At 74.6% G+C, this 221,847-nt stretch carries 212 protein-coding genes, 2 tRNA genes, 1 other RNA gene, 1 pseudogene and 1 riboswitch; of the genes and pseudogenes, 126 read left to right on the top strand and 90 right to left on the bottom strand.

Features of this window, described 5'->3' with window-relative positions; genetic code table 11:
* The coding region (locus tag KMZ30_RS13460; RefSeq protein WP_215512587.1) for an integrase core domain-containing protein at window positions 1-143 on the top strand (143 nt) is incomplete at its 5' end.
* Between the two features lie 44 nt (window positions 144-187).
* Here the strand turns inward: KMZ30_RS13460 and KMZ30_RS13465 are convergent.
* Window positions 188-805, bottom strand: coding sequence for a TetR/AcrR family transcriptional regulator (locus KMZ30_RS13465; RefSeq protein WP_215513130.1), 618 nt, complete (start codon window positions 803-805; stop codon window positions 188-190).
* Between the two features lie 71 nt (window positions 806-876).
* Here KMZ30_RS13465 and KMZ30_RS13470 point away from each other — a divergent pair, with 71 nt between their 5' ends.
* Both KMZ30_RS13470 and KMZ30_RS13475 read left to right on the top strand, forming a co-directional pair.
* Window positions 877-1,509 (top strand): P-loop NTPase family protein, encoded by a 633-nt coding sequence (locus KMZ30_RS13470; protein ID WP_215513129.1) that lies wholly within the window; start codon window positions 877-879, stop codon window positions 1,507-1,509.
* Complete coding sequence (locus KMZ30_RS13475; RefSeq protein WP_215513128.1) at window positions 1,506-3,485, top strand: YhgE/Pip domain-containing protein; 1,980 nt, start codon at window positions 1,506-1,508, stop codon at window positions 3,483-3,485. The genes KMZ30_RS13470 and KMZ30_RS13475 overlap by 4 nt, the downstream gene beginning before the upstream one ends.
* Before the next feature lie 32 nt (window positions 3,486-3,517).
* Here the strand turns inward: KMZ30_RS13475 and KMZ30_RS13480 are convergent, their stop codons facing one another.
* Together KMZ30_RS13480 and KMZ30_RS13485 are read right to left on the bottom strand one after the other, a co-directional pair.
* Entirely contained in the window at window positions 3,518-4,024 is a 507-nt protein-coding gene (locus tag KMZ30_RS13480) for a DUF2231 domain-containing protein (protein ID WP_207022208.1), read from the bottom strand.
* Between the two features lie 139 nt (window positions 4,025-4,163).
* Window positions 4,164-5,150: an NADPH:quinone oxidoreductase family protein gene (locus KMZ30_RS13485; protein ID WP_215513127.1), complete on the bottom strand. Its 987-nt coding sequence runs from the start codon at window positions 5,148-5,150 to the stop codon at window positions 4,164-4,166.
* Between the two features lie 117 nt (window positions 5,151-5,267).
* On the opposite strand from KMZ30_RS13485, the gene KMZ30_RS13490 reads away from it, so the two are divergent.
* Complete coding sequence (locus KMZ30_RS13490; protein ID WP_308279762.1) at window positions 5,268-6,488, top strand: MFS transporter; 1,221 nt, start codon at window positions 5,268-5,270, stop codon at window positions 6,486-6,488.
* An 81-nt stretch (window positions 6,489-6,569) separates the two neighbouring features.
* Here KMZ30_RS13490 and KMZ30_RS13495 read toward each other — a convergent pair whose 3' ends face one another.
* Together KMZ30_RS13495 and KMZ30_RS13500 are read right to left on the bottom strand one after the other, a co-directional pair.
* The gene (locus tag KMZ30_RS13495; RefSeq protein ID WP_215513125.1) at window positions 6,570-7,664 is read right to left on the bottom strand and encodes an alkene reductase; all 1,095 of its coding nucleotides are present in this window, start codon (window positions 7,662-7,664) and stop codon (window positions 6,570-6,572) included.
* 148 nt (window positions 7,665-7,812) lie between these two features.
* Entirely contained in the window at window positions 7,813-8,205 is a 393-nt protein-coding gene (locus tag KMZ30_RS13500) for a tautomerase family protein (RefSeq protein ID WP_215513124.1), read from the bottom strand.
* A gap of 109 nt (window positions 8,206-8,314) precedes the next feature.
* Here KMZ30_RS13500 and KMZ30_RS13505 point away from each other — a divergent pair, with 109 nt between their 5' ends.
* Both KMZ30_RS13505 and KMZ30_RS13510 read left to right on the top strand, forming a co-directional pair.
* A complete protein-coding gene (locus KMZ30_RS13505; protein ID WP_215513123.1) occupies window positions 8,315-9,112 on the top strand; it encodes a crotonase/enoyl-CoA hydratase family protein in 798 nt (265 codons plus the stop codon).
* Entirely contained in the window at window positions 9,109-11,262 is a 2,154-nt protein-coding gene (locus KMZ30_RS13510; protein ID WP_215513122.1) for a molybdopterin-dependent oxidoreductase, read from the top strand. The genes KMZ30_RS13505 and KMZ30_RS13510 overlap by 4 nt, the downstream gene beginning before the upstream one ends.
* 45 nt (window positions 11,263-11,307) lie before the next feature.
* Here the strand turns inward: KMZ30_RS13510 and KMZ30_RS13515 are convergent, their stop codons facing one another.
* Window positions 11,308-11,895 carry a TetR/AcrR family transcriptional regulator gene (locus tag KMZ30_RS13515; protein ID WP_215513121.1) on the bottom strand — a complete coding sequence of 196 codons (588 nt, stop codon included), beginning with the start codon at window positions 11,893-11,895 and terminating at the stop codon, window positions 11,308-11,310.
* Between the two features lie 40 nt (window positions 11,896-11,935).
* Here KMZ30_RS13515 and KMZ30_RS13520 point away from each other — a divergent pair, with 40 nt between their 5' ends.
* From KMZ30_RS13520 to KMZ30_RS13540, 5 genes are read left to right on the top strand one after another with little or no spacing between them, the layout of a single operon-like run.
* The gene (locus tag KMZ30_RS13520; protein ID WP_215513119.1) at window positions 11,936-13,210 is read left to right on the top strand and encodes an acyl-CoA dehydrogenase family protein; all 1,275 of its coding nucleotides are present in this window, start codon (window positions 11,936-11,938) and stop codon (window positions 13,208-13,210) included.
* Window positions 13,207-14,016, top strand: coding sequence for an SDR family NAD(P)-dependent oxidoreductase (locus tag KMZ30_RS13525; protein WP_215513118.1), 810 nt, complete (start codon window positions 13,207-13,209; stop codon window positions 14,014-14,016). Before KMZ30_RS13520 ends, KMZ30_RS13525 begins: the two co-directional genes overlap by 4 nt.
* The gene (locus KMZ30_RS13530) at window positions 14,013-15,089 is read left to right on the top strand and encodes a phosphotransferase family protein (RefSeq protein WP_215513117.1); all 1,077 of its coding nucleotides are present in this window, start codon (window positions 14,013-14,015) and stop codon (window positions 15,087-15,089) included. The genes KMZ30_RS13525 and KMZ30_RS13530 overlap by 4 nt, the downstream gene beginning before the upstream one ends.
* A gap of 58 nt (window positions 15,090-15,147) precedes the next feature.
* A complete protein-coding gene (locus KMZ30_RS13535; protein WP_030526314.1) occupies window positions 15,148-15,897 on the top strand; it encodes an SDR family oxidoreductase in 750 nt (249 codons plus the stop codon).
* Window positions 15,894-16,859 carry a 2-hydroxyacid dehydrogenase gene (locus KMZ30_RS13540; protein WP_372447515.1) on the top strand — a complete coding sequence of 322 codons (966 nt, stop codon included), beginning with the start codon at window positions 15,894-15,896 and terminating at the stop codon, window positions 16,857-16,859. The genes KMZ30_RS13535 and KMZ30_RS13540 overlap by 4 nt, the downstream gene beginning before the upstream one ends.
* 277 nt (window positions 16,860-17,136) lie before the next feature.
* Here KMZ30_RS13540 and KMZ30_RS13545 read toward each other — a convergent pair whose 3' ends face one another.
* The 5 genes from KMZ30_RS13545 to KMZ30_RS13565 form a co-directional block, all read right to left on the bottom strand.
* Complete coding sequence (locus tag KMZ30_RS13545) at window positions 17,137-17,301, bottom strand: hypothetical protein (RefSeq protein WP_215513115.1); 165 nt, start codon at window positions 17,299-17,301, stop codon at window positions 17,137-17,139.
* Between the two features lie 115 nt (window positions 17,302-17,416).
* A complete protein-coding gene (locus KMZ30_RS13550; protein ID WP_215513114.1) occupies window positions 17,417-17,881 on the bottom strand; it encodes an HIT family protein in 465 nt (154 codons plus the stop codon).
* Between the two features lie 41 nt (window positions 17,882-17,922).
* Window positions 17,923-18,102: a hypothetical protein gene (locus KMZ30_RS13555; RefSeq protein WP_215513113.1), complete on the bottom strand. Its 180-nt coding sequence runs from the start codon at window positions 18,100-18,102 to the stop codon at window positions 17,923-17,925.
* A 144-nt stretch (window positions 18,103-18,246) separates the two neighbouring features.
* On the bottom strand, window positions 18,247-18,738 hold the full coding sequence (locus KMZ30_RS13560; protein WP_215513112.1) for a GNAT family N-acetyltransferase: 492 nt from the start codon (window positions 18,736-18,738) through the stop codon (window positions 18,247-18,249).
* 16 nt (window positions 18,739-18,754) lie between these two features.
* On the bottom strand, window positions 18,755-19,186 hold the full coding sequence (locus tag KMZ30_RS13565) for a pyridoxamine 5'-phosphate oxidase family protein (RefSeq protein WP_215513111.1): 432 nt from the start codon (window positions 19,184-19,186) through the stop codon (window positions 18,755-18,757).
* Between the two features lie 104 nt (window positions 19,187-19,290).
* On the opposite strand from KMZ30_RS13565, the gene KMZ30_RS13570 reads away from it, so the two are divergent.
* Window positions 19,291-20,457, top strand: coding sequence for a flavin-containing monooxygenase (locus tag KMZ30_RS13570; RefSeq protein ID WP_215513110.1), 1,167 nt, complete (start codon window positions 19,291-19,293; stop codon window positions 20,455-20,457).
* 4 nt (window positions 20,458-20,461) lie between these two features.
* Here the strand turns inward: KMZ30_RS13570 and KMZ30_RS13575 are convergent, their stop codons facing one another.
* Complete coding sequence (locus tag KMZ30_RS13575) at window positions 20,462-21,724, bottom strand: saccharopine dehydrogenase family protein (protein WP_215513109.1); 1,263 nt, start codon at window positions 21,722-21,724, stop codon at window positions 20,462-20,464.
* A 50-nt stretch (window positions 21,725-21,774) separates the two neighbouring features.
* On the opposite strand from KMZ30_RS13575, the gene KMZ30_RS13580 reads away from it, so the two are divergent.
* Window positions 21,775-22,989 carry a glucose-1-phosphate adenylyltransferase family protein gene (locus KMZ30_RS13580; protein WP_215513108.1) on the top strand — a complete coding sequence of 405 codons (1,215 nt, stop codon included), beginning with the start codon at window positions 21,775-21,777 and terminating at the stop codon, window positions 22,987-22,989.
* 193 nt (window positions 22,990-23,182) lie between these two features.
* On the opposite strand, the gene xylB is transcribed toward KMZ30_RS13580, so the two are convergent.
* Window positions 23,183-24,601 carry a xylulokinase gene (gene xylB, locus KMZ30_RS13585; protein ID WP_215513107.1) on the bottom strand — a complete coding sequence of 473 codons (1,419 nt, stop codon included), beginning with the start codon at window positions 24,599-24,601 and terminating at the stop codon, window positions 23,183-23,185.
* A gap of 86 nt (window positions 24,602-24,687) precedes the next feature.
* On the opposite strand from xylB, the gene KMZ30_RS13590 reads away from it, so the two are divergent.
* The gene (locus tag KMZ30_RS13590) at window positions 24,688-25,677 is read left to right on the top strand and encodes a sugar-binding transcriptional regulator (protein WP_215513106.1); all 990 of its coding nucleotides are present in this window, start codon (window positions 24,688-24,690) and stop codon (window positions 25,675-25,677) included.
* 57 nt (window positions 25,678-25,734) lie between these two features.
* Here the strand turns inward: KMZ30_RS13590 and KMZ30_RS13595 are convergent, their stop codons facing one another.
* On the bottom strand, window positions 25,735-26,805 hold the full coding sequence (locus tag KMZ30_RS13595; RefSeq protein ID WP_215513104.1) for an SGNH/GDSL hydrolase family protein: 1,071 nt from the start codon (window positions 26,803-26,805) through the stop codon (window positions 25,735-25,737).
* A 135-nt stretch (window positions 26,806-26,940) separates the two neighbouring features.
* On the opposite strand from KMZ30_RS13595, the gene KMZ30_RS13600 reads away from it, so the two are divergent.
* Window positions 26,941-27,834, top strand: coding sequence for a ferredoxin family protein (locus KMZ30_RS13600; RefSeq protein ID WP_215513103.1), 894 nt, complete (start codon window positions 26,941-26,943; stop codon window positions 27,832-27,834).
* Window positions 27,835-27,896: 62 nt separating this feature from the next.
* Here the strand turns inward: KMZ30_RS13600 and KMZ30_RS13605 are convergent, their stop codons facing one another.
* A complete protein-coding gene (locus KMZ30_RS13605) occupies window positions 27,897-29,051 on the bottom strand; it encodes a S1 family peptidase (protein WP_215513102.1) in 1,155 nt (384 codons plus the stop codon).
* A gap of 254 nt (window positions 29,052-29,305) precedes the next feature.
* Window positions 29,306-31,528, bottom strand: coding sequence for a DUF998 domain-containing protein (locus KMZ30_RS13610; RefSeq protein WP_215513101.1), 2,223 nt, complete (start codon window positions 31,526-31,528; stop codon window positions 29,306-29,308).
* Window positions 31,529-32,133: 605 nt separating this feature from the next.
* Between KMZ30_RS13610 and KMZ30_RS13615 the strand changes: the two genes are divergently transcribed.
* Window positions 32,134-32,859, top strand: coding sequence for an HAD-IA family hydrolase (locus tag KMZ30_RS13615; RefSeq protein ID WP_215513100.1), 726 nt, complete (start codon window positions 32,134-32,136; stop codon window positions 32,857-32,859).
* Window positions 32,860-32,869: 10 nt separating this feature from the next.
* On the top strand, window positions 32,870-34,543 hold the full coding sequence (locus KMZ30_RS13620) for an FAD-binding dehydrogenase (protein WP_215520046.1): 1,674 nt from the start codon (window positions 32,870-32,872) through the stop codon (window positions 34,541-34,543).
* A gap of 36 nt (window positions 34,544-34,579) precedes the next feature.
* On the opposite strand, the gene KMZ30_RS13625 is transcribed toward KMZ30_RS13620, so the two are convergent.
* The 3 genes from KMZ30_RS13625 to KMZ30_RS13635 are packed head-to-tail and all read right to left on the bottom strand — an operon-like array spanning window position 34,580 to window position 37,848.
* Window positions 34,580-35,719: a TDT family transporter gene (locus KMZ30_RS13625; protein WP_215513098.1), complete on the bottom strand. Its 1,140-nt coding sequence runs from the start codon at window positions 35,717-35,719 to the stop codon at window positions 34,580-34,582.
* 50 nt (window positions 35,720-35,769) lie between these two features.
* Window positions 35,770-36,696: a LysR substrate-binding domain-containing protein gene (locus KMZ30_RS13630; RefSeq protein WP_215513097.1), complete on the bottom strand. Its 927-nt coding sequence runs from the start codon at window positions 36,694-36,696 to the stop codon at window positions 35,770-35,772.
* 57 nt (window positions 36,697-36,753) lie between these two features.
* Window positions 36,754-37,848, bottom strand: coding sequence for a zinc-dependent alcohol dehydrogenase family protein (locus KMZ30_RS13635; protein ID WP_215513096.1), 1,095 nt, complete (start codon window positions 37,846-37,848; stop codon window positions 36,754-36,756).
* 116 nt (window positions 37,849-37,964) lie between these two features.
* Between KMZ30_RS13635 and KMZ30_RS13640 the strand changes: the two genes are divergently transcribed.
* From KMZ30_RS13640 to KMZ30_RS13650, 3 genes are read left to right on the top strand one after another with little or no spacing between them, the layout of a single operon-like run.
* Window positions 37,965-38,687, top strand: coding sequence for a DUF6498-containing protein (locus tag KMZ30_RS13640; RefSeq protein WP_215513095.1), 723 nt, complete (start codon window positions 37,965-37,967; stop codon window positions 38,685-38,687).
* Window positions 38,684-39,934 (top strand): MFS transporter, encoded by a 1,251-nt coding sequence (locus KMZ30_RS13645; protein ID WP_215513093.1) that lies wholly within the window; start codon window positions 38,684-38,686, stop codon window positions 39,932-39,934. Before KMZ30_RS13640 ends, KMZ30_RS13645 begins: the two co-directional genes overlap by 4 nt.
* Window positions 39,931-41,118: an MFS transporter gene (locus KMZ30_RS13650; protein ID WP_215513092.1), complete on the top strand. Its 1,188-nt coding sequence runs from the start codon at window positions 39,931-39,933 to the stop codon at window positions 41,116-41,118. Before KMZ30_RS13645 ends, KMZ30_RS13650 begins: the two co-directional genes overlap by 4 nt.
* Window positions 41,119-41,139: 21 nt before the next feature.
* Here KMZ30_RS13650 and KMZ30_RS13655 read toward each other — a convergent pair whose 3' ends face one another.
* Complete coding sequence (locus tag KMZ30_RS13655) at window positions 41,140-41,775, bottom strand: bacterial proteasome activator family protein (protein ID WP_226902540.1); 636 nt, start codon at window positions 41,773-41,775, stop codon at window positions 41,140-41,142.
* A 134-nt stretch (window positions 41,776-41,909) separates the two neighbouring features.
* Here KMZ30_RS13655 and KMZ30_RS13660 point away from each other — a divergent pair, with 134 nt between their 5' ends.
* Together KMZ30_RS13660 and KMZ30_RS13665 are read left to right on the top strand one after the other, a co-directional pair.
* Entirely contained in the window at window positions 41,910-42,524 is a 615-nt protein-coding gene (locus KMZ30_RS13660) for a DUF2975 domain-containing protein (RefSeq protein ID WP_215513091.1), read from the top strand.
* The gene (locus KMZ30_RS13665) at window positions 42,524-42,748 is read left to right on the top strand and encodes a helix-turn-helix domain-containing protein (protein ID WP_030526337.1); all 225 of its coding nucleotides are present in this window, start codon (window positions 42,524-42,526) and stop codon (window positions 42,746-42,748) included. The genes KMZ30_RS13660 and KMZ30_RS13665 overlap by 1 nt, the downstream gene beginning before the upstream one ends.
* Before the next feature lie 126 nt (window positions 42,749-42,874).
* On the opposite strand, the gene KMZ30_RS13670 is transcribed toward KMZ30_RS13665, so the two are convergent.
* From KMZ30_RS13670 to KMZ30_RS13685, 4 genes are all read right to left on the bottom strand, one after another.
* A complete protein-coding gene (locus tag KMZ30_RS13670) occupies window positions 42,875-44,128 on the bottom strand; it encodes an MFS transporter (RefSeq protein ID WP_215513090.1) in 1,254 nt (417 codons plus the stop codon).
* 193 nt (window positions 44,129-44,321) lie between these two features.
* Entirely contained in the window at window positions 44,322-47,198 is a 2,877-nt protein-coding gene (locus KMZ30_RS13675) for an ABC transporter permease (RefSeq protein ID WP_215513088.1), read from the bottom strand.
* Window positions 47,195-47,923 carry an ABC transporter ATP-binding protein gene (locus KMZ30_RS13680; protein ID WP_215513087.1) on the bottom strand — a complete coding sequence of 243 codons (729 nt, stop codon included), beginning with the start codon at window positions 47,921-47,923 and terminating at the stop codon, window positions 47,195-47,197. Before KMZ30_RS13680 ends, KMZ30_RS13675 begins: the two co-directional genes overlap by 4 nt.
* Window positions 47,920-48,570: a PadR family transcriptional regulator gene (locus tag KMZ30_RS13685; protein WP_215513086.1), complete on the bottom strand. Its 651-nt coding sequence runs from the start codon at window positions 48,568-48,570 to the stop codon at window positions 47,920-47,922. The genes KMZ30_RS13680 and KMZ30_RS13685 overlap by 4 nt, the downstream gene beginning before the upstream one ends.
* A gap of 256 nt (window positions 48,571-48,826) precedes the next feature.
* Here KMZ30_RS13685 and KMZ30_RS13690 point away from each other — a divergent pair, with 256 nt between their 5' ends.
* On the top strand, window positions 48,827-50,347 hold the full coding sequence (locus tag KMZ30_RS13690; protein WP_226902538.1) for an AMP-binding protein: 1,521 nt from the start codon (window positions 48,827-48,829) through the stop codon (window positions 50,345-50,347).
* A 94-nt stretch (window positions 50,348-50,441) separates the two neighbouring features.
* Here KMZ30_RS13690 and KMZ30_RS13695 read toward each other — a convergent pair whose 3' ends face one another.
* The 5 genes from KMZ30_RS13695 to KMZ30_RS22380 are packed head-to-tail and all read right to left on the bottom strand — an operon-like array spanning window position 50,442 to window position 55,028.
* Window positions 50,442-50,810, bottom strand: coding sequence for a DUF1304 domain-containing protein (locus tag KMZ30_RS13695; RefSeq protein ID WP_215520047.1), 369 nt, complete (start codon window positions 50,808-50,810; stop codon window positions 50,442-50,444).
* A 52-nt stretch (window positions 50,811-50,862) separates the two neighbouring features.
* Complete coding sequence (locus KMZ30_RS13700) at window positions 50,863-51,843, bottom strand: NAD(P)H-quinone oxidoreductase (protein ID WP_215513084.1); 981 nt, start codon at window positions 51,841-51,843, stop codon at window positions 50,863-50,865.
* Window positions 51,844-51,852: 9 nt separating this feature from the next.
* A complete protein-coding gene (locus KMZ30_RS13705; protein ID WP_215513083.1) occupies window positions 51,853-52,629 on the bottom strand; it encodes an IclR family transcriptional regulator in 777 nt (258 codons plus the stop codon).
* 3 nt (window positions 52,630-52,632) lie between these two features.
* Window positions 52,633-53,301 (bottom strand): response regulator, encoded by a 669-nt coding sequence (locus KMZ30_RS13710; protein WP_030526348.1) that lies wholly within the window; start codon window positions 53,299-53,301, stop codon window positions 52,633-52,635.
* Complete coding sequence (locus KMZ30_RS22380) at window positions 53,298-55,028, bottom strand: sensor histidine kinase (RefSeq protein WP_308279759.1); 1,731 nt, start codon at window positions 55,026-55,028, stop codon at window positions 53,298-53,300. The genes KMZ30_RS13710 and KMZ30_RS22380 overlap by 4 nt, the downstream gene beginning before the upstream one ends.
* Before the next feature lie 100 nt (window positions 55,029-55,128).
* On the opposite strand from KMZ30_RS22380, the gene KMZ30_RS13720 reads away from it, so the two are divergent.
* Genes KMZ30_RS13720 through rraA form a run of 5 tightly spaced genes read left to right on the top strand, consistent with a single transcriptional unit; the run spans window position 55,129 to window position 59,139 of the window.
* Entirely contained in the window at window positions 55,129-56,136 is a 1,008-nt protein-coding gene (locus KMZ30_RS13720) for a Bug family tripartite tricarboxylate transporter substrate binding protein (protein WP_215513081.1), read from the top strand.
* A gap of 1 nt (window position 56,137) precedes the next feature.
* Window positions 56,138-56,686 (top strand): tripartite tricarboxylate transporter TctB family protein, encoded by a 549-nt coding sequence (locus tag KMZ30_RS13725; protein WP_215513080.1) that lies wholly within the window; start codon window positions 56,138-56,140, stop codon window positions 56,684-56,686.
* Window positions 56,686-58,251, top strand: a complete 1,566-nt coding sequence (locus KMZ30_RS13730) for a tripartite tricarboxylate transporter permease (RefSeq protein WP_215513079.1) — start codon at window positions 56,686-56,688, stop codon at window positions 58,249-58,251. Before KMZ30_RS13725 ends, KMZ30_RS13730 begins: the two co-directional genes overlap by 1 nt.
* A 7-nt stretch (window positions 58,252-58,258) precedes the next feature.
* Complete coding sequence (locus tag KMZ30_RS13735) at window positions 58,259-58,654, top strand: universal stress protein (RefSeq protein ID WP_207022254.1); 396 nt, start codon at window positions 58,259-58,261, stop codon at window positions 58,652-58,654.
* A gap of 14 nt (window positions 58,655-58,668) precedes the next feature.
* Window positions 58,669-59,139, top strand: a complete 471-nt coding sequence (rraA, locus tag KMZ30_RS13740) for a ribonuclease E activity regulator RraA (protein WP_215513146.1) — start codon at window positions 58,669-58,671, stop codon at window positions 59,137-59,139.
* 161 nt (window positions 59,140-59,300) lie between these two features.
* Here rraA and KMZ30_RS13745 read toward each other — a convergent pair whose 3' ends face one another.
* On the bottom strand, window positions 59,301-59,750 hold the full coding sequence (locus KMZ30_RS13745) for a MarR family winged helix-turn-helix transcriptional regulator (RefSeq protein ID WP_308279758.1): 450 nt from the start codon (window positions 59,748-59,750) through the stop codon (window positions 59,301-59,303).
* 84 nt (window positions 59,751-59,834) lie between these two features.
* On the opposite strand from KMZ30_RS13745, the gene KMZ30_RS13750 reads away from it, so the two are divergent.
* Together KMZ30_RS13750 and hutH are read left to right on the top strand one after the other, a co-directional pair.
* Complete coding sequence (locus KMZ30_RS13750; RefSeq protein WP_215513078.1) at window positions 59,835-61,709, top strand: ABC transporter ATP-binding protein; 1,875 nt, start codon at window positions 59,835-59,837, stop codon at window positions 61,707-61,709.
* 196 nt (window positions 61,710-61,905) lie between these two features.
* Window positions 61,906-63,489, top strand: a complete 1,584-nt coding sequence (hutH, locus tag KMZ30_RS13755; RefSeq protein WP_215513077.1) for a histidine ammonia-lyase — start codon at window positions 61,906-61,908, stop codon at window positions 63,487-63,489.
* Between the two features lie 85 nt (window positions 63,490-63,574).
* Here the strand turns inward: hutH and KMZ30_RS13760 are convergent, their stop codons facing one another.
* The gene (locus KMZ30_RS13760) at window positions 63,575-64,267 is read right to left on the bottom strand and encodes a class I SAM-dependent methyltransferase (protein ID WP_215513076.1); all 693 of its coding nucleotides are present in this window, start codon (window positions 64,265-64,267) and stop codon (window positions 63,575-63,577) included.
* 254 nt (window positions 64,268-64,521) lie between these two features.
* Between KMZ30_RS13760 and hutU the strand changes: the two genes are divergently transcribed.
* Entirely contained in the window at window positions 64,522-66,177 is a 1,656-nt protein-coding gene (gene hutU, locus KMZ30_RS13765; RefSeq protein WP_215513075.1) for a urocanate hydratase, read from the top strand.
* Window positions 66,178-66,277: 100 nt separating this feature from the next.
* Here hutU and KMZ30_RS13770 read toward each other — a convergent pair whose 3' ends face one another.
* Window positions 66,278-66,757: an aminoacyl-tRNA deacylase gene (locus tag KMZ30_RS13770; protein WP_207022259.1), complete on the bottom strand. Its 480-nt coding sequence runs from the start codon at window positions 66,755-66,757 to the stop codon at window positions 66,278-66,280.
* Between the two features lie 105 nt (window positions 66,758-66,862).
* On the opposite strand from KMZ30_RS13770, the gene KMZ30_RS13775 reads away from it, so the two are divergent.
* From KMZ30_RS13775 to hutI, 3 genes are read left to right on the top strand one after another with little or no spacing between them, the layout of a single operon-like run.
* Window positions 66,863-68,107 carry an allantoate amidohydrolase gene (locus KMZ30_RS13775; protein ID WP_226902533.1) on the top strand — a complete coding sequence of 415 codons (1,245 nt, stop codon included), beginning with the start codon at window positions 66,863-66,865 and terminating at the stop codon, window positions 68,105-68,107.
* Window positions 68,104-69,429 carry a formimidoylglutamate deiminase gene (locus KMZ30_RS13780; RefSeq protein ID WP_215513074.1) on the top strand — a complete coding sequence of 442 codons (1,326 nt, stop codon included), beginning with the start codon at window positions 68,104-68,106 and terminating at the stop codon, window positions 69,427-69,429. Before KMZ30_RS13775 ends, KMZ30_RS13780 begins: the two co-directional genes overlap by 4 nt.
* Window positions 69,426-70,670, top strand: a complete 1,245-nt coding sequence (gene hutI / locus KMZ30_RS13785) for an imidazolonepropionase (protein ID WP_215513073.1) — start codon at window positions 69,426-69,428, stop codon at window positions 70,668-70,670. The genes KMZ30_RS13780 and hutI overlap by 4 nt, the downstream gene beginning before the upstream one ends.
* On the opposite strand, the gene KMZ30_RS13790 is transcribed toward hutI, so the two are convergent.
* On the bottom strand, window positions 70,663-70,941 hold the full coding sequence (locus KMZ30_RS13790; protein WP_215513072.1) for a DUF4235 domain-containing protein: 279 nt from the start codon (window positions 70,939-70,941) through the stop codon (window positions 70,663-70,665). The two genes, hutI and KMZ30_RS13790, sit on opposite strands and share 8 nt — an antisense overlap.
* Before the next feature lie 85 nt (window positions 70,942-71,026).
* A riboswitch (TPP riboswitch) is annotated at window positions 71,027-71,130 on the top strand.
* Window positions 71,131-71,220: 90 nt separating this feature from the next.
* Between KMZ30_RS13790 and KMZ30_RS13795 the strand changes: the two genes are divergently transcribed.
* The 4 genes from KMZ30_RS13795 to KMZ30_RS13810 all read left to right on the top strand — a co-directional run bounded on the left by KMZ30_RS13795 (window position 71,221) and on the right by KMZ30_RS13810 (window position 76,385).
* The gene (locus KMZ30_RS13795; RefSeq protein ID WP_030526365.1) at window positions 71,221-71,916 is read left to right on the top strand and encodes an ECF transporter S component; all 696 of its coding nucleotides are present in this window, start codon (window positions 71,221-71,223) and stop codon (window positions 71,914-71,916) included.
* A 4-nt stretch (window positions 71,917-71,920) separates the two neighbouring features.
* Complete coding sequence (locus KMZ30_RS13800) at window positions 71,921-74,161, top strand: ATP-binding cassette domain-containing protein (protein ID WP_308284328.1); 2,241 nt, start codon at window positions 71,921-71,923, stop codon at window positions 74,159-74,161.
* A 237-nt stretch (window positions 74,162-74,398) separates the two neighbouring features.
* The gene (locus KMZ30_RS13805; RefSeq protein ID WP_308279757.1) at window positions 74,399-75,658 is read left to right on the top strand and encodes an MFS transporter; all 1,260 of its coding nucleotides are present in this window, start codon (window positions 74,399-74,401) and stop codon (window positions 75,656-75,658) included.
* A gap of 127 nt (window positions 75,659-75,785) precedes the next feature.
* Window positions 75,786-76,385, top strand: coding sequence for a DUF5701 family protein (locus tag KMZ30_RS13810; protein WP_226902593.1), 600 nt, complete (start codon window positions 75,786-75,788; stop codon window positions 76,383-76,385).
* A gap of 131 nt (window positions 76,386-76,516) precedes the next feature.
* Here KMZ30_RS13810 and KMZ30_RS13815 read toward each other — a convergent pair whose 3' ends face one another.
* Window positions 76,517-77,980, bottom strand: a complete 1,464-nt coding sequence (locus tag KMZ30_RS13815; protein ID WP_308279756.1) for an MDR family MFS transporter — start codon at window positions 77,978-77,980, stop codon at window positions 76,517-76,519.
* Between the two features lie 92 nt (window positions 77,981-78,072).
* Here KMZ30_RS13815 and KMZ30_RS13820 point away from each other — a divergent pair, with 92 nt between their 5' ends.
* Both KMZ30_RS13820 and KMZ30_RS13825 read left to right on the top strand, forming a co-directional pair.
* Complete coding sequence (locus tag KMZ30_RS13820; RefSeq protein WP_215513070.1) at window positions 78,073-79,338, top strand: ArgE/DapE family deacylase; 1,266 nt, start codon at window positions 78,073-78,075, stop codon at window positions 79,336-79,338.
* Between the two features lie 188 nt (window positions 79,339-79,526).
* The gene (locus tag KMZ30_RS13825) at window positions 79,527-80,606 is read left to right on the top strand and encodes an alpha/beta fold hydrolase (RefSeq protein ID WP_215513069.1); all 1,080 of its coding nucleotides are present in this window, start codon (window positions 79,527-79,529) and stop codon (window positions 80,604-80,606) included.
* Window positions 80,607-80,658: 52 nt separating this feature from the next.
* Here KMZ30_RS13825 and KMZ30_RS13830 read toward each other — a convergent pair whose 3' ends face one another.
* The gene (locus KMZ30_RS13830) at window positions 80,659-81,246 is read right to left on the bottom strand and encodes a DUF6328 family protein (RefSeq protein WP_215513068.1); all 588 of its coding nucleotides are present in this window, start codon (window positions 81,244-81,246) and stop codon (window positions 80,659-80,661) included.
* A gap of 61 nt (window positions 81,247-81,307) precedes the next feature.
* Here KMZ30_RS13830 and KMZ30_RS13835 point away from each other — a divergent pair, with 61 nt between their 5' ends.
* Window positions 81,308-82,330, top strand: coding sequence for a GNAT family N-acetyltransferase (locus KMZ30_RS13835; RefSeq protein WP_215513067.1), 1,023 nt, complete (start codon window positions 81,308-81,310; stop codon window positions 82,328-82,330).
* 31 nt (window positions 82,331-82,361) lie between these two features.
* Here KMZ30_RS13835 and KMZ30_RS13840 read toward each other — a convergent pair whose 3' ends face one another.
* Window positions 82,362-83,039: an AMIN-like domain-containing (lipo)protein gene (locus KMZ30_RS13840; protein ID WP_215513066.1), complete on the bottom strand. Its 678-nt coding sequence runs from the start codon at window positions 83,037-83,039 to the stop codon at window positions 82,362-82,364.
* A gap of 81 nt (window positions 83,040-83,120) precedes the next feature.
* A complete protein-coding gene (locus KMZ30_RS13845; protein ID WP_215513065.1) occupies window positions 83,121-84,443 on the bottom strand; it encodes a cytochrome P450 in 1,323 nt (440 codons plus the stop codon).
* A gap of 74 nt (window positions 84,444-84,517) precedes the next feature.
* On the opposite strand from KMZ30_RS13845, the gene KMZ30_RS13850 reads away from it, so the two are divergent.
* Complete coding sequence (locus KMZ30_RS13850; RefSeq protein ID WP_215513064.1) at window positions 84,518-85,504, top strand: patatin-like phospholipase family protein; 987 nt, start codon at window positions 84,518-84,520, stop codon at window positions 85,502-85,504.
* A 25-nt stretch (window positions 85,505-85,529) separates the two neighbouring features.
* Here the strand turns inward: KMZ30_RS13850 and KMZ30_RS13855 are convergent, their stop codons facing one another.
* The gene (locus KMZ30_RS13855; protein WP_215513063.1) at window positions 85,530-86,765 is read right to left on the bottom strand and encodes an ROK family transcriptional regulator; all 1,236 of its coding nucleotides are present in this window, start codon (window positions 86,763-86,765) and stop codon (window positions 85,530-85,532) included.
* A 186-nt stretch (window positions 86,766-86,951) separates the two neighbouring features.
* On the opposite strand from KMZ30_RS13855, the gene KMZ30_RS13860 reads away from it, so the two are divergent.
* The 5 genes from KMZ30_RS13860 to KMZ30_RS13880 are packed head-to-tail and all read left to right on the top strand — an operon-like array spanning window position 86,952 to window position 91,437.
* On the top strand, window positions 86,952-88,004 hold the full coding sequence (locus tag KMZ30_RS13860) for a substrate-binding domain-containing protein (RefSeq protein ID WP_215513062.1): 1,053 nt from the start codon (window positions 86,952-86,954) through the stop codon (window positions 88,002-88,004).
* An 11-nt stretch (window positions 88,005-88,015) separates the two neighbouring features.
* The gene (locus tag KMZ30_RS13865; RefSeq protein WP_215513061.1) at window positions 88,016-89,017 is read left to right on the top strand and encodes an ABC transporter permease; all 1,002 of its coding nucleotides are present in this window, start codon (window positions 88,016-88,018) and stop codon (window positions 89,015-89,017) included.
* Window positions 89,014-89,859: an ATP-binding cassette domain-containing protein gene (locus KMZ30_RS22385; RefSeq protein ID WP_308279755.1), complete on the top strand. Its 846-nt coding sequence runs from the start codon at window positions 89,014-89,016 to the stop codon at window positions 89,857-89,859. Before KMZ30_RS13865 ends, KMZ30_RS22385 begins: the two co-directional genes overlap by 4 nt.
* Window positions 89,856-90,734 carry a sugar phosphate isomerase/epimerase family protein gene (locus tag KMZ30_RS13875; protein WP_030526381.1) on the top strand — a complete coding sequence of 293 codons (879 nt, stop codon included), beginning with the start codon at window positions 89,856-89,858 and terminating at the stop codon, window positions 90,732-90,734. The genes KMZ30_RS22385 and KMZ30_RS13875 overlap by 4 nt, the downstream gene beginning before the upstream one ends.
* A 7-nt stretch (window positions 90,735-90,741) precedes the next feature.
* Complete coding sequence (locus KMZ30_RS13880; RefSeq protein WP_215513060.1) at window positions 90,742-91,437, top strand: nucleoside/nucleotide kinase family protein; 696 nt, start codon at window positions 90,742-90,744, stop codon at window positions 91,435-91,437.
* Between the two features lie 58 nt (window positions 91,438-91,495).
* Here KMZ30_RS13880 and KMZ30_RS13885 read toward each other — a convergent pair whose 3' ends face one another.
* On the bottom strand, window positions 91,496-92,509 hold the full coding sequence (locus KMZ30_RS13885; protein ID WP_215513059.1) for a hypothetical protein: 1,014 nt from the start codon (window positions 92,507-92,509) through the stop codon (window positions 91,496-91,498).
* 238 nt (window positions 92,510-92,747) lie between these two features.
* On the opposite strand from KMZ30_RS13885, the gene KMZ30_RS13890 reads away from it, so the two are divergent.
* Entirely contained in the window at window positions 92,748-94,358 is a 1,611-nt protein-coding gene (locus KMZ30_RS13890) for an HNH endonuclease signature motif containing protein (protein WP_215513058.1), read from the top strand.
* 39 nt (window positions 94,359-94,397) lie between these two features.
* Window positions 94,398-95,387 carry an LLM class F420-dependent oxidoreductase gene (locus KMZ30_RS13895; protein ID WP_215513057.1) on the top strand — a complete coding sequence of 330 codons (990 nt, stop codon included), beginning with the start codon at window positions 94,398-94,400 and terminating at the stop codon, window positions 95,385-95,387.
* A 24-nt stretch (window positions 95,388-95,411) separates the two neighbouring features.
* Here the strand turns inward: KMZ30_RS13895 and KMZ30_RS13900 are convergent, their stop codons facing one another.
* Entirely contained in the window at window positions 95,412-95,654 is a 243-nt protein-coding gene (locus tag KMZ30_RS13900) for a DUF3072 domain-containing protein (RefSeq protein WP_215513056.1), read from the bottom strand.
* 123 nt (window positions 95,655-95,777) lie between these two features.
* On the opposite strand from KMZ30_RS13900, the gene KMZ30_RS13905 reads away from it, so the two are divergent.
* The 5 genes from KMZ30_RS13905 to KMZ30_RS13925 all read left to right on the top strand — a co-directional run bounded on the left by KMZ30_RS13905 (window position 95,778) and on the right by KMZ30_RS13925 (window position 101,296).
* Window positions 95,778-96,929: a DUF3892 domain-containing protein gene (locus KMZ30_RS13905; RefSeq protein ID WP_215513055.1), complete on the top strand. Its 1,152-nt coding sequence runs from the start codon at window positions 95,778-95,780 to the stop codon at window positions 96,927-96,929.
* A 327-nt stretch (window positions 96,930-97,256) separates the two neighbouring features.
* Window positions 97,257-99,146 (top strand): molecular chaperone DnaK, encoded by a 1,890-nt coding sequence (dnaK, locus tag KMZ30_RS13910; protein WP_215513054.1) that lies wholly within the window; start codon window positions 97,257-97,259, stop codon window positions 99,144-99,146.
* The gene (gene grpE, locus KMZ30_RS13915) at window positions 99,143-99,760 is read left to right on the top strand and encodes a nucleotide exchange factor GrpE (protein WP_308279754.1); all 618 of its coding nucleotides are present in this window, start codon (window positions 99,143-99,145) and stop codon (window positions 99,758-99,760) included. Before dnaK ends, grpE begins: the two co-directional genes overlap by 4 nt.
* A 22-nt stretch (window positions 99,761-99,782) precedes the next feature.
* Window positions 99,783-100,820: a DnaJ C-terminal domain-containing protein gene (locus KMZ30_RS13920; RefSeq protein ID WP_215513053.1), complete on the top strand. Its 1,038-nt coding sequence runs from the start codon at window positions 99,783-99,785 to the stop codon at window positions 100,818-100,820.
* Window positions 100,821-100,834: 14 nt separating this feature from the next.
* Window positions 100,835-101,296: a heat shock protein transcriptional repressor HspR gene (locus KMZ30_RS13925; protein WP_215513052.1), complete on the top strand. Its 462-nt coding sequence runs from the start codon at window positions 100,835-100,837 to the stop codon at window positions 101,294-101,296.
* 95 nt (window positions 101,297-101,391) lie between these two features.
* Here the strand turns inward: KMZ30_RS13925 and KMZ30_RS13930 are convergent, their stop codons facing one another.
* Both KMZ30_RS13930 and KMZ30_RS13935 read right to left on the bottom strand, forming a co-directional pair.
* The gene (locus tag KMZ30_RS13930; RefSeq protein ID WP_226902531.1) at window positions 101,392-102,396 is read right to left on the bottom strand and encodes an SMP-30/gluconolactonase/LRE family protein; all 1,005 of its coding nucleotides are present in this window, start codon (window positions 102,394-102,396) and stop codon (window positions 101,392-101,394) included.
* Between the two features lie 78 nt (window positions 102,397-102,474).
* Complete coding sequence (locus KMZ30_RS13935) at window positions 102,475-103,293, bottom strand: SGNH/GDSL hydrolase family protein (RefSeq protein WP_215513050.1); 819 nt, start codon at window positions 103,291-103,293, stop codon at window positions 102,475-102,477.
* A 135-nt stretch (window positions 103,294-103,428) separates the two neighbouring features.
* On the opposite strand from KMZ30_RS13935, the gene KMZ30_RS13940 reads away from it, so the two are divergent.
* A complete protein-coding gene (locus tag KMZ30_RS13940; protein ID WP_215513049.1) occupies window positions 103,429-104,199 on the top strand; it encodes an SGNH/GDSL hydrolase family protein in 771 nt (256 codons plus the stop codon).
* Here the strand turns inward: KMZ30_RS13940 and KMZ30_RS13945 are convergent.
* Window positions 104,189-104,992 carry a TspO/MBR family protein gene (locus KMZ30_RS13945; protein WP_215513048.1) on the bottom strand — a complete coding sequence of 268 codons (804 nt, stop codon included), beginning with the start codon at window positions 104,990-104,992 and terminating at the stop codon, window positions 104,189-104,191. The genes KMZ30_RS13940 and KMZ30_RS13945 overlap by 11 nt on opposite strands.
* A gap of 78 nt (window positions 104,993-105,070) precedes the next feature.
* Between KMZ30_RS13945 and KMZ30_RS13950 the strand changes: the two genes are divergently transcribed.
* From KMZ30_RS13950 to KMZ30_RS13975, 6 genes are all read left to right on the top strand, one after another.
* Window positions 105,071-105,337 (top strand): ribonuclease E inhibitor RraB, encoded by a 267-nt coding sequence (locus KMZ30_RS13950; protein ID WP_215513047.1) that lies wholly within the window; start codon window positions 105,071-105,073, stop codon window positions 105,335-105,337.
* A 121-nt stretch (window positions 105,338-105,458) separates the two neighbouring features.
* Complete coding sequence (locus tag KMZ30_RS13955) at window positions 105,459-108,029, top strand: ATP-dependent Clp protease ATP-binding subunit (RefSeq protein WP_215513046.1); 2,571 nt, start codon at window positions 105,459-105,461, stop codon at window positions 108,027-108,029.
* Window positions 108,030-108,173: 144 nt separating this feature from the next.
* Window positions 108,174-108,866, top strand: coding sequence for an LppX_LprAFG lipoprotein (locus KMZ30_RS13960; RefSeq protein WP_215513045.1), 693 nt, complete (start codon window positions 108,174-108,176; stop codon window positions 108,864-108,866).
* The gene (locus KMZ30_RS13965; protein ID WP_215513044.1) at window positions 108,847-110,520 is read left to right on the top strand and encodes an MFS transporter; all 1,674 of its coding nucleotides are present in this window, start codon (window positions 108,847-108,849) and stop codon (window positions 110,518-110,520) included. The genes KMZ30_RS13960 and KMZ30_RS13965 overlap by 20 nt, the downstream gene beginning before the upstream one ends.
* Before the next feature lie 10 nt (window positions 110,521-110,530).
* Window positions 110,531-111,040, top strand: a complete 510-nt coding sequence (locus tag KMZ30_RS13970) for a mycothiol transferase (RefSeq protein WP_215513043.1) — start codon at window positions 110,531-110,533, stop codon at window positions 111,038-111,040.
* Between the two features lie 136 nt (window positions 111,041-111,176).
* Complete coding sequence (locus KMZ30_RS13975) at window positions 111,177-111,980, top strand: DNA-formamidopyrimidine glycosylase family protein (RefSeq protein ID WP_215513042.1); 804 nt, start codon at window positions 111,177-111,179, stop codon at window positions 111,978-111,980.
* Window positions 111,981-112,098: 118 nt separating this feature from the next.
* On the opposite strand, the gene KMZ30_RS13980 is transcribed toward KMZ30_RS13975, so the two are convergent.
* Entirely contained in the window at window positions 112,099-112,515 is a 417-nt protein-coding gene (locus KMZ30_RS13980; protein ID WP_215513041.1) for a hypothetical protein, read from the bottom strand.
* A 58-nt stretch (window positions 112,516-112,573) separates the two neighbouring features.
* Window positions 112,574-113,353, bottom strand: a complete 780-nt coding sequence (locus KMZ30_RS13985; protein WP_215513040.1) for an exodeoxyribonuclease III — start codon at window positions 113,351-113,353, stop codon at window positions 112,574-112,576.
* A 65-nt stretch (window positions 113,354-113,418) separates the two neighbouring features.
* Here KMZ30_RS13985 and KMZ30_RS13990 point away from each other — a divergent pair, with 65 nt between their 5' ends.
* The 5 genes from KMZ30_RS13990 to pyrE all read left to right on the top strand — a co-directional run bounded on the left by KMZ30_RS13990 (window position 113,419) and on the right by pyrE (window position 116,769).
* Window positions 113,419-114,297 carry an alpha/beta fold hydrolase gene (locus KMZ30_RS13990; RefSeq protein ID WP_215513039.1) on the top strand — a complete coding sequence of 293 codons (879 nt, stop codon included), beginning with the start codon at window positions 113,419-113,421 and terminating at the stop codon, window positions 114,295-114,297.
* The gene (locus KMZ30_RS13995; RefSeq protein ID WP_215513038.1) at window positions 114,294-115,070 is read left to right on the top strand and encodes an SDR family NAD(P)-dependent oxidoreductase; all 777 of its coding nucleotides are present in this window, start codon (window positions 114,294-114,296) and stop codon (window positions 115,068-115,070) included. The genes KMZ30_RS13990 and KMZ30_RS13995 overlap by 4 nt, the downstream gene beginning before the upstream one ends.
* A gap of 85 nt (window positions 115,071-115,155) precedes the next feature.
* Window positions 115,156-115,593: a hypothetical protein gene (locus tag KMZ30_RS14000; protein ID WP_215513037.1), complete on the top strand. Its 438-nt coding sequence runs from the start codon at window positions 115,156-115,158 to the stop codon at window positions 115,591-115,593.
* Between the two features lie 132 nt (window positions 115,594-115,725).
* Window positions 115,726-116,184 carry a hypothetical protein gene (locus tag KMZ30_RS14005; protein ID WP_215520048.1) on the top strand — a complete coding sequence of 153 codons (459 nt, stop codon included), beginning with the start codon at window positions 115,726-115,728 and terminating at the stop codon, window positions 116,182-116,184.
* A gap of 30 nt (window positions 116,185-116,214) precedes the next feature.
* Window positions 116,215-116,769: an orotate phosphoribosyltransferase gene (pyrE, locus tag KMZ30_RS14010; protein ID WP_215513035.1), complete on the top strand. Its 555-nt coding sequence runs from the start codon at window positions 116,215-116,217 to the stop codon at window positions 116,767-116,769.
* A 63-nt stretch (window positions 116,770-116,832) separates the two neighbouring features.
* Here the strand turns inward: pyrE and KMZ30_RS14015 are convergent, their stop codons facing one another.
* Both KMZ30_RS14015 and KMZ30_RS14020 read right to left on the bottom strand, forming a co-directional pair.
* A complete protein-coding gene (locus KMZ30_RS14015; protein WP_215513034.1) occupies window positions 116,833-118,284 on the bottom strand; it encodes an alanine/glycine:cation symporter family protein in 1,452 nt (483 codons plus the stop codon).
* Window positions 118,284-118,715 (bottom strand): universal stress protein, encoded by a 432-nt coding sequence (locus KMZ30_RS14020; RefSeq protein WP_215513033.1) that lies wholly within the window; start codon window positions 118,713-118,715, stop codon window positions 118,284-118,286. The genes KMZ30_RS14015 and KMZ30_RS14020 overlap by 1 nt, the downstream gene beginning before the upstream one ends.
* 121 nt (window positions 118,716-118,836) lie before the next feature.
* Here KMZ30_RS14020 and KMZ30_RS14025 point away from each other — a divergent pair, with 121 nt between their 5' ends.
* Window positions 118,837-119,445, top strand: a complete 609-nt coding sequence (locus KMZ30_RS14025) for a LemA family protein (protein WP_215513032.1) — start codon at window positions 118,837-118,839, stop codon at window positions 119,443-119,445.
* A gap of 4 nt (window positions 119,446-119,449) precedes the next feature.
* On the opposite strand, the gene KMZ30_RS14030 is transcribed toward KMZ30_RS14025, so the two are convergent.
* The gene (locus KMZ30_RS14030; protein WP_215513031.1) at window positions 119,450-120,022 is read right to left on the bottom strand and encodes an ArsR/SmtB family transcription factor; all 573 of its coding nucleotides are present in this window, start codon (window positions 120,020-120,022) and stop codon (window positions 119,450-119,452) included.
* A 59-nt stretch (window positions 120,023-120,081) separates the two neighbouring features.
* On the opposite strand from KMZ30_RS14030, the gene KMZ30_RS14035 reads away from it, so the two are divergent.
* Genes KMZ30_RS14035 through KMZ30_RS14055 form a run of 5 tightly spaced genes read left to right on the top strand, consistent with a single transcriptional unit; the run spans window position 120,082 to window position 124,879 of the window.
* Window positions 120,082-121,338: an MFS transporter gene (locus KMZ30_RS14035; protein ID WP_215513030.1), complete on the top strand. Its 1,257-nt coding sequence runs from the start codon at window positions 120,082-120,084 to the stop codon at window positions 121,336-121,338.
* Window positions 121,335-122,207, top strand: coding sequence for an ABC transporter ATP-binding protein (locus KMZ30_RS14040; protein WP_215513029.1), 873 nt, complete (start codon window positions 121,335-121,337; stop codon window positions 122,205-122,207). Before KMZ30_RS14035 ends, KMZ30_RS14040 begins: the two co-directional genes overlap by 4 nt.
* Entirely contained in the window at window positions 122,204-123,004 is an 801-nt protein-coding gene (locus tag KMZ30_RS14045) for an ABC transporter permease (protein WP_215513028.1), read from the top strand. The genes KMZ30_RS14040 and KMZ30_RS14045 overlap by 4 nt, the downstream gene beginning before the upstream one ends.
* Window positions 123,005-123,038: 34 nt before the next feature.
* The gene (locus KMZ30_RS14050; RefSeq protein ID WP_215513027.1) at window positions 123,039-124,256 is read left to right on the top strand and encodes a sensor histidine kinase; all 1,218 of its coding nucleotides are present in this window, start codon (window positions 123,039-123,041) and stop codon (window positions 124,254-124,256) included.
* Entirely contained in the window at window positions 124,253-124,879 is a 627-nt protein-coding gene (locus tag KMZ30_RS14055; protein WP_215513026.1) for a response regulator, read from the top strand. Before KMZ30_RS14050 ends, KMZ30_RS14055 begins: the two co-directional genes overlap by 4 nt.
* 371 nt (window positions 124,880-125,250) lie before the next feature.
* Here the strand turns inward: KMZ30_RS14055 and KMZ30_RS14060 are convergent, their stop codons facing one another.
* Window positions 125,251-125,934: a DedA family protein gene (locus tag KMZ30_RS14060; protein ID WP_215513138.1), complete on the bottom strand. Its 684-nt coding sequence runs from the start codon at window positions 125,932-125,934 to the stop codon at window positions 125,251-125,253.
* Between the two features lie 213 nt (window positions 125,935-126,147).
* On the opposite strand from KMZ30_RS14060, the gene KMZ30_RS14065 reads away from it, so the two are divergent.
* The 9 genes from KMZ30_RS14065 to KMZ30_RS22390 all read left to right on the top strand — a co-directional run bounded on the left by KMZ30_RS14065 (window position 126,148) and on the right by KMZ30_RS22390 (window position 132,973).
* Window positions 126,148-127,029 (top strand): ABC transporter substrate-binding protein, encoded by an 882-nt coding sequence (locus KMZ30_RS14065; RefSeq protein WP_215513025.1) that lies wholly within the window; start codon window positions 126,148-126,150, stop codon window positions 127,027-127,029.
* Window positions 127,026-127,901 (top strand): amino acid ABC transporter permease, encoded by an 876-nt coding sequence (locus tag KMZ30_RS14070; RefSeq protein WP_215513024.1) that lies wholly within the window; start codon window positions 127,026-127,028, stop codon window positions 127,899-127,901. Before KMZ30_RS14065 ends, KMZ30_RS14070 begins: the two co-directional genes overlap by 4 nt.
* Window positions 127,898-128,632, top strand: coding sequence for an amino acid ABC transporter ATP-binding protein (locus tag KMZ30_RS14075; protein WP_308279752.1), 735 nt, complete (start codon window positions 127,898-127,900; stop codon window positions 128,630-128,632). The genes KMZ30_RS14070 and KMZ30_RS14075 overlap by 4 nt, the downstream gene beginning before the upstream one ends.
* 10 nt (window positions 128,633-128,642) lie before the next feature.
* On the top strand, window positions 128,643-129,296 hold the full coding sequence (locus KMZ30_RS14080) for a TrmH family RNA methyltransferase (RefSeq protein WP_308279751.1): 654 nt from the start codon (window positions 128,643-128,645) through the stop codon (window positions 129,294-129,296).
* Window positions 129,297-129,451: 155 nt separating this feature from the next.
* Entirely contained in the window at window positions 129,452-130,501 is a 1,050-nt protein-coding gene (locus KMZ30_RS14085) for an LLM class flavin-dependent oxidoreductase (RefSeq protein ID WP_215513023.1), read from the top strand.
* Window positions 130,502-130,627: 126 nt separating this feature from the next.
* Window positions 130,628-130,990, top strand: coding sequence for a YciI family protein (locus KMZ30_RS14090; protein WP_215513022.1), 363 nt, complete (start codon window positions 130,628-130,630; stop codon window positions 130,988-130,990).
* Entirely contained in the window at window positions 130,987-131,373 is a 387-nt protein-coding gene (locus KMZ30_RS14095; protein ID WP_215513021.1) for a YciI family protein, read from the top strand. The genes KMZ30_RS14090 and KMZ30_RS14095 overlap by 4 nt, the downstream gene beginning before the upstream one ends.
* Entirely contained in the window at window positions 131,370-131,735 is a 366-nt protein-coding gene (locus KMZ30_RS14100; protein ID WP_215513020.1) for a YciI family protein, read from the top strand. The genes KMZ30_RS14095 and KMZ30_RS14100 overlap by 4 nt, the downstream gene beginning before the upstream one ends.
* Window positions 131,732-132,973, top strand: a complete 1,242-nt coding sequence (locus KMZ30_RS22390) for an RNA polymerase sigma factor (protein WP_215513019.1) — start codon at window positions 131,732-131,734, stop codon at window positions 132,971-132,973. The genes KMZ30_RS14100 and KMZ30_RS22390 overlap by 4 nt, the downstream gene beginning before the upstream one ends.
* Before the next feature lie 204 nt (window positions 132,974-133,177).
* Here KMZ30_RS22390 and KMZ30_RS14110 read toward each other — a convergent pair.
* From KMZ30_RS14110 to KMZ30_RS14150, 9 genes and pseudogenes are all read right to left on the bottom strand, one after another.
* Window positions 133,178-134,296 (bottom strand): annotated as a pseudogene (locus KMZ30_RS14110) (acyltransferase family protein); the annotation flags it as partial.
* Between the two features lie 60 nt (window positions 134,297-134,356).
* Window positions 134,357-135,274 (bottom strand): response regulator, encoded by a 918-nt coding sequence (locus KMZ30_RS22395; protein WP_215513018.1) that lies wholly within the window; start codon window positions 135,272-135,274, stop codon window positions 134,357-134,359.
* A complete protein-coding gene (locus tag KMZ30_RS14120; RefSeq protein WP_215513017.1) occupies window positions 135,271-135,726 on the bottom strand; it encodes a chemotaxis protein CheX in 456 nt (151 codons plus the stop codon). The genes KMZ30_RS22395 and KMZ30_RS14120 overlap by 4 nt, the downstream gene beginning before the upstream one ends.
* Window positions 135,723-136,556, bottom strand: coding sequence for a CheR family methyltransferase (locus KMZ30_RS14125; RefSeq protein WP_215513016.1), 834 nt, complete (start codon window positions 136,554-136,556; stop codon window positions 135,723-135,725). Before KMZ30_RS14125 ends, KMZ30_RS14120 begins: the two co-directional genes overlap by 4 nt.
* Window positions 136,553-137,647, bottom strand: a complete 1,095-nt coding sequence (locus KMZ30_RS14130) for a protein-glutamate methylesterase/protein-glutamine glutaminase (RefSeq protein WP_308279750.1) — start codon at window positions 137,645-137,647, stop codon at window positions 136,553-136,555. Before KMZ30_RS14130 ends, KMZ30_RS14125 begins: the two co-directional genes overlap by 4 nt.
* A gap of 17 nt (window positions 137,648-137,664) precedes the next feature.
* A complete protein-coding gene (locus KMZ30_RS14135) occupies window positions 137,665-138,051 on the bottom strand; it encodes a response regulator (protein WP_215513014.1) in 387 nt (128 codons plus the stop codon).
* A complete protein-coding gene (locus KMZ30_RS14140; protein ID WP_215513013.1) occupies window positions 138,051-139,673 on the bottom strand; it encodes a methyl-accepting chemotaxis protein in 1,623 nt (540 codons plus the stop codon). Before KMZ30_RS14140 ends, KMZ30_RS14135 begins: the two co-directional genes overlap by 1 nt.
* 77 nt (window positions 139,674-139,750) lie before the next feature.
* Window positions 139,751-140,173, bottom strand: a complete 423-nt coding sequence (locus KMZ30_RS14145) for a chemotaxis protein CheW (RefSeq protein ID WP_207022314.1) — start codon at window positions 140,171-140,173, stop codon at window positions 139,751-139,753.
* Entirely contained in the window at window positions 140,170-142,554 is a 2,385-nt protein-coding gene (locus KMZ30_RS14150) for a chemotaxis protein CheW (protein WP_308279749.1), read from the bottom strand. The genes KMZ30_RS14145 and KMZ30_RS14150 overlap by 4 nt, the downstream gene beginning before the upstream one ends.
* Window positions 142,555-143,056: 502 nt before the next feature.
* Here KMZ30_RS14150 and fbaA point away from each other — a divergent pair.
* From fbaA to KMZ30_RS14170, 4 genes are all read left to right on the top strand, one after another.
* Window positions 143,057-144,088, top strand: coding sequence for a class II fructose-bisphosphate aldolase (fbaA, locus tag KMZ30_RS14155; protein WP_215513012.1), 1,032 nt, complete (start codon window positions 143,057-143,059; stop codon window positions 144,086-144,088).
* Between the two features lie 159 nt (window positions 144,089-144,247).
* A complete protein-coding gene (locus KMZ30_RS14160) occupies window positions 144,248-144,655 on the top strand; it encodes a DUF3151 domain-containing protein (RefSeq protein WP_215513011.1) in 408 nt (135 codons plus the stop codon).
* Window positions 144,656-144,953: 298 nt separating this feature from the next.
* On the top strand, window positions 144,954-145,706 hold the full coding sequence (locus tag KMZ30_RS14165; protein WP_215513010.1) for a helix-turn-helix domain-containing protein: 753 nt from the start codon (window positions 144,954-144,956) through the stop codon (window positions 145,704-145,706).
* 121 nt (window positions 145,707-145,827) lie between these two features.
* Window positions 145,828-147,129, top strand: a complete 1,302-nt coding sequence (locus KMZ30_RS14170; RefSeq protein WP_030526428.1) for an adenylosuccinate synthase — start codon at window positions 145,828-145,830, stop codon at window positions 147,127-147,129.
* A 516-nt stretch (window positions 147,130-147,645) separates the two neighbouring features.
* Here KMZ30_RS14170 and KMZ30_RS14175 read toward each other — a convergent pair.
* Window positions 147,646-149,856 (bottom strand): HelD family protein, encoded by a 2,211-nt coding sequence (locus KMZ30_RS14175; protein WP_215520049.1) that lies wholly within the window; start codon window positions 149,854-149,856, stop codon window positions 147,646-147,648.
* A gap of 138 nt (window positions 149,857-149,994) precedes the next feature.
* Between KMZ30_RS14175 and purD the strand changes: the two genes are divergently transcribed.
* Window positions 149,995-151,281 carry a phosphoribosylamine--glycine ligase gene (gene purD / locus KMZ30_RS14180; RefSeq protein WP_215513008.1) on the top strand — a complete coding sequence of 429 codons (1,287 nt, stop codon included), beginning with the start codon at window positions 149,995-149,997 and terminating at the stop codon, window positions 151,279-151,281.
* A gap of 30 nt (window positions 151,282-151,311) precedes the next feature.
* Here the strand turns inward: purD and KMZ30_RS14185 are convergent, their stop codons facing one another.
* Together KMZ30_RS14185 and KMZ30_RS14190 are read right to left on the bottom strand one after the other, a co-directional pair.
* On the bottom strand, window positions 151,312-152,232 hold the full coding sequence (locus KMZ30_RS14185) for an LLM class F420-dependent oxidoreductase (protein ID WP_215513007.1): 921 nt from the start codon (window positions 152,230-152,232) through the stop codon (window positions 151,312-151,314).
* Between the two features lie 9 nt (window positions 152,233-152,241).
* Window positions 152,242-153,678, bottom strand: coding sequence for an MFS transporter (locus KMZ30_RS14190; RefSeq protein ID WP_215513006.1), 1,437 nt, complete (start codon window positions 153,676-153,678; stop codon window positions 152,242-152,244).
* Window positions 153,679-153,732: 54 nt separating this feature from the next.
* Here KMZ30_RS14190 and soxR point away from each other — a divergent pair, with 54 nt between their 5' ends.
* Window positions 153,733-154,188, top strand: a complete 456-nt coding sequence (gene soxR / locus KMZ30_RS14195) for a redox-sensitive transcriptional activator SoxR (protein ID WP_030526433.1) — start codon at window positions 153,733-153,735, stop codon at window positions 154,186-154,188.
* A gap of 190 nt (window positions 154,189-154,378) precedes the next feature.
* On the opposite strand, the gene KMZ30_RS14200 is transcribed toward soxR, so the two are convergent.
* Together KMZ30_RS14200 and KMZ30_RS14205 are read right to left on the bottom strand one after the other, a co-directional pair.
* On the bottom strand, window positions 154,379-155,590 hold the full coding sequence (locus KMZ30_RS14200; protein ID WP_215513004.1) for an MFS transporter: 1,212 nt from the start codon (window positions 155,588-155,590) through the stop codon (window positions 154,379-154,381).
* 25 nt (window positions 155,591-155,615) lie between these two features.
* Entirely contained in the window at window positions 155,616-156,071 is a 456-nt protein-coding gene (locus KMZ30_RS14205) for a MarR family winged helix-turn-helix transcriptional regulator (RefSeq protein WP_215513003.1), read from the bottom strand.
* Window positions 156,072-156,277: 206 nt separating this feature from the next.
* On the opposite strand from KMZ30_RS14205, the gene KMZ30_RS14210 reads away from it, so the two are divergent.
* Complete coding sequence (locus tag KMZ30_RS14210; RefSeq protein WP_215513002.1) at window positions 156,278-157,189, top strand: phosphoribosylaminoimidazolesuccinocarboxamide synthase; 912 nt, start codon at window positions 156,278-156,280, stop codon at window positions 157,187-157,189.
* On the opposite strand, the gene KMZ30_RS14215 is transcribed toward KMZ30_RS14210, so the two are convergent.
* On the bottom strand, window positions 157,170-157,373 hold the full coding sequence (locus tag KMZ30_RS14215) for a hypothetical protein (RefSeq protein WP_215513001.1): 204 nt from the start codon (window positions 157,371-157,373) through the stop codon (window positions 157,170-157,172). The genes KMZ30_RS14210 and KMZ30_RS14215 overlap by 20 nt on opposite strands.
* A 109-nt stretch (window positions 157,374-157,482) precedes the next feature.
* Between KMZ30_RS14215 and purL the strand changes: the two genes are divergently transcribed.
* The 5 genes from purL (at window position 157,483) to KMZ30_RS14240 (ending at window position 166,276) form a co-directional block, all read left to right on the top strand.
* Window positions 157,483-161,382, top strand: coding sequence for a phosphoribosylformylglycinamidine synthase (gene purL / locus KMZ30_RS14220; protein WP_215513000.1), 3,900 nt, complete (start codon window positions 157,483-157,485; stop codon window positions 161,380-161,382).
* Window positions 161,383-161,386: 4 nt separating this feature from the next.
* Window positions 161,387-162,505, top strand: coding sequence for a winged helix DNA-binding domain-containing protein (locus KMZ30_RS14225; protein ID WP_215512999.1), 1,119 nt, complete (start codon window positions 161,387-161,389; stop codon window positions 162,503-162,505).
* A gap of 149 nt (window positions 162,506-162,654) precedes the next feature.
* Window positions 162,655-163,161: a 2Fe-2S iron-sulfur cluster-binding protein gene (locus KMZ30_RS14230; protein ID WP_030526441.1), complete on the top strand. Its 507-nt coding sequence runs from the start codon at window positions 162,655-162,657 to the stop codon at window positions 163,159-163,161.
* On the top strand, window positions 163,158-164,159 hold the full coding sequence (locus KMZ30_RS14235; RefSeq protein ID WP_215512998.1) for an FAD binding domain-containing protein: 1,002 nt from the start codon (window positions 163,158-163,160) through the stop codon (window positions 164,157-164,159). Before KMZ30_RS14230 ends, KMZ30_RS14235 begins: the two co-directional genes overlap by 4 nt.
* Window positions 164,156-166,276, top strand: coding sequence for a xanthine dehydrogenase family protein molybdopterin-binding subunit (locus tag KMZ30_RS14240; RefSeq protein ID WP_308279747.1), 2,121 nt, complete (start codon window positions 164,156-164,158; stop codon window positions 166,274-166,276). The genes KMZ30_RS14235 and KMZ30_RS14240 overlap by 4 nt, the downstream gene beginning before the upstream one ends.
* 23 nt (window positions 166,277-166,299) lie before the next feature.
* Here KMZ30_RS14240 and KMZ30_RS14245 read toward each other — a convergent pair whose 3' ends face one another.
* On the bottom strand, window positions 166,300-167,106 hold the full coding sequence (locus KMZ30_RS14245) for a spermidine synthase (protein WP_215512997.1): 807 nt from the start codon (window positions 167,104-167,106) through the stop codon (window positions 166,300-166,302).
* A gap of 43 nt (window positions 167,107-167,149) precedes the next feature.
* On the opposite strand from KMZ30_RS14245, the gene KMZ30_RS14250 reads away from it, so the two are divergent.
* Complete coding sequence (locus KMZ30_RS14250) at window positions 167,150-167,527, top strand: sterol carrier family protein (RefSeq protein ID WP_215512996.1); 378 nt, start codon at window positions 167,150-167,152, stop codon at window positions 167,525-167,527.
* Window positions 167,524-168,387, top strand: coding sequence for an LLM class flavin-dependent oxidoreductase (locus KMZ30_RS14255; RefSeq protein ID WP_308279746.1), 864 nt, complete (start codon window positions 167,524-167,526; stop codon window positions 168,385-168,387). The genes KMZ30_RS14250 and KMZ30_RS14255 overlap by 4 nt, the downstream gene beginning before the upstream one ends.
* A 21-nt stretch (window positions 168,388-168,408) precedes the next feature.
* Here KMZ30_RS14255 and KMZ30_RS14260 read toward each other — a convergent pair whose 3' ends face one another.
* The 4 genes from KMZ30_RS14260 to KMZ30_RS14275 all read right to left on the bottom strand — a co-directional run bounded on the left by KMZ30_RS14260 (window position 168,409) and on the right by KMZ30_RS14275 (window position 172,314).
* The gene (locus KMZ30_RS14260; protein WP_215512995.1) at window positions 168,409-169,191 is read right to left on the bottom strand and encodes an anti-sigma factor; all 783 of its coding nucleotides are present in this window, start codon (window positions 169,189-169,191) and stop codon (window positions 168,409-168,411) included.
* Window positions 169,188-169,790 (bottom strand): ECF RNA polymerase sigma factor SigK, encoded by a 603-nt coding sequence (gene sigK, locus KMZ30_RS14265; RefSeq protein ID WP_226902528.1) that lies wholly within the window; start codon window positions 169,788-169,790, stop codon window positions 169,188-169,190. The genes KMZ30_RS14260 and sigK overlap by 4 nt, the downstream gene beginning before the upstream one ends.
* A gap of 22 nt (window positions 169,791-169,812) precedes the next feature.
* Window positions 169,813-170,460 (bottom strand): fasciclin domain-containing protein, encoded by a 648-nt coding sequence (locus KMZ30_RS14270; protein WP_215512993.1) that lies wholly within the window; start codon window positions 170,458-170,460, stop codon window positions 169,813-169,815.
* A gap of 267 nt (window positions 170,461-170,727) precedes the next feature.
* Complete coding sequence (locus KMZ30_RS14275) at window positions 170,728-172,314, bottom strand: molybdopterin-dependent oxidoreductase (RefSeq protein WP_215512992.1); 1,587 nt, start codon at window positions 172,312-172,314, stop codon at window positions 170,728-170,730.
* Window positions 172,315-172,507: 193 nt separating this feature from the next.
* On the opposite strand from KMZ30_RS14275, the gene KMZ30_RS14280 reads away from it, so the two are divergent.
* Complete coding sequence (locus KMZ30_RS14280; RefSeq protein WP_215512991.1) at window positions 172,508-172,750, top strand: hypothetical protein; 243 nt, start codon at window positions 172,508-172,510, stop codon at window positions 172,748-172,750.
* A gap of 69 nt (window positions 172,751-172,819) precedes the next feature.
* Window positions 172,820-174,436, top strand: coding sequence for an amidophosphoribosyltransferase (purF, locus tag KMZ30_RS14285; protein ID WP_215512990.1), 1,617 nt, complete (start codon window positions 172,820-172,822; stop codon window positions 174,434-174,436).
* 140 nt (window positions 174,437-174,576) lie between these two features.
* On the opposite strand, the gene KMZ30_RS14290 is transcribed toward purF, so the two are convergent.
* The 5 genes from KMZ30_RS14290 to upp all read right to left on the bottom strand — a co-directional run bounded on the left by KMZ30_RS14290 (window position 174,577) and on the right by upp (window position 179,172).
* Window positions 174,577-175,512: a putative endonuclease domain-containing protein gene (locus KMZ30_RS14290; RefSeq protein ID WP_215512989.1), complete on the bottom strand. Its 936-nt coding sequence runs from the start codon at window positions 175,510-175,512 to the stop codon at window positions 174,577-174,579.
* A gap of 156 nt (window positions 175,513-175,668) precedes the next feature.
* Window positions 175,669-177,156, bottom strand: coding sequence for an amino acid permease (locus KMZ30_RS14295; RefSeq protein ID WP_215520050.1), 1,488 nt, complete (start codon window positions 177,154-177,156; stop codon window positions 175,669-175,671).
* 73 nt (window positions 177,157-177,229) lie between these two features.
* Window positions 177,230-178,228 (bottom strand): PH domain-containing protein, encoded by a 999-nt coding sequence (locus tag KMZ30_RS14300; protein WP_215512987.1) that lies wholly within the window; start codon window positions 178,226-178,228, stop codon window positions 177,230-177,232.
* A gap of 3 nt (window positions 178,229-178,231) precedes the next feature.
* The gene (locus tag KMZ30_RS14305; protein ID WP_169742028.1) at window positions 178,232-178,399 is read right to left on the bottom strand and encodes a hypothetical protein; all 168 of its coding nucleotides are present in this window, start codon (window positions 178,397-178,399) and stop codon (window positions 178,232-178,234) included.
* A 131-nt stretch (window positions 178,400-178,530) separates the two neighbouring features.
* Window positions 178,531-179,172, bottom strand: a complete 642-nt coding sequence (upp, locus tag KMZ30_RS14310; protein WP_215512986.1) for a uracil phosphoribosyltransferase — start codon at window positions 179,170-179,172, stop codon at window positions 178,531-178,533.
* A 52-nt stretch (window positions 179,173-179,224) separates the two neighbouring features.
* Between upp and KMZ30_RS14315 the strand changes: the two genes are divergently transcribed.
* From KMZ30_RS14315 to KMZ30_RS14330, 4 genes are all read left to right on the top strand, one after another.
* Entirely contained in the window at window positions 179,225-179,674 is a 450-nt protein-coding gene (locus KMZ30_RS14315) for a nucleoside deaminase (RefSeq protein WP_215513132.1), read from the top strand.
* Between the two features lie 102 nt (window positions 179,675-179,776).
* Complete coding sequence (locus KMZ30_RS14320; RefSeq protein WP_215520051.1) at window positions 179,777-179,929, top strand: GlsB/YeaQ/YmgE family stress response membrane protein; 153 nt, start codon at window positions 179,777-179,779, stop codon at window positions 179,927-179,929.
* A 128-nt stretch (window positions 179,930-180,057) separates the two neighbouring features.
* Window positions 180,058-180,147, top strand: a tRNA-Ser gene (locus KMZ30_RS14325).
* 408 nt (window positions 180,148-180,555) lie between these two features.
* Window positions 180,556-181,179, top strand: coding sequence for a DedA family protein (locus tag KMZ30_RS14330; protein ID WP_226902526.1), 624 nt, complete (start codon window positions 180,556-180,558; stop codon window positions 181,177-181,179).
* 1 nt (window position 181,180) lies between these two features.
* On the opposite strand, the gene KMZ30_RS14335 is transcribed toward KMZ30_RS14330, so the two are convergent.
* Genes KMZ30_RS14335 through KMZ30_RS14345 form a run of 3 tightly spaced genes read right to left on the bottom strand, consistent with a single transcriptional unit; the run spans window position 181,181 to window position 182,260 of the window.
* Window positions 181,181-181,366: a hypothetical protein gene (locus KMZ30_RS14335; RefSeq protein ID WP_215512983.1), complete on the bottom strand. Its 186-nt coding sequence runs from the start codon at window positions 181,364-181,366 to the stop codon at window positions 181,181-181,183.
* Window positions 181,367-181,416: 50 nt separating this feature from the next.
* Window positions 181,417-181,962 carry a LytR C-terminal domain-containing protein gene (locus KMZ30_RS14340; protein WP_215512982.1) on the bottom strand — a complete coding sequence of 182 codons (546 nt, stop codon included), beginning with the start codon at window positions 181,960-181,962 and terminating at the stop codon, window positions 181,417-181,419.
* Window positions 181,963-181,969: 7 nt separating this feature from the next.
* Window positions 181,970-182,260, bottom strand: a complete 291-nt coding sequence (locus KMZ30_RS14345) for a type II toxin-antitoxin system VapB family antitoxin (RefSeq protein WP_215512981.1) — start codon at window positions 182,258-182,260, stop codon at window positions 181,970-181,972.
* 70 nt (window positions 182,261-182,330) lie between these two features.
* Here KMZ30_RS14345 and KMZ30_RS14350 point away from each other — a divergent pair, with 70 nt between their 5' ends.
* On the top strand, window positions 182,331-183,980 hold the full coding sequence (locus tag KMZ30_RS14350; RefSeq protein WP_308279745.1) for a helicase HerA-like domain-containing protein: 1,650 nt from the start codon (window positions 182,331-182,333) through the stop codon (window positions 183,978-183,980).
* Between the two features lies 1 nt (window position 183,981).
* Window positions 183,982-185,454 carry a hypothetical protein gene (locus KMZ30_RS14355; RefSeq protein WP_215512979.1) on the top strand — a complete coding sequence of 491 codons (1,473 nt, stop codon included), beginning with the start codon at window positions 183,982-183,984 and terminating at the stop codon, window positions 185,452-185,454.
* Between the two features lie 21 nt (window positions 185,455-185,475).
* On the opposite strand, the gene KMZ30_RS14360 is transcribed toward KMZ30_RS14355, so the two are convergent.
* The 3 genes from KMZ30_RS14360 to KMZ30_RS14370 all read right to left on the bottom strand — a co-directional run bounded on the left by KMZ30_RS14360 (window position 185,476) and on the right by KMZ30_RS14370 (window position 188,449).
* On the bottom strand, window positions 185,476-185,868 hold the full coding sequence (locus KMZ30_RS14360) for a hypothetical protein (protein ID WP_215512978.1): 393 nt from the start codon (window positions 185,866-185,868) through the stop codon (window positions 185,476-185,478).
* A gap of 96 nt (window positions 185,869-185,964) precedes the next feature.
* A complete protein-coding gene (locus KMZ30_RS14365; protein ID WP_215512977.1) occupies window positions 185,965-187,872 on the bottom strand; it encodes a propionyl-CoA synthetase in 1,908 nt (635 codons plus the stop codon).
* A gap of 205 nt (window positions 187,873-188,077) precedes the next feature.
* Entirely contained in the window at window positions 188,078-188,449 is a 372-nt protein-coding gene (locus KMZ30_RS14370) for a VOC family protein (RefSeq protein WP_215512976.1), read from the bottom strand.
* A 54-nt stretch (window positions 188,450-188,503) separates the two neighbouring features.
* On the opposite strand from KMZ30_RS14370, the gene KMZ30_RS22400 reads away from it, so the two are divergent.
* The 11 genes from KMZ30_RS22400 to KMZ30_RS14425 all read left to right on the top strand — a co-directional run bounded on the left by KMZ30_RS22400 (window position 188,504) and on the right by KMZ30_RS14425 (window position 201,592).
* Window positions 188,504-189,346 carry a DUF6597 domain-containing transcriptional factor gene (locus tag KMZ30_RS22400; RefSeq protein WP_215512975.1) on the top strand — a complete coding sequence of 281 codons (843 nt, stop codon included), beginning with the start codon at window positions 188,504-188,506 and terminating at the stop codon, window positions 189,344-189,346.
* A gap of 97 nt (window positions 189,347-189,443) precedes the next feature.
* Entirely contained in the window at window positions 189,444-191,261 is a 1,818-nt protein-coding gene (locus KMZ30_RS14380) for a glycoside hydrolase family 3 protein (protein WP_308279743.1), read from the top strand.
* 32 nt (window positions 191,262-191,293) lie between these two features.
* Window positions 191,294-192,598, top strand: a complete 1,305-nt coding sequence (locus KMZ30_RS14385) for an exo-beta-N-acetylmuramidase NamZ family protein (protein ID WP_215520052.1) — start codon at window positions 191,294-191,296, stop codon at window positions 192,596-192,598.
* Window positions 192,595-194,319 (top strand): serine hydrolase domain-containing protein, encoded by a 1,725-nt coding sequence (locus KMZ30_RS14390; RefSeq protein WP_215512973.1) that lies wholly within the window; start codon window positions 192,595-192,597, stop codon window positions 194,317-194,319. Before KMZ30_RS14385 ends, KMZ30_RS14390 begins: the two co-directional genes overlap by 4 nt.
* A gap of 9 nt (window positions 194,320-194,328) precedes the next feature.
* The gene (locus KMZ30_RS14395) at window positions 194,329-195,204 is read left to right on the top strand and encodes a MurR/RpiR family transcriptional regulator (RefSeq protein ID WP_215512972.1); all 876 of its coding nucleotides are present in this window, start codon (window positions 194,329-194,331) and stop codon (window positions 195,202-195,204) included.
* A 57-nt stretch (window positions 195,205-195,261) separates the two neighbouring features.
* Window positions 195,262-196,260 carry an N-acetylmuramic acid 6-phosphate etherase gene (gene murQ, locus KMZ30_RS14400; protein WP_215512971.1) on the top strand — a complete coding sequence of 333 codons (999 nt, stop codon included), beginning with the start codon at window positions 195,262-195,264 and terminating at the stop codon, window positions 196,258-196,260.
* On the top strand, window positions 196,257-197,549 hold the full coding sequence (locus KMZ30_RS14405) for an ABC transporter substrate-binding protein (RefSeq protein ID WP_215512970.1): 1,293 nt from the start codon (window positions 196,257-196,259) through the stop codon (window positions 197,547-197,549). Before murQ ends, KMZ30_RS14405 begins: the two co-directional genes overlap by 4 nt.
* A 165-nt stretch (window positions 197,550-197,714) precedes the next feature.
* Window positions 197,715-198,614: a carbohydrate ABC transporter permease gene (locus tag KMZ30_RS14410; protein ID WP_036828654.1), complete on the top strand. Its 900-nt coding sequence runs from the start codon at window positions 197,715-197,717 to the stop codon at window positions 198,612-198,614.
* Window positions 198,611-199,546: a carbohydrate ABC transporter permease gene (locus KMZ30_RS14415; RefSeq protein WP_215512961.1), complete on the top strand. Its 936-nt coding sequence runs from the start codon at window positions 198,611-198,613 to the stop codon at window positions 199,544-199,546. The genes KMZ30_RS14410 and KMZ30_RS14415 overlap by 4 nt, the downstream gene beginning before the upstream one ends.
* A gap of 13 nt (window positions 199,547-199,559) precedes the next feature.
* A complete protein-coding gene (locus tag KMZ30_RS14420) occupies window positions 199,560-200,492 on the top strand; it encodes a BadF/BadG/BcrA/BcrD ATPase family protein (RefSeq protein WP_215512960.1) in 933 nt (310 codons plus the stop codon).
* Window positions 200,493-200,506: 14 nt separating this feature from the next.
* Entirely contained in the window at window positions 200,507-201,592 is a 1,086-nt protein-coding gene (locus KMZ30_RS14425) for a hypothetical protein (RefSeq protein ID WP_215512959.1), read from the top strand.
* Window positions 201,593-201,900: 308 nt separating this feature from the next.
* On the opposite strand, the gene KMZ30_RS14430 is transcribed toward KMZ30_RS14425, so the two are convergent.
* Window positions 201,901-201,985, bottom strand: a tRNA-Ser gene (locus KMZ30_RS14430).
* Between the two features lie 101 nt (window positions 201,986-202,086).
* On the opposite strand from KMZ30_RS14430, the gene KMZ30_RS14435 reads away from it, so the two are divergent.
* Together KMZ30_RS14435 and KMZ30_RS14440 are read left to right on the top strand one after the other, a co-directional pair.
* Window positions 202,087-202,899, top strand: a complete 813-nt coding sequence (locus KMZ30_RS14435; protein WP_215512958.1) for a hypothetical protein — start codon at window positions 202,087-202,089, stop codon at window positions 202,897-202,899.
* A 247-nt stretch (window positions 202,900-203,146) separates the two neighbouring features.
* Window positions 203,147-203,473, top strand: a complete 327-nt coding sequence (locus tag KMZ30_RS14440) for a hypothetical protein (RefSeq protein WP_215520053.1) — start codon at window positions 203,147-203,149, stop codon at window positions 203,471-203,473.
* A 3-nt stretch (window positions 203,474-203,476) separates the two neighbouring features.
* On the opposite strand, the gene KMZ30_RS14445 is transcribed toward KMZ30_RS14440, so the two are convergent.
* The 3 genes from KMZ30_RS14445 to KMZ30_RS14455 form a co-directional block, all read right to left on the bottom strand.
* The gene (locus tag KMZ30_RS14445; RefSeq protein WP_215512956.1) at window positions 203,477-203,941 is read right to left on the bottom strand and encodes a DUF3817 domain-containing protein; all 465 of its coding nucleotides are present in this window, start codon (window positions 203,939-203,941) and stop codon (window positions 203,477-203,479) included.
* Window positions 203,942-204,072: 131 nt separating this feature from the next.
* Complete coding sequence (locus tag KMZ30_RS14450) at window positions 204,073-205,197, bottom strand: ScyD/ScyE family protein (RefSeq protein WP_215512955.1); 1,125 nt, start codon at window positions 205,195-205,197, stop codon at window positions 204,073-204,075.
* A gap of 256 nt (window positions 205,198-205,453) precedes the next feature.
* On the bottom strand, window positions 205,454-206,815 hold the full coding sequence (locus KMZ30_RS14455; protein ID WP_215512954.1) for an MFS transporter: 1,362 nt from the start codon (window positions 206,813-206,815) through the stop codon (window positions 205,454-205,456).
* Window positions 206,816-207,028: 213 nt separating this feature from the next.
* Between KMZ30_RS14455 and ffs the strand changes: the two genes are divergently transcribed.
* Window positions 207,029-207,125: signal recognition particle sRNA small type (ffs, locus tag KMZ30_RS14460), an RNA gene on the top strand.
* Between the two features lie 22 nt (window positions 207,126-207,147).
* Here the strand turns inward: ffs and KMZ30_RS14465 are convergent.
* Genes KMZ30_RS14465 through KMZ30_RS14475 form a run of 3 tightly spaced genes read right to left on the bottom strand, consistent with a single transcriptional unit; the run spans window position 207,148 to window position 210,101 of the window.
* The gene (locus tag KMZ30_RS14465) at window positions 207,148-207,978 is read right to left on the bottom strand and encodes a DsbA family oxidoreductase (RefSeq protein ID WP_215512953.1); all 831 of its coding nucleotides are present in this window, start codon (window positions 207,976-207,978) and stop codon (window positions 207,148-207,150) included.
* Window positions 207,979-208,014: 36 nt separating this feature from the next.
* The gene (locus KMZ30_RS14470; RefSeq protein ID WP_215512952.1) at window positions 208,015-209,460 is read right to left on the bottom strand and encodes a hypothetical protein; all 1,446 of its coding nucleotides are present in this window, start codon (window positions 209,458-209,460) and stop codon (window positions 208,015-208,017) included.
* The gene (locus KMZ30_RS14475) at window positions 209,457-210,101 is read right to left on the bottom strand and encodes an ABC transporter ATP-binding protein (RefSeq protein WP_308279742.1); all 645 of its coding nucleotides are present in this window, start codon (window positions 210,099-210,101) and stop codon (window positions 209,457-209,459) included. The genes KMZ30_RS14470 and KMZ30_RS14475 overlap by 4 nt, the downstream gene beginning before the upstream one ends.
* An 85-nt stretch (window positions 210,102-210,186) precedes the next feature.
* On the opposite strand from KMZ30_RS14475, the gene KMZ30_RS14480 reads away from it, so the two are divergent.
* The 5 genes from KMZ30_RS14480 to KMZ30_RS14500 all read left to right on the top strand — a co-directional run bounded on the left by KMZ30_RS14480 (window position 210,187) and on the right by KMZ30_RS14500 (window position 214,638).
* Window positions 210,187-212,406, top strand: a complete 2,220-nt coding sequence (locus KMZ30_RS14480; RefSeq protein ID WP_215512951.1) for a DNA polymerase III subunit gamma and tau — start codon at window positions 210,187-210,189, stop codon at window positions 212,404-212,406.
* Window positions 212,403-213,098, top strand: coding sequence for a lysophospholipid acyltransferase family protein (locus KMZ30_RS14485; RefSeq protein WP_215512950.1), 696 nt, complete (start codon window positions 212,403-212,405; stop codon window positions 213,096-213,098). Before KMZ30_RS14480 ends, KMZ30_RS14485 begins: the two co-directional genes overlap by 4 nt.
* Window positions 213,099-213,171: 73 nt before the next feature.
* Window positions 213,172-213,393: a heavy-metal-associated domain-containing protein gene (locus KMZ30_RS14490; protein ID WP_215512949.1), complete on the top strand. Its 222-nt coding sequence runs from the start codon at window positions 213,172-213,174 to the stop codon at window positions 213,391-213,393.
* 74 nt (window positions 213,394-213,467) lie between these two features.
* A complete protein-coding gene (gene recR, locus KMZ30_RS14495) occupies window positions 213,468-214,070 on the top strand; it encodes a recombination mediator RecR (RefSeq protein ID WP_030526487.1) in 603 nt (200 codons plus the stop codon).
* Window positions 214,063-214,638, top strand: coding sequence for a DUF5063 domain-containing protein (locus tag KMZ30_RS14500; protein ID WP_215512948.1), 576 nt, complete (start codon window positions 214,063-214,065; stop codon window positions 214,636-214,638). The genes recR and KMZ30_RS14500 overlap by 8 nt, the downstream gene beginning before the upstream one ends.
* A gap of 37 nt (window positions 214,639-214,675) precedes the next feature.
* Here the strand turns inward: KMZ30_RS14500 and KMZ30_RS14505 are convergent, their stop codons facing one another.
* On the bottom strand, window positions 214,676-215,308 hold the full coding sequence (locus KMZ30_RS14505) for a DUF5994 family protein (RefSeq protein WP_215512947.1): 633 nt from the start codon (window positions 215,306-215,308) through the stop codon (window positions 214,676-214,678).
* 133 nt (window positions 215,309-215,441) lie between these two features.
* Complete coding sequence (locus KMZ30_RS14510) at window positions 215,442-216,572, bottom strand: NAD(P)/FAD-dependent oxidoreductase (RefSeq protein WP_215512946.1); 1,131 nt, start codon at window positions 216,570-216,572, stop codon at window positions 215,442-215,444.
* 436 nt (window positions 216,573-217,008) lie between these two features.
* Between KMZ30_RS14510 and KMZ30_RS14515 the strand changes: the two genes are divergently transcribed.
* The 4 genes from KMZ30_RS14515 to KMZ30_RS14530 all read left to right on the top strand — a co-directional run bounded on the left by KMZ30_RS14515 (window position 217,009) and on the right by KMZ30_RS14530 (window position 221,765).
* Window positions 217,009-218,283 (top strand): aspartate kinase, encoded by a 1,275-nt coding sequence (locus tag KMZ30_RS14515; RefSeq protein ID WP_215512945.1) that lies wholly within the window; start codon window positions 217,009-217,011, stop codon window positions 218,281-218,283.
* A gap of 1 nt (window position 218,284) precedes the next feature.
* Window positions 218,285-219,370 carry an aspartate-semialdehyde dehydrogenase gene (locus tag KMZ30_RS14520; protein ID WP_215512944.1) on the top strand — a complete coding sequence of 362 codons (1,086 nt, stop codon included), beginning with the start codon at window positions 218,285-218,287 and terminating at the stop codon, window positions 219,368-219,370.
* Window positions 219,371-219,377: 7 nt separating this feature from the next.
* Window positions 219,378-220,064 carry a YoaK family protein gene (locus KMZ30_RS14525; protein WP_215512943.1) on the top strand — a complete coding sequence of 229 codons (687 nt, stop codon included), beginning with the start codon at window positions 219,378-219,380 and terminating at the stop codon, window positions 220,062-220,064.
* A gap of 228 nt (window positions 220,065-220,292) precedes the next feature.
* A complete protein-coding gene (locus KMZ30_RS14530; protein WP_215520054.1) occupies window positions 220,293-221,765 on the top strand; it encodes a hypothetical protein in 1,473 nt (490 codons plus the stop codon).
* Here the strand turns inward: KMZ30_RS14530 and KMZ30_RS14535 are convergent.
* A partial coding sequence (locus tag KMZ30_RS14535; RefSeq protein ID WP_215512587.1) for an integrase core domain-containing protein occupies window positions 221,705-221,847 on the bottom strand: 143 nt, incomplete at its 5' end. The two genes, KMZ30_RS14530 and KMZ30_RS14535, sit on opposite strands and share 61 nt — an antisense overlap.

Raw genomic sequence — 221,847 nt, forward strand, 5'->3', positions numbered from 1 at the left:
CCGAATGGGCCTACCGGCAGGTCTTCACCAGCAACCAAGCCCGCGCCGACGCCCTTGCCCCCTGGCTCGAGCTGTACAACACTCAGCGACGCCACACCGCCCTCGGCGGACTCCCACCGACCAGCCGTCTGTCACCAACCTGATGGCCGGGTACAGCTAGTCGGCGCACGCCGGCGCCGGCCGCGGGTCAGTCGGCGAGGACGACGGCCTGCATGAAGCGCGTGGCGGACTCGACGAGCTCGTCGAGCGCGGTGTCGTCGGGTGCGTCGAGGGCGCGCAGGGCGACCTCGTTGAGCCCGCCGACGACGCAGACCGCCTCGAGGTGGCTCAGCCGGCGGACGGCCGTGCCGGCCTCCCGGGCCTGGTCGAGCATCCGCAGGAGCGTGTCGGCGTGGCGGTCGACGACCTCCTGCCGGGCCGCGACCCCGCGCTCGCCGATGGTCTGGACGTCGACGACGTGCGCGCGGCCGAGCGCGCGGTCCTCGGTGACGTAGGTGAGGAAGGCGCGCGCCGCGTCCTGCAGCTGCACCGTGGCGGGGGTGGCGCCGGGGGAGAGCGCGGCGTCGACGGCGTCCATCAGCTCGCCGCTGCGGGTGCGGTAGAGCGCGAGGAAGCACTCCTCCTTGTCGTCGAAGTGCTCGTAGAAGGTCCGCTTCGAGGTGCCGGCGAGGCGCGCGACGTCGGCGATCGTCGTCGCCGCGAGGCCCTTGTCGGCGACGGCGGCAGCGAGCCCGGCCTCGAGGCGCTCGCGCACCGGTCGGGTGCGGTCGAGGCCCGGGACGGCGGTGGTGGAGGAGCGGCTCATGCTGGTACTGTACCGTACCAACCGATCCGGTACCAGTCAGTACCACCAGCCCCCAGTCCAGGAGCACCCTCGTGCAGCTCACCGCCGACGCCGTCGCGGTCGCCGGGACGCGCAGCCCCCTCGTGCGGCCGACGTCCTTCACCGCACCGCCCTCCCACGTCACCCCGGTGGCCGGCGACCCCGGCTACGGCCAGGTCGCGCTGGCCCTCGCCCTCGGCGGCCGGATGCCGGTGGCGGCGGGGAGCGTCCTCCTCGACGGCCTGGACGACGCCGGGCTGCTGCGCCGGCACGTCGCCCTCGTCGACGTCCCCGAGGTCTCGGCCCCCGAGGACGGTCTCGCCGTGCACCACGTCGTCGCCGAGGAGCTCGCCTTCGCCGGGCGCCCCTCCGGCCGTGCGGCGGTCGCCGAGTTCCTCGACCGGCACGGCGTGCTCGCCGCGGCCGACGAGCCGTTCGAGCGGCTGGCCGCGCAGGAGCGCGTCCGGGTGCTCACCTCCGCCGCCGCCGAGCGGGCGGCCACCCGCGTCCTCGTCGTCACCAACCCCGACCGCCGCGGCGGCGACCCCCGCCTGTGGTGGCCGATCCTCACCGCGCACGCGGCCTCCGGCCTCACCGTCGTCGTCCGGCTGACCCACGCGACGATGCGCCAGCTCGGCCTCGCCGTCCGCGCCGAGCTCGGCTCGACCGAGGAGGTGGCCGCGTGACCGCCCTGCGCCTCGCCCTCACCGAGCTGCGCCGCATCGGCGCCAGCCGGGTCGGCCGCCTCGCGCTCGTCGCCATGGTCCTCGTCCCCTCGATCTACGGCGGCCTCTACCTCTACGCGAACGACGACCCCTACGGCCGCCTCAGCGAGGTGCCCGCGGCCCTCGTCGTCGAGGACGAGGGCACGACCCTCTCCGGGGGCGAGCGGCTCCAGGTCGGCGACCAGGTCGCCGAGGAGCTCCTCGACAAGAACACCTTCGACTGGTCGCGGGTGAGCCGGCAGCGCGCCGACTCCGGTCTGCGCGAAGGCGACTACGACCTCGTGCTCGTCCTCCCGAAGGACTTCTCGACCGACCTCGCGAGCAGCGCGACGAACGACCCGCGGCAGGCCCGGCTCGAGATCCGCACGAACGACGCGAACAACTACCTGGCCCGGACCATCGCCAACACGCTCGTCAGCCAGGTCACCGCGTCCGTGGCCGAGCAGGTGAGCAGCACCGCGGCGAGCCGCTTCCTCGAGGGCTTCTCCGACATCCACGCCCAGGTCGTCGACGCCGCCGACGGGGCGCAGCAGCTGGCCGACGGCGCGCAGGAGGCGTCCGCCGGTGCGGGCGACCTCGCTGACGGCGCCGACCAGCTGCTCGCCGGGCAGAAGAAGCTCTCCGCCGGTGCGGGCGACCTCGCCGACGGCGCCGGCGCGCTGAGCTCCGGGCTCGAGACGCTGCGCTCGAGCACCTCCTCCCTGCCGAGCCAGACCAAGCAGCTCGCCGACGGCGCACGGCAGGTGAGCGACGGCGACGCGAAGGTCGCCGCCGCCGGCCGTCAGGTCGCGGACGCCGCCGACACCCTCCTCGGCGACCTCACCGCCACGCGGGGGCGGCTCGCCGACGACCTCGCCGCGGCCGGCCTCACCGACGAGCAGGTGCAGACCGTCCTCGAGCGGGTCGACGCCCTCTCCGGGCCGGTCACCGACGCGAACGCGACGGTCCAGTCGACCGCCGACGACCTCGACGCCCTCGCCTCCGGCGCCGACCGCGTCGCCGACGGCGCCGAGCAGCTCGCCGCCGCGGCGCCGCGCCTCAGCCAGGGCATCGCCGACGCCTCCACCGGCAGCGCGAAGCTCTCCTCGGGCGCGCAGCAGCTGGCCACCGGTGAGCGGGAGGCGCTCTCGGGCACCTCGCGCCTGGCCACCGGCGCGCACGACCTCGACGACGGGCTCGGCGACCTGTCCTCCGGCGCGACGAAGCTCGCCGACGGCCTCGCGAAGGGCGTCGACGACATCCCCGACCCCTCGGCCGAGCAGCGCACGGCGATGGCGCAGACGATCGGCAGCCCCGTCGCGGTCGACCGCGACGCCGAGGCCGCCGCGGCCAGCTACGGCGCGGGCCTCGCTCCCTTCTTCATGAGCCTCGCGCTGTGGATCGGCGGGTTCGTCCTCTTCACCCGGATGCGGGCCCTCTCGTCGCGGGCCCTCGCCGCCGGGCAGCCCGCCTGGCGGGTGGCCCTCGGGGGCTGGCTGGCACCGGCGCTGCTCGGCGGTGCGCAGGCGCTCGTGGCCTTCGGGGTCGTCGCGCTCGGCGTCGGCATCGACGTCGCGCACCCGGTCCTGCTGGGGCTGTTCATGATCGGGGTGTCCGCGGCCTTCATCGCCGTCATCCACGTCCTCATGGCGCGCTTCGGGGTCGTCGGGCAGTTCATGGCCCTCGTGCTCATGGTGCTCCAGCTCGTGAGCGCCGGCGGCACCTTCCCCTGGCAGACCCTGCCGGCACCGCTGCACCCCCTGCACCACGTGCTGCCGATGAGCTACGCGGTCGACGGCGTCCGGCGGCTCATGTACGGCGGGCCCATGGCGCCGCTCGCGCTCGACCTCGCCGTCGTCGGCGGCTGGGGCCTGGCCGCGCTCGCGCTCGCGGCCCTCGCCGCGCGCCGGGCGGGGACGTGGACCGCGGCCCGGGTCAAGCCCGAGCTCGTCGCCTGACCCGACGCAGCGTTCGCGGAGAGAGGGGTCCGTCAGTCGGAGTCGCCGCCGCCCTGGGCCGGCTGGGAGCCCACGCCGCTCCAGACGGCCTTGGCCCCCGAGTGGCCGACGAGGACGACGTCGACGGTGAGGCCGACGGCGGCCAGCACCCCGACGACGAGGAGGATGCGCAGCGCCCCCGAGGCCTTGCGCGGGCCGTCCGCGACCTCGCGCGGGGTCCGCTTCCACAGGAGGTAGATGGCCCAGCTGAGGATGGCCACACCGAGGACGATGATCGGGAGGACGTCGCCCAGCTCGGCATGGGCCTCGACGAGCTCACCCTCGCCGACGCGCCGCTCGAGCGCCTCGCCGGACTCCTTGGCGACGAAGCCGCTGATCGCGGTGACGGTGGCGAGCAGGGGGAGGGCGATGCCGATGCGTGCCCGGAGCTTCTCCGAGAGCGCGAAGAGCACGAGGAGGAGCGCCGTCAGGGGCGCGAGGACGACGACCGCGTGCACGACCAGGGCGTGCACGGGGATGCCGAAGATGGTGTCGAACACGGGAGTACCTCCCAGGCAGGGCGTGGCTGATCCACGGGTGTGGACACACTCTGCCGCGCGTCGGGGCCCCGGACCGTCAAGAGAGCGTCAAGCCCACCTGAGACTTTCGGGCAGTGTCCGCTGGTCGTATCGCCGCAGGTCAGGGGGTGAGCAGCACCTTGCCGGTCGCCCGGCGACCTTCGACGGCCTGGAGGGCGGGGACGACCTCGTCGAGGGCGCGGACCTCACCGAGCACGGGGTCGACCGAGCCGTCGCGCAGGAGCGGGAGCAGGGCGTCCCACTGCGTGCGCAGGTAGGCGCTGCCCGGGCCGGCCGGGTGCGTCCACCACGCACCCCACCCGACCCCGACGAGCGAGAGGTTGCCCAGCAGCAGCCGGTTGACCTTCACCTCGGGGATGGAGCCGGCCGTGAACCCGATGACGAGGTGCCGGCCGCCGGGGGCCAGCGCGCGCAGCGAGTCGGTGAGCCGGTCGCCGCCGACGGGGTCGACGACGACGTCGACACCCCGGCCGGAGGTGAGGTCGGCGACCGCCTCCCGGAAGCCGTCGGCCGGGAGCACCTCGTCCGCGCCGGCCGCCCGGGCCACCTCCCCCTTGGCCTCGCTGGAGACCACGGCGAGCACCCGGGCGTCCCACGCCCTGGCCAGCTGGACCGCCGCCGTGCCGACACCGCCGGCCGCGCCGTGGACGAGCACCGTCTCGCCGGGCTGCAGCCGGGCGCGCTCGCGCAGGGCGAAGTCGCAGGTCAGGTAGTTCATCGGCAGGGCGGCGCCCTGCGACCACGTCGTGTCGTCCGGCAGGGGGAAGACCATCGCCGGGTCGACGGCCACGGCCTGCGCGAAGCCCCCGAGGACGCAGAACGCCGCGACCCGGTCGCCCGGCGCGTACTCGCTGCCGGGCGGCGCCGAGCGCACGACCCCGGCGACCTCGGAGCCCGGGACGAACGGCGGGTCGGGGCGCATCTGGTACTGCCCGCGGGTCAGGAGCACGTCGGGGAAGCAGACCCCGGCGGCCGCGACGTCGACGACGACCTTCCGCTCGGCGCCGTCGGCCTCCGCCGGGTCCGGCAGGTCGACCACCTCCACGGCCTCGGGTCCGTCGAGCCGGGTCACCTGGGCTGCGCGCATCCCGCCATCCTAGGAACGACGAGGCCGGCGGCGGCCGCCGTGTGAACACCGCGTGACATCCGGCCCGGATGCGCCGATCCGGGAATGCCCGGGGCGCCGCGGGGCCTTGCACCTCCCGTGCCCCAGCCCCGACACGCCTCCCTCGCCACGTTCGCCCTCATCCTCGGCGGCATCGCCATCGGGACGACCGAGTTCGTGACGATGGGCCTGCTGCCCGACATCGCCTCGGGGGTCGAGGTGTCGATCCCGACCGCCGGGCACGCCATCTCGGCCTACGCGGCCGGGGTCGTCGTCGGGGCGCCGCTCATCGCCGCGCTCGGGGCGACGCTGCCGCGCAAGGGCCTGCTCGTCGCGCTGATGGTCGCCTTCGCCGTCGGCAACGCCCTGAGCGCCCTCGCCCCCGGCTACGAGACCCTCGTCGGCGCGCGCTTCCTCGCCGGCCTGCCGCACGGCGCCTACTTCGGGGTGGCGGCGCTCGTCGCGGTCGACCTCGCGCCCGCGGGCCGCGCGGGGCGCGCCGTCGGCACGGTGATGCTCGGCATCCCGGTGGCCAACGTCCTCGGGGTGCCGGGGGCCACGTGGCTCGGGCAGACGCTCGGCTGGCGCTCGGCGTACTGGCTCGTCGCCGTCCTCGGGCTGCTCACCGTCGCGCTCGTCCTCGCGCAGGTGCCGCACCTGCCGGGGGACCGGAGCAAGACCGTCCGGTCCGAGCTCGGCGCCCTGACCAACCTCCAGGTGCTGCTCACGCTGGCGGTGGGGGCCGTCGGTTTCGGCGGCATGTTCGCGATGTACTCCTACATCGCCCCGACGGTCACCGACGTCACCGGGCTGCCGGCCTCCGCGGTGCCCCTGTTCCTCCTCGTCTTCGGGGCCGCCGGTTTCGTCGGCAACCTCGTCGCCGGGCGGATGGGGGACTGGTCGGTGCTGCGGTCGATCGTCATCGGGATGGTCGGGCTCGGGGTCGCCCTCGGCCTGTTCGCCCTCGTCGCGCGGTGGGCCGTGCCGGCGCTCGTCGTCCTCGCGCTCGCGTCGGTCCTCGCGTCGGTGCTCGTCATCAACCTCCAGCTGCGGCTGATGCAGGTCGCCGGCGAGGCGCAGACGCTCGCCGCGGCGGGCAACCACGCGGCGCTCAACCTCGCGAACGCGCTGGGGGCGTGGCTCGGCGGTGTCGTCATCGCGCGCGGCTACGGCTACACCGCGCCGTCGTGGGTCGGCGTCGGGCTCGCCGTGCTCGGCCTCGGGGTGCTCGGGGTGTCGGTGCTGCTGCACCGCCGCACGCTGCGGGGGCGCTCCCTCGAGCGGCCGGTGGCGCCGGCCGAGGCGACGACCTCCGCCTGAGGCGCTCGTCCTCCGTGAACGCGGGTGAACCCGCCGGGGCTCCCGGCGGGTTCACCCGCGTTCAATGCTGGTGGGGCGGCCTCAGGCCGACTTCTGCTCCTGCTCGTCGTCGAGGAACGGGTAGTCGGTGTAGCCCTCGGCGCCACCGCCGTAGAAGGTGTCGGCGTCGGGCTCGTTGAGCTCGGCGTCCTCCTTCCAGCGGCGAGGGAGGTCCGGGTTGGCGAGGAAGAGGCGCCCGACGACGACCGCGTCGGCGTGCCCGCCGGAGACGAGCTCATCGGCGCTCTCCTTCGTCGTCACCTCGGCGAAGCCGGTGTTGAGGAGGAAGACGCCGTCGTGGAGGTCGCGGATGCGGGCGGTCACCTCGGCCTGCGGGTCGGCGAGCACCGACACGTAGGCGATGCCGAGGTCGCGGATGCCCTCCATGAACGCCGTGTACGTGGCGAGCACGTCGGCCGGGTCCTCCTCGGTGGCGCCCTGGATGTTGTGCGCCGGCGACAGGCGCAGGCCGACCCTGTCGGCGCCGATCGCCTCGACGACGGCGCGGACGACCTCGACCCCGAAGCGGGCCCGGTTCTCGGGGGAGCCGCCGTAGCCGTCGGTGCGGTGGTTCGAGCCGGGGGCGAGGAACTGGTGGATGAGGTAGCCGTTGGCGCCGTGGACCTCGACACCGTCGAGGCCGGCCTCGACCGCGCGGCGGGAGGCGTCGACGTACTCGGCGACGACGGAGGGGATCTCGTCCTCGGTGAGCTCGCGCGGCACCGGGTGCGGCTTCATCCCGTCGGCGGTGAACATCTCGCCGGGGGCGGCCAGCGGGCTCGGGGCCACGGTCTCGAGGCCGTGCTTGTTGTCCGGGTGGGCGACCCGGCCGGCGTGCATCAGCTGGACGACGATGCGGCCGCCCTCGCCGTGCACGGCGTCGGCGACCTTGCGCCAGCCCTCGACCTGCGCGTTGCTGTGGATGCCGGGGGTCGTCAGGTAGCCCTGGCCGACGGCGCTCGGCTGCGTGCCCTCGGTGATGACGAGGGCGGCCGAGGCGCGCTGGCGGTAGTACTCGACCTGGAGGTCGGTGGGGACGCCGTCCGCGTCGGCGCGGTTGCGGGTCAGCGGCGCCAGCACGATGCGGTGCGGCAGCTCGCCGAAGGGGGTGGGCAGGGGGGTGAACAGATCGGGCACGGGGTGTCCTGTCTCTCGGGGGTGGGGCGCGAGCGGCCCGCCTCGTGAGCGGGCCGTCCCGTCATCCTGTTGAGGGTTCAACCATCGTGGGGCCCGGCCATTCCCCCGCGACCGGTCGGTGTCGAAGCCTCGGGCGGGCCCGGGCGGCTCAGAGGTCGCCGGTGAGGAACTGCGCGACGCCGTTGCCGAAGGACCAGTCGGCCGTCGTGTTCTCGACGACCGACACGACGAGGTCGGTGCCGGCGAGGCCGCACTCGGCCCCCAGCCGCTCGGCGAGCCCGGCGTACAGGGCCTGCTTCTGCTCGGTGCTGCGGCCCTGCTGCACGACCTGGACGAGGACGACGTCGTCGGTGCGCTCGAAGCCCAGCCCGGTGTCCTCGACGACGATGCCGCCCGGCTTGTGCTCGGTGATGAGCTGGTAGCGGTCGCGGGGCGGTGCCGCGAAGCGCTCGCGCATCACCTCCTGGACGACGTCGGCGAGGCGGCGGAGCTCGGCGGCGTCGCGCCGGCCCTCGATGACGTGGAGGTGGACGAGCGGCACGGGCTTCTCCTCGGGGTGCGACGGGCGGGGACCCCGGCGACAACGCCGGGTCGTGGGCGGGGTGTTCCGGGCCGGGACGCCGGCGGTCGGTCGCCCGTACGCTGACCGCATGTCCGCGCCCGTGTCCTGCACCGTCGACGGCGGCATCGCGCAGGTCCGCCTCGACCGCCCCGACAAGCTCAACGCCCTGACCCTCGACACCCTCGAGGCGCTCGTCGAGACCGCCCGGTCGCTGGGGCGCGACCGCACGCTGCGCGGTGTCGTGCTCGGCGGCGCCGGTGACTCCTTCTGCGCGGGGCTCGACTTCGCGACGGTGCTGCGCGAGCCCCCGCGGGTCGCGCGGGCGTTCGTCCCCCGGCCGTGGCGCGGCACCAACCTCTTCCAGGAGGCCTGTTGGGCCTGGCGCCGGCTGCCCGTGCCGGTCGTCGCGGCCGTCCACGGCCACTGCTACGGCGGGGGCCTGCAGATCGCGCTCGCCGCCGACCTGCGGATGACGACGCCGGACGCGCAGTGGTCGGTGCTCGAGGCGCGGTGGGGGCTCGTCCCGGACATGAGCGGGGTGCAGGCGCTGTCGCAGCAGGTGCGCCTCGACGTCGCCAAGCGGCTGACGATGACCGGCGAGGTGCTCAGCGGCACGCGCGCGGTCGAGCTCGGCCTCGCGAGCGAGGTGCACGACGAGCCGTTCGTCGCCGCGACCCGCTTCCTCGAGGAGGTCGCCACGCGCTCGCCCGACGCGGTCGCGGCGACCAAGCGCATCTTCGAGCGGACGTGGAGCGCCGGCCCGCGCCGGACCTTCGCGCGCGAGCGACTGGAGCAGGCGCGGCTCCTGGGGCGCGGCAACACGAAGGCCGCCCGGGAGGCCGCGTTCCGGCGCGAGGCGCCCTCGTTCGGGCCGCGCGCCCGATGACGGTCACGACGCAGCGGGCGTCCTGCACGCTCTGCGAGGCGATGTGCGGGCTCGTCGTCACGAAGGACTCCTCCGGTGCGGTCACCGGCATCCGCGGCGACGAGGCCGACCCCCTGTCGCGAGGGCACCTGTGCCCCAAGGCGTTCGCGCTGCCGCAGCTGCAGGACGACCCGGACCGGCTGCGGCGCCCCCTCGTTCGCGGTGCGGACGGCGAGCTGCACGAGGCGACGTGGCCGGAGGCGTTCCGGCGTGCGGCCGAGCTGCTGGCGGGTGTCCAGCGCGAGCACGGCGACGACGCGCTCGCCGTGTACCTCGGCAACCCGAACGTCCACAGCCTCGGCGCGCTGACCCACCACCCGACGCTCGTGCGGCTGCTGCGCACCCGGACCCGCTTCTCCGCGACCTCCGTCGACCAGCTGCCGCACCACGTCGTCGCGCACGCGCTCTACGGCCACCAGTTCCTCCTGCCGGTGCCCGACATCGACCGCACCGACCTCGTCGTGCTCGTCGGCCACAACCCGATGGCGTCCAACGGCTCGCTGTGGACGGTGCCGGACTTCCCCGGGCGCCGGCGCGAGCTCGCGTCGCGGGGAGGGCGCCTCGTCGTCCTCGATCCGCGGCGCACCGAGACCGCCCGGGTCGCCGACACACACCACTTCGTCCGGCCCGGCTCGGACGCCGCGGTGCTGCTGGCCCTCGTCCGGGAGGTGCTGGTCTCCGGCCGGGCGCGGCCCGCGCCGTGGGTCGACGGCGTCGATGCCGTCCGCACGGCCGTCGAGCCGTTCACGCCGGAGCTCGCCGAGCGCGCGAGCGGGATGCCGGCCGACGCCGTGCGCGCCCTGGCCCGCGACCTCCTCGACGCACCCTCCGCCGCGGTCCACGGCCGGATGGGCGCCTCGACCCAGGCGCACGGGGTCGTCTGCCAGTGGGCGGTCCAGCTGCTCAACGTCCTGACGGGCAACCTCGACCGGCCGGGCGGCACGATGCTGACGACCCCGGCCGTCGACCTCGTCGGGCGCGGGGTGCTCTCGCCGGGAGGGTTCTCGCGCAGGCGTACCCGCGTCCGCGGGCTGCCGGGGTTCGGGGGCGAGCTGCCGGTGTCGGCCCTCGCCGAGGAGATCGCGACGCCGGGCGAGGGACGCGTCCGGGCGCTGCTGACCATCGCCGGCAACCCCGTGTCGTCGACCCCGGGCGGGCACCGGCTCGACGCCGCGCTCGGGACGCTCGACGCCCTCGTCTGCGTCGACTTCTACCTCAACGAGACGACCCGCCACGCCGACGTCGTCCTGCCGCCGACCGGCCCGCTGGAGCGCGACCACTACGACCTCGTCTTCCACCTGCTCGCCGTCCGCGACACCGCACGCTTCACGTCGGCCGTCCTGCCCAAGGACCCCGGCGGGCGCCACGACTGGGAGATCGCGCGCGACCTCGGCCTCGCGTACCTCCGCGCCCGGGGCACCACGCCGCGGCAGCGGCTGTCGCGGGCCGCGCTGGCGCTCGAGGCGCGGCTGCGGACCTCGCCGACCCGCCAGCTCGACGTCCTGCTGCGCACCGGAGGCGCGGGCCTGTCGGTGCGCCGGCTGCGCGCGGCCGGGCCCGGTGGGCTCGACCTCGGCCCGCTGCGGCCGCGGCTGCCCGGCCGGCTGCGGACCCGGGACAAGCGGGTCGACCTCGCGACGCCGCTCGTGCTCGACGCGCTGCCCGGGGTGCTCGCGGCGCTCGAGGGTGCGGCGACCGACGGGCTCGTGCTCGTCGGCCGGCGCCACCAGCGCGACAACAACTCGTGGCTGCACAACGCGCCGGTCCTCACGAAGGGACGTCCGCGGCACGCGCTGCTCGTCCATCCCGACGACCTCGTGGCCCACGGGCTCTCCGACGGCGAGCGGGTGCGCGTGACCTCGGCGGTCGGCGAGGTGGTCGTCGAGGCGGCGGCCAGCGCCGACGTCATGCCGGGGGTCGTCTCGCTGCCGCACGGCTACGGGCACGCGCGCGAGGGCGTGCGGATGCGCACCGCCACGACGCTGCCCGGGGTGTCCGTCAACGACCTCACCGACCCCGGCGTCGTCGACCCGCTGAGCGGCAACGCGGTCCTCAGCGGCGTCCCGGTGACCCTCGCCCCCGCCGAGGCGTCCCAGCGCGAACGCGTGTGAAATCGCCGGGGATGCCCGGCCATTTCACACACGTTCGCGGAGTCGTCAGGGGGAGAGGGTGACGAGGGCGCGCAGGGCGGCGACGCAGTGCTCGACGAGGGCGTCGCGTCCCTCTGCCCGCTCGGCGGGCGGCAGGGCCGACCACTGGAGGGCGCGGTCCTCGAGGTAGGCGACCCACCCCCGCGCGGCCGGCGCGGCGGAGGCCGGGAGGTCGAGCTCGCGCCGGGCGAGGTCGGCGACGAAGGTCGTGACGGTCTCCATCGGGTCGTCGGGGGCGGCGCGCGACAGCTCGGTCCGGCCGCGGACGAGGGCGACGTACCACTCGCGGCGGCGCTCGACCTGGTCGAGGAAGCGCCCGACGACCTGGCGCACCGCCTCCTCGCCGTGCACGCCCTCGTCGGGGGCGACGTTGCGCCGCACCCGTCGACCCGCGGCGGCGACGACGGCCCGGTGGTAGTCGGACTTCGTCGGGAAGTAGTGGAAGAGCAGCCCCCGTGACACGCCGGCCGCGGCTGCGACCTCGTCCACGGACAGGTCCCCGACCGGTCGCTCGACGAACATCCGCAGCCCGATCCCGACGAGCTGGCGGCGCCGCTCGTCGGGCGTCATCCGCACGCGCGCCGCCGTTCCCACGCTATTGAGCATTGCTCAACAGGGGTCTAGGGTCAAGGGCATGGACTTCGCACCGTCCGCCCGCGCCGCCGACCTCGCCACCCGGGTCCGCACCTTCGTCGACACCGAGGTCGCGCCGGTCGAGGAGCGCCTGCTCGCCGACGTCGCCGCCCGCCGGGCGCGCGGCGAGGACCCGTGGCCCCCGACCGCCGAGGTCGAGAAGCTCAAGGAGAAGGCCCGCGCGCAGGGCCTCTGGAACCTGTTCCTGCCGGCCGGAGAGGGCGACGAGTGGGCCGAGCGCTTCGGCACCGACGGCGGCACGGGGCTGACCAACCTCGACTACGCGACCGTCGCCGAGCAGACCGGTCGTTCCACCCTCGCGCCGCTCGTCCTCAACTGCAACGCCCCCGACACCGGCAACATGGAGGTGCTTCTGCGCTACGGCACCCCCGAGCAGCAGGAGCAGTGGCTCGTGCCGCTCCTCGAGGGGCGCATCCGCAGTGTGTTCCTCATGACCGAGCCGGGGGTCGCCAGCTCCGACGCGACGACGATGGCCGCCACGGCCACGCTGGACGGCGACGAGGTCGTCGTCGACGGCCGCAAGTGGTGGACGACCGGCGCCGGCCACCCCGACAGCCGGCTCGGCATCTTCATGGGCCTGACCGACCCCTCGGCGCACCGCCACCGGCAGCACTCGATGGTCCTCGTGCCGATGGACGCCCCGGGCGTGCGCGTCGAGCGGATGCTCAGCGCCCTCGGTCACTTCGACGAGCCACTCGGCCACGGCGAGGTGTCGCTCGACGGCGTGCGCGTCCCCGCCGACAACGTCCTCCTCGGCCCCGGCCGCGCCTTCGAGATCGCCCAGGGACGCCTCGGCCCCGGGCGCGTCCACCACTGCATGCGGCTCGTCGGCCTCGCCGAGAAGGCGCTCGAGCTCGCCTGCGAGCGCTCGAGCACCCGGGTCGCCTTCGGCAAGCCGCTGGCGAACCTCGGCGGCAACCGCGAACGCCTCGCGCGGGCGCGCATCGCCATCAACCAGGCGCGGCTGCTCGTCCTGCACGCCGCGTGGAAGCTCGACACCGTCGGCATCGAGGGCGCGCTCTCGGAGGTCAGCGAGATCAAGGCCGCGGTGCCGCAGATGGCGTGCGACGTCATCGACCTCGCGATCCAGCTGCACGGCGGGGCCGGCATGAGCGACGACTTCCCGCTCGCCGCCGCCTACGCCGGGGCGCGCAGCCTCCGCCTCGCGGACGGGCCGGACGAGGTCCACCTCGGCGTCGTCGCCCGACACCTGCTCAAGCCCTACGCCGCCCGAGCCCAGGAGGCCACCCGATGACCCGCCGCGCCCTCGTGACCGGAGGGGCCTCCGGCCTCGGCCGCGCCCTCGTCGAGCTGCTCGTCGCCCGCGGCGACCGGGTGCTCGCCGTCGACCTCGCCGAGGAGCGACCGTCGTCGGTGCCGGCGGGTGCGGAGTACCGGCGCCTCGACGTGCGCAGCCAGCAGGACTGGGACGCCGCGCTCGCGTGGGTGCGGGAGGAGTGGGGCGGTCTCGACCTGCTCGTCAACAACGCCGGCATCGCCACGGGCGGGCGCATCGACGTCGAGGCGATGGCCGACTGGGAGCGCGTCGTCTCCATCAACCTCCTCGGGGTCGCGCGCGGGTGCCACACCGTCACACCGCTGTTCAAGGAGCAGCGCGCCGGCCACATCGTCAACGTCGCCTCGCTCGCCGGGCTCGTCCACGGCCCGGGGATGTCGAGCTACAACGCGACGAAGGCCGGTGTCGTCGCCCTCTCGGAGACGCTGGGGTTCGAGCTCGGCCCGTGGGGCGTCGACGTGTCGGTCGTCTGCCCGGCGTTCTTCCGGACCAACCTCCACGAGTCGTTCGCCGGCAAGGACACGGCGATGCAGGAGGCCGGGATCCGGCTCATCACGAAGGCCTCGGTCGACGCCTCGGACATCGCGCGCATCGTCCTGGACGGCATCGAGAAGAAGAAGCCGATCATCCTCACCGACCGGATGGGCAAGCAGGCGTACTACGGCAAGCGCTTCCTGCGGCCGCTCTACGACCGGATGATGGTCGGTCAGGCCAAGCGGCTCGCGCGCAAGGCGGGTGCCGACCCGCAGGAGTACCTGCCGTGACCGAGGTCGCCGGGGCCGCGCGCGTGCGGGACGAGGACGCCTTCGACGTCGGTGCCGCCGCTGCCTGGCTGCGCGAGAACGCCTCCGACACCGCGGGTCTCGAGGGTGACCCCGAGGTGCGGCAGTTCGCCGGCGGGGCCAGCAACCTCACCTACCTGATGCGGTGGCCCGGGCGCGACCTCGTGCTGCGCCGGCCGCCGTCGGGCACGAAGGCCAAGGGCGCGCACGACATGCGGCGCGAGCACGACCTGCAGGCCGGTCTCGCGGCGTCGTTCCCGCTCGTGCCGACGATGGTCGGGTACTGCGGCGACGAGTCGGTCATCGGTTCGGAGTTCTACGTGATGGAGCGCATCGCCGGGACCATCCTGCGCAAGGACGTCCCCGACTCCCTCGGCCTCGACCGCGACCGCGTGAAGGCGCTGTGCGAGAACGCGGTCGACGTCCTCGTGCGGCTGCACGACGTCGACGTCGACGCAGCCGGGCTGCGTGACCTCGACCGCGGCGACGGGTACGTCGAGCGACAGGTCGGCGGCTGGGCCGGCCGGATGAGGCGCGCGCACACCCCGGACGTCCCGGACCACGAGGCGACGATGGCGTGGCTGGAGGCACACCGCCCGGCCGACCGGCCGCACACGTTGATCCACAACGACTTCCGCTTCGACAACCTCGTCCTCGATCCCGACGACCCCACCCGGGTCGTCGGCGTCCTCGACTGGGAGCTCGCCACCGTCGGTGACCCCCTGATGGACCTCGGCTCCGTGCTCGCCTACTGGGTGCAGGCCGACGACGACCCGACCTTCGTGGCGCTCCGGCTCCAGCCGACGCACACCCCCGGGATGCTGACCCGCGACGAGGTCGTGGCGCGGTACTGCGCCGCCCGCGGCGTCGAGGTCTCACCACGCGACCTGCTCTTCTACGAGGTCTTCGGGCTGTTCCGGCTCGCCGTCATCGCGCAGCAGATCTACTTCCGCTTCCACCACGGGCAGACGACCAACCCCGCGTACGGTGCCTTCCGGGACGTCGTCGCCCACCTCGACCAACGGTGCGCCCGGCTCCTCGCCGAGCGCGCCTGAACCGCAGCACCACCCGACCGACCACAGCCCACCACCGACGACGACGAAGGACCCGACCGTGCCGACGACGATCATCACCGGGGCCAGCTCCGGCCTCGGGGCCGAGATGGCCCGCCAGCTCGCCGCCCGCGGCTGGGACCTCGGGCTCTGCGCCCGCCGCACCGAGCGCCTCGAGGAGCTGCGCGACGAGATCGTCGAGCGCACCGGGCGTCGTGTCGTCGTCCGCGCCCTCGACGTCACCGACGACGACGCCGTCTTCGAGACGATGCGCGCCTTCCGCGACGACTTCGGCACGATCGACCGCGTCGTCGTCAACGCCGGCCTCGGCAAGGGGGCGCCGCTCGGCACCGGCCGCTACGACGCCAACCGGCAGACCGCGATGGTCAACTTCGTCGCCGCCCTGGCGCAGACCGAGGCCGCGATGGAGGTCTTCCGCGCGCAGAAGCGCGGTCACCTCGTGATGATCTCGTCGGTCTCGGCGATGCGCGGGATGCGCAAGACCGTGACGACCTACGCCGCGACGAAGGCGGGCGTCGCCGCGCTCGCCGAGGGCATCCGCAACGAGATGCTCGGCGAGCCGGACCTCGACATCCGGGTCTCGGTCATCTACCCCGGCTACATCCGCTCGGAGATGAACGAGAAGGTGTCGCACACCCCGTTCATGGTCGACACCGTGCCCGGCGTCACCGCGATGGTCGAGGCCATCGAGAAGGAGAAGGCGCACGCCCTCGTGCCGGCGTGGCCGTGGGTGCCGGTCGGCAAGGCGCTCCGCCACCTGCCGCTGCCGGTCGTCCGGAAGATCATGTGACCGTGGGCGTCGTCGTCCTCAGCCGCCTGCCCGGCGACGCCGTCGAGCGGCTGCGCGCCGAGCACGAGGTCCGCTACCGCGACGAGGACTCGCCGGTGCCGGTCGGCGACCTGCCCGTGCTCCTGTCCGGGGCGCGGGCCGTCGTCGTCACGCTCGGCCACCGGGTCGACGACGCCTTCCTCGACGCCGCCGGGCCGGGCCTGGAGGTCGTCGCCAACGTCGCGGTCGGGTACGACAACATCGACGTCGACGCGTGCCGCGCCCGGGGGGTCGTCGCGACGAACACCCCCGGCGTCCTCACCGACGCCACCGCCGACATCGCGTTCGCGCTGGTCCTCATGGCGACCCGGCGCCTGGGCGAGGCCGAGCGCGAGGTCCGCGGCGGCACGGGCGGCGGTGGCTGGGGGATGTTTCACCTGCTCGGGACCTCGGTGCAGGGCAAGGCGATCGGCATCCTCGGGCCGGGGGCCATCGGTCTCGCGACCGCTCGTCGCGCCAGGGCCTTCGGGATGTCGGTGCTGCTGTCCGGCCGGTCGGCGCCCGACCCCGACGCGGTGGCCGAGCTGGACGCCGAGGTCGTGGGGTTCGAGGAGCTGCTCGAGCGGGCCGACGTCCTGTCGGTCCACGTCCCGCTGTCGTCGGCGACCCGCCACCTCGTCGACGCCACGGCCCTGGCCCGGATGAAGCCCGGCTCCTACCTCGTCAACACCGCCCGCGGGCCGGTCGTCGACGAGGCCGCGCTCGCTGCGGCGCTGGCGTCCGGGCACCTGGCCGGCGCCGGGCTCGACGTCTTCGAGGACGAGCCACGGGTGCATCCGGGCCTGCTCGCCCGCGAGGACGTCGCCCTGCTGCCGCACATCGGCTCGGCGACCGTCGAGACCCGCACCGCGATGGCGGGCCTCGCCGCCGACAACGTGCTCGCCGTCCTCGCCGGCCGGGAGCCGCTGACCCCCGTCCGCTGACCCGCCGCCCGCCGCTCCTCGACCTGACGGGCCTACGTGCGGACGAGGAGACGCCGCAATCGGCGCCACAGCCGTCGTGGCGCCGGGACCGGGGCGTGCCCACCGTGCACGTGCGAGGCGACGCCGCCTGCGACGATCTGGGCGCCCACGGCATCGGCCGTCGTCCCGGTGCTGACGAGCGCCGGGGCCGCCGCCATCGTCGGGTTGTAGTGCCGGTCGCACAACCGCTGGCCCTGACGCCCGGTCGACGTGGCCTCCGCCCGGCATCGCTCGCACCTCACGACGCACGCCCGAGCAGGAGGGGCAGCAGGGCCAGGAGGCAGAACGCGGCGAGGGCCGCGGCGCCGACGAGGTGGTCGCGCACCGGATGGGTCGGATGATCGTCGAGCGCGAGCGGGCGCATCATGCCGGGAGGCGGCGGGACGGCGGACGGTGCGTTCATGACGACCCCCTCGTGTCGGGACTCCACGGTACGGGCCGGGCGGAGCCGTGGGAAGAGGTCGGCGTCGAGGGCGCGGGTGGTTGCTCGGGCGGCCACGTCCGCACTCGACCCCGGGTCAGCCGGTGGCCAGGTGGTGGGTGATGGAGGCCCGGAGGTCGTCGTGGCGTGCCGACAGCGCCGTCGCCGGGTCGGACCAGCGCTCCGGCGGGTACAGCCACACCGGTTTCGTGACGAGCTCGGACGGCTCCCAGTCGTAGCGGGGCCACACGTGCGCGTGGAGGAAGGGGTCGGTGTTGCCGAGGATCTCGAGGTTGACCCGCCGGAAGCGGGGGTCGTGCTCGGCGCAGGCCCGCTCGACGGCCTCACCGAGGCGGGCCATCGACGTGAGGAACTCGACCTGTGCCGCCGGTGCGAGGTCGGAGATGCGCTCGGCGTGCGGGTCGTCGGTCAGCAGGACGCAGTAGCCGGGGAGCCACTGCACGTCACCGATGACAGCGATAGCCGACGGCATCCGCCGGAGCACGGTGGGGTTCTCGCCGCGCAGGGCGGACCCGATGCGGTCGGCGCGCCAGTCGTCCATGCCGGGCACGCTGCCACACCGACCGCCCCGGGCGGAGTCGCTCAGGGCCAGAGCACGCCGGCGTTGCGGTGCCAGAGCTCGCTCGAGGCGTCGCGACCCTCCTGCGGGTCGGGGAGCTCGGAGGCCTGGGTCGTCGTCATCGACCCCGGGTCCACCCGGGGGACGGCGACGTGCACCCGGCGCGCGAGGTGCCCGTCGTCCGTGCTGCGTTCCGCACCCATCGTGTCCTCCGTGGTCGGCTCCCCCCATGCTGGCAGGTCGACCGCGCTGCGAGAAGCCCACGGACCGGCGGGGTCGAGGGCCGAGGTGGTCGCCGGGGGTGCCACTGACGCACTCGACCCGGGGGGAGGAGGGGGCGCTCGGTGTCAGAGGGGGCGGTGCATCACGTGGAGGCCGACGCGCCCGTGGCGGCGCGAGTCAAATGCCTCGGGCACGGTGCCGACCACGACGAACCCGAGGTCCTGCCAGAGCGCCACGGCCGCGGTGTTGGTCTCGACGACCGCGTTGAACTGCATCGCGGCGTACCCCTGGTCGCGCGCCCACGCGAGCACCCACTCGCCGAGCGCCCGCCCGACCCCGCGCCCCCGGGCAGCCGGCGCCACCATGAACGACGCGGTGGCGACGTGCGCGCCCCGGCCGGGGCGGTTGGGGCCGGTCTTCGCCGAGCCGAGCAGCTCGCCGGTCGCGGCGTCGACGGCCACGACGCAGACCGACGGCGCGCCCTCGTCCCACAGCGCGCGCACCTCGTCGTCCGCGAGGCCGGACGGGTAGGCGTAGCTCTCGCCGTCGTCGACGATGCCGTGGAAGACGGGCAGGAAGGACGCCCAGTCGGCGTCCTCGACGGGCCGGATGATCATCCGGTCAGGTTACGGCTCAGGCGTGCTCGGGCCGCATGTGCATCCAGGGCCGCGTGAGCGAGAACGACCGCCCGGTCAGCTCGTCGACGGTGATGGCGACGACGTTGAGCTTGACCGTGTCCACCCACGGACGCAGCGGCAGCTCCTCGGTCTCGTCGGCCTCGTGTCCCTCGAGGGTGCGGGCGCGGCCGCGCACGACGACACTGCGCGCCTCGTGCTCGTCGACCTCGTCGACCTCGAACGCGACGTCGGCGTTCATCGTCAGGCCGAGCAGCTTGCTGCCCTCGGCGGTCCGGACGACGATGCGGTCCTGCGCGTCCACGGCGTAGTTGATCGGCGTGATGTGGACCTCGTCGGCCAGGTGGAACGCGAGCCGGCCGAACTCGTGGGTGCGGAGCAGGGCCCAGGCGTCCTCGGTGCTGAGGCGGGAGACGGGCGACTCGGTCATGGGGGGCCTCCTCGGCGACGGGTGGCGACCGGCTACTACGTACTGTAGTGGATGCCGTCCGCGATCCGCCGCCGGTGTGACGCATCCGGGGTTACGCTCCGGACGTGGAGAACCCCGGCACCGAGGACGTCGTCGTCGTGGGGGCGGGCCCGGGCGGGCTCGCCGTCGCCGCTGCCCTGCGGGCGCGGGGCGTCGACCCCCTCGTCGTCGACCGGGCGACGCAGGTCGGCGACTCCTGGCGCAACCACTACGACCGCCTCCACCTGCACACGCCGCGTGGCTGGTCGCACCTGCCCGGCTACCAGATCCCCCGCCGGTTCGGCCGCTGGGTCGCCCGCGAGGACGTCGTCCGCTACCTCGAGGAGTACGCCGCACACCACCGGCTGCGGCTGCGCCTCGGGACGGCGGTGACGCGCATCGACCGGCCGGAGGAGACGGGTCCGGATGCCGCCCGACCCGCGCGCTGGCGCGTCGACCTCGCCGATGGCACCTCCCTGAGCGCCTGTGACGTCGTCGTCGCCACCGGGTACAACCACACCCCGGTCGAGCCCTCGTGGCCCGGGCTCGACGGCTACCCCGGCGAGGTCGTCCTCGCCCGCGACTACCGCAACGGCCGCCGCTGGGCCGGCCGCGAGGTGCTCGTCGTCGGCACCGGCAACACCGGCACCGAGATCGCCACCGACCTCGCCGAGCACGGGGCGCTGCGCGTCCTGCTGTCGGTGCGGACGCCGCCGCACATCCTGTCCCGCACCCGTTTCGGTGTCCCCGCGCAGGCCACGGGCATCGCCGTCCGGCGGCTGCCGCCCAAGGTCGTCGACCGCGTGGCGGGCGTCCTCGCCGCCGTCCAGGAGCCCGACCTCACCGAGCACGGGCTGCCGCGCGCCGGCAGGGACCTCTACAGCCGGGTGCTCGAGGGGCGCATCCCCGTCCAGGACGTCGGCGTCGTCGGGGCCATCCGGGCCGGCCGGGTCGAGCCGGTCGCCGCGGTCGAGTCCTTCTCCGGGCCCGAGGTCGTCCTCGCCGACGGCACGCGCGTCACGCCGGACGCGGTGGTCGTCGCCACCGGGTACCGCGCCGGGCTCGAGCCGCTCGTCGGCCACCTCGGCGTGCTCGGCGAGCGCGGGCTGCCCGCCACGCACGGGCACGTCCGGTCCGAGGTGGCGCCGGGGCTGTGGTTCACCGGCTACACGAACCCGATCTCCGGGATGCTGCGCGAGCTGCGCATCGACGCCGAGCGCATCGCCCGCGCCGTCACGCGCGAGCGCGGCTGACGCGTCAGGACAGGCGCTCGACCTCGAGCGTGAAGCGGTGCGCCCGCAGCCGCTCGACGAGCGGGGTGCCGAGGCCCGTCGCGGGGGTGAGGACCCCCGAGGTGTCGGGCAGCCCGGCGTCCTCCTCGGCGAGGGCGAGCGCGGACTGGCCGAGCATGACGGCCGTGCCGGAGTACCCGGGGTCGTAGGGCGCCGCGACGACGGAGCGGTACCGGGCGCCGTTCGTGGCCTCGGCGGTCACCTCCATCCGGAAGCGGCCGCTCGCCATCGCCTCCTCGCTCGGGCCCTCGCCCGGAGCGGGCAGCACGCGGTCGAGGACGGCGCGGGTCGGCGCGAAGGCCATCCCGCCGACGGCGCCGAGCAGGCCGGCGGAGACGACGGATGCCGTCACGGCGCCGCGCGGGCCGGCGCCGTAGTCGGAGTACTCGGTGTAGCGGAAGCCGTCGCCGTAGCCGAGCAGCGAGGCCGAGCGCGCGACGACGCGGGTGTTGAACGCGGCCATGACGAACGGGCCGGTGAAGTGGCCGTTGTCGGGGTCGCGGCGCACCGGGGAGGCCTTGGTGGCACGGTCGACGACGCCGGCGACGCCGCCACGGGCGGGCAGGCGCGGTCCACGCGGGGGCCGGCCGCCCTCGGCGAGCGCCCACGGGTCGGCGGCGATGCGGCGGGTCGCGGGGTCGGCGCGCATCTCGAGGGCCTGGGTGCGGGCGGAGTCGATGGTCCCGCCGCTGAAGCCGCCCTTCATGCTGCGGACGGCCAGCCGGGTGCGGCCGAGCTCGGCGCCGTCGGCGCGGGCGGCGTCGGCGCAGAGCATGACGCCGAGGTCGCTCGGGATGGAGTCGAACCCGCAGGCGTGGACGACGCGGGCGCCGGAGAGCATCGCGGCCTCGTGGTTGCGGGCGACGCTGCGGTGGACGAACAGCACCTCGCCGGTGAGGTCGCAGTAGTGGGTGCCGGCCTCGGCGCAGGCGGCGGCGAGCGGCATCCCGAACTTCGCGTACGGGCCCACGGTCGTCACGACGACGCGGGTGCGCGCGGCGAGGTCGGCGACCGCGGTCTCGTCGAGGGCGTCGAGGACGACGAGCGGCCAGTCGGCGGCGGCCCCCGGCAGGTCGCGCCGCACGGCCTCGAGGCGCTCGCGGGAGCGTCCGGCCAGGGCGATGCGCACCGACGCCGGTGCGTGCTCCGCGAGGTGGCGAGCGGTCAGCCGGCCGACGAAGCCCGTCGCGCCGAAGAGGACGATGTCGAGCTCGCGCGCCGCAGTCATGGCGCCACCGTACGGGGGAGCGGGTCCCCACGGTGGGGCAGCATGGGGTGATGAGGGCGACGACGCGGGTGCTGGGCGTGGTGCAGGCCGGCGGCGCCGGGTCGCGGATGGACGTCCTGACGCGCGAGCGGGCCAAGCCGGCGCTGCCGTTCGGCGGCTCGCACCGGCTCGTCGACTTCGCGCTGTCCACCCTGGCGGGCAGCGGCGTGACCGACGTCTGGCTGTCGGTGCAGTACCGGGCCGGGAGCCTGCACGGGCACGTCGCCGGCGGTCGGCCCTGGGACCTCGACCGCACCCGCGGCGGGCTGCGCTGGCTCGTGCCCGAGGAGGGCGGAGGGTCGCCGGGGCAGGAGGGCTTCGCCGCGGGCAACGCCGACGACCTGCACCAGTACGTCGACGCGATCGAGTCCTTCGGGGCCGACGCGGTGGTCGTCATGAGCGCCGACCAGGTCCTCTCGCTCGACCTGCGCCCCGTCGTGGAGCGCCACCTCGAGCGCGGCGCCGACTGCACGGTCCTCACGACCGAGGTGACGCGGACCCGGGCGCGCGAGAAGACCGTCGTGCACACCGGGCGCGGACGGCGCGTCCGCCGGGTCGAGGAGAAGCCGGACGACCCCACGTCGACGACGATCGCCGCCGAGGTGTTCGTCTACCGGCCCGCCGCGCTCGTCGAGGCCATCGGGACGCTGCGCCGCGAGGACGTCGAGGACGGGCTGGGGGACTTCTCCGAGCGGCTGCTGCCCCACCTCGTCGCGTCCGGCACGGTGCTCGCCGAGCCCCTGCCCGGGTACTGGGCCGACTGCGGCACGCCGGCCGCCTACCTCGCCGCCCATCGTGACCTGCTGGCCGGCCGGGTGGACGCGTTCGACGAGCCGGCGGTCCCGCTGCTCACCCGATGGCCCGAGCGGGCGCCCGCGCGAGTGGATGCCGGTGCGCTGGTGGAGGACTCGCTCCTCGCGCCGGGGTGCCGGGTGCGGGGCACGGTGCGGCGCAGCGTGCTCGGGCCCGGGGTCGTCGTCGAGGCCGGCGCGGCCGTCGAGGACGCCGTGCTGCTGGAGGACGTCGTCGTGCGCCGGGACGCCCGCGTCGCGACGGCGGTGCTCGACGAGCGGGTCGTCGTCGGCCGTGGTGCGCAGGTGGGTGCGCGGCCCCGCGGCACGCGGCTCGTGGACGACCACGTGACCCTGCTCGGACGCGAGGCCGTCGTCGCCGGCGGGGCCGCGCTTCCGGCCGGTGCCCGGCTCGAGCCCGGCGCGACGGCCTGACGGGCTGGCTCGTCGCACACCTGGAGGAGAGACGGCGTACAGGAATCGACACATTCGTCAGTTTCTGTACGTCGGCGGGGAGGGACGGCGTACAGGAATCGACACATTCGTCAGTTTCTGTACGTCGGCGGGGAGTGAGGGCGTGCAGGAATCGACACATTCGTCAGTTACTGCACGTGAGGGGCGGGGCGGGTCAGACGGCTCCGGGATAGGTGGCGGCCAGCGCGTCCGCGTAGCGCTCGCGTGCCTCGGCGCCGCGCTCGGGCGCGACGGGGTCGGCGGTGGCCTCGACGGGGACGTCCCACGCCGGGGCCTCGGCGCCGCCGGCCAGCGCCCAGGCCGCCTGCCGGGCCGCACCCACCGCGACGTACTCGCCGGGTGCCGGGACGGCGACGGGGGCGCCGAACAGGTCGGGCGCGATGCGCTGCACCGCAGCCGACTTCGCCGCCCCGCCGATGAGGAGCACGCGCTCGACCGGGCAGCCGGCGTCGCGCACGGCGTCGACGGCGTCGGCGAGGCCGAGGAGCATGCCCTCGACGACGGCGCGGGCGAGGTTCTCGGGGGTCGCGTTCGTGCGGGTCAGGCCGTGGAGCGAGCCGGTCGCCTCCGGCAGGTTGGGCGTGCGCTCACCGTCGAGGAACGGCAGGAGCGTCAGCCCGCCGGCGCCCGGCTCGGCCGCGAGGGCGAGGGCGTCGAGGCCGGCGAGGTCGACGCCGAGCATCGAGGCGCCCGAGGTGAGGACGCGCGCCGCGTTGAGCGTGCAGACGAGGGGCAGGAAGGCGTCCTCGGCGTCGGCGAAGGACTGGACGAACCCGCGCGCGTCGGCCGTCGGGCGGTCGTGTCGCGCGAAGGCGGTGCCGCTCGTCCCGAGCGAGACGACGACGTCGCCGCGGCGCAGTCCCAGCCCCAGCGCGGCGCCCATGTTGTCGCCGGTGCCGGGGGTGACGACCATCCCGTCGCGGGTGCGCCCCACGACCTCGGCGGGGCCGGCGACGCGCGGCACCGCGAGGTCGCGGCCGGCGGCGAGCCGGAGGAGGTCGGGCCGGTACTCGCGGGTCGCGGCGGAGAAGTACCCGGTGCCCGAGGCGTCGCCCGCGTCGGTCGTCCACTCCTCGAACCCGCCTGCCGCCGAGAGGATCCGGCCGGTGAGCCAGTCGTGGGGGAGGACGACGCGCGCAGCCCGCGCCATGGCGTCCGGCTCGTGGTCGCGGACCCACCGAAGCTTGGCGGCGGTGATCGCGGCGAGCGGGACGACGCCGACGGCCTCCGCCCACGCGGCGGGTCCGCCCAGCTCGTCGACGAGGTCGCGGGCGGTGCCGGCCGAGCGGGTGTCGTTCCACAGCAGCGCCGGCCGGACGACCTCGTCGGCGTCGTCGAGGAGGACCATCCCGTGCTGCTGGCCGCCGACGGCCAGCCCGGAGACGCCGTCGAGGAGACCGCCGGACGTCGCCTCCTCCCACGCCCGCCACCAGTGGGCGGGGTCGACCTCGGTGGCGTCCGGGTGCGTCCCGCGCCCGATCCGGACGACCTCCCCGGTCTCCGCGTCGCACACGGCGACCTTGCAGGACTGGGTCGAGGTGTCGACCCCGGCGACGAGGGGGCGCTGGGTCATGCGGTCGGACCTTCCACGAGGCGGTTTCTCGGGCGTGCTCACGTGAACGATAATGCGCTCACGTGAGAGCCGAGAGGAGGCATCCCGTGGTCGAGACCGTGCTCGGCGAGCCCGCCGCCGCGGCCCGCCCGCCGGAGCCGCTGCGCGCGTCCGAGGCCGTCCTCGCCGCCGAGGTCGCCCGCCGCCACTACCTCGCCGGCGAGAGCAAGGTCGAGATCGCCGGTGCGATGGGCATCAGCCGCTTCAAGGTGGCCCGGCTGCTCGACGCCGCGCGCGCGACCGGCATCGTCCGCATCGAGATCGTCGAGCCGGGCGGGGTCGACGGGGACCTCTCGGCCCGTCTGCGGCAGGCGTACGGGCTGCGCCGGTGCGTCGTCGTCGACCGCAGTGACGACGCGCCCCGCCTGCGCGCGCACGTCGGCGCGGCCGGGGCCGACCTGCTCGTCGACCTCGTCGGGCCCGACGACGTCCTCGGCCTGCCGTGGGCGCGCACGGTCAGCGCGATGCTCGAGGCGCGGCCGGCGCTGCCGTGCGTCCCCGTCGTCCAGCTGAGCGGCTCGATGGTCATCCCGGGCGAGACGAGCCCCGTCGACATGGTGCGGGTCGCGGCCGGGCTGACCGGTGGCGAGGCGCACGTCTTCTACGCGCCGCTCATCCTCGACGACGCCGACAGCGCCGCCGCGATGCGCCGGCAGGCCGCCGTGGCCGCGGCGATGGCCGAGGTCGACCGGGTCTCGGTCGCCGTCGTGAGCATCGGCGCCTGGCGCCCCGGCCACTCGACCATCCACGACGCCGTCGACCCGGACGTCCGCGAGGCCGTCGCGGCCACCGGCGCGGTCGGCGAGGCGCTCGGGGTCTTCGTCGACGCCGAGGGACGCGCCGTGCACCCCGAGCTCGTCGACCGGATGGTGACGATCGACGCGGAGCGGCTGCGTGCCGTCCCCGAGGTCGTCGCGCTCGCGACCGGGGCCGCCAAGGCCGCCGCGGTGCGGGCGTTCCTCCTCGGGGGATGGGTCGGGTCGCTCGTCACCGACCGCTCGCTCGCGACCGTGCTCGTGCGGGCCGCCGGCGCCTGACCCGGGTGGGCCGGGCGCCGGCGGCGTCCGTCATCCGACGTGCGTCGTCACCGGTGGTCAGCGCGCCGCGACGGCCGCGCGGTGCTCGGCCGCCTGGCGGGCGGAGGCCCGACGGTCCGCGGCGTCCACGCTCGCGCGGTCGTCGACGTCGACGCCGGCGCGCCGGGCGGCGGCGAGGGCCTGCGGGCTGTGCAGGTCGGGCAGGACGAACCGCTCGGGTCGGATGGTGCGGTCGAGCGAGGCGTAGCGGCGCTGGTCGGCGGCGAGCCGGTCGGCCGAGGCGGCTGCCGCGGCGCGCACGGTGCTCGTCGCCCGGACCGTCCCGCCGGTCAGGAGGGGGCTGACCGTCGGGGTGTAGCCGCTCGCGTGGCCGGCCTTGTTCGGGTGGTAGCTGTTCTCGATGGGGTTCGACAGGCCGTTGAGCCACTCGGGGCTGTCGCACACCGCGTGCCCGACGAACCGGCTCGTCGGGTTCGCGAACGAGAAGCCAGCCGCGGCGGCGCGCTGGGCCGTGACCGTGTTGATCCGGTCGGCCATCGCGTTGAGGCGGCTCTCCTCGTCGGGCGAGAACCACGTGAGGGCGTTGCAGTCCTCGCCGTTGAAGATGCGCGGGTACCCGACGACGGTGACCTTCGCGTTCGGGGCCTTGGACCGGATGCCCGCGTAGAGCGTCGCGAGCCGGCCCGGGAGGGTGCCGTCGACGAACGCCTGCGCGCCGTCGATCGCGCCGTTGCAGTCGCTCATCCATCCGGGCTGGGCGCACTCGGTGAGGACGTCCGCGAAGCCGGCGTCGTTGCCCCCGACCGAGATCGAGACGTAGCGGGTCGTCGACGACAGCGCCGGCAGCTGGGTGCTCGTCACGTCGGCGACCGTGGCGCCGGAGCAGGCGCGGAAGGTCAGGGCGTAACCCCGCGCGGAGGCGATGAGCGATGGGTAGGCGGAGACCGACCGCAGGCACGAGGTGCCGTCGGCGATGTAGTCGCGTGTCCCGGTACCCGAGGAGTAGCTGTCGCCGAGCGCGACGTAGGGCTCGCCGGCCGCGTGGGCCGGGGCGATGGCGCCGAGGGTGGCGAGGGTGGTCAGGGCGGACACGGCTGCGGTGGTGGCCACGGCACGACGTCGGGACATGGGTCTTCCTCCTGGGTGTGGACGCTGCGGATGCGGTGGTGCGGGGTGGTGCTGGTCGGTGGGGGTTGCCCGGGCGGTGGTGGACCCGGTGGCCGGGGCCCGTCGGGGCCGGACGCGCCGCGTAGCATCGCGGGAATGGCCCTCACCGACCTGTCCCGCTGCTCGGCCGCCGCCCGCGACCGCGGCGAGCCGCTCGCCGGGTCCGCGCCCGTCGCCAGCCGGTGGCTGCTCGTCGAGCACCCCGGCCCGTGGGCGAAGCAGCCGCTCGAGACCGCGCCGTTCGCCGGGCGCGTCGGCCAGGAGGTCGAGGCGCTCTGTGCGTCCTTCGGCGGCCGTTCCCTGCTCGTGCGCCGCCCCGGGCGGCGTCCGGCGGACGTCGACGAGTGGCACTGGTGGGCCGTCGACACGGTCCGCGGCACGTGGGTCCGCGGCACGTGGCGCACGGCGGACGACGTCCTCGCCGCGGCCCGCTCGCTCGGGACCGAGCTGAGCGCCAGCGACACCGACGCCGACCCGATGGTCCTCGTCTGCACCCAGGGCACCCGCGACGCCTGCTGCGCGGTGCGCGGCCGGCCGATCGTCGCGAGCCTCGCCCGCGAGTGGCCCGAGGAGGTCTGGGAGTGCACGCACCTCGGCGGGCACCGCTTCGCCGGCACGCTCCTCGCGCTGCCGGCGGGCGCCTGCTACGGCTACCTCGACCCCCGCAGCGCGGCCGACGTCGTCCGCGGTCACCTCGACGGTCGCGTCGACGGCGCCCACCTGCGAGGTGTCACGCGCTGGGAGCCGGCGGTCCAGGCGGCGCTCGCGCGCGTCGTCACCGACCACGGGCCCGCGGGTCTGGGGGACGCCGTGCCCGGGCGGGTCGACGCCGAGGGGGACGTGACGCGCGTCGAGGTCGAGGGCTCCGGGCCGGTGCCCGAACGCGTCGTCGTCGAGGTGCGGACCGAGACCGTCACGGACGCCGCGCTCAGCTGCGGCGCCGGTCCGAAACCGGCTGTCGTGCACCACACCGAGGTCGTCTGCGACTGACGACGCCGCCGACGCGGCCCGCCCCTCGAGGGGACGGGCCGCGCCGCGGAACGGGTGGTGGCTCAGGACGTCGCCACCGTCACGCCGTAGTACGACGCCGCGTCGACGACGGGCTGGTAGAAGCTGTAGCTCCCGGCCCCGTAGCCGGCGTTGAAGCCGCAGTCGACCCCCGTCGGCCCGCCGGACGTCATGCCCTGCGCGTAGTTGTTCGTGCCGATGTACGCGCCGCCGGAGTCGCCGCCCTCGGTGCAGACCGAGGCGCGCGCGAGGTCGGTGACCGTCGTGCCGCCGGAGTAGTTGACCGTCACGTTGTAGGCCTGGACCTGGCCGCAGGTCCATCCGGTCGTGTTGCCGGCCTTGCAGATGTCGGTGCCGACGGCGTTGTTGCTCACGCCGTACACCGGGACGTAGCCGGACAGCGCGCCGCGGGTGTCGACGTAGGCGCGGCCGGTGTCCTCGGCGTCGATGTCCATGAGGCCCATGTCGACGCTCGGGGCGCCCGAGCGGAAGCGGCTGTTCGTGCCCTTGCCGATGTGGGTGCCGTTGGCGTCGTAGATGTCCGGCAGGCCCTCGACGCAGTGGCCGGCGGTGAGGAGCACGTTGTTGCCGGAGGACGTCGTGCCGGGGAAGCCCAGCGAGCAGTTGGTGCCGGGGACGAGGTCCATGATCCGGCCGGGCACGACGTCGGCCTGCGTGCTCAGCGGGGCGCCGGTCTCGACGACGACGCCGTCGACGGCGGTCAGCCGCTCACGCAGGGCGGCCGGGGCGTCGGCCTCGACGGTCGCGACGACGCGCTGGTTCGCGAGGTCCGGCGTGAGCGAGACGAGGCCGGCGTGGCCCTTCGCCGCGCGCTGGGCGGTGCGCGACAAGGCGTCGAGCTCGCGCTGGCCCTTGCCCTGGCGCGCCGTGAGTCCCTGCGACTCGACGGCCCGCTGGTCCCGGGCGGAGTCGACGACGACCACCATCGTGTCGCCGCGGTAGTAGGCGCCGTCCGTCGCGACGTCGAGGGAGTCGAGACGGTGCTGCTGCGCGGCCTGGCGGTCGAGCTTGCGCTCGGCCTGGGCCACGCTGATGCCGTCGCGCTGCGCGACGAACCCGGCGACGACGTCGTCGGGAGAGGGGAGGGGGGCGGCGCTCGGGGCGGCCCAGGCGGCGATCGGGGCGGCGGCCAGGGCGGCGCTCGTGGCGAGCCCGACGGCGAGGACGCGGTGCTTCATCAGGGGTGCTCCTTCGGGGTGGTCGCCACGTCGTCGGACGCGGCGGCTCGGCCACCGGGATGTCCGGGACCGGGTTCCACCCCCTCAGGAGCGCGGGTGGATCGCAAACCGGGGCAGCCGGATTGACCGAAAGTTGACGCGATCCTTCCGCGTGGCGGTGGAACCTCTGACCACTCGCGGGGGTGCTGCGGAGGATCGCCTGACCTTCCGCCCGCGGGGTGGTGGCGCCGGACGGGCGCTCGCCGCGCCGCGGGTCAGGACGTCGGCGAGGCGCCGGGGGAGCTGGTGGGCGAGGCGCTCGGGGACGTGGTGGGCGAGGATGTGGGCGAGGTGGTCGCCGACGGGGCGGCCCCGGCTCCGGCGACCGGCGTCGCGGGCACCGTCACCACCTGCGGCGCGCCGCCCGCCTCGCAGGTGCGGGCCGGGTCCACCGGGCGGGTGTCGACCCGGTTGCCGTTGACGAGCGAGACGTCGTCGTACGCGGGCCGGCCCTCGATGACGTCCCGGAAGCGGTAGCGCGTCAGCGACGAGAGCCGGCAGTCGGTGCCGAAGGTCAGGACGTCGAACGCCGACGGCTGGCCGACGAGCTCCTCGCCGCCCTCGGCGCCGATGAAGTGGGTCAGCGGGCCACCGCCGGTGAACGTGCCGGCCTGGATCCGGTTGCCCTCCAAATCGGTCGAGTGCATGTGGCCGTTGAGGAGCACCCCCGCGTCGAGGCCGGAGACCGCCCACGGCTCGTGGCTGACGACGACGTCGGGGGAGGTGCGCCCGGTGAACGCCGTCCGGAAGGCGTCGCGGGCGGGCAGCTGCTTCGCGCGCGAGCCGGTGCCCGAGTCGCCGAACCACCGCGGGTCGTTGAACCCGGCGATCGTCACGCCACCCACCGTGACCTCCTGGTAGTCGTCCCCCGGCGGCTGGAGCAGGATCACGTTGGGGATCCGCTCCATCCGCCGCAGGATCGCCGTGTCGGTCGCGCTCGTGGCGTCGTGGTTGCCGCGGACGAAGACGTACGGCACCCCGAGCGAGCCGATGCCCCGGAACATCCCGGCGGCTTCGCCCTCGGCGACGGTCCCGAAGTTGACGAGGTCGCCGCTGTCGACGACGAGGTCGATGCTCTCCGTCTCGATGACCGAGCGCATGAGGGCGTACTGGTTGCCGCCGTGGAGGTCGCTGACGAAGAGGACGCGCAGGGCCGGGGCCGACTCCAGGGAGCCCGCGGCGTACTTCTGCTGCAGGGCCGTCGAGAGCGCGAGGAGGTTGCGGACGTACGGCGTCGCCTGGGTCGCGCGGGACTCGACGTCGTCGAAGAGGCCCTGGTTCTGCTGGAAGGTGCCGAGCACCTCGGTCGCGCGCCAGGCCGTCTGCCGGCTGGGCTGGTAGGTCGTGTACATCGACGCGCCGGTCCCGAGGGTGGCGACCGTCCACGCGACGGCCGCGGCGACGACGAGCGGGCGCGGCGGGCGCCGGCGTCGGATCACCGACCACCCGCCGACGAGGACGAGGACGAGGAGGAGGGCGCCGGCGGCGAAGCGCACGACGACCTCGAGCGCGACGTCGCGGATGGCGGTGTTGAGCTCCTCCGGGCCGGGGCGCAGTGTCGCGAGGCTGACGTTCGGGCGGGCCAGGACCTCCGTGATGGACGCGCGGACCTGCGGCACGGCGCGCACGCCCGGCGCGAGCCCGGAGAAGGAGAACTCGACGTCGCCGAAGGTCGTCTCGGCGACGAGCCGGCCGACGGCGGCCGGGCTCGCGTCGAGGCTGACGGTCGCGCGGTAGCTGCGGGTCTCGGCGGTGGCGGGGAGGAGGGCGGTGGTCGCGAGCCCGGCGGTCGTGCACGCGCCGACGAGGACGACGGTGCCGAGGCCCTGCCGGACGCGGCGGGAGCCGACCCGGTGCCCGGCGCTCCACCAGACCCCGACCGCGGTGACGAGCGGCCAGAGGGCGGCGAGGGTGGCGACGAGGCGCTCATGGAACCCGAAGAAGGTGGCGTCGAGGCCGACGCCCAGGGAGGCGACGGCGGCGAGGAGCACGGCGGAGGCCGGCGACGCGACGCGGCGGCGGAGGACCTCGGGGCCGTCGCGGCGGGCGGCGAGCGCTGGCCAGAGCGCGAGCAGGACGAAGGACGCGGTGGCCACGGCGGTGTGCGCGGCGGAGGACTCGGTGCGCGAGGGCAGCGGGAGGGCGGCGACGCCGAGGGTGGCCAGGCCGCCGAGGGCGAGGGCGACGCGACCGGCGGGGCGGGCCGCGCCGAGGCACCACGCGGTGAGGCAGTGGCCGAGGCCGGTGACGACGAGGGCGGTGGTCATCACCCAGCGGTGGGGGGTCTCGAGCGAGGCGAGGGCGCTGATCGACTCCCGGAGCGGGTCGAAGCCCGGACCGACGAGCCCGGCGGCCCACGTCCAGCCCCCGACGAGCGCGGCGAGCGTCAGGGCCGCGCTGACGACGGCGGTCCTGAGGTGTCCGGCGGGGCGGGCCATGCGTGGCAGCCTAGGACGGTCGCCTGCACGGGCCCCGCGCCCGGGGTGGGGTCGGGCCGAGCGGCCGACGGCGCGGCCTCGTCCGTCCGGCCGGGCGGATGGTGTGCTCTCCCCACCTCCTGTCACCGCGGAAGGAATCCCTTGCCCCGGCAACCACTGCTTCCACCTGGAAGGTTTCCCTTCCGCTGCGCAAGGAGCCGGCCGCTCGCCCCGCCGATCTCGCTGTACCGGGTCGATCTCGCCGTGCCGTGGCCACCTCGCCGTGCCGGGGCGGCATGACGCGGCGGCAGGACGAGGGTGGGTCGGCCGGGCGAGAACGGGTCGGCACAGGGCGCAGTGCTTGCGCGATGCGATGTTTCCCGTGCGGGTGGCAACCATGTCCTTGCGCGGTGGAAGGGAAACCTTGCGCATCGCATGCGGTGGTTGCGGGTGGAAGGGATTCCTTCCGGGGCGCATGGATGCTGGGAGAGCACACCATCGCCCCCCGGGTCGGACCCGCGCTCTCGGGGGACCCGCGCGACCGGGGGCCCGCACCCTCGTCCCCGGGGGTGGGACCCCGAGGGCGAGGGGCGGTCCGAACCACTGCCCGACCTAGGGTGGCTCGCATGACGTCCTCCACCCCGCTGCCCGAGGCGCTGCGGCGCGACTTCGGCGCCGTCCTGCTCGACATGGACGGCACCCTCATCGACTCCATCGCCGCCGTCGAGCGCAGCTGGCTGCGCTGGTGCGAGGAGCACGGCGTCGACCCGCGCCGCCTCGCGGGCTCGCACGGCGTCACCGCGCGCAACCTCATCGCCGGGCTCCTGCCCGAGGACGAGCGCGACGCCGCCTACGACCGCATCGTCGCGCTCGAGGTCGCCGACGTCGACGCGATCGAGGTCCTGCCCGGGGCGCTCGACCTCCTGACCACGCTGCGCGACGCCGGCGTCCCCGCGGCCATCGTCACCTCCTCCAGCGACCCGCTCGCCGAGGCACGCCTGGCCGCCACCGCCCTCCCGCACCCCGAGGTCGTCGTCACCGCCGACCACGTGGAGCGCGGCAAGCCGTTCCCCGACCCGTGGCTGCTCGGCGCCGAGCGCCTCGGGGTCGACCCCGCCGACTGCCTCGTCGTCGAGGACGCGGTCGCCGGCCTGCGCGCCGCCCGCGAGGCCGGCTGCGGCGGGCTCGTCGCCGTGACCACGACGATGACCCGCGCGGAGCTCGACGAGGTGGCCGACCTCGTCGTCGGCTCGATCGCCGACCTGCGGGTCGATGTCTCCGACGGGCGCATCCGGCTGCTCGACCCGGCCGGTGTGGACGAGCCCTCCCCGCGGGAGGGCGGCGCCGCCTAGGGTGCATCCCGTGGATGCCGACGTCGTCGTCGTGGGTGCCGGCCTCGCCGGCCTGGTCGCCGCGTGCGAGGTCGCGGACGCCGGGGGGTCCGTCGTGCTGCTCGACCAGGAGTCGGCGGTCAACCTCGGGGGCCAGGCGTGGTGGAGCTTCGGCGGGCTGTTCCTCGTCGACAGCCCGGAGCAGCGTCGGATGGGCATCCGCGACTCCCTCGACCTCGCGTGGCAGGACTGGCAGGGCAGCGCCGGCTGGGACCGGCTCACCGCACCCGACGGCGGACCGGGGCCGGACCACTGGGGCCGCGAGTGGGCGCGCTCCTACGTCGAGTGGGCCGCGGACGGCAAGCGAGAGTGGCTGCGCGAGCGGGGCGTCTCGTTCTTCCCCGTCGTCGGATGGGCCGAGCGCGGCGACGGCACGAGTGGCGGACACGGCAACTCGGTCCCGCGCTTCCACATCCCGTGGGGCACCGGCACGGGGGTCGTCGCGCCCTTCGAGCGGCGGGTGCGCGAGCACGTCGCGGGTGGGCGCATCGTGTACCGGCCGCGCCACCGCGTCGACGAGCTCGTGACGACCGGAGGCGCCGTCACGGGCGTGCGCGGCTCGGTGCTCGTCGACGACGACGCGCCGCGCGGGGCCGCGAGCAGCCGCGAGGTCGTCGGACCGTTCGAGTACGGCGCGCAGGCGGTCCTCGTCTCCTCCGGGGGCATCGGCGGCAACCACGACCTCGTCCGCGCCAACTGGCCACGGCGGCTCGGCGACGCACCGGGGACGCTGCTCACCGGCGTGCCCGCGTACGTCGACGGCCGGATGATCGGCATCACCGAGGCGGCCGGCGGGGCCGTCGTCAACCGCGACCGGATGTGGCACTACGTCGAGGGCGTCCGCAACTGGGACCCGGTCTGGCCGGGGCACGCCATCCGCATCCTGCCGGGGCCGAGCGCGCTGTGGTTCGACGCCCGCGGCGACCGCCTGCCGAGCCCCTACCTGCCGGGCTTCGACACCCTCGGCACGCTGGACCACCTGCGGCACACCGGCTTCGACCACTCGTGGTTCGTCCTCAACCGCTCGCTCGTCGGCAAGGAGTTCGCCCTGTCGGGGTCCGAGCAGAACCTCGACCTCACCGAGCGGCGCTGGCGCGACGTCCTGCGCCGCCCCGTCACGCCCGTGCCGCCGGCGGTCCAGGCGTTCCTCGACCACGGCGAGGACTGGCTCACCGCCGACACCATCGGCGGGCTCGTCGCCCGGATGAACGAGCTCGAGCCCGACACCCCCATCGACGCGGCCCACCTCGAGCGGCAGGTCGTCGAGCGCGACCGGCAGGTCGAGAACCCGTTCACGAAGGACGCCCAGGTCGCGGCCATCCGGGTCGCCCGGCGCTACCGCGGCGACCGCCTGACCAAGCGCGCCTTCCCGCCGCACCGCATCCTCGACCCGAAGCACGGGCCGCTCGTCGCCGTCCGGCTGCGGGTGCTGTCGCGCAAGACCCTCGGCGGCCTGCACACCGACCTCGCCGGGCGGGTGCTCGACCCCACCGGCGCACCGGTGCCCGGCCTCTACGCCGCCGGCGAGGTCTCGGGCTTCGGCGGGGGTGGCGTCCACGGCTACCGCGCGCTCGAGGGCACGTTCGTCGGCGGCTGCCTCTTCAGCGGGCGGCAGGCCGGCCGCGCCCTCGCCGCCGCACTCTGACCCCGCCGTCCCGCGGTCGGCCGGCGCGCCCCGTCGTCACTCCGCCGTGCGGACGGATGCCCCGAGCGCCCGCAGCGACAGCGTCGCGCAGAGCGTCCAGGTGCCGCAGAGGACGACGAGGAAGCCGGCGCCCACCACCTCCAGCACCACCGACCCGGTGGCCCGACCGAGCTGGTGCGCGCCCAGCGACAGCGTGCCGACGGGGAAGGTGAGCGCCCACCACCCCGGCGTGAAGGCGATGCGCGCCGCGAAGGCGCGGACCGTGACGACGAGCGCCCACGTCGCGAGCGGTGCCCCGACGGTGAGGGTGACGAGCCCGTATCCGACGGCCACCCGGTGCGCGAGCGCGGCGGCCTCGGGGGTGAGCAGCCCCGCCGAGGCCGCCGACAGCGAGACGGCCGCCGCGGTCGACTGGCCGACGATGCCGAGCGGGATCCAGGCCGACGGCGCCACCGCGGGGTCGAGCGGGCTGACCCGCCAGTGGTGGTGGTAGACCACCGCGAAGACGAGCGAGCCGAGGACGAGGGCGACCGCGAAGCACGTCCACGCGAGCAGCACGAGGAGCAGCCGCGGCCCGCCGGCGCCCAGGTGCGGCACGAGGGACGCACCCGTCGTGGCCGACACCATCGGCGGCACGACCGGCAGGCCCCACGCGGGTGACGGCGGACCCGGGTGCCCGCGGACGAGCAGCGCCGCGAAGCCGAGGGCGGTCACGAGCCCGAGGAGCGTCCCGGCCGTCCAGAGGACCGCGTCGACCACGACGGGGTCGACGAGCGAGCCGGCCCCGGCGGTGGGCAGCACCGCGAGCGTCGCCGCGCCGACGGCCAGCAGGCCCATCGACACGGTGCCCCACGACGGCAGCGTCGCGAGGTCGGTCACCGACGCCCGCAGCGTGCCCGGCCGCGTCGCGCACCGGACGGCGAACGCCCCGGTCAGCCCCAGGAGGACCACCCAGCCGAGGACGAGGACGACGAGGGCGGCGTCGTGCAGCGGGCGGGCACCGCCGGCGTGTGCCTGGAGCAGCGTCGCGAGGATGCCGGTGCCCATGACCGCGGGGTACCAGACGGGTCCGGGCGGCGGGAGGGACCTGCTCGTCGTGACGGGCGTCGTGGCCTGCCTCGTCGCGGCCCCGGCCGGGGTCGCCGGCGCCGGGCCTGTGGACACGTGGGTGGTCATGGTCCGAGCCTTCCCGCCGCGGCAGGGTCCGGCCAGCCCCCGCGTCCCTGTCAGGTGACAGGCGTGGCCTGTGACCGGTCCGGTCGCAGTGCCGTGGCCACGAGGGTGACGAGGTCGCGGGCCGGTCCCCGGGCGGGCAGCCGGCCCCCCTGCCAGACGGCGGTCAGCGCGCGGCGCAGCGCCAGCCCCGTCGTCGTCACGACGACGAGGTCCCCGGTGTCGACGAGGTGCGCCGCCGACCGACGGCTGACGAACGCCGGCGGCCCGCCGGCGGCGACGGAGGCGAGCAGGGCGGTCGTCGTGTCGAACACCGCCTCCGGTGGGGGCGGGACGACGCTGGCCTCCTCGAGCGCGGCCTCCCAGACGCGCCGGGTGCCCGAGCCCTCCTCCCGGCTGCTCAGCGCACGGGTCGCCAGGTCCTCGGCGACGGTGAGCCGCCGGCGCCGGGCCCAGAGGTCGTCGGGCGCGGCGACGAGGACGAGCTCGTCGACCCCCACGCCCCGGTGCCCGAGACCGTCCAAGGGCACCGGCCCCTCGACGAACCCGAGGTCCGCCGCCCCGGAGCGCACGGCATCGACGACCGCTGCGGAGTTCGTGGCGTGCAGGGTGACGTCGGCGACCGACTCGCGGCGGGCCCGGACGAGGACGCGGGGCAGGACGGTCTCGGCGACGGTGAGGCTCGCGTGGACACGCAGCTCGCGGGAGCGGTCGCGCCGCAGCGTCGCGAGGGCCTCGTCGAGGTCCTCGGCGCGGGCGAGGAGGTCGGCCGACCACTCGACGACGAGGCGCCCGGTCGGGGTGAGCGCCGAGCCGGAGCGCCCCCGCGTCACGAGGTCGAGCCCGACGTCGGCCTCGAGGCCGCGCAGCCGCTCGGACGCCGACTGCTGCGTGATGCCGTGCGCGCGACCGGCGGCCGCGATGCCGCCCAGGCGCGCGATGTCGGCGAGCAGCCGCAGCGAGGCGAGGTCGGGTGCCATGCGCCCACCGTACGAGCGGCGGGCCGCCGGGTGCGCCGGGGACGCGTCGCGCCCGGGTCAGCGCTGTGGCTCGAGCAGCACCTTGAGGCTCGTGGGGTCCGAGCGCAGCGTCTCCAGGGCCTCGGCGTAACCGGCGAGCGGGAACCGGTGCGTCACGAGCCCCTCGGTCCGCACCCGGCCCGAGCGCAGCAGGGCCAGCGCCCGGTCGAGGCAGTCGACCTGTGCGAACGACCCCTTGACCGTCAGCTGCCGCCGGAAGACGTCGTACGGGCTGAGCGGCACGCGGGCGTCCTCGTCGCACATCCCGTAGACGAACACGGTGCCGTTCGCCGCGGTGAGCGAGGGCAGCATCCCGACGACCGGCGCGGCCCCGGTGACGTCGACCGTCACGTCGAACCCGTCGGGCTGGAGCCGGGCCAGCGTCCGCGCGGTCTCGTCGGCGTCGCGGGTCACCCGCACGACCCGGTCGACGCCGTACGCGTCGGCGAGCTCGAGCTTGAACGGCGTCGGCGCGGCGACCGTCACGCGCCCGGCCCCACCGTGCAGGAGCAGCTGCGAGAGCAGCAGCCCGGTCGTGCCGGCCCCGACGACGAGCACGTCGGCGCCGGGCCGCAGCCCGAGGACGTCCATCCCGTGCACCGCGCAGGCGAGCGGCTCGGCGAGGACGGCGAGCTCGGGGTCGAGGTCGTCGGCCGGGTAGACCTTGTGCGCCGGGCTGAGCAGCGCCTCGGCGAACCCGCCGGGCGCGTTGACCCCGAGCGAGTGGAAGTGCTCGCAGAACAGGTGGTTGCCGCGCGAGCACTCCCGGCACTGGCCGCAGGACGACGCGTTGTCGACCGCCACCCGCTGCCCGGGACGCACGTGCGTCACGCCGTCCCCGACGGCGCGCACCGTGCCGGTGGCCTCGTGCCCGGGCGTCAGCGGGAAGCCGGCGAAGAACCCGCCCTCGTGCAGGTGCAGGTCGGTGCCGCACAGGCCCGCGAGGTCGACGTCGACGACCACCTCGCCCGGGCCGGCGACCGGCCGGGGCACCGAGCGCACCTCGAGCTCGCGGGGGGCGTCGTAGACGACGGCGCGCATCATCGAACCGTCGGAGGGTGGGGCGGAGGAGGGAGCGGCGGAGGAGGCGTCGGGGCGCACGGCGTCGGGCACGCCCACCTTCCTACCGGTCCGGCGCGATCGGCGACAGGGCCCGACCACGGCTCGTAGACTCCGCGGGTGCCGACGACGCCGCCCCGACCGCGGGCCGACGGCCGGGCGGGGGGCGCGTGAACGTCGTCCTCACCGGCCTCGGCCGGGTGCTCGGCCTCCAGCTGGTCCTGCGCCTCACCGACGGGATGCCGCGCGCCGCGGCCCGGGCGCTGCTCGCCGCGACGGTCGTCGTCGTCAACGGCGCGCCGATGCTCGCCGTGGCGACCGGCGCCATCGGCTACGGCGACGTCTGGCTCTGGCTGGCGCTCGAGGTCGTGACGATCTACGTCTGGACCCTCGTCCGCGCCCTGCTCTCGCGCGACGCGGACGGCCGCAGCCGCGCCCGCTCCTTCGGCACCCTCTTCTTCGCGGTGCACTACGGCGGCTTCGCCCTCGTGCCCTTCCTCGTCGGGCTCGCCACCGTGCTGCCGGTCGCCCCGCTGCGCAGCCCGTGGCTGACGGTTCTCGTCCTCGGCGGCCTCGGCTTCCTCGCGGCCGGCTGGGCCGGTGCCGGGCGGCTGCGCGAGCGCCGACCCCTCGGCATCGGCGACTACGTGCGGGCCTACGCCCGGATGGCCCTCGCCTACGCCGCGCTCTTCGTGCCGCTCGTCGCCCAGGGTGTCGGCAGCAGCGACGACGTCACCCGCCTGACCGCCGGCCAGGAGCGCGGCCCCGCCCTGCTCGTCCTCGCCGCCAAGCTCGTCCTCGAGCTCCTCCTCGTCCTCGCCGTCGAGCGCCGCGACGGGCGCCTGTTCCTCCTCGGCCGCCCGGTCGTCGTCACGGTGCGGAGGGCCTCGTGAGCGCCGCCGCGCCCGTCGTGCCGCTGCACCGCGAGCCGGACTTCCGCCGGTTCTGGCTGGCCCGGCAGGTCTCGACCGCCGGCACGCTCGTCACGGCGGTCGCCCTGCCGGTGCTCGTCTACCGGCTGAGCGGCAGCCCCGCGCTCACCGCGCTCGTCACCCTCGTCGAGGGGCTGCCCTACCTGCTCCTCGGCCTCGTCTCCGGGGCCATCTCCGACCGGCTCGACCGCCGCCGCGTCATGGTCGCGGCCGACCTCGCGAGCGCGCTCGCCATCGGGTCGGTGCCGCTCGCCCACGAGCTCGGCGTCCTCACCGTCGCCCACGCGCTCGTCGCCGGGTTCCTTACCCAGGCCTGCTTCGTCTTCTTCGACGGCGCCGCGTTCGGGGCGCTGCCGGCCATCGTCGGCCGCGAGCGCCTCGGCCCGGCGAACGCCGCCATCTGGGGGTTCGGCTCGCTCCTCGACCTCGGGATGCCGATGCTCGCCGGCGTCCTCCTCGCCGCCCTGCACCCGGCGCTGCTCCTCGGCGTCGACGCGCTGAGCTTCCTCGCCTCGGCGGCGGCCGTCGTCGGCATCGCCGCCCGGCTCTCGGGTAAGCGCGACCTGCCGCCGATCAGCCCCCGCGCCGTCGCCGACGAGGTGCGGGTCGGGCTGCGCTTCCTCCTCGACCACCCCGGGGTGCGCTCGCAGACCGTCATCGGCTTCCTCCAGTCGCTGTCCGGGGCCGGCTTCATGGCGCTGTCGGTGCCTTACGCCGACCGGCTGTTGAGTGTGGGCACGAGCGGCTGGCGCTTCGGGGCGGTGTTCGCGGCGTGGGGGATCGGCGGCGTCGTCGCCGCGACGCTCACCCCGCGGCTGCACCGCCGGTTCTCGATGCCGCGCGCGACGCTGCTCGCCCTGCCGGTGTCGGCGGCGGCCGGGCTCGTCGTCGCGACGACGTCGTCGTTCGTCGTCGCGGTCGTCGCGATGGTCGGCTGGGGCATCGCCTACCAGGCGGTCGTCCTCACCTCGATCACCTACCGCCAGCAGGCGACACCCGAGCACCTCCTCGGCCGGGTCAACACGACCGGCCGGATGCTCTCGTTCGGCGTCGGCTGGACGGCCGGCGCGCTCGGCGCGAGCGCGGTCGCCGGCGTCCTCGGGACCCGCGGCGCGATGGTCGCCATCGTGTCGGTCGGGGTGCTCGCCGCGGTGTACGGCTGGGCGTCGCCGCTGCGCACGCTGCGCGAGACCCCGGTGTCGGCGTGAGCGGCGCTGCGCGACAGGCCGCCTCGTCGGCCGGGTGGACCCGGTGGGGGCTGCTCGGGGCCTTCGCGCTGCTCGTCGCGACGACCCAGGTGCTGTGGCTGACCTTCGCACCGGTCACGGTGGAGTCGGCCCGGGCGCTCGGCGTCTCGGAAGGGCTGGTCGGCGACCTGGCCGTCGTCAACCCGCTGCTCTTCGTCGTGCTCGCCCTCCCCGCAGGGCGGTTCGTCGACCGCTCCCTCCATCCCACCCTGACCGCGGGGGCGCTCCTCACGGCGGCCGGTGCGCTGGTGCGGCTCGTCGACCCCGGGTCCTACGGGTGGCAGCTGGCCGGGCAGCTGCTCGCGTCGGTGGCCCAGCCGCTCGTCCTCACGGCCACGACGACGCTCGCGGCCCGGGCCTTCGCGGCGCACCAGCGCACGACGGCCATCTCCGTCGGGTCGGCGGCGCAGTTCGTCGGGGTGCTGGTCGGCGCGCTCGGTGGCGCGCCGCTCGTGACGGCCGGTGGGCTCCCGCTCCTGCTGCGGGTGCACGCCGGCCTCGCCGTCGTCGCGGCGCTCGCCGTCCTCGGGATGCTGCGCGTCGCCACGCTCGCCCCGATCGGCGCGCGCGACAACCACGGCCTGGCCTGGCTGCGCCACGAGCCGCTGCTCTGGCGGCTGGCCGGCCTGCTGCTCGTCGGGGTCGGCGTCTTCAACGCGCTGGCGACCTGGCTCGACCCGGTGATGACCGGCCTCGGGCACCCGGGCAGCGGCGGGCTGCTCATCGCCGTGACGACGGTGGCCGGCGTGCTCGGAGCGGCGCTGCTCCCCGGCCCGGTGGCGGTCCGGCGGCGTCGCCGAGCGTTCCTCGTCGGCGCGACCGCTTGCACGGCAACGGTGTTCGCCCTGCTCGTCGTGGCCAACGCCCCGGTGTTGGCGGGCGTCCTGCTCGCGGTGCTCGGGTTCGTCCTGCTCGCCGGGCTGCCGGTGGCGCTCGAGTGGTCCGAGGCGCATGTCGGCGTCGCCCGCTCGGGCACCGCCACCGCCGTCCTGCTGCTCGCCGGCAACCTGGGCGGGGTGCTGCTCGTGCTGGTGGTCCAGCCCTTCGTCGGCGCGCCCCGGGTCGCGCTCGCCGTCATCGCGCTGGCGGCGCTCCCCGGGGCGGCGCTGGCGCTCTCGTTGCCGCGCCGTGAGGAGGCGGCCTGAGCGAGCGGCCCGGGACGGGTGTCAGAGGTACTGGCCGGTGCCCTCCGCGTGGCCCTCGCCCGGGGCGGACGGCATCCCGGGCATGCCGCCCGGGCCCTGGGGGCCGTGGCCGCGACCGGGCTGCATCCCCGGCGGCAGCGCGCGCATCTGCTGCAGCTGCGCCTGGGCGGCCATCTGCTGGGCGACGAGCGCCGTCTGGATGCCGTGGAAGAGGCCCTCGAGCCAGCCGACGAGCTGGGCCTGCGCGATGCGCAGCTCGGCGTCGGAGGGCTGCTCGTCCTTGAACGGCAGGGCGATCCGCTCCAGCTCGGCGACGAGCTCGGGGGCGAGGCCGTCCTTGAGCTCGGCGATCGAGCGGTCGTGGATCTCGGCGAGGCGGGCGCGGCCGCGGTCGTCGAGCGGGCTGCTGCGCACCTCCTCGAGGAGCTGCTTGACCATCGACCCGATGCGCATCACCTTGGCCGGCTGCTCGACGAGGTCGGCCGGGTTGCGCGGGCCGTCGTCGGCGGAGCGGGCGTCGTCGTCCTGCGGGGTGCGGTCGGCGACGCCCATCCCGTCGGGCGTGACGACGACGACGCGGTCGGGGTCGCCGACGACGGTGGCCGGCACCTGGCGGCGGTCGTCGTCGGGCTGGTCGCTGTGGGGCTGGTCGCTCATGACCCCATCCTGCCCCGGAGGGCGCGCTCCCCGTCCGCGGAGGGTTGCGGCGACCCGGCGGCCGTTGACATCGACTCTCGATACACATATCGTCTTTCGATAACAGATCGACAGTCGATGTGAAGGAGGCCGTCATGGCCGGTCGCGCGAGTCTCTCCTCCAGCCTGTGGCGCTTCGACCGCTCGGACCGCTGGGGCCTGACCGCCCTGCTCGTCCTCGTGACGGCCGCCGCTGCGCTCGCCGGCGTCGTGGGACCGGTGCTCGGCTGGGTCGCGGGCGAGCCGCTCGCCGTCGCCACCGTCGGCCCGGTCGTCGTGCCGACCCTCGACGCCGTGGGGACGCGGTACGGCGACGGCGAGTACGACGTGCTGCTCACGGGTGTCGGGGTCGGGCAGCGCCTGCTCGACCTGCTGCCCGGGGTCGCGCTCACCGTGCTCGTCGCGGTCGGCTGCCTCCTCGTCCAGCGACTGATGCGGGGCGTCGCGGCCGGTGACGCCTTCGACCCGAGGAACGTCTCCCGGCTGCGGGGCCTCGCCCTCCTGCTCGCGCTCGGGGTGCCGGTCGTGTGGTTCGCCCGCGTCACCACCGACCTCGCGCTGCTGTCCGGGGCCGACCTCGGCGCCGGTGGGCCGGGGGCGCTCGTCGAGGTCCCCTGGCTGCCGATGCTCGGCGGCATGGTGCTCGCCCTCGTCGCGGAGGCGTTCCGGGCGGGCACGCGGCTGCGTGACGACGTCGAGGGCCTCGTCTGATGCCGGTCGAGGAACCGCACCGCGTCGTCTGCCACCTCGACCGGCTGCTCGAGGAGCGCGGGATGACCCTCGCCGCGCTCGCCGAGGCCGTCGGCGTGACCGTCGTCAACCTCTCGGTGCTCAAGAACGACCGCGCGAAGGCCATCCGGTTCAGCACGCTCACCGCCGTCTGCGACGTCCTCGGCTGCCAGCCCGGCGACGTGCTCTCGGTCGAGCCGGCCTGAGTCCCTGGCCGCCACCCGCGTCACGTGCGTATCGGGTCACCCGATACGACCGCGCTGTACCCGACAACCGTTGTCGGGTACAGCGCAGCGGTATCGGGTCACCCGATACGCGTGGGGTCCGGCAGGTCAGGCGGCGGCGGGGGAGGGCGTCGCGGGCGGGGTGGCGGCAGGCGGGGCCGGGGTGGCGCGGCGCAGGAGCGGCTGCCCGAACGCCGCGAGCAGGGCCGCGAGGACGCCCGCGGTGACCGTGACGGCGAAGGCGCCGGTGTGCCCGTGGACGTCGGCGACCCGCCCCGCGACGGCGGACCCGATCGCGTAGCCGAGCCCGGTCGTCGACGCGAGCAGCGTCATCGCGGCCCCGATGCGGGCGGGCGGCACGGCGCGCTCGCCGAGCATGAAGACGCTGATCATGTACGGCGCGATGACGAAGCCGAGGACGAGGACGACGAGGAAGAGCCGCGGCACCGAGTCGGTGAGGAGCAGCGGCGCGCTGAGCACGGCGAGGCCGGTGGCCGCGACGAGCACGCGCGCGGGGACGGTGAAGCGCGCCGGCAGGCCGGCGACCGCGAGCCCGGCGATGACCGACCCGACGCCGAGCGTCGCGTGGACGAGACCGGCGAGCCCCGGCTGGCCCGCGAGCGTCGTCAGCACCGTCGTGCCGGTCTGCACCGACCCGAAGACGACCCCGATGAGCAGCTGCGCGAGCAGGAGCACGACGAACGTCGCGGTGACGAGGCGACCGGCGAGGCCGGCCGCGGGCCGGTGCGCGTGGGTCAGGGCGGCGGTGGGGTGCACCGCGAACGCCGTGCCGAAGCCGAGCAGCAGGACCGCCGCGACGACGAGCGCCACCGACGGGCTGGCGAGCACCGCGAGGACGCCGATGAGCGCCGGGCCCATGACGAAGGACGCCTCGTCGGCGGCGCCCTCGTACGAGAAGGCGGTCTCCATGAGGCGCGGCTGCTGCGCGCCCTGGTGCCGGGTGAGCGGGCGCCACCGGACGCGGGCCAGCGGCCCCACCTGCGGCATGAGCAGCCCGGCGAGCGCGGCCGACCCGACGACGAGCCCGGGGGCGGCGCCGCCGTGGGCGAGGGCCACGAGGAGCAGCAGCCCGGCGCCGCCGGCGAGGGACTGGACGAGCACGACGGGACGCTGGCCGATCCGGTCGGCGAGCGAGCCGGCGACCGGGGCACCGACGGCGTTGGCCACGGCGAGCCCGCCGGCCGCGGCGCCGCCGAGGCCGTAGGAGCCGGTCGTCCCGGAGACGAGGAGGAGGGTGCCCATCTGGCTCATCGCGAGGGGCAGGCGCCCGACGAACGCGACGAGGACGTAGAGGGGGCCGGCGAGCGAGAACAGGCGCCGGTAGCTGGCGATCGGTGACACGGGGGTTCTGCCTTCGAGGGGTCCTGCGCCCGGACCCGTGCGTGGGTAGGGCGGAGCGGGTGTGCGCCGAACCCGCCTCCAACGGCGCACGAGGACCCTGTGCAACGCACGATTCTACCGCCTCGCGCACGATGCCCCCGCCCGCCGCCGGAGAGGCGCGGGCGGGGGCATCCCCCTGCCAGGGGTGTGTGGCTCAGGTCGCCCGGCGGGTGACCTGAGGAGCCCGGCGGATGCCGGCCGCGGCGAGCAGGGCCGCGAGGACGGGGACGAGCAGCCCGACCGTCGCGAGGTCCGCCCACGGGATGACGAGGACGCTCTGGCCGTCGCGCGAGGCCTGGGTCAGCGGGTCCCAGCCGACCGCCGTCAGCGGTCGGGCGATGGCGATGCCCGGCACGAGCCCGACCGCGACCCCGAGGGCGCAGCCGACCGCGGCGAGGACGAACGCCTCGGCCGCCGCCATGACCCGCCGGGTGCCGCGCGTCGCACCGAGGGCGGCGAGCGTCGCCTGGTCGGTCTGCTGCTCCGCCAGCGTCAGCGCCGTCGACGTGAGGACGACGACGAGGATGAGCAGGCCGAAGACCGCGAGGAGGATGGCGACGACCATCCGGTCCTCGCGCTGGAAGCCGTCCTCGCGCTGGACGCCGACCTCGTCACCGAGGCGCTCGGCCAGCCGGTCGACGGTCGCGTCGGGCACGGCGCTGCCGTCGGCCTCGCGCACGGTCCACGACGGCGTCGTCGTGTCCCAGCCGCGCGTGAGCGGGGTGCCGGCGGCGACGGCCATCGACGCCCCGAGCAGCCGCCCCGCCGACTCCTTGGTCAGCGGCAGGCGCACGGCCGGGACCTGCGCGTCGGAGGTGACCGTGGCCCGCGGCGCCTGCACCGTCTGGGCCTGGGGATCGACACGGTAGGTGCCCTGCGCGACCCGGACCGTGCCACCGGACCCGCCGAGGAGGACGACGGCGCCGTCCCGGACCTGGGCGGCCGCGGCGCCGGTCACCCCCGTGCGGCGCACGAGCTCGTCGGCCGGGAGGGTGAGGACGATGCCCGAGCCGTTGGCCAGCGAGCCGGCCACGGAGCACTGTGGGCCCTTCGCCGAGTCGGTGAGGTAGCCGAGGGTGTCGGTCACCTCGCAGCCCGGGGGGACGACGCTGACGAAGCGGGAGTCGTAGGGCTCGGTCGTCGGGACCTCCTGCATCTGCTGGGTGTCGCCGACGAAGACGGGGTTGCCCGTGACCACGGCGCCGGGTGCGGCCGAGCGGATCGCGTCTGCCGTCAGGGGGGTCTCGCTGAAGGCGCTGACGACGACCTCGCCGGGGATGGTCGTCGGCAGGTACTCCATCCGCCGCTGCTCGGTGTCGCTCTCGAGCCCGGTGAGCCCGAACGTCAGGCCCGCGACGACCGCGAGGACGGCGGCGACGGACGGCGCGCTGCGGGCGCGGTGCCGGGCGAGGTCGCGCGCGGCCATCCGCAGCGAGGTCGGCAGGTGCGTGCCGAGCCGGCCGACGCCCGCGAGGACGACGGGCACGAGCAGCAGCGAGCCGACGATGAGGACGAACGCGCCGACGACGACGAGCGTCTCGCCCGACCCGGCGAACAGGTTGCCCGTGGCCCCGGAGAGGTCGACGACGCCGGTGCCGCCGAGGGTCAGCACCCCGCCGACGAGCGCGAGGACGACACCGAGGGCGAGGACGACGAGGCTGGGGCGCGGCGAGACGCTCTGCCCGCGCATCACGCCGACGATGTCGAGCCGGCCGAGCCGGCGGGCCGGCACGAGCGCGGCGACGAAGGTCGAGGCGACCGCGCAGGCCGCGACGCCGGCGAGCATCCCCCAGCGGACGTCGAACGGGCCGCCGAAGGGCGGGTAGGCCTGGTCGGCGGTCGCGGCCCGCACGAGCCAGGCCCCGCCGACGCCCAGGCCGACCCCGGCCACGGCGCTGACCGCGCCGAGGACGAGGGCCTGCGCGAGGACCGTCCGGCGCAGCACCGGCGTGTGGGCGCCGTTGCTCGCGGCGAGGGCGAGCGTCCGGCGCTGGCGGGTCGCGCTCACGGCGAACGCCGGGCCGACGAGGAGGGTCGTCGAGACGAGCAGCATGACGGCGGCGAGGCCGACCAGGAGACCCATCCGCTGGGTCTCGTCGCCGGCCTGCGCCTGCAGCTCGGCGGGGTAGGCGCTCTCGGCCGGCGGGTGCAGCAGCACGTCGGCGGAGGTGACGCGGAAGCCGTACTCACCGAGGGTGCGCACCTCCGGCCAGGTGACGGGGTCGGTGCCGAGGACGATCCAGCCGCCGTTGCCGACGGCGGCCGCCGGCACGAGCGGCGCGGCGGTGACGAGGGCGGGCTGCGAGTAGAGGTCCTGGGCCCGGGCGACGCCGACGACCGTGACCGTCCGCGTCGTGCCCTCGACCGTCACCTCGAACGAACCCTGCTGCGGCACACCGCGGCTGATGGCCACCGGGGTGACGATGACCTCGGCCGGGGTGGCCGGGTCGGACGACGGCGCGGCCGGCCAGCGGCCGGACACGAGCTCGAGCTTCTCGCCGAGCCCGATCGCGCCGTCGAGCGAGAGCCCGTCGAGGGAGAGGCGGCGCTCGCCGAGGGTGGTGCGGGCCGACCACCGCTCGAACGGGGTGACGGGGGCGTCGACGAGACGCGACACGGCGTCGGCGTTCGCGAACGTCGAGGCCTCCCGGTCGAAGCCGGGGACGGGCCGGGCGTCCTGGTCGACCGACGAGAAGCCGGCGCCGGGGTCGGGCAGCTGGACGGTGCGGCTGACGTCGGGCCACTCGAGGAGGGCCTGCCCGGTGCCGACCGTCTGCGGGATGCGCTCCGCGCCGCTGACGTCGGAGGTGTAGGCCAGCGTGACGACGGCCGAGAGGAGCAGCGTCGGCAGCAGCACCATGACGACGACGAGCGCGCTGCGACCGCGGTGCCGGCGGACGTCGCGGCGGGCCATCCGCAGGGCGACGGCCCACGACGACCGCCACTGGGCGAAGCGGCCGGGGTCGGCGGGCTCCGGTGCAGGAGTGCCGGACCCGTCGGTGTCCGGGCGCGAGGGGGCGAGGGTGCTCATCGCGCGCTGCCGCCGGTCAGCAGGTCCTCGGCGACGTCGGCGCCGCCCGTGGAGTCGACGACACGGCCGTCCCGGAGGAAGACGACCCGGTCGGCCCACGCGGCGTGCCGCGCCTCGTGGGTGACGAGGAGCCCGGCGACACCGTCGTCGCAGCGCTCGCGCAGGACCCGCAGCACGTCCTCGCCGGTGTGGCTGTCGAGGGCGCCGGTCGGCTCGTCGGCGAGGACGAAGCGGCGGCTGCCGACGAGGGCGCGGGCGATGGCGACGCGCTGCTGCTGGCCGCCGGACATCTGGTCCGGGTAGCGGTCCGAGAGCGCCATGAGGTCCATGAGGTCGAGGGTCCGGCGGGCCTGCCGGCGCGCCTGGCGGGCGCGGACGCCGTCGAGCTCGAGCGGCAGGGCGACGTTCTCGGCGGCCGTGAGGCTCGGGATGAGGTTGTAGTCCTGGAAGACGAAGCCCATCCGACGCCGGCGCAGCCGCGCGAGGTCGCGGGGCGCGAGGCCCCCGATCTCCTCACCGCCGATGCTCACGGTGCCGGACGTCGGGCGGTCGAGGCCGCCGGCGACGTTGAGCAGCGTCGACTTGCCCGAGCCGCTCGGGCCCATGACGGCGACGAGCTCGCCGGCGTGGATGTCGAGCGAGACGTGGTCGAGCGCGACGACGCGCGTCTCGGCCTCGCCGTGGACACGGGTGACGTCGGAGATGACGACGTGCGGTGTGGTCATGCGTGGGTCCCCTCCCGGTGGGCCGGCACCTCGCCGGCGGTGTCGTGGCCGGCGCGGCGGGGGCCGGCCGGGGTCCTGCGGGCGTGCCGGGCGAGGGCGGACTCGACGTGGTCGAGCCAGCGCACCTCCGCCTCGGCCGCGAAGACGAGGTGCTCGAGGACGAGCAGCCAGGCGAGCCCCTGCTCGCCGCCGTCGCCGGCGCCCTCGCGGACGCCCTCGCCCGACCCCTCCGCCCGGTCGAGGGCGTCCCGCTTGAGGCGGGTCAGGTCGCGCAGGTGGCGCAGGGTCGCGGTGCGCTGGCCCTGGACGACCGCCGCGACGTCGACCCCGGGGGCGGTGACGGCGAGGGCGAGCTTGATGGTCAGCTCGTCGCGCGGGGTGCTCGTACGGTCGACCGGGGTGGTCCACCAGGCGTCGAGCTCGGCGCGGCCGGCGGCCGTCAGCCGGTAGCTGATCCGGCCCTCGGCGTCGGCCTCGCCGGCCTGCTCGACGAGGCCGTCGCGCACGAGCCGCTCGATCGTCGTGTAGACCTGCCCGACGTTGAGCGGCCAGGTGCCGCCGGTGCGCTCCTCGAAGTCGCTGCGCAGCCGGGCGCCGTAGGAGTCGCCCTCGGCGAGCAGGGCCATGAGTCCGAGCCGGACCGACATCCGACGCCTCCCTCGTGCTGGTGATACCCGGTATCCACGGGCTGACGAGGAGATGTATACCCGGTATCACGAGGGGGGTCAAGCAGCTGGGCGCCCGTGGTGGTGACCGTCCGTCGCCTCGCCCGACCTCTCGACGACCACCACCCGACCTGGCAGTGGCGCGCGCGCCGCGCGTCCCCGAGGATGGCCGGGCCGTCCGACCCCGGGCGGCGGGGGCAACCCGCCGATGACGTCAGGAGACCCGATGCTCGTCCCGATGACCGTGACCGACTTCATCGACCGCGCGAGGACGGTCTACGCCGACCGGGTCGGTGTCGTCGACGAGCCGAGCCAGGTCGCGGACCCGCTGCCGGACCTCACGTACGGGGAGGTCGCGGCGCTCGCCCGCCGCCAGGCGGCGCGGCTCGACGAGCTCGGCATCGAGGTCGGCGAGCGCGTGGCGATCGTGTCGCACAACGCCGCCCGGATGCTCGTCTCGTTCTTCGGGGTGTGCGGCTCGGGGCGGGTCCTCGTGCCCGTCAACTTCCGGCTGCGCCCCGACGAGGTGCGCTACATCGTCGAGCACTCGGGGGCCCGGGTCCTCCTCGTCGACCCCGAGGTCGACGCCTCGCTCGCGTCGGTCACGGCCGAGCACCGCATCGTCCTCGGCGACGACGACGCGCTCTTCGCGCCGGAGGGCGTCGAGCCGCGGCCGTGGGAGCCGGACGAGAACGCGACGGCGACCATCAACTACACCTCGGGGACGACCGCCCGGCCCAAGGGCGTGCAGATCACCCACCGCAACATCTGGACGAACGCGCTGACCTTCGGCCTGCACGCCGGCGTCTCGGACCGCGACGTCTACCTCCACACGCTGCCGATGTTCCACGCCAACGGCTGGGGGATGCCGTTCGTCGCGACCGGCCTCGGGGTGAAGCAGGTCGTCCTGCGCAAGGTCGACGGCGCCGAGATCCTCCGCCGGGTGCGCGACCACGGCGTCACCTACCTGTGCGCAGCCCCGGCCGTCGTCAACGCGGTGCTCGAGGCGGCCCAGTCGTGGGAGGGCGAGGTGCCTGGGCGCGACCGCGTGCGGATCATCGTCGCCGGCGCGCCGCCGCCCACGAAGACCGTCGCGCGGGTCGAGCGCGAGCTCGGCTGGGAGTTCATCCAAATCTACGGGCTGACCGAGACCTCGCCGCTGCTGACCATCAACCGGCGCCGGGCCGAGTGGGACGACCTCTCGGTCGAGGAGCGCGCCGAGCGGCTCGTGCGGGCCGGCGCGCCGGCGCTCGGCGTGACCCTCACGCTCTCGCCGGACCACGAGGTGCTCGCCCGCTCCAACGTCGTCCTCGAGGGGTACTGGGAGCAGCCGGAGGAGTCCGCGCGGGCGCTCGAGGACGGCTGGTTCCACACCGGCGACGGCGGCACCATCGGCGACGACGGCTACCTGACGATCTCGGACCGCAAGAAGGACGTCATCATCACCGGCGGCGAGAACGTCAGCTCGATCGAGGTCGAGGACGTCATCTTCAGCCACCCCGCCGTCACCGAGGTCGCCGTCATCGGGGTGCCCGACGAGAAGTGGGGCGAGACCATCAAGGCGCTCGTCGTGCTCGCGCCGGGGGAGTCGGTGACCGAGGCCGAGCTCATCGCCTGGTGCAAGGAGAAGGCCGCGGGCTACAAGGCGCCGACGTCGGTCGAGTTCCGCGACGAGCTCGCCCGCACGGCCACCGGCAAGCTGCAGAAGTTCAAGCTGCGCGCGCCCTACTGGGAGGGTCGCGACCGCCAGGTCAACTGACCCTCGCTCCCTCCCCCGCTTCCGCGCGAACGTGTGTGAAGAACGGCGGCATGGCGACGTTCTTCACACACGTTCGCGGCAGGGGCGGGGGTGGTCAGGGTGAGCCGGCGAGGAGCGTGGCGCCCAGGGCGAGCGCGCCCGGCAGTGCCTGGACGAGGAGGATGCGCCGGCTCGCCGTCGCCGCGCCGTAGAGCCCGGCGACGACGACGCAGGCCAGCCCGAACACCGCGAACGCGAACCGGTGGTCGGCCGGCCCGACGAGCCCGAGGACGAGCGCGGCGACGAGGAAGCCGTTGTAGAGGCCCTGGTTGGCCCCGAGCGTCTTGGTCTGCTCGGCGAACTCGGGGCTCAGCCCGAACGCCGCGCGCCCGCGGGGGTGGGTCCACAGGGCCATCTCGAGCACGACGATGTAGACGTGGATCGCGGCGACGAGCACCGTGAGGAGCGTGGCGGTCAGCTGCATCCGCGATGTCTACCGCACCCGGACCGCCCGGCGCTCCCCCCGGCGCGCGGGCTCAGCCGACGGTGAGGAGGATCTTGCCGATGTGACCGCTCTCCTCGAGCTCGCGGTGCGCGTCGGCCGCGGACTCCAGCGGGTGGCGGGAGTGGACGATCGGGCGGACCGTGCCGTCCTCGACGAGCGGCCAGACGTGCTCGCGGACCGCGGCGACGATGGCCGCCTTCTCGGTGTGGGGGCGGGCGCGCAGCGACGTCGCGATGACGGCGCCGCGCTTGGCGAGGAGCTGGCCGAGGTCGAGCTCGCCGACCCGGCCGCCCTGGAGGCCGATGACGACGAGCCGGCCGTTGGCGGCGAGGACGTCGACGTTGCGGCCGAGGTACTTCGCGCCCATGTTGTCGAGGACGACGTCCGCCCCGTGCCCGTCCGTGGCCTCGCGGACGCGCTCGACGAAGTCCTCGTCGCGGTAATTGACGAGCACGTCGGCGCCGAGCTCGCGGCAGGCGTCGAGCTTGGCCGCCGAGCCGGCGGTGACGGCGACGCGCGCCCCGACCGCCTTGGCCAGCTGGATGGCCATCGTGCCGATACCCGAGGAGCCGCCGTGGACGAGGAAGACCTCGCCGGGCTGGAGGTTCGCGGTGAGGAAGACGTTCGACCAGACGGTGCACGCGACCTCGGGCAGCGCCGCGGCGTCCTCGAGGGACACGCCGGTCGGGACGGGCAGCAGCTGACCCGCCGGCACCCGGACGTGCTCGGCGTACCCGCCGCCGGCGAGCAGCGCGCAGACCTCGTCACCGACCGACCAGCCGTCGACGCCCTCGCCGAGCGCCTCGACGACGCCGCTCACCTCGAGGCCGGGGACCTCGGACTCGCCGGGCGGCGGCGGGTAGTGGCCCTGGCGCTGCATCGAGTCGGCGCGGTTGACACCGGCCGCGACGACGCGGACGAGCACCTCGCCCTCGCGCGGCGCGGGAGTCGGCACGTCGGAGACGGCGAGGGCCTCGGGCCCTCCGGGGGTGGGGACGGTGATGGCACGCATCCCCCGAGGCTATGCCCGCCGACCGGGCCGGGGGCGTCCCACCCGCGCGGCGAGCGAGGCCGCGGTGCGGCGCACGGCGTCGGCGAGGCGCTCGCGCTCGGCGTCGTCGACGTCGCCCTGCGGGTAGGTGACGGCGACGGCGGCGACCGGGTAGTCGTTGGCGTCGAGGACGGCGACGGCCACCGACCCCAGTCCCGGTGTCACGAGGCCGTCCTCGAGCGCGTAGCCGCGCTGGCGCACCTGCTGCAGCCACGACCGCAGCTGGGTGGTCGACGCCGGGCCGCGGCCGTCGCGCTGCACGAGCGCGGTGCGGTCGGGGTAGAGGGCGCGTACCTGGGCGGCCGGCAGCGCCGCGAGCATCGCGAGGCCGGTGGCGGTCAGCGGGGCCGGCAGCCGGACGCCGACGTCGGTGACGAGCAGCGGCCGGCCGGGGGCGCGCTGCTCGACGACGTAGAGGACGTCGCCGCCGTGGAGCACCGCGAGGTGCGCGTTGTGCCCGCAGGCGTCGACGAGCCGGTCCATCGGCCCGCGGGCCATCCGCTCGAGCGGCGCCTGCCGCTGGTAGGCCGACCCGAGCTCGTAGGCGGCCAGGCCCAGGCCGTAGCGGCGCTCCTCGGGCAGGTGGCGGACGTAGCCGCGCTCGGTGAGGACGGCGAGCAGGTGGTAGACGCTCGAGCGCGGCAGGCCGAGGTCGCGCGCGATGGCGGCGGCGGGCACCGGCTCGCCGCGGCGCGCGATGAGGCCGAGGACGTCGAGGGCGTGGCCGGCGGCGGGGGCGTTGGCCATCGCTCAGCCGACCCACCGGTAGCGGCGCTCGGGCCTCCCCGTGCTGCCGTAGCGCAGCGCGACGTCCGCCCGTCCGACCTGCTTGAAGTGCTCGAGGTAGCGCCGGGCGCTGACCCGGGACATCCCGACCGACTCGGCGACCTCGCTCGCCGACAGGGCGTCGGTGGATGCCTTGAGCGCGTCCTCGACGAGCCGGGCGGTCTCGGGGCTCAGGCCCTTGGGCAGCGGCTGGGCGCTGCCGGCGGCGCGGAGGAAGACCCGGTCGACGTCCTCCTGCCCGACGACCTCGGCCCGGGCGAGCAGCGAGCGCTGGCCGGCGTACCGGCGCAGCCGCTCCTCGAGGTCGGCGAACCCGAAGGGCTTGAGCACGTAGTCGGCCACTCCGAGGCGGACGGCCGCACGGACCGAGTCGCTCTCCTTGGCGGCGGTGATGACGATGGCGTCGCACGGGTGCGGGCCGCCGCGCAGGTCGGCGAGCAGGTCCAGGCCGTAGCGGTCCGGCAGGTAGAGGTCGAGCAGCAGCAGGTCGGGGCGCAGCCGCGCGACGGCCTCCTCCGCCTCCGCCGCGGAGTGCGCGACCCCGACGACCTCGAAGCCCTCCGTCCGTTCGACGAAGCCCACGTGGATGCGCGCGACCATGAAGTCGTCGTCGACGACGAGCACCCGGATCACGGCCGGACCCCCTGCGGCGCAACGGGGTCCGCGATCGTCGGCGACGACGGGTCGACGAACGTGGACACGCCGAGCCGCGCGGTGAAGCGGGTCGTGCCGTCGAGGCGTTCGACGTCGATCTCGCCGCCGCGCCGCCGGCAGACCAGCCGGGTCAGGGCCAGCCCGACGCCGTGCTCCATCGGGTCGACGCGCTTGCTCGTGACGCCGTGCTCGAACAGGGTGGCGCGCAGCTCCTCCGGCACACCCGGACCCGAGTCGTCGACGACGATCTCGACGGTGCTGGCGTCCTGCCGGATGCGTACGCGCACGGACGGCGGTGTGGCAGAACCCTTCGGCGCGTGCTCGAAGGCGTTGTCGACGAGGTTGCCGAGCACCGTCGCGACGTCGGCGGCGTCGTGCGTCTCGAGCCGCTCGAGGCGCGAGTCGTCGGCGATCGTCAGGTCGATGCGCCGCTCGTTGGCGGTCGCCGCCTTGGCCATGAGCAGGGCCGCGATGGTCGGGTCACCGACGAGCGTCGTGACGACGAGGTCGAGGGCGGTGCGCTGCTCGCTCAGGGCATCCACGTAGCGGACGACCTCGTCGAGCTCGCCGATCTGGATGAGCCCGCTGATGGTGTGCAGCTGGTTGGCGAACTCGTGTGCCTGCGAACGCAGCACGTGCGCTGTCGACCGGAACGAGCCGATCTCGCGCTCGAGGTCGGCCATCTCCGTGCGGTCGCGCATCGTCGTCACCGTGCCCAGCACGCGGTCGCCGCTGACCACCCGCATCGTGCTCATGACGAGCACCCTCCCACGCCGGATGACGACCTCGTCGCGCGCCGCGGTGACGTGGTCGTCGGGGGACGCGTCCGACATCGAGCGGGGGTTCTCGCCGACGAGCACCTCGCGCAGCCGCCCCTCGATGCGCAGGTCGGCGATGGACGTCCCGACGGCGTGCTCGGGTAGGTCGAGCAGGCGTCGGGCGACCTCGTTGACGAGGGTGATGCGGTGCTGGGGGTCGAGCGCGATGACCCCCTCGGCGATGCCCCGGAGCATCGCCTCGCGGTGCTCGGCCAGGCCGGCGATCTCGCGCGGCTCCATCCCGCGGGTCTGCCGCTTGATCCGGCGCGAGAGGAGCCACGAGCCGCCGAGGCCGACCAGGAGGGCGATGCCGAGGTAGGTGAGCAGGTAGGAGCTGGTGCCCTGCAACCGTTCCCACGTCGTCGGCGCTTCTTCGGCGACCATGACGGTGCCGAGCAGCTCGCCGGCGCGCGTGGGAGTGGTCGGGTCCTTGTCGTCGTCGTCTCCGGCGAGCACCGGCACCTGCGAGGCGAGGTACTCACGGCCGTCGAGGGTGAGCGTCCCTGACCAGCTCCCGCCGCGGGCGACGCGCGGGTCGCCGAGGGGCAGCCGCTCCTCCTCGAGCGAGGGGTCGGTCGAGACGCGGACGTCGAGGTCGGGCTCGGCGAAGGTCACCGACGTGACGTTGGCCTGGGCGACGAGCCCGAGCCCGAGCGTCGCGAGTCCGGTGCGGGACTCGGGCTGGTCGAGGTTGGCGCGCACGAGCGGGTTGACGGCCAGCTGCTCGCCGAGGGCCGACACCCGCCGCCCCTCGGTGCGCTCGAAGGTCGCCGCCGACTGCGCGAGCGACACCGCCGCCACCGCCACGAGGACGACGACGATGATCGCGAGCTGGAGCGCGAAGAGCTGCCCGGCGAGGGTCGCCCGGCGTCGTCGACGCGTGACCACTATGTACTCAACCTCCGTTGCGGACGAAAGCGCGACAGGCTCCACACCGGTCGCCCACGATCATCGCGTTCCACTCCACCACAGGAAAGGGATCTCGACGATGAGACTCCACCGCATCGCGCTCGGCGCGCTCGTCGCGGCCACGCTGGCCCTCACCGGCTGCGGCGCCACGAAGGACCAGGGCAGCGGGGGTGCGGCCTCCTCCGGTGGCGGCGCGCCGGCGACCGGCCTCCAGTACATGGTCCCGAACAGCCCCGGCGGCGGCTACGACACGACCGCCCGCACCGCGGCCCAGGTGATGGAGAAGGAGAAGATCACCGGCAGCGTCCAGGTCTTCAACCTCCCCGGCGCCGGTGGCACGGTCGGCCTCCAGCGGGTCGTCAACGAGAAGGGCAACGGCAAGCTCGCGATGCAGATGGGGCTCGGCGTCGTCGGCGCCGCGTACACCCAGAAGTCGCAGGCCAAGCTGTCGGAGACCACCCCGATCGCCAAGCTCATCGAGGAGGCCGGCGCGATCGTCGTGCCCTCGGACTCCCCGTACCAGGACATCACCTCGCTCGTCGCGGCGTGGAAGAAGGACCCGAAGTCCCTCGCCGTCGGCGGCGGCTCCTCGCCCGGCGGCCCCGACCACCTCCTGCCGATGCGCCTGGCGGACGCCGCGGGCATCGACCCGAAGACGGTCAGCTACGTCAGCTACGACGGCGGTGGCGAGCTCCTCCCGGCCATCCTCGGCAAGAAGATCGCCTTCGGGGCCAGCGGCTTCGGCGAGTTCCTCGACCAGGTCGAGGCCGGCGACGTCAAGATCCTCGCGGTGACCAGCGCCGAGCGCGTCGCGGCCCTGCCCGACGTCCCGACGCTCAAGGAGAGCGGCATCGACCTCGAGTTCACCAACTGGCGTGGCGTCGTCGCCCCGCCCGGCATCTCCGACGCGGACAAGCAGGTCTGGATCGACGCCTTCACGAAGATGCACGACTCGCAGGCCTGGAAGGACGAGCTCGAGAAGCGCGGCTGGGTCGACGCCTTCGCCACCGGCGACGAGTTCGGTGCCTTCATCGCCGACCAGGACACGCGCGTCGCCGACGTCCTGACCACCCTCGGCCTGGCCTGACATGAGCACCGAGGCCACCACCGCCCCGGAGGGCACCTCGCCCTCCGGGGCGGGTCCCCTCGGCCGGGTCAGGGACCGCGCACAGCTCGGCCTGTGCGCGGCCCTGGCCGTCGTCGGCGTCGTCGTCCTCGTCGACGCCGCGAGCCTCGGCAAGGTCACGAGCAGCAACGACCCCATCGGTCCGCGGGCGATGCCCTACGTCGTCGGCGGGCTGCTCCTCGTCGTCGCCGTCCTCTACGCCCTCGACGTCCTGCGCGGCGGGGTCGGCGAGGCCGAGGCCGGCGAGGACGTCGAGCTCGGCCAGCGCTCCGACTGGAAGACCGTCGGCATCCTCGCCGGCGCGTTCGCGCTCAACGCCCTGCTCATCGAGCCGCTCGGCTGGGTCATCAGCGGTGCGCTGCTGTTCTTCCTCTCCGCGTTCGCGCTCGGCAACCGCCACCACGTCCGCGGGCTCGCGATCGGCATCGCGATGTCGCTCGTCACCTTCTACGCCTTCGCCATCGGGCTCGGGGTCAACCTGCCCGCCGGCATCCTCCAGGGGATCCTCTGATGGACAACGTCAACGCCCTGCTCGGCGGCTTCGCCGACGTCATCACGCCGATGAACCTCCTCATCGCGCTGCTCGGGGTCACCGTCGGCACCGCCGTCGGCGTCCTGCCCGGCATCGGCCCGGCGATGACCGTCGCGCTCCTGCTGCCCGTCACCTACGGCCTGCCGGTCGAGCAGTCGCTCATCCTCTTCGGCGGCATCTTCTACGGCGGCATGTACGGCGGGTCGACGACCTCGATCCTCCTCAACACCCCCGGCGAGTCCGCCTCGGTCGTCACCGCCCTCGAGGGCAACAAGATGGCCAAGGCCGGCCGGGCCGCCCAGGCGCTCGCGACCTCGGCCATCGGCTCGTTCGTCGCGGGCACCATCGCCACCGCGGCCATCGTCTTCGTCATGCCGCAGGTCGTCGACTTCGCGATCACGCTCGGATCGCCCGAGTTCCTGGCGATCATCCTCGTCGCCTTCGTCGGCACCGCGGCCATCCTCGGCTCCTCGCGGCTGCGGGGCTTCGCGGCGCTGCTCGTCGGGCTCGCGCTCGGTCTCGTCGGCACCGACTTCGTCACCGGCCAGCAGCGGCTGACCTTCGGCAGCCCCTTCCTCGCCGACAACATCGACGTCGTCGTCGTCGCGGTCGGCATCTTCGCCGTCGGCGAGGCCCTCTGGGTCGCGGCGCACCTGCGGCGCAAGGCCGCCACGGTCATCCCCGTCGGCCGCCCGTGGATGTCGAAGCAGGACTGGGGCCGCTCGTGGAAGCCGTGGCTGCGCGGCACCGCGCTGGGCTTCCCCTTCGGGGCGATCCCCGCCGGCGGCGCCGAGATCCCGACGTTCCTCTCGTACCTGACCGAGCGGAAGCTGACCAAGCACCCCGAGGAGTTCGGCAAGGGCGCCATCGAGGGTGTCGCCGGGCCCGAGGCCGCGAACAACGCGTCGGCCGCCGGCACGATGGTGCCGCTGCTCGCGCTCGGCCTGCCGACCAACGCGACCGCGGCGATCATCATCGCGGCGTTCATGTCCTACGGCATCGAGCCCGGGCCGCTGCTGCTCACCAAGGAGCCCGACCTCGTCTGGATGCTCGTCGCGAGCCTCTTCATCGGCAACTTCTTCCTGCTGGTGCTCAACCTGCCGCTCGCGCCGACCTGGGCGAAGCTGCTGCGCATCCCGCGGCCCTACCTCTACGCGGGGATCCTCTTCTTCGCGTCGATGGGCGCCTACGCGGTCAACGCCCAGCCGTTCGACCTCTTCCTGCTCCTCGCCCTCGGCTTCCTCGGCTTCGCGATGCGGCGCTTCGGCCTGCCGGTGCTGCCGCTCATCGTCGGCACCATCCTCGGCCCGCTGTTCGAGCGGCACATGCGGCGCTCGCTGCAGACGACCGGTGGCGACATCTCCGGTCTCGTCGGCGGACCGGTCGCGTGGGTCTGCTACGCGTTCGTCCTCGCGGTCCTCCTCTGGCCGCTCGTCGCGAAGCTGCTGGGCCGTGGCCGTGGCCGCAGCGGCGACGGTCCGGACGACGACGGGACCTCGCATCCTCCGGGTGTCCCGGTCCACGAGACGGCGCAGTGGGGGTGACCGGGCGATGACCGTTCTCGTGGGCTACGTCCCCAACGCCCTCGGCGAGGCCACCCTGCGCGCCGGCGTCGAGGAGTCGCGCCGCCGCTCCGAGCCGCTCGTCGTGCTCAACATGTCGCGCGACGACGTCCTCGTCGACGCCCGCCGTGCCCCGGCCGACGACCTGCAGCGCGTCGACCGCGACGTGCGCGAGCTCGGCGTCGACGTCGAGGTCGTCCAGGTCGAGGAGGGCGGCGACGCCGCCGAGGCCCTCGTCGAGGCGGCGACGACGCACCGTGCGTCCGTGCTCGTCATCGGTCTGCGGCACCGCAGCGCCGTCGGCAAGCTCATCCTCGGGTCGGTCGCCCAACGCGTCCTGCTCGGGGCGCCGTGCCCGGTGCTCGCGGTCAAGGCGCAGTCGTGAGCGGCGTGCCGGAGGTGGCGGTGTCGACCGCGGACCTCTACGACGAGCACGGCGACGCGCTGCAGTCCTGCTCGCTCCAGCTGCGGCACGTCGGCGGACGCCGGCAGTTCACCGGGCCCGTGGCGACCATCCGGTGCCACCGCGACAACGCGCTCGTCAAGGCCACGCTGGCGACGCCCGGCGAGGGCCGGGTGCTCGTCGTCGACGGCGGGGGCTCGTTGGAGTCGGCGCTCGTCGGTGACCTCATCGCCGGCTCGGCGGTGTCGAACGGCTGGGCGGGCGTCGTCGTCCACGGCGCCGTGCGCGACTCGGTGGCCATCGGCGGCCTGCCGCTCGGCGTGCTCGCGCTCGGCACGAACCCGCGCAAGTCGGCCAAGGACGGCGTCGGCGAGGTCGACGTGCCGGTCGCGTTCGGCGGGGTCGAGTTCGTCCCCGGCGCGACCCTGTGGGCCGACGAGGACGGCATCCTCGTCACCCGCCCCTGACCCCGACGGCCCCAGACCCCGACGGACCCTGACCCCGACGGACCCGGGACCCCAGCTCCCACCCGTCGAGTGAACAGAACACGCCGTGTGCAGCCCTCTGCGCGCGGCGTGTTCTGTTCACTCGACGGGGTCAGGCGCCGGGTCAGGGCGGCGCCGGCGGGTCAAGCTCGGTCGGGGGCGGCGTCGAGGCGCTCGAGGATGCGGCGCAGCGTCGCGCGGTCGGCGGCCGGCAGCCGGGCGAACGATGCCTCGGCGGCCTCGCGCCGGGCGGCGTCGACCCGGCCGAGCAGCGCCCCACCCTCGTCGGTGACGATGACGACCTGCGCCCGCCGGTCGTCCGGGTCCGGGGAGCGCCGGGCCAGGCCGCGCTCCTCGAGCGCGTCGACGACGTCGGTGACCGAACGCGGCGCGACCCGCAGGTGCTGCGCGAGCTCGCCGAGGCGCATCGAGCCGTGGTGCGCGAGCACGCGCAGCGCCCGGGCGTGGTGCGGCGCGAGGTCGTAGGGCTCGAAGGCCACCATCCCGCGGCGGCGCAGGTCGCGGGCGACGCGCATCACGAGGTCGCCGAGGTCGAGGTCGGCGGCGGGGCGGTCGTCGCGGGGTCCGTGCACGCCGGGAATGGTAACGCGAGGTCGTGTGTTGGGCTCATTGTGAGGTAGCCTCAGCAATAGTCCGACCGAGAAGGAGGGGTGCCCGTGACAGCGGCCCCGACCCAGACCCCCGCCCGCCCCGCGGCGCGCCACGACGCGGGAGGCCGCGGCGGACGCGGTGTCCTCTCCGTAGACCCGCGCGACCGCGCCCGCCTCGAGGAGGCGCCGGTCAGCCTGCGCCGCGTCCTCGCCCTTTTCGCGCCGCACCGCGGCCGCATCGCCGTCGTCGTCGGCATCATCGTCGTCACGAGCGTCGTCGGGCTCGCCCAGCCGTTCCTCGTCCGCGAGGTCGTCGACGTCGCCATCCCGCAGCAGGACGTGCGGCTCCTCGTGCTGGCCGTCGCCGCGATGGTCACCGTCGCCGCCGTCACCCAGCTGCTCGGCGTCGTGCAGACCTGGCTCTCGACGCAGGTCGGCCAGCGCGTCATGCACGGCCTGCGCACCACAGTCTTCACCCACCTCCAGCGCCAGTCGCTCGGCTTCTTCACCCGCACGCGCGGCGGCGAGGTGCAGTCGCGCCTCGTCAACGACGTCGGCGGGATGCAGGGCGTCGTCACCTCGACCGCGACGTCCATCGCCTCGAACGTCACGACCGCCGTCGCCACCGCGGTCGCGATGGTCGCCCTCTCGTGGCGGCTGTCGCTGCTCTCGCTCCTCGTCGTGCCGCCGGCGATCTGGCTGACCCGCAAGGTCGCGCTGATGCGCCGCGAGGTCACGGCCCGTCAGCAGCGCCGGCTCGCCGACCTCAACGCCCAGATCGAGGAGGGGCTGTCGGTCTCCGGCATCCGCCTCGCGAAGACGCTCGGCACGACCGCGCACTCGGCGCGGCGCTTCGCCGACACCTCCGAGGACCTCGTCGGGCTCGAGCTGCGCGCGCAGCTCGCCGGGCGCTGGCGGATGGCGACGATGCAGATCGTCTTCGCGGTCATCCCCGCGCTCGTCTACCTCGCGGCCGGGCTGCCGGCGACGTCCGGCGGCATGACCATCGGCACGCTCGTCGCCTTCACCGCGCTGCAGGGCGGCATCTTCCGGCCGCTCATGGGGCTGCTCAACGTCACCGCGCAGTGGGTGGCCTCGATGGCCCTGTTCTCGCGCGTCTTCGAGTACCTCGACCTCGTGCCGGACGTGCCCGCGCCGACGCACCCGGTGCCGATGGACCCCGCGGGGGTGGCCGGCCACGTGCGGGTCGAGGGCGCGACCGTGCGCTACCCCGGGTCGGCGCGCGACGCGGTGTCGGGCGTGACGCTGGACGTGCCCGCCGGGTCAACCCTGGCCCTCGTCGGGCCCACCGGCTCGGGCAAGTCGACGGTCGCCGGGCTCCTCGGGCGGCTGCTCGACCCCGACGCGGGCCGGGTGACGGTCGACGGGGTCGACGTGCGCGACCTCGACCCCGACGTGCTCGCGTCCGTCGTCGGGACGGTCTCGCAGGAGAGCTACCTCGTCCACGCGACCGTCCGCGAGAACCTCCTGCTCGCCCGACCGGAGGCCACCGAGGCCGAGCTCTGGCGGGCGCTCGGCGCCGCCCAGGTCGCCGACCTCGTCGCGTCGCTGCCCGAGGGGCTCGACACGGTCGTCGGGGCGCGCGGCCACCGGTTCAGCGGCGGCGAGCAGCAGCGGCTGGCCGTCGCCCGGACCATCCTGCGCGACCCGCCGGTGCTCGTCCTCGACGAGGCGACCTCCGCCCTCGACACCGCCACCGAGCGCGCGCTGCAGTCCGCGCTCGACGAGCTGGCCCGCGGCCGGACGACGGTGACCATCGCCCACCGGCTCTCCACCGTGCGGCGCGCCGACCGCATCGCGGTGCTGGACGCCGGCCGGGTCGTCGAGTCCGGCACGCACGACGAGCTGCTCGCCCTCGGCGGTCGGTACGCCGACCTCGTCGCCGCCGCCGAGGGCGCCCCCGCCACCGTCCCCGCCTGACGTCAGCCACACGGACCCCACGCGTATCGGGTGACCCGATACGGCCGCGCTCCACCCGAGTTCCGTTTCCGGGTAGAGCGCAGGGTTGTCGGGTCACCCGATACGCGTGTGACACGAAGCCGGAGCGGTGGGTGGTCTCGGGTGCGAGACACGATGGTGCCCCGCGTGCTGGCCGGCGCGGCGCCCCGGCCCTCCAATGGGAGGCATGACCCAGACCCCCGCCGCCACCGCCGCGCTGCCCGACCGTGTCGTCGTCGGCGCCGGTCCGCTGACCGTCGAGGAGGTCGTCGCGGTCGCCCGGCACGGCGCGCGGGTCGTGCTCGACGCCGCCGCGCTGGCCGAGGTCCGCCGCACCCGGGGGATCATCCGGGACCTCGCCGACGACACCGTGCCGCACTACGGCATCTCCACCGGCTTCGGCGCGCTCGCGACCCGGCACATCCCCGTCGACCTGCGGCACCGGTTGCAGCGCAGCCTGATCCGCAGCCACGCGGCGGGGTCAGGACCCGAGGTGGAGCGCGAGGTCGTGCGTGCGCTCATGCTCCTGCGGGTCGCCACGCTGGCCACCGGGCGCACCGGCATCCGCGAGGAGACGCTGCGCATCTACGCCGGGATGCTCGACGCCGGCATCACCCCGGTCGTCCACGAGTACGGCTCGCTCGGTTGCTCCGGCGACCTCGCCCCGCTGTCGCACTGTGCCCTCGCGTTGATGGGGGAGGGCGAGGTCCGCGACGCCGCGGGGCAGCGGATGCCGGCCACCGTTGCGCTGGCGGCCGCCGGCCTCGCGCCCGTCGAGCTCGAGGAGAAGGAGGGGCTGGCGCTCGTCAACGGCACCGACGGCATGCTCGGGATGCTCTGCCTCGCCCTGCACGACCTGCGCGCCCTGCTCGTCGTGGCCGACGTCGCCGCGGCCATGTCCGTCGAGGGACTGCTCGGCACCGACGACGTGTTCGCCGCCGACCTCCACGCGCTGCGCCCGCAACCGGGACAGGCCGTGTCGGCCGCGAACATCCGGACGGTGATGGCGCACAGCCCGATCCGCGAGTCACACCGCACCGAGGAGTGCACCCGCGTCCAGGACGCCTACTCACTGCGCTGCGCCCCGCAGGTCGCCGGTGGGGCGCGCGACACGGTCGACCACGCCGCCCGCGTCGCCGGGTACGAGCTCGCGTCGGCCGTCGACAACCCGGTCGTCACGCCGGACGGCCGCGTCGAGTCCAACGGCAACTTCCACGGCGCGCCCGTCGCCTACGTGCTCGACTTCCTCGCGATCGTCGCCGCCGACGTCGCCTCGATGTCCGAGCGCCGCACCGACCGGTTCCTCGACGTCGCGCGCAGCCACGGCCTGCCGCCGTTCCTCGCCGACGACCCGGGTGTCGACAGCGGCCACATGATCGCCCAGTACACGCAGGCGGCGATCGTCTCGGAGATGAAGCGCCTCGCCGCGCCGGCATCGGTCGACTCCATCCCGTCCTCGGCGATGCAGGAGGACCACGTCTCGATGGGCTGGTCCGGGGCCCGCAAGCTGCGTCGCTCCGTCGACGGGCTCGCCCGGGTGCTCGCCGTCGAGGTGCTGACGGCGGCCCGGGGGCTGCGGCTGCGGGCGCCGCTCGAGCCGGCGCCGGCCACCGGGGCGGTCGTAGCGGCCCTCACCGCGGCCGGGGCCGGCGAGCCCGGCCCGGACCGCTTCCTCGCGCCCGAGATCGAGGTCGCGCACCGGCTCGTCGTCGACGGCACCGTCCGCCGCGTCGTCGAGGAGCACACCGGCCCCCTCGCCTGACCCTCCCTCATCGCGAACGCGTGTGAAATCGCCGGAGACCCCCGGCGATTTCACACACGTTCGCGGAAGGGTGCGGGGTTGGGGGTCAGGGGCGGCGGGTGGCGCGGACGACGAGGTCGTCGTGGTGGTGGGCGCCGGACCCGCCGCTGATGCTCCGCGGCCGGCGCTCCGGCCCGACGACGTCCCAGCCCTCGCCGAGGCCCGCCGCGACGCCGGCCGGCGAGAGCAGCAGGTCGGGGTCGAAGCCGTGCTCGATGGCGCGCTCGCGGTCGACGTCGGCGTGGTGGACGACCACGAGCGTCCCGCCGGGGGCGACGAGCGAGGCCAGGCGCTCGACCGGCCCGGTCTCGAGGTCGAGCGCCGGGTAGAACACCGACACGAGGTCGAACCCGCCCACGGGCAGGTCGGCCTCGGCGAGCCCGGCGTGCACCCAGTCGACCAGCACCCCCGACGCCTCGGCGGCGGCCCGGGCACGCGCCAGGGCCACCCCGGACGGGTCGAGCGCGGTCACGGTCCAGCCCCGGGTCGCCAGCCACACGGCGTCGGCGCCCTCGCCGCAGCCGACGTCCAGGGCCCGCGCCGGGCTCAGCGTGGCGGCCTCGACGGTCAGCGCGTGGTTGGGCTCGCCGCTCCACACCCGGTCGAGCTCGGCGTAGCGCGCGTCCCAGGCCGACTCGTCGTCGCGCAGCGTCCGGCCGTGCGCCGGGTCGGGCTCGCCGGGGCCGTGGTCCGGGTGGCCCGGGGTCTCACCGTGGCGGTGCGCTTTGTGCGTCGTCATGCCCCGAGTGTGCTCCGGCGGCCACGGCCGCGTGGGCATCCCGTTGCCGTTCCGGCAAGCGCGCGACGCGCGAGGGGAGGCGACACGCAGGCGTCCGGGCCGAGACCCCTGCGTGTCGCCTCCCCTCGCGGAGCCGGCACCGGAGCGCACCCCGGCCACCGCGTCTCGCATCCCAGACGCCACCGCCCGTCGCCCCCTCGCACCGGCGACGGCACGCCGCGACAGTGGGATGACTGCGACGAAGGAGACCCGAGATGGACGGCGCCCGCCCGGTCCGCGCACCCCGCGGCAGCACCCTGACCGCCCGCCAGTGGAGCACCGAGGCCCCGCTGCGGATGCTCATGAACAACCTCGACCCCGAGGTCGCCGAGCGGCCGGACGACCTCGTCGTCTACGGCGGCACCGGCCGGGCCGCCCGCGACTGGCGCTCGTTCGACGCGATGGTGCGCACGCTGACCACGCTCAAGGCCGACGAGACGATGCTCGTCCAGAGCGGCCGCCCGGTCGGCGTCATGCAGACCCACGAGTGGGCGCCGCGCGTCCTCATCGCCAACTCCAACCTCGTCGGCGACTGGGCGACCTGGCCCGAGTTCCGCCGCCTCGAGCACCTCGGCCTGACGATGTACGGCCAGATGACGGCCGGCTCCTGGATCTACATCGGCACCCAGGGCATCGTCCAGGGCACCTACGAGACCTTCGCGGCCGTCGCCGAGAAGCGCTTCAACGGCACGCTCGCCGGCACCCTCACGCTGACCGCCGGCTGCGGCGGGATGGGCGGCGCGCAGCCGCTCGCGGTGACGATGAACGGCGGCGCGTGCCTCGTCGTCGACGTCGACCCCGCCCGCCTGCACCGCCGGGTCGAGCACCGCTACCTCGACGAGGTCGCCGACGGGCTCGACGACGCCGTCGAGCGGGTGCTGCGCGCCAAGGACGAGCGGCGCGCGCTCTCGGTCGGCGTCGAGGGCAACGCGGCCGAGGTCTTCCCCGAGCTGCTGCGCCGCGGAGTGCCGATCGACGTCGTCACCGACCAGACCAGCGCCCACGACCCGCTGTCCTACCTGCCCGAGGGCATCGGCCTCGACGAGTGGGCCGAGTACGCCGAGAAGAAGCCCGAGGAGTTCACCGACCGCGCCCGGGCGTCGATGGCCCGCCACGTCGAGGCGATGGTCGGCTTCCTCGACGCCGGCGCCGAGGTCTTCGACTACGGCAACAGCATCCGCGACGAGGCGCGCCAGGGCGGCTACGACCGCGCGTTCGACTTCCCCGGGTTCGTGCCGGCGTACATCCGCCCCCTGTTCTGCCAGGGCAAGGGGCCGTTCCGCTGGGCCGCGCTCTCGGGCGACCCGAAGGACATCGCGGCCACCGACCGCGCCGTCCTCGACCTCTTCCCCGACGACGACCGCCTGCACCGCTGGATGCGGGGGGCGCAGGAGCGCATCGCGTTCCAGGGCCTGCCGGCGCGCATCTGCTGGCTCGGGCAGGGCGAGCGCGACAAGGCCGGCCTGGCCATCAACGACCTCGTGCGCACCGGCGAGGTCAGCGCGCCCGTCGTCATCGGCCGCGACCACCTCGACACCGGGTCGGTCGCGAGCCCCTACCGCGAGACCGAGTCGATGCTCGACGGCTCCGACGCGATCGCCGACTGGCCGCTGCTCAACGCGCTCGTCAACACCGCGTCCGGCGCGAGCTGGGTCTCGATCCACCACGGGGGCGGCGTCGGCATCGGCCGCTCGCTGCACGCCGGCCAGGTGAGCCTCGCCGACGGCACCGACCTCGCCGCGCAGAAGCTCGAGCGGGTGCTGACCAACGACCCGGCGATGGGCGTCATCCGGCACGTCGACGCCGGCTACGAGGAGGCCGAGCGGACCGCCGAGGCCCAGGGCGTGCGCGTCCCGATGCGCGAGTCCTGACCCCGAGATGCCCACTGATTGCGAGTTCCGCCGCCGACACGCCGCCGGAACGGCGGGTCGAGCGGCGGAACTCGCAAGAAGTCGGGGGGTGGGGCCGGGGTCAGCGGGGGGTGACGGGGTCGGTGACGTCCGCGACGTCGGCGTCGAGGGCGGCGACGAGGGCATCGGCCCCGACCGTGGCCGCGACGCCGTGGGCGCCGGCGCCGATCGAGACCGTGCGCCCGGTCAGCGTCGCGTCGGCGACGACCGGCAGGCGCCGCAGCGCCCCGAACGGCGTGATGGTGCCGCGCTCGTACCCGGTGACGTCGCGGGCGACGTCGGCCGGCGGCATCGAGAGCCGGTTGACGCCGAGGTGCGCCCGCAGCTTGGGCCACGAGATCTCGCGGTCGCCCGGAACGAGGACGAAGAGGTGGTCGTCGTCGCCGCGGCGCACGACGAGCGTCTTGACGATGCCCGACGGCTCGACCCCGCGCAGCCGGGCCGCCTCCTCGAGCGAGCCGACGCGACCGTGGCTCGTGATGTCGTACGCGAGCCCCGACTCGGCGAGGGCGGCACGTGCGCGGTCGGCTCCGTCATCCATCCGCCCAGCGTAGGACCGGTGCCCGGGCGGGCTCGTCTCGCACCCAAGACAATCGGCCTGCACCTCCGCCACCACGCCCCCGGCCGAGTTGGTGCAATGGGGTCCATGTCCAACAGGTCGGCATCTCCGGGGGGAACCCTCGCCTTCCGCCGGATGTGGGCCGACCTCGAGACCGTGGGGCTGGACGCCGACACCGGGGGGTACCGGCGCTTCGCGTGGACGCGCACCGACCACGACCTGCGCGAGTGGTTCGCCGGCGAGGCGCAGGCCCGCGGGCTGGACCTGACGACCGACCGGATGGGCAACCAGTGGGCCTGGTGGGGCGACCCCGACGCCGCCGTCGCGGCCGGTGACCCCGGGCTCGTCCTCGGCTCGCACCTCGACTCCGTGCCCGACGGCGGCGCCTTCGACGGCCCGCTCGGTGTCGTCAGCGCGCTGGCGGCCATCGACGAGGTGCGGGCGAGCGGCCTGACGCCGTCCCGCCCGGTCGGGGTCGTCAACTTCGCCGACGAGGAGGGCGCCCGCTTCGGGGTGGCCTGCGCCGGCTCCCGCGTCATCACCGGTGTGCTGTCGCCCGACCGCGCCCGGGGCCTCAAGGACGCCGACGGCGTCACGATGGCCGAGGCGATGCGGACCTCCGGACGCGACCCCCAGGGCCTCGGGCCCGATCCCGAGACGCTCGCGCGGGTCGGCACCTTCGTCGAGCTGCACGTCGAGCAGGGCCGCCTCCTCGACGACCTCGGCCACGCGGTCGGCGTCGGGAGCGACATCTGGCCGCACGGCCGCTGGCGCATCGACGTGCCGGGCGAGGCCAACCACGCCGGCACGACCGCCCTCGACGTGCGCGAGGACGCGATGCTCGGCCTCGCCGCGGCGATCATCTCCGCCCGCCGCTCGGCCGAGGAGCACTCCTGCCTCGCGACCGTCGGCAAGGTGGACGTCGTGCCCGGCGGCGTCAACGCCATCGCCAGCTGCGCCACCGCGTGGCTCGACGCCCGCGGCGCCGACCCCGACGCCGTGCGCCGCGTCGTCGCCGACGTCCGCGACGTCGTGGCGGACTTCGACGCCCTCGTCACCGAGGAGTCGTGGACGCCCGTCACGGACTTCGACCCGGTGCTGACCCGCCGGCTCGCGACGCTCCTCGGCGGCGTCCCCGTCATCGGGACGGGGGCCGGCCACGACGCCGGGATTTTGGCGAATGCCGGTGTGCCGACGACGATGCTGTTCGTGCGCAACCCGACCGGCGTCAGTCACAGCCCCGACGAGTGGGCCTCGGCCGACGACTGCCTCAGCGGCGTGGCGGCCCTCGCCACCGTCGTCACCGACCTCGCCGGGCCGCCTGCTGCATGAGCACGTTCTGGTGCGAGCACGCGGTGCTCCCCGGTGGTGCACGTCGCCACGTCCGGGTCACGACCGAGCGCGGACGCATCCTCGAGGTGCTCGCCGAGCAGCCGATGGAGCCCGGCGACACCGTCCTGCGGGGGCTCGTCCTGCCGGGGCTCGCCAACGCGCACAGCCACGCGTTCCACCGGGCGCTGCGCGGGCGCACGCACGGCGGCGCCGGCAACTTCTGGACCTGGCGCGAGGGGATGTACGCCCTCGCCGGCCGGCTCGACCCCGACTCCTACCGCGCCCTCGCGACGGCGGTCTTCGCCGAGATGGTCCTCGCCGGCTACACGGCCGTCGGGGAGTTCCACTACCTCCACCACGGTCCCGGCGGCACCCCGTACGACGACCCGAACGCGATGGGCCTCGCGCTCGTCGAGGCGGCGCGGGCGGCCGGCATCCGGCTGACCCTCCTCGACACCGTCTACCTCTCCGGCGGCCTGACCGGCTCGGGCCACGTGCCGCTCGACGAGGTGCAGCAGCGCTTCTCCGACGGCTCCGCCGAGGGATGGCTCGAGCGGGTCAGCGCCCTCGACGCCGACGAGGACTGGCGGGTCGGGGCGGCCGTGCACTCGGTGCGCGCGGTGCCGCTCGACGACCTCGCCGTCGTCGGTGACGTCGCGGCGCGGGAGCACTGGCCGTTGCACGCCCACGTGTCCGAGCAGCCCGGCGAGAACCTCGCGTGCGAGTCCTTCTACGGGCGCACCCCGACCCGCCTCCTCGCCGAGGAGGGCCTGCTGACCGCCGAGACCTCGCTGGTCCACGCGACGCACCTGACCGACGACGACATCGGCATCATCGGCGGCGTGGAGGCCACGGCGGTCTTCTGCCCGACGACCGAGCGCGACCTCGCCGACGGCATCGGCCCGGCCCGCGCGCTGGCCGACGCGGGGGCGCACCTGGCCGTCGGCTCCGACCAGCACGCCGTCGTCGACCCCTTCGAGGAGGTGCGCGGCGTCGAGATGCACGAGCGGCTGACGACCCTCGAGCGCGGCCGCTTCGCGCCCCTCGACCTGCTCGCGATGGGCACCCTCGACGGCTACCGCTCGCTCGGCTGGACCGACGGCGGGCTCGTCGCCGGCGGCCACGTGGCCGACCTCGTCGCCATCCGCACCGACAGCCCGCGGACGGCCGGCGCCGCGCTCGACCAGGTGCTCTACGCCGCGACCTCGGCCGACGTCACCGACGTCGTCGTCGGCGGCGAGCACGTCGTCAGCGCAGGCGTTCACCGGCTCGGCGACGTGGGCCGGATGCTCGCCGAGGCGATCTCGACGGTCCGCCGATGAGTACCGCTGCGGCACAGGCCGGCCCACACGGGTCGCACCTCGTCACGGGCATCGCCCGGCTCGTCACCTGCGCCGGGCCGGAGGGCGACACGCCCGTCGACGACCTCTCCACGCCCGCCGAGCAGCGCCTCGGCATCCTCACCGACGCCGCCCTCGTCGTCGAGGAGGGCCGCGTCGCGTGGCTCGGGCCCGCCGCGCACGCCCCGGCGGCCGACCACATGACCGACCTCGGCGGCCGCGCCGTCGTCCCCGGCTTCGTCGACAGCCACAACCACCTCGTCCACGCCGGTGACCGCTCCGCCGAGTTCGCCGCCCGGATGGCCGGCACCCCCTACGACGGCGGCGGCATCGGCGTCTCGGTCGCGGCGACCCGGGCGGCCTCCGACGACGAGCTGCGGGCGCTGCTCGCCGCCCGCGTGGCCGAGGCCCGCGCGCTCGGCACGACGACCCTCGAGGTCAAGAGCGGCTACGGCCTGACCGTCGAGGACGAGGTACGCGCGCTGAGCCTCGCCGGCGAGGTCACGACCGAGACGACCTTCCTCGGCGCGCACGTCGTGCCGCCGGAGGCCCGCGCCGACCGCGCCGGGTATTTCGACCTCGTCACCGGGCCGATGCTCGCCGCGTGCGCCCCGCTCGCCCGCTGGGTCGACGTCTTCTGCGAGCCGAACAGCCCCCACGCGTTCACCGGCGAAGAGGCCCGCGCGGTCCTCGTGGCCGGCCGCGACGCCGGGCTCGGGCTGCGCGTCCACGGCAACCAGCTCGGCCCCGGCCCGGGGGCGCGCCTGGCCGTCGAGCTCGGCGCCGCGAGCGTCGACCACTGCACCTTCCTCGACGACGCCGACGTCGCCGCCCTCGCCGACGCGGCCACCACGACCGTCGCGACCCTCCTGCCGGGCGTCGAGTTCTCGACCCGCATGCCCTACCCGGACGCGCGCCGTCTGCTGGACGCCGGGGTGAGCGTGGCGCTGGCCTCGGACTGCAACCCGGGCACGTGCAACACCGCCTCGATGCCGTTCGTCGTCGCGCTCGCCGTCCGGGAGCTGCGGATGACGGCGGCCGAGGCGCTGGTCGCCGCGACCGTCGGCGGCGCGCGAGCCCTGCGCCGCACCGACGTCGGGCGCATCGCCGTCGACGGTCCCGCCGACCTCGCGGTCCTCGACGCGCCGGGCCACGAGCACCTGGCCTACCGGCCGGGGATGCCCGTGGCCCGCGTGCTCGACCTCGCGGCCGGCGTCAGCTGATCGGCTGCGTCTTGATCTCGGTGGGCAGGTGGCCGGCCGAGCGGCGGTAGTACTGCGCGGCCTGGCGCTCGGTGAGCGTGCGGGCGGCGCCGACGGCCAGCCCCATCGCGGCGGCGTACGCGAGCGCCTTGAGCGCCGGTGCGTCGGGGTTCTTCGGGTTGATCTCGTCCTGCCCGGCCTTGGCCCAGACGATGTTGACGAGCTTCGTGGCGACGATCCCGGCGAGGATGGGCCCGCCGGTCCCGAGGATCTTCCAGGCGAGCTTTCCCATGCTGGTCCTCTCGATGGATCCGCAGGTCAGGCGGCTGCCCGACCGGTCCTCGCCACTCTAGTGCGCGCGGGGATATGCTCGGGGGGTCCAACGACAGGGGAGCGCCCAGGCGCTGAGAGTGCGGTCCGACCGCAGACCCTCGAACCTGATCCGGTTAGCACCGGTGGAGGAAGTCGGGAAATCTCAGGTGTGCTCCGTCGTCGCCGGCCCTCCGCGGCCGCGCGCCGGCGGGTCACCCCTCCCCGAGGTCGCACACCGACCACGGGAGAAGCACTGCACATGGCCATCACCACCGACGCGCCCGCGCGTCGATCCGTCACCGCGACCGGGCGCCTCGCGTCCTGGCGCACCGTCGACATCATCACCGTCGCGTTCCTCGGTGCCGCCTTCGGCATCGTCTTCTGGGGCTGGGCCTTCGCCTACGAGCCCCTCAGCAAGCTCGTCACCGTCGCGTACGTCCCGCTGACCGGGCTCTTCGCCGGCACGTGGTTCCTCGCCGGCGTCGTCGGCGGGCTCGTCGTCCGCCGGCCCGGCGCCGCCCTCTTCTGCGAGGTCGTCGCCGCGCTCGTCTCGATGCTCCCAGGCACCCAGTGGGGCGCGAGCACGCTCGTCAGCGGCGTCCTCCAGGGCCTCGGCGCCGAGCTCGCCTTCGCGCTGCTCGGCTACAAGGCGTGGGGCCCCGGCGCGGCGATGCTCGCCGGCGCCCTGTCGGCCCCGCTCGAGTGGGTCTTCGAGGTCGTCAAGTTCCCCGCCTCGTGGGCCGACCTGCCGGTCCTCGGCTCCCTCGCCGGGGGCGGCGGCTGGTACGCCGAGCTCGTCCTGCGCGACAAGATCGCCTACCTCGGCGCCCTCGGCGTCTCGGGCGCGGTCATCGCCGGCGGCGTCGGGTGGCTGCTCACCCGGCAGCTGGCCCGGGCGGGGGCGCTCTCGGCGTTCCCGGCGGGCCAGGAGGTCCGGGAGGCACGGGCTGTCTGACACCGTGCGCACCGTGCGGCGCGGCCACGTCGAGGTCGCCGGGCTCACCTGGCGACCCGTCGGCCGGCGCGAGCCCGTGCTGCGCGACGTGACGCTCACCCTGCGCCCCGGCGAGCGGGTCCTGCTCGCCGGGGCGTCCGGGGCCGGCAAGTCCACCCTGCTGCGCGCCCTCACGGGGATGCTCGGCTCGCTCGAGCCGGGCGACCTCGAGGGCGACGTCACCCTCGACGGCGCCGCCCCGGGAGACCGACCCGGCGCCGTCGGGCTCGTCCTCCAGGAGCCGGGCAGCGGCGTCGTCGCCGCGAGCGTCGGGCGCGACGTCGCGTTCGGCCTCGAGAACGTCGGCGCCGACCCGGCCGGGATGCCCGCCGTCGTCGAGCGCGCGCTCGCCGCCGTCGGCCTCGCCGACCTGCCCCTCGACACCCCCACCTCGGCGCTGTCGGGCGGGCAGACCCAACGCCTCGCCCTCGCCGGCACCCTCGCCCTCGACCCCTCCCTCGTCCTCCTCGACGAGCCGACCGCGATGCTCGACCCCGCGTGCGCCGCCGAGGTGCGGGCCGCCGTCGCCGCGCTGTCGGCCGACGACCCCCGCACGCTCGTCGTCGTCGAGCACGTGCTCGGCCCGTGGGTCCCCCTCGTCGACCGGCTCGTCGTGCTCTCCACCGACGGCCGCGTCGTCGCCGACGGCCCGGTCGAGGAGGTGCTGGCCACGCAGCGCGAGGTGCTGCTCGCGATGGGCCTCTGGGTCCCCGACGAGCCCGCGCCCGCCCCCCTCGACGTCGACCCCGGGCTGCTCGCCGCGCTCCCCCCGACCGCCGGAGCCGCCCTCACGGCCGACCCGCTCGCCGTGGACCGCACGGTGCGCCTCGTCGACGGCTCGACCCGCACCCTCCGGGCCGCCGCGCTCGACGAGCCGCTCGCGGCATCCCCCGGCGACCTCTCCGTCCTCGTCGGCCCGAGCGGGTCGGGCAAGTCGACGGTCCTCGCCGCGCTCGCCGGCTTCCTCGACCCCGTCCCCGACGACGCCGTCCGGCTGGGCGCCGGCGAGGGCGCCGCCGACCCCCGGCGCCTCGACGCCCCGGCCCTCGCCGCCCGCCTCGCGTGGGTGCCGCAGTGGGCGAGCTCGACGCTCGTCGCCGGCACCGTGCTCGACGAGGTGCTCGCGACCTCCCGCGCCCTCGGCCGGCAGGGTCCCGCCGAGGAGGCCCGTGCCCTCGCACTCCTCGACGCCCTCGGGCTCGCGGCGCTCGCCGCGGCCGACCCGCGCCACCTCTCCGGCGGCGAGCAGCGCCGCCTCGCCGTCGCCGCCGCGCTCCACCACGGCCCGCCCGTGCTCCTCGCCGACGAGCCGACGGTGGGCCAGGACCGGCACACGTGGGCCGCCATCGTCGGCCTCGTCGCCGCCCACCGCGCCGCCGGGGGAGCGGTCGTCGCGGCCACCCACGACGCCGAGGTCGTCGCCCGGGCCGACCGGGTCCACCACCTCGCCGCGCCGCCGCGCCCGCCGCAGGAGCCGTCGACGCGCGTGCCGCTCGCCGCGCGCTGCGGCCCGCTCGCGCTCCTCGCCGGCGCGATGCTCGGCATCCCGGCGGGCGTGGTCTCCCCGCGCTGGAGCACCTCCCTCGCGGTGCTCGCGGTGCAGGCGGTCCTCGCCGTCGTGGCGCTGGCCGCCCCGGGCACCGGCCCGGCTCCGGGCGGCCGGGCCCGCCGTGTCCTCCTGCGCACCGTGCCGGGGGCGCTCGCCGCGCTCTCGACCGGCTGGTCGACGTGGTGGCTGGCCGGGCACGACGTCGACACCGCCCTGACCGTCGCCCTGCGGGTGCTCGTCATCGTCGTGCCGTCGGCCGTGCTCCTGCCGTGGGTCGACCCCGACCGCCTCGGCGACCACCTCGCCCAGCGCCTGCACCTGCCCGACCGCCCGGTCGTCGCGACCGCCGCCGCACTGCAGCGCGTCCACACCTTCGGGGCGGTCTGGACCGAGATCGGCCGGGCCCGCCGGGTCCGCGGCCTCGGCGTGCGGCCGACCCGCCCGGCCGAGGTCGCGCGCCACCTCGCGGCCTCGACGACCGGCCTCCTCGTGCGCACCCTCGGCGCCGCCGTCGAGCTCGCCGTGGCGATGGACGCCCGCGGCTTCGCGACGGCCCGCCGCCGGACGTGGTGGGCGCCGGCGCCCTGGCGGCTGCGCGACACCGTGCTGCTCGTGGCGGCGGCCCTGCCGGTGGCCGCCGCGGTCCTCGTGCGCTGAGCGGCCGGCGCCCCGGACGTCCCAGGCGCAAGAACCGGTCAAGATGACGAGCCGGGTCTGGACGCGCGGCCCGCTGCCCGGGCATGCTCGCAGGTGCGCGGTGCTGTCGAGACCACCTCGCGCAGGTGCAGGAACCGCCCGGGACCACGAGGGCCCCGGCGGCCACGACGGACGGGGCCGCGGTCGCAGCGACCGCGGCCCCGCCACCGTCGGTGGGCGCGGGCATACTGGACCCTCGTGTCCGCCGAGCCCGTGAGCGCCCCCGAGGCGCGAGTCCGCATCCCCCGTGAGATCTGGGTCCTCATCGCGGCGGCCTTCGTCATCGCCCTGGGCTTCGGCCTCATCACCCCGGTCCTGCCGGGGTTCGCCCAGAGCTTCGGCGTCGGCGCGACGGCGAGCAGCGTGGTCGTCAGCGCCTTCGCGTTCTTCCGGCTCGTCTTCGCGCCCGCGGGCGGCCGGCTCATCGGCCGGCTCGGCGAACGCCCCATCTACCTGACCGGGCTGCTCGTCGTCGCCGTGTCGACCGGCGCCACGGCGTTCGCCGGCTCGTACTGGCAGCTGCTGCTCTTCCGGGGCCTGGGCGGCATCGGCTCGGTGATGTTCACCGTCTCCGCCGTGGCGCTCATCGTCCGGCTCGCGCCGCCCTCGATCCGCGCGCGGGTGTCGTCGGCCTACGCGTCGGCCTTCCTCATCGGCGGGGTCGGCGGCCCGGTCGTCGGCGGCCTGCTCGGCGGTCTCGGGCTGCGGGTGCCGTTCCTCGTCTACGCGGCGGCCCTGCTGCTCGCGGCCACCATCGTCTTCGTCTTCCTCAAGGACGCCTCGCTGCGCCCGGCCGAGGGGGCGCCCGTCCTGCCGGTCATGACCGTGCGCGACGGCTGGCGCGACAGCGCGTACAAGGCCTCGGTCGTCTCGGCCTTCGCCAACGGCTGGGCCAACTTCGGCGTCCGCAACGCGATCCTCCCGCTCTTCGCGGCGGCCGTCATCGTCGACCAGTCCCTCGACCCCGCCACGCGCGAGACCCACCAGTCGCTCGTCGCGGGCACCGCCCTCGCGGTCTTCGCGGCCGGCAACGCCGTCGGGCTGACGGTCGCCGGCCGCACCTCGGACCGCATCGGGCGCAAGCCGTTCATCGTCGGCGGCCTGCTCGTGTCCGGCCTCGCGACCCTCGGCACCGGCCTCGCCACCAACCTGCCGCTCCTCGTCGCGTTCTCGGTCGTCGCCGGGCTCGGGGCGGGGGCGCTCAACCCGGCGCAGCAGGCCTCGCTCGCCGACGTCGTCGGCCGCGAGCGCAACGGCGGCCCGGCCCTCGCCGCCTTCCAGATGGCCTCCGACACCGGCGCGATCATCGGGCCCGTGCTCGCCGGCACCCTCGTCGACCACGGCAGCTTCGGTCTGGCCTTCGGGGTCACCGGGGCGATCACCTTGCTGGCGGTCGTGCCGTGGGTCCGCGCGCGCGAGACCCATCCGGTGCGCCGGGTGGGGTCCTCGACGGCCTGACCGCGGGGAACCACGCCGCGGCGGGGCGCGTTGGACGCTGGCCGCTCATCGACCCGGGAGGTCCGCCATCGCCGTCCAGACCGCTCCGTCCACCGCGCTCGCCCTCCTCGACCACCAGGTCGAGACCCTGCTCCGCCTCGGCTACCCGGCGCTCGCCGGTCAGAGCGAGGCCGACTTCACCGCCCGCCTCGAGCCCCTGCGCACGGTCGCCGCAGGGCTCGACCCGCTGCCCGACGCCGTCCCCGGGCACGCCCCGCTCGTGCTCGTCGTCACCGCCGCCGTCGTCGACCCCGAGCGCACGGTGCCGCTGCTGCGGCTCGCGCCGCGGGGCACCCGGCCCGGCGTCGTCGACCGCAACCACGGTGCCGAGGGGCTCGCGCCCTACCGGCCGATCGAGCCGGTGGTCCTGCCGGCCCCGGACGCGTACCTGCTGCTCGACGTCGACCGCGGCGAGGAGTTCTGCGGCGTGCGTCCCGAGGAGGCGCTGCCGGTCGTCCTCGGCCGCGGCCGGACGCCGCTGACCGTCGAGGAGGGCGTCGCGGTCGTCACCCACGCGCCCGCGCTGCTCGAGAAGAACCGCTGCTTCATGCTGTCCGGCTCGCGCCGCGGGGACCGGCGGGTGCCGGCGATGTGGATCAGCGAGCGGGCGCCGAAGCTCGGCTGGTGCTGGGACGGCAACCCCCACTCGTGGCTGGGGGTCGCCTCCGCCGGGAGCCGGCGGGCCTGAGCGCACAGGGGCCGGGCGCGGAGCCGGTCCCTACTCCAGCGCCGCGCCCGGTTCCCCTGCACCGCAAACGTACTCCCGCACGGCTCGTCCGCCGTGGAATGGCCGCGCGCGTCACCGGCGTGGCGCGCGTCTCACCCCTCGGGGCCGGCCTCGTGGACCGTGCGCGGCATGACGAAGGACGCGAGGAGCATCGTCACCGAGACCGCCGCGGCGGCGACGAAGACGGCCCCGAGCGCCGGGGCGAGGACGCCCGACGGCAGCGACTCGAGGTCGCTCGGGGTGCTCCCGAGGCGGTCGCGGACGACCGTGTTGGCCACGGCGCCGAAGGCCGCGACGCCGACCGCGCTGCCGACGGAGCGCGCGAAGATCGACGCGCTCGTCGCCACGCCGCGCTGGTGCCACGGAACGGCCGACTGGGCGGCGACGAGGGACGGGCTCGCGACGTAGCCGAAGCCGAGCCCGAGGACGAGGCAGGCGGCGGCCAGCTGCCACACCGAGCTGTCCGGGCCGACGGTCAGCAGCAGCGCCGACCCGGCGACCGCGAGGACCGAGCCGATGAGCATCGTCGCGCGGAAGCCCAGGCGCAGGTACAGGCGCCCGGACGTCGACGCGGCGACCGGCCAGCCGAGCGTCATCGCGGCGAGCGCGAACCCGGCGACGATGGCGCCGGCGCCGAGCACGCCCTGCGCGTAGAGGGGGACGTAGGAGGTGAGGCCGAGCAGCATGACGCCGACGACGAGCGAGACGAGCATCGCGCCGCCGACGACCCGGTCGCGGAAGACCCAGAGCGGCAGCACCGGCTCGGCGGCGTTGCGCTCGACGACGACGAAGGCGGCGAGGACGACGGCGGCGCCGACGAACAGCCCGATGCTCACCGGCGAGCCCCACGACCACAGGATGCCGCCCTCGAGCAGCCCGACGAGGAGGGCCACGGTGCCGACGAGCAGCAGCAGGGAGCCCGCCCAGTCGATGCGCGGGCGCGCCGTGACGGGTCGCGGCGACTCGCTGAAGCGACGCCAGAGCATCCAGCCGGCGGCCGCGCCGAGCGGAAGATTGACGAAGAAGATCCACCGCCACGAGAGCGCCTCGGAGAAGAAGCCGCCGAGGGTCGGGCCGACGAGCGAGCTGACCGCCCACACCGAGGCCACGTACCCCTGGACGGTCGCGCGCTCGGCGACGGAGTAGATGTCGCCGATGATCGTCATCCCGATCGGTTGGATGGCGCCGGCGCCGAGGCCCTGGACGGCCCGGAAGGCGACGAGCGAGCCCATCGACCAGGCGACGCCGCACAGCAGCGAGCCGACGACGAAGAGCGCGACCCCGACGAGCATGACGTTCTTGCGCCCGAGGAGGTCGGCGACCTTGCCGTAGACCGGCACGGACACGGCCTGCGCGAGGACGTAGATCGAGAACAGCCACGGGAACTGCGAGAGGCCGCCGAGGTCGCCGACGACGGCGGGCACGGCGGTCGCGAGGATCGTCGAGTCGATGGCCACGAGGCCGGTCGACAGCATGACGCCGAGGAGGACCGGCCCCCGCTCGGAGCGCAGGCCGACGGCCGAGCGGGGGACGCGGGTGGCGGAGGAGGACGTCACCGGAGGGCCAACCCGTCGCGGGGCGGGGTCATTCCGGGGTCCGGACGTGGTCCCACCTGCGGAGACGGCCGTGCCGGGGCTAGCGTGCCGCCGTGAGCACCCCGACCGACGTCGAGCGCCGGGTCCTCGACGCCCTCGACGAGGACGCCCTCGTCACCTCGCTGGCCGACCTCGTCCGCGTGCCGAGCGTCACCGGGACCGCGTCGGAGTCCGAGGCGCAGCACCTGCTCGCCGGATGGTTCGAGCGCGCCGGGCTCGAGGTCGACCTCTGGTCCGAGGACCTCCCCGCGCTGCTCGCCGAGCCCGGCTTCCCCGGCCTCGAGGCGCCGCGCTCGGAGGCCTGGGGGCTGGTCGGGACGAGCCCCGGGACGGGCGTGCCGGGCCTCGTCCTCAACGGGCACGTCGACGTCGTGCCGGTCGGCGACCCCGGCGCGTGGCGCGACGACCCGTTCGCGGCGGTCGTCCGCGACGGCCGGCTGCACGGGCGCGGCGCCTGCGACATGAAGGCCGGGCTCGTCGCGAACCTCGCGGTGGCGGCCGCGCTGCACCGCTCCGGGGTGCGCCTGGAGCGCCGGCTGGCGGTGCACTCGGTCGTCGGCGAGGAGGATGGCGGGCTCGGGGCCTTCGCGACCCTGCGGCGCGGGCACACGGGCGAGGCCGTCGTCATCACCGAGCCGACCGGTGGCCGGCTGCTCACCGCGAACGCCGGTGCGCTGACCTTCCGGCTCGAGGTCGGCGGGCTCGCGGCCCACGGCAGCACGCGGCTCGAGGGGGTCTCGGCCCTCGACACCTTCGGGGTCGTCCACGACGCCCTGCGCCGCCTCGAGGCCGAGCGCAACCGCGACGCCGACCCGCTCTTCGCGGGGTCGCGCCTGCCGTACGCGCTGTCGGTCGGGACGGTGCGGGCGGGCGACTGGGCGAGCAGCGTGCCCGACCTGCTCGTCGCCGAGGGCCGCTACGGGGTCGCGCTCGGCGAGGACCCGCAGGCCGCCCGCGACGCCTTCGAGCGGTGCGTGGCAGCGGCGGCGGCCGGCGACCCGTGGCTGCGGGAGCATCCTCCCGTCGTCACCTGGCCCGGCGGGGCGTTCGCGTCCGGGCGGCTGCCGGCGGGCCATCCGCTGGCCGACGAGGTGGCGGACGCCGCCGAGGCCGTCGGGGCGGCGCGACCCGTGGCCGGCGCTGCCCCCTACGGCTCGGACCTGCGCCTCTACGCCGCGGCCGGGGTGCCGACGCTCCAGTACGGCCCCGGCGACGTCCGGCTCGCGCACTCGCCGCGGGAGTCGGTCGACCTCGGCGAGCTCGTCGAGGTCACCCGCGCGCTCTGCGTCCTCGCCGTCCGCCGGCTGACCACCGCCTGACCTCCTGGCCCTTTGACCCCCTGCCCCTGGGCCCCCCCACCTACCCGCGAACGTGTGTGAAACCGCCGGGGACCCCCGGCGGTTTCACACGCGTTCGCGGGAGGACCGGCCGGGTCGGGGGGTTCCGCCCGGGGCGCGTGCCGCCTAGCGTCGGTCCGGTCAGCAGCGTCGCGACGAGAGGACCCGCCATGCCCCTGGAGAACCCGTTCTACACGCCCGAGATGCAGGGGCCGTACGAGCTGCGGTCGATCGGCCGATTCGAGCTCGAGGAGGGCGGCGTCATCCCCGACCTCCAGCTGGCCGTCGCGACCTTCGGCGAGCTCAACGAGGCGCGGGACAACGCGATCCTCGTGCCGACGTGGTTCTCCGGGACGCACGCGACGTGGTGGCAGGTCTACATCGGCGAGGGGCGCGCCCTGGACCCGATGAAGTGGTTCATCGCCGTCGTCAACCAGATCGGCAACGGTCTCTCGACCTCGCCGCACACGACCGACGACCCGTCCATCGCGATGTCGCGCTTCCCGCAGGTGCGCATCGGCGACGACGTCCGGGCGCAGGAGCAGCTGATGCGCGAGCACTACGGCGTCGAGCGGTTCGCCCTCGTCGTCGGCGGCTCGATGGGCGCCCAGCAGACGTGGGAGTGGGCCGTCCGCTACCCCGACAAGGTGCTGCGGGCCGCGCCGATCGCCGGGACGGCGCAGAACACGCCGCACGACGCGCTCTTCACCCAGACGCTCATGGACGCCATCACCTCCGACCCCGGCTGGAACGGCGGCGAGTACTCCTCGCACGAGGAGGTGCGCGACGGCCTGACGCGGCACGCCGACATCTGGGCGACGATGGGGCTGACCACCGACTTCTGGAAGACCGAGTTCTGGAAGGGCATCCCGCCGATCGCCGAGGGCCTCGAGTTCTCGACCTACGAGGAGTTCCAGCAGAACTTCACGCGGACCCTCTTCACGATGATGGACCCGAACGCGCTGCTGTCGATGGGCTGGAAGTGGCAGCGCGGCGACGTCGCCCGCAACGCCGGCGGCGACCTCGCGGCGGCGCTCGCACGCGTCACGGCCAAGGTCTTCGTCATGCCGATCGAGCAGGACATGTTCTTCCCGCCGCGCGACTGCGAGCCCGAGGCCGCGATGACGCCGGGCGCGGAGGTGCGGATGCTGCACAGCATCGCCGGCCACTTCGGGCTGTTCGGCTTCGAGCAGTCCTACCTCGACGAGGTCGACGCCCACCTGCGCGAGCTCCTCGACACCCCCGTCTGACCCAGCCCCCTCTCGCGAACGCGTGTGAAATCGCCGGTGACCCCCGGCGATTTCACACACGTTCGCGGTGAGGTGGGGGGCGGCGGTCGTCGGTGTGGTCGTCGTCGTCGGTGTCGTCGTCGGTGTCGTCGTGGCCGTCGGGCGGGGGGTTGCGCGGGGTGTCGCCGAGGCGCGCCGCGAGGAACGGCAGGGTGAACCAGAGGGCGACGAGGACGGCCAGCACCGCCCCGCCGCCGACGAGCGACGGCGGGGTGCCGAGCGTGATGTCGACGACGAGCAGCACGACCCCGCTCACCGTGAGCCCGAGCATCGCGAGCCCGGCGATGGCGAACCGGTTGGCCGACTCGACGAGGAGCTCGCGCCGCCGCTGGCGAAAGAGCATCCGGTGGAAGGCGACCGGGGCGACGACGAGCCCGGTCGTCAGCACCGACCCCGCGAGGACGGCGAGGTACGTCGTGCGCTGGAACCCGGTCAGCTGGTCGAAGCGCGCCGAGAACGGCACGGTGAGCAGGAACCCGGTGAGGATCTGGACGCCGGTCTGCGTGACCCGGATCTCCTGGAGCAGCTCGTCCCAGTTGCGGGCCAGCGTGCGCCTCGAGGGCGCGCCGTCGCGCCCGCCACGACCCTGTCCGCTCCCCATCGACCACTCCCTCGCTCGGCGGCCCCTCAGCCTAGGACCGGGGGGATGGGAGAGTGGGGGGATGAGCCACGCCGAGGTGACGATCGACGGACTGCCCGAGCACTACCTCACCCGACGGCCGGAGGTGGACGACGCACCCGCCGTCACCGCCCTCCTCGCCGCGCACCAGCAGGCGGCCAAGGGCTCCGCCGGCGCCGACCCCGAGGCGGTCGTCGTCCAGCTGGCCGGCACCGGCTCGTGGACGCGCCGCCAGGTGCTCGTCGAGGACGCCGACGGCCGGCTGCTCGCCTGGCTGTCGGTGCACGACCGGGCCGCGGGCCGCACGCTGGTCGAGGTCACCGTCGCGCCCGACCACGACGCGGCCGACGAGCTCGCCGGCCACCTGTTCGCCGCCGGCGAGCGCTACGCCCGCGACATCGGCCGGATGCGTGGCCTGCGCACGACGCTGCTGGACTCCGGTGCCTACGCCGACGACCCCCGCCAGCAGCGCTGGCTGGCCGACGCCGGCTACCGGCACACGCGCACCTGGCTGCAGATGACCCGCCCCGTGTCCTCCGAGGAGGCGAGCAGCCTGCCCGGGCCACGCGAGGGCGTCACCGTCCGCCCGGTCGACCGCCACGACGACGGCCTGCCACTGGCCCAGGACCTGCAGGCCGTGCACCGGGTGCTCGAGGAGTCCTTCCAGGACCACTTCAGCTCCTATCGCGAGAGCTTCCCCGAGTTCGTCATGCGGCTGCGCGAGGACCCGGGGCACCGCTGGGACCACTGGTGGCTCGCCACGGTCGAGGGTCCGGAGGGGCCCGTGCCGGCCGGTGCCGTCGTCTCGTCGGTGCTGCGCCCGGACGCCGACGGCATCCCCGGCAGCTACGTCGACTACATCGGGGTGCACCGCGACGCGCGCGGTCGCGGCGTGGCCAAGGCGCTCCTGCACCAGGTCGTCGGCGACGCGGCGCGACGCGGCCGCAACCGGGTCGGGCTCGAGGTCGACGCCGACAGCCCGACGGGCGCCGACGGCCTCTACTCCTCGATGGGCTGGGTCACCGACTACCGGACGCAGTCCTGGCACCAGGACCTCGACCTCTGACGCGTCGGGTGACGCGTCGCGACGACGCCCGTCAGCGGGCGATGTCGACGACGAGCCGGGTCGGGTTCTCCAGCACCGAGACCTTGTACGGCCGCTGACCGCCGGTCAGGCCGATGAACGACTGCCCCACGCCCTCGAACCCGCCCCAGATGGCCGGAGCGGCGGCGATGCCGGTGCCCCGCAGGGTGTCCGGCAGCGGGTCGTCGGCGCTCGGGGCCGACTCCCCGGGCATGTCGACCGTCGAGACGAGCACCTCGAGCCAGGCGTCACCGGCCACGTCCTTGCGCTCGCCGCTCGGGTCCTCGATCGGTGCGTCGACGTACCGCACGCGGTAGCTCGGCACCCCGTCGCGGGCGAACTGGTAGACGACCCGGTCGTAGGAGCCATGACCGGCGACGCGCGACTCCAGTCCGATGCCGACCCGGCCACCGAGCGTGGGCCAGTCGCCGCTCGACTGCTCGTCGAGCGAGTACCCGGCAGGCGCCGAGGCCGACGCGCTCGGCGACGCCGAGTCCGACGGCGAGTCGCTCGGGGACGGCGAGGCCGAGGGCGAGGGCGAGGTGGACCCGCTCGCCGTCGGGGCACCGGAGGTCGAGACGGGCGCGGGGTCGTCCGGGCCGGACGAGCAGCCCGCGACGGCGGCCAGCGCGAGGACGGTCACCCCCACCCCGAGGGTGCGGACGGTCGGTGTGCGGCGTCGTGCGGTCATGGCGCCTCCCTTCACGCCTCCATCGTCCTCGACGCCGGGGGTCCCGCGTGGGACCTTCGCGGAGTCCGGCCGGGTCGGGGCTCAGCGCACGGTGATCCGCGCGCCGTGTCGCGGGACGCTCGTGATGTTCCGGACGCGCGGACCCTCCGGGGCCACCGACTCGACGTCGTACGCGACGAGCACCTCGCGCAGCACCGCGACGGCCTCCATCAGCGAGAACGACGCCCCGATGCACCGGCGGGCGCCCCCGCCGAAGGGGATCCACGTGTGCGGTGCGGGCTGGCCGCCGACGAAGCGGTCCGGCCGGAAGGCCGCCGGGTCGGGATGGCTCGCCGCCCGCCGGTGCGCGAGGATCACCGACGCGCCGACGGTCGCGCCGGCCGGCAGGTCGACACCCCCGATGCGCGCCGGCTCGCGCAGCACGCGCACGACCATCGGGATGACGGGGTGCAGCCGCATCGCCTCCTTGACGAACGCCTCGAGCAGGTCGTCGTCCCCGGTGCGGGCCGCCGCGCGGGCGCGCGCCCGCAGCCCCGGGTGCAGGCCGATCTCGTGGAGGGTCCAGGCGAGCGCGGTGGCCGTCGTCTCGTGGCCGGCGAGGAGCAGAGTGACGAGCTGGTCGCGCAGCTCGGCGTCGGTCAGGCGCTCGCCGTCGACCTCGACGCGCAGCAGCGTCGAGAGCACGTCGGTGCGCAGCGCGAGGTCGGGGCTCGTGCGCCGCTCGGCGATCTCCTCGTGGAGCAGTGCGTCGAGGGCGCGCGTGCGCTCGACCGCCCTGCGCCACATGCCGACCCGGCGCAGGCGGGGGATGGCCCAGCCGAGGAACACGAGGGGGCTGACGTCGACGAGCTCGCGGACGAGGGGCCGCAGCCGTGCGAGCCGGCCCTCGTCGGTGACCCCGAAGACCACTCGCAGGATGACCTCGAGCGTCACGGCGTTCATCCGGTCGAGGACGGCGAACGGGACGCCGGGGGTCCACGACCCGACCTCGGTCTTGGCCAGACCCGTCACGAGGTCGGCGTACCCGCGCAGCGCCCGCCCGGAGAAGGCCGGCGTGAGGAGGCGGCGGGCGCGCCGGTGCTCCTCGCCGTCGACGAGCAGGACGGAGTGCTCGCCCATGACCGGACCGAGGATGGCGTTGGCCTCGCCGGCGCGGAAGACGGCGGGGTCGCCGGCGAAGACGTCGCGGACGGCGTCCGGCTCGCTGACGAGCACGATGTTGCGGCCGCGCGGGAAGAGCCGGACGGTCACGACGTCCCCGTGGCGCCGGTGCAGCCAGGGCACCCAGCGGTGGCGGAAGCGCATCATCCCGACGCTCTGGACCAGCCGGGGCAGCCGGGGGCCGGGGGGCAGGAGGGCGGGGTCGGCCGGTGGGGTGCGTCGGGCCGCGCGAACGTCGTCCATGGGGTTCCTCCTCCCTCTCCCGAGGCTATCGCCGACGGCCACGGCCTGCGGGGAGGTCGACGTACCCTGACGCCATGGGTCGACGGGTCGCCCTGGCGCTCGGCGCCGGCGGAGCACGCGGGTACGCGCACATCGGCGCGCTGCAGGTCATCGAGGAGCGCGGGTTCGAGGTGGTCGCCGTCGCCGGCACCTCGATGGGCGCGCTCGTCGGCGGTCTCGCCGCGGCCGGACGGCTCGACGCCTACACCGAGTGGGTCACCGGCCTCACCCAGTACGACGTGTGGCGGCTGCTCGACATGAACCTCGGCGGGGGAGGGGCGATCCGGGCCGAGCGGATCTTCGCCAAGGTGGGCGAGATCCTCGACGGCACGCTCATCGAGGACTGCGCCATCCCCTTCACGGCCGTCGCGACCGACCTCAACCACCGCCGCGAGGTGTGGTTCCAGCGCGGGCCGATGGCCACGGCGATCCGCGCGTCGGTCGCCATCCCGAGCCTCGTGACGCCGATCGTCGTCGACGGCCGCCTGCTCGTCGACGGCGGCCTCATGAACCCGGTCCCCATCGAGCCGACCGCCGCCGTGATGTCCGACCTCACCGTCGCGGTCAGCCTGCAGGCCGGCCACAGCACCGGGATGCCGGTCGCGCCGGTGCGCTCGCCGGGCGTCACGGGCACCGTGGCCGGGTCGGTCCGGTCGCTGACCCACCGCGTGTCGGCGCTCATCGGGGGCGGGTCGCACGACACGACGACCGACGCCCCGGCCCGCGAGGACGTCGCCGAGGACGTCGCGCCGGTCACGGAGGGCGGCGGGTCACCCGCGACGCCCTCGGCGCCCGGGTACACCTCGGCGCCCAAGGACCTGGCGTCGATGGAGATCTTCAACCGCTCGTTCGACACGATGGCGGCGCTCATCACCCGGTACCGGATGGCCAGCAACCCGCCGGACGTGCTCGTCTCGGTGCCCTCGGACGCCTGCCGGACGATGGACTTCCACCGCGCGTCCGAGATGATCGCGCTCGGCCGCGAGCTGACCGAGCGGGCCCTCGACGAGGCCGGGTACTGACGGAGCCGGTGAGCACCGCGCGGCGTCAGCCGGCGGCGACCATCGCGTCGACCCGCTCGGGGGCGTAGAGCCGGTCGGCCACCGCCGCGGCGAGCCCGTGCAGCCCGGCGAGGTCGCCCTGGCTCGAGGGCAGGATGGTCAGGCGGCGCGTGGCCAGCGGGAGGGAGCGTGCGTAGACGGACTCGCGGATGCCGGCGAAGAGGTGGTCGGCCGCCGCGGCGAGGTCGCCCCCGATGACGACGACCTCGGGGTTGAGGAGGCTGACCGCGTCGGACAGGGCGATCCCGATGAAGCGGCCGGCCCGCCGCGACAGCGCGGTGGCGCTCGGGTCCCCGGCCTTGACGAGCGCGACGACCTCGGGCACGGAGGAGACGTCGTGGCCGGCGGCGCGCAGGTCGCGGATGAGCGCCCAGCCGCCGGCGTAGGCCTCGATGCACCCGGTGTTGCCGCAGCGGCAGGCGGGGGCGGGGCCCTCGTCCGGCGCGGTGACCTGGATGTGGCCGATGTCGCCCGCGGCGCCGTCGAAGCCGCGGTACACCGAGCCGCCGATGACCAGGCCGGCGCCGACACCGGTCGCGAGCTTGAGCAGGAGCATCGACGAGCGGTCGGCGTGGGCGGACCGGTGCTCGCCGACGGCCATCGCGTTGGCGTCGTTCTCGACGACGACCGGGCAGGGCAGGTGCTCGGCGAACCAGTCGCGGATGGGGAAGCGGTCCCAGCCGGTCATGATCGGCGGGCTGACGACCGTGCCCGCGTCCCCGTCGACGGGCCCGGGGAGGGCCAGGCCGACACCGTGGACCTCGGCCCGGGTGACGCCCACGCGGCGCAGCGCGTCGTCGAGGTGGCCGAGGACCTCGGTGAGCCAGGGCTCGGGGCCGGCTCCGACGGGGAGGTCGAACCGCTGCTGGTCGAGGATGCGCCCGCCGAGGTCGGTGACGGCCACACGGACCCCGGTGGCCCCCGCGTCGGCGAGGGCGAGGACACCGCCCTCCTCGCGGAAGCGGAAGCGGGTCGGGGGGCGGCCCCGGGTCGTGGCCACGGGCGTCACCTCGGCGAGCAGGCCGGCGTCGACGAGGGCGTCCAGGCGCGCAGCGACGGTGGAGCGGGAGGTGCCGGTCAGCTCGACGAGCTCGGCGCGGGTGAGCTCGCCGTGCGCGCGGACGAGGGCGAGGACCTGGCCGGGGGAGCCGGGGGTGGCCGCGGGGCGTACGGGGCGACCGAGGAGCGCCACGGGGCCCGCGGGCTCGGTCGTCGTGGACATCGCTGCTCCTGCCGTCGCTCACGGGCCCGGTCCGGGGGGCCGGCGACGAGGGGCCTCGTCGCGCCGTGGTCATTTCTACCAGAGTGCAGGATCTTTTTGCTTGACACAAGTCATAAATAGGTGATCAACTGTCAAAAGTCGCCGGACGCCCCACGCCGGCCCGCTCAACGAAGAGAGGCTCCCCCCATGGCCCGTGCACGCACCGCCGCCCGCCAGCTCGTCCTCGTCGCCACGGCCGGAGGCCTCGGCCTCGCGCTCACCGCGTGCGGCGGCTCCTCCACCGCCTCGGGCTCCGGCTCCGACGGCTCGTCCGCCGCCACCACCGGCAAGGTGGCCGCGGTCATCAAGGGCCTGGACAACCCGTTCTTCCAGACGATGGAGAAGGGCATCCAGGACACCGCGAGCGCCGACGGCACCGACGTGACGATCCAGGCCGCCGCCGCCATCACCGACACCAGCGGCCAGGCCGACAAGCTGACCGGCCTCGCCGGCCAGGACTACAAGTGCTTCGTCGTCAACCCGATCTCCGGCACCAACCTCGTCCAGGGCATCGCGCAGATCGCCGCCAAGGACGTCCCGATCGTCAACATCGACAGCCCGGTCGAGGCGGACGCCGCCAAGGCCGCCGGCGCGAAGATCGCGACCTACATCGGCACCGACAACAACGCCGCCGGCCAGCTCGCCGGCAAGCAGATGGGCACCCTCCTGCCGGACGGCGGCGCGGTCGCCCTCGTCGGCGGGATCGCCGGCGACGTGACGAGCGGCGCCCGCCTCGACGGCTTCACGGCCGGCAAGCCGGCCAACATCAGCATCGTCCAGACCGTCGCCGCCGACTGGGACCGCCAGACCGCGCTGACCAAGGCGACCGACATCATGCGCGCCAACCCCGACCTCAAGGGGTTCTTCGCCGCCAACGACGACATGGGCCTGGGCATCGCCCGCGCGATCGCCAACGCCGGCAAGACCGGGCAGATCAAGGTCATCAGCGTCGACGGCAACAAGGACGCGTTCGAGGCGATCAAGAGCGGCGGCATCGACGCCGTCGTCGCCCAGTTCCCCTACGTCGTCGGCAAGATGGGCCTCGAGGCCTGCGAGGCCGCGATGAAGGGCAAGACGCTCCCCGAGAAGGTCGACGCGCCCGTCCAGGTCGTCACCAAGGACACCGTGGACGCCGCGCTCTCGGCGGCGCCCAAGCCGGGCGAGGCCTACGACGACCCGTTCGCGGAGCTCCTCAAGTGACGGCCCCGACCGTGACCCCCGCCGCCTCGTCCACCGCCCCCTCGTCCGCCGCGCCGGCGGACGAGTCGGGCCCCCGCCCCCGCACCGGCTGGCGCGACGTCGCGAACTGGGCCGACTGGGCCGCGCTCGTCGGGCTCGTCGTCCTCGTCGTCGTCTTCCAGGCGCTCAACCCGACCTTCCTCAGCGCGGGCAACATCCAGTCGATGCTCGTCGCGGCCGCGATCCTCGTCGTCCTCGCCGTGGGCCAGACCTTCGTCGTCGCGACGAGCGGGATCGACCTCTCGATCGCCTCGACGATGACCCTCGCGGCCGTCGTCCTCGGGATCGTCTTCACCTCCGGCGCCGGCCTGCTGCCCGCGGTCGTCGCGGCCGTCGTCGCCGGCGGCCTCGTCGGGCTCGCGAACGGCCTGCTCGTCGCCCGCGGCAAGATCACCGACTTCATCGTCACCCTCGGGTCGCTCTCCGCGGCCTCCGGGCTGGCGCTGGTCCTCTCCGACGGCAAGCCGGCGACGATCATCAGCGCGCCGCTGCTGCGCCTGTCGACCGGGTCCGTCGGGATCATCGGCTACTCGGTGGTCGTCGCGGCGGTCATCGCCGTCGTCGCCCACGTGGTCCTGTTCCACACCCGGTTCGGCACCCACGTCCTCGCGACGGGGGGCAACGCCGAGGCGGCCAACGCCACCGGCGTGCGCACCGCCCGGGTCAAGACGGCCGTCTACGTCATCGCCGGCCTGCTCGCCGGGGTCGGGGCCGTGCTCCTCGTCGCCCGGGTCGGCGCCGCCGAGCCGGCGGCCAACACGGCCTTCCTGCTCAACAGCGTCGCGGCGGTCGTCCTCGGCGGGGTCAGCCTCTTCGGCGGACGGGCCACGGTGCTCGGGCCGGTCATCGGCGCGCTCCTGCTCACGGCGCTCGTCAACGGCCTGACCCTGCTCGGGGTCTCGCAGTTCTACCAGCCCCTGTCCGTCGGCGTCGTCGTCGTCGCGGCGGCCTTCCTCACGAGGTTCCAGAAGTGACCAGCACCCAGACCGCGGGGACACCCCTCGCCCACGACGTCCCCGCCGACGCGCTCCTCGACGTCCGCGACGTCAGCCTCTCGTTCGGCCAGGTCCGTGCGCTGCGCGACGTGACGATGCACGCCCGCCGGGGCGAGGTCACCGCGATCGTCGGCGACAACGGCGCCGGCAAGAGCACGCTCATCCGCTGCATCAGCGGGATCCACCGCCCCGACGCCGGCACCATCCGGTTCGACGGCGCGGACACCGGCTTCCGCTCACCCGAGGACGCGCGGGAGGCGGGCATCGAGACCGTCCACCAGAACCTCGCGCTCGTCGAGGACCTCACGGTGTGGCAGAACCTCTACCTCAACCGCGAGCTGACCCGCGGGGTCGGGCCGTTCCGCGTCCTCGACCGGAAGGCGATGCGCGCCGGCGCGGCCGAGAAGGTCTCCGGCCTCGCGGTCAACGTCCCCGCGGTCGGCTCGCGGGTGCGGCGCCTCAGCGGTGGGCAGCGGCAGGCGGTCGCCATCTGCCGGGCCGCCGGGTTCGCCTCGAAGCTCATCATCATGGACGAGCCGACGGCCGCCCTCGGTGTCCAGGAGACCGCCAAGGTCGAGCGGCTCGTCGAGGACCTGCGCGCGCAGGGCCACGCGATCGTCCTCATCAGCCACAACTTCGCCCAGGTGCTGCGGCTCAGCGACGCCGTCTGGGTCATGCGGGCCGGGCGCTGCGTCGCCGGCCGCCGCACCGCGCAGACCGACGGCGACGAGATCGTCGGCCTCATCACCGGCGCCCGCCCGGGCGACCACGAGACCGTGCCCGCCGGCGCGGCCTCCCCGACGGAAGGACCCACCCCGTGACCGCGAACCCCCTCGGCATCCACGCCCTCGTCTGGGTCGGTGACACCTCCCCGGAGTCCGTCGCCGCCGCCGTCGAGCGCACCGCTGCGACCGGCTTCGACCTCCTCGAGTTCTCGCTGCACGACTCGGTCAACCTCGACCGCGCGGCCACCCGGGCCGCCCTCGAGGCCCACGGGCTGCAGGCCGCCTGCTCGCGGGGGCTCGCGCCGGACGCCGACGTCTCGAGCGAGGACCCGGCCGTCGTCTCCCGCGGCGCCGAGCTGCTCCAGGAGTCGCTCGCGGTGACGGCCGACATCGGCGGCACCGTCCTCACCGGTGCGCTGTACAGCGCCTTCGGCAAGGCGGCCGCGCCGCTCACCGCGAAGGGCCGGGCCAACGTCGTCGCCGTCCTCAAGGACCTCGCCGTCGACGCGGCCGCCCGCGGCGTCACGCTCGGGCTCGAGGTGTGCAACCGCTACGAGACCAACGTCGTCAACACGGCGCGCGACGCGGTGCGCCTCGCCGACGACATCGGCGCGGACAACGTCGTCGTGCACCTGGACACGTACCACATGAACATCGAGGAGGACTCGATGAGCGACCCCGTGCGCGAGGTCGGCGACCGCCTCGGCTACGTCCACGTCGGCGAGAACCACCGCGGCTACCTCGGCTCGGGCCACCTCGACTTCGAGGGCTTCTTCGGGGCGCTCGCCGACATCGGCTACCGCGGACCGGTGACCTTCGAGTCGTTCTCGTCGGCCGTGCTCGCCCCGGGGCTGAGCAACGACCTGGCCATCTGGCGCAACCTGTGGTCCGACGGCACCGACCTCGCGCGGGAGGCGCACGGCTTCCTCACGGCGGGCCTGGACCGGGCCCACGCCGCCGTCGCGCGATGATGGGCCGATGAGCGCCGGCCCCCGACCGTCCGACACCGTCCACCAGGGTCTCGGCGAGCTCGCCGACCTCGCCGAGACCCTCGTCGAGTCGGCCGGTGACGGGCGGGCGCTGCTCGGCGTCGCCGGTGTGCCGGGGGCGGGCAAGTCGACGCTCGCGGAGGCGCTCGTCGCCGAGCTCGCCCGGCGGCACGGGGACGGCTGGGTGGCTCAGGTGCCGATGGACGGCTACCACCTCGCGGACGTGCAGCTCGAGCGACTCGGCCTGCGCGACCGCAAGGGCGCCCCGGCCACGTTCGACGCGCTCGGGTACGCGGCGCTGCTGCGCCGCCTGCGGGAGGACCCCGAGCGCGACGTCTACGCGCCGGGGTTCGAGCGGGTGCTCGAGCAGCCGATCGCCGGCGCCGTGGTCGTGCCCGGCGGGACGCGACTCGTCGTCACCGAGGGCAACTACCTTCTGCTCGAGGGCGACTGGCGCGAGGCGCGTGAGGCCCTCGACGCCGTGTGGTTCGTCGACGGTGACGAGGAGGTGCGGCGCCGCCGGCTGCTGGCCCGGCACGTGGAGTTCGGCAAGTCGCCGGAGGAGGCCGCGGCCTGGGTGGCGGCGGTCGACGACCGCAACGCCGAGCTCGTGCGCGAGCGGGCCGGAGCGGCCGACCGGGTCGTCCTCGTCACCGACGGCGGATGGTCGGTGTCCGGAGCCTGACGCGGAGCGACGCCGGCCCCGAGCGGGGCCGGCGTCGCCGTGCGGGTGGGGTTCTCGCTCAGTCGGACTGGCCGTAAAGGCCGGCCAGCGTCGAGCCCTCGGCCCAGTGGATGTTGCGGATTGGGTTGCGGGGGTCGTCGAGGCCCTTGTTGTAGGTGTACGCGCCGCTCTCGTAGAGCGCCCACACGTGGGCGTTGCCGTTCGAGCTCCCGTACGCGAGGCCCTCGATCATCGACGGCGCCCGCATGCAGAAGGACGTGGCATCGGTGATGTCACCGGCCGACGCGGTCGAGCGGACCCAGACGTTGCCGCGGTCGTTGCGGCCGTAGGAGGTGGCGAAGACGAACCGCGAGCCGACCGTCGTCATCCCCTGGGTCTTGGCCGGGACGGTGCGCTTGGTGCTCGTGTAGGTGAGCGACCCGTCGCTGTTCGGCCGGTAGCGCCACATGCTCTGGTGGCTCGTCTCGGAGAAGTCCCCGGTCCACACGTAGCCGCCCTGGGTGCCGAGGAACGAGGCCTTGCCCGCCACGTTCTGGTCGTCCTTCGGGGTGTAGGTGTGGTTGTTGTTGGCCGCCAGCAGGACCGACCTCACGCCGGACGCCGACCAGTAGCGGACGATGCCCTCGCCGCCGACGTACACGTGGCCGCCCGCGACGGCGATGCCGCCCGCGTGGGTGGTGGGGATGAGCATCCGGCCCAGGCTCTCGCCGCGGTCGGGGCCGCTCAGCCACACGCCGAAGACCGCACTCGGACCGTCGGGCGTCCCGTTGCCGTTGTCGTCGTGGTACGCCGAGATGAGGAGGACGTCGTCGGTGCCGCGGAAGTCGTTCCAGTAGGCGAGGCCCTGCGGCACGTAGCGACCGTCGAGCAGGCCGGCCGGGATCGCGACGCTGTTGTGGAAGGTCTCGTCGTAGGTCGCGCTCGCGGACGGGCCCGGGTAGAAGTCCGAGCTGCCCGTGGTGGTGCGGCACATCGCGTCCTCCGCGACGGCCGCGCTCGGCGTCGCGACGGTGACGAGCCCGCCGAGCGTCACGGCCGCCAGGGTGGCGGCCAGGGTCTTCAGTCGTGCCATGGTCGTGTGGTCTCCCCTCGTCGGGCGGTGCCGGTGCGCCGCCGTGCGGCCGACTGTAGGCCCCCCGACCCCTCCACGACATGGGGAGCGCTCCCCGGGTCCCAGGGCTCCTGACCGGTGCCGGTCCGGCGAGGTGTGCGGGCCCAAAAATCCTGTAGCGCAGCCGATTCCGGTCGGTCGAACCCTTGTTCGAGAAGGCTCTCGGCGGTACGATGGAGCGCGAGGGGAGGGGGAGCGGATGCCATCCACCAGCACGGGCCGGCCGGGTCCCGACGACGTCGTCGAGGCGGCGCGCAGGGCGCGACGGCTGGTGGGCGCGGTCCTCTCCCCGGCGGACTCTCTTGGGTCGTGCGAGGAGTGGGCCACCGCCCTCGGCGAGCTCCGGGCGCTGGCCGACGTCGTCGAGGCGGCCGAGGCGGAGGTGGCCGTCCGTCTCGCGGCGATCGAGCCGCTCGTCCTCGAGACCGGCGAGCTCGTCGAGACCCACCGCGCCCCCGGCCACGTCTCGCTCGACGCGCCGTCGATCGTCTCCGGGGTGCTCGGGATGACGGCCGTCCACGCCGAGCGCTGGGTGCGCGACGCCGTCCGCCGGGTCGCCGACGGGCCCGAGGGGACCGGCACGGAGACCGGTCTCGGCGCGCTCCACCTCGCCATGGCGCAGGGGCGCCTGGACGGCTACCGCGCGGGTGTCGTCGCCCACGAGCTCGAGGAGGTCCCGGCGCAGGTCGCCTCCACCGTGCTCGAGGCCGTCGACGCGTACCTCGGCGTCGAGGACGCGCCGCGCCTGCGCCGTCGGGTGCGGCGGGTGCTGGCCCGCATCTCACCGGACCTCCTGCGGCAGAGGGCGGTCCGGGCCCGTGCCGCGTCGTCGCTGCGTCGGTGGGTCGACGAGCCGGGCACCGACACCTGGCTCGGCACCTTCCCCTCCGAGGAGGCCTGCCGCGCGTGGGCCACCATCGACGCGCTGGCACAGCGGCTCGTCGCCGACGGTTCGTGCGAGGGCATCGACCGGGCGCGGGCCCGTGCGCTCACCGACCTCGTGACCGGCAGTGCGACGATCGACCTCCGGGTCCACGTCGTGACGGTCGTCCCGGGCGGCGCCCCTGACGACGAGGTCCGGCCGGCGCGGTCGGCAGCCGACAGGCGACCGGATGACCTCGTGGCCGTGCACGGCGCAGCGCCCGGCGAGCCCGTCCTCGTCGCCCGCGACTGGCTGGAGCGCGCCGTGGCCGCCACCTCTTCCCGCGCCGACCACCTCGGGCGGGTCGTCGTCGACTCCTCGAGCGGTGCCCTCGTGCCGGTCGGCGACACCGGCGCTGACGCCTACCGGCCGGGGGCCGTGCTCGTCCGGCTGGTGCGGGCGCGGGACGGACGCTGCCGCTTCCCCGGCTGCCACGTCGCCGCCCGGTTCTGCGACCTCGACCACGTCGTGGCCTGGCCGGCCGGACCGACGGCGGCGTCCAACCTCGTGTGCCTGTGCCGGCGGCACCACCGCACCAAGCAGCGGCCCGGCTGGGCGGTGACTCTCCACCCGGACGCGACGACGACCTGGGTCGACCCCGCCGGGCGTCGGCGCACCACCGAACCCCTCGACCATCGGCCGGTCGTCCTGCCCGACACCGGGTTGGACGCCGACCCGCCACCGCGCCCGCCCGGTGCGGCGCCGAGCGACGCACGCCACTCCGCCCTCGAGCACCGGCTCGAGCACGGTGGTCCGCCGCAGCCGTCGCGTGGCTGCGGCGTCGAGATCCACCGCCCCCGCGGCCGACCTCCGCGCCCGCTCGTCGTCGACCTCGCACCGCACCACCGGCGGCGCCGCTCGACGCCGCCCGCGTCACCCCCGTTCTGAGCCGCCCCGTGGGCCCTGCACGGGCGTACCGTCCCGAGGATGAGCATCCGCCTCGGCTACCAGATCCCGAACTTCACCTACCCCGGGGGCGAGCCCGCGCGCATCGTGCCGACCGTGGTCCAGCAGGCGCAGGAGGCGGACGCCGCGGGCGTCGACGCCGTCCTCGTGATGGACCACTTCTACCAGCTGCCCGGCATCGGCGAGCCGGACCAGCCGATGCTCGAGGCCTACACGCTGCTCGGCGCGCTCGCGACGGCCACCGAGCGGGTGCAGCTCTCGACGCTCGTCACCGGCAACACCTACCGCAACCCGACGCTGCTCGCGAAGGAGGTGACGACCCTCGACCTCGTGAGCGGCGGCCGCGCGGTGCTGGGCCTTGGCGCCGGCTGGTTCGAGCTCGAGCACCGGCAGCTGGGCTTCGAGTTCGGCACCTTCACCGACCGGTTCCAGCGGCTCGAGGAGGCGCTGTCGATCCTCGAGCCGATGCTGCGCGGCGAGCGGCCGACGGTCTCCGGCGAGTGGTACCGCACGGAGTCGGCGATGAACGAGCCGCGGCTGCGTGACGACCTGCCCATCCTCCTCGGCGGTGGGGGAGAGCGGAAGACGTTCAAGTACGCGGCCCGCCACGCGGCGCACCTCAACCTCATCTGCAACGCGACCGAGATCCCCCGCAAGCTCGAGGCCCTCGCCGCGCGGTGCGAGGAGGAGGGGCGCGAGCGCTCGACGCTCGAGACCAGCTACCTGGCCTTCGTCATGATGGCCGAGGACGGCGACGCCGCGCGCCGCATGCACCGGGACTTCCTCGCTGCCCGCGGCGTCGACCTCGACGCGATGGACGAGGACGAGCGCCGTGCCGCGACCGACCGGCAGTTCGCCGGCACGCCCGAGGAGGTGGCCGGGCAGCTGCAGGAGCGGGTGCTCGACCACGGCGTGGACGGGCTGATCGTCAACATGGTCGCCAACGGCCACGAGCCGGGGGTCGTCTCGATGATGGCCGAGGCGCTGGCGCCCCTCGTGCAGTCGCGCTGACCCGCCCGCGGGGCGCCGCGCGGGTCAGGCCTCGGGCTCGACCCGCGGCGAGGCGCCCTGCAGCTCGTCGATGAGCTCGGAGGCGTGCGCCTTGGTCAGGTTCTCCGGCACCTCGCGCCCGGCCTCGCGGGCGAGGGTGGAGAGGTAGCTCAGCTGGGGGCCGGTGGCGGGCTCGTCACCGGTCGCCCACTGCTCCGGCGGCTTCGTGGCGTCCTGGGGGTCCTGGATCGGGTCGGTCGGGTCGGGGTTCTGGTCCTGGGTGCTCATCCCTGCACGCTACGGACCGGGTCCGACAGGTCGACCCGCCGTGACCGACCCACGGGGTCCGTGTATCACCCGGGCGCGGCGTCGCCTCCTGCCGCGTGACCACCCACGCACCCGGGAGACGCCATGGCCACCATCCCCGTCCGCCTCCGCCTGGAGAAGCTCTTCTGCTACCACGGCGCCGACGAGAGCGACAGCGAGCCGTACCTGTGGACCGTCGTCGTGACCCTCGACGGCCGCACCATCACGCATCGGCCGGACGCGCCGTCGCTCGACGGGGCTCCCGGCGTCTGGTCCTCGCCGGGCAGCCACGGCAGCCTGGGCGGGCCGGTGGGCATCGGCGAGAACCGGACCGTGCCGGCCGCGGTCGGCCACCACGACACCACGCTCGAGCCCATCGTCATCACGGCGGCCGGGCACCGGGTCGAGGTGCCGGGCCGGCTCGTGCTCGTCGCGATCCTGCTCGAGGAGGACATGACCTCCGACGAGGGCGCCGAAGCCGCGCACGGGAAGGTCGTCGACCTGCTGCGCACCGAGCTGGCCGAGGCGGTCGCGGACCTCGACCTCGACGGCGTCGGGGCGAAGATCCTGCGCGGGCTCGCCGCGGGCCGCACGGCGCAGGACGTCGCCACCGAGTACCTCCAGCAGCGGATGAAGCGCGTCGTCGACCGGCTGAACCGCTACGCACAGGACGTGGCGATCGCCGCGATCGTGCGCGAGCTGAGCTTCCCGGCGGCGGTGATCGAGGCCTCCGACCCGGACGACTTCCAGGGCATCGTCGTCCGCTCGTGGAGCCAGGACGAGATCGCGGCGAGCGACACCCACCGCCGCCTCGCCGTCGACGAGCTGATCTACGACCACGGGGCGGGGCACCGCGAGGCCTCGACCTACAACTACGCCCTCCACGGGCACGTCTGGCAGCCGATCGAGGAGTACTGGGTCCCGGTGGCGGACACCCTGCCGCCGGGGCGGTGGCAGGTGACCGGCATCCAGCGGGCCGGGCGCAAGCCCTTCATCAGCACCGTCGGCGGGACGCTGCCGGACGGCAGCCCGTGGGCGATGTCGAAGAGCCGGGTGATGGACCTGCTGCGCGCCGGCAGGCACACGTTCTTCGTGCGCGGCGAGACCGGTACCGAGGCCGACGTCGTGACGACCGAGAACGAGGACAACCCCTACTTCCCCTACCTGGCGACGGTCGCGGACGCCGACCCGACTAACAACCTCTCAAAGCTCCCCCCGTGCACGGTGGCCATCCGGCACACCCGCCCGGCGCCCTGACCCGCGGCCGCAGCGCCCACGGACAGCCCGCACGTGCGGGCTTTTCGTGGTGGGGACGGGCCCGGGACGGCGACAACCGCGCACGTGCGGGCTTTTCGTGGTGGGAACGGCCCTAGGACAGCGATAACCCCGCACGTGCGGGCTTATCCGCCGGGGTCCTGCTCGGCGGGAACATCCGGACCCTGTCGAGGGTTGAGCCTGCTCGACGCAAGTTTCGTCCCATCGATTTGTGCAGGATGGTCGGTGGGGCTAACTTGAGTGACAACGACTCAACCCGGTCCGTGGGCGCACCGCCCCGGCCCAGCACCACACCAAGGAGCACCACACATGGCACGTGCAGTCGGCATCGACCTCGGCACCACCAACAGTGCCGTCGCCGTCCTCGAGGGTGGCGAGCCCACCATCATCGCGAACGCCGAGGGCGGTCGTACCACCCCCTCCGTCGTCGCCTTCTCCAAGGGCGGTGAGGTCCTCGTCGGCGAGATCGCCAAGCGCCAGGCCGTGACCAACGCCGACCGGACGATCCGCTCCGTCAAGCGCCACATGGGCACCGACTGGGCCTCCGACGACGTCGACGGCAAGACGTACAACGCGCAGGAGATCAGCGCGCGCATCCTCCAGAAGCTCAAGCGCGACGCCGAGTCCTACCTCGGCGAGACCGTCACCGACGCCGTGATCACCGTGCCGGCGTACTTCGACGACCACGAGCGCCAGGCCACGAAGGAGGCCGGTGAGATCGCGGGCCTCAACGTCCTGCGCATCGTCAACGAGCCGACCGCGGCGGCGCTCGCGTACGGCCTGGACAAGGGCAAGGAGGACGAGCTCATCCTCGTCTTCGACCTCGGTGGCGGCACCTTCGACGTGTCCCTCCTCGAGGTCGGCAAGGACCCCGACGACGGCTTCGCGACCATCCAGGTCAAGGCGACCTCGGGTGACAACCAGCTCGGTGGTGACGACTGGGACGAGCGCGTCGTGGGGCACCTGCTGACGACCGTCAAGAACACCTCGGGCGTCGACCTGTCCAAGGACAAGATCGCGATGCAGCGTCTGCGCGACGCGGCGGAGCAGGCGAAGAAGGAGCTCTCGTCGGCCAGCTCGACGAACATCTCCCTCCAGTACCTCTCGATGTCCGAGAACGGCCCGATCCACCTCGACGAGACGCTGACCCGCGCCCAGTTCGAGCAGATGACCAAGGACCTGCTCGACCGCACGAAGCAGCCGTTCCAGAACGTCATCAAGGACGCCGGCATCTCCGTCGGCGAGATCGACCACGTCGTCCTCGTCGGTGGCTCGACCCGCATGCCGGCCGTCAGCGCCCTCGTCAAGGAGCTGACCGGCGGCAAGGAGCCCAACAAGGGCGTCAACCCGGACGAGGTCGTCGCCCTCGGCGCGTCCCTCCAGGCCGGTGTCCTCAAGGGCGAGCGCAAGGACGTCCTCCTCATCGACGTCACGCCGCTCTCGCTCGGCATCGAGACCAAGGGTGGCCTGTTCACCAAGCTCATCGAGCGCAACACGGCCATCCCGACCAAGCGCAGCGAGGTCTTCTCGACGGCCGAGGACAACCAGCCGTCGGTGCTCATCCAGGTCTTCCAGGGCGAGCGCGAGATCGCGCAGCAGAACAAGCCGCTCGGCACCTTCGAGCTCTCCGGCATCGCACCGGCGCCGCGCGGCGTGCCGCAGGTCGAGGTCACCTTCGACATCGACGCCAACGGCATCGTCAACGTCTCCGCGAAGGACCGGGGCACCGGCAAGGAGCAGAAGATCACCATCTCCGGCGGCTCCGCGCTGTCGAAGGAGGAGATCGAGCGGATGGTCAAGGACGCCGAGGCGCACGCCGAGGAGGACAAGAAGCGCCGCGCCGAGACCGAGACCCGCAACATGGGCGAGACCCTCGTGTTCTCGACCGAGAAGTTCCTCTCGGAGTCCGGTGACAAGGTCTCGGACGAGCACCGCGCCCCCGTCGACGCGGCCCTCGCCGAGCTCAAGGACGCCATCAAGGCCGACAGCGGTGCCTCGACCGAGGACATCCAGGCCAAGATCGACCAGCTCAACAAGGTCTCCCAGGAGATGGGCGCGGCCGTCTACGCCGCGGCCGCCGAGCAGGGCGAGTCGGGCGACGTGCCCGGTGCCGAGTCCACGGACGGCAGCACCACCGGCGCCTCGGACGACGACGTCGTCGACGCCGAGGTCGTCGAGGACGACGAGGAGAAGAAGTGACCGACTCCTCGATGGACGACTCGGTGAACACCGAGGCGGTCAACGACGAGCCGCAGCGCGGTGAGGAGGCGGCCCCGGCGCAGTCCGGGGCCGCCGCCCCCGGCGGGGTGCCCGCGGGCGAGCCCGCCGAGGCCCCGGCCGAGGGTGCCGCGCCCGCCGGCGAGGGCCACCCCGACACGGTCCTCGCGGCCGAGCGCCTCGCCGACCTCCAGCGCCTCCAGGCCGAGTACGTCAACTACAAGCGCCGCGTCGACCGCGACCGCGCCGTCGTCCAGGAGCGTGCGGTGCACGACGTCCTCGAGTCGATGCTCGCCGTCCTCGACGACATCCACGCCGCGCGCGAGCACGGCGACCTCGTCGGGCCGTTCGCGGCCATCGCCGACAAGCTCGAGGGCACCCTCGGGCGCTACGGGCTCGAGCGGTTCGGGACCAAGGGCGAGGAGTTCGACCCGCAGCTGCACGAGGCGCTCATGCACGCCCCGTGGCCGGCCGGCGACGACGAGCTCCCGAGCGGCGCGAGCGCGACGACCGTCGTCACCGTCCTCCAGCCCGGCTACCGTGCCGGTGAGCAGGTCCTGCGTCCTGCCCGCGTCGCGGTCGCCGACCCCGACTGACAGCGACCGGAAGGAGGCGCCGATGGCCAGCCAGGACTGGTTCGAGAAGGACTTCTACGCCATCCTCGGCGTCCCGAAGGACGCCGACGCGGCGGCGATCAAGAAGGCCTACCGCAAGCTCGCGAAGCAGCACCACCCCGACCGCAACGCCGGGGACGCCGCCGCCGAGCAGCGCTTCAAGGACGTCGGGGAGGCGCACGCCGTCCTCTCCGACCCCAAGCAGCGCCAGGAGTACGACGCCGTCCGGTCGATGGCCGGCGGCGGCGCCCGTTTCCGCGCCGGGGCCGGCGGCCCCGGTGGGGCGAGCGGGTTCGAGGACATCTTCAGCGCCTTCGGGGGCGGTGGGGCCGGTGGCAGCCGGGTCCGCTTCTCCTCCGGCGGCCCGGGTCAGGGCCAGCCCGGCGGCGAGGACATCAACGACCTGCTCTCGCAGATGTTCGGCGGCGGGGCCGGTGGTGCCCGCGGCGGTGACCCGTTCGCGAGCGGCTTCCGCGGGGCGCGCGGTCCCCGGCCGGGTGCCGACGTCAACGCCCGCACGACGCTGGGGTTCCGCGACGCCGTCGAGGGCTCGACGGTCACGCTGACGACGGCCGACGGCGCGCGCGTCACGACGAAGATCCCCGCCGGCGTGCGCGACGGCCAGAAGATCCGCGTGCGCGGCAAGGGCGGCGAGGGCGACCCCGGCGCCGCCAAGGGCGACCTCATCCTCACGGTGAGCGTCGAGAAGCACCCGGTCTTCGGGCGCGACGGCGACCACCTGACCGTCGACCTGCCGGTCACCTTCGCCGAGGCCGCCCTCGGGGCGACCGTCGCCGTGCCGACGCTCGACGGCACCCCGGTGCGCGTCAAGGTCGCGCCGGGCACCCCGAGCGGGCGCGTGCTGCGGGTCAAGGGCCGCGGCGTCGCCGGGCGGCACGGCACCGGTGACCTCCTGGCCCGCGTCCAGGTCGTCGTCCCGCAGCGGCTCACCGACGAGGCCCGCGCCGCCGTCGAGACCCTGCGCGACGCCGAGGCCGGCGCCGACCCCCGCGCCACCCTGTTCCAGCAGGCCGCGACCTGACCGGAGGTGCACCGATGGCCCGTCTCGACGTCACCGCGTTCGGCCCCGACGACGACACCCCCGTGTTCGTCATCTCGGTCGCGGCCGAGCTCGCCGGGATGCACGCGCAGACCCTGCGGCAGTACGACCGGATGGGTCTCGTCACGCCCTCGCGCACCAAGGGCGGCGGGCGTCGCTACAGCCAGCGCGACGTCGCACTGCTGCGCGAGGTGCAGCGGCTCTCGCAGGACGAGGGCGTCTCGCTCGCCGGCATCGCCCGCATCCTCGAGCTCGAGAACCAGGTCGATGCCCTGCGCGCCCGGGTCGCCGAGCTGAGCGCGCAGGTCGAGGCGCTCGAGGCCGGCAGCGGGCGGACGACCCGGGTCTTCTCGGTCAGCCCGGCGGGCGACGTCTACGCGGCGCGGCTCGGTGAGCGCCCTCGCTCCGCCGCGCGCAGCCAGGCCCTCGTCGTCTGGCGTGGCCCCCAGCGCCCCTGATCCTTCCCCCCGACTTCTTGCGAGCTGCGCCGCTCGACACGCCGTGGATCGGCGTGTCGAGCGGGCGAACTCGCAGGAAGTCGGATGGGGTGGCGTCAGCGGCGGGCCGGCAGGCGCGTGATCCAGTATGAGGCGGTCGCCGGTGAGGCGACCCCGAAGCGCGCGTTGACGGCCCACAGCGCGCCGCCCGCGAGCGTCGCGGTCGAGGGCACGTCGAGCGTCTCGTCGGTCAGGGCGCCGCGCCAGCGCGCGACCCATCCGCGGCGGTTACGACCGAGCTTCAGCACCGACACCTCGGCCTGGCCCGAGCCGCGCACGACGTAGAGCGTCGAGCCGGAGCGCTCGATGCCGTCGCCGCCGGTGATGCCCGGACCGCCCTGCACGTCGACCTCGCGGACGCGGCCGGTGCGGGTGTCGACGACCCAGAGCCCGCCGGCGGTGCTGTGGTCGAGCACGGCGCTGCACCCGTCGAGGGCGCGGATGCCGTTGGCCGCGAGGTTCGTCCCGTCGTAGCCCGGCCAGTCACCGCCGAGCGGCACGAAGCGCGGGGTCGCGCCGCGGACGGGCCGGCCGTTGCGCCCGAGCCGGATGACGGTGAGCCGGTCGACGCGCGAGTCGGTGACCCACACCGCGTCCCGGGTGACGTCGAGGTCGTTGAGGAACCCGCCTCCCGGCACGACGACGTCGGCGACGACGGTGCCGCGCCGGCCGTCGACGGCCCAGACGTGCGCCTCGGTGCCGACGTTGCCGACCGCCCAGACCAGCCCGGAGCGCGCGTCCCACCGCAGGCCGCGCAGCTGGCGTCCCGTGGCGCCGGGCAGGAGGACGCGGCTCGTCCCGCGGCGCAGGTCGCCCGAGACGATGCGGCCGTCGTTGAGCGAGCCGACGTAGTAGGTCGTGCCGGGGCCGGAGGTGATGCCCTCGGGCTGGATGCCGTCCGGTAGCCGGACGGTCTCGGGGAGGCGACCGCCGTGGTGGCGACCGTCGGCTGCGGCGGACGGGGCGAGGGAGAGGCCGGTGGCGCCGAGGACGCCGACCGCGCCCGCGGTCAGCGCCGAGCGGCGGGTGAGGGAGGTCGTCGGGCGGGCGGGCTGCGTCAAGGTGTCCATGGTCCACGGTGGCCCGGTCGCGCCGGGGAGGGCGCGGGGGAGTCCCGCGGTGAGGTGGCCCGTCGAACCTCAGCCGACGGGGGCCTCGGCGTGGCCCCGGGTGCGCGCGAGCCGCTTGAGTCCCTCGGCTGGCCGGACCGGCTCCGGCCACTTGGGCGCCGCGAGGTCCCCCTCGGAGCGGCCGGTCACCCGGCGCCGGAGCAGCGGGAGCACCTCGCCGCGGACGAAGGCGGCCTCCTCCCGCACGGCCCGGCGCAGCGGGGTGCGCGGTGGCGGGTGCTCGAGGGTGCGCAGGCGCAGCGTGTGGTCCAGCCCGAGCGTCCGCAGCACGGAGGCGGCCATCCGCTTGTGGCCCCAGCGGTTCATGTGCAGCCGGTCGACGGCCCAGAGGCGGGGGTCGTCGTACTCGCGCAGGCGGGCGTGGTCGACGAGGAGCACGTCGTGCTCGTCCGAGATGTCGCGCACGCCGTGGTTGAAGAGGCGGACCCGTCGCAGCAGCGGTTCGAGCAGCGGTCCGGTGCGCGGGTCGAAGGCGGTGAAGACGACGACGGTCGCGCCGCTGCCGGCCAGCGCGCCGACGACCTCGTCGAACCGGCCGAGCACGGGGTCGACGTCGCTGCGCACCGCGAGCAGGTCGTTGCCCCCGGCGAAGAAGGTCGCGACCGTCGGGCGGAGCGCGAGGGCGGCCGGGAGCTGCTCGGCGACGACCTGGTCGATCCGTTTGCTGCGCAGCGCGAGGTTGGCGTACTCCCAGCGCGGGTCGAGGCGACCCAGCTGGCGGGCCATCCGGTCGGCCCAGCCGCGCAGGCCGTTGGGGTGGTGCAGGTGCGGGTCGCCCACGCCCTCGGTGAAGGAGTCGCCGAGGGCGACGAAGCGGCCGGGGTCCACGGGTCCATCCGACCCGGGTCCGGTCGGTCGCGGCAAGCGCTCCGGCCGACGTGCGCCCACTGTTCACCGGGACGTCGTCGACCTGCCCACCGGGTGTCGCCGGGCGGCGCCCGTGGGCTCCCTAGCCTGCGGGACGTGGCCCGTCTCGTGGTGCTCGGTGACTCCCTGACCGAGGGGGTCGGTGACCCGCACGCGGGCTACCCGAACGGCTGGCGGGGGTGGGCCGAGCTGGTCGCCGACGCCCTCGCCGAGCGCGACCCCGGGACCGAGTACGTCAACCTCGCGCTGCGGGGGCGGCGCGCGGCGCAGGTCCTCGCCGAGCAGGTGCCGCTCGCGCTGGCCCACCGGCCGACCGTCGTCACGTTCTGGGCCGGCGGCAACGACCTCCTCGCGCCGCGCGTCTCGGTGGACGCCGTCGCCACGACGGTGGAGCAGGCCCTCGTGGCGCTCGCCCCGACCGGTGCGCGGCTCCTGCTGCTCACGGTCTTCGAGCTGGACCCGTCCCCGGTCCTGCGGGCCGCCGGGGCTCGCGCCACCGCCTACAACGACCGGCTGCGCGTGGTGGCGGACCGGCTCGGCGCGGACCTCGTCGACGTCGCCGACCTCGGCCGTGATCCCTCCCTCTTCTGTGGTGACCGCGTGCACCCGGGGCCGGCGGGGCACCGCGCGGTCGCCGAGCGGGTGGCCGCACGGCTGGGCGTCCGCCTCGGCCCGGGCGGGGGAGCGGACGACCCGCGGCGGACTCCACCGGGATGGGCCGGGGAGGCCGGGTGGTGGCTCGGCAGCGTCGTGCCGCACGCCTGGCGGTGGGCCACGATGGCGAGCAGCCGGGAGCGGGCCCGTCCCAAGTGGCAGGAGCCGGTCCGGGTCGTCGACCGGCTCGTCGGGGTCCCGCTCAGCCGGTGACCGGGCGGCGGACGCGCGCCGCCGCGGAGAGGACGACGAGCGCGGCGACGACCGCGGCGAGCCCGACGACGGCCGAGCGCGGCTCGTCGGTCAGGCGGCCCCAGGCGATCCAGCCCAGCCCCCACGCCATCGCGACCGCGACGGCCCACCGGCCACCGAGGCGACGGGCGAAGAGGACCCCGAGGCCGGCGGCCACGGCGAGGACGACGACGGCGAGGACCTCCGCGACGAGAGGGCCGGGCTCGATGCCGCTCTCGATGAGGGTCGTCGTGACGTTGGCGACCGTGGCGACGGTGACCCAGCCGAGGTAGAGGCCGAAGGTGCCGTCGACGAGCACCGTCTCGACGTGGCCGTAGGACGCGTTCTCCTGGAGCCGGCGCACGAGCAGGCCGAGCGTGAGCGCGAGCGCGACGATGACGACGACGCTGGCCCAGAGCCATCCCTGCTGGGTCACGAGCAGCCACGCCGCGTTGAGGACCATCGAGACGGCGGCGAGCCAGCCGATGGCGCGGTGGCGGCGGTCGCTCGCCTGCTGCGGCAGCCACTGCCAGACCGTGTAGCCGAGGAGGCCGAGGTAGATCGGCGTCCAGATCGAGAACGCCGGCCCGGCCGGGGCGACGAGCGTGGCGTCGGCCGCGAGCGCCCCGCCCGAGGACTCCTCGACGCGGGTGCCGATGACACCGACCCCGACGAGCGTGCCGACGACGCAGAACACCTCTGCGAGGGTGACGCCCACCTGCCGGAGGCGGTCGGCCGAGGTGGGGGCGGTCGAGGTGACGGTCGCGGCGCTCATGCACCGACGCTAGCGGGGCGCTCGAGCGCCCGGCGGTGACAGCGGCGCAGGGGGCGCCCGAGCGTCCATACTCGGCGGATGACCGAGCACCTCATCGTCTTCCCGGACCGCGAGACCGCCGAGGACGTGGCGGACGGGCTGCGCGAGGACGGGTTCGACGACGTCCGCGTCGTCCGCGAGGCGCTGGCCGGCGAGGACGACGCCGAGGACCACGAGTGGGGCGTGCTCGTCCAGGAGGAGATGGTCGTCGACGAGAGCCGTCCGGTCGCGCAGGGCCTGCGCGACCGGTTCGCCGCCCTCGCGCAGGAGCGCGGCGGCTGGTACGACCCCGACCCGGCGGGGTGAGGGGGCGGAGGAGGGCGCGCACGGCTGGCGGGATCACCTTGAGCGGAATACACTCAACTTTGGTGAGCGTTGCTCCGGATGACGCCACCACCCCACCGCACGACCAGGAGACACGACCCGGATGGAGCTCAAGCCGACGACGAAGGTCGCGGAGGCCCTCGCGCTCGCCCAGCGCGCCGCGCAGACCGCCGGCCACGCCGAGATCACGCCCGACCACCTGACGAGCGCCGCCGTGCGCCTCGACACCCCCCTCGCCGACGCGCTGCTCACCGCCGCCGGCACCGGCGCCCAGCACGTCCTCGGCCAGGCCGACGCCCGGCTGCGCGCCCTCCCGACGACGAGCGGCGCCACCGCGCAGCCGCCGACCTTCGGCCGCGAGGCCGTCGCCGTGCTCCAGCAGGCCGACACCCTCATGCGGGCCAAGGGCGACTCCTTCCTCGCGCTCGACCTCGTCCTCCTCGCGCTCGCCGAGACCGGCCACCTCGCGGCGGTCGAGAAGCGCGGCGCCGCCGACATCGAGCGCACCATCGACGAGCTGCGCGGCGGGCGCACCGTCACCTCCGAGACCCAGAGCGAGACGGGGGAGGCGCTCGCGCAGTACGGCACCGACCTCACCCAGGCCGCGCGCGACGGCAAGCTCGACCCCGTCATCGGCCGCGACGAGGAGATCCGCCGCGTCGTCCAGGTCCTCTCGCGGCGCACGAAGAACAACCCCGTCCTCATCGGCGAGCCCGGTGTCGGCAAGACCGCCGTCGTCGAGGGCCTCGCCCAGCGCATCGTCGACGGCGACGTCCCGGAGTCGCTGCGCGACAAGCGGCTCGTCAGCCTCGACCTCGCGGCCATGGTCGCCGGCGCGAAGTACCGCGGCGAGTTCGAGGAGCGCCTCAAGGCCGTCCTCGAGGAGATCAAGGGCAGCGACGGCCAGGTCGTCACGTTCATCGACGAGCTGCACACCGTCGTCGGCGCCGGGGCGAGCGGGGAGTCGGCGATGGACGCCGGCAACATGCTCAAGCCGATGCTCGCGCGCGGCGAGCTGCGCCTCGTCGGCGCGACCACCCTCGACGAGTTCCGCGAGCACATCGAGAAGGACCCCGCCCTCGAGCGCCGCTTCCAGCAGGTGTTCGTCGGCGAGCCGTCCGTCGAGGACACCGTCGCCATCCTCCGCGGTCTCAAGGAGCGCTACGAGGCGCACCACAAGGTCGAGATCGAGGACAGCGCGCTCGTCGCCGCCGCGTCGCTCTCGGACCGGTACATCACCGGTCGCAAGCTGCCGGACAAGGCGATCGACCTCGTCGACGAGGCCGCGTCGCGGCTGCGGATGGAGATCGACTCCAGCCCCGTCGAGATCGACGTCCTGCGCCGCCAGGTCGACCGGCTGAAGATGGAGGAGCTGCACCTCGGGCGCGAGACCGACGAGGCCTCGCAGGAGCGGCTCGGCCGGCTGCGGGCCGACCTCGCCGACGCCACCGAGCAGCTCGACGCGCTCAACGCCCGCTGGGCCGCCGAGAAGGAGGGCCTCAACCGGGTCGGCGACCTCAAGGCGCGCCTGGACGACCTGCGCACCCGCGCCGAGCGCCTCCAGCGCGACGGCGACTACGAGGGCGCCTCGCGCGTCCTCTACGGCGAGATCCCCGCGCTCGAGAAGGAGCTCGACGCCGCGCAGGCCGCCGAGACCGCGCTCGAGGGCGCGGACCTCATGGTCAAGGAGCGCGTCGGCGCCGACGACATCGCCGAGGTCATCGCGGCGTGGACCGGCATCCCCGCCGGGCGGCTGCTCCAGGGCGAGACCGAGAAGCTGCTCTCGATGGAGTCGATCATCGGCGCGCGGCTCATCGGCCAGTCCTCTGCCGTGCGCGCCGTGTCGGACGCGGTGCGCCGCAGCCGGGCCGGCATCGCCGACCCCGACCGGCCGACCGGCTCGTTCCTCTTCCTCGGCCCGACCGGCGTCGGCAAGACCGAGCTCGCGAAGTCGCTCGCGGACTTCCTCTTCGACGACGAGCGGGCGATGGTCCGGCTCGACATGTCCGAGTACTCGGAGCGCCACTCCGTCGCCCGCCTCGTCGGCGCGCCCCCCGGCTACGTCGGGTACGAGGAGGGCGGCCAGCTGACCGAGGCCGTGCGCCGGCGCCCGTACTCCGTCGTGCTGCTCGACGAGGTCGAGAAGGCCCACCCGGAGACGTTCGACATCCTCCTGCAGGTGCTCGACGACGGCCGGCTCACCGACGGGCAGGGCCGGACGGTCGACTTCCGCAACGTCATCCTCGTCATGACGAGCAACCTCGGGTCGCAGTACCTCATCGACCCCACGCTCGACCCCGAGGCGCGGCGCAACGCCGTGATGGCGGCGGTGCGCGGCGCGTTCAAGCCCGAGTTCCTCAACCGGCTCGACGAGGTCGTCGTCTTCGACCCGCTCTCCCGCGACGAGCTCGCGCACATCGTCGACCTCCAGGTGCGGGCGCTCTCGACCCGGCTGCACGACCGCCGGATCACCCTCGAGGTGTCGGCGGACGCCAAGGAGTGGCTCGCCGCGACGGGGTACGACCCGGCCTTCGGGGCCCGGCCGCTGCGCCGGCTCGTCCAGAAGGAGGTCGGCGACCGCCTGGCCACCGCCCTCCTCGCCGGCCGCGTCCGTGACGGCGACACCGTGCGGGTCGACCTCGACGCGGCCGGCGACGCCCTCACCCTCGCCTGACCCCACCCGCCTCGCCTTTTCGGGGTGACCCCGAAATGTCCACGAGACCCCGGCTCCGAGCCGGGGTCTCGTGGACGAACCCCCGTGTCGCGGACCGCCCGGACCTGACGTGGCGCCCCCCGCGCGCCGGTTACCCTGACCGCCATGCGCCGCCGCCTGCTTCCCGCCCTCCTCCTGGCCGCGGCCGTCGCGCTCCCCGCCGGGTGCTCCGGCGCCGAGGAGGCGCCCGCGAAGAGCCCGACCCAGCGCCTCGAGGCCGCCCGGGCCGCGCTCGAGCAGGCCGGCACCGTCACGCTCGACCTCGCAAGTACGGATGTCCCCGCGCGCCAGAACGGCGTGACGGCCGCGACCGGGCGCGGCGTCGTCAGCCCCACCGAGCCGAAGTTCAAGGGCACGATCACGGGCACCGTCAAGGGCGTCGGCGCCACCGTCGAGGTCATCGCGATCGGTGACGAGACCTGGCTCAAGCTCTTCACCCCCGACTTCGAGCCGTTCGACCTCTCGACGCTGAACGCCCCCAACCCGGCGACCTTCTTCGACCCGTCGAAGGGCATTGCCGGCCTGCTGCCCGAGACGACGTCGCCGTCCGCCGGCGGCCAGGTGCGGGCCGGCCGCGACGTCCTCACCCAGGTCACGGGGACCCTTCCGGCGCAACGGGTCGAGGACCTCTTCCACCTCGGCGAGGGCGACGGCACGTACGAGGTCACCTACGGCCTGACCGACGCCGACCAGCTGCGCACCGCGACCCTCGTCGGCCCCTTCTTCGGCGGGTCGGACTCGACGTACACGCTGACGCTCACCGAGTACGGCGCCCCCGTTGTCATCGACCGCCCCTAGGGCGCTGCTCGGCGCCGCGTCCGTCGCCGTCGCGCTCGCCGCCGCCGACACCTACGTCGTCGTCCTCGCGCTCACCGACATGATGCGCGGGGTCGGCGTCGGCATCGACTCGCTGCAGCGCGCGACGCCCATCGTCTCCGGGTTCCTCCTCGGCTACGTCGCGGTGCTGCCGCTCGTCGGCCGGGTCGCCGACGTCGTCGACCGCCGGCGCGTCCTCCTCGCCTGCCTCGGCGTCTTCGTCGTCGGGTCGGTCGTCACGGCGCTGGCCACCGAGCTCCCGGTGCTCGTCACCGGGCGGGTCGTCCAGGGCGCCGGGGGCGGCGGCCTCGTCCCCGCGACCCTCGCGCTCGTCGCCGACCTCTGGCCGCCCGGCCGTCGCGGCGTCCCGCTCGGGGTCGTCGGGGCCGTGCAGGAGCTCGGCTCCGTCCTCGGGCCGGTGCTCGGGGCCGCGGTGCTCGCGGTCGCCGACTGGCGCGCCATCTTCTGGTTCGGCGCCGGGGCGGGGGTGGTCCTCGCCGGCGCGGTCGTCGTGACGGGGGGCGGTGTGCCGCAACGTCCACGCGCGCTCCCCACCGTCCTCGGGGTGCTCGCGGGTGTCGTCGGCTGGCTGGTCCTCGCCGCGCCGGACGTGCTCGTGACGAGCGTGTCGCTGGGCGTCCCGTTCGTCCCCTTCGGTGACGCGACCTCGCGCCTCGCGACCCCGATCGGCGTCGTCGCGCTCGTGCTCCTCGTCGCCGCGCTGGGGGCCTGGCTGCGGGGGCGCCGGTCCGCGGTGCGGCGCGTCGACCTGCTCGGCGCCGCCCTCGTCGGCGGCGCGCTCGGCTGCGTCGTCCTCACCTTCGCCGCCGCGCAGCCCGAGCGCGAGGTCGTCGGGCCGCTCGGCTACGCGCTGCTGCCCGTCGCCGCCGTCCTCGCGCTCGCCTACCTCGTCCACCACCGCCGGGCGGTCTCGCCGCTCGTCCCGCGCGGGCTGGTGCGCGGGCGGCTGGTCCGCGCGCTCGTCGTCTCGCTCCTCGTCGGGGTCGCCCTCGTCGCCGTGGTCGTCGACGTGCCGCTCATGGCGCGGGTCGTCCTGAGCGGCGACGAGACCGAGGCGGCCTTCGTCCTCGTGCGCTTCCTCCTCGCCGTCCCCGTCGGTGCGCTCGCGGGCGGGTGGGCGCTGCGCCGCGCCGGCGCGGGACCCGTCGCCGGGGCCGGCCTGGGGCTGACCGCCGTCGGGCTCGGTGTGATGTCGACGTGGGGCGCGACCTCGCTCTCGGGATGGTCCGCCACCCCGGTGCTCGCGGTGACCGGTCTCGGCATCGGCCTGGCGCTGGCCCCCGTCAACGACGCCGCGCTCGCCGAGTCGTCCGAGGACACGCACGGGGCCGCCTCCTCGCTCGTCGTCGTCGCCCGGATGGTCGGGATGGTCGTCGGGCTCGCGCTGCTCACGGCGATCGGGCTGCACCGCTACTACGGCGCGGTGGCCGCCCTCCCGGACCCGACCGACGCCGACGCGCTGCGTGCCGCGGCCGTCGTCCAGGTCACCTCGGTGTTCCGGGGGGCCGCCCTCGCCGCGCTCGCGGGGGCCGCTGTCGCGCTGACGCTGGGCCGCCGCCCGAGCAGCCCGGACGGCGCGGACCGCTCGGCCTCCGGGACCCTGCACCGGGCGTAGCGTCGGGGGCATGGCCTCCGTCAACGACCTGCTCACCGACGCCCTCGACCGCGTGCGCGACACCGTCCACGGCCTGCTCGACGACGTCCCCGAGGACCGGCTCGCCCAGCCGCCCGCCGACGGCGCGAACACCGTCGCGTGGCTCGTGTGGCACCTGACCCGCGTCCTCGACACCCACGTGGCCGACGCCTTCGACCGCGACGTCGTGTGGACCTCCGGCGGATGGTTCGAGCGCTTCGGGCTGCCCTTCCCCGCCAGCGCCCACGGCTACGGGATGTCCTACGACGACGTCCTCGCCGTGCGCGCCTCCGCCGACGACCTGCGCGGCTACTTCGACGCGACGCACGCGATGGTCGCCGGCGCGCTCGCCGAGGTGACCCCCGAGTCGCTCAACCGCGTCGTCGACGAGGACTGGGATCCGCCCGTCACGCTGGCCGTCCGGCTCGTCAGCGCGCTCAACGACGCGACGCAGCACGTCGGCCAGGCCTCGTACGCCGCGGGGATGCTCGACCGGGCCTGACCCTCCGCCGCCGGCCGGCCCTCCTCTGCGCGAACGTGTGTGAAGAACGTCGGCCTGACGACGTTCTTCACACACGATCGCGGGAGATCGGGTGCTGGGAGCCGGTCGGGCGCGCCCGAGCAGCGAGGATCGGCAGATGCCCGAGCTGCCCGAGGTCGAGTCCGCCCGTGCCGTCATCGAGCGGGGAGGGCTGCACCGCACCATCGTCGACGTCGACGACTCGGACACGTGGGAGTGCCGGCCGCACCGCCCCGGCGAGATCCGGGACGTCCTGGTCGGGCACCGGCTGACCGCCGCCCACCGGCGGGGCAAGTCGATGTGGTGCGAGCTCGGCGGGGACGCCCCGACGCTCGGCATCCACCTCGGGATGAGCGGGCGCATCGTGATCACCGGGCCGGACGGCGACGACGTCGGCGGCGACTACGTGCCGCCGCGGCGCTCGGCCCGCACCCCGAAGGAGGAGTGGTACCGCTTCTCGCTGACCTTCGAGGGCGGTGGACGGCTGCGGCTGCTCGACCCGCGGCGCCTCGGCCGGGTCCGGCTCGACCCCGACGTCGACGCCCTCGGCCCGGACGCCGCCGAGATCGGGCGCGAGGAGTTCCGCGAGCGCGTCGGCCGGGGGCGGGCGCCCGTCAAGGCCCGGCTGCTCGACCAGTCGGTGGTCGCGGGCGTCGGCAACCTCCTCGCCGACGAGGTGCTCTGGCAGGCCGGGGTCGACCCGCGCCGCACCGTCGACACCCTCGGGACCGACGACCTCGACGCCCTGCGGCGCAGCCTGCGCGCGGCGGTCCGGACCGCCGCGCGGCAGGGCGGCGTCCACACCCTCGAGGTCGTCGCGCACCGCGGGGCGTCCGGGCACTGCCCGCGCTGCGGCAGCGAGATGGCCCGGGCGACGGTGGGCGGGCGCACGACGTGGTTCTGCCCCCGCGAGCAGCACTGACCCCCTCGTCGGTCCGGGCTACGCCGCAGTAACTGCTGCTCCGGCGACACTTACTGCGGTGTAGCCCGCGACTCGGCGGGATGCGGGATGCGGCGCGCGCGGCGAGGCCGCGGACCGGTCAGGCGCGGCGGCGGGTACCCGGGCTCGCGCCGGCGCCGTCGACCCCGACGGGCACGGGCAGCGGCGGCACGCCGGTCAGCCACTTGCGGTAGCGGACCCGGTCGCCCCAGCGCGCGAGCTCGTCCCAGAGCGCGGCGTGCGCGGCCCACGGCAGCGGGTCGGCGCCGGAGCGCCACGACGCGCCGAACGACACCCACACCGGCACCCAGCCCTCGGCGTCGTCCCAGGCGCCGCGGCGCGCCGTGAGGACCCGCCGCCGGTACTGGAACGCCCGCCGCGGCCCGTCACCAGGCACGGGCGCGGTCGCCATCGGCCACACCCGCAGGTCGAGGTGCATGAGGGCGACCTCGAGCGCGCCGAGGACCGCCGGGTCGACGAGGACCGTCGCGACGTTCTCGTGGGGCGGGCGGGTCATCACCGCACCGTAACCCCGGGCACCGACGCCCGTCACGCCCCTCCCGCGGGGCGGGCGCTCAGGCGTCGAGCTGGACGACGACCGGGGCGTGGTCGCTCGCGCCGGTGCCCTTGCGTTCCTCGCGGTCGATGGCGGCCCCCGCGACCCGGGCGGCGAACGACGGCGAGCCGAGGACGAAGTCGATGCGCATCCCGCGCTTCTTGGGGAAGGCGAGCCGCTGGTAGTCCCAGTACGTGTACGCCCCCGGGGTGTGCGGCCGGACGACGTCGACGAAGCCGGCGTCGAGGAAGGCCGCGAACGCCGCGCGCTCCGGCGGGCTGACGTGCGACTTGTCGAGGTAGTACTCCATCGACCAGACGTCCTCGTCCTGGGGCGCGATGTTCCAGTCGCCGCACAGGGCGACCGGCGTGCCGTCGGCGGCCCACTCGACCGCACGGTCGCGCAGCCCGCGCAGCCAGGTCAGCTTGTAGTCCATGTGCGGGTCGTCGAGGGCGCGGCCGTTGGGGACGTACACCGACCAGACGCGCACGCCACCGCACGTGGCGCCGATGGCCCGGGCCTCCGGCGCGAGCGGCTCGCCCCACCCGGGGTCGCCGTCGAAGCCGACCTGCACGTCGTCGAGCCCGACCCGCGAGAGCACGGCAACCCCGTTCCACTGGTTGAGGCCGTGGTGCGCGACCTCGTAGCCGAGCGCGCGAAGCCGCTCGTAGGGGAACTGCTCGTCCTTGGCCTTGGTCTCCTGCATCGCGAGGACGTCGACGTCGGCCCGCTGCAGCCAGGCCTCGACACGGTCGATGCGGGAGCGGATGGAGTTGACGTTCCAGGTGGCGATGCGCACACGGCCACCCTAACGAGGCGCACCGACGGCGCTCGTGGGCCGTCCCGGCGGTGCAGGCTGGGGCGATGGACGCCGCCGAGCCCACGCTGCACGTCACCCGCCGCGGGGAGGGGCCGCCCGTCGTCCTCCTCCACGGCTACCCGCAGACCCACCGGATGTGGGACCGCGTCGTGCCGGGGCTCGTCGCCGCCGGCCACGAGGTCATCGCGCCCGACCTGCGCGGCTACGGCGACAGCGACAAGCCGGCCGGCGACCCCGGGCACCGCCGGTACGCCAAGCGGACGATGGCCGCCGACGTCGTGCGGGTCATGGACGAGCTCGGCCACGACCGGTTCGCCGTCGTCGGCCACGACCGCGGCGCCCGCGTCGGGCACCGCCTCGCGCTCGACCACCCGGAGCGCGTCGAGCGGCTCGCCGTCCTCGACATCGCCCCGACGCTGCACATGATCGAGCACGCGGACGCTGCCTTCGCGACCGGCTACTACCACTGGTTCCTCCTCGCCCAGCCGGACGGCCTGCCCGAGCGGCTCGTCGGCGCCGACCCGGAGCTCTACCTCCGCGAGAAGCTGCGCCGCTGGTCGGCGCCGGGGTTCGTCTTCGACGAGGACGCCGTGCGCGACTACGTCCGCTGCTTCGCCACGCCGGAGGCGGTCCACGCGAGCTGCGAGGACTACCGCGCCGCGCTCGGCCCGGACCTCGACGACGACCGCGCGAGCCGCGGGCAGCGCCTCGCCTGCCCGGTGCTCGTCCTCTGGGGCGCGGCGGGTTTCGTCGCCCGCACCTACGACGTCCTCGACGTCTGGCGGGGGTACGCCGACGACGTGCAGGGGCACGCCGTCCCGGGCGGCCACTTCTGCGCGGAGGAGTCACCGGCCGAGGTGCTCGACGCGCTCGTCGCCTTCCTCGGCGAGCCCGGCGAGCCCGGCGAGGGGACGGCGGCATGACCACCGCCCTCGTCACCGGTGCCTCGGCCGGCATCGGCCGCGCCTTCGCCGAGCGGCTCGCCCACGACGGCCTCGACGTCGTCCTCGTCGCCCGCGACCGCGCCCGCCTCGAGCGCCTTGCCGCCGACCTGCGCGCGCGGTACGGCGTCGCGACCGAGGTGCTCGTCGCCGATCTCGCCGACCGCGCGCAGACGGAGGAGGTCTGCCGCCGCCTCGCCGACGAGGACCGCCCGGTCGAGGTGCTCGTCAACAACGCCGGTCTCGGGCAGCAGCACCCGTTCCTGGACAACGAGATCAGCCGCGAGGAGGCCGCGCTCGACGTGATGGTCCGGGCCGTCCTGCTGACCTGCCACGCCGCCGGCCGCGCGATGCGGGCCCGGGGGAGCGGCCGCATCGTCAACGTCAGCTCGGTCGCGTCCTTCACGACGAGCGGCCCCTACTCGGCGGCGAAGTCGTACGTCACGGTCCTGTCCGAGGCGCTCGCCGGGCAGCTCGCCGGGACGGGGGTCACCGTCACCGCGGTCTGCCCCGGCCTGACCCGCAGCGAGTTCCACGAGCGGGCCCGGATGTCGCTGCCCGGCGTGCCGCGCGGGCTGTGGCTCGACGCGGACGAGGTCGCCCGCCAGGGGCTCGCCGACGCCGCGGCCGGTCGGGTCGTCTCGGTGCCCGGCCCGCAGTGGAAGGCGCTGTCGCTCGCCGTGCGGATGGCGCCCCGCCCGCTGGTGCGCGGCGCGGGCACGCGGCTCGTCGAGCGGCTGCGCGGGCGTCGCTGAGCACCCCCCGGCGACCGGTATCAGGGTCGGCACCTCGTGCCTCCTCCCCGGTGACCCGCACCCGCGGGAACGGAAGGAGGCCACCATGGCCCTCAGCTGGAAGGCGCTCGGGCACGTCGGGCGCATCCCCCCGCAGGCGTGGGACGCGATCGTCCCGCACGGCCCGGTGTGGCGCGTCGCCGGCCGGTTCGACCAGGTCGAGCGCAACCCGCAGCCGCTCCCGCCGTACGAGGCGGCCATCGGGGCGCGCATGCTCGAGTCGCTGCTGTGGTCCTCGATCATCATCGTCGGCGGGCGCGACGGCGGGGGCCGGGCGCTGCTCGACGAGATCGACGACTGGTGCGGCACCGGCTGGCCGAAGAAGTGGCCGAAGCCGAAGCCGCGCCACGGCTGGGACGAGGGGCAGCTCTTCGTGGGCGCAGCGCTCGCGGCCGCCGCGCTGGCCGAGCAGTACGACCACGACCCCGAGATGCAGGACATCCTCGGCGCGGCGGCGGAGCGGCTGCTCGAGCGCGCCGGATGAGCTCCGCACGGGCCGGTCCACCCCCTCCGCGACCGGCCCGTGCGGTACCGGGGGCGGCCGCGGCGCCGGGGTCTTCCCCCCCCCCCCGGCGCGGCCGGGCCTCGCCGGGGGGGGCCGGCCGTCGAGCCCGCGGTGCTCCGCGAGTACCGCCACCTCCTCCGCACCGCCCCCGCCGACTGGCAGGAGACGGCGCACCGGCACGCGCTGACCCGGCTCGGCGCCGCCGCCCGGCAGGCGCTGCTCCTCGAGGTGCAGCGCCTCTGCCTCACCGGGACCCGCGTCCGCCCGGACGACGTCCCGACGCTGGCCCGCCTCCTCGTCCACGGCGAGCGGCACCGGCCCCGGGTGCTCCTCGACGGGATGCGCCCCGACCTGCTCCGTCTGCTGGCGCGGGCGGTCGTCACGAGCCCGACCGGGCGCACGCTCCGGGTCGGCGAGGACATCTGGGACGGCGCCGACCCGGCCGGCCCCGCCGACGAGCCGCTCGTCCGCGGCGGCGTGGGGTGGTCCGGCGAGTGGGGCAGCGCCGTGACGCCGGTCGACCTCGGCTCGACGTGGCTGCCGACCCCGCTGCCGCGCCGGCGGCGCTGACCCCTGGGCCGACCCCCTACCGTGGTGCCCGTGACCGACATCGCCGCCGACCGGGCCCGCCTCCTCGAGATCATCCGCGACCGCGCCATCGTGCACGGGCGGGTCACCCTCTCCTCCGGCAAGGAGGCCGACTACTACGTCGACCTGCGCCGGGTCACCCTCGACGGCGAGGCGAGCCCGCTCGTCGGCCGGGTGATGCTCGACCTCGTCGCCGACCTCGACGTCGACGCCGTCGGCGGCCTGACCCTCGGCGCCGACCCCGTCGCCACCTCGATGCTCCACGCGAGCGCCGCGGCCGGCGGCCGGCTCGACGCCTTCGTCGTCCGCAAGGCCGGCAAGGCCCACGGCCTCCAGCAGCGCATCGAGGGCCCGTCGATCGAGGGCCGGCGCGTCGTCGTGGTCGAGGACACCTCGACGACCGGTGCCTCGCCGCTCGACGCCGCGCAGGCCGTCCAGGAGGCCGGTGGGACGGTCGTCGCCGTCGCGACGATCGCCGACCGCGCGACCGGTGCCGCGGAGAAGTTCGCCGCCGCCGGGCTCGAGTACCGCCACGTCTACGGGCTCGAGGACCTCGGCCTCGCCTGACCTGCCGCGGCCCCGGCGCCGCCCTGCGAGCGGGGCGGGCGCCGGGGCCGTCGGACCAGCGGCTCAGCGGGTCGGCTGCGGGACCTGCTTCACCTCACCGCTGCGCACCCGGTCGAAGTAGCTCCGGATGACCGCCCGGATCTCCGGGGCCATGAGGTAGAGCCCGACGAGGTTCGGCAGCGACATGAGGAAGATCGCCGAGTCGGAGAAGTTGATGACCGGCCCGAGGGCGGCCGCCGACCCGATGACGGTGAAGACGAGGAAGACGACCTTGAAGGTGTTCTCGGCGACGACGTTGTCCCCGAAGAGGTAGCCCGTGGCCTTCATCCCGTAGTACGACCAGCTGATCATCGTCGAGAACGCGAAGAGCACGACGGCGAGCGCGAGCACGTTGGGGAACCACGGCAGGACGGTCGCGAAGGCGTCCGAGGTGAGCGCCACGCCGCCGAGCTCGGAGGCGTCCGGGTTGGTGTAGGCCCCGGTGATGACGATCGTCAGCGCGGTCATCGTGCAGATGACGACCGTGTCGATGAACGGCTCGAGCATCGCGACGAAGCCCTCGGTGGCGGGCTCCTTGGTCTTGACCGCCGAGTGCGCCACCGACGCCGACCCGAGGCCGGCCTCGTTGGAGAACGCCGCCCGCTGGAAGCCGACGATGAGCGCGCCGACGGCGCCGCCGGCGACGCCCTCGGGCGAGAAGGCCCCGGTGAGGATCGAGCCGAACGCCTCCGGGACGGCGCCGACGTTCCAGACGAGCACGACGAGGCAGGCCACGATGTAGAGGCCGGCCATGAAGGGGACGATCTTCTCGGTCACCCGGGCGATGCTCTTGATGCCGCCGATGATGACGGCGCCGGCGAGGCCCGCGAAGACGAGGCCGACGACCCACGGCACGTCGGCGATGTAGGAGTCCTCACCGCCGGTGACGGCGATGATCTGCGCGGTCGCCTGGTTGGACTGGAACATGTTCCCGCCGCCGACGGCGCCGCCGATCATGAACAGCGCGAACAGGACTGCGAGGACCTTGCCGAGGCCGCCCATCCCGCGGGCGGCGAGGCCGTCGCGCAGGTAGTACATCGGACCACCGGAGACGGAGCCGTCCGCGTGCTCGCGGCGGTACCGCACGCCCATCATGCACTCGGCCATCTTCGTCGCCATGCCGAGCAGGCCGGCGAGGATCATCCAGAACGTCGCGCCCGGCCCGCCGAGGGAGATGGCGATGGCGACACCGGCGATGTTGCCGAGCCCGACGGTGCCGGAGACGGCGGTGGCGAGGGCCTGGAAGTGCGTCACCTCGCCCGCGTCGTCGGGGTCGGAGTAGCGACCCCGGACGAGGTCGATGGACAGCTTCGGGCCACGGACCTGCATGAAGCCGAGCCAGACGGTGAAGAACGCGCCGGCGACGACGAGCCACACGACGATGAGCGGCAGGGTGGCGCCGCCGACGTCGACGGAGTAGAAGACGAGGCTGGTCAGCCGGTCGGAGAAGCTGGTGAAGAGGTCGACGGGATTCATCAGGGCACCACCGTGACGGGGAGATGGGCGTGCTGGACGAGCCGGCTCGCGACCGAGCCGAAGACGGCCTCGCGCAGGCCGCCGTCGCCGGTGCGACCGACGATGACGTGGACGGCGCCGGTCTCGCGGGCGACGTCGGTGATGGTGTCGGACGGCTTGCCGTGGCGGACGACCTCGCTGTGGGGGACGCCGCCGTCCTCGGCGATCCGGGCCATCGGGACGAGCACCTGCTCGGTCGCGGCCGCGAGCTCGCGCTCCTTCTCGCGGTGCCGGTGCTCGTTCTCGCTCGCGGTCTGGAAGGAGTACGGGCTCCACGGCACGACGTGGACGAGCACGACCTTCCAGTCGTTGTGGCGGGCTCTCTCGACGGCGAACTCCACCGCTCGGGTGGACGCGTCGCTGTTGTCGACACCGACGACGACGGTTTCCATGGGGCCTCCCGGTCTCAGGGCGATCGGTACGGTCCCGCTCGAGGCTAGCGGCTCGGGTGTGACCCGCGCCACACCCGGCGGCCCGTAGGATCGGCCCGACCCCGTCCCCGGAGGAACCCTCGTGATCGCCACCATCGTCGTCGTCGTCATCGTGCTGGCCCTCGTCCTCTGGGCGGTCGCCGCCTACAACGGGCTCATCAAGCTGCGCAACCTCGTGCAGGAGGCCTGGCGCCAGATCGACGTCGAGCTGACCCGTCGGCACGACCTCATCGGCAACCTCGTCGAGACCGTCAAGGGGTACGCGGCGCACGAGCGGGGCACGCTCGAGGACGTCATGTCGGCTCGGGCACAGGCGATGTCGCCCGGCCAGTCGCCGGCGCAGCAGGCCGAGAGCGAGGACCTCCTCGGGCGCGCGCTCGGCCGGCTCATCGCCGTCGCCGAGGCCTACCCCGACCTCAAGGCGAACCAGAACTTCCTCGCCCTGCAGGCCGAGCTCAGCTCGACCGAGGACCGCATCGCGTCGGCGCGCCGTTACCACAACGCGACCGTCCGCGACCTCAACACCAAGGTCGAGACGGTGCCGACGAACATCGTCGCGAACCTCTTCCACATCGAGCGGGCCGAGTACTTCGAGGCCGTGGGCGAGCAGCGCGAGGCGCCGAAGGTGGACTTCGGCCAGCGCGACACCCCGATCCCGCCGCCGTCGTCCGCCGGCTCCTCGACGCCCTGACGCGTCACGCCCCGGGGTCGGGCTCCTCGGCGGGCAGGACGAGCGCGTAGACGTTCCACGGACGCGCGCCCTCGGGGTGGTCGCGGCGGGTGCGACCGCGGTGGCGGCGGGCCAGCGCGTGCAGCTCCTCGCGCAGCTCGCGCTCCTCGGCGTCGGTGAGCCACACCCGTCCTCGTGAGGTCATGCCGTGCTCCTCGCCGTCGGCGACGGCGGTGGCCAGCCGGTCGAGGTCGGCGTCCAGCTCGGCGAACCAGGTGTGCACCGAGGTGCGGCTGGTCTCGATGCCGGCGGCACGGTGGGCCTCGGGCGTGATGCTGATGGCGTCCGCCGTCGCGCGCCACGGGCGCTCGCGGCCGTCGCCGCTCTCGCCCGGTTCGACGATGCCCCACTTCTGCAGCGCGCGGAGGTGGTAGCTCATCGCCGAGGGCGTGAGGCCGCACAGCCGGCCCGCCTCGGTCGCGGTGAGCACCTCGCCGGAGAAGAGCTCGGTGATGACGCGCTGCCGGGCGGGATGGGCGAGCGCCCGCAGCGCGCGGGGGTCGGTGATGCGCAGCTCGGTGCGCTCGGGCCGGCTCATGGGCCGATGCTAGTTGACCGGCACAGTTGTGAAGCACTACCTTCACAACTGTGAAACAGATGCTTCGGAACTACCGTGAGGTGCTCGCGCTCGGGGGCGTGCGGGTGCTGCTCCTCGCGGCCGCCGTGAGCATCGCGGGGGACTCGGCCGCGATGGTGGCCCTCCTGCTGCGCGTCCACGACGCGGGCGCCGGTCCGTGGGCGGTGTCGGCGCTCCTCCTGGCGTTCGGCCTGCCGGTGGTCCTCCTCATGGGTCCGGCGGGCACGCTCGCCGACCGGCCGGACCCGCGTCGGCTGCTCGCCGCCACGGCGTCCGTGCAGGCGCTCGCGGCCCTCGGGCTGGCGCTCGTCGACGGGCTCGTCGCGACCTTCGTGCTCGTGCTCGTGCTCCAGACCGCGTTCGCGCTCGGGAGCCCGGCGTGGACGGCGCTCGTCCCGCGGCTGGTGCCCGACGGGTCGGCCGGCCGCGTCGTCGCCCTCCAGCAGGCGCTGCGCGGGGTCGCCGCGCCGCTGGGTGCCGGGGTCGGCGGGCTGCTCGTCCAGTGGCACGGGCCCGCCACCGCGCTGCTGCTCGACGCCCTCACCTTCGTCCTGCTCGCCGGCGGTGCGGCGCTCGTGCCCCGCCCTCGCCCGCTCCCGGCCACCGACGACGCGCAGGTCCCCGTCCGCGGGCTGCTGCCCCGCGCCGGCATCCGCGCGCTGCGTGCCGACCCCGCGCTCGGCGTGCTCGTGCTGGCCCTGCTGCCGATGGTCGTGACGATCGAGTCGGTCAACGTCGTCGAGGTCTTCCTCGTGCGGGACGTGCTGGGCGCCGGTGCCGCGCAGTTCGGGGCCGCCGAGGCGGTGCACGGCGTGGCCGCGGTGCTGGGCGCGGTCGCCGCCGGTGCCGCGTCCACCCGGCGGGCGCGGATCCGGGTGGTGCTGTGGGCCATCGGCCTCGTCGGGCTGGGGCAGGTCGCGCAGGGGCTGGCCCCGTCCTACCCGGTCTACCTCGCCGGCTCGGTGGGTGTCGGCCTCATGCTCGGCGCCGTCAACGCCCTCGTGTTCGGCCTCCTCCTCGACGAGCTGGAGCCCGGCCGGCACGGCGCCGTGGTCGCCCTCGTCAGCGGCCTGTCGCGCGCGGCCGGGGCCCTCGCGCTCGGCCTGGGCGGAGCGGTCGGCAGCCTCGCCGGCGCGCGTACGGCGTACGTCGTGGCCGGGGTCGCGGGGCTCGTCGTCGCCCTCGCCGCGACCCTCGCCGTCCACCGGTCGGTGGACGGCGCGTCCACCGCCCGGGCGTCCCGCGGCACGCCCGGCCCGAGCACGCTGGAGGCATGAGCGAGACAGCCATCCGCATCCGCGAGCTGACCAAGGCGTACGGGAGCCACCGGGCCGTCGCCGGCCTCGACCTCGACGTCCACACCGGCGAGGTCTTCGCCCTCCTCGGCCCCAACGGCGCCGGCAAGACGACGACCGTCGAGATCCTCGAGGGCTTCCGCGACCGGGACGGCGGCGAGGTCTCCGTCCTCGGCACCGACCCGCACGGCGCCGGCCGGGCCTGGCGCGACCGCATCGGGATCGTCCTGCAGACCTCGGGGGGCCTCGACCTGCTCACGCCGCGCGAGGCGCTGCGCAGCACCGCCCGGTGCTACGCGACGCCGCGTGACGTCGACGAGGTCATCGAGGCGACCGGTCTCGGCGCCAAGGCCGACGACCGCATCACCGGCCTCTCGGGTGGGCAACGGCGCCGGCTCGACGTCGCGCTCGGCATCGTCGGGCGACCCGAGCTGCTGTTCCTCGACGAGCCGACGACCGGGTTCGACCCGCAGGCCCGCCGCGACTTCTGGGAGCTGATCCGCGGCCTCGCGCAGGACGGCACGACCATCCTCCTGACGACGCACTACCTCGACGAGGCCGAGCACCTCGCCGACCGCGTCGGCGTCATCGCCGGTGGGCGGCTGCTCGCGCTCGACACCCCGGCCGCCCTCGGCGGTCGGCAGTCCCAGGAGGCGACGGTCTCGTGGGAGGAGGACGGCACCCGGCGCACCGTCCGCACGGGCACGCCCACCACCGAGGTCGCCTCCCTCGCAGCCCGGTTCGGCGGCGAGGTCCCCGAGCTGACCGTCACCCGTCCCTCGCTCGAGGACACCTACCTCGGGCTCATCGCCCCCCACGTCACGACCGAGCGCCAGGAGGTGCCCGCATGAACACCCTCGCCCTCGGAGTCGACCGCACGACCGTCGAGCTGAAGATGTACTCCCGCGAGAAGGAGGCCGTCTTCTTCTCCTTCCTCTTCCCGATCCTCCTCCTCCTGCTGTTCTCGGTGATCTTCTCGAGCCAGTTCGAGGACTCGGCCCGCACCGGGATGACCGCGGCCCGCTACTTCCTCCCGGGGATGGTCGCCGCCGGTGTCATCCTCACGAGCTTCCAGACGATGGCGATGTCGGTCGCCGCCGAGCGCGACGACGGCACGCTCAAGCGGCTGCGCGCCACGCCGATGCCGCCGGCCGCGTACTTCCTCGGCAAGGTCGGGCTCGTCGTCTGCACCTCGCTCGTCCAGGTCGTGCTGCTCCTGCTCGTGGCCCGGCTCGCCTTCGACGTGCCGCTGCCCGACACCGGTGGCCGCTGGATGCTGTTCGCCGGGGTGTTCTCGCTCGGCGTCTTCGGGGGCACGGTGCTGGGCATCGCGTACTCGTCCCTCGCGTCGTCGCGCTCCATCGGCGCCGTGGTCATCGGGCCGCAGCTGGTCCTCCAGTTCATCAGCGGCGTGTACATCGCCTTCACCGACGTGCCGCAGTGGCTGCAGCAGGTGGCGTCGGTCTTCCCGCTCAAGTGGATCGCGCAGGGGATGCGGGCGGTGTTCCTGCCGGACGGCCTCGCCTCGGCCGAGATGGCCGGCTCGTGGGAGCCCGGTCGCGTGCTGCTCGTGCTCGCCGGGTGGGCTGTTGCCGGTCTGGTCCTCTGCCTGACGACGTTCTCGTGGTTCAAGCGCGGCACGGTGTGAGGCGCTCGCGCCGCCCGACGGGCAGGATGAGGGCATGAGCCAGGTCAGCGCCGACGTCCCCGAGGAGGGGGTGTCGACCGCCGAGTTCCGGGCCATGTGGCGGCGGCAGGAGCCCTTCTGGCACGGGGCCTTCGCCATCGTGTGGGCCTCGGCGGTCGTCGTCACGGTCCTCGACGAGCGCGGCCCCCACGGCCTGTGGCCCTCGGTGCTCCTGCTCGTCGCGATGGCCGTGGCGTACGCGACGCTCGGGGTCCGGGGCATCCGGCAGCAGCAGCGGGCCGGCGTCACCTACCAGGTCGTCGCGTGGTCCCTCCTCCTGCTGATCCAGCTCGTCGACCCGGGCACCGAGACGTGGATGCTCTACTTCATCCTCTACCCGCAGATGTGGGCCATGCTCGAGGTCCGGTGGGCGGCGGTCGGCACGCTCCTGTCCCTCGCGGTCTTCGGTGGGGTGCGGTTCTGGCAGAGCGGGTTCGACTCCGACGCCCTCGGGGCCATCCTCATCAGCTCGGTCATCTCGCTCGGCATCTCGACGGCCCTCGGCATCTTCATCAACCGCATCGTCGACGAGGCGCAGAGCCGCGCCGAGACCATCGACGAGCTGCAGGCCACACAGGCCCGGCTGGCCGCCGTCGAGCGCGACCGCGGCGTGCAGGACGAGCGCGAGCGCATCTCGCGGGAGATCCACGACACCCTCGCGCAGGGGTTCACGTCGGTCGTCACGCTGACCCGGGCGGCGGACGCGGCGCTGGCCCGCGGCGACGTCGCGACGGCCCGCGAGCGGCTCTCGCTCGTCGAGCGGACGGCCACCGACAACCTCGCGGAGGCGCGGCTCATCGTCGCCGAGCTCACCCCCGGGCACCTGCAGTCACGCACCCTCGTCGAGGCGATGCAGCGGCTCGGAGAGGCCGTGAGCAGCGAGACCGGCATGCGCGCCGAGGTGACGGTCGACGGCGAGCCGGCGCCCCTCGGCGGCGTCGCCGAGGTCGTCCTCCTGCGCACGGCCCAGGAGGCGCTCTCGAACGTCCGGCGCCACGCGTCCGCCGGCCACGTCGCGGTGTCGCTCGCCTACGAGCCCGAGCGGGTCGTCCTCACGGTGTGCGACGACGGCCGCGGGTTCGACACCGGCGCCGACCGCAGGGGCTTCGGCCTCGACGGGGTCCGCGCCCGCGCCGCCCAGGTCGGCGGCGAGGTGGACCTGACGAGCGTGCCCGGCTCGGGCACGACCCTGCGACTGGAGGTACCCCGGTGATCCGTCTGCTGGTGGTCGACGACCACCCCGTCGTCCGGGCCGGGATGGTCGCCGTGCTGGGCGAGGAGCCCGACCTCGACGTCGTCGGGGAGGCGGGCAACGGCGCCGAGGCGCTCGCGCTCGTCCCGCGGCTGGAGCCCGACGTCGTCCTCATGGACCTGCGGATGCCCGTGATGGACGGGGCCGAGGCGACCGCCCGGCTGCGCTCGATGCCGTCGGCGCCCCAGGTGCTCGTCCTCACGACGTACGACACCGACGCCGACATCGTCCGGGCCGTGGAGGCCGGGGCGCGGGGGTACCTTCTCAAGGATGCGCCGACGTCGCTGCTCACGGACGCCATCCGGCGGGCGGCGCGCGGCGAGACCGTGCTGGCGCCACCGGTCGCGGCGCGGCTCGCGGACCGGCTGCGGGCGCCCGCGGCCCCGGACCTCACCGCCCGCGAGGTCGAGGTGCTCGGGCTCGTGGCCCGCGGGCTGTCGAACGCCCAGGTGGGGCGGCAGCTCTTCATCGGCGAGGCGACGGTCAAGACGCACCTGCTGCGCACCTTCGCGAAGCTCGGGGTGCAGGACCGCACCGCCGCGGTCACCGAGGCCCACCGTCGCGGCCTCATCGACCTCGGCTGAGGGCTGCCCGCCGGGGCGAGCGGGTCGGGGCCCGAGCGGACAGACCCCTGCCGGCCGCTGTCGTTCGCTTCCGATGCCGGAGCAACCATGACGAGCGGTCGAGGAGCGCCGCTCATCCCGCTCGCGTCGTGGCTTGGAGCAATCATGACGAGCGGTCGAGGAGTGCCGCTCATCCCAGTTGCTCCGAGATGAGGGGCGAACGACAGCGGTCGTGTGGGACATGCCGGGTGGTCGGGCGCGGCGGGTCGAGGTGAAAGAGGACCGTCAGCGGGTCGGGTTTCACCTCGACCGCGCGGATGGTCTGGCGGGTCGAGGTGACATGGGACCGTGAGAGGGTCGGGTTTCACCTCGACCCGGTGGGTGGGGGGTGGTCAGGGGCGCTGCTCGAGCTCGTCGACGACCTCGTCGGACTCCGCGCGCGCCTCGGCCGGCGACATCGCGGCGGAGCGGCGGTGGCGCAGCCACTCGATGACGACCGGCACGACGGAGACGAGCACGATCGCGAGGATGACGACCTCGAGGTTGTTCTTGACGAACGCGACGTTGCCGAGGAAGTGCCCGGCGAGGGTCACGACGCCCACCCAGAGCGCGGCGCCGACGGCGGACCAGGTGAAGAAGTGGCGCCGCTCCATCCGGCCGATCCCGGCGACCACCGTGATGTACGTACGCACGATCGGCACGAACCGCCCGAGCACGAGCGCCTTGGCGCCGTACCGGTCGAAGAACTCCTCGGTCTTGTCGAAGTACTGCCGCTTGATGATCCGCCCGTCCCGGTTGCGCAGCGGCGCACCGAGCCGGCGGCCGAGCTCGTAGCCGACGACGTTGCCGAGGAAGGCGGCCGCGAACAGCGCCCCCATCGCGACGAAGAGGTTGACCTGGAGCTGGCCGCTCGCGACGAACAGGCCGACGGCGAAGAGGAGCGAGTCCCCCGGCAGGATCGGGAAGAACAGCCCGCACTCGACGAACACGATGGCGAGCGAGATCCAGAAGAACGCCGACCCGTAGGTGTCGAGGAGGTACTGGGGGTCCATCCAGTTGGGCCCGAGGGAGTGCATCACGGCCCCAAGGGTAGGTGCTGCGACCGGGCCGCGAGGCCGCTCGACGCTGTGCGCCACCTGTGGCTTCCCGCCGACCGGACCGAGCCGCGCAGCGAGCGACCCTGCGGAAAGCCCCGCGCGGATGGACACCCGCGACGCGATCCGTCCCCCGCGGCTACTCTCGCGCGTGAACGCGCAGGTCCACGGCGCGCCCCCGGAAGAGAGCACAGCATGACCCGACGTCCTCGCCTCGTCGTCCCCGCCCTCGCGGCGGCCGTCCTCGCGCTCGCCGGCTGCGGCGCCCCCGTCGACGAGCAGCCCGCCGCGTCCGCGACGCCGAGCGGCACCTCGTCCGACCCGCTCGCCGGCTGCACGCCCGACGCGCTGAAGACCCTCACCGCCGGCACGCTGACCGTCGGCACCGACAAGCCGGCCTACGGCCCGTGGTTCGTCGACGACGACCCCTCGAACGGCCAGGGCTACGAGTCCGCGGTCGCGTACGCCATCGCCGACAAGCTCGGCTACGCGAAGGACAGGGTGCAGTGGGCCGTCGTGCCGTTCAACACGGCGATCGCCCCCGGCCCGAAGACCTTCGACCTCGACCTCAACCAGGTCTCGATCAGCGACGACCGCAAGAAGGCCGTCGACTTCTCCTCCGGCTACTACGACGTGCGCCAGACGGTCATCACCTACAAGGGCAGCCCGATCGACGGCAAGACCTCGGTCGCCGACCTCAAGGGCGCCAGGCTCGGTGCCCAGGTGGGGACCACGTCCTACACGGCCGCCACGCAGCAGATCGCCCCCACCGAGCAGGTCGCCGTCTTCGACACCAACGACCTCGCCGTCCAGGCCCTGAAGAACCAGCAGATCGACGGCATCGTCGTCGACCTGCCCACCGGCTTCTACATGACCGCCGCCCAGCTCGACGACGGCGTCATCGTCGGTCAGCTGCCGGCGCAGGGCTCGCCCGAGCAGTTCGGCGCGGTCCTCGACAAGGGCAGCCCCCTGACCCCCTGCGTCACCGCCGCCGTCGACGCCCTGCGCGCCGACGGCACGCTCGAGAAGCTCGTCGGCGAGTGGCTCTCGACGCAGGGCGCCCCCGAGCTGACGTGACCACCCCGGCAGCACCGACGACCGGGTCCGACGCGCAGCCGTCCGCCCTCGAGATCGAGCGACGGCGCTACCGCCGCGGCCGGGCGGTGCGCTCGGCCGGCATCTCGGCGGTCTCGACGCTGGTGCTCGTCGGGGTCGTCGTCGCCCTCGTCGTCACCTCGCCCGGATGGCCGCGCGTCCGCGACACGTTCCTCGACCGGGACAAGGCGGTCGAGTCCTTCCCCGCCGTCGTCGACGGCCTCTGGCTCAACATCCGCGTGATGCTCGTCTGTGGCGTCGTCATCGCCGTCCTCGGCCTGACGCTCGCCGTGATGCGCACCGTCCGCGGCCCGGTCGCGTTCCCGCTGAGGCTCTTCGCGACGGCGTACGTCGACCTCTTCCGCGGCCTGCCGCTGCTCCTCGTCATCTTCGTCCTCGGCTTCGGCGCGCCGGCGCTGCGCCTCTCGGGCCTGCCGTCGTCGGCGCTGTTCTGGGGCGCGTGCGCGCTCGTGCTGTCGTACTCGGCCTACGTTGCGGAGGTGTTCCGGGCGGGCATCGAGTCGGTGCACCCCTCGCAGCGGGCCGCCGCCCGCTCCCTGGGTCTGTCCTACGGGCAGACGATGCGCCACGTCGTCCTCCCGCAGGCCGTCCGCCGGGTCGTGCCGCCGCTGATGAACGACCTCGTCTCGCTCCAGAAGGACTCCGGCCTCATCGCCGTCCTCGGCGTCATCGACGCCATCCGCGCGGCGCAGATCGAGACCGCGCTCGACTTCAACTTCACCCCGTACGTCGTCGCCGGTGCGCTCTTCGTCTGCCTGACCATCCCGATGGCCCGCCTGACCGACCACGTCGCGCGCAGGCAGGGCTTCCACGGCGCGGGAGGGATGCTGTGAGCGAGGTGCTGCGGCTCGAGGGCGTCCGGAAGTCGTTCGGCGAGAACGAGGTCCTGCGCGGCTTGGACCTCTCGGTGCACGAGGGGCAGGTCGTCGTCCTCATCGGGGCCAGCGGCTCGGGCAAGTCGACGCTGCTGCGCTGCGTCAACCTCCTCGAGGTCGTCGACGACGGGCGCATCACCCTCGACGGGGAGGACGTCACCGACCCCCGGGTCGACGCCGACGCCGTCCGCGCCCGGATGGGCGTCGTCTTCCAGGCCTACAACCTCTTCCCCCACCTGTCGGTGCTCGACAACGTCACGCTCGCGCCGATCCGGGTCCACAAGGTCGCCAAGGCCGAGGCGAGGGAGCGCGCGATGGCGATGCTGGAGCGGGTCGGCCTGCCCGAGAAGGCTTCCGCCCGCCCCGACGACCTCTCCGGCGGCCAGCAGCAGCGCGTCGCGATCGCCCGGGCCCTGGTCAACCAGCCCCGCCTCATGCTGCTCGACGAGGTCACCTCGGCCCTCGACCCCGAGCTCGTCGGCGAGGTCCTCGACCTCCTGCGTGAGCTCAAGGACGAGGGCATGACGATGGTCCTCAACACCCACGAGATGGGGTTCGCGCGGCAGGTCGCCGACACCGTGTGCTTCCTCCACGGCGGGGTCGTCCACGAGCAGGGGCCGCCCGAGCAGGTGCTCGGCGACCCGCGCGAGGAGCGGACCCGCCGCTTCCTCGCCCGTGTGCACGCCTAGCCTGCTGCGCGTGGAGGACGAGCGCGAGATCGGGGTCGGGCCCTGGGAGGGGCCGTGGCCGGACGGCGACCACTGGGACCCCGAGCTGCTGCGCGACGGCGACCGCCGCAACGTCGTCGACCGGTACCGGTACTGGCGGATGGACGCCGTCGTCGCCGACCTCGACACGCGCCGGCACCCGCTGCACGTGGCCATCGAGAACTGGCGCCACGACCTCAACATCGGCTCGGTCGTGCGCACGGCGAACGCCACGAACGTCGCGGCCTTCCACGTCGTCGGCAAGCGTCGCTGGAACCGGCGCGGGGCGATGGTCACCGACCGCTACCAGCACGAGGTGCACCATCCTGACGCCGCGGCGCTCGCGGCGTGGGCCGGGACGGCGGGGGAGGGCGGGACGCCGCTGCCGCTCGTCGGCGTCGACAACGTGCCGGGGTCGGTGCCGCTCGAGACCTACGACCTGCCGCGGGCCTGCGTCCTCGTCCTCGGGCAGGAGGGGGCCGGCCTGACCCCCGAGATGCAGGAGGTGTGCGACGTCGTCCTGCACATCGCCCAGTTCGGCTCGACCCGCTCGGTCAACGCCGGCGCGGCCGCCGCCGTCGCGATGCACGCCTGGGTGCGCCGGCACGTCTTCGACCAGCACCCGACCCAGGACCCGTCGGCGTAGCTCGTCGCCGGTGTGCAGGAATCGACACATTCGTCGATTGGTGCACGGGCATGGGGGGCGGGGTGTGCAGGAATCGACACATTCGTCGGTTTCTGGACGGGGCTGGGTGACCGGGCCCACGGAATAGCGCCGGGGCGGAGGTCGCTGACTCCTCGGTGACCACCCCCACGCTCTCCGTCCTCGACCTCGCGCCGGTCCGCTCCGACCAGAGCACCGCCGACGCGCTCGCCGCCACCCGCGCCCTCGCCCGGGTCGCCGACGAGCACGGCTACCACCGCTACTGGCTCGCCGAGCACCACAACATGCCGGCCGTCGCCGCGACCAACCCACCGGTCCTCGCCGCCATGGTCGCCGCCGCCACCGAGCGCATCCGGGTCGGGTCGGGCGGCGTCATGCTGCCCAACCACGCCCCGCTCGTCGTCGCCGAGCAGTTCGCCCTCCTCGAGGCCGCGTTCCCCGGCCGCGTCGACCTCGGCCTCGGCCGCGCCCCCGGCACCGACCCGGTGACGGCGTGGGCGCTGCGCAGCGGCGGCGGCGGCGTCGAGGCGGACGCCGCCGAGCGCTTCCCCGACCACGTCGACACCGTCCTCGCGATGATGTCGCCCGACGGCGTCGGCCTGCGTCTGGCCTCCGGCGACCACGTCCTCAAGGCCACGCCGCGGGCGACCTCGGTCCCCACCGTGTGGCTCCTCGGCTCGTCCGACTTCTCGGCCCGGCTCGCCGCCTCCCGCGGCCTGCCCTATGTCTTCGCGCACCACTTCTCCGGCCGCGGGACCGCCGAGGCGCTGGCTCTCTACCGCGAGCAGTACCAGCCCTCCGAGGCGCACCCCGAGCCCCGCACCCTCCTCACCGTCAACGTCGTCGTCGCCCCCACCGCCGAGGAGGCGCAGCGGCTCGCCCTGCCCAACGTCCGCTCGATGGTCGCCCTGCGGACCGGTCAGCGCCTCGCCGCCCAGCTGCTCGTCGAGGAGGCCGAGGCCGTCGACGTCCCCGCGGCCCACGAGGCCCTCGGCGCCGAGATGGTCGGCCGCTGGGTCGTCGGCGGCCCGGACGAGGCCGCCGCGCAGGTGCGCGACCTCGCGCAGACCTTCGGGGTCGACGAGGTGATGGTGCACCCGGTCGCGGGCGCCGTCGCCGGCACGCCGGCCGACCGGGCCCCGGCCCGCGAGGAAACGCTCCGCCTGCTCGCCGGTGCCCTCGCCTGAGGGGTCACAGCGGGGCGTCGGGCGCGCCGACGGGAAAAGTCCGGTAGACCTGTCGAGGTCGGCCCGTCCCGTGCGTCATCGGGGTGAGGCCGCACCCGGCGGCCCGCAGTCCCGAAGGAGACCCCGATGCCCGAGTACGTCGTCCTCATCGTCGGTGACGCCGACCGCTGGTGGACCACCATGGACGCCGAGCAGCGCACCGCCGGCTACGCCGAGTACGGCCGCTTCGCGCAGCAGCTGACCGAGCGCGGCCACCGCATCACCGGCGGCGCCGAGCTGCACGCCACGACCGAGGCCAAGCGCATCCCCGGCGGCGGCGGCCCGGTGACCGACGGGCCGTTCACCGAGACCGCCGAGCAGGTCGGTGGCTTCTACCAGGTCGAGTCCGACGACCTCGACGACCTGCTCGACTGCTGCCGCATCATCGCCGCCCTCGGCGACACCGTCGAGGTGCGCCGCACCGTGCAGCCCGAGGACCGTCCCGCGTGAGCCGCCACCTGGTCCTCCTGCCGGCGCCCGAGGCCGAGTGGGCGCAGCTGCCGCCCGAGGAGCACGAGAAGGGGATGCGCAGCCACCAGCGCTTCCACGCGGACCTCGCGGCCGGCGGTCACCGCATCGTCGTCGCCGGGCCGCTCACGCCGTCGGACGAGGCGATCTCGATGCGCCCCGACGGCTCGGGCGGCGCCCTCGTGACCGACGGGCCGTTCACCGAGTCGGTCGAGCAGATGGTCGGCTTCTACCTCGTGGACACGGACGACCGGGACGACCTCGTGCGGGTCTGCCGGGAGTTCGCGGCCCGTGGGGAGCTCATCGAGTTCCGGGACATGGTGCCGGGCACCGGCCAGCAGGACGACGGGCCGGTCCCGTCATGACCCGCTACGTCGTCCTCGTCGCCTACGCACCCGGCGACTGGGCGGACGCGAGCCCCGAGGTGCGGCAGGGGTACTCCGACGCGCACCACGCCTTCGAGCGGTACGTCGACACCCACGGCCGGCGCATCTCCGGGGCCCCCCTCGCCGATGCCGAGACGGCCACGACGCTGGCGCCCGGTGCGGCGGAGGACCGCGTGGTCACCGACGGCCCGTTCGTCGAGCTGGCCGAGCAGGTCGGCGGCTACTACGACGTCGAGCTGCCCGACCTCGACGCCGCCATCGCCGCGGCCCGGCTGCTGCCGAGCGCGTACACGGTCGAGATCCGTCCCGTCGTCGAGATCCCGGACCACGCCCCGCTGTGACGGCCGACGAGGTCCTCGCGGCGACGGTCCGGAACGAGTGGGGGCGCCTCGTGGCGCTCCTCCTCGGCCAGTTCCGCCGCCTCGACCTCGTCGAGGACGCCCTCGGGGACGCCGTCGAGTCGGCCGCCCGCCGGTGGCCGGCCGACGGCGCCCCCGACAGGCCCGCCGCCTGGCTGCTCACCGCGGCCCGTCGCCGGGTGCTCGACCGGCTGCGCGGGGAAGCGATGGCCGCCCGCAAGGAGCCGTTGCTCGTCGTCGAGGCGGAGCGCGGGACAGGAGAAGGGGCGATGGTCGACCCCGGAGGGCTCGTCGAGGACGACCGGCTGCGCCTGGTCCTCCTCTGCTGCCACCCGGCCCTCGGGCCCGAGGTCGCGAGCGCCCTCGCCCTGCGGCTCGTCGTCGGCGTCTCGACGGCCGACATCGCGCGCCTCTTCCTCGTGCCGGAGCCGACGATGGCGGCGCGGATCACGCGCGGCAAGAAGAAGATCGTCGCCGCGGGCATCCCCTACGCGGTGCCCGGCCGCGACGACCTCCCCGGGCGGCTGCGCGTCGTCGCGCAGGTGGCCTACCTCGCGTTCACGGCGGGCTACGCGCCGGGCTCGGGTCCGGACCTGCTGCGGGCCGACCTCGCCGGCGAGGCCGTCCGGCTCGTGCGGGTCACCCACGCGCTCGTGCCCGACGAGCCCGTGCTCCGCGCGCTCCTCGCGCTCGTCCTGCTCCAGCACTCGCGGCGCGACGCGCGGGTCGACGCGCAGGGCGGGCTCGTCCTCCTGCCCGACCAGGACCGCGGGCTCTGGCACCACGACGAGGTGGCCGAGGCGGTCGAGCTGCTGGCCGGGGTGGCCCCGACCCCCGACCCCCTCGTCGAGTCCTACCGGCTCCAGGCCCTCGTCGCCGCGGAGCACGCCCTCGCCCCGACCTCCGCCGCCACGCGATGGGACCGCATCTGCGACGCCTACGCGGCTCTGCTGCAGGTCAACCCGTCACCGAGCGCTCGGCTCGCCGCGGCCGTCGCCCTGTCCGAGAGGGACGGTCCCGCGGCCGGGCTCGCCGCGCTCGACGGCCTCGACGAGGCCCTCGCCGGCAGCCACCGGCTCGCCGCGGTCCGCGCGGAGCTGCTCGCCCGGGCCGGGGACGCGGCGGCGCTCGCCGCCTTCGACGAGGCGATCCGGCTGTGCGGCAACGACGTCGAGCGCGCCCACCTGCTCGCCCGGCGCGAGGCCGTCGCCGCCGGGTGACGCGTCGCGCCGGTCGCGCAGCAGGAGCACCCCGGCCACCGGCAGCAGCGCCCACCACCAGCGCAGGCCGCTGCGTGCCACGAGACCCTGCGCGGCCATGAGCCCGAGCCCGCCGCACCCCAGGGCCGTCGCGAGCACCGGGCGCCACGCCTCCACCGGACCGCGGACCGGACGCACCGACTCGAACCGCGCCACGACCGCGACGACCGCCGCCGTCAGGAGGGCCAGCACCGCCCACCAGACCGGGCGCCCCGCCCACCACGGGCCGGACAGCGGCTCGGCCCCGAGGCCGAACCCGCCCAGCAGCAGCGACCCACCGACGACGAGCACCATGACGGTGAGGTGCCACAGGTAGACGCTCATCATCCGGCTGCCCAACCGCACGGTGAGCGCCCACGGACGGTCGCGCGCCATCCAGCGGGCCAGCAGCGGCTCGGCGGCGAGGACGAGACCGGCCTGGAGCAGCCCGAGGAACCCGAGCGTCACGCGCGTCGGGTAGCTGTTGTTCACGGCGGCGGTGTCGAGGCCGATCATCGAGACCGGGTAGGGGCCGGCCGCCACGAGGGTGACGAGGCCGACGCCCCCGACCGCCGCGAGGGCCAGCCGCCGCCGGGTGCCGGCCAGGCGCCCGTCGAGCCAGGCGTACCCGAGCTGGTGCACCGCGCCCCAGACGAGCACGTAGTTGGCGAAGCCGACCCACCACAGGTCGGTCGTCAGGCTCACGAGGTCGGCGACACCGCCGACGGCGAGCGCCCCGGCGACGGACGCCCACCCCCACCGCGCCCAGAGGCTCAGCGTCAGCGGGGCCAGCGAACAGACGACGACGTACGCCGCGAGGAACCACGTCGGCACGAGAGCGACCTGGGAGGCAGTACGCAGCGCGGCCCGGTCGGCGCCGGCGAGGTCGGCGACGACGAGCAGCACCACCCACGTGAGGAGCAGTGGCACGACGGGCACGAGAAGCCGGCGCAGGCGGGCGCGCAGCCACTCCGGCCACCGGGCGCCGCGCGCTCGGGCCCGCCTCCAGGACAGCGCGTTCGCGTAGCCGCCGACGAGGAAGAAGACCGGCATCACCTGGAAGACCCAGGTCAGCGGGTGGGTCCACGGGGCGAGGTCGAGGACCGCGCCGGTGACGAGCCGGCCGTCGCGCACGACGACCGCGGCGACGAGCCAGTGCCCGAGGACGACGACGGTGAGGGCGCCGACGCGCAGCAGGTCGACGACGCGGTGGCGGGTGGCGGGGGTGGCGGCGGCGATCTCACGCGCGGTCGGGGTCGGCACGACCCCAGCGTGGCGCGCGAGGACCCGCCGGGACCTGAGCACCGCTACCCACGCCGCGGAGGGTGCCCGGCCCCGACGGGCCTGCGTCGGGGTCGACGAGCGTCAGGCAGCGCCGCTCGTCGCGACGGCCGTCGCCGGGAGCACGACCGAGAGCCGGCCGGCCCCGTACCCCGAGACCGTGACGACCATGTCGTCGCGGGTCAGTGAGCCCTCCATCGGTGCCAGCACCTCCGGCGGCGGGGCCGCGTTGAACCACACGCGGCCGAGCCTGACGTGCGGTCCGCCACCGCCGTTGAACAGCGAGGTGAAGACGTTGAGCGCCTCGGAGAACGCCGACTCGACGGGCGGGGTGGTCTCCCCGTCCTTGACGAGGCCCTCCGCCGCCGGCGCGGGCGTCAGCGACAGGCACGCGCCGAGCCGGACGACGAGCTCGTGGTCGGCGACGAAGAGCGCCGCGAGGTGACCGTCGTCGCCGACGAGCTCCGCGGTGGTCGTGCGCCGGTCGCCGGGCACGGGGTGGCCGACCGCCGAGTCGACCGCACAGTCGCGCGCGAGCAGTCGCTCGAGCAGGTCGCGCGCCTCCTTGCGCTCCGGGAGGCCGGTGTGGCCGGCGACCCGCTCCTCGACGGCGACCGTCGCGACCGGCGCGTGCGCGCCGCGGCCGAGGACGGGGTCGAGGTGGAGCGCGAAGGACTCGGCCGTGAAGGGCTTGCCGATGAGGAAGAGCGCCCCGGCCTGGAGGGCCTGGACCCGCATGAGCGAGGAGCCCTCCGAGGTGATGAAGCCGAAGGGCGTCGTGTCGCCCGCGGCCCGCAGTGCCTCGAGGAACTCGATGCCGGTCATCTTCGGCATGTTCCAGTCCGACAGGACGAGGTCCGGCCGGTGCGACGCGACGATCTCCAGCCCGACGCGGCCGTTCTCGGCCTCGACGATCTCGTGGCCGCCGTGGCCGGCCTGGCGCAGGGTACGGGTGACGATCTGGCGCATGACGCGGGAGTCGTCGACGACGAGCAGCCTCATCGGGGGTCCTCCAGGGTGGTGACGGCGACCCGCAGGTTGCCGGCGGTCGCCAGGTAGGTGGCGGCGACCGTGTCGGGGCCGGACGGCTCGGCGGAGCCGTCCTGGTGCACCTCGGGCAGGCCGAGGGTCGCGTGGTCGGGGAGCAGGGACTTGACGTTGCCCGCGACGATGTTCGCGATCTCGCCGAGGGCGTCGCGGACCTCGTCCGGGGCGGGCGGCAGGTCCGGCGGCAGGGCGAGCAGGTCGCGGGTCAGGCCGGACGCGACCTCGCGGGTGCAGCTGACGACGACCGAGCCGCTCCACGAGCCGTGGATGTCGACCTGCGCCCGGACCGAGTCGGGGGGCGCCGGCGAGGCCGGGGTCGCGACGGTGGGCTCGCCGAAGAGCGACTCCCACACGGTCGAGACGATGGAGTCGAGGTACTCGGCCTCGATGGGGCTGGCGTTGGTCATCGGGGACCGCCTCTCTGGGTGAGCTGGTAGGCCATGGCCCGGCCGAGCGCCTTGCGCTCGAACCCGGCGTCCAGCCCGAGGGTCGTCTCGGCGGCGCCGAGGAACAGGTAGCCGCCGGGGCGCAGCACCGACCGGACGGCGCCGAGGACGGCGGCCTTCGTGGCGACGTCGAAGTAGATGAGGACGTTGCGCAGGAAGACCACGTCGAACCGCGGCATGAGCGGGAGCGGCGCGGCGAGGTTGAGCGTGCGCGCGAGGATCATCGAGCGCAGCTGCGGCGAGGCCTCCCACTCGGTCCCGGCCCGCTGGAAGTGCTGGACGAGCCGGCCCGCCGACAGGCCGCGGCCGACCTCGAGCTGGCTGAACCGCCCGTTCCGCGTCCGCTCCACCATCTGCGGCGAGAGGTCCGTGGCCGTGATGCGCGTCTGCCAGCCGACCGGCAGGGACTCCAGCGCCGTGATCCCGAGGGAGTAGGGCTCCTGGCCCGAGCTGCACGCGGCCGCCCAGATGGTGAGGGTGCGGTCGGGGCGCGGCGTCGAGACGATCTCGGGGATGACGACCTTCGCGAGCGCGTCGAACGGGTGGATGTCGCGAAAGAACGAGGTCTCGTTCGTCGTCATCGCCTCGACGATGTCCGAGCGGATCGGGTCGGTCGGCCGCGAGCGCAGGCGGCTCGCGAGGGCCGCGAGGCTCGGCAGGCCGGCCTTGGTGGCGACCGGGGTCAGCCGGGCGCTCACGAGGTACTCCTTGCCGCGCTCGAGGACGATCGCGCTGTCCTGCTGGACGATCCGGGCGAAGAGGTCGAAGTCGGCGGCGTCGAGGACGGTCATGCCGCACCTCCGTGCGTGGCTCGGCCCACGGTGACGCGGTGGGCGATGGTGTGGGCGACGGCGCCGAGCGGGAGGACGCGCGAGGCGTGGCCGCCCGCGACGACCTGGCCCGGCATGCCCCAGACGACCGACGTCGCCTCGTCCTGGGCGTAGACGACGCCGCCGGCCCGCACGACGTCGCCGGCGGAGGCGGCGCCGTCGGCGCCCATCCCGGTGAGGACGACGGCGAGGGTGCGCGAGCCGTAGACGCGGGCGACCGACCGGAAGAGCACGTCGACCGCGGGCCGGCAGTGGTTCTCCTTCTCGCCGTCGGTGAGGACGACAGTGGCCGCACCCGCGGAGCCGACCACCGTGAGGTGGCGGTCGCCGGGAGCGATGTGGACGACCCCGGGCCGCAGCCGCTCGCCGTCGGTCGCCTCGACGACCCGCAGCGCGGAGGACCGGTCGAGGCGCTCGGCGAGCAGCCGGGTGAAGACCGGCGGCATGTGCTGGACGACGACGACGGGAACGGGCAGGGTCCGGGGCAGGCCGTCGAGGACGACGGCGAGGGCCTCGGGGCCCCCGGTGGAGGAGCCGATGGCCACGACGTCGACCCGCTGCGCGTGCTCGGTGAGCAGCGAGCCGGGTGCCACCGGGGCCGCCGGCTCGCGCCGCCGGGCCGGGTGCTCGGCGAGGGCCCGGACGCGGGCGGCCGGGGCGGCGGGCCTCGGCGGGCACAGCGCGACGAGGCGCTCCCCGAGCTCACGACGGATCGTCGCGACGGACTCCACGAGGCCGCTCGTGCTGCTCGGCTTCGTCACGTAGTCGCGCGCGCCGGCGGCGAGGGCGTCGAACGTCGCCCGGGCGCCGCGCTCGGTGAGCGTCGAGAACATGATGACCGGCAGGGTCGGGTGGGCCTTGTGCAGCGCGCGCATCGTCTCGATGCCGTTCATGACGGGCATCTCGATGTCGAGGACGACCGCGTCGGGGCGCACCCGGTCGACCAGCGCGAGCCCCTCGCGCCCGTTGACCGCCTGCCCGCCGAGCTCGATGTCCGGCAGGCCGCGCAGGGCCTCGCTGACGACCCGGCGCACCGTGGGGGAGTCGTCCACGTGGACGACCGTGATGGTCATGACACGGGCACGAGGCCGAGGAGCTGGAGCTTCTCCTCGATGGCCTCCGGCGGGAAGGGCTTGATGAGGTACTCGTGGGCCCCGGCCGCGAGCGCCCGGACGATCTGGCCGTGCTCGGACTCGGTCGTCACCATCATGAGGTTGATGTCGCGCCAGGCCGGGTTGGCCCGGACCGCGACGACGAACTCGAGCCCGGTCATGACCGGCATGTTCCAGTCGATGAGGCACACGTCCGGCAGCGTGCCGTCGGCCTCCAGCGCCGCGACGGTGTCGAGGGCCTCCTGACCGTCACCGGCCTGGCTCACCTCGAACCCCATCCCGACGAGGATGCGCGAGAGCAGCACCCGCATCGTGCGGCTGTCGTCGACGACGAGCGCGCGCATCAGACGGCGAACCGGTCGACGGCGGCGCGGAGCGTCATCGAGATGGACTCGACCTCGCTCGCGGTGGTCCGCACGGTGGCGACGCCGTCGGCCGCGCGGGCCTGCACCTCGGCGTCCTGGGCGATGCTCGTGGCGATGCTGCCGGTGCCCGTCGCGGCGTCCGCGACGTTGCGCGACATCTCGGACGTCGTGGCGGTCTGCTCCTCGACGGCGGAGGCGATCGTCGTCTGGTGGTCGTTGATCTGCGCGACCACCCCGTCGATCCGGCTGATCGCCGCGACGGCGGCCTCGGCGTCGGACTGGATCGAGGAGACGCGGACCTGGATCTCGGCGGTGGCCCGGCGGGTCTCGCGGGCCAGCTCCTTGACCTCGTTGGCGACGACCGCGAAGCCACGGCCGTGCTCGCCGGCCCGGGCCGCCTCGATCGTGGCGTTGAGGGCGAGCATGTTGGTCTGCTCGGCGATCTTCTCGATCGTCTCGACGACGGTGCCGATCTGGGTCGAGGACTCCCCGAGGCTCGCGACGGTCTGGCTGGTCTGCGCGGCGAGGGCGACCGCCTCCTGCCCGACGCGGGCGGCCGCGTTGGCGGAGTGGGCGATCTCGCCGACCGAGGCGGCCATCTGCTCGGTCGCCGCGGCGACCGTCTGGACGTTGGCGCTCACCTGGTGGGCCGCGGCCGCGGTGTTGCGCGAGCTCGCCGCCTGGCTGTCGGCGCCCTTGGCCATGCCCTGGGTGACCGACGCCATCGTCGAGGAGGCGTGGCTGAGCGCGCTGGCGTTGCGGGCGATCTCGCCGAGCATCGTCCGGACGCCGGCGACGGCCTCGTTGAAGTTCTCGGCCATGACGCCGAGCTCGTCACGGCTCAGCACCTCGGCACGGACGGTGAGGTCACCGGCGCGCAGGGACTCCAGACTCCGCGACATGGTCCGGACCGAGCGGGTGATGGCCCGCAGGAGGCTGAGGCCGAGAGCCACCGCGAGCAGGCCACCGATGGCGAGGGCGACCCAGATGACCCGCGTCGTCGACGCCGCCTCGGACGACGCAGCCTGCACGAGGCGCTCGCCGGTCTGGACCCGCGAGGCCTCCTCGGCGTCGAGGCCGTCGGCTGCGGCGGAGATGAGGGCCTTGCCCTGGTCGGCCATCACCGACGAGTAGGTGGTCGTGTCCCCCCGCTCCAGCGCGGGCAGGAGCGTGCCGTCCCGGAGCGCGATGAACTGGTCCCAGTTCGAGGTGAAGGCCGGCCACCCGCTCGACGCGCTGTCGGCGCCCCCCTGCTCGATCTCGTCGTACTTCTTCCGCCACGTCGCCAGCTCGGCGTCCGTCTCCGCGATCTTCGCGGCGGCATCCTTGCGCGCGTCGGAGCCGGCCGGCGTGAGAGCGAGGTTGCTCAGCACGAGACGGGCCTTGATCTCCTCCTGGTGCACGCGGCCGAGGGCGACGAGGGCGACCACGCCCTCGTCGTCGATGTCCCGCACCGCCTCGTCCGTGCCGGAGAGCCCGGCCAGGGCGAGTGCCGTGGTGACCGCGAGGGTGGCCGCGAAGGCGCCCAGGGTCAGGACCATCTTCGTCGTCAGCCTGAGGTCCGAGAACCAGGCGAGGGGTGGGAAGGAGCGGGAAGGCATGGCGTGTCCTCCGGAGGGCTGGCGGGTGGAGTCGGTCGCGGCCGGGCGGTGCCGGAGCGCGGTGGGCTGGGTGGCGGTCATCGGTCGAGGGCGAGCACCGCGTCGAGGCGGACGTCGAGGAGGAGGGAGTCGGCGAGGACGTAGGCCCCGCGGACGAGGTCGCGGATCGGGCCGGTCAGCGTCGCGGGCGGCGGCTGCATCCCGTCGACCTGGATGACGTCGCCGATCCGGTCGACGACGAGCGCGACCGGGCCGCCGGGCGTGCGCACGACGACGGTGCCGGCGCTCTCGTCGTCCTCGGCGGGTGGCAGGGCGAAGCGGGCCCGCAGGTCCAGACCGGTGACGACCTGGCCGCGGAGGTTGAGCAGCCCGGCGACGCGGCGGTCCGCGCGGGGGACGGGGGTCATCGGCAGGGCGCCGAGGACCTCCTGGACGCGCTCGACCGGCAGGCCGACGAGGTGCTCGCCGAGGCTGAACGTGACGTAGGTGGCGGCGCTCACGCCGGGACCTCCTCGAGGTGGGCGGGGGCGGCGACGGTGGTGCCGGCGGCCCGGACGGCCGCGTCGAGGTCGAGGATCTCGACGAGCCGGCCGCCGACGACGGCGCCGCCGACGACCCCGGGACCGCGCCGGCCCTCCTGGGCGGCGACGTCGCCGTCCTCGACGTTGATGTCGACGATCGCGTCGACGACGAGGCCGACCGGCCGGTCGCCGTGGTGGACGACGACGACCGAGCGGCGCCCGTCCCCGTGGGTCGCGGACCGCGAGCCGCGGCCGGCGACGCGCAGGCCGCTCACGAGAGCCGAGACCTCGACGAGCGGCATGATGCCGCCGCGGTAGCGGGCGGCCCAGCCCTCGCCGAGCCGCTCGACGCTCTCGTCGTCGAGGTCCTCGAGGCGGGTGACGACGTCGAGCGGGATGGCGATGTTGCGCTCGCCGTCGGCGCGCACGACGACGAGGCGGCGCGCGCTCTCCTGGGTGCTCGTCAAGGCACCGGCGCCGGTGTCGCGCAGCTCCTCGCGCAGCTCGCCGGTCAGGGCGAGCGAGGCCAGTCCGGCGCCGTCGAGGATGAGCGCGACGGCTCCGTCGCCGAGGATCGTGCCGCCCGAGAAGACCTCGGTGCCGGCGAGATGCTCGCCGAGCGAGGAGACGACGATCTCCTCGGTGTCGCGGACCTCGTCGACGACGAGCCCGAACACCTTGCCGTCGACGTCGAGGACGACGATGGCGCCGGGCGGGCCGGCGGGGGCCTCGAGGACGGTACGGCCGTCGACGAGGGTGAGGAGGCGCTCGCGCAGGCGCAGGACCTGGACGCCGGCGACGTTCTCGACGGCGTGGCCGCCGTCGTGGACGACGACGAGCTCGCGGACGAGGGTCTGCGGCACCGCGTAGCGCTGCTCGCCGACGACGACGATGAGGGCGGGGACGATGGCGAGGGTGAGCGGGAGGGTCAGGCGGCAGGTCGTGCCGCGGCCGACGCTCGAGGAGAGCTCGACGGTGCCGCCGATCGCCTCGATGTTGGTCTTGACGACGTCCATCCCGACCCCGCGGCCGGAGACGTTCGTGACGGCCGCCGCGGTCGAGAAGCCGGGGCGGAAGACGAGGGCGTAGGCCTCGTGGGGCGCCATCGCCGCGGCCTGGGCCGGCGAGACGATGCCGCGCTCGAGCGCCTTCGCGAGGATGACGTCGGGGTCCATGCCGGCGCCGTCGTCCTCGAGCTCGATGACGACACGGCCGGACTCGTGGGAGGCGCGCAGGACGAGGGTGCCGGTGGCCGGCTTGCCCGCCTTCGTGCGGACCTCGGGCGCCTCGATGCCGTGGTCGACCGCGTTGCGGACGAGGTGGGTCAGGGGGTCGCGGATCGCCTCGACGAGACCGCGGTCGAGCTCGGTCTCGCGGCCGAGCATCGTCAGGGCGACGTCCTTGCCGCAGGCGGTCGCGAGGTCGCGCACGACGCGGGGGAACTTGGCCCACACCGTGTCGACGGGCTGCATCCGGGCCTTCATGACGGCGTCCTGGAGGTCGCTCGTCACGACGTTGAGGCGCTGCATCATCGAGCCCATCGCGATGCGGCCGTCCTCGCTCGCCGCGGACCCGGCGCGCCCGGCGCCGCCACCCGGCGAGCCGTCGTGGGCCGAGAGCTGGTTGCGGGTGAGGACGAGCTCGCCGACGAGGCGCATCAGCGAGTCGAGGACCGCGACGTCGACGCGCACCGAGGACTCGGCGGCTCCGCGTCGGCCGCCGGCGTCGCCGGTGTCCTCGACGACCGCGACGGGGGCCGGGTTCGCCGGCACCGCCGCGACGGCCGCCACGGGCGCGGGGGCCGGGGCGACCGGGGCCCCGGGGGCCTCGGTGGGAGGTGCCGGTGCCGCCGCCGTGGAGGGGGGTGGGGCGGCGACACCGGCGGTCTCGGGAGCGGCGCCGGCGGGGGGGAGAGCCTGGCCGGCCCCCGGGACCCCCTCCCCGGCGGGGCCGGGGAGGGTCTGGGGGGTGTCGTCGAGGACCGACTGGTGCAGGGCCTCGACGAGCTCGGAGAAGTCGCTGCCGCCCTCGCCGTGCCCGGCCTCGACCGAGGCGAGCACGTCGCGGATGGCGTCGACGGTCGCGAGCAGGAGGCTCGCGCGGTCGGTGGTCAGGGAGAGGTCCCCGTCGCGCAGCGAGGCGAGCAGCGTCTCGCCCGCGTGGGCGACGTGCTCGAGGACGGGCAGGCCGAGGAAGCCCGAGGTGCCCTTGATCGTGTGGACGGCCCGGAAGACGCGGGCCAGCCGGTCGCGGGCGTCCGGGTCCTTCTCGAGCGCCACCAGGTCGACATCGATCTGGTCCAGGTTCTCGTGGGACTCCACGAGGAACTCGTGGATGATCTCGTCCATCCCGTCGTCCACGACCCACCTCCGTGCGTGGTCGTCCCGGCGGGGTGCCGGGATCCGTCACCCGACGCATCGACCGGGCGCGCCCGCCGGTTGACGAAGATTCGGTCAAGAAGCGCGCAAGACACCGTCCGGCCCGTCGCCCAGCCGCCCCACGGGCCACATCGGCACCGTGAGACACGGGAAGCAACGAATTCCGTCGCCGGAATGACGAAATTCGTCAGAGGGCATGGACAACCGGCCGCGGACGGCGCACACTGGGCCACGCGCAGGGACGGAAACCGCAGGGGGTTTCCCAACCGACACGACGGAGGCCTCGGCCTCCTGGCGGACGACTCCGGTGCAGGGACCGGGCGAGGCCGCTGACGGGGCGGCACCGACATCGGTGCCGCCCCGTTCGTCGTGTGCGGGGTGGCCGGCACCACTACCCGTGGGTACGGACAGGCCCGCGCGGCGCCGCGCGGATGGTGGAAGGATCGGGGGCGTAGGGCCACCACCACGTCACGAGGAGAACACCGTGCCCATCGCAACGCCCGAGGTCTACGCCGACATGCTCGACCGGGCCAAGAACGGCTCGTTCGCCTACCCGGCCATCAACATCACGTCGAGCTCGACGATCACGGCCGCGATCCGCGGGTTCGCCGAGGCCGGCTCCGACGGCATCATCCAGGTCTCGACCGGTGGCGGCGAGTACGCGTCCGGCTCGACCGTCAAGGACATGGTCACCGGCGCCAAGGCGCTCGCCGCCTACGCCGAGGAGGTCGCGAAGAACTACCCGGTCAACATCGCGCTGCACACCGACCACTGCCCGAAGGACAAGCTCGACTCCTTCGTCCGTCCGCTGCTCGCCGCGTCGGCCGAGCGCGTCAAGGCCGGGGGCCTGCCGATCTTCCAGTCGCACATGTGGGACGGCTCGGCCGTGCCGCTCGACGAGAACCTGCGCATCGCCGAGGACCTCCTCGCGCAGTGCAAGGCCGCGAAGGTCATCCTCGAGATCGAGGTCGGCGTCGTCGGCGGCGAGGAGGACGGTGTCGAGAACGCCATCAACGACAAGCTGTACTCCACCCCGGACGACGCGGTCGCCACCGTGCGCGCGCTCGGCTCGGGCGAGAACGGCTACTACATGACCGCGCTGACCTTCGGCAACGTGCACGGCGTCTACAAGCCGGGCAACGTCAAGCTGCGCCCCGAGGTCCTCAAGGCCGCCCAGGAGGCCGCCGCCTCCGAGCTCGGCCTCGACGCCGGCAGCAAGCCGTTCCACCTCGTCTTCCACGGCGGCTCGGGCTCGCTCCCGCAGGAGATCTCGGACGCGGTCGACTACGGCGTCGTCAAGATGAACGTCGACACCGACACGCAGTACGCCTACACCCGCCCGGTCGCCGACTGGATGCTGCGCCACTACGACGGCGTCCTCAAGATCGACGGCGAGGTCGGCAACAAGAAGCAGTACGACCCCCGCGCGTGGGGCAAGGAGGCCGAGGCCGGGATGGCGCAGCGCGTCGTCGAGGCCTGCCAGAACCTCCGCTCCGCCGGGACCCACCAGGGCTGAGCCTGCACCCGCTGCAGCACCCGCACCTCCCTCCTTGCGGTTCACCCCGTCGAGTGAGCAGAACACGCCGTCCGGACCCTCGTCCGGGCGGCGTGTCCTGTTCACTCGACGGGTGGGTGGGCCCCTCGGACGGCGGACGGGGGCGGCTAGCGTGGGGTCATGAGCACGAGCGACCTCCTCGGCATCCCGCCGACCCACCTGCCCGACGACCCCGCGGCCCGGCCGCTCGAGGACGGGGTCGCCCCGGACCAGGTGGCCGCCGCCCACCCCGCCTCGTCCCTCGCGTGGGCGGTGCTCGCCGAGGACGCCCTCGCCGACGACCGCGTCGTCGAGGCCTACGCGTACGCGCGTACCGGCTACCACCGCGGCCTCGACGCGCTGCGGCGCAGCGGGTGGCGCGGCCAGGGACCGGTGCCGTGGGAGCACGAGGCCAACCGTGGCTTCCTCCGCGCGCTCGCCGCGCTGGCGAAGGCGGCCGGTGCCATCGGCGAGGAGGAGGAGCGGCATCGCTGCGCCGAGTTCCTGCGGGCCTCGAGCGCGACCGGGGCGCGCGAGCTCGGGCTCTGAGGCACCGGCCGGCCCTGCCCGGTCCCGTCGCGGACCGGACGAGGGCCCGGCTGTCGTCGACAGTCGGGCCCTGCCCGCCGCCGAGTCGCACCACCGGGTGCTGCGCGCCCCGCTCTCGCACGGAACGCTCGTCGCCCGGTGGTCCCCTGCGTCCTCGGCTGCGCCCGTCCATCGTGCCCGGTCGGTCGTGTGACGTGCGACACTAGGCGGCCAGTGGCAGCAAACGGCCACGTCAGGGGCGCGCAGGGGTGTGCGCGGATCGTCGGGGGGCACCGTGGTCGACCACGAGGACGGCAGGATGATGCTCCTGCTCGAGGAGCACCTGCGGCGCGAGCGCGAGCGCACCGAGTCGCGCCAGCGCGAGCTCGACGAGGCGGCCGGGTTGCTCGCCGAGGTCACCTCGCGCTCGCTCGGCGCGCTGGACATGCGGGTCGAGCCGCTCGCCGGGTCGGTGTCGCCGGCCGTCGTCAACCACCTCCTGCGCGAGAGCCGCGGGATGGTCCGCAACTTCGTGCTGACCGTGGAGCGCGGGCCGGCACTCGACGAGTCGACGGTGCGGGCCAACCGCGAGCGCATCGAGCGGGGCGACACGCAGCGGGCCATCTACCCGGCGGACGTCCTGACGACGCTCGCCGGCCAGCGCTGGCTCGGGGTGTGGGCCGAGGCCGGCGAGGACCAGCGGCTGCTGCCGGCGACCGCGACCGAGTTCGCCGTCTTCGGGGAGAGCGCGGTCGTCGCGCTCGGTGGCTGGGACGACCCGGACTCGGGGTACGTGCTGCTGCGCGACCCCCTCGTCGTGCGCCTCTACACGGACTACTTCGACCTCGCGTGGCGGTACGCCTCGCCGGTGCCCAGGGGCGGGGCTTCCGGGGGTGACGACGACCCCCGGCTCGTCGAGCTGCTCGGGCTCGGCATCAAGGACGAGGCCATCGCCCGTCACCTCGGGGTGAGCCTGCGGACGGTCCGTCGCCGGGTGTCGCGGCTCATGGCCGTCAACGGGGTCGACTCACGCTTCCAGCTGGGGTGGGTGCTCGCCGGGCGGCGCCGCTGACCGCCCGGCCACCGCGTCGCGGTAGGGTGGGGTGGACGAGGCCCCGGCGCGATCCGCGAGGGGCCTTCTCCGCGCCGGGGCACGGCCGTCCCGGACGCACCACGTGTCGGAAGGAGCCGGGATGCCGGCGATCGTGCTGGTCGGAGCCCAGTGGGGCGACGAGGGCAAGGGCAAGGCGACCGACCTCATGGGCACCGACGTCGACTACGTCGTGAAGTTCAACGGGGGCAACAACGCGGGCCACACGGTGGTCATCGCGGGCGAGGACGGGACGCGCGAGAAGTACGCGCTGCACCTGCTGCCGTCGGGCATCCTCACGCCGACGGTCACCCCGGTCATCGGCAACGGCGTCGTCATCGACCTCGAGGTGCTCTTCCAGGAGCTCGACGGGCTCGAGGCGCGCGGGGTCGACACCTCCAAGCTCGTCGTGTCGTCCAACGCCCACGTCATCGCGCCGTACAACCGGACGCTCGACAAGGTGACCGAGCGCTTCCTCGGCAAGCGGAAGATCGGCACGACCGGGCGCGGCATCGGCCCGACGTACGCCGACAAGATGAACCGCATCGGCATCCGCGTCCAGGACCTGTTCGACGAGGGCATCCTGCGCCAGAAGGTCGAGGCCGCCCTGGGGTTCAAGAACCAGGTGCTCGTGAAGATCTACAACACGCGCGCCGTCGACGTCGACCTCGTCGTCGAGGAGCTGCTCGGGTACGCCGAGCGGCTGCGGCCGATGGTCGCCGACACCACGCTCGTCCTCGAGAAGGCGCTCGACGCGGGCGCGAACGTGCTGCTCGAGGCCGGCCAGGCGACGCTGCTCGACGTCGACCACGGCACCTACCCGTTCGTCACCTCGTCGTCGGCGACCGCCGGGGGCGCGTGCACCGGCTCCGGCATCCCGCCGACGCGGGTGTCTCGCGTCATCGCGATCCTCAAGGCGTACACGACGCGCGTCGGCGAGGGTCCCTTCCCGACCGAGCTGTTCGACGACGACGGTGAGACGCTGCGCAAGACCGGCGCCGAGTACGGCACGACGACCGGCCGGCCGCGGCGCTGCGGGTGGGTCGACACCGTCATCGGTCGCTACGCCACGCGCGTCAACGGGGTGACCGACTTCGTCATCACCAAGCTCGACGTGCTCACCGGGTTCGAGCAGGTGCCGGTGTGTGTGGCCTACGAGGTCGACGGTGTGCGGCACGACGAGATGCCGGTGTCGCAGAGCGACTTCCATCACGCGAAGCCGGTGTACGAGATGCTCGACGGCTGGTGGGAGGACATCTCGGGGTGCCGGACCTTCGAGGAGCTGCCGGAGGCGGCGCAGCGCTACGTGCTGCGCGTCGAGGAGCTCATCGGGGCGCGGGTGTCGGCGATCGGTGTCGGCCCCGGGCGGCACGAGATCATCCAGCGGCACGCCCTCCTGGACTGAGCGCCACCGGGTCGGCCCGACGACGCCCCCTCCCGCCCCGCGCGGCCGAGGGGGCGCCGTCGTCTGCGGCCCGGCCGAGGGGACGGCGGGTCGGGTGAGGGGGCGGCGGGCCGGGTGAGGGGAGCGGCGGGCCGGAGCAATGGTGTGCTCTCCCGGCCTACATGCGCCGCGAAAGGTTTCCCTTCCACCCGGCAAGGTTTCCCTTGCGCCCGGCAAGGTTTCCCTTCCACGAGCAAGCACCTGGCTGGAGCGGCCGCCGGGCCGACCTGATCTTGCCGTGCCGTCGTCCCATCGTCCTGCCGGGGTGCTGTGGCGGGTCGGTAGGGCGAGATCGGGGCGGCAGGGCCAGGTCAGGGCGGCTCGGCGGGGCTCCCTTGCGACGGGAAGGGTTCCCTTGCCGGGTGAAAGGAAAACGTTGCGAGGTGAAGGGAAACCTTGCCGGGTGGAAGGTAAACCTTTCGGGGCGCATGGAGGCTGGGAGAGCACACCATCCCGGCCCGGGGCCAGGGCCGGACGTCAGGCGGGGCGCAGGACGTGCATCCGGTGGGCCGCCCGGGTCAGGACGACGTAGAGCACGCGCACCCCGCCCGGCGACTCCTCGGTGATCGCGTCGGGGTCGAGGACGACCGTCGCGTCCCACTCCAGGCCCTTGGTCGACAGCGGGTCGATGACCTGCACCCGCCCCTCACCGGCCCCGTCGAGCACGGCCGCCCGCTGCGCCCACCGCTGCGGCGCGATGACGGCGATCGACCCGTCGACCTCTCCGAGCAGCGTCTCCACCGCCCCGCGCGCTTCGTCCACCAGCGACTCCGCCACCACGCGGTCCACCGGCCGCACCCCGGTCTCGCGCACGGCGTCGGGGATGTCGGCGTCCGGCACGAGCGGCAGGATGACGTCGCGCGCGTGGTCGAAGATCTCGCGGGCGTTGCGGTAGTTCGTGTCCATGTGGAACATCCGGCGCTCCAGCCCGGCGAAGGCCTCCTCGCGCGCCCGCCCGGCCTCGGCGAGGTCCGGCCACGACGCCTGCGCCGCGTCACCCACCACGGTCCACGACGCGGTGCGGCCCCGCCGCGCCACCATCCGCCACTGCATCGGCGAGAGGTCCTGCGCCTCGTCGACGAGCACGTGCGCGTACGCCGCGGCCCGCTCGATGCGGCCCGCCATCAGCCGCGCCCGTGCGTCGCCCGGCGCGAGCACCGCCCGGGTGTCGGTGCGCGGCGCGCGCCCGAGCCCGACGCGCACGTCCTGCACGCCGTACGACTGCAGGTCGTCGAGCTCCTCGATGTCGTAGAACCCCTGCTCCTCGCGAGACACCTCGGGCAGCGCCCCGAGCCGCGCGAGCAGGTCGTCGACGAGCGGCACGTCGGCCACGGACCACTCTCCGGTCGCGACGGCCTCGCGGTAGGACGCCGCGAGCGCGGCCGCGTCGCCCTGCGACAGCACCCCGCGCCCGACCCGGTAGGCGTGCTCGGTGTCGGTCAGCGTCAGCAGCACCTCGCGCGGGTCGAGCGGGCGCCACCACGCGGCGACGAACTCGTCGACCGCGCGAGAGCCCTCGAAGGCGCCGAGGAAGTCCGAGCGCTCGCCCTGGCGCACCGTGCGCCACGCGGCCTCGGCCAGCGCGGCCCGCGCGGCGGCGGCCCCGAGGTTGTGCTGGTGGGTGCGCAGCACCTCCGAGCGCACCCGGCGCAGGGCCTCCTCGTCGAGCCGGACGGCGTGCCCGGCGACGAACGCACGGAACGTGGTCGGCGCACCGACCGGCGCCCGCGAGGCCAGCCGACCCAGCACCCGCCGGATCCGCAGCGACCCCTTGACCGCCGCGACCTCGGGGGAGTCCAGCCGCACGGCCGTCATCCCGTCGACGACGTCACCGAGCGCGCGCAGCGCCACCGACTCCTCACCGAGGGAGGGCAGCACCCGCTCGATGTACGCCGTGTACGCCGACGACGGCCCGATGACGAGGATCCCGCCGTGCTCGAAGCGCCGCCGCTCGGCGTAGAGGAGGTACGCCGCCCGGTGCAGCGCGACGACGGTCTTGCCCGTGCCGGGGCCGCCGGTGATCTCGGTGACGCCGCGGGAGGGGGCGCGGATGGCCTCGTCCTGGTGGCGCTGGATGGTCGCGACGATGTCGCGCATCTGCCGGCCGCGGCTGCGGGTCAGGGCGGCCATCAGCGCGCCGTCGCCGACGACGACGATGTCGTCCGGCGCCTCGGGGACCATGAGGTCGTCCTCGACCCCGACGACCTGCGCGCCGCGGCAGCGCAGCACCCGCCGGCGCACGACGCCCATCGGGTCGACCGGCGTCGCCCGGTAGAACGCCGCGGCGGCCGGGGCCCGCCAGTCGACGACGAGGGGCTCGTAGTCGTCGTCGCGCACGCCGAGCCGACCGATGTGCCGGACCTCGCGCTCGGCGGCGGTCGACTCCTCGGTGCCGAGGTCGAGTCGGCCGAAGACGAGGCCCTCGTACTGCGTGTCGATCATCGCCCGGCGGCGTGCGGCCGCGAAGACGAGGGCGTCGCGCTCGAAGAGCCCGGTCAGCTCCTCGTCGCGCACGTCGCCGGTCCGGTCGGTCCGGCCGCGGGCCATCCCGTCGGCCTCGACGTCGCGGGCGCGCCCGCTCGCCTTCTCGAGCTCGGCGTAGACGCGGTCGACGTGCGCCTGCTCGGTCGCGATCTCGCGCTCGACGTCGGGGGAGGCCTCGGGCTGGCCCGGGTGGTGCGTGGTCACGGAGCCGCGGTCTCCTCGCAGGTTCGGCTGGGCACGGAACTCACCAGTCTAGCCGCGTCACCAGCGCGGACGCCCCGCGCCGCCCGGGCGCCGGTCGCCCGTGCGCGGCGCAGCCCCCGGCCCCTAGGCTGGCTGCCCGTGAAGGTCCTCGTCATCGGCTCCGGTGCCCGCGAGCACGCCATCGTCCGCGCGCTGTCGCTCGACCCCGCGCTCGACGCGGTCGTCGCCGCGCCGGGCAACCCCGGCATCGAGGCGGTGGCCCTCTGCGAGCCGCTGCCGGGCGGGGTCACCGACGTCGACGGCATCCTCGAGGTCGCCCGGCGCCACGAGGTCGGCCTCGTCGTCGTCGGCCCCGAGGCGCCCCTCGTCGACGGTGTCGCCGACGCGGTCCGCGCCGCCGGCATCCCGTGCTTCGGGCCCTCGGCGGCCGCCGCGCGTCTCGAGGGCAGCAAGGCGTACGCCAAGGAGGTGATGTCGGCCGCCGACGTCCCGACGGCGATGGCCCACGTCTGCACGAGCGAGGCCGAGCTCGCCGACGCCCTCGACGCGCTCGGCGCCCCGCACGTCGTCAAGGACGACGGCCTCGCGGCCGGCAAGGGTGTCGTCGTCACCGACGACCGGGCCGAGGCGCTCGCGCACGGGCTCGCCTGCCTCGCCAAGGACGACGGCCGCGTCGTCGTCGAGGAGTTCCTCGACGGGCCCGAGGTCTCCCTCTTCTGCCTCTGCGACGGCGAGACCGTGGTCCCGCTGACGCCCGCGCAGGACTTCAAGCGCATCGGCGACGGCGACACGGGCCCGAACACCGGCGGGATGGGCGCCTACAGCCCGCTCGACTGGGCGCCGGACGGCCTCGTCGACGACGTCGTCGCCCGTATCTCGCAGCCGGTCGTCGACGAGATGGCCCGCCGCGGCGCCCCGTTCGTCGGCGTCCTCTACGTCGGCCTCGCGCTGACCCGCCGCGGCCCGCGCGTCATCGAGTTCAACGTCCGCTTCGGCGACCCCGAGACGCAGGTCGTCCTCGACCGCCTGCGCACGCCGCTGGCCCAGGTGCTGCTGGCCGCAGCCGAGGGTCGTCTCGCGCAGGCCGAACCGCTGCGGTGGTCGGACGAGCACGCCGTCACGGTCGTCGTCGCGGCCGACGGCTACCCCGGCACGCCGCGCACCGGCGACCCGCTGGACGGCCTCGACGCCGTGCCCGGCGACCCCGACGCCTACGTCCTGCACGCCGGCACCGCGCGCGACGCCGACGGCGTCCTCGTCTCCGCCGGCGGGCGCGTCCTCTCGGTGGTCGCCCGGGGAGCGGACCTCGCGCAGGCCCGCGAGCGGGTCTACGCCGCCGTCGACGCCGTGCGGCTCGACGGCGCGCAGCACCGTCTCGACATCGCCGAGAAGGCGCAGCGCGGCGAGGTCACCGTCCCCGCCTGATCCGTCCCGGCGCCGCGCCCCGCGACCGACTCAGGCCGTGAGTGCCGCCTGCGCGTCGGCGAGGTGGTCGAGGTCGTGCAGGTCGAGGACCTGGAGGTAGAGGCGGCTCGCGCCGGCCTCGGCGAGCCGGCCGGCCCGCTCGCGGACCTCCTCGGGCGTGCCCGCGAGGCCGTTGGCCCGCAGCTCGGCGACGTCGCGCCCCATGGCGTCGGCGCGCCGGCGCAGGGTCGCCTCGTCCTTGCCGACGCAGAGCACCTGGGCCGCGCTGTGGACGAGGCTCAGCGGGTCGCGGCCGTGCTCGTCGCAGACGGTGTCGACCCGGTCGAACAGCCGCGCGGTGTCGTCGACCGACGAGAACGGCACGTTGAACTCGGCGGCGTACCGGGCGGCCAGCGACGGCGTCCGCCGCTTCCCCGAGCCGCCGACGACGATCGGCACGCCGCCGGGCTGGGTCGTGCGCACGAGCGCCGGGTGCCCGCTCACCGGGTAGTTCGAGCCGTCGTGGTCGTACTCCGAGCCCTCCGGCGCCGACCACATCCCGGTGATGACGGCCAGCTGCTCCTCGAGCCGGTCGAAGCGCTCCTTGAGCGGCGGGAACGGGATGCCGAAGGCGCGGTGCTCGGCCGCGAACCAGCCGGCGCCGAGCCCGAGCTCGACCCGGCCGCCGCTCATCTGGTCGACCCCGGCGACCGTGACGGCCAGCGGGCCGGGGAGCCGGAAGGTCGCCGACGTGACGAGCGTCCCGAGCCGGATGCGCGAGGTGTCGCGGGCCAGGCCCGCGAGCGTCGTCCAGGCGTCCGTCGGGCCCGGGCGGCCGTCGCCGGACATGTGCAGGTAGTGGTCGGACCGGAAGAAGGCGTCGTACCCGAGGTCCTCGGCCGCGCGGGCCACCGCGAGGAGGTCGTCGTACGTGGCGCCCTGCTGGGGCTCGGTGAAGATGCGCAGGTCCATGGGCCCACGCTACGCAGGTGCGGTCGCCCCGTCCCGACGGCTCCCGCGCACCCGGCCGGCCCCGGCGGCGACGAGCAGCGCGACGAGCGCGCCGACGGCCATCAGCCCGGCGAACCGGGGCCCGTCCATCCCCGGCCCGAACCACGCGACGACCCCGCCGACGAGCGCGGTCTGCAGGGCGACGCCGGTCGAGACGCCGAGGCCCTGGGCGGCGCTCGCCCGGCCGCGCTCGGCCTCGGGTGCGAGGGCGAGCAGCTCGGTCGACAGCACCGGCGAGAGGATGCCCATGCCGGTGGCGGCCGCGGCCCAGCCGACCATCCCGGCCGCGACCCCGACGACGTCGAGCGCCAGCAGCACCGGCCCCACCGACCCGACGGCGATGAGCAGCCCGCCGGCCCGGATGCGCGTCGCGGCGCTCGTGCGGGCCTGCACCCACGCCGTGCTGTTGAGCCACGACCCGGCCGCCCACAGCACGCCCGTCACCGACAGCGAGACGCCGGCGACGGCGGCGCTCACGTCGTGGGTCGTCACGAGCATGAGCGGGATGACCGAGCCGACGCCGGTGAACGCGGCGGAGGTGAGCATCCGCAGCCCGACGACGGCCGGCACGCCGGCGCGCAGCCGGGCGGTGCCGCTGGGGAGGGCCCGGGCGGCCGAGAGGACGACCACGAGACCGCCGGCGAGCACGGTCGCCAGCCCGGCCACCCGCGTGCTCGGGGACTGCAGGAGCGGCGCCGCGAAGGTCGTCACGGCCAGCCCGGCCGCGAGGGCGAAGGACGCCGCGAGCCGGGCGCCCGCGCCCTCGTCGGCGACCGCCGCCGGGGCGGGACGGTCGCCGCGCAGCGCCGGACGCAGCAGCCAGAGGGCGAACGGGACCACGAGCAGCGGACCGGCGAACACACAGCGCCAGCCGGCCAGCGACTCGACCCCGCCGGCGAACCCCGGACCCAGCAGCGACGGCAGGATCCAGGCTGCGGCGAACGACGCGAACACCTTGGCGCGCAACGACTCCGGCAGCGCCTGCGCGACGAGCACCATGAGCGTCGTGTCGATGAGCGCCTCGGCGACGCCCGACAGGGCGCGGCCACCGACGAAGACGACCATCGTCGGGGCGACCGCCGAGACGACCTGCGCGACCCCGAAGACGCCGATGCCCGCGAGGAGGACCGGCCGCGGGCCGAACCGGTCGGTCCAGCCGCCGGAGAGGGCCATCCCGACGGTGAACGTCACGAGCGAGGCGCCGGTGGAGGCGCCGAACAGCGCCCAGCCGTCGAGGTCGCGGACGACGACCGGCAGCACCGTCTGCACGGCGCGGTTCTCGAAGGCCGCGAGGGTCACGAGCGCGACGACGCCCACGACGACCGGCAGGTACCGGCGGTCGAGGAGCCGCTCGGGGGACGAGGAGCCGGGCCGTGGGGTGGTGGGGTGCGCGTCGGTCGTGGTCACCAGTGGAGCCTCACACCTCAAGTGCACTTTAGGTCAAGTCGGTATGGTCGAGGTGTGGACGGACACGACCTGCTGGCCATCGGCGAGGTGGCGGAGCGATCCGGCGTCAGCGTCGCGACGGTGCGCTTCTACGAGGAGAAGGGCCTGCTGACCTCGGTGCGCGACACCGCCAACCGGCGGCGCTTCGAGCGCCACGTGCTGCGGCGCATCGCCGTCGTGCGCGCCGGGCAGCGGTTCGGGCTGGGGCTCACCGAGATCGGCGAGGCGCTCGCCGCCCTCCCCGCGGACCGGGCGCCCACCAAGCGTGACTGGGAGCGCCTCTCGCGGCGCTGGCACGACGAGCTCACGGCGCGCATCGAGGCGATGGAACGGGTGCGCGACGGGCTGTCGTCGTGCATCGGCTGCGGCTGCCTCTCGCTGCGGTCCTGCCCCGTCTACAACCACGACGACGAGCTGGCGACCGAGGGGCCGGGGGCCCGCCGCTGGCCGGCCGCCGCCCGCGGCCACTGACGTCCGCCCCACGAACGACGAGGACGTGCCGGGCGGCCCGCCGGCCGCCCCGCCCGGCCGCCGCCGGGGGCGGAGGGGGGGGGGCGGCCCGCCCCCGGCGCCCACTCCCGCCCCCCCCCCCCCCCCCGAGGTGGGGCCGGGCGGCCTGCGGGCCGCCCGGCACGTCCTCGTCGGTGGACGGAGGGGGTGGTCAGGCCCCCATCGTCACGGCCTGCGCCTCCTCCTCGGAGTCGATGCGCTCGGCGCCGTGGCCGGGCTCGGCATCGACGCCGCGCACGAAGGAGTGGCCGGTCGAGAGCACCGCGACGGCGAGGACGACCGCGCCGGCGCCGACCCAGAAGGGGATGTGGACGGAGCGCTCGCCGAGCGTGCCGGCGAGCCACGGGGCCACCGCGCCACCGGCGAACCGGACGAAGCTGTAGGCGGCCGAGGCGACGCTGCGCTCGACGGGCGAGACCTTCATGACCGTCTCGGTGATGAGGGTGTTGTTGACGCCGAGGAAGCCGCCGGCGAGGACGACCATGACGACGAGCACGGTCTTGTCCTCGGTGAACACGGCCATCACCGCGAGGATGACCGCGAAGCCGAGCAGCGCGCCGACGATGCCGGCGAAGGTGCCGACGTGGCGCTGCACCCAGGGGGCGACGACGACGGAGGTCAGCGCGAGCAGCAGGCCCCAGCCGAAGAACACCAGGCCGGTGCCGTGCGCCGACATGTCGAGCGGGAACGGCGTGAAGGCCAGCAGGGTGAAGAAGCCGAAGTTGTAGAGCAGCGCGGTGAGGCCGACGGTGAGCAGCCCGCGGTGGCCGAGGGCGCGCAGCGGGGCGCTGAGCGGCGTCGGGTGCGGCTTCTCGTTCGCCGCGGGGAGGGTGACCCACGTGGCGACGAGGGCGATGAGCATCAGCGCGCTGACGCCGAAGAACGGCCCGCGCCAGGAGATCCCGCCGAGCGCGCCACCGACGAGCGGGCCGGCGGCGATGCCGAGGCCGAGCGCGGCCTCGTAGAGGATGATCGCCTGCGCGACCGAGCCGCGGGCGGCGTTGACGATCGTCGCGAGCGCGGTGGCGATGAACAGGGCGTTGCCGAGGCCCCAGACGGCGCGGAAGCCGACGATGCCGTTGACGCTGTCCTGCATCCCGGCGAGGCCGGCGCCGACGATGATGATGGCGAGGCCGATGAGCAGGGTGCGCTTGGCGCCGATCCGGCTCGAGATGAAGCCGGTGATGAGCATCGCGAGGCCCATGACGGCCATGTAGCTCGTGAAGAGCAGGGAGACCTGGGACGGGGTGGCCCCCAGGTCGTCGGCGATCGGCTTGAGGATGGGGTCGACGAGGCCGATCCCCATGAAGGCGACGACGCAGGCGAACGCCACGCTCCAGACGGTCTTCGGTTGGCGCCACATGGGCAGGGGTTCCTCTCGGTCGGGGTCAGGAGCCGGCGCGGCCGGGCTCGCGGACGGGGGTGGTGCGGGTCGCCTCGAGCAGCTCGGTGAGGACGGCGGTGGCCGTCCGGAGCCGCTCGGGGTCGGCGTCCAGCTGCTCGAGGACCGGGCGCAGGGCCGCGGCGCGGGCGCGCCGGGCGGTGGCCAGGGCGTCGTGACCCGCGGCGGTGAGGGACACGAGGGTGGCCCGGCCGTCGGCCGGGTCGGGGGTGCGGTGGGCCCATCCGGTGGCCTCCAGGCGCTGGACCTGGGTGGTCATCGTCGGCTGGCTCGTGGCGTCGGCCTCGGCGAGCGCGGTGATCCGCGCCGGGCCGAGCTCCTCGAGGAGGGACAGCACGCGGGCCTGGGCCCACGGGATCTCGAGGTCGGCGTGCCGGCTGGCCCACCGGGAGAGCCCGGCGGCCGAGCGGAGCAGCTCGATGGCGAGGTCGTCCGTGTGCACCCGGCTACTTTACATAGTTAACCTATTTAAATCAAGCCGCGAAGGCGTTGGCCCGGAGAACCCTGCGCCTCACCCGGGAACGGTTGTCGGGGACAGCGCGCGCGTATCGGGTCACCCGATACGCGCGTGACGCGTGGGGTGGGGGGCGGCGGGCGCAGCGGTGGAGGGGCGACGCGGCGCGGTCGCGGGGCTGGAAGGATGGGCCCATGGCCGACGCCTCGACGCCCACGCCCGACGCCGCCCCCGTCCTCGACGGCTACGCCCACGTCTACTCGGGCAAGGTGCGCGACCTCTACGCCCCGCTCGACGACGCCGGCGCCCCGCGCGAGGACCTCCTGCTCCTCGTCGCCTCCGACCGCATCTCGGCCTTCGACTTCGTCCTCGAGACCCCCGTGCCCGACAAGGGCGAGGTGCTCACCCGGATGTCGCTGTGGTGGTTCGAGCAGCTGGCCGACCTCGTCCCCAACCACGTCGTCTCCACCGACGTGCCGGCCGCCGTCGAGGGCCGCGCCGTGCTGGTCCGCCGCCTCGGGATGCTCCCCGTCGAGTGCGTGGCCCGCGCCTACCTCACCGGCGGCGGCCTGCGCGAGTACCGCGCCGACGGGACGGTCAGCGGCCTGCGCCTGCCCGAGGGCCTGACCGACGGCTCGCGCTTCCCGGAGCCGCTGTTCACGCCGTCGACGAAGGCCCCGAGCGGCCAGCACGACGAGCCGATGTCCTACGCCGAGGTCGAGGCCCTCGTCGGCCCGGGGCTCGCCGCGAAGTCCCGTGACCTCACGACCCGCATCCTCGCCCGGGGCAACGAGCTGGCGCAGGAGCGCGGCATCATCGTCGCCGACACCAAGGTCGAGTTCGGGGTCGAGGACGGCGAGCTGGTTCTCGCCGACGAGGTGCTCACCCCCGACTCCTCGCGCTTCTGGCCCGCCGACCAGTGGGAGCCCGGCCGCCCCCAGCCGAGCTTCGACAAGGAGTTCGTCCGCGAGTGGCTCCTGTCGCCCGCCAGCGGCTGGGACAAGGCGTCCGGCGACGCCCCGCCGCCGCTCCCGGACGACGTCCTGGAGCGGACCCGCGCCAAGTACGTCGAGGCCTACGAGCGCCTCACCGGCCGCTCGTTCTGACCCAGTCCGCGAACCGGCGCCCGTCGCGCGGCACGTCCGGACCCGGCAGCAGCCCCGTGCGCAGACCGGCGACGGGCACCGGCGGCCCGACCACGCGCACCCGACCGCCGTCGCGTGCCGCGACCGCCCGGGCCATCGTCGCCGCGTCGGTCTCGTCGGGCCCGGCCGGGTCGGCACGCGGCACCTGACGCCGAGGGATGGGGAGGGACGGTGCGGCCGCGCCCCGGCCCGCGCCGGTAGCCTGAACCCCGGCACACGCCACCCGCGCCCCACCCCCTCGGGAGACCCGCACCATGGTTCCGTCGCACGCCCCCGTGCTGACCACCGTCCCCGGGGGCGCCGCCCTCTCGACCTTCCGGGCCGCCGGCGTGCTCGCCCGGCTGCGCGTGGTCGCGCCGCAGGTCCGGGCGGTCTCGGCGCAGCACGTCCACTGGGTCGCGAGCACCGCGCCGCTCGACGACGCGACCCACGCCACCGTCACCCGGCTCCTCACCTACGGCGAGCCGTTCGCCGGCGTGGCCGAGGCGCCGCACGCCGCCCTCGTCGTCGTCGCCCCGCGCCTCGGGACGCTCTCGCCGTGGGCGTCCAAGGCCACCGACATCGCGCACAGCTGCGGGGTCGACGTGCGCCGCGTCGAGCGCGTCACCGAGTACCACCTGCTCGCCGACGAGCCGCTGACCGAGGACCAGTGGGCGCGCTGCGCCGACGTCCTCCACGACCGGATGACGGAGTCGGCCCTGCCGACGCGCGAGGCAGCCGCGGCGCTCTTCGACGAGCGCGAGGCCGAGCAGGTCGCCCACGTCGACGTCCTCGGCCGCGGCCGCGAGGCGCTCGAGGAGGCCGACCGCGACTTCGGGCTCGCGCTGTCGGACGACGAGGTCGACTACCTCGTCGAGGCGTTCACCGGGCTGCGTCGCAACCCGACCGACGTCGAGCTGATGATGTTCGCGCAGGCCAACTCCGAGCACTGCCGCCACAAGATCTTCAACGCCGACTTCGTCATCGACGGCGAGGCCCAGCCGCGCTCGCTCTTCGGGATGATCCGGCACACCGAGGAGGTCGCCGGGGCCGGCACCGTCGTGGCGTACAAGGACAACGCCTCGGTCATGGAGGGCGGCCCGCGCACGCGGTGGCTGCCCGAGCGGCCGGACGCCCCGAGCGCGTACCGCGGGCGCGACGGCGAGGTGCACGTCCTCATGAAGGTCGAGACGCACAACCACCCGACGGCGATCAGCCCGTTCCCCGGCGCGGCGACCGGTGCCGGCGGCGAGATCCGCGACGAGGGCGCGACCGGGCGCGGGTCGGCCCCCAAGGCCGGGCTCACCGGGTTCGCGGTCTCCAACCTCAACCTGCCCGGGACGCACGAGCCCTGGGAGGGTGCGGAGTACGGCGCCCCGGCGCACATCGCGAGCCCGCTCGACATCATGCTCGAGGGCCCGATCGGGGCGGCCGCGTTCAACAACGAGTTCGGCCGGCCCGGGCTCGGCGGCTTCTTCCGGGTCTACGAGCAGACGGTCGACGGCGTGCGCCGCGGCTTCCACAAGCCGATCATGAGCGCCGGCGGGATGGGCACGATCGACGCCGACCTCACCGAGAAGGTCGTCTTCCCCGCCGGCACGCTGCTCGTGCAGCTCGGCGGCCCGGGCATGCGGATCGGGATGGGCGGCGGCGCGGCGTCGTCGATGGCCGCCGGCGCCAACGCGGCCGACCTCGACTTCGACTCGGTGCAGCGCGGCAACCCCGAGATCGAGCGGCGCGCGCAGGAGGTCGTCAACCACTGCCGCAGCCTCGGCGCCGAGGGCAACCCCATCCTCGCGATCCACGACGTCGGGGCCGGCGGGCTCTCCAACGCCTTCCCCGAGCTCGTCGACGGCGCCGGCCTCGGGGCCCGCTTCGACCTGTCGGCCGTGCCGCTCGAGGAGTCGGGTCTCGCGCCGAAGGAGGTGTGGTGCAACGAGTCCCAGGAGCGGTACGTCGTCGCCATCGCCCCGGAGTCGCTGCCGGCCTTCGCCGCCCTCTGCGAGCGCGAGCGCTGTCCGCACGCCGTCGTCGGCGTCGCCCGCGACGACGGGCAGCTCGTCCTCGCCGACGGTCCCGACGACGTCGAGGGCGAGGAGCGGGCCATCGACATGCCGATGGAGACCCTGCTCGGCAAGCCGCCCCGGATGACCCGTGACGTCGCGCGCGTGCCGCGGGAGGGCGACGACCTCGACGTCGACGCGCTCGACCTGCGTGACTCGGCGTACGCGGTCCTGCGGCACCCGACCGTCGCGTCCAAGCGCTTTCTCGTGACGATCGCCGACCGCACCGTCGGCGGCCTCACCCACCGCGACCAGATGGTCGGCCCGTGGCAGGTGCCGGTGGCCGACGTCGCCGTCACCCTGGCCGACCACGTCGGATTCGCCGGCGAGGCGATGGCGAGCGGCGAGCGGATGCCGCTGGCCTCCGTCGACGCTCCCGCCTCGGGGCGGATGGCCGTCGGCGAGTCGCTGACCAACCTGCTCGCCGCCCCGGTGCCCGCGCTCTCGCGGGTCAAGCTGTCCTGCAACTGGATGGCCGCGTGCGGCGAGCCCGGCGAGGACGCCGCCCTCTACGACACCGTCCACGCCGTCGGCATGGAGCTGTGCCCGGCACTGGGCATCTCGGTGCCGGTCGGCAAGGACTCGCTCTCGATGCGCACCCGTTGGACCGACCACATGGGCGACGCCAAGCAGGTCACCTCGCCGGTGTCGCTCGTCGTCACGGCCTTCGCGTCGCTGGACGACGTCCGGGGCACCTGGACCCCGCAGCTGCGCGACGGGTCCGCCCTCGTGCTCGTCGACCTCGGCGCCGGCCGCGACCGCCTCGGCGGCTCGATCCTCGCGCAGGTGTCGGGTGCCTTCGGCCGCGAGGTCCCCGACCTCGACGACCCCCGGCGCCTGGTGTCGCTCGCCGCGGCCCTCACCGAGCTGCGAGAGCGCGGGCTCGTCACGGCGTACCACGACCGCTCGGACGGCGGCCTGTGGGCCGCGGTGTGCGAGATGGCCTTTGCCGGCGGCATGGGCCTCGACGTCGAGGCCGCGTCGGTCGCCGGGCTGTTCGCCGAGGAGCTCGGGGTCGTCCTCGGCGTGCCCGAGCGCGCCGTCCCCGAGGTCCTCGAGGTGCTCGGCGCCTACGGGCTCGCCGACCTCGCGTCCGTCTTCGGCCGCACCGTCAGCGAGCGCCGCGTCCGCGTGGCCGTCGACGGTGCGCGGGTGCTCGAGGAGCGCGTGCGGGACCTCGCCCAGGCGTGGGACGAGGTGTCGTGGCGGATGTCCGTGCTGCGTGACAACCCCGGTGCGGCGGACGAGGAGCACGCCGCGGTCGGCCGCGACGACGACCCCGGCCTCGTCGTCGCCCCGAGCTTCGACCCGACCGACGACGTCGCGCTGCCCTACCTCTCGACCGGCGTCCGCCCCAAGGTCGCCGTGCTGCGCGAGCAGGGCGTCAACAGCCACGTCGAGACCGCCTTCATGCTCGACGCCGCGGGCTTCGACGCCTACGACGTGCACATGACCGACCTCCAGTCGGGGCGCTTCGACCTCGCCGACGTCCAGGGCCTCGTCGCCGCGGGCGGCTTCTCGTACGGCGACACCCTCGGCGCCGGCGAGGGGTGGGCTCGCTCGGTCCTTTTCTCCGAGAGGCTGACCGAGCAGTTCCGGGACTTCTTCCACCGCGACGGCACCTTCGGGCTCGGCATCTGCAACGGCTGCCAGATGTTCGCCGCGCTCGCCGACCTCGTCCCGGGCGCCGAGGCGTGGCCGCGGTTCACGCGCAACCGGTCCGAGCAGTACGAGGCGCGGCTGACGCAGGTCGAGGTGCTCGAGAGCCCGTCGGTCCTCATGGCCGGGATGGCCGGCAGCCGCCTCCCCATCGCCGTCGCGCACGGCGAGGGCTTCGCGAACTTCTCGGCCCGCGGCGACCTCGGCTCGGTGCACCAGGTGGCGCGCTTCGTCGACCACCACGGCGCGCCGGCGACGAAGCATCCGTTCAACCCGAACGGGTCGCCCGGCGGGCTGACGGCGGTGACGACGACGGACGGCCGGTTCACCGCGATGATGCCGCACCCCGAGCGGGTGTCACGCAACGTCCAGATGTCGTGGACGAGCGGTGACGTCGACGACGAGAGCCCGTGGCTGAGGATGTTCCGCAACGCACGCGTCTTCGCGGGCTGACCGGATGGGCCCGCGCGGCGTCGACGACCTCGCCATCGCGCGGTGGCGGTTCCGGACGCTGCTCCTCGACGGTGCCTCGGCACCGGACGCGTCCTCGGCGGTGCGCTCGCTGCTCGCCGTCCAGGCCGAGAACCCCGAGCAGACGGCGTGGGCGCTCGCGGCGCGGACGAGCGGCCTGACGCGCACCGGTCTGGCCGGTCTGGTCGGGGACGGTGAGCTCGTCCGGCTGCACGTCCTGCGCCCCACGTGGCACCTCGTCCACCGCGACGACGTGCGGTGGCTGCTCGAGCTGACCGGCCCGCGGGTGCGCCACCAGCTCGGCCGCCAGCTGGAACGCGACCTCGGCCTGCCGCCGGAGCGGGTCGCGGCGCTCGGCGACCTCGTCGAGCAGGTGCTGACCGACACCCCGGACCGCACGCGGGAGGAGGTCGCGGACGCCCTGCGCGTGGCGGGCGAGGAGCTGAGCGGGATGCAGCTCATGGTCCTGCTGGCCCACCTCGAGCTCGGCCTGCGGGTCGGCAGCGGTCGGCCGCGCCCGGACGGCGGGGTCGGTCGGCACACCTACGCACCGCTGGCCGACCGGCTCCCGGCATCCGGCCCGCTCGACCGCGTCGAGGCGCTGGGAGAGCTCGCGCGACGCTACGCCGTGGGCCACGGCCCGGTGACCGAGCGCGACCTGGCGTACTGGGCGACCCTGCCGCTCGGGGACGTGCGCGCCGGCCTCGCCGCGGCCGCCGACACCCTCGGGTCCTTCGAGCACGACGGCCGCACCTGGTGGCACGCCCCGGGGGAGGAGCCGCCGCCGCGGTCGCGGGCGCCGCGCGTGCACCTCGTCCACCTGCTCGACGAGTGGTACCGGGGCTACCAGGACAGCCGGCGCGTCGTCGACGTCGCGGGGCGGCACCCGGTGGGGCGCGAGCCGTCGATCGGCCTGCTCGTCGTGGACGCGCAGGTCGCGGGCACGGCGCGCCGCACCGTCCGGGGTGGGGCGCTGGAGGTCGAGGTGACGCCCTACCGGCCGCTGACCACGGCCGAACGACGCGCGCTGGAGGTCGAGGCGGCGGCGCTGGCCCGCTGGCTGGGTCGCGAGCCCGTCCTCACCGTCGCCGCGCCCACGACCTGACCGCCCGGCGCGGGCGCGACACAGGGCTTCGTCCACGAGACCCCGGTTCCGAACCGGGGTCTCGTGGACAATTCGGGGTGACCCCGAAAAGGGAGGCGACCGACGCGGGCGAGGGGGTCAGGAGGGTGGCGAGTGGGTACGAGGCGGCCATGGACACCACGATCGAGCTCACCGTCGACGGGCACCGACGGCAGCTGACCGTCGACACCCGCACCACCCTCCTGGACGCGCTGCGCGAGCGGCTGGCCGTCACCTCGCCGAAGAAGGGCTGCGACCACGGGCAGTGCGGCTCGTGCACGGTGCTCCTCGACGGCCGCCGCCACCTCACGTGCCTCGCGCTCGCGGTGGCGTTCGACGGCTCGGAGGTCGTCACGGCCGAGGGGCTCGCCGCCGACGACGCGCTGCACCACGTGCAGGAGGCCTTCCTCGAGCACGACGGCTACCAGTGCGGCTACTGCACGCCCGGCCAGGTCTGCTCGGCCGTCGGGGTCCTCGACGAGGCCAAGCAGGGGCACCCGAGCCACGTGACCGAGGACCTCGAGGCCGACGTCGAGCTCACCGACGACGAGATCCGGGAGCGGATGAGCGGCAACCTCTGCCGCTGCGGCGCCTACCCGGGCATCCTCGCCGCGGTCAAGGAGGCGGCAGGAGCATGAGGGAGCTCGACTACGTCCGCGCGAGCGACGTCGAGGAGGCGGTCGCCCTCGTGTCCGGCGACCCCGACGCCCGCTACCTCGGGGGCGGCACCAACCTCGTCGACCACCTCAAGCTCGGCGTCGCCCGGCCCGCCCGCCTCGTCGACGTCAGCCGCCTCGGGCTCGACGGCGTCGAGGAGCAGGACGGCCCCGACGGGCGCGTCCTCCACGTCGGCGCGAACGTCCGCAACAGCGACCTCGCGGCGCACCCGGTCGTCCGCTCGGCCTTCCCGGTGCTGTCCCGCGCGCTGCTGTCGGGCGCGTCCGGGCAGCTGCGCCACCAGGCGAGCACCGGGGGCAACCTGCTCCAGCGCACCCGGTGCGTCTACTTCCAGGACGTGACGACCCCGTGCAACAAGCGCGAGCCCGGCAGCGGCTGCTCGGCCGTCGGCGGCTACGGGCGCCAGGACGCCGTCCTCGGGGCGAGCGAGCACTGCGTCGCCACCCACCCCTCCGACATGGCCGTCGCGATGGCCGCCCTCGACGCCGTCGTCGTCGTCCGCGGCCCGCAGGGCGAGCGGCGGGTCCCCGTCCGCGAGCTGCACCGCCTGCCCGGGGACCGCCCCGACCTCGACACCACGCTCGAGCACGGTGACCTCGTGACGGGCGTCGAGCTGCCGTTCACCGACGCCGCCCGCTGCTCCACCTACCTCAAGGTCCGCGACCGCGCCTCGTACGCCTTCGCGCTCGTCTCCGTCGCGGCGGCGCTCGAGCTCGACGGCGACGTCGTCCGCGACGTCCGCATCGCGTGGGGAGGCGTCGCCCACAAGCCGTGGCGCGCCACCGCCGCCGAGGAGGCCCTGACCGGGCGGGCCCTCGACGAGGACGCCGTGCGCGCCGCCGTCGACGCCGAGCTCGCCGACGCGCGCACCACCGACCAGACCGCCTACAAGCTGCCGATGCTGCGGGGCGCCACGACGCGCACCCTGCTCCGCCTCGCCGGGAAGGACCCCTCGTGAGCACCCGGACCAGCACCACCCCCGTCACGCCCCGCTCGATGGGCACCCGCCTCGACCGCGTCGACGGGCCCGAGAAGGTGACCGGCCGGGCCACCTACGCCGTCGAGAGCGCCGCCCACGACACCGGCGACCCGCTGCACGTCTGGCTCGTCCAGTCGACCGTGGCCAAGGGCGAGGTCGAGCGCCTCGACCCCGCCGCGGCCCTCGCCCACCCCGGGGTCGTCGCCGTCCTCGACCACACGAGCGCGATGCGCCTGGCCGACACCGACGACGGCGAGCTGGCCATCCTCCAGGACCCGCGCGTGCACTTCCGCGGCCAAATCGTCGCGCTCGTGCTCGCCGAGACCTCCGAGGCCGCCCGCGAGGGGGCCGCGCTCGTCGAGGTCGCCTACCGCGAGGAGCCGCACGAGGCCGAGCTGCGCGAGGACAACGCGACGTACAAGCCGGAGACGGTCAACCCGGCGATGGACACCGACACCGAGGACGGGGACGTCGACGCCGCGCTCGCGGGCGCCGCGGTGCTCGTCGAGCAGACGTACCGCACCCCGCACGAGCACAACAACCCGATGGAGCCGCACGCCACCGTCGCCCGCTGGGCGCAGGACGGCACGGACGGCGAGGTCCTCGACCTCGTCGACTCCACGCAGGGCGTCCACGGGGTCGCGCAGACCGTCGGACCGGTGCTCGGCCTCGAGGCCACGCAGGTGCGCGTCCGGGCGCCCTACGTCGGCGGCGGCTTCGGCAGCAAGGGCCAGCCGCACGCCCACGTCGTCGCCGCGGCGCTCGCGGCGCACGCCGTGCGGCCCCGGCCGGTGCGCCTGGCCGTCACCCGCCAGCAGATGTTCGCGCTCACCGGCTACCGGACCGCCACGATCTCGCACGTGCGCCTCGGCGCCGACGCGGACGGGCGGCTCGTCGGGCTCGAGCACCGGGTGCAGGAGCAGACCTCCGCCGTCAAGGAGTTCGCCGAGCAGACGGCCTCCCCGAGCCGGATGATGTACGCCGCCCCGGCGCGGCGCACGAGCCACCGGCTGGCCGTCCTCGACGTCGCCGTCCCCTCGTGGATGCGCGCGCCGGGCGAGATGCCGGGGATGTTCGCCGGCGAGGTCGCGATGGACGAGCTCGCGCTCGCCTGTGGACTGGACCCCGTCGAGCTGCGGCTGCGCAACGAGCCGGACCTCGACCCCGAGACCGGCAAGCCCTTCGACGTCCGCCGGCTCCCCGACTGCTTGCGGCGTGGCGCCGAGCGGTTCGGCTGGGCCGACCGTCCGCGCGAGCCGCGCTCCCGTCGTGAGGGTGACTGGTGGGTCGGTACCGGCGTCGCCGCCGCGACCTACCCCGCGATGAAGATGCCCGGCAACGAGGCGCGCGTCACGGCGCTCGGGGGCGGCCGCTACGGCGTCGCCATCGGCTGCGTCGACATCGGCACCGGCGCACGCACCGTGCTGACGCAGATCGCGGCCGACGCCCTCGGGGTCGAGCCCGGCGCCGTCGACCTCGAGGTCGCCGACACCCGGCTGCCGTCCGCCTCGGTGGCCGGCGGGTCCTCGGGCACGAGCTCGTGGGGCAGCACCGTCGTCGCGGCGGCCCAGCGCTTCCGCGAGGAGCACGGCACCGACCCCGCCCCCGGCGCCGAGGTCACGGCATCGGCCGCGAAGAGCCCCGCCGAGATGGAGACCGCCAACCACTCCTTCGGTGCGGTCTTCTGCGAGGCACGGGTCAACCGCTGGACGGGCGAGGTGCGGGTGCCGCGGCTGCTCGGCGTGTACTCGGTCGGGCGCGTCCTCAACCCGGTGACGGCACGCTCGCAGCTCGTCGGCGGCCTCGTCATGGGCCTGTCCGCCGCGCTCTTCGAGGAGTCCTGGCGCGACCCGCGCACCGGCCACGTCGTCACTCAGGACCTCGCGAGCTACCACGTAGCCGCCCACGCCGACGTCCTCGACGTCGACGCCGAGTGGCTCGAGGAGTCCGACGAGGCCTTCACGCCGATGGGCTCGCGCGGCATCGGCGAGATCGGGATCGTCGGCACGGCGGCGGCCGTCGCCAACGCCACGCATCACGCGACGGGGGTGCGGGTCCGTGAGCTGCCGCTCACGCCGGACCGCTTCCTGTCCTGAGCCCGCCCGCGGGAGGCCGGGGGTCAGCGCACCCGCCACCCACCCGGGTCCGGGGGCTCCGGGGACGGCACCGCGGTGCCGTCCCCGGAGCGCAGCGGTCGCGCTCCCGGGACGCGGCGGGCGACGTCGGCCCACGGCAGCACCCCCGTGGGCAGGACGGCGGACGCGGCCGCGCGCCGCAGCGTGTAGAGGTCGAGCGGGCCGGGGGAGGCGACGAGCACGACGTTGCCGAAGCGCCGTCCCTTGAGGACCTCGTGGAGCCCGACGAACGCGGTGTGCCCGAACACCTCCTGGGCGCCGGCGGCGACCCTCGCCGCGTAGCGCATCCCGGGCTCGTCGGTGACGTTGGCGAGCAGCAGCCCGCCGGGGGTGAGGACGCGGCGGACGTCGGCCATCCACTCGACGGTCGTCAGGCCCGCGGGGACCCGGCCGTCGACGAACGCGTCGAGGACGACGACGTCCGCGCTGCCGTCGGCGAGCGCGGCGACGCCCTGCTCGCCGCCGACCGGGCGCACCCGCATCCGGTGGCTGCGGGGGAGCGGCACGTCGCGGCGCACCTGCTCGGTCAGCGCGACGTCGGGCTCGAGGACGATCTGCGGCGACCCGGGCCGCGTGGCGTGCACCCACCGCGGCAGGGTCAGCCCGCCGCCGCCGACGTGCGTCACCCGCAGGGTCCCGGCCGGGGCGAGCGCGTCGACGACGAGCGCGAGGTGCTGCACGTACTCGAAGTGCAGGACGGTGGGGTCGTCGAGGTCGACGGCCGACTGCGGAAAGCCGTCGAGGAGCACGGCGGCGACACCGCCCTCGACCTCGACCCGCACCTCGCCCACGGGGGAAGGCTATGCGTCGGTGCGCTTCGGTAGCGTCGGGGGCATGCCTCCCCGACGCCGCACCGACCCCGAGCTCGGCCGCGCGGCCCTGCGCCGGTGGCACGCCGACCCCGACGGCACCGACCGCGCCACGCGCGGCACCGCCGTCCGGTACGCCCTCGAGGAGCTCGCCACCCGCGCGCCCGGCAACAGCGTCGAGGTGCGGGTCCCCCCGTACGGGGTCGTCCAGTGCGTCGAGGGGCCGCGGCACACGCGCGGCACCCCGCCCAACGTCGTCGAGACCGACGCCGAGACCTGGCTGCGTCTCGTCCAGGGCGAGATCCCGTGGTCGCAGGCCCTCGCCGAGGGCGTGCTGCGGGTCAGTGGCACCCGGGCCGACCTCTCCGGGCTGCTGCCCCTGGGCCGGGAGGACCGGGCGTGAGCGCCGGGGTGCGCCAGGGCGTCGTCCTGCTCACCGACGAACCGTGGGCCGTCACCGGGCCGCGGTGGACGGCCGTCGAGGAGATGGGCTTCGACCACGCGTGGACCTACGACCACCTCGTGTGGGGCGGTCTGCCCGACAGCCCGTGGTTCAGCGCGATGCCGACCCTCGCGGCGGCGGCCGGCGTGACGGGGCGCATCGGCCTCGGCACGTTCGTCTCGTCCCCCAACCAGAACCACCCGTACACGTACGCGCGCGACGTCATCACCCTCGACGACCTGACCGGCGGTCGCTTCCTCTGCGGCGTCGGCACCGGCGGTGACCTCGACGCCCGGCTGCTCGGCGCCGACCTCGCGCTGCGCGAGCGCGTCGACCGCTTCCACGAGTTCGTGCCGCTGCTCGACCGGCTCCTGCGCGAGGACCACGTCGACCACGACGGCACCTGGTACCGGACGCAGGACGCCCGCACGCTGCCCGGGCCGGTGCGCCACCGCGTGCCGCTCCTCGTCGCCGCCAACGGCCCGCGCTCGGTCCGGCTCGCCGCGCAGCACGCCGACGGCTGGGTCACCTACGGCGGCAAGGGCGACTCCCTCGACGCGTGGTTCGACCACGTCCGCGAGCTCGTCGCGCGCTTCGACGACGCCGTGCAGGCCGCCGGGCGCGGGCCGCTCGACCGCTACCTCTCGCTCGACTCCTCGCCGCGGTTCTCGCTCGAGTCGGCCGGGCTGCACGCCGAGATGACCGGACGCGCGGCGGAGCTGGGGTTCACCGACGTCGTCAGCCACTGGCCGCGCGCGCAGGGTCCGTACGCGGGCGACCCCGCCGTCCTCGAGGAGGTGGCGGGGTCGCTCGGGCGCTGACGCGCGCTGGGTCGGTCGTCGTCAGGCGACGGCCATGACGAGGATCGGCGTCGTCGTCGGGGCGGTCGACCCGCCGGCCGGCTCGACCGTGACGCCGACCGCGGCGGCGCCGTCGATCTGGCCGTCGAGGACGGCCTGGCCGCGGCCGTCGGCGGGGGTGAGGAAGCCCGCGGAGCGCGCGACCTCGTCCGAGCCGACGTACCAGAGCTGGTAGACCTTGCCGTCCGGCGCCGGGGGCATCCCGGTGACGGTGATCGCCGACTGGTCCATCTGCCGGCTGTAGGCGAGGGTCGCGGTCGTCGCGCCCTTGTGGCTGGTCACCGTCGCGGCGTCGCCGGCCCGCTCGACCTGCTGGATCGCGGTGAGCGCCGGCTGGTCGCCGGACCACGGGCTCCACGCGACGCCACCGACCGCGACGACCGCCGCGGCAGCGGCCGCGACGAGCCAGGTGCTCGTGCGCCGGAAGAGCGGGATGACCCGGGCGCCGGTGCCGGTGGCCGCGGCCTCGCCGGCCGTCGGCACGCCGGGGGCGGCGACGACGGGCTCGGGGTCGGTGCGCAGCTCGGTGACGACCGGGGGCAGCGGGCGGACGCGGGTGATGCCGGCGAGGACGGCCGAGCGCAGCTCGGCGGAGGGCGTGGCCTCGGTGAGGGTGCCGAGAGCGTGGGCGGCCTCGGTCAGCTCGCCGACCTCGGCGCGGCAGGCCGCGCAGGCGGCGAGGTGCTGCTCGAAGCCCGCGCGCTCGTCCTCGTCGAGGGCGTCGACCGCGTAGGCACCGCTCAGGTGGTGCAGATCGGGGCTCATGCCGGTACTCCCAACGTGTCCCGGAGGCGGATGAGGCCGTCCCGGATCCTGGTCTTCGCTGTTCCGAGGGGCACACCGAGCAGCTTCGCCACCTCGGTGTGCGTGTACCCCCCGAGGTAGGCGAGCTCGACGGCGCTGCGCTGGGCCTCGGTGAGGGTGGCGAGGGCCCGGCGCACGCGCTGGCCCTCGAGGGAGGTCTGGGCGGCCTCCGCGGTCTGGTCGAACTCCACCTCGCGGGTCGCGACGGAGTGGGCGTCGTCGCGGCGGCGGGCGGCCTCGCTGGAGCGGACCCTGTCCACCGCGGCGCGGTGGGCGATGGTCATCAGCCACGAGAGGGCGCTGCCCTTCGCGGCGTCGAACCGGGTGCTCGTGCGCCACACGTCGAGGTACACCTCCTGGGTGACCTCCTCGCTCATCGCGTGGTCACGCACGATGCGCAGCACCAGCCCGAAGACGCGCCGTGAGGTCGCGTCGTACAGGGCGGCGAAGGCCTCCTCGTCGCCCCGCGCCGAACGGCGGAGCAGCTCCGCGAGGTCGGACGCCGTGGCAGCCGCCCCCCCGGGTGCAGTGGTGGGCTGTCCCGGGGAGGCGGCTGTCATGTCGTTCATCATCGCTGATGGATCAGCTCTCGGGGACGAGAACCTTGTCGATGATGTAGACCGTGGCGTTGGCCGTCTGGACGTTGCCGCAGACGATCTTCGCGTCGCCCGGGGTCACGGTGAAGTCCTCGCCGGAGCCCATGACGTTGATCGACTTGCCCGAGAGGGTCTTGTGCTCACCCGCCAGCTGGTCCGGGGAGAGGCGGCCCTCGACGACGTGGTTGGTGAGGACCGTGGTGAGCAGGCCCTTCGGGTCCTTCATCGCCGCGTCCAGGGTGTCCTTGGGCAGGGCCTCGAAGGCGTCGTTGGTCGGGGCGAAGACGGTGATGTCCTTCGCGCTGTTCAGCGTGTCGCCGAGGCCGGCCTCTCCGACCGCGGTGACGAGGGTGGACAGGACCGGGTTGTTGCTCGCCGCGGTGGCGACCGGGTCCTGGGCCATGCCGTCGAACGAGCCGGCGCCGTCGGCCGGGACGGCCGAGCAGGCGGAGCCGAACGGGGCGTCGGCCATGGTGGCGGTGTCCGAGGGGCTGGCCGAGGGGGCGGCGGAGGTCGCGGCGGCGGAGGAGCTCGTGCCCGAGCCGCTCGTGGTGCTGTCGTCCGAGCCGCAGGCCGCGAGGCTCAGGGGGAGGGCGAGCGCCAGGGCGGCGACGGTGAGGCGGGTCTTGCGCATGGGGGTGTCTCCTTGCGGTGTGTCGTTGTCCTGCGTACACATCTGGTTCGGAGCTGCTCGGAGGCCGGATGGGTTGGACGGCAACTTTTTTCGAGAATCTTCCGGAGTGCCGGGCTGGCCCGTCCCGCGCGGCTTCCGTTGTGCCTCAACCCGGCTCCCGGCGCCGAAGAACGCAGCAGCGGCCGGCTCCGTGGGGAGCCGACCGCCGCTGTGTCGTGGATCACGCTGTCCGACAACCCGATGCATCGTCGGGCGTCGGGGTGACCGTCACTCGATGGTGACGACCACCGAGTGCCAGCCGGTCGCGCCCTTGGGGAAGGGCGTCTGGCGCTTCTCGGTCTGCACCTCACCGGTCTCGTCGGTCGCGCGGACCTCGAGGGTGTGGCGTCCCGCGGGGGCGTCCCACTCCCAGTACCACTGGCGCCAGTAGTCGATGCCGGCGTCGGCGCCGAGCTTCGCCTCGGCCCAGTCGCCACCGTCGACCCGAACCTCGACCTTCTCGATGCCGCGCTGCTGCGCCCAAGCGACACCGCCGACGACGACCTTTCCGGCCTTCGCGGTCGACAGGGGCTTGGGGGTGTCGATGCGGCTCTCCGTGTAGATCGGCGCGTCGATCGCCCAGTCCTTGCCGGTCCAGTACGCCGTCTTCTGCGCGTACGTCGTCGCGGTGAGCTTGGTCAGCCACTTCGTCGCACCGACGAAGCCGTAGAGGCCGGGCGTCACGAGGCGCGCGGGGAAGCCGTGCACCGGGGGCAGCGGCTTGCCGTTCATCCCGACGGCGACGAGGGCGTCGCGGTCGTCCATCAGCGCCTGCAGCGGGGTCGAGATGGTCATCCCCTCGGTCGACTCGCTGAAGATCTGGTCGACGCCCTGCTGCACGCCGGCCCGTTCGAGCAGGTCGCGGACGGGGACGCCCAGCCAGCGGGCGGAGCCGACGTAGGGGCCGCCGACCTCGTTCGAGACGCAGGTCAGGGTGATGTCCTTCTCGATCATCGGGAGCTTGAGCAGCTCCTCGAAGGTCAGCGAGAACGGGTTGTCGACCATCCCGTCGACGGTGAGCTTCCATCCGTCGGTGCCGACCCGGGGGATGACGAGGGCCGTGTCGATCCGGTAGAAGGCGTCGTTCGGCGTGCGAAACGAGGACACCCCGCGGACCATCTCCTCGAGGCCCTGGGGGAGGGGCTCCAGCGTCGTCGCCGGGGTCGGGAGGACGACGTCACCGGTCGACGCCGTGCTGCGGGCGAGGGACTGGCCGATGCCGCCACCGGTCGCGGCGACGGCGCCGAGGCCGGCGGCCGCGGCGAGGACGGTGCGACGCCCGCTCGTGCCGTCACCGTGGGCGGTGCGGTCGGGGCCGGCACCGGAGGCGGGGTCGGCCGCGGCAGCGCCCCAGCGGTCGAGGACGCCGAGGAACCATCCGGCGGCCAGCACGCCGACGACCGCGGTGACGAACCCGGGCAGCAGCGAGGCGGCCGAGGACGTGGGGCGGGTCGCCGCCGCGGCGATCGCGAGGACGGCGAGGACCCCGATGACGGCGAGGCCGAGCGTGCGACGGGTCCGGGCGAGCACGCCGGCCAGCGCTGCGAGCAGCAGCGTGACGACCGTGACCGACCCGACGAGGATCGGCTTGTCGGCGGTGCCGAACGTCGAGACCGCCCACTCCTTGACGGGGGTCGGCGTGGCGTCGATGACGGTGGACCCGACGGCGAGGACGGGGGAGGACTCGGGGGCCACGAAGCCGGCGACGAGGTGGCCGACGCCCGCCCCGGCGGCCGTCGCGAGCAGCGTGCCCAGGGCGTACCAGCCGCGGGCCGGCCGCTGCGTGGCTGCGGTCTGGGGTGAGGTGGTGGTCATGTCAGTCCTTCGGAGCGAGGGGCCCGGCGGATGGCACCGGAGGGGCGAGCGGTGCGGGCGGTGGGACTCCATCCTCGCGCCGGACGGGGTCGCCGAGCCGTGAGCGGGCGACCGCTGCGGCGGTGCGTCACGGGTCGGCCAACCCTCGACGGCGGATGCGGTGGGCGCACGGGGTGTCACCTACCGTAGGAGGGTGAAGAGTCCTCGCCGGCCGCGCTTCCTGCCGTTCATCCTCACCGGGGCGGTCATCGGCTTCGTCCTCGGTGCCGCCGTCGCGGACTTCGGCTGGCTCGAGAACACCGACACCGTGCTGGCCCAGAAGCAGTACTCCCCGTCGACCGCGGTCGGCTACCTCGGCATCCTCGGCGCGTGCCTCTTCGCCCTCGCCGCCGCGCTGCTCGCGCTCGGCATCGAGCGCTTCTCGCGCCGCTCCTGAGCCGGAGGGCCGTGGTCCGGCCGCCGGACGGCCGCGGCGCCGCCCTCGCCCCGTGAGAGGATGGAGCACGTGCCACGCGGAGACGGACGCCTCAGCCACGACCTCCTTCCCGGTGAGAAGGGGCCCCAGGACGCGTGCGGCGTGTTCGGGGTCTGGGCGCCGGGCGAGGAGGTCGCCAAGCTCGCCTACTACGGGCTGTACGCGCTGCAGCACCGCGGCCAGGAGTCCGCGGGCATCGCGACGTCCGACGGCAGCCGCCTGCTCGTCTACAAGGACATGGGCCTGGTCTCGCAGGTGTTCGACGAGCGCTCGCTCGGCGCGCTGCGGGGGCACCTCGCCGTCGGGCACTGCCGCTACTCGACGACCGGCGGCTCGACCTGGGAGAACGCCCAGCCGACCCTTGACGGCCACGCCGGCAGCACCGTCGCCCTCGCGCACAACGGCAACCTCATCAACTCGGCCGAGCTGCGCGACGTCGTCGCCGGGCACCGGGTCGACGGCCAGCGCGGCGAGCTCGCCCGCGGCAACACGACCGACACCGCGCTCGTCACCGCGCTCCTGACCGCCGACCCCGACCGCACCGTCGAGGCCGCGGCGCTCGAGGTGCTGCCGATGCTGCGCGGCGCCTTCTGCCTCGTCTTCATGGACGAGCACACGCTCTACGCGGCGCGCGACCCGCAGGGCATCCGGCCACTCGTCATCGGCCGGCTCGAGCGCGGCTGGGTCGTGGCGTCCGAGACCGCCGCGCTCGACATCGTCGGCGCCTCGTTCGTCCGCGAGGTCGAGCCCGGCGAGCTCGTCGCCATCGACGAGGACGGCCTGCGCTCGCAGCGGTTCGCGGAGGCCGAGCCCAAGGGCTGCGTCTTCGAGTACGTCTACCTCGCCCGCCCGGACACGACGATCAACGGCCGCGGCGTGCACGAGTCGCGGGTGCAGATGGGCCGTCAGCTGGCGCGCGAGCACCCGGTCGAGGCCGACCTCGTCATGCCGACGCCGGAGTCCGGCACGCCGGCCGCCATCGGCTACGCGCAGGAGTCGGGCATCCCCTACGGCCAGGGCCTGGTCAAGAACTCCTACGTCGGGCGCACCTTCATCGCCCCGTCGCAGACCATCCGGCAGCTCGGCATCCGGCTCAAGCTCAACCCGCTGCGCGACGTCATCCGCGGCAAGCGGCTCGTCGTCGTCGACGACTCGATCGTCCGCGGCAACACCCAGCGCGCACTCGTGCGGATGCTCCGCGAGGCCGGGGCCGCCGAGGTGCACGTGCGCATCTCGTCGCCGCCGGTCCGCTGGCCGTGCTTCTACGGCATCGACTTCGCGACCCGCGCCGAGCTCATCGCGACCGGGCTCGGGGTCGAGGAGGTGCGCAACTCGATCGGCGCCGACAGCCTCGGGTACATCTCGGAGGACGGGATGATCGGCGCGACCGAGCAGCCGCGCGAGCGCCTGTGCACGGCGTGCTTCTCGGGGCAGTACCCCGTGACGCTGCCCGAGGACGGCCGGCTCGGCAAGGGCGTGCTCGAGCTCGAGCTGCCCCTCGGCGACGACGGCGCCCCCGCGCAGCGCCCGCTCGGGGAGCGGCACCCGCACCGGCAGGCGCCCCTCGTCGACGTGCCGGTGGTCGACGTCGACGGGGTGCAGACCTCGGCCGGCGGTGGTGCCTCCGAGGCGGTCCTGCGCCCCTGACTCCACGGCCGTTCGAGGTGAAACCCGACCACCAGAAGGTCGCATGTCACCTCGACTCCGGCAGAGGTGCGCGGGTGGAGGTGAAACCCGACCGCGAGAAGGTCGTCTTTCACCTCGACTCCGGTTGGAGATGGGGTACCTCAGGCGGCGCGCCGCACCCGTGACCAGTACGCGGCGCAGATCTGGTCGAGGTACGGGTCGGGGTCGAGGCGCCAGCCGATGAGCCCCACGCGCAGCACGAGGTCGTCGCCGAGGGCGACGGCGTTCTGCCGCAGCGTGTCGTCACCGGGCTGGAGGCCCGCCAGGTGGCCCGCGCCGTCGACCTCGACGACGAGCCGGGCCTCGGCCCACTCGACGTCGAGGTAGGCCCGGCCGCCCGGCAGCTGCCGGACGGCCTGACGCGACGGTTCCGGGAGCCCGCGGCGACGGCACGCCGCGACGACGTCGAGCTCCCCGAGGGAGTGCGCGCCCCCGGCGACGTCGCGCGCGAGGCGGGGGACCAGCGCCCGCCGGGTGCGCATCCGGACCTCGTCGGCGGCCGCGACGAGCTGCTCGCCGGCGCAGAGGCGCTGCTGCACCGGCAGGACGAGGAGCAGGGCCGCCTGCCGGTCGCTGACCGCCCAGTGGGCCGCCCGCACGGCGGCCACGGCCACGTGGGTCCTCGGCAGACCCGACGGCAGGAGCTCGTCCGGCACCCGCCGGGCGATCTTGTGGAGGACGACGCCCTCCACGTCCTCGACCTCGGCGGTGTGCCGGACGGAGACGTGCACCCGGTCGTCGTCGTACCCGGTCAGGCCGGCGTGCTGCAGTGCGGTGACGCCGTCGACGGCCGCGATCTGCTCACCCACCTCCCAGACCGCCCTCCACCGGCGGGCGACGTCGTCGAGCGGCCCCGTCGACGTCGCGACGGTCTGCACGCCGTGCGTCGCCCAGCGTTCGGCTCCGATCTCGCGGCGGACCATCCGGTGGTCGACCCCGACGGAGCGCAGGAGGGTGCGCGACAGCACACCGCCGTAGCCGCCCGCGAGCTCGCGCGCCGCCCGCCGCCGGGCGGTGGTCGTGGGAGGTGCGTCCATCCGGCGAGGGTGGACCGGCGTCACGGTCGGGACAAGGCCTGCGGGGGCATCTGTGGACGAGCCGCACGGGGAGCCGACCCTGTGGACGAGCGGTTCGAGGTGAAACCCGACCGCGAGAGGGTCGGGTTTCACCTCGAACGGGTGGGGGCGGAGGCGTCAGGCGTCGGCGGGGACCTCGCGGGCGTCCTCGTCGGTGCGGCCGTGCAGCCGCGAGCGCTTGTACCCGTAGAAGAAGTAGATGCCGAAGCCGAGCAGCATCCAGATGAGGAACCGCAGCCACGTCTCGACCGACAGGTTGAGCATGAGGTAGATGCTGATGATCGCCGCGAGAACCGGCAGCACGGGGTTGCCGGGGACCTTGAAGGCCCGCTGGAGGTCGGGGCGGCGCTTGCGGAGCACCGGCACGGCGAGCGAGACGAGCGCGAACGCCGACAGCGTGCCGATGTTGACCATCTCCTCGAGCTTGCCGATGGGCGTCAGCGACGCGACGAGCGCGACGACGGTGCCGATGGCGAGCGTCAGCCGCACGGGGGTGCCGGTGCGCGGGTTCGTGCGGCCGATCGAGGGCGGCAGGAGCCGGTCGCGGGACATCGCGAAGGTCACGCGGGTCGCGCCGATGATCAGCGTCATGACCACGGTCATGAGGCCCGCGACGGCGCCGGCGGCGATGAGCGTCGCGTACCCCGGCTTCCCGACCGACTCGAACGCCGCGGCGAGCGCGGCATCCGGGTTGATCTTGTCGTACTTGACCATCCCGGTGATGACGAGCGTCGTCGCGACGTAGAGGACGGTGCAGATGACGAGCGAGGCGATGATGCCGATCGGCAGGTCGCGCTGCGGGTTCTTCGCCTCCTCGGCGGTCGTCGCCACGACGTCGAACCCGATGTACGCGAAGAAGACGATGGCCGCGCCGGAGACGATGCCGAGCACCCCGTACGTCGTCGGCTCGAGGCCGAACAGCACCTGGATGAGCGGCGCCGTCAGGCCGCTCGACTGCTCGCCCGCGGTCGCCGGCGGGATGAACGGCGAGTAGTTCGCGCTGTTGACGAACGCCAGGCCGGCGAAGATGACGAAGAGGACGATGAAGAGCTTGACCGCGACGAGCACGAGATTGACCCGCAGCGACTCCTTGATGCCGATCGCGATGAGCGCGGTGAGCAGCGCGACGAGCACGAAGGCCGGCAGGTCGAAGTGCGACCCCGGCGCGACCGCCTCGGGGACGGTCACGCCGAACTTGTCGAGCAGGAGCGTCGCGTACTGCGACCAGCCCTGGGCGACGACGCTCGCGCCGAGCATCAGCTCGAGCAGGAGGTCCCACCCGATGATCCACGCGACGATCTCGCCGAGGGACGCGTACGAGAACGTGTACGCAGACCCGGACACCGGCACGGTGGAGGCGAACTCGGCGTAGCAGAGCGCGGCGAGCCCGCAGCAGACCGCGGCGAGGACGAACGAGATCGCGATCGACGGGCCCGCGTAGTTCGCCGCCGCGCGACCGGTGAGCGTGAAGATGCCGGCGCCGATGATGACGCCGATGCCGAAGACCGTGAGGTCGAGGGCGGACAGCTTCTTCTTGAGCTGGAACTCCGGGTCCTCGGTCTCCTTGATCGACTCCTCGATCGTCTTGGTCCGCATGACGCCCATGACACGCTCCCGTCGTCGGTGCTCTCGGCAGCCGTGACGCTAGCGGACCCCGAACCCGCTGCGGGGGTTGCGGTCAGGGCCGCTCGTCGACCCACTCCCGCGGCGGGTAGAGCGGGATGGCGCGCGCGTGGTCGTCGTGGACGTCGAGGGGGTCGCGTGCCGGTGCGGCGTCCTGGTCGAACGGCACGTCGTCCGCGCGAGTACCGCTGCGCACGACCGGGATCTCGCCGGTGTCGCCGAGCGAGCGCGGTGCGAGGTTGGAGCTGCGGTACCAGGACTCCGGGGCGCTCGTCGGGGTGCTCGTGGGCATCGACGGGTAGCCGGGGTCGGTGACCGAGACCCCACCGCCGGGGACCTTCGGACCGGTGCCGCGCGGCCCGCGGCCACGCGGCGGCCCGCCACCACCGTCGTCGGGCCCGTCCGAGCCGTCCGGTCCGTCGGGTCCGTCATCGCGGCGCCGCGGACGCCGGGGCAGCTTCGGCCACGACCGGCCTGTGCCGGAACGGCGTTCGCGCGGCTTCTCACCGAAGATCTCGGAGTTGAGGGCGGCATTGACGTGGTCCGGCTCGGGGATGAAGGTCAGCTCGCGCAGCCCCTGCTCCTGGCCGGCGCTCTCGATGATGATCGTGCCGAACCCGAGCAGCTCACCGACCAGCGGTCGCCGGTAGGTCATGTCCGTGATCTTGGTGAGGCGCATCATCGGCACGCTGACGTCGAGGACGCCCTCGTGCCGGAGGATGCGCTTGTTCGTCACGACGATCCAGCGGTAGCGCCGCTGCAGCTCGGCCCAGCCGAGCCGGGCCAGGCCGACGAGCAGGACGATGCCGGTCAGCCGCAACAGGGGCTCGGCGACGTGGAGCCCGGCGTCGAACCAGACGTAGACGGCGAGCGCGGCCGCGGGCCAGAGCGCCTGCCGCAGGAGGACCGCCGGGTGCTGGCGCGTGCGGATGACGATGCGCTCACCCTCGGCGAGCTGCCGCTCGAGGCTGCGGGCCACCCGCCCGGGCATCGCCTCGAGGTCGACCTCGACGCTGTCCGGGGTCCCGTCCGTGACGGAGTGGGCCCGGCGCACGGGTCAGCCGTTCAGCAGGCTGTCGAAGAAGCGCCCGATGTTGCTCACGCCGTTGGAGACGACGTCCCAGGCCGAGCCGAAGATGCTCGCGGCGGAGTCGGGCGAGGTGAGGATCGCGTACAGGAGGAAGACGACGACGAGCCACATCACGATCTTCTTGACCGGGGGCATGGCGTGGATCCTCCTGCGTGCGGGCGCGGCGTGGGGCACGCCTCGCCGTTGATCGTCCCAGATGTGACGGGTGTGACGGACGAGGTGGCTGGGACCGGGCGTGTCGCGCCCGACCACGGCCGGGGGGCGAGCTACTGCGCGACGCCGTAGAGGCGGTCGCCCGCGTCGCCGAGGCCCGGCACGATGTAGCCGACCTCGTTGAGCTTCTCGTCGATGGCGCCGGTGACGAGGGTGACCGGCGCGCTGAGGTCGGCGACCGACGCCTCGAGGTGCGCGATCCCCTCGGGGGCGGCGAGCAGGGTGACGGCGGTGATGTCGTCGGCGCCGCGCTCGACGAGGTAGCGGATGGCGTCGGCCATCGATCCGCCCGTCGCGAGCATCGGGTCGAGGACGTAGACCTGGCGGCCGGAGAGGTCGTCGGGCAGCCGGTTGGCGTACGTGACGGCCTCGAGGGTCTCCTCGTCGCGCTGCATCCCGAGGAAGCCGACCTCGGCGCTCGGCAGCAGCCGGACCATCCCCTCGAGCATCCCGAGCCCGGCACGCAGGATCGGGACGATGAGCGGCTTGGGGTTGGAGAGCTTGATGCCCGTCGTCGGCGCGACCGGCGTCTCGATCTCGAACGGCTCCACCCGGACCTCGCGCGTCGCCTCGTAGGCGAGGAGGGTCATCAGCTCCTCGGCGAGGCGGCGGAAGGTCGGCGAGTCCGTCCGCTTGTCCCGGAGGTAGGTCAGCTTGTGGGCGATGAGCCGGTGGTCCGGGTTGATCACGCGCATGGGTGAAACTTAGCGCGTGCCGACTCCACCCGACCCCGCCGCCGAGGCGTGGATGCGCCGGGCGCTGGCCCTCGCCGGGCGCGCCGCGGCCGCCGGTGACGTGCCCGTCGGGGCGGTCGTCGTCGACCCCGCCGGCGTCGTCGTCGGCGAGGGGTTCAACGTCCGCGAGGCCGAGGGCGACCCCACCGGGCACGCCGAGGTCGTCGCGCTGCGGGCCGCGGCGCGGGCGCTCGGCACGTGGCGGCTCGAGGGGTGCCGGCTCGTCGTGACGATGGAGCCCTGCCCGATGTGCGCCGGGGCGCTCGTCCTCGCCCGCGTCGCGCAGGTCGTCCTCGGGGCGTGGGACCCCAAGCTCGGGGCGTGCGGGTCGGTGTGGGACGTGCCGCGGGACCGGCGGGTGACGCACCGGGTCGAGGTCGTCGGCGGGGTGCTCGAGGAGGAGTGCGGAGCGGTCGTGCGCGACTTCTTCGCGGGGCACCGAGGGGCGTCGTCGGGCGCCTGACCAGTTCGTGCACCCTGTCGAAACTCTGTCGAAGGTTCCTGCTAGGTTCGACAGCGAACGGCCCCGACCGGGGTCGGACACCGTGAACGAAAGGGCCACCCCATGGGCATCATCGGCGCCCTCATCGGCGGCTGGCTGCTCGGCGTCCTCGGCTTCGACACCGACGGCAGCGGCGTGATCGTCAGCTTCATCACGGCCCTCATCGGCGCCTGCATCCTCCTGTTCGGCGTCAAGGCCGTCACCCGGCGCGCCTGACCCAGCGCCCCGGCCGGACCCCCGGCCGTCCCGTCCACGACGCCGCCCCCACCCTCCGCGGGGGCGGCGTCGTGGCGTCCCCGGCCCCGATTTCCGGCGGGTCCCGGGCCTCGGGTAGCCTCTCCGGCGGTGGCGTGTCCGAGCGGCCTAAGGAGCACGCCTCGAAAGCGTGTGAGGGTTTACGCCCTCCGTGGGTTCAAATCCCACCGCCACCGCCAGCACCGGGACCCCCGGGCGCACCGCGCCCGGGGGTCCTCGCGTCTCCCGGCCGGGGTGGTCCTGCTGAGCCGGGGCGGTCTCGCCGTGCCGGGGTGATGCTGCGGTGCCGTGGTGCTCTCGCCGGGCTGCGGTCCCCTCGCCGTGCCGTGCCGTCATGCCACCACGGCACGGCGAGGTCGCCCCGGCACGACGCAGTCACCCCGACCCCGCACCCGAACCGTGCGGGCGGAAGGGAAACCTTTCGAGTGGAAAGGAAACCTTTCGAGTGGAAGGGAAACCGTGCGGGTGGAAGGGAAACCTTGCCGCGTGCAAGGGAAACCTTCCGTGGGGTGAGGATCTCCGGGAGGCCACCTGCACAGCGGGGACACAGGGTCCTCCCGGCCCGCGTCCGGGCGGGACGGTGGATGATGGCGCTCGTGTCCAGCCTCCTCGAGCAGATCCTCGGGCAGCCGGCGTGGGTCGTCTACCTCGTCGTCGGGCTCGTCGTCCTCGTCGAGGACGCCCTCTTCGTCGGCTTCGTCGTGCCCGGCGAGACCGCCGCCATCCTCGGTGGCGTCACGGCCGCGATCGGCCACACCTCGCTCCCGTGGGTCGCGGTCGTCGTCATCGGCGCGGCGGTCGTCGGCGACAGCATCGGCTACGAGGTGGGGCGGGTGCTCGGACCGCGCCTCACCGAGGCCCGGATGCTGCGCCGGGCCCGGCCGCGCGTGGAGCAGGCCCAGGACTTCCTCGTCCGGCGCGGCGCGGTGTCGGTCTTCCTCGCCCGCTGGACCGCCTTCCTGCGTGCGGTCGTGCCCGCGCTCGCCGGCGCGTCCGGCCTGCGCTACCCGACCTTCCTCGTCTGGAACCTGCTCGGCGGCCTCGCGTGGGGGACGACGGTCGTCGTCGGCGGCTACCTCGCCGGGCGCAGCTACCAGCGCCTCGAGAGCTGGCTCGGGACCGGCTCGCTCGTCGTCGTCGCGCTCGTCGTCGTGGTCGCGGTCGTACTCCATCGTCGGCGGCGCGGCACCCAAAGCGCCGCTAGCGCCTGACTCAGCGGCGGCCCTGCGGGTTGACGAGGGTGGCGGCCGCCCAGGACCCGGCGAGGGTCAGCAGCGCCGCCAGCACGAACACCCACACGCCGTCGACGGCAGCCTCGGCCACCGCCAGCGAGAGCAGCATCACCGCGAGCGCCGTCCCCGCCGCGCGGACCGTCGCGAAGTACGTCCCCTTGTCCATGGCCGGGAGCGTAGGGCTGCCGCGTGACACGTGTCGGGTGGCGCGCCGGGTCAGGAGGTGGTCGGCTCCGGGCACATCGGCAGCTGGTCGGTGGGGGCGACGTAGGGCTTGAGGTTCGTGAACTTCGTGCCCAGGGCGATCTCGACGCTGCCGTCGGTGCGCTTGTCGTTGACGGCCTTCGTGCCCTTGGGCAGGACGGTGAGGAGGAGCCGCGCGTCGGGCCGCCCGGCCGGGCCGTACCGCACCTCGGCCACGGCGGGCGTCTTGCGCTCCGAGGTGTCGTTGCCGACCTTGCCGACGACGAAGCCCTGCTTCTCGAGCTGTTGCGCGGTGCGGGAGGCGAGGTTCGAGCGGTTCGTCGCGTTGTAGACGTCGACGGTGACCTGGCCGGGCACGCGCGCGTCGGGGTCGTAGGGCCGGCAGGTGGGGGCGGCCGGTCGGCTGGCCCGTGCCTGCTCGTCGGCGCGGTAGTACGAGAGCGCGTACCAGAACGCGAAGAACAGGCCGAGCAGGACGACGCCGATGACGACGACCGCTCGGCGGCGCCGACGGCGGGCCTCGACGGAGACCGGCGCCTCGTCCGCGTACTCGCTCACGGCGCGCTCAGAGGGTCAGCACGCGGGCGTGCAGGGTCGGGCGCTGCTGCAGCGCGGCGCGCAGGGCTCGGTGCAGGCCGTCCTCGAGGTAGAGGGTGCCCTCCCACTCGACGACGTGGGCGAAGAGGTCGCCGTAGAAGGTCGAGTCCTCGGCGAGCAGCGCGTGCAGGTCGAGCTCGCGCTTGGTCGTCACGAGCTCGTCGAGCCGGACGAGCCGCGGGGGCACGTTGGACCACTGCCGCCCCGAGTACCCGTGGTCCGGGTACGGGCGCGCGTCGCCGACGGCCTTGAAGATCACGCCGACCACTCTATGGGCCGAGCCCGCGGGGTCCGGCCGCGAAACCCCGGCGCGCACTACATTGGCGCGGGTGAGCGACAGCACCGAGTCCACCCTCCTCGACGCGATCCGGGCCGGCTACACCGTCGACGGGCCGGCCCTCGACCTCGGCGCGGCGGTCGTCGACGGCGCCGCCCACCCGGACGCCGTCGTCCGCATCCCGCTGTCGGCGATGAACCGCCACGGCCTCGTCGCGGGGGCCACCGGGACCGGCAAGACGAAGACGCTCCAGCTGATGGCCGAGCAGCTCGCTGCCCAGGGCGTGCCGGTGTTCCTCGCCGACGTCAAGGGCGACCTCTCCGGGATGGCGAGCGCCGGTGAGGCCAACGACCGCATCACGTCCCGATCGCAGGAGGTCGGCCTGCCGTGGACCCCGACCGCCTACCCCGTCGAGTTCTTCGCCCTCGGCGGCCAGGGCAAGGGCGTCCCGGTGCGCGCGGCGGTGTCGGCCTTCGGGCCGACGCTGCTCGCGAAGGTGCTGGGGCTCAACGCGACCCAGGAGTCCAGCCTCGGGCTGGTCTTCCACTACGCCGACAAGCGGGGGCTCTTCCTCGACACGATCGCCGACCTGCGCGCGGTCGTGCAGCACCTCACCTCGGACGAGGGCAAGGCCGACCTCAAGGAGCTCGGCGGGCTGTCGTCGGCGACGGCCGGCGTCATCCTGCGCGAGCTCATCACGTTCTCGGACCAGGGCGCCGACGCGTTCTTCGGCCTCCCCGAGCTGGACACCTCGCAGCTGATGCGCACCGCCCCCGACGGCCGCGGCCTCGTCTCGATGCTCGAGCTGCCGGCGGTGCAGGACCGGCCGCAGCTGTTCTCGACCTTCCTCATGTGGCTGCTCGCGGACCTCTTCCACGACCTGCCCGAGGTCGGCGACCTCGACAAGCCCAAGCTCGTCTTCTTCTTCGACGAGGCGCACCTGCTGTTCTCGGACGCGTCGAAGGAGTTCCTCGACGCCATCCAGCAGACGGTCCGCCTCATCCGGTCCAAGGGCGTCGGCGTCTTCTTCGTCACCCAGTCGCCCAAGGACGTGCCGGCCGACGTCCTCGCGCAGCTCGGCAACCGGGTGCAGCATGCGCTGCGGGCGTTCACGCCCGACGACGCGGCCGCGCTCAAGGCGGCGGTCAAGACCTACCCGCGGACCGACTACGACCTCGCCGAGCTGCTCACCTCGCTCGGCACCGGCGAGGCCGTCGTCACCGTCCTGTCCGAGAAGGGCGTCCCGACACCGGTGGCGTGGACGCGGATGCGGGCCCCCGAGTCGCTCATGGGTCCTTCGCCCGACGCCGTCGTCGACGCCGCGGTCGCCGCCTCGCCGCTCACCGCGCAGTACGCGCAGGCGCAGGAGCGCGACTCGGCCGCCGAGATGCTCGGGAGGGCCACGCAGGAGCGCGTCGCCGCCCAGCAGGCCGCGACCGAGGCCGAGGCCCGCGCGAAGGCCGACGCCGCGGCGGAGCAGGAGGCCGCGAAGGCCCGTGCGGCGGCCGAGAAGGCCGCGGCGAAGGAGCAGGCCGCGGCCGAGAAGGCGCGCGAGGCGGAGGAGCGCCGCCGGGCGCAGGAGCCGGGGATGGTCGAGCAGGTCGTCCGGTCCTCGGCCTTCCGCTCGATGCTGCGCTCCGCCGGCACCGCGCTCGGCCGTGAGATCACCCGCTCGGTCTTCGGCACCGCCCGGAGGCGCTGACGTGGCCACCCCGGATCTCGTCGAGCACGCCCGGTTCGGCCACGGCTACCTCCTCCAGCACGGCGGGTCGGTCCCGGCGCACGTCGAGGCGTGGCCGTCCCGCGCCGTCGGGGAGGCGGTGCTGCGCACGCACCCGCGCACGGTCGTCCACGAGTCGCTCGGTGGCCCCGACGAGGACCTCCAGGTCGTCGTCTGCGGTCAGCCGCTCGACGTCGACGCGGGCACGGCGGACGGCGCTCTCGTGGTCGAGCGGCTCCTCGGCGCGCTGCGGGCGGGGGACGGGGCCGCACTCGAGGCACTGGCCGCACTGTCGGGGCGCTGGACGGCGTTCCTGCGCAGGGGAACCCGCCTCGTCGTGTCCCCGGACTCGCACGCGACGCAGCCGGTGTTCTGGTCGGCGCGCGGGCGGAGGGTGCTGCGTCGGGCTGCGCTGGCGGTGGGCTCCCACGCGGTCCTGGTCGCGGGCGTCGTCGACGCCGGTCCGGACCACGCCGCGATCGAGCTCTACGAGCGGATCCGTGAGTTCCGGCCCAAGGGAACGATCTTCATGCCAGGGCTGACGACCACGCACGCCGGGGTGCTGCCGGTCTTCCCGAACTGCGTCCTCGAGGTCGACCTCGCCGCCCCCGACCGCTCGACCCACCGGCGCGTGTGGCCGGTGCGCGAGCGGGTGCCGGCCACGGTGGACGAGGTCTTCCCCCGGTTCGCCGAGCGCTTCGACGCCCTGGCCCGCCTCACGGCCGGTCTCGGCCGGGTCGGCATCAGCCTCACGGCCGGCCTGGACTCCCGCACGACGCTCGTCGGGGCGCGTCCGCACCTGGGGAACGACGACTTCGCCTACACCTACCTCAACCCCCGTGACCTCCCGCTGAGCGCCGGCGTCCAGGAGGACCTGTACGGGGCCAACGAGCTGGCTTTCCGGGCCGGGCTGCGGCACAGGGTGATCCGCTGGCGCAACCCCGGCCCGGACGACCCGTTCCGCGTCGCGCACGAGCAGTCCTTCCCGGGCCTCGCCTCGTCGCTCGGCGCCGCGACCGCCATGTTCCACGACCTGCCCCACGACTTCGTCGAGCTGCAGTCGATCCTCGCCGAGACGGGGACGTACTTCTACGGCGAGGAGCGCCGGACCGCGACCGAGCCGACACCGCGGGCGCTCGCCGCCCTGACCTACGGCAAGCCGGCCGCCGGTCGCGCGGCCTACGTCGCCGAGTTCGAGCGGCTCGTCGAGTACACGGGCTTCACGACGGAGGCGCTCGCGGGCCGCGACTTCCACGACATCACGTACTGGGAGCACCGGATGGCCAAGTGGGCCGCCCGCAAGTTCCAGGAGGGGGACATGGGCCACCGCGTCGCGCTGCCGTTCGCGGACCGCACGCTCATCGACCTGATGCTCTCACTGCCCCCGAGGGACCGCTTCGACAAGGTTCTCCTCCACCGGTTCCTCGCCCGCGAGCCCGAGCTGGCGGCCGTCTGAGGGCCGCTGCCCGCCGGCGGGTCAGAGGGCCAGCACGGCTCGCGCGTAGGCGCACTCGAGATCGGCGTCCTCGACGGAGTGCAGGTCGCCGGGGCCGGTCGCGTACTCGACGCGCCAGCCCTCGGTCGTGCGGACCACCGCCGAGAGCCGGTTGCCGAGCAGCCCGCGCAGCTGGTCCTCGCGGGGGAGCCAGAGGGCCTGGTCGAGCGTCACCGAGTCCAGTGCCCACTCGGTCGTCCCGTTGAAGCCGAGGAGCGACCGGCCGCCGTAGGAGTGCACCTCGACCGTCAGGTCGGAGATCCAGAAGACGTCGCCGGTCAGCAGTTCGGTGTCGATGACGAATCGGTCGCCGGGCGCGGGCTCCCAGAGCACGCCGGCCTCGACGAGGTCGCGGGCCAGCTCGACGGTGATCACCGTCCCAGTGTCACCCGGCCGGGGCCCTCGTGGCGAGGTCGGTGCGTCCGGGCGGACGCGGGCGCGACACCCGGGGTGTCGCGCCCGCTCGGCCCCTCACCCCCGGGGTCGCAGTACCGGCGCCAGGGTGTCGAGGACGGAGGCGTCCTCGATGGTGCCGGGCACGGTGGGTGTCTTGCCGTCGGCCATCTCGCGCATCGTCTTGCGGAGGATCTTCCCCGAGCGGGTCTTCGGCAGGGCGCCGACGACGTCGACCTGCTTGAGGCTCGCCACCGCCCCGACCTCGTCGCGCACGCGCTGGACGAGCTCACGGCAGATGCGCTCGCCGTCGGCCTCGGCGTCGACCCCGCCCTTGAGGACGACCAGCCCGCGCGGCACCTGTCCCTTGAAGTCGTCGGCGACGCCGATGACCGCGCACTCCGCCACGGCCGGGTGGCCGGCGAGCGCCGCCTCGATGGAGCCCGTCGAGAGCCGGTGCCCCGCGACGTTGAGCACGTCGTCGGTGCGGCCCATGACGTAGACGTAGCCATCCTCGTCGATCATCCCGCCGTCGCCGGTCAGGTAGTAGCCGTCGTAGACCGAGAGGTACCCCGCGACGTAGCGCTCGTCGTCGTTCCACAGCGTCGGCAGCGTGCCCGGCGGCAGGGGCAGCCGGATGGCGATGGCGCCCTCGGTGCCCGGGGGGACCGGCCGGGCCGACTCGTCGAGCACCTGCACGTCGTACCCGGGCACGGGCACCGACGGCGACCCGGCCTTGATCAGCATCGGGTCCAGGCCGCGCAGGTTGGCGGCGATGGGCCATCCGGTCTCGGTCTGCCACCAGTTGTCGACGACCGGCACGCCGAGGACGCCGGTGGCCCACTCGTAGGTGTCGGGGTCGAGCCGCTCGCCGGCGAGGAAGACGCACTGCAGCGAGGAGAGGTCGTGGTCCTTCGTCAGCGCGCCGGTCGGGTCCTCGCGCTTGATGGCCCGGTACGCCGTGGGGGCGGTGAACATCGCCTTCGCCCGGTACTGCGAGACGACCCGCCAGAACGCACCGGCGTCCGGGGTGCCGACCGGCTTGCCCTCGTAGAGGACGGTGGTCGCACCGGTGAGGAGCGGGGCGTACACGATGTAGGAGTGGCCGACGACCCACCCGACGTCGGAGGCGGTGAACCAGACGTCGCCGGGACCGATGTCGTAGACGTTCTCCATCGACCAGCGCAGCGCGACGGCGTGGCCGCCGTTGTCGCGGACGATGCCCTTCGGGCGGCCGGTCGTGCCGGAGGTGTAGAGGACGTAGAGGGGGTCGGTGGCCTCGACGTCGACGCAGCCGACCGGCTCGGCGTCGGAGACGACCTCGTCCCAGGTCATCTCCTCCCACTCGGTGTCGCGGACGCCGACCTGCGCCGGGGCCTGCTCGCGCTGCAGGACGATGACCGACTCGGGCTTGTGGCTGCTGCGGTCGAGGGCGCCGTCGAGCATCGGCTTGTACTCGACGACCCGGCTCGGCTCGATGCCGCACGAGGCCGAGACGACGACCTTGGGCTGCGCGTCCTCGAGACGGGCGGCGAGCTCGGCCGGGGCGAAGCCGCCGAAGACGACCGAGTGGATCGCGCCGAGGCGGGCGCAGGCGAGCATCGCGACGACGGCCTCGGGGACCATCGGCATGTAGACGACGACGCGGTCGCCCTTCTCGACGCCGAGCGAGGCGAGGGCGCCGGCGAAGCGCGCGACCCGGTCGAGGAGCTCGGCGTAGGTGAACGTGGCGGTCGTGCCGGTGACGGGGGAGTCGTAGTGGAGGGCGGGCTGGTCGCCGCGGCCGTCGCGGACGTGCCGGTCGAGCGCGTTGAAGCAGGTGTTGAGCCGGCCGCCGCGGAACCACCGGTAGAACGGCGGGTTGCTGTCGTCGAGGACGGTCGTCGGCGGGGTGCTCCACTCGACGGCCCGCGCGGCCTCGCTCCAGAACGCGGTGGGGTCGGAGATCGAGCGCTCGTGGGCCGCTCGGTAGGCGCCGTTGCTCATGGGGTCATCCTCGGCCCGCCGTGCGGCGGCCGTCCACGGAACGTGACGCACCAGTCCGTGGACGGCCGGGACGCGGCGACGAGCGGGCGGAGGAGCGGCGTCGCCGCTGCTCGACACGGGGGTTCGTCCACGAGACCCCGGCTCCGAGCCGGGGTCTCGTGGACATTTCGGGGTGACCCCGAAAAGGTGGGGCGGGAGTGGCGGGTCAGCCCCAGGCCTCGGCGCGGGTGAGGCAGAACGGGTGCCCGCTCGGGTCGAGGACGACGCGCCAGGTCTCGCCGGGCTGCTCGTCGGGCAGGGTGCCGCCGAGCCCGACGACCTCCTGCGCCGCGGCGTCGAGGTCGTCGACGGCGAGGTCGAGGTGGAACTGCTTGCTGCCGTGCTCGTTCGGCCAGCCCGGCGCCTCGTACCCCTCGACGAGACCGAAGCCCAGCGCGAGACCGTCCGGGCTCGTGAGCATCCCGTACTCGTCCTGCTCGTGCGCGACGGTCCAGCCGAGCACCGCGTGCCAGAAGGCGACGTCGCGGCGCACGTCGGAGCTGTCGAGCGTGACCATCTTGAGGGCGGCGGTGGCCATGGAGGGGTCCTCTCGTCGGGGGTCGGTGTCGCCCACGATGCCTAGGCTGGCGCCGTGCCGGATAGGACGAACGCGACGGCGACGACCGGTGGGGTGCTGCGCCCGGACGAGCTCGCGCGCCACCTCGCGCTCGAGCGGCGACCGGCCGGCGCCGCCGTCGCGCCGTGGGTCGAGAACCACTGGCGCCTCGCCTGGGACCTGCCGCCGGGGCGGTCCTACGTCAGCGAGGTGCTGCCCCACCCCACCTGCTCGCTGACCGTCGAGGACGCCACCCACCCGCGCCCGGGGGTGCCGCCGGGGGAGCGGGTCGTCGTGACGGGCGTCAGCACGCGGCGCTTCGACGTCGAGCTGCGCGACCGCGGCCGGGTGCTCGGGGTGCGCTTCCGGCCCGGTGGCCTCACCGCGCTGACCGGGCTCGACGCCGCGGCGTGGTCGGACCGGACGGTCTCCGCCCGCGCCGTCCTGCCCGCCCCGTTCGTCGACCGCCTCGCCGACCCCGCGCTCGCCGACGACCCCGACGCCTGGGAGTCCACGGCCGAGGAGGGCCTCGCCGCCCTCGACCCCGGCCCCGACGAGCGGTACGACGAGGTGCTCGCGGTCGTCGGGGCGATGCTCGCGGACCCCGCGCTGCTGACCGTCGGCGAGGTGGCGCGGCGGCACGGGTGCAGCACGCGCCGCCTCCAGCGGCTCTTCGCGCAATACGTCGGCGTCGGCCCGAAGTGCGTGCTCGCCCGGTACCGGATGCACGACGTCGTCGCCGCCCTCGACGCCGGCTACGACGGCACCCTCACCGACCTCGCCGTGCGCCACGGCTGGTACGACCAGGCGCACTTCACCCGCGACTTCACGGCGCTCGTCGGGGTCACCCCCGGGCGCTACCGGGACCGGCGCTCCTGAGCGGCGGAGATCCTTCCCGTTGCCGGACCGCCGATGTGTGACTAAGTTTCATCGCGTCCCACAATGACGTGAACAAGTTACGCACCGGAGGTTCCCCGTGCCCTCGACGCCCACCCGCCGCACCGCCCTCACCGCCTCGATGGCGCTCGCGCTCGCCGGCGCGGCCGCCCCCGCCGCCTCGGCGGGCGGCCACCGCCCCGGCCACCCGCGCCCCGGCCACCACCACGGCTGGGTCACCTCGACGATGGCGCGGATGACGCTGCGCGAGAAGGTCGGCCAGCTCTTCGTGCAGCAGGTCTACGGCAGCGTCGCCGACGCCCCCGACGAGCGCAACGTGCCGCTCTACGGCGTCGCGAAGCCCTCCGAGGTGGTCCAGAAGTACATGCTCGGCGGCGTCATCTACTTCGCGTGGACCGACAGCGTCAAGGACCCCGACCAGATCACCGCCCTGAGCAACGGCCTCCAGAAGGCCGCGCTCACCCGCCGCACGAGGGCCCGCGTGCCGCTGACGATCGGGGTCGACCAGGAGCAGGGTGTCGTCACCCGCATCGGCCCGCCGGCCACCCAGTTCCCCGGCTCGATGGCCCTCGGCGCCGGCCGCAGCACCAAGGACGCACGCACCGCGGCCGCCATCACCGGCCAGGAGCTGCGGGCGATGGGCATCACGACGAACTTCGCCCCCGACGCCGACACCAACGTCAACCCGCTCAACCCGGTCATCGGCACCCGCTCGTTCTCGTCCGACCCGGCGCTCGCCGCCGACATGGTGGCCGCGCAGGTCACCGGCTACCAGCGCGACGGCGGCGTCATGTCGGCCGCCAAGCACTTCCCGGGCCACGGCGACACCGCGACCGACAGCCACGTCGCCTTCCCGGTCATCACCCACACCCGGCAGCAGTGGGAGGAGATCGACGCGCCGCCGTTCGAGGCCGCGATCGCCGCCGGCATCGACATGGTGATGACCGCCCACCTCTCGTTCCCGGCCCTCGACGACAGCGGCGACCCCGCCACGCTCAGCCGGCCGATCCTCACCGGCCTCCTGCGCGAGGAGCTCGGCTTCGAGGGCGTCATCGTCACCGACTCCCTCGAGATGCAGGGCGTGCGGGACAAGTACGGCGACGAGGAGGTCGCGGTGCGGGCGCTCGAGGCGGGCGTCGACCAGCTGCTCATGAGCCCGGCCCTGCCGCAGGCGTTCGAGGCGGTCGTCGCCGCCGTCGAGTCCGGCCGGATCAGCCGCCGCGACCTCGACGCCAAGGTCCGCCGCGTCCTCACCCTCAAGGCCGAGCGCGGGGTCGTCGAGCGTCCGTGGGCCGACCCGCGCCGCGTCGACCGCGTCGTCGGCACGCCCGAGCACCTCGCCACCGCGGCCGCCGTGACGAACCGGACGACCACGCTCGTCCGCAACGACGACGGCGTCCTCCCGATGGCCGTGCGCGGCAAGGACCTCCTGGTCACCGGCTACGGCGAGACGACGACGCGCACCCTCGCCGCCGGCCTCGACGCGCAGGGCGCGACGAGCACCGTGCTCGTCACCGGCAGCGCACCGACCGACGCCCAGGTGGCGGCGGCCGCGGCGGCCGCGGCCGGGCGCGACGCCGTCGTCGTCACGACGATGAAGGCCTGGGACACCGCGGTGACCGACAAGAACCGCGGGCAGCAGAAGCTCGTCGCCGCCCTGCGCGCCACCGGCGTCCCGGTCGTCGTCGTCGCCACCCGCGACCCCTACGACGTCGCGTACCTCGGCGACGCCGAGACCTACCTCGCGACGTACAGCTACAGCCCGGTCGCGCTCGAGGCCGCCGCCCGCGTCATCGCCGGCGCGGTCGCCCCCACCGGGAAGCTGCCGGTCGACGTCCCGGTCGCCGGCGACCCCTCCACCGTCCTCTACCCCTTCGGCCACGGCCTCGGCTACTGAGCCGCCGCGCCCCTCGATCAGGAGCAGACCCCATGACCTCCCTGGACCGCCGCAGCCTCTTCGCGGCCACCGCCGTCACCGCCGCCGCCACCGCGGTCGGTGCCCCCGCCGCCCACGCCTCCGGCCGCCACGGCCACGGGCGCGGCGTCACGACCGGCGCCGACCGCGCCGCCGCCGACCGCTGGTCGGTCCTGCGCGGCCGGAAGGTCGGCGTCGTGACCAACCCGACCGGCATCCTCGCGAACCTGCGCAGCGTCGTCGACGAGATGCACGAGTCGGGCCGGGTCGACCTGCGCGCCGTCTTCGGGCCGGAGCACGGCTTCCGCGGCACGGCGCAGGCCGGCGACGCCGAGGAGACGCACACCGACCCGCGCACCGGCGTCACCGTCTACGACGCCTACGGCGCCGGGGCCGACTCGCTCTCGGCGATGGTCCGCGAGGCCGGCGTCGACACCGTCGTCTTCGACATCCAGGACGTCGGCGCGCGCTTCTACACCTACATCTGGACGATGTACACGGCGATGCGGGCCGCGGTCCGCACCAGCTGCTCGTTCGTCGTCCTCGACCGGCCGAACCCGATCGGCGGCATCGCCCGCGGTCCGATGATGACGACCGCGTTCACGACCGGGGTCGGCGCCAAGGAGATCGTCCAGGTCCACGGGATGACCGTCGGCGAGCTCGCGCGCTTCTTCGACGGCGAGTTCCTCGAGGGCGACGAGGGGAAGCGCCTCGGAGACGCGCTCGAGGTCGTCGAGGTCTCCGGCTGGCGCCGCGACGCCCTCTTCGCCGACACCGGCCTGCCCTGGGTGATGCCGAGCCCGAACATGCCGACCCCCGACACCGCTTTCGTCTACCCCGGCACGTGCCTCTTCGAGGGCACCAACCTGTCCGAGGGTCGCGGCACGACGCGGCCGTTCGAGCTCGTCGGCGCCCCGTTCGTCGACCACCGCTGGGCCGAGCGCCTCGAGTCGCGCCGGGTGCCGGGCGTGGACTTCCGGGAGGCGTACTTCAACCCGATCCAGAGCAAGCACGTCGGCGTCGTCTGCGGCGGGGTGCAGGTGCACGTCACCGACCCCGAGCGGCTCGACGGGCCCCGGCTCGGCGCCGAGATGCTCGTCGCGGCCAAGGCGCTCTACCCCGAGTTCGCCTGGCGCAAGGACTCCTACGACCCGCAGCGCCCCTACTGGGTCGACAAGTTGACCGGCTCCCCGCGCCTGCGCGAGATGGTCGACGCGGGGGCCTCGGCCGACGCGGTCGTCGCCGCCTGGCGCTCCGAGCTCGCCGCCTTCGAGCGCCGCCGCCGGCCGTACCTCCTCTACCGCGGGGGCCGCGCGTGAGCCGCCGCGGCTGGGGCGCCGTCGCCGTGGCCGGTGTGCTCGCCGCCTCCGTGGCGACGGCGGGCCCGGTGTCCGCCAACGACTTCGACCGACCAGAGAAGGGGTTCATGCCCGCGAACACCGTCCTGCGCGACCGCGCCCCCGAGCGCGTCGGCCTCGACCCGGCGCCCATCGCCGAGGCCGAGCGGTTCATCGAGTCGCACGAGGAGGCCCCTGCCGCGGGGGGACACCCGATGTACGCCGGCGCCGTCGGCGTCATGGGGCACGACGGCGCGGTCGTCGCCCGCCACGCGAGCGGGTGGGCCTCCCGGTGGAAGGACGCCACCACCGAGCTCCCGCGCGACCAGTGGGAGCCCATGCGCGACGACACGGTCTTCGACCTCGCCTCGGTGAGCAAGCTCTTCACCTCCATCGCCACCGTCCAGCTCATCGAGGACGGCACCGTCGACCTCGAGGCGCCCGTCGCGACCTACCTGCCCGAGTTCGGCGTCAACGGGAAGCAGGACGTCACCGTCCGGATGCTCCTGACCCACACCTCGGGCTTCACCTCGTGGCTGCCGCTGTGGTCGAAGTACCCGGACGTGCCCTCGCGGATCAAGGCCGTCATGGACCAGCCGCCCACCAACGCGCCGGGCTCCACCTACCTCTACAGCGACCTCAACCTCATCACCCTCGGCGTGATGGTGGAGCGCCTGTCCGGCAAGCCCCTCGACCGGTTCGTCCACGACCGCATCACCGCGCCGCTCGGGATGCGCGACACCGGCTACAACCCGACCGACCGCGAGCGCACGGCGGCGACCGAGTACCAGACCGCGCCCCCGCGCGGGATGGTCCGCGGCGAGGTGCACGACGAGAACGCCTGGTCGCTCGGGGGCGTCGCCGGCCACGCCGGCGTCTTCTCCACGGCCGACGACCTCGCGGTCCTCTCGCAGGCGCTGCTCAACGGCGGCACCTACCGGGGCCACCGGATCCTCGACCGGCGCAGCGTCGAGATGCTGATCACCAACTTCACCGAGGACTTCCCCGGCGACGCCCACGGCCTCGGCTTCGAGCTCGACCAGCGCTGGTACATGGACGCGCTCTCCGGTCCGCGGACCGCCGGGCACACCGGCTACACGGGCACGTCCATCGTCATCGACTTCGACAGCCGCTCCTTCGCGATCCTCCTGACCAACCGCGTCCACCCCTCGCGGGAGTGGGGGAGCAACAACACCGCCCGGCAGGAGTGGGCCCGCGGACTCGCGTTCGCGATGCCCGTCGACCCGCGCCACGGCCGTACGGCCTGGACCGCCGGGGGCGCGAACGCGACGACGGCCACGCTCACCGCGCCCGTCGACGTGCCGCGCGGCGGGGCGCGCCTCGGCTTCGACCTCTTCGTCGACACCGAGGACACCGACGTCCTCACCCTCGAGACCTCGTCCGACGACGGCGCGACGTGGGCGCCCCTGCCGTTCGCGCTGCGCGACCGCGGCCCGGCGCAGGAGACCGACGGCACGATCTCGGGCGAGCACGGGCGGCGCTGGATGCAGGCCCGCGCCGAGCTGCCCCGGGGCGACCTGCTGCTGCGCTGGCGGATGACGACCGACGCCGTCTACCTCGGGCGCGGCGTGCTCGTCGACGGCGTGCGGGCCACGGCGGGGCACCGGGTGCTCCTCGACGGCGAGCGCCGTCCCGGCGTGTTCGACCCCCGCGGGTGGAGTGTCGTGCAGCGCGCGTCCTAGGTTGTGCGCATGGCCACGCAGCCCACCGACGGTGCCCCGTCCCTCCTCGTCCGGCTCCGCGGCGTCCGGCCCTCGCTCTCACCGGCCGAGGACCGCGTCGCGGAGCAGGTGCTCGCCGACCCGCGGGCGGCCGCCGGGCTGACCATCAGCGAGCTGGCGGTGGCGGCCTCGACGTCGGAGACGACGGTCCTGCGCTTCTGCAAGCGGCTCGGGCTGCGCGGCTACCCCCAGCTGCGCCTCGCGCTGGCCGAGGCCTCGACCGGAGGACGCCCGACGGCGCCGACGAGCGACATCAGCGCCGACGACACCGTCGACGACGTCATCGCCAAGGTCGCCTACGCCGACGCCAGCGCGGTCGAGGAGACCGCGCAGACCATCGACCGCGAGGCCCTCGCCGCGACGGCGGAGGCGATCTCGCGGGCCGGCCGGGTCGACGTCTACGGCATCGGGGCCAGTGCGCTCGTCGCGATGGACCTCCAGCAGAAGCTGCACCGCATCGGCACGGTCGCCTTCGCGTGGAACGACCCCCACATCGCGCTGACGAGCGCCACGCTCCTCGGCCCGGGCGACGTCGCCATCGGGATCTCGCACTCCGGCACGACGACCGAGACGGTGGAGGCGCTCGAGCTGGCCCGCAGCCGGGGCGCGACGACCGTGGCGGTCACGAACTTCCCGGTGTCGCGCCTGGCCGAGGGGGCCGACCAGGTCCTCGCGACGGCCGCGCGCGAGTCGAGCCTGCGCTCGGGCGCGACGGCCAGCCGGATCGCGGCGCTCACCGTCGTCGACTGCCTCTACATCGCCGTCGCCCAGCACGACCTCGCCCGCGCGCAGGACGCCGTCGAGCAGACCCGGCGGGCGGTCTCGGGGCACCACGTCCGCTACTGAGGACGTAACTTGTTCACACCATTGACGCACGCCGCGTAGGAAAGTAACATCGCCGCCGTGATCACCGAGGCGACCGTCCTGGCCCCCACCGAGGAGCGTCACCCCGGCACCGTCGGCATCGACGCCCTGGGCACCCTCGAGGTGCTGCGGCTGCTCAACGCCGAGGACGCCCGGGTCGCGCCCGCGGTGGCCGAGGTGCTGCCGCAGCTCGCCGCCCTCGTCGACGCCGCCGTGGCGGCGGTGCGGGCCGGTGGCACCGTGCACTACGTCGGTGCCGGCACGTCGGGGCGGCTCGCCGTCCTCGACGCCGCCGAGCTGTTGCCCACCTTCAACGCCCCGCCCGGGCTCGTCGTCGCCCACCACGCCGGTGGGCCGGCGGCCCTGCTGCGCGCCGTCGAGAACGTCGAGGACGACGCCGACCAGGGCGCCGCCGACCTCGACGACGTCGCCGCCGGGGACGTCGTCGTCGGGCTCACCGCGTCCGGCCGCACGCCGTACGTCGCCGGAGCCCTCCGGCTCGCCCGCGAGCGGGGCGCCGTCACCGCGCTCGTCACCGCGAACCCGTCGCCGGAGCTCGGCCCGCTCGCCGACCACTGCCTCGCGGTCGACACCGGCCCCGAGGTCATCACCGGCTCGACCCGCCTCAAGGCCGGCACCGCCCAGAAGCTCGTCCTCAACGCGTTCTCGACCGCCGTGATGATCCGGCTCGGGCGCACGTGGTCCAACCTCATGGTCGACGTCGTCGCGACGAACGCGAAGCTGCGCGGGCGCGTCGTGCGCATCCTGCGCGAGGCCACGGGGGCCGGCGACGACGAGGCCCGCGGCGCCCTCGAGGCCTGCGACGGCGAGCTCAAGCCCGCCCTCGTCGCCCTCCTCGCCGGCGTCGACGCCGCGACCGCCCGCCGCGCCCTCGCGGCGGCCGAGGGGTCGGTCGCGCACGCCCTCGCCGCCCTCCCCGTCCCGGGCCCCGTGCCCGCCCCCGGCACCCCGTCCGTCCCCACCGACAGCAGCACCCCACGGCCCCCGGCCCACGTCCCGACAGGAGACCCCGCATGACCTTCCGTTCCCGCAGGACCGGCACCGCCCTCGTGGTGGGCGCCGGCCTCCTCGCCCTCGCGGCGTGCGCGCCCTCGTCGTCCTCGGGCGACGGCGGCGCCGACGGCGACTCGACGACGCTGACCGTGTGGTCCTGGCGCGTCGAGGACAAGGCCGCGTACGAGAAGATCTTCGACGCCTACGAGGCGAAGAACCCGGGCGTGACCGTCGACTTCAAGCCGTTCAAGGCCACCGAGTACAACAAGATCCTCGCCACCGGCCTGGCCGGTTCCGACGGCCCGGACGTGCCGCAGGTCCGCTCCTACGGCGGCCTGCAGACGACCGTCGCCTCGGGCTCGCTGGTGCCGCTCGACGACGCGGTCGACCTCTCGGCGTGGGACGAGAACATCGTCGCCGGCGCCAAGGGCAAGGACGACGGCAAGCTCTACTCGGTGCCGCTCGCCCGCCAGGCCACGGTCCTCTTCTACGACAAGAAGATGTTCGCGGACAACGGGATCCAGGTGCCCACGACCTGGGACCAGTTCATGTCGGTCAACGACACGCTGCTCGGCAAGGGCATCACCCCGCTCGCCGTCGGCGCCAAGGACGACTGGACCCTCCCGATCGTCCACGAGGTCCTCGGAGCCAGCCGGTTCGGTGGCGCGGCCTTCCAGAAGTCGGTCCAGTCCGGCGAGAAGGACTTCACCGACCCCGACTTCGTCGCCTCGGTCGACGTGCTCAAGGGCCTCGAGAAGTACATGCCGAAGAGCGTCACCGGTGTCGCCGTCACCGACGCGATGACGCTGTTCTCCTCCGGCAAGGCCGCGATGTACCCGGGCGGCTCCTACGACCTCGCCGCGCTGCAGACCGCCAACCCCGAGATGGACCTCGGTGTCTTCCAGGTGCCCCCGGCGCCGGGCGCCCCGAGCGGCTCGGAGGCGACGACCGCGGGCTGGGCCGACGGCAACTTCGCGGTCAACGCGAAGTCGCCGCGCAAGGAGGCCGCCACGAAGCTCGTCCAGTGGATGGCCACGCCGGAGTTCGGCCAGATGGTCGCCGACGACATCAAGCAGATCTCGGCCGTCCCCGGCGTCACCTACTCCGACCCGGTCCTCAAGGACGTCGCCGCGAACCTCGACGCGAACGGCTCGCCGTACCTGCTGCTCACCGACTTCCGGTACGGGTCGCCCTCGGGCACCGACCTGCTCGGCAAGGGCACGCAGGAGCTGTTCCTCGGCAGCAAGGACGCCGAGACGGTGAGCACCGAGCTCAACGAGGGCGTCATGACCTGGTTCGAGCCGACGAGCTGACCCACCCGACCCCGGCCCCGGGGGGGGGGGGCGGGGCCCCCCCCCCCCCCCCGGGGGGGGGGGGGGCCCCCCCCCCCCCCCCCCCCCGGCCCCCGGCGCGGCCCCCGCGCCGGTCGCCGGGCGAGCCGGTCGGCCACCCCATCCCGACCTCCACCCCGGAAGACCATGAACCGACGCACCGGACTGCTCTTCGTCACCCCGGCCCTCGCGCTGTTCGGGGTCTTCGTCCTCTACCCGATGGTCACCTCGTTCTCCTACGCCTTCTACGGCTGGGCGGGCACGGCGCGCCAGGGGTTCGTCGGCCTCGAGAACTTCACGGCGCTGTTCACCCGCGCCCCCTTCACCACCGACCTGCCGCGCGCCCTGTGGCACAACGTCCTGTTCTTCGTCGGGACGATGCTCGTGCAGAACACGATCGGCCTCACCGTCGCCTTCCTCCTGCACCGCCGGGCCCGCACCCGCCGTGCGCTGCAGACGCTCTACGCGATGCCCTACCTCGTGAGCCCGATCGTCATCGGCTACCTCTGGACGCTGCTGCTCTCGCCGACCTTCGGGCCGGTCAACACGCTGCTGACGAAGGTCGGCCTCGAGTCGTGGGCCCTGCCGTGGCTGGGCGACCCCGACACGGCGCTCTGGGTCGTCATCCTCGTGAGCGTCTGGCAGTGGATCGGCTTCCCCGTGCTGCTCTACGGGGCGGCGCTCGGCGGGGTGCCCGACGAGCTGACCGAGGCCGCGCGCGTCGACGGCGCCTCCAACGGGCAGGCGTTCCGCCGGGTCGTCCTCCCGCTGCTCGTCCCGGCCATCGGCACGGTGAGCGTCCTGACGTTCATCTTCGCGATGGAGGCGTTCGCGCTGCCGTACGCCTTCGGCGGCTCCACCGGCAACCCCGCCGGCTCGACCGACTTCCTCTCGCTCCTCTTCTACCGCACCGCGTTCGACTCCGGCTCGACCGACGCCATCGGCACCTCGTCGGCCCTCGCGACGCTGCTCTTCCTCCTGATCTTCGGAGGGGCGTTCGGCGCCACCGCGGTCCTGCGCCGCCACGAGAAGGGAATCACCGGATGAGCGTCGTCCCCGCCGGCATCGGTGCCGCCGACGAGCGCACCGACGTGACGAGCACCCCCGACGGCGTCCTCGCCCCGAAGCGCCCGTCCGGGCGTCGGGGGACCCGTGGCCGGCAGAAGCCGGTCGGCGGCCGCACCGCGAGCGTGCTGCTGTGGGTCTACGCCGCGTTCGCGCTCATCCCCCTGCTGCTCATGCTCAGCAGCTCCTTCCGCAGCAACGGCGACCTCATCTCCGACCCGCTCGGTGCACCCTGGCCGCTGTCGTTCGACGCGTACCGGGAGGCCTGGACCGCAGGCAACTTCGCGACGTACTTCGGCAACAGCCTGCTCGTGACCCTCGGCGCAGTGCTGCTGTCGACGACCGTCTCGACGATGGCGGCGTACGCCTTGGCCCGGGGCCGCTCGCGCATCTTCCGGTGGCTCGAGTCCCTCTTCCTGTCGGGCCTCATGCTCCCGATCCACCTCGCGATCCTGCCGATCTTCTACCTCTTCGACGGCGCGGGGCTCATCGACTCCCGGCTCGGGCTCGCGCTGATGTACGGCGCCTCGGGTGTGCCGTTCTCGATCTTCGTGCTCACGACGTTCTTCCGGCAGCTGCCGGCCGAGCTCGAGGAGGCCGCGACGCTCGACGGCGCCACCGCGTGGCAGACCTTCTGGCGGATCATGGTGCCGCTCGTGCGCCCGGCCGTCGCGACCGTGGCGGTCTTCCGGTTCGTCCCCATCTGGAACGACTTCCTCTTCCCCCTCGTCCTCCTGCGCACGCAGGACAAGTACACGCTTCCGGTCGGCCTGACCACGTTCTTCGGCGAGAACGCGACGAACTACGCGGCCGTCTTCGCGGGGCTCGTCATCACGACCATCCCGCTCATCGTGCTCTTCCTCGTCGCCACCAAGCAGATCGTCGCCGGGTTGACGGCGGGCATGGCCAAGTGATCGGCTCACGGCCGTGAGCACGGTCGTGGCGGTCGACGTCGGAGGCAGCGGGCTGCGGCTCGTCGTGCGCCGCGACGGCGTCGACGGGGAGCGGCGGCAGGCCGCCGGGGCGCGGGTCGGGGCCGGTGGCCTCGACGTCGCCGCGCTGGCCGCCGACGCCCGGGTGCTCCTCGACGCCGAGGGGGTCGACGCACCGGACGCGGTCTGCTGGTCGACGCGCGGGCTGCTCTTCCTCGCCGACCCCGCCGAGGTGCTGCGCGCGGTCGCGGCCGCCCTGCGCGCCCGGCGGACGGCCGTCGTCAGCGACGCGGTCGCGAACCTCGTCGGCGCCCTCGGCGAGGTCGTGCCCGGTGCGGTCGTCGCGGCCGGGACCGGGGCCGTGGCCTTCGGCTCGGACTTCTCGGCGCACTGGACGCGGGTCGACGGCTGGGGACACGTCCTCGGCGACCGTGGGTCGGCCGCCTGGGTCGGGATGGAGGGCCTGCGCGCCGCGCTGCGGTCGCGGGACGGCGTGGGTGGTGGCTCGCCCGGGCTGCTCGCCGCCGCGGAGGGCCTGCTCGGGCCGTGCGAGGGCTGGCCGCGCCGGGTGATGACCGCCGGCGACGCGCCGGAGGCCCTGGCCTCGGTGGCGCCGCTCGTGACCGCGGCCGCCGAGACGGGTGACGTCGTCGCCGCCGGCGTCTGCGTCGCCGCCGGGCACGCGCTCGGGGAGTCGCTCCTCGCCGCCGCCGCGGGTCTCGCGCGGCCGCGGCTCGTCGCGACCGGCGGGCTGCTGTCGGCGCCTGCGGTGCGGCGCGAGGTCGAGGCCGTCGTGGCCGCCGCCGGTGGGCGGGTGGAGCGGTCGGCCGGGGGCGCGCTCGACGGCGCGCTCGTCCTCGCCGCGCGGCTCGACGCGGACGGCGGGCTGCCGCGGCATCCGCGCTACGTGCACCTCGCCGGCGCCTGACAGACTCTCGCGCCATGGAGATCCCGCAGCACTGGGTCCGGGTCGAGGGCTTCAGCCCCCACCTCGGGCGGTCCGGCGCGCCCCTGACGGTGTGGGGCTGGTCGACCGAGTCCGACGCGGACGCCGAGCGCGTCGGACGGGAGCGGCTCGCCGAGCTCCTCGAGCGGGTCGCGCGCGAGGGGCGCCTGCCCGAGACGCGCGGCTACTACCCCCGCACACCGCTGCGCGAGCCCGTCCTCGAGGAGGTCCGCGCCGACGACGGCCGGCTCATCGGGGTCGTCACGCGCAACCGGATGGGCTGCGAGGTCCTCTGCACCGACCTGCTCCTCATCGCCGACGTCGACTGCCCCGAGCTCGCCGACGAGCGCCCCGCCGCCCGGCGCCGCGCGACGCAGTCGACGCCGGGGGACCGGGGCCGCGGGGTCGGCGGTTTCCTGCGACGCCTCGTGCTCGGGCGCCCGGACCCGACGCCGATGGAGCCCTCGGGCGAGGACGCGGCCGGGCTCGACGGCCCCGAGCCGGTCGCCGGCCCGGCCGGGAGCGCGTCGTCGTCCTCCGGGGCGTCGGGGTACGAGGCCTACCCCGACCCGCCCGGCGAGGAGGGCCGCGTCGTCACCGCCACCGGCCCCGGCGGGCCGTCGGTGGCCGACTGCCTGGCCGCCGAGAACGCGTGGGAGTTCGGGCGCCGCCACCCCGAGCTCGGGGTGCGCGTGTACCGGACCGCGGCCGGGCTGCGCGTCGTCGTCACCGGCGCCGGGCTCGCGCCGCAGTCGCCGCAGGCCCGGGCGCTGCTCACCGAGCTCGAGTCGGACCCGTTGTACGTCGAGCTCTGCGCGACGCACGCCAGCTACCGGGCCCGCCTGACGCCCAAGCCGTTCCGCATCGGCCAGGCCGCCCTGACCGTGCCCTGGCCGTGCCGCGACGACGCCGAGGAGCGCCGGTACCTGCGCTGGGTCGACACCTACGACGCCGCGGTCGGCGAGTACGCGGTCTGCCGGCTCGTCAGCGCGTCGGGGCCGGTGCCGGGGCCGGACGAGCAGCGCCTCGTCGAGCTGCACGACGAGCGCACCGGGGTCGCGGAGCGCCTGCCCCTCGCCTGACCACCGCCGGGTCGAGGTGAAAAGGGACCCTCTCGCGGTCCAATTTCACCTCGACCCGGGGGATGCCCGGCGGGTCGAGGTGTCCGGCCGCGCGCTCGCATCGGTGGGACACCTCGACCGGATGCTGCCGCGCGTGGGTCGAGGTGAAAAGAGACCCTCTCGCGGTCGGGTTTCACCTCGACCCGGGGATGCGCCGGCGGGTGGAGGTGAAAACCCGACCCTCTCGCGGTCGGGTTTCACCTCGACCGGATGGGGGGACGACGCGAGAACCCCCCCGGTCGCACGCTCCCGGGGGGGTTCTCAGTCGGCGGAGGATGGGGGATTTGAACCCCCGAGGGTTTTATCCCAACACGATTTCCAATCGTGCGCACTAGGCCACTATGCGAATCCTCCGCCGAGGAGGCTACCCGAGGGCGGGGGTGCACCAGAAATCGGGGCTGCGCACACCCGCAGGAGTGGTCGACAGCCGTGGGCGGCGCTGCCATCATCCGGGCATGGACGAGGGGGCGAAGGTCGCGACGCGGTCACCACGGGGCGCCTGGACGCCGCCCGACGACGGGTCACCGCGCCCGCCCCGCCGCAGCGACCGGGTCTTCGGGGTCGTCATGGTGCTGTTCTGGGTGGCGTGGCTCGTCCTCACGGGGATGACGCAGGCGCGCCTCGTGACCCCCGAGCAGCTGCGGGACGACCTCGCGGCGGGTCGGGTGACGGAGTGGCGGCTCGTCGGCCTGCCGTCCGCTGCCCGCGACGGCTGGGCCGGCGACCCGCAGGTCACCCTCCCCGCGATGCGACGCGACGGCACCCCCGACCCGCAGCAGCCCGCCCTCGGCGGCCGCCCGAGCGTCGAGTACCACGTCGACTCGCTGCTCGGCCCGCGCCGGATCCTCGACCCCGGGACGGTCGGTGACGGCGGGGACGCCGCCACGGCGTCGCTCCGGGCGGCCGGGGTGCCGGTGGCGGCCCACGCCTTCCCGTTCGAGACGTCCGGGCCCAGCCGCGAGTCGGTGGTCTTCGCCGCACTGCCCCTGCTGCTCATGATGCTGGTCGCGGTCGGCGTCGGGCCCCGACCCACGCGCGGCAGCCGGTGGTTCTGGTTCTGGCAGCTCTGGGTGCCGATGGGTCTCGGCGTCCTCGCGTACGCCGCCCTCGAGCAGGTGCGGCCCGCTCCCGCGCTCGCTGCGGGACAGCGCCCTCGCCGCGGCGGATGGATGGGGCTGGCGGTGGCGATCGCCGGTGGCCTGCTCGTGACCGGGCTCCTCACGGCGCTGGCCGACGCCACCCACTGGCTCTGGGTCGTCCGGCCGTGACCGCGCAGGTCACCCCCGGGGCGCCGGAGCTGGCCCGGCGCGCGCTGCTCCCGAGGCGTCCGTCGCCGCAGGCGCTGCGCCTCGCCGCCGGACTGCTGGTCCTCGTCGCCACGACGGCTCGGACGGCGGCCCGACCACCCTGGCCTACCGCACGACCGACCTCGTCGGCCCGCTGCGGCTCGTCGACGTCCGGGCGACGTCGGGCGCCGAGGACCTGCTCGCCGAGGTGCGCTCCCGGACCGGTGGGGTGTCCTCCCGGGTGGGCGACCCGGGCCTGGTGGAGGGCGTCCTCCCGCTGCTCGTCGTGCTCGGGGTGCTCGGCCTCGTCGTCGCCGGTCCGCCGCCGCGCTGGGGGACCCGGTGGTTCTGGTTCTGGATGTGCGGGGCGGCCGCGCCCCTCGCGGTCTGGGCCTTCGCCGTCACCCAGCTCGTGACGAGACGGCGCCACCACCCCGAGGGCCTGCGGCGGCTCGGGGGCTGGGCCGGGCTCGGCCTCGGGCTGCTGCTCTCGGTGGTCACCGCGCTGGCCGTCGCGGGACTGCGCCGGGTGGTCGGGGACGAGCTGGTGCCCTAGGGCTCAGGCGCCGGCGCGGCCGCCGGGCGGGCCGACGACGAGGAGCGCGGCCGTCGCGACGAGGACGAGGGCGCCGGCGAGCACGGCGGCGAGGACCGGCCGCGACAGCGCCCGCGCGAGCCCGCGCTCGAGCACGTGCGCCGGGCGCTCACCACCGGGGGCGAGCCGCCACGACGTCGCGAGGCGGCCGCTGCGCTCCACGCGCCGCTCGACCCAGAGGGTCGCGAACGGGGGCAGCGCCGCGACGAGCGCGGCGGCGGTCATCCGGCGCGTCCACCGCTGGTCGAGGGCGACGACGACCGTGACGAGCACGTACGCGAGGAACACGACGCCGTGGACGAGGCCGAAGACGGCGACGCCGAGCTCGGTCGTGCGCGTGACGTACTTGAGCACCATGCCGAGCAGCAACAGGGCCCAGGTGACGGCCTCGGTGCGAGCGAGCGCGGGGTACAGGGTCGCGGGGGTCATGACGTCCTCGGGTCGTGGCGGGGGCCCCACCATCCTCCGTGACGATGCTGGGAGCGCCGCCACCGGGGCCGCACCGTGACGCGCCGCAGGGCGGGTCGAGAGGTCGACCCGCCCTGCGCCGGAGTGCCGGCTCAGCTCCGCCAGGAGCCGCGCCAGTGCTTCTTCCCGTCGTAGATCTGCACGATCGTGCCGGGCGCCGGCGGGTCCTCGTTGCCGAGGGTCGCGGCCCACAGCGTGCCGTTGCGCCCGCTCTCGACGGCGACGACACCCGGCAGGTCGAGGTAGCCCCCGACCTTCCCGTGACGGACCACCGCGATGCGCCCGGCGAAGAGCTCGGCGACGTAGATCTCGCCGTGCCGGCCGAGCGCGAGGTTGGTCGCGCCGAGGAAGCCGCGCGCGACACGGCGCACCTCGCCGCTGCGGGGGTCGACGCGGTAGACCGCGCCCCGCGCACCGAGCACCGGCGACTCCGGGCCGCCCGGCAGGGTCGTCACGTAGAGCATCCCGTCGTGGCCGACCTCGACGTCGGTCGGCACCGACTCGAACCGGTACGTCACGCCGATGACGCAGTCGGGCAGGCCGAGCGCGGCGGTCATCTCGGCCGTCATGGTCGTCGGCTGCGCCGGGAGCACCGCGAGCGTGCGGATGCGGCCGCTGTTGGTCACCGTGAACAGGGCGTTGGCCCCGGCGTCGGCGACCACCCATCCGCTGCGGGTGGCGGCGACCGAGTAGGCGTGCGAGTCGACGCCCCCGGTGTACGACACCGGGAACTGCGCCGCGGTGAGGGCGTCGGTGACGCACTGGCTCGGGTTCCGCACCCCGTAGTGGATGCGCGAGTCGGGGTTGTTCGCCACCTCGAAGGCGTGCGTGTCGGCGTAGGTCGTCCGGCCGCGGCCGTCGCGGATGGTCAGCCCGCTCTCGGAGTTCTCGAAGGTCGTGAAGTCCGTCACCGTCGTCGTCCACGCGATGCGCTTGCCGTCCCGCGAGCGGGCGATGCCGGAGGCTCCGGGCTGGTCGGTCGCGATGGGCTTGATCGACCCGTCGCGCTGGAGACGCCCGACGAGGCCGGGCCCGCCGTCCGCGACGAGCACGGAGCCCGCGGAGCTGTCGATGTTGAACGGGGCGGCGAGCTGGTCCGAGCGCGGGACCGGGTGGGGCGTGGGACGCCCCCCGTGGGCCGAGGCGGTGGCCGGTGGGACGAGGAGGAACGCGCTCGCGGCCGCGACCGCGGCGAGCATCCTGGTGGGTCTGGTCATGCGTGGTCTCCCTGCGGTGCGCGGCCCCCTGGTCGCGCGGTCTGCGGTGTCTGGCGACGGCGCAGGCGGGTGGTCCCCCTCGGCCGCCGCGGTGGTGACCCCCTCTCGAGCGGGTCACGGTGAGGCGCCGGCGGTCATGCTTCCGGCCGGCGGCGCCGCCGGTCAATGGCCCGATCGAGCCATGCCGGGCAGACGCCGGACCCGGCCCGAGCGTCGGCTCGGACCGGGTCCGTGGGGGCGTGCGGAGGGGCCGGGGTCAGTCGCGGGCCCCGTCGAGCACCCGGTCGTGCCGCAGCGAGGTCGCCTTGGTCTCCTTGGCGAGGAGTACGGAGACGACGGTGATCGCCGCCGCCACGGCGAGGTAGACCGCGACCGCGCCCGTGTTCTTCTCGTCGGTCGAGCCGAGGAGCTGCAGGGCGATGATCGGCGCCAGGGCACCGGCGAGGATGGACGCGAGCTGGTAGCCGACCGAGGCGCCGGTGTAGCGCACCGAGGTGCCGAACAGCTCGGAGAAGAACGCGGCCTGCGGCGAGTACATCAGCGCGTGGAAGAACAGCCCGACGAGCGTCGCGAGCATGATCTGCGGGCCGCTCAGGCTGTCGATCATCCCGAAGTAGACGAAGCCCCAGACGCCGACGCCGACGGCACCGACGAGGTAGAGGGGCCGGCGGCCGACCTTGTCCGAGAGGGCCCCGATGAGCGGGATGAGGACCGACTGCATCGCCGCGCCGGCGAGCAGCGCGCCGAGGACGACGCCCTTCTGCGCGCCGAGGTAGGTCGTGACGTAGGTGATGACGACGATCGTGAAGATGTAGTAGCTGATGTTCTCGGCCATCCGCATGCCCATCGCGAGGAGGACCTCGCGGGGGTAGCGGCGCAGCACCTCGAGGATCGGCAGGTGGGACTTCTCCGAGGACTCGATCTCGGCCTTGGCCTCGGCGAACACGGGCGACTCCTCGAGGCTCACGCGGACCCACAGGCCGATGAGGACCATGACGGCCGAGAGGAGGAACGGGATGCGCCAGCCCCAGGCGTTGAAGGCGGCGTCGGACTGGAAGACCGAGAGCAGCCAGAGGACACCGGTCGCGAGGAGGTTGCCGAAGGGCACGCCGGCCTGCGGCCAGCTCGACCAGAAGCCGCGGTGCTCGTCCTTGCCGTGCTCGGCCACCATGAGGACCGCGCCGCCCCACTCGCCGCCGACCGCGAAGCCCTGGACCAGCCGGCAGAGGAGCAGCAGCAGCGGCGCCGCGATGCCGATCGTCGCGTAGGTCGGCAGGAGGCCGATGGCGACGGTCGCGCCGCCCATCATGAGCAGCGAGATGACGAGCATCTTCTTGCGCCCGACCCGGTCGCCGTAGTGGCCGAAGACGACACCGCCGAGCGGGCGGGCGACGAAGCCGAGGGCGTAGGTGCCGAAGGCGAGCAGGGTGCCGGTCAGCGGGTCGCTGTCGGGGAAGAACAGGCTGCCGAAGACGAGGGCCGCGGCGGAGCCGTAGAGGAAGAAGTCGTACCACTCGACGGCGGTGCCGACGACGCTGGCGAAGACGATCTTGACGATGTTGCTGCGGGTCGGCGTCGGGGACGCGGAGCCGGCGGGACTGACGACGGTGTCGGACATGAGCCGCAACCGTAGGGATGTCCGGGGCCGCTGGGGGCGTGCGTGACGGACACATCTCGACGAGGAGGGTGGTGCGGGGCGCCACCCCTGAGCACGGACGGTCGGGGCGCGGGGTGGTGTCCGGCCCCCGAGCGGCGCCCTGCCGGGACCGGTGGGGCGGGTGGGACCGGGGCCGGGATTACCACCGGACGCGGCTCACCCCGTACGATCGTGCCCGGCACCCCGCGTGGTGGTACCCCACTGAACTCCCCCAGGGCAGGAATGCAGCAAGGGCAGGTGGGCTCTTCCAGGTACGCGGGGTGTCCTCGTGTCCGGGGACGCCCCGCCCGGGGTCAGCGCGTGGCGGGCTCGGCCTGCGCCGCGTGCTCGTCGGGGCCGCAGACCCCGCCGCAGCCCCCCGCCCCGCACCCGCAGCCCGCGGCCTCGGGCTGCGCGGTCTCGGCCTCGGCGGCGCCGCCGCTGCCGCACGCGCCGCCACAGCACCCACCTCCGCAGCCGCCGCCCGCGGCCGGCATCTCGGGCTCGGTTCCCTGGAGGTCCCAGACCTGGCGGATCGCCTGGAGGAGGACCTCGACGGGCTGGGCGCCGGTGACGCCGTACTTCTGGTCGAGGACGAACGTCGGCACGGAGGTGATGCCGATCTGGCCGGCGAGCGCCTCGTCGGTGCGGACGTCGATGCCGAAGTCGTCGGACGCGAGGAGGTCGCGGACGTCCTGCTCGGGCAGGCCGCCCTCGACACCGAGCCGGACGAGGGTCTCGTGGTCGCCGATCGCGGCGCCCTCGGAGTACCAGGCGCGCAGGACGCGGTCGGTCACCGGCTGCTCGAGGTCGCGCGAGCGCGCGAGGTGCAGCAGGCGGTGGGCGTCGTAGGAGTTGCCGCCGACGAGGCGCTCCCACGCGAAGTCGAGGCCGACCTCGGCCGCGTCGCGGGCCATCTGCTCGTGCTGCGCGACCATCTGCTCGCGCGGCGTGCCGTACTTCTCGGCAATGCGGTCGACCTGCGGGGTGGCGTCGACGGCCGCCGCGTTGCGGTCGAGCTGGAAGCTGTGCCACACGACCCCCACCTCGTCGGCGTGCTCGAACTGCTCGAGGGCGAGCTCGAGGTGGCGCCGTCCCAGGTGGCAGAACGGGCAGAGGATGTCGGACCAGACGTCGATGCGCACCCCCCGAGGGTAGGTCACGCTCCTGACGGCCGGGGTTCAGTCCCGGTGGGCGGAGGACGCTCGGCCCAGGACGCCGTGCGCGCGCAGCCACACGACGACCACCGCGAGCGCGGCCGACGCCGCGGCGAGCGGCACCCCGGCGGTCGCCGCGAGGAGGGTCTGGACGACGACGACCCCGGCGCCCGCGGAGACGAGCAGCGGCACGGCGAGCCACGCGAGGAGGACCTGCGGGCCGACGTCCGGGAGGAAGGCGAACGAGGGCGGCATCACCCGGAAGGCGGCGAGCCACTGCGACCCGAGCACGACGGCCCCGACCGAGGCCGTGACGAGCGCGGCCGTCGCGGCGGCCACCCCGCCCGCGAGCAGCCCGGCGGTGACCGTGGCGGCCGGCATCGCCACGAGGAGGACGAGGGCGGCCGGAGCGGCGGTGTGCGCCACCGCCTCCCGCGTCACCGAGCCGCCGAGCAGGCGCGGCGCGCCCAGGGTGTCGCCGAGGAGGCGCAGGCCCTCGGCGACCGGCCCGGCCCCGAGGTGGAGCAGCAGCGCGCAGAGGGCCGCGGGGACGATGTTGCCCGGGCGCCCCGCGACGACGGCGCCGAGCGCGACGCCGGCCGCGAGGAGCAGGACGGCGCTGCCGACGACGAGGAACGGCTGGCGCCGCAGACCGAGCAGGTCGCGGGCGAGCACCGTCCGCACCGGCCCGCGCGAGCGCAGCCGCCACGTCCGCCCGCGGCGGACGGGGGAGGCGGCCTCGAGGCGGACGGCCCGGGGGTCGCCGGCGAGGACCCCGCCGCCGAGGCGGGCGGAACGCGCACTGTGCGCCCGCAACCCGTCGAGTCCGAGGGCCCGCAGCGCCGCCCCGGGGCGCGTCGCCGTGCGCAGGGCGGCGCCGGTGCGCATCCCGGCGTGGTCGTCGGCCGCGAGCTGGCCGGCCAGCCACGCGAGGAGCACCGTCGTCGACCCGAGCAGCCCGACTGCGAGGCCGGTGACCGCCGCGGCGGGCCCGGCCGCCCCACCGCCCCAGACCGCCAGCCCGAGCACGGACGCGACGAGCGTGCCGCCGACGAGCAGCCCCGTGGCCGGAAGCCGCCAGGCCTCGCGCAGGACGAGCCGGCGGTCGGCGGGGCCGGTGGCGACGTGGTCGAGCCAGGGGAGGTCCGGGGTGACCGGACCGCGTCGGCGTCCGGTGGCGTGGGCCAGGAGCGCGAGGACGGCGACGAGGCCCACGACGCCGCCGAGGACGAGGGCGCCGACCCCGGACGTCGGGCCGAGCGAGACACCGCGGGCCGGCAGGTCCGCGACCTCGACGACGCCCCGCAGCACGGTGAAGCCGTAGATGCCGGTCAGCAGCGCGACGACGTAGAGCGTGTAGAGCAGCGAGCGCCACGACCCCGAGCCCTCCTCGCCGTGGAGGACGTGCTGGACGTCCGCGAGGCGCTCGCGGTCGGTCCCGACGGGCTCGTCGTGCGCCGCGTCGGTCACCGGTGCTCCGGGTCGATGTCGACGACGCCGTCGGCCACCGCCTCCGTGACGGCCGGGTCGTGGCAGGCCAGGAGGATGGTCGTGCCGGCGTCGCGGCGGGCACGCAGGAGGCCGGCGAGGAGCATCCGCCGGTCGGTGTCGAGGCGCTGCTCCGGCTCGTCGAGGACGAGGAGGCGGGCCGGGCGGAAGAGCGTCAGCGCGAGATGGAACAGCTGGGTCTGGCCCGACGACAGCTCGTGGGGGAACCGGTCGGGCAGGTGCCCGATGCCGACCTCGTCGAGCGCCGCGAGGACCCGTTCGTGGCAGGTCGCGGGGTCGCGGCCCCACGAGGCGTCGACGAGGGTCAGGTGGTCGACGAGGGTGAGGTCGCGCCAGCCGGCCGGGGTGCCGAGCAGCGCGGCGACCGCCTCGCGGGTGGCGGAGCGGCGCTCGTCGGCCGGCTCCCCGTCGAGGGTGACGGTGCCGGTCGAGGGCGAGGTGAGCCCGGCGACGAGCCGCAGCGCGGTCGTCTTGCCGGCGCCGTTGGGGCCGCGCAGGACGACGCACGAGCCGGCGTCGACGGCGAAGGACGTGGGGTGCAGGAGGACGGCGCCGTCGATGTCCTTCGAGGCGCCGCGGACCTCCACGCGGGTTCCGGTCACGGGGCTCACCCTCTCACCCGCGGGCCGTCCACACGCCTCGGGACGGGCGTTCCCGGTGTCCGCGCCGACGGCTAGGGTCGTCCGGGTGAGCACCGCCCTCTACCGCCGCTACCGGCCCGAGACGTTCGTCGACGTCATCGGGCAGGAGCACGTGACCGAGCCCCTCATGCAGGCGCTGCGGACGGGGCGGGTCGGGCACGCGTACCTCTTCTCCGGCCCGCGCGGCTGCGGCAAGACGACGAGCGCGCGCATCCTCGCCCGTTGCCTCAACTGCGAGCAGGGGCCGACCCCGGAGCCGTGCGGGACGTGCGACTCCTGCGTGGCGCTCGCACGCGGCGGGCCCGGCACCGTCGACGTCATCGAGATCGACGCCGCGAGCCACGGTGGTGTCGACGACGCCCGCGACCTGCGCGAGCGGGCCTCGTACGGACCGGCGCAGAGCCGCTTCAAGATCTACATCATCGACGAGGCGCACATGGTGACGCCGCAGGGCTTCAACGCCCTGCTGAAGATCGTCGAGGAACCGCCGGAGCACGTGAAGTTCGTCTTCGCGACGACCGAGCCCGAGAAGGTCATCGGCACGATCCGCTCCCGCACCCACCACTACCCGTTCCGGCTCGTGCCGCCGGCCCGGCTGCAGTCGTACATGGAGGAGCTCTGCGCGCGCGAGGGTGTCGCCGTCGCGCCCGGCGTCCTCTCGTTCGTCGTCCGCGCGGGCGGCGGCTCGGTCCGCGACTCGCTCTCGGTCCTCGACCAGCTGATGGCGGGCTCCGGCGAGGCCGGGCTGACCTACGAGTCGGCCGCGGCGCTGCTCGGGTTCACCGACGGCGAGCTGCTCGACGCCACCGTCGAGGCCTTCGCGGCCGGTGACGCGGCGGCGGTCTTCCGGTCCATCGACCGCGTCGTCGAGACCGGCCTGGACCCCCGCCGATTCGTCGAGGACCTCCTCGAGCGGCTGCGCGACCTCATCGTCGTCGAGGCGATGCGCGAGGGCGCCGCCCAGGTGCTGCGGCACGTCCCCGAGGACCAGCTCGAGCGGATGCGCCGGCAGGCCGCCGCCTTCGGGGCGGGGTCGCTCTCGCGGGTCGCCGACGTCGCCAACGCCGGCCTCACCGAGATGACCGGGGCGACGGCGCCGCGCCTGCAGCTCGAGCTGCTCGCGGCCCGCATCCTCCTGCCCGGCGCCGCGGGGGAGTCGGGCTACGCGGCGCGCATCGACCGCCTCGAGCGCCGCCTCGAGGTCGGGGGCGTCCCGACGGCCGCGGCCGCGCCCGCTGCCCCCACCCCGGTCGCGCAGGCCCCTGCGCCCGCCCCGGCCCCGGCTCCGGCCGGCCAGGCTCCGGCCGGCCAGGCACCGGCCGCCCCGTCGCCGGCCCCCGCCGCGGCGTCGTCCGTCCCGGCGGAGCCGGAGCGGGCGCCCGAGCGCCCGACCCCGACCCCGACCCCGCCGCCGGCCGCCGAGCGTGAGGCCCCCACGCCCCCACCGGCCCAGCAGCAGCCACCGGCCCCGTCAGCGCAGCCGCCCGCGGACCGGCCGGCACCGGCGCAGCAGGCACCGGCGCCGCCGCCGCAGGCGCCCGCTCCGACGCCGCAGCAGGCCCCCGCGGCACAGGTGGCGGACCGGCGTGGCCCCGGTGGCCTCGACACCGACGCCATCCGTCGCTCGTGGCCCGACGTGCTCGACTGGCTGAGCCGGCACAAGCGCGTCACGTGGACCTTCGTCTCGCAGAACGCCCAGGTCGTCGAGTACGACGGCGTGCGGGTCATGCTCGCGATCTCCACGAGCGGCCTCGCCGAGACCTTCCGCCGCGGAGCGCACGCCGAGTACGTGCGCCAGGCGCTCATCGACGTCCTCGGCGTCGACGCCAAGGTCGAGGGCCGTCCCGGCGACGTCCAGGTGGCCCCCGTCCCCGAGCCCGTCGACGTCCCCCCGCCGCCGGACCCGGGCCCCGAGCCGGCGCCCGCCTCGCAGCAGGACGGCCCGCCGCCCGCGCCGGCGCGCGACCGTGGCCCGTCCCCGGCCGAGATGGGGGTCCCGTCGGGTCCCGGTCCCCGGTCCGAGGCGCCGAGCTGGTCCGACGCCCCGCCGCCGCCGGAGTCCGCGCCCTCGTGGGCCAGCCCGCTCGAGCAGGCCAGGGCCACGGTGGCGGCCGAGTCCGAGCAGGAGGTCGTCGCGCAGCAGCACGTCGTCGACGACACCGCCATCAGCGACGACGACGAGTCGATCGACGACCTCTCCGACGTCGGCGTGCCCGTCGTCGAGCGCATCCTCGGCGGCACCGTCATCCAGGAGCACGACCGGTGAGCCGGGTCGCCTACCGGGCCGGCCACCTCGTCGTCGCACCGACGGCCAAGCTGGTGTGGCGCCCGACGGTCACCGGCACCCACCACGTGCCGCGCACCGGCGGCGTCGTCCTCGCGTCGAACCACCTGTCGTTCATCGACTCCTTCGCGATCCCGATCGTCGCCCCGCGGCCGGTCAGCTTCCTCGCGAAGTCCGACTACTTCACGGGGCCCGGCCTCGGTGGCGCCGTGCGACGCGGCTTCTTCGAGGCCATCGAAGCGATCCCCGTCGACCGGCACTCCTCGCGCGCGGCGCAGGAGTCGCTCGACGCCGCGCTCGAGGTCCTGCGCGCCGGGCGGGCCTTCGGGATCTATCCCGAGGGCACGCGCTCGCGCGACGGCCGGCTCTACAAGGGCCGCACCGGGGTCGCCTGGCTGGCGCTCACCGCCGGCGTGCCGGTCGTCCCGGTCGGGCTCGTCGGCACCGACGAGGTCCAGCCGGTCGGCAGCAGCTTCCCCCGGCGGGCCGAGGTGCGGGTCTCGTTCGGCCCGCCCATCGACCCCGCGCCGTACGCGGACCTTCCGGCCGGCAAGGCGCGCCGCCTGATGACCGACGCGGTGATGGACGCCATCGCCGGCCTCACGGGCCAGGTGCGCGCCGACACCCACAACGAGCTGCCGCCCGAGAGCACCGGCGCCGCCGTCGGCATCTGAGGGTCCCCCGCCCCCGCCGGACGGGTCCGGCGCATACTGGCGGGAGGTATCCGTCGACGAGAGGAGCCGGCCCGTGCCGAGCACCCAGCAGTTCCGCGCCACCGGTCTGACCTGCGGCCACTGCGCCCACGCCGTCACCGAGGAGCTCACCGCCCTCGACGGCGTCGACGACGTGGCGGTCGAGGTCGTGAGCGGGGGCGAGTCGGTCGTCACCGTCACCGGCCGCGAGCTGACCGACGCCGAGGTCGCCGCCGCGCTCGACGAGGCCGGCGACTACGCGCTCGTCACGGCCTGACCCCCGCCGCGCCGCGTCGCACCCCGAGCGCCCCGAGCCGCCCTCCGGGCCGCTGAGGCCGTAGGCTCGTCGACGTGTACGAAGGCGCGGTCCAGGACCTCATCGACGAGCTCGGCAGGCTGCCGGGTGTCGGCCCCAAGAGCGCCCAGCGCATCGCCTTCCACCTCCTGCAGGCCGACCCCGCCGACGTCGAGCGGCTCGCGCACGCGCTGTCCGAGGTCAAGGCCCGGGTGCGCTTCTGCGCGGTCTGCTTCAACGTCGCCGAGGGTGAGCGCTGCCGGATCTGCGCCGACCCGCGGCGCGACGACAGCTCGATCTGCGTCGTCGAGGAGCCCAAGGACGTCGTCGCCATCGAGCGCACGCGCGAGTTCCGCGGCCGCTACCACGTGCTCGGCGGCGCGATCAGCCCGATCGACGGCATCGGCCCGGAGGACCTGCGCGTCCGCGAGCTCCTCGCGCGGCTCGGCGACGGGGTCGTGACCGAGGTCATCATCGCCACCGACCCCAACCTCGAGGGCGAGGCGACGGCCAGCTACCTCTCGCGGATGCTCCGCGACATCGGTGTCCAGCGCGTCACCCGGCTCGCGTCCGGCCTGCCGGTCGGTGGTGACCTCGAGTACGCCGACGAGGTGACGCTCGGCCGGGCGTTCGAGGGACGGAGGCTGCTCGATGTCTGAGGCACCCGGTGTGCTCGGTGGCGACTGGGGTCGGCTCGCCGACGAGACCGCGCTCGACGCCCGCACCTACCTGCTGACCATCCGCGAGGTCGCGGCCGGTGAGGTCCCCGACGCCTCGCTGCCGATGCTCCTGCTCGCGCTCTCGCAGGTGCTGCTGGCCGGGGCACGGCTCGGCGCCGTCGAGGACGTCGTGCCGGAGGAGCGTTTCGAGCCCGACGCCGGCCCCGACCCGGAGCTCGACCCGCTGCGCGAGAGCCTGCGCAACATCTTCGAGGGGCTCGACGAGTACGCCGACGTCGTCGACCCGCTGACGACGCCCGAGCTCGGCGTCGGCACCGTGAGCAACGACCTCGTCGACGTCGCCGCCGCCCTGGCCCACGGGCTCGAGCACCACGATGCCGGCCGTCCCCTCGAGGCCCTCTGGTGGTGGCAGTTCAGCTACCTGTCGCACTGGGGCGAGCGCGCTGCGGCATCCCTGCGGGTCGTCCAGGGGCTGCTCGCGCACGTCCGCCTCGACGCCGACGCGGACGCCGTCGCCGAGGCCGAGTTCGACGCGCTGCACCCCTGAGGGCGCAGGCGTCGGGGCGCGCGCCCGACCGGTGCGGTCAGGTGCGCGCGTCGGTCGCGGGCTCGGCCTGGTCCACGACGGTGCGGGCCTCGGTCGCGGCCAGCGTGAGGTCGACCTCGAGGACGGCTGCCGCCCGGGCCCGGGTCCCGGCGTCCGCGATCCCCCGGACGCGGAGCATCGCCTGACGGACGGTCTCCTTCGTCGCGAGGAGCTGCTGCGCGAGCTCCGACGGCAGGTCCGGCGCGTGGTACGGCGGGGGCTCCGCGCCGTCGGTGGAGGTCGACCGGGTCCCGCGCAGGTCGAACGCCGACATGGCGGCCGCGGACTCGGCCGCGCCGGCGTCCGGCGGGACGACGACGAGCACGACGCGGCGGTAGTCGTCCAGGCTGAGGTCGACGCTGTCCGGGAACCGCCCGCTGGTAAACCAGCCCAGCTTGATGAGGTGGGAGGCGGCGTGCACCTTCCTCGGCTGGTCGGTCCACGTCCCGAGGGTGTAGGCGAACCGGGCGATGCCGGCGCCGGTGGCGTCCCGGACGGCGCGGTCGAGCGGAGGGAGCTCGTCCTCGAGGCTGAGCGACCGCGGCCACCACGCCCCCTCGATGGTCAGCTGGCCCGGGGAGAGGCGCAGCGACAGGCGGACCGAGTCGGTCTCGGTGGCGGGCGGGGACATGAGGGATCCGTTCGGCGGCGATCACCGCTGGTGGGTCGTCCACAGAGCACGTGGGCCACGAGTTGGCCCGCACGGGTCGATCCCTGTTACCCCCCACCGTACCGCGGGTGGCGGGCCCGGAGGACCCGCGCGGTCAGTCGCTCTCGTCCTCGGGCAGCTCGCCGGAGTCGACGGCCTCCTTGATGACGTCGCCGGCGTCCCAGTCGTTGACGTGCATCGCCGCGACGACGTCGCCGTCGCGCAGCCAGAAGGCGCGGAACTCGCGGTCCTCGAGGCTGCCGTGCACGACGACCTCGTCGTCCTCGCTCGCGCTGCCGACGTACTCCATCCCGAGGTCGTACTGGTCGGTGAAGAAGTACGGCATCTCCTCGTACTCCTCGTCGCCGCCCGCGAGGTTGTGCGCGGCGACCTTGGCCTGCTTGATCGCGGTGTCCCAGTGCTCGACCCGGATGCGGCGGCCGAGGCGGGGGTGGGCGTGGTTGGCGATGTCGCCGACGGCGAGCACCGACGGCACCGACGTGCGCAGCCGGGAGTCGACGAGCACGCCGTTGTCGACGTCGACGCCGCCCGAGTGGGCGAGGTCGACGCGCGGCTTGACGCCGATGCCGGCGACGACGAGGTCGGCGCCCTCGAGGTGCTCGGCGGTCACCTCGGTGCCGAGGCGCAACTGCACGCCGTGCTCGCGGTGCAGGTCGGCGAACACCTGGGCGACCGTCGGGCCCAGGACGTGGACGAGGGGAAGGTCCTCGGTCTCGTAGAGGGTGACCTCGGCGCCGGCCTGGCGGGCGGCGGCCGCGGCCTCGAGCCCGATCCACCCGCCGCCGACGACGACGACCTTGCGGCCCTTCGCGAAGGCCTCGCGCAGCCGGTCGGAGTCGTCCTTGGTGCGCAGGTAGGCCACGGGGACGCCCGCGTCCTCGGCGACGTCGAGCACGCGGGGCTCGGCGCCGGTCGCGAGGAGCAGCCGCTCGTAGGTGACGTCACCGGCGGACGTCGTCACGACGTGGGCGTCGGTGTCGAGGCCGGTGGCCGTCACCCCGAGCCGCAGGTCGACGTCGTGCTCGGCGTACCACTCGCGGGGGTGGACGAGGGCCTTCTCGAAGGGGTCCTCGCCGAGGAGGTAGCTCTTCGAGAGCGGCGGGCGCTCGTACGGCGGGTGCTCCTCGCTGCCCAGCAGCACGATCGGGCCTTTGTGGCCCTGCTCCCTCAGCTCGGTGGCGGCGGTCGCTCCGGCGAGCCCTGCTCCGACGATGACGATCGACATGGCTCGACGCTAGCGCCGCACCCCGGCCGACGTGGGCCTTCGCGTCACCGGGATGCTCCGCGCGTCCGGACCCCGGCGCCGACGGGCACCTCCCCCCGTGCAGCAATCGACGAATGTGTCACTTCCTGTACGCCCGCAGGTGATGGGGCGTGCAGCAATCGACGAATGTGTCACTTTCCGTACGCAGCCGAGGGTGGGGGTGTGCAGCAATCGACGAATGTGTCACTTTCCGTACGCAGCCGAGGGTCGGGGTGTGCAGCAATCGACGAATGTGTCACTTTCCGTACGCAGCCGAGGGTCGGGGCGTGCAGCAATCGACACTTTCGTCGGTTCGTGCACGGCGGCGGGCATCCGGATCGTGGGCGTGCGGTCCGGTCCGTGGACACCTCGTTAGAGTGGTCCCGACCCTGCAGCGCCACGACCCGGGAGTACCACCGTGCCCATCGTCGTCCAGAAGTACGGCGGCTCCTCGCTCGCCGACGCCGAGAGCATCAAGCGCGTCGCCCAGCGCATCTCGGAGACGAAGAAGGCGGGCAACGACGTCGTCGTCGCCGTCTCGGCGATGGGGGACACGACCGACGAGCTCCTCGACCTCGCCCAGGACGTCAGCCCGCTGCCGCCCCCGCGCGAGCTCGACATGCTCATGACCGCCGGCGAGCGCATCTCGATGGCGCTCGTCGCGATGGCCATCACCGACCTCGGCCACAGCGCGCGCAGCTTCACCGGCAGCCAGGCCGGCGTCATCACCGACAGCGTGCACGGCAAGGCGAAGATCATCGACGTCACGCCGGGCCGCATCACCGAGGCCCTCGGCAAGGGGCACGTCGTCATCGTCGCCGGGTTCCAGGGTGTCAGCCAGGACACCAAGGAGATCACCACGCTCGGGCGCGGGGGCACCGACACGACGGCCGTCGCGCTCGCCGCGGCCCTGTCGGCCGACGTCTGCGAGATCTACACCGACGTCGACGGCGTCTTCACCGCCGACCCGCGCATCGTCCCGGCCGCGCGCAAGCTCGACCGCATCACGAACGAGGAGATGCTCGAGCTGGCGGCGAGCGGCTCGAAGGTCCTCCACCTGCGCAGCGTCGAGTACGCGCGCCGCTTCGACATCCCGATCCACGTCCGGTCCTCGTTCTCCCAGAAGACCGGCACCGTCGTCTCCGACCAGCCCGCCCCCGAAGGAGTCCCCGTGGAAGCCCCGATCATCGCCGGCGTCGCCCACGACCGCAGCGAGGCCAAGGTCACCGTCGTCGGCGTCCCCGACCGCACGGGCATGGCCGCCAAGATCTTCGAGGCGGTGGCCGCCGCCGAGATCAACATCGACATGATCGTCCAGAACGTCTCCGCGGTGGAGACGGGCCTGACCGACATCTCCTTCACGCTGCCGAAGACCGACGGCAAGACCGCGGTCCAGGCCCTCCAGCGCATCCAGCCGGAGGTGGGGTTCACGCAGGTCCAGTACGACGACCAGATCGGCAAGCTGAGCCTCGTCGGCGCGGGGATGCGCTCCAACCCGGGGGTCAGCGCGACGTTCTTCAACGCGCTCGCGGTCGCCGGCGTCAACATCGAGATGATCTCGACCTCGGAGATCCGCATCTCGGTCGTCACCCGCGACGAGCTCCTCGACGACGCCGTCCGCGCCGTCCACACCGCGTTCGGGCTGGACTCCAGCGAGGGCGAAGCCGTCGTCTACGGGGGCACCGGCCGCTGACGTGACCGCCACGACCACGCACCGCACCGACCGGCGCCCCACGCTCGGGGTCGTCGGCGGCACGGGGGCCGTGGGGCGGGTCGTCCTCCAGGTCCTGCCGATGCACCGGCACGTCTGGGGCGAGCTGCGGGTCGCGGCCGGCGCCGAGGACGTCGGGACGGCGCTGCGGGTCGGCGACGAGGAGCTGACCGTCGAGGCGGTCGCGCCGGAGTTCTTCGACGGCCTCGACGTCGCCATCTTCGACATCCCGCCGTCGATCGCCCGCGAGTGGGTCGAGCTCGCGGCCTCGAAGGGCGTCGTCTGCATCGACAACAGCACGGTCTTCCGCACCGAGCCCGACGTGCCGCTCGTCGTCCCCGAGGTCAACCCGCGCCGGGTCGCGGACCGGCCGCGCGGGATCATCGCCAACCCCGGCGCCACAGTGATGACGATGATCGACGTCCTCGCGGTGCTGCACAGCGGCTGGGAGCTGACCGAGCTCGTCGTCACGACCTTCCAGGCCGCCTCCGGGCTCGGGCGCGCGGGGATGGCCCGGCTGCGCGACGAGCTCGAGGTCGTCGTCGCCGACCGCGAGCTCGGCACCCGACCCGGCGACGTCCGTCGGCTCGTCGAGCACGAGCTCGGTGAGGACTCGCCGTTCCCGGCGCCGTTGGCGCTCAACGTCGTTCCCTTCGTCGGGCACCACCTCGGGGCGGGCTGGACGTCCGAGGAGGTCAAGGTCCGCGACGAGACCCGCAAGATCCTCGACCTCCCGGGCCTGCCGGTCTCGGCCACCTGTGTGCGCGTCCCGGTCGTGTCGTCGCACTCGGTCTCGCTGCACGCCTCGTTCGGCCGCAAGGTCGACGTCGAGGCCGCTCGCCAGGCGCTCGTCGAGGCACCGGCCGTCGTCGTCCTCGACGACCCGGACGAGCCGGAGTTCCCGACGCCCAACGACGTGGTCGGCGCCGACCCGCGCTTCGTCGGCCGCATCCGCCAGGACCCCGGGGCGCCGACGACCCTCGACCTGTTCATCTGCGGCGACAACCTGCGCAAGGGCGCCGCGCTCAACATGGTGCAGACGGCCGAGCTGGTCGCCGCCGCGCTCTGACCCCGGCGTGGCCACGACCGCGTCCCGCGCCGCTGCGCCGACGACCGTCCGCGACGGGCTCGTCGTCGTGCTCGCGGTCGCCAGCGGCGCCACGGACGCCGTCGGCTTCCTCGCCCTCGGCAGCGCGTTCACGAGCGTCATGACCGGCAACATGGTGCTCTTCGGGATGGGTCTGGCCCGCGGCGACGGCGCGGCCCTCGCGCTGACCGCCGTCGCCATCGCGTCGTTCGTCGCCGGCGCCGCGCTCGGGGCGCGGGTCGCCGGCACCCCGCGGCCGGACGACCCGGTGTGGCCGGGGCGCGTCCGCGTCGCCCTCGCGGTCGAGCTCGCCCTGTTCGCGGTGTTCGCGCTCGCCTGGTGGGCGCTCGGCTCGGCCCCGCCGGAGGGCGCCTTCCTCCCGCTGCTCGCGCTCAACGCCGTCGCGCTCGGCCTCCAGAGCAGCGCGATCCAGCGCTTCGGGGTGGCAGGGCTCTCGACGACCTACCTCACCGGGACGCTGACGAGCGTCGTCGGCCGGCTCGTCTCCGGGCACGGGCTGCGGGCGGTCGGTCACTCGCTGACGATCCTCGCCGGGCTCGTCGGCGGAGCGGCGCTCGGGGCCGCGCTCGTGCGGTGGGCGCCGGTCGCGGTGCCGCTGGCGCAGCTCGTCCCGGTCGGCCTCGTGCTGCTCGGCAGCCGCCGGGTCCGCGGCTGACCTCTCCGCCCACGCAGGAGCGCCCGCGGCGCCGCGAAGGTCCAGGGAGGCGTGAGAGGTGCTGCGTGACCGGCCGGCGACCCGCAGTACTCGTGACTCAAACGGGCGGTCGGCGCTCGCCATTGGTGAACGCGCGAAACGGGGCAAGGCCCAGATCGTCGTCTCCGACGTCTTTCGGAACCGTGGGGTCGCGGCATAGCATTCCGCCAAGGTGTGAGGGGGTCTCGGATGGCCGTGCAGGGGTGGTTTCGTAAAGGGTGGATCGGCGTTCTGCTAATTTCCGTTGCGCTGGGTGCCTTGGCTGCAGGGATCTTCGCGGATCCCGTCGCGGATTTTGCGGGGGATCCAGCCGGGAATCTTCGGCGATTGCGCGACGCGCTTGAGGATTTGAAATACCTTGCAGGCGCGCGCAGCAACATCGATTTCAGGGCCGCTGCCATCCTGGGTGGGCTCTTTTTCTTATGGCTCTATGTTTATTGGTGGGTTCGCCGCAGTGGGCGCGCGTTCGAGCGGGGTGAGATAATTGTTGCCCCGCAGTCAATAACTGGTCACGAACTCCAACTAACTTATGATGCGGCGATTGGCGAACTCTCTCCAAAGCTTCTACGAAAGCGCGTTATCGACGACCTGTGGGCTCAGCTCAGTGGGGAGCGCCACTTCGAGCGTGTCCAAGAAGAAGTCCTCATCATGGGGTGGGCGTTCCGGCGCAAGGTGAATGTCACGCTAAAGCCGAGCGGTTTGAAGGGCGATGTCCTTACTGTCATCAACCAGCCAAGTAAGCAGACGGCATTTCGGGACTTCCATCTTCATGGTAAGGAGTTGTCCCTAATCCCATTTGAGGCAGCGAGTGCGCTGACGGTGCGAGCCATTCTTCAGCGATGGCGAATGCTTTCCGGGGCTGATGCTCCCGCCGAGCTGCGAAGTCTCTTCGAGGAACTCGTCAATGCGAATATTTCCAGCGAGGAACAGGTGCACGATCGCGTTCGAGTGGCAATAGCTTGCCACTGTGATTCCCCACTTCCAGATAGCATGGAAGCGTTCGCTGAAAGCGCGGCGGCGATTGTAATGAGAAGGCCTCAGATGGCTAGGAGTGAGGGTGTTGCTCCACGAGCGTTTACCTATGAGTTGACTCAACCGGTGAGGTTCTCAAAGAAGGGTGACCCAACAATCCCCCTATCAGGGTGGCTCAAGTTTAAACGACGATTCAGGAATCGATTGAATATGACGCCGAAGATCGTCAGCCTGCCAGTGAGGCTTTCATTATTCAGCGTACGTTATCAACTTGATGTCGTGGCACCCCAGGGTATGTATGTCCGTGAGGTGGGGTTCTGGAACTATGGCACGGCGCCCAGGTGGTTCCAGACTATGGTGCGGGGCCCGGTCTATCCCTTTTTTTCTGGGACCGAGCTCGCAGCAGATCTCGGCCGGGCGAGAGCAAACATCTCTCGTGCTTATCAGGCCGACTTTAATCTTATGTCTGACCCCCGGCTTGCAATTCGTTTTCCTGAGGTTCCCCCCGGGAGTCTGGTCCCGGCGGTAGGGCTGGCTTTCATCGTTTGGCCCCTCGTGTGGATTGCTGGGGTGTTCTACCCGGAGGGAGCGGATGGAGACGTTTTGGCACTCCTAGTTGTACCCGGCCATCAGGTTGGTGACAGGCGGCTGGTCGGTGGGAGTCCGCCGAGGGCGGTGTGGCGTCGCTGAGTGTTGTACAGCTCGAGCCAGGGGGCAAGGGCGTCGGCGCGGGCTTGGTTGCTGGTGAAGACCTGCCGGTAGGCCCATTCGG

It is taken from the genome of Phycicoccus mangrovi, assembly GCF_018729305.1.
GTDB classification, from domain to species: domain Bacteria; phylum Actinomycetota; class Actinomycetes; order Actinomycetales; family Dermatophilaceae; genus Phycicoccus; species Phycicoccus jejuensis.

What these genes read in the sequence shown, in the direction of transcription:
- KMZ30_RS13840 (WP_215513066.1), bottom strand. Translation starts at nt 83,039, where the DNA reads ATGACCGCACGACGCCGCACACCGACCGTCCGCACCCTCGGGGTGGGG.
- KMZ30_RS13855 (WP_215513063.1), bottom strand. Translation starts at nt 86,765, where the DNA reads ATGTCCACGACGACCGAGCCCGCGGGCCCCGTGGCGCTCCTCGGTCGC.
- KMZ30_RS14135 (WP_215513014.1), bottom strand. Translation starts at nt 138,051, where the DNA reads ATGCGCGCGCTCGTCGTCGACGACAGCCGCACGATGCGGGTGCTGCTC.
- KMZ30_RS14500 (WP_215512948.1), top strand. Translation starts at nt 214,063, where the DNA reads ATGTCTGAGGCACCCGGTGTGCTCGGTGGCGACTGGGGTCGGCTCGCC.
- KMZ30_RS13960 (WP_215513045.1), top strand. Translation starts at nt 108,174, where the DNA reads ATGCGCCGCCGCCTGCTTCCCGCCCTCCTCCTGGCCGCGGCCGTCGCG.
- KMZ30_RS14445 (WP_215512956.1), bottom strand. Translation starts at nt 203,941, where the DNA reads ATGACCCCCGCGACCCTGTACCCCGCGCTCGCTCGCACCGAGGCCGTC.
- KMZ30_RS13600 (WP_215513103.1), top strand. Translation starts at nt 26,941, where the DNA reads ATGGCCCTCACCGACCTGTCCCGCTGCTCGGCCGCCGCCCGCGACCGC.
- KMZ30_RS14330 (WP_226902526.1), top strand. Translation starts at nt 180,556, where the DNA reads ATGGCGCTCGTGTCCAGCCTCCTCGAGCAGATCCTCGGGCAGCCGGCG.
- KMZ30_RS13950 (WP_215513047.1), top strand. Translation starts at nt 105,071, where the DNA reads ATGACCGAGCACCTCATCGTCTTCCCGGACCGCGAGACCGCCGAGGAC.
- hutI (WP_215513073.1), top strand. Translation starts at nt 69,426, where the DNA reads ATGAGTACCGCTGCGGCACAGGCCGGCCCACACGGGTCGCACCTCGTC.
- KMZ30_RS14450 (WP_215512955.1), bottom strand. Translation starts at nt 205,197, where the DNA reads ATGACCAGACCCACCAGGATGCTCGCCGCGGTCGCGGCCGCGAGCGCG.
- dnaK (WP_215513054.1), top strand. Translation starts at nt 97,257, where the DNA reads ATGGCACGTGCAGTCGGCATCGACCTCGGCACCACCAACAGTGCCGTC.
- KMZ30_RS13705 (WP_215513083.1), bottom strand. Translation starts at nt 52,629, where the DNA reads ATGGCCAACGCCCCCGCCGCCGGCCACGCCCTCGACGTCCTCGGCCTC.
- KMZ30_RS13660 (WP_215513091.1), top strand. Translation starts at nt 41,910, where the DNA reads ATGGCCGGTCGCGCGAGTCTCTCCTCCAGCCTGTGGCGCTTCGACCGC.
- KMZ30_RS13625 (WP_215513098.1), bottom strand. Translation starts at nt 35,719, where the DNA reads ATGACCACCCACGTGTCCACAGGCCCGGCGCCGGCGACCCCGGCCGGG.
- KMZ30_RS14260 (WP_215512995.1), bottom strand. Translation starts at nt 169,191, where the DNA reads ATGAGCCCCGATCTGCACCACCTGAGCGGTGCCTACGCGGTCGACGCC.
- KMZ30_RS14185 (WP_215513007.1), bottom strand. Translation starts at nt 152,232, where the DNA reads ATGGACCTGCGCATCTTCACCGAGCCCCAGCAGGGCGCCACGTACGAC.
- KMZ30_RS14295 (WP_215520050.1), bottom strand. Translation starts at nt 177,156, where the DNA reads ATGGGCGTCATGCGGACCAAGACGATCGAGGAGTCGATCAAGGAGACC.
- KMZ30_RS13545 (WP_215513115.1), bottom strand. Translation starts at nt 17,301, where the DNA reads ATGAACGCACCGTCCGCCGTCCCGCCGCCTCCCGGCATGATGCGCCCG.
- KMZ30_RS14030 (WP_215513031.1), bottom strand. Translation starts at nt 120,022, where the DNA reads ATGAGCCGGCCCGAGCGCACCGAGCTGCGCATCACCGACCCCCGCGCG.
- KMZ30_RS14385 (WP_215520052.1), top strand. Translation starts at nt 191,294, where the DNA reads ATGACCTCCCTGGACCGCCGCAGCCTCTTCGCGGCCACCGCCGTCACC.
- KMZ30_RS13690 (WP_226902538.1), top strand. Translation starts at nt 48,827, where the DNA reads ATGACCGTGACCGACTTCATCGACCGCGCGAGGACGGTCTACGCCGAC.
- KMZ30_RS13850 (WP_215513064.1), top strand. Translation starts at nt 84,518, where the DNA reads ATGGGTCGACGGGTCGCCCTGGCGCTCGGCGCCGGCGGAGCACGCGGG.
- KMZ30_RS13510 (WP_215513122.1), top strand. Translation starts at nt 9,109, where the DNA reads ATGACGGTCACGACGCAGCGGGCGTCCTGCACGCTCTGCGAGGCGATG.
- KMZ30_RS13680 (WP_215513087.1), bottom strand. Translation starts at nt 47,923, where the DNA reads ATGACCACACCGCACGTCGTCATCTCCGACGTCACCCGTGTCCACGGC.
- KMZ30_RS13675 (WP_215513088.1), bottom strand. Translation starts at nt 47,198, where the DNA reads ATGAGCACCCTCGCCCCCTCGCGCCCGGACACCGACGGGTCCGGCACT.
- KMZ30_RS13945 (WP_215513048.1), bottom strand. Translation starts at nt 104,992, where the DNA reads ATGAGCGCCGCGACCGTCACCTCGACCGCCCCCACCTCGGCCGACCGC.
- KMZ30_RS14235 (WP_215512998.1), top strand. Translation starts at nt 163,158, where the DNA reads ATGAGGGAGCTCGACTACGTCCGCGCGAGCGACGTCGAGGAGGCGGTC.
- sigK (WP_226902528.1), bottom strand. Translation starts at nt 169,790, where the DNA reads ATGACAGCCGCCTCCCCGGGACAGCCCACCACTGCACCCGGGGGGGCG.
- KMZ30_RS13825 (WP_215513069.1), top strand. Translation starts at nt 79,527, where the DNA reads ATGCCCCTGGAGAACCCGTTCTACACGCCCGAGATGCAGGGGCCGTAC.
- KMZ30_RS14505 (WP_215512947.1), bottom strand. Translation starts at nt 215,308, where the DNA reads ATGTCCCCGCCCGCCACCGAGACCGACTCGGTCCGCCTGTCGCTGCGC.
- KMZ30_RS14225 (WP_215512999.1), top strand. Translation starts at nt 161,387, where the DNA reads ATGGGCCCGCGCGGCGTCGACGACCTCGCCATCGCGCGGTGGCGGTTC.
- KMZ30_RS13655 (WP_226902540.1), bottom strand. Translation starts at nt 41,775, where the DNA reads ATGAGCGACCAGCCCCACAGCGACCAGCCCGACGACGACCGCCGCCAG.
- KMZ30_RS14530 (WP_215520054.1), top strand. Translation starts at nt 220,293, where the DNA reads ATGGCCGTGCAGGGGTGGTTTCGTAAAGGGTGGATCGGCGTTCTGCTA.
- KMZ30_RS14020 (WP_215513033.1), bottom strand. Translation starts at nt 118,715, where the DNA reads ATGGAAACCGTCGTCGTCGGTGTCGACAACAGCGACGCGTCCACCCGA.
- KMZ30_RS13920 (WP_215513053.1), top strand. Translation starts at nt 99,783, where the DNA reads ATGGCCAGCCAGGACTGGTTCGAGAAGGACTTCTACGCCATCCTCGGC.
- KMZ30_RS13845 (WP_215513065.1), bottom strand. Translation starts at nt 84,443, where the DNA reads ATGGACGACGTTCGCGCGGCCCGACGCACCCCACCGGCCGACCCCGCC.
- KMZ30_RS13580 (WP_215513108.1), top strand. Translation starts at nt 21,775, where the DNA reads ATGAGGGCGACGACGCGGGTGCTGGGCGTGGTGCAGGCCGGCGGCGCC.
- KMZ30_RS13485 (WP_215513127.1), bottom strand. Translation starts at nt 5,150, where the DNA reads ATGCGCGCAGCCCAGGTGACCCGGCTCGACGGACCCGAGGCCGTGGAG.
- KMZ30_RS14415 (WP_215512961.1), top strand. Translation starts at nt 198,611, where the DNA reads ATGAGCGTCGTCCCCGCCGGCATCGGTGCCGCCGACGAGCGCACCGAC.
- KMZ30_RS13895 (WP_215513057.1), top strand. Translation starts at nt 94,398, where the DNA reads ATGAGCATCCGCCTCGGCTACCAGATCCCGAACTTCACCTACCCCGGG.
- KMZ30_RS14275 (WP_215512992.1), bottom strand. Translation starts at nt 172,314, where the DNA reads ATGACCACCACCTCACCCCAGACCGCAGCCACGCAGCGGCCGGCCCGC.
- KMZ30_RS13905 (WP_215513055.1), top strand. Translation starts at nt 95,778, where the DNA reads ATGGCCACCATCCCCGTCCGCCTCCGCCTGGAGAAGCTCTTCTGCTAC.
- KMZ30_RS13835 (WP_215513067.1), top strand. Translation starts at nt 81,308, where the DNA reads ATGAGCCACGCCGAGGTGACGATCGACGGACTGCCCGAGCACTACCTC.
- KMZ30_RS13790 (WP_215513072.1), bottom strand. Translation starts at nt 70,941, where the DNA reads ATGGGAAAGCTCGCCTGGAAGATCCTCGGGACCGGCGGGCCCATCCTC.
- KMZ30_RS13685 (WP_215513086.1), bottom strand. Translation starts at nt 48,570, where the DNA reads ATGTCGGTCCGGCTCGGACTCATGGCCCTGCTCGCCGAGGGCGACTCC.
- KMZ30_RS14045 (WP_215513028.1), top strand. Translation starts at nt 122,204, where the DNA reads ATGAACACCCTCGCCCTCGGAGTCGACCGCACGACCGTCGAGCTGAAG.
- KMZ30_RS13665 (WP_030526337.1), top strand. Translation starts at nt 42,524, where the DNA reads ATGCCGGTCGAGGAACCGCACCGCGTCGTCTGCCACCTCGACCGGCTG.
- KMZ30_RS13890 (WP_215513058.1), top strand. Translation starts at nt 92,748, where the DNA reads ATGCCATCCACCAGCACGGGCCGGCCGGGTCCCGACGACGTCGTCGAG.
- KMZ30_RS13595 (WP_215513104.1), bottom strand. Translation starts at nt 26,805, where the DNA reads ATGTCCCGACGTCGTGCCGTGGCCACCACCGCAGCCGTGTCCGCCCTG.
- hutH (WP_215513077.1), top strand. Translation starts at nt 61,906, where the DNA reads ATGGGAGGCATGACCCAGACCCCCGCCGCCACCGCCGCGCTGCCCGAC.
- KMZ30_RS14320 (WP_215520051.1), top strand. Translation starts at nt 179,777, where the DNA reads ATGGGCATCATCGGCGCCCTCATCGGCGGCTGGCTGCTCGGCGTCCTC.
- KMZ30_RS14015 (WP_215513034.1), bottom strand. Translation starts at nt 118,284, where the DNA reads ATGAATCCCGTCGACCTCTTCACCAGCTTCTCCGACCGGCTGACCAGC.
- KMZ30_RS14410 (WP_036828654.1), top strand. Translation starts at nt 197,715, where the DNA reads ATGAACCGACGCACCGGACTGCTCTTCGTCACCCCGGCCCTCGCGCTG.
- KMZ30_RS14250 (WP_215512996.1), top strand. Translation starts at nt 167,150, where the DNA reads ATGCCTCCCCGACGCCGCACCGACCCCGAGCTCGGCCGCGCGGCCCTG.
- KMZ30_RS14395 (WP_215512972.1), top strand. Translation starts at nt 194,329, where the DNA reads ATGGCCACGCAGCCCACCGACGGTGCCCCGTCCCTCCTCGTCCGGCTC.
- KMZ30_RS13725 (WP_215513080.1), top strand. Translation starts at nt 56,138, where the DNA reads ATGAGCACCGAGGCCACCACCGCCCCGGAGGGCACCTCGCCCTCCGGG.
- KMZ30_RS14435 (WP_215512958.1), top strand. Translation starts at nt 202,087, where the DNA reads ATGGACGAGGGGGCGAAGGTCGCGACGCGGTCACCACGGGGCGCCTGG.
- KMZ30_RS14315 (WP_215513132.1), top strand. Translation starts at nt 179,225, where the DNA reads ATGCGCCGGGCGCTGGCCCTCGCCGGGCGCGCCGCGGCCGCCGGTGAC.
- KMZ30_RS14090 (WP_215513022.1), top strand. Translation starts at nt 130,628, where the DNA reads ATGCCCGAGTACGTCGTCCTCATCGTCGGTGACGCCGACCGCTGGTGG.
- KMZ30_RS14050 (WP_215513027.1), top strand. Translation starts at nt 123,039, where the DNA reads ATGAGCCAGGTCAGCGCCGACGTCCCCGAGGAGGGGGTGTCGACCGCC.
- KMZ30_RS13900 (WP_215513056.1), bottom strand. Translation starts at nt 95,654, where the DNA reads ATGAGCACCCAGGACCAGAACCCCGACCCGACCGACCCGATCCAGGAC.
- KMZ30_RS13970 (WP_215513043.1), top strand. Translation starts at nt 110,531, where the DNA reads ATGGCCTCCGTCAACGACCTGCTCACCGACGCCCTCGACCGCGTGCGC.
- KMZ30_RS13565 (WP_215513111.1), bottom strand. Translation starts at nt 19,186, where the DNA reads ATGACCGAGTCGCCCGTCTCCCGCCTCAGCACCGAGGACGCCTGGGCC.
- KMZ30_RS22395 (WP_215513018.1), bottom strand. Translation starts at nt 135,274, where the DNA reads ATGAGGCTGCTCGTCGTCGACGACTCCCGCGTCATGCGCCAGATCGTC.
- KMZ30_RS14230 (WP_030526441.1), top strand. Translation starts at nt 162,655, where the DNA reads ATGGACACCACGATCGAGCTCACCGTCGACGGGCACCGACGGCAGCTG.
- KMZ30_RS13720 (WP_215513081.1), top strand. Translation starts at nt 55,129, where the DNA reads ATGAGACTCCACCGCATCGCGCTCGGCGCGCTCGTCGCGGCCACGCTG.
- KMZ30_RS14370 (WP_215512976.1), bottom strand. Translation starts at nt 188,449, where the DNA reads ATGGCCACCGCCGCCCTCAAGATGGTCACGCTCGACAGCTCCGACGTG.
- KMZ30_RS13860 (WP_215513062.1), top strand. Translation starts at nt 86,952, where the DNA reads ATGGCCCGTGCACGCACCGCCGCCCGCCAGCTCGTCCTCGTCGCCACG.
- KMZ30_RS13630 (WP_215513097.1), bottom strand. Translation starts at nt 36,696, where the DNA reads ATGGCACCCGACCTCGCCTCGCTGCGGCTGCTCGCCGACATCGCGCGC.
- KMZ30_RS13550 (WP_215513114.1), bottom strand. Translation starts at nt 17,881, where the DNA reads ATGGACGACTGGCGCGCCGACCGCATCGGGTCCGCCCTGCGCGGCGAG.
- KMZ30_RS14335 (WP_215512983.1), bottom strand. Translation starts at nt 181,366, where the DNA reads ATGGACAAGGGGACGTACTTCGCGACGGTCCGCGCGGCGGGGACGGCG.
- KMZ30_RS13575 (WP_215513109.1), bottom strand. Translation starts at nt 21,724, where the DNA reads ATGACTGCGGCGCGCGAGCTCGACATCGTCCTCTTCGGCGCGACGGGC.
- KMZ30_RS14405 (WP_215512970.1), top strand. Translation starts at nt 196,257, where the DNA reads ATGACCTTCCGTTCCCGCAGGACCGGCACCGCCCTCGTGGTGGGCGCC.
- KMZ30_RS13610 (WP_215513101.1), bottom strand. Translation starts at nt 31,528, where the DNA reads ATGGCCCGCCCCGCCGGACACCTCAGGACCGCCGTCGTCAGCGCGGCC.
- KMZ30_RS13615 (WP_215513100.1), top strand. Translation starts at nt 32,134, where the DNA reads ATGACGTCCTCCACCCCGCTGCCCGAGGCGCTGCGGCGCGACTTCGGC.
- KMZ30_RS14035 (WP_215513030.1), top strand. Translation starts at nt 120,082, where the DNA reads ATGCTTCGGAACTACCGTGAGGTGCTCGCGCTCGGGGGCGTGCGGGTG.
- KMZ30_RS14170 (WP_030526428.1), top strand. Translation starts at nt 145,828, where the DNA reads ATGCCGGCGATCGTGCTGGTCGGAGCCCAGTGGGGCGACGAGGGCAAG.
- KMZ30_RS13830 (WP_215513068.1), bottom strand. Translation starts at nt 81,246, where the DNA reads ATGGGGAGCGGACAGGGTCGTGGCGGGCGCGACGGCGCGCCCTCGAGG.
- KMZ30_RS14290 (WP_215512989.1), bottom strand. Translation starts at nt 175,512, where the DNA reads ATGGACGCACCTCCCACGACCACCGCCCGGCGGCGGGCGGCGCGCGAG.
- KMZ30_RS14140 (WP_215513013.1), bottom strand. Translation starts at nt 139,673, where the DNA reads ATGCCTTCCCGCTCCTTCCCACCCCTCGCCTGGTTCTCGGACCTCAGG.
- KMZ30_RS14160 (WP_215513011.1), top strand. Translation starts at nt 144,248, where the DNA reads ATGAGCACGAGCGACCTCCTCGGCATCCCGCCGACCCACCTGCCCGAC.
- KMZ30_RS13955 (WP_215513046.1), top strand. Translation starts at nt 105,459, where the DNA reads ATGGAGCTCAAGCCGACGACGAAGGTCGCGGAGGCCCTCGCGCTCGCC.
- KMZ30_RS13795 (WP_030526365.1), top strand. Translation starts at nt 71,221, where the DNA reads ATGGCCATCACCACCGACGCGCCCGCGCGTCGATCCGTCACCGCGACC.
- KMZ30_RS13995 (WP_215513038.1), top strand. Translation starts at nt 114,294, where the DNA reads ATGACCACCGCCCTCGTCACCGGTGCCTCGGCCGGCATCGGCCGCGCC.
- KMZ30_RS13760 (WP_215513076.1), bottom strand. Translation starts at nt 64,267, where the DNA reads ATGACGACGCACAAAGCGCACCGCCACGGTGAGACCCCGGGCCACCCG.
- KMZ30_RS13695 (WP_215520047.1), bottom strand. Translation starts at nt 50,810, where the DNA reads ATGCAGCTGACCGCCACGCTCCTCACGGTGCTCGTCGCCGCGATCCAC.
- KMZ30_RS13735 (WP_207022254.1), top strand. Translation starts at nt 58,259, where the DNA reads ATGACCGTTCTCGTGGGCTACGTCCCCAACGCCCTCGGCGAGGCCACC.
- KMZ30_RS13975 (WP_215513042.1), top strand. Translation starts at nt 111,177, where the DNA reads ATGCCCGAGCTGCCCGAGGTCGAGTCCGCCCGTGCCGTCATCGAGCGG.
- KMZ30_RS14455 (WP_215512954.1), bottom strand. Translation starts at nt 206,815, where the DNA reads ATGTCCGACACCGTCGTCAGTCCCGCCGGCTCCGCGTCCCCGACGCCG.
- KMZ30_RS13525 (WP_215513118.1), top strand. Translation starts at nt 13,207, where the DNA reads ATGACCCGCCGCGCCCTCGTGACCGGAGGGGCCTCCGGCCTCGGCCGC.
- KMZ30_RS13505 (WP_215513123.1), top strand. Translation starts at nt 8,315, where the DNA reads ATGTCCGCGCCCGTGTCCTGCACCGTCGACGGCGGCATCGCGCAGGTC.
- KMZ30_RS13605 (WP_215513102.1), bottom strand. Translation starts at nt 29,051, where the DNA reads ATGAAGCACCGCGTCCTCGCCGTCGGGCTCGCCACGAGCGCCGCCCTG.
- KMZ30_RS13925 (WP_215513052.1), top strand. Translation starts at nt 100,835, where the DNA reads ATGGCCCGTCTCGACGTCACCGCGTTCGGCCCCGACGACGACACCCCC.
- hutU (WP_215513075.1), top strand. Translation starts at nt 64,522, where the DNA reads ATGGACGGCGCCCGCCCGGTCCGCGCACCCCGCGGCAGCACCCTGACC.
- KMZ30_RS14425 (WP_215512959.1), top strand. Translation starts at nt 200,507, where the DNA reads ATGGAGATCCCGCAGCACTGGGTCCGGGTCGAGGGCTTCAGCCCCCAC.
- KMZ30_RS14040 (WP_215513029.1), top strand. Translation starts at nt 121,335, where the DNA reads ATGAGCGAGACAGCCATCCGCATCCGCGAGCTGACCAAGGCGTACGGG.
- KMZ30_RS14060 (WP_215513138.1), bottom strand. Translation starts at nt 125,934, where the DNA reads ATGCACTCCCTCGGGCCCAACTGGATGGACCCCCAGTACCTCCTCGAC.
- KMZ30_RS14365 (WP_215512977.1), bottom strand. Translation starts at nt 187,872, where the DNA reads ATGAGCAACGGCGCCTACCGAGCGGCCCACGAGCGCTCGATCTCCGAC.
- xylB (WP_215513107.1), bottom strand. Translation starts at nt 24,601, where the DNA reads ATGACCCAGCGCCCCCTCGTCGCCGGGGTCGACACCTCGACCCAGTCC.
- KMZ30_RS14270 (WP_215512993.1), bottom strand. Translation starts at nt 170,460, where the DNA reads ATGCGCAAGACCCGCCTCACCGTCGCCGCCCTGGCGCTCGCCCTCCCC.
- KMZ30_RS13700 (WP_215513084.1), bottom strand. Translation starts at nt 51,843, where the DNA reads ATGCGTGCCATCACCGTCCCCACCCCCGGAGGGCCCGAGGCCCTCGCC.
- KMZ30_RS13980 (WP_215513041.1), bottom strand. Translation starts at nt 112,515, where the DNA reads ATGACCCGCCCGCCCCACGAGAACGTCGCGACGGTCCTCGTCGACCCG.
- KMZ30_RS13555 (WP_215513113.1), bottom strand. Translation starts at nt 18,102, where the DNA reads ATGGGTGCGGAACGCAGCACGGACGACGGGCACCTCGCGCGCCGGGTG.
- KMZ30_RS13775 (WP_226902533.1), top strand. Translation starts at nt 66,863, where the DNA reads ATGTCCAACAGGTCGGCATCTCCGGGGGGAACCCTCGCCTTCCGCCGG.
- KMZ30_RS13885 (WP_215513059.1), bottom strand. Translation starts at nt 92,509, where the DNA reads ATGGCACGACTGAAGACCCTGGCCGCCACCCTGGCGGCCGTGACGCTC.
- KMZ30_RS14165 (WP_215513010.1), top strand. Translation starts at nt 144,954, where the DNA reads ATGATGCTCCTGCTCGAGGAGCACCTGCGGCGCGAGCGCGAGCGCACC.
- KMZ30_RS14000 (WP_215513037.1), top strand. Translation starts at nt 115,156, where the DNA reads ATGGCCCTCAGCTGGAAGGCGCTCGGGCACGTCGGGCGCATCCCCCCG.
- KMZ30_RS14100 (WP_215513020.1), top strand. Translation starts at nt 131,370, where the DNA reads ATGACCCGCTACGTCGTCCTCGTCGCCTACGCACCCGGCGACTGGGCG.
- KMZ30_RS13520 (WP_215513119.1), top strand. Translation starts at nt 11,936, where the DNA reads ATGGACTTCGCACCGTCCGCCCGCGCCGCCGACCTCGCCACCCGGGTC.
- KMZ30_RS13880 (WP_215513060.1), top strand. Translation starts at nt 90,742, where the DNA reads ATGAGCGCCGGCCCCCGACCGTCCGACACCGTCCACCAGGGTCTCGGC.
- KMZ30_RS13560 (WP_215513112.1), bottom strand. Translation starts at nt 18,738, where the DNA reads ATGATCATCCGGCCCGTCGAGGACGCCGACTGGGCGTCCTTCCTGCCC.
- KMZ30_RS14065 (WP_215513025.1), top strand. Translation starts at nt 126,148, where the DNA reads ATGACCCGACGTCCTCGCCTCGTCGTCCCCGCCCTCGCGGCGGCCGTC.
- KMZ30_RS14120 (WP_215513017.1), bottom strand. Translation starts at nt 135,726, where the DNA reads ATGACCAACGCCAGCCCCATCGAGGCCGAGTACCTCGACTCCATCGTC.
- upp (WP_215512986.1), bottom strand. Translation starts at nt 179,172, where the DNA reads ATGCGCGTGATCAACCCGGACCACCGGCTCATCGCCCACAAGCTGACC.
- KMZ30_RS14510 (WP_215512946.1), bottom strand. Translation starts at nt 216,572, where the DNA reads ATGTCGATCGTCATCGTCGGAGCAGGGCTCGCCGGAGCGACCGCCGCC.
- KMZ30_RS13465 (WP_215513130.1), bottom strand. Translation starts at nt 805, where the DNA reads ATGAGCCGCTCCTCCACCACCGCCGTCCCGGGCCTCGACCGCACCCGA.
- purL (WP_215513000.1), top strand. Translation starts at nt 157,483, where the DNA reads ATGGTTCCGTCGCACGCCCCCGTGCTGACCACCGTCCCCGGGGGCGCC.
- KMZ30_RS14200 (WP_215513004.1), bottom strand. Translation starts at nt 155,590, where the DNA reads ATGTGGCGCCAACCGAAGACCGTCTGGAGCGTGGCGTTCGCCTGCGTC.
- KMZ30_RS14125 (WP_215513016.1), bottom strand. Translation starts at nt 136,556, where the DNA reads ATGACCGTCCTCGACGCCGCCGACTTCGACCTCTTCGCCCGGATCGTC.
- KMZ30_RS14305 (WP_169742028.1), bottom strand. Translation starts at nt 178,399, where the DNA reads ATGCCCCCGGTCAAGAAGATCGTGATGTGGCTCGTCGTCGTCTTCCTC.
- KMZ30_RS14210 (WP_215513002.1), top strand. Translation starts at nt 156,278, where the DNA reads ATGGCCGACGCCTCGACGCCCACGCCCGACGCCGCCCCCGTCCTCGAC.
- KMZ30_RS13770 (WP_207022259.1), bottom strand. Translation starts at nt 66,757, where the DNA reads ATGGATGACGGAGCCGACCGCGCACGTGCCGCCCTCGCCGAGTCGGGG.
- KMZ30_RS13730 (WP_215513079.1), top strand. Translation starts at nt 56,686, where the DNA reads ATGGACAACGTCAACGCCCTGCTCGGCGGCTTCGCCGACGTCATCACG.
- KMZ30_RS13990 (WP_215513039.1), top strand. Translation starts at nt 113,419, where the DNA reads ATGGACGCCGCCGAGCCCACGCTGCACGTCACCCGCCGCGGGGAGGGG.
- KMZ30_RS13780 (WP_215513074.1), top strand. Translation starts at nt 68,104, where the DNA reads ATGAGCACGTTCTGGTGCGAGCACGCGGTGCTCCCCGGTGGTGCACGT.